Genomic DNA, 195,567 nt, shown 5'->3' with positions numbered 1-195,567 from the left:
GTCCCTGACCGGTCAGCCGGCCAGCCGCTGTCGGGCGGTCACCTCGTTGAGGCCCGCCACACCGACGCGCTTGGTGCGCGAGGTCGCCCCGGCCTCCAGCGTGACCGCTGGTCGGCGGAGGCCCAGTGCCTTCGCCAGGGATCGGCGTGCCGCCTCGGTGGCCCTGCCGTCCTCGGGTGCTGCACCCACCCGGATGCGGATGGTCCCGTCCTCGTAGCGGACGTCGTTCCTTCGGGCATTCGGAGTGACCCGAACCTCCAGCACGCATGACCTATCGCCCGAGTCAACGCCCGATGTTCCCATCACGCCGGCTTTCGGCCCGCCGAGGTCGTTGCCTCCATGCGGGGTCCCGGTCCGGCGTGCATGTCCGCCTTCAGACGGGGTCCCAGGTGACGGGCACCGCCGCCGGCTTCCGGAACACCAGCCCCCGGGCCGGTTCGAAGCCGTCATCCAGCCTGACGCCGGGCAGGAGGTCCAGGACGGCATCGACTGCGGCGATCGTCTGGAGCCTGGCCAGGTGCAGGCCCAGGCACACGTGCGGGCCCTTTACGAAGGCCAGCTGCAGGTGGAGGTTCGGGCGCCTCACGTCGAACCGGTCGGGATCATCGAACACGACCGGATCCCGGTTGGCGCCGGCCAGGGACACCGTCACCAGGTCACCGACACCGATCCGCGCTTCCAGCAGGTCGACTTCACGGGTGGCGTAGCGGTCCACCAGGGTGGCCGCCGGCTCCATCCGGAGCGACTCCTCCACGGCGTCGGGTACGAGGTTCCGGTCGTAGGCGACCGCGGCCAGCTGGGACGGATCGCCGATCAGGTGGGCGAGGGCGTTCGCCGTCATCCCCTCTGATGTCTCGATGGCCCCGAACATGAGCACGGCGGTGTTCGAGAAGACCTCGTCGGGGGTGAGCGAGCCCTCGTAGGCCACCTCGGCCAGCAGCGAGCCGGCCGATTCCCCAACCGTCCTGTCCACGGCCCTGCGAAGGTCGGCCACCGCCAGACGGGTGCCCCGGCCGACATCACGGCCGGCGTTCACACCCTCGACGCCGGCGACGATGGCCCTGTACCACGCCAGCACCCGAGCAGGGTCGGTCCCGACCAGTCCCAGGGCCCGGGTGATTACCGACACCGCCAGTGGTCCGGCCAGAACTGCTCGTAGGTCGGCTCGGCTGTCGTCGACCACCGTGGTGACGAGTCGTCGTGCCTCGCCGGCGGTCCAGGCCTTGAATCCGTCCCGGACCGCGGCCTGCCTGAAGGGAGGTGCGAACGGCATCCGGTGGCGCGCGTGCTCGTCGCCGTCGGTGGACAGCATGGAGGGCCCCACTACCCGGGCCGTGGAGAACCGTGGGTCGTCCACGGTGAAGGTGTCGGCGTCCCTGAGGACGGACAGGGCGGCGTCCCGCCCTGTCACCAACCAGCCGTCCAGGGATGGCAGCCACGACACGGGCTCGTTGGCCCGGAGCCGGGCCAGGTGGGGGTGGACGTAGCCCGTCAGGTCGTCGAGGGTCACCGAGGCTCCGACCGGGAATCCGGTGCTGCGGTCGACGACGTCCATGGGTCGAGCCTTGCAGACCCGCAGGCTGGACCGCTGCGTCGACCTGGGACGGTGTCGCCTGGTCAACCCAGGACGGTGCCGCTGGTGGCCACCCCGGTACGTAGGCGGGAGAACGCTCCGAGGTCCAGCGTCCGGCCAATGTGGTGGCAGTCGGTCGTCACGGGATCATCGTCGTGGTCGTGGCCGGCCTCGCAGGCGTCGACCAGGTCACGCATGGCCTGGCCGACCAGGGGCGCGTTCTTGAACTGGTTGCCCGATGTCCCGATGGCAACGTAGTAGCCCTCCAGCGAGGTCCGGTCGTAGATAGGCAGCCAGTCCGGCGTCACGTCGTAGGCCCCGGCCAGGCCGGTCGGCCTGTGGGGTACGGCCAGGCCGGGAAGGCGGCGGGCCAGCCGCCACACCTGCGCCTCGAAGCAGGCCACGGTGGGTGTGGGGGCCACGTCGTCCGGGTCGTCCACCCACTCGAGCGGATCGCAGTCCGGCTCGACGCCACCTACCAGCAGCGTGCCGCCCGGTTGGGGGCGGGCGTAGTAGCCGAGGTCCAGGTCGGCCACCATGACCCCGCCGTCGTCGAGGCCGAACCCGTCGGGGCCCCGGACCACGTGGACCTCCTGGCGCAGAGCGCGGGTGGATACCGCCATCTCGTCGGTGACGCCGGCCAGCCTGTTCACCTCCGAGCTCCATGGTCCGGCAGCGTTGACCACCACCGGGGCGCTGAGAATCGACCCGTCGGCCAGGCGCACGCCAGCCACGCGTCCGCCGGCCGTAGCCATCCCGACCACCCGGGTCCGGAGGCGGACCACGGCTCCGTGGTGTCGGGCTGCGTCCATCAGGTTTGTGGCTGCCAACTGGGGATCGTCCACGAAGCCCGAGTCGGTGGTGAGCACGCTGCTGAGGCGGTCGCCGGGTTCGTCGAAGAACCTCTCGTCGTCCGGTCGGCGTGGCGGGAAGAACGCCCGGGTATCGAGCCCCGGGAACCGTTCGGCCAGGGCCCCCGAATCGAGTACCTCGTGCCCGACGCCGACCTCGGCCAGGAGGCCGACCATCCGGTCCCTGTCGAACCCCGGTGGTTCGAGGAAGAGCATCGGGCAGCGGCGGAAGGCGGCCAGGGGACCGGTGTGGCCGGGCATGCCCAGGTGGTCGGCCCAGGCCCACCAGCGGTGTGCCGACTCCCAGGCTGCGGTCACCCCGGCGAGCGTGGAGAAGTTGTACCTGACAACGGCCGAACTGGAGCTCGTCGAGCCACCGCCCACCGCCGAGCCCTTGTCCACCACCACCGCGGTGCGGCCCGACCGCTGCATCTCCAGGGCTATCGATGCCCCCATGACCCCTGCTCCGACCACCACCACGTCCGGCACGGACCGCAGCCTAGGAGTGTCCCTACTGCACACGCCGGCTTGAGGCGGCGGGTGTGGGGCCGGATCGCGCTTTCACCCGGAGGGGCGTGACCACTACCGTGGCGGCACCTCGGTACCATGCCGGGAGAAGACGAACCGGCAGGTGGCCGGTTCCGGATGCCCAATCCTCCTCAGGGAGGGCAGGTACCCAGGGGAGAGCAGGTACCCAGGGGAGATAGGTACCCGGGCAGCGGTGCAGGAGCAGAGAGGACACGACAGGTGACCAGGACGGACGACTTAGCCGGACTCGTCTTCTCTTCGGATGACGTCTGTCGGGTGGTGGGCGAACGTGTCCGCGACGCACGACGGGCCCTGGGGTTGACCATGGCGCAGTTCGCCGAGGTCGCCGAGATCTCCCTCGGCATGGTGTCCAAGATCGAGCACGGCCAGACATCGCCAAGCCTGTCCACGCTGACCCGCCTGGCCCACGCCGCCAGGGTTCCAATCACGGCCTTCTTCCGTGGGCTGGACGAGGAGCACGACGTCGTGATCGTGAGGGCCGACGAACGCATGGAGATCCTCCACGAGGGCAGCCGCCCCGGTCACGTCTACGAGGACCTGGGCTCGCTACGGGGCAAGACCCGGATCATCGAGCCGATGATGGTCACCCTGGAATCCAGGGACGACGTCTTTCCGCTGTTCCAGCATGAGGGCGTGGAGTTCCTCCACCTCCTCGAGGGCGTCATGGAGTACGGCTACGGACCCAACAGCTACAGGCTGGAGCCCGGAGACACGATCCAGATCCACGGCGAGGTGGCCCACGGACCAGTCGAACTCGTCGACCTCCCGGTCAGGTTCATGTCGGTCAAGGTCTTCCCGGTGCCGGAATAGGTTGATGACGTGGGAATCCTCTGGCTCATGGGGGCCCATCAGAGCGGGGTGTTCTTCCTGCTGCTGCTTGCCGTGTTGGGCCTCACCTGGTGGGAGGCCCGGCAGCAGGACTTCGACCGTCGGCTCACCTTCTGGTGGATCTCGGTGGTGGGCATGACACATGTGCTGGGCTATCTGGCGTTGCGTGCCTGGGTCGCCTCAAGCGAACGGCGCGACCGGTGACCCCGATCCGACAGTGGTCGATGGCGGCCCGGGTGCTCGTGGTCCTGGCTGTGGTTCTGGTCGTCAGCTACCTCGGAGGGTGCCTGGGAGGGACCGGCATCGCAGGGGACGAGGCGGTCCGGATCGCCCGGGAGCAGATCGACTTCGTCCCGCAGCACACCAACGCCGAGTTTGGTCGTAAGGGCTTCCCGCCGACGGCGGTCTGGGCTGTCACCTTCTGGATCGAGGCCGAGGGCGAGGACGGCGGGTTCGAGCGCCGGAGCGCCGTCGAGATCCATGCCGACACCGGCGTGGTGCTCGCTGTCCACCACAAGCCCTGATCGACGTCCGACCTGGCCGGGTCGGAGGTTGCGATCGAGACCACCGGAGGGTGCCTTGGCCTGGCGGAGAGGGAGTCTTCGTCCTCCGGAGGGAGTTCTCACGCCTACCGGGGGGTTTCCTAGTGGGAGAAAGATTTCCTAGCGTGGGTGATCCGGTGCTGTTAATGTGACTTTCGTAACAATACCGATCGGGGTGTCCGGCGGTTCCAAGATGGGTATCCGGGACACAGACTCGATTTGTCCAGCCAAGGGGGAGACATCAGCATGCGTATGTCCGTTACGAGTCTCGGTGAGGAGGTGTTGGCACGATGATGGGCGATGACATTTTCATTGAGAATTACTACTTCGTCACCGTGGTCTTCATGTGGTTCCTCCATGTGGGCTTCATGTCCTACGAAGCCGGCGTCAGCCGCCGCAAGAACGTCATGTCGACGGCGATCAAGAACATTATGACCATCGCCGTGGTCACGCCGGCCTTCTACTACGCGGGTTGGTGGACGTACTTCTGCATGTCGGAGGGGTTCATCCCGACGATCGGCGACGCAATCCACGGCCCGGAGTGCACCTGGGGCAACCCATGGGGCGAGTTGATGGGTCCCAACATCGGCGACCACGTCATGGCCGTCTTCTGGGCAGCGTTCCTGCTGTTCTCATGGACTACCGGCTCGATCATGTCGGGTGCCATCATCGAGCGCGTCCGCGTCTCGGCGTACCTGGTACTCACCGTGTTCCTAGGTGCGTTCGTGTGGATCATCGCCGCCGCCTGGGGTTGGAGTTGGCACGGCTGGCTGGTCGTCCACTTCGGCTTCCACGACTTCGCCGCCTCCGGTGTGGTGCACGGCATCGCCGGGCTCTTCGCCCTAGGCGTGCTGTTCAACCTGGGTCCACGGGTCGGCAAGTACGACGACTCGGGAGGGGCACGGGCCTTCAAGCCCCACAACCTCCACATGACCCTCATGGGCCTCATGATCATCTTCACCGCCTTCTACGCCTTCTATGCGGCGTGCCTGGCGGTGTTGCCGGGTGAGGCTCCGGGCTGGAACACCATCTACTACAACCCGACCACGTTGGGTGCCATCACCTACACGATCACCATCGCCTTCGCGGCTGGCTTCATGAGCGGATACATCTGCTCCAAGGGCGATCCGTTCTGGACGCTGTCCGGAGGCCTCGCCGGCGTCATCGCCGTGTCGTCAGGTGCGGACGTCTACGCCCCGTCGCTGACCTATCTGCTGGCGTTCGCCGGCGCGGCGTTCGCCGTGTGGGTCGGCAACTGGCAGGACACGAAGATGCGGGTCGACGATGCGGTCGGTGCGGTCGCCGTCCACGGCTGGACCGGGATGCTGGGCGTGCTGTTCATGGGCATCTTTGCCAGCGGCTATCCCACCGGTGGGTTCTCGGGCAACGTCCGGGTCACCATCCTGGGACAGCTGGTCGGCATAGCCACCTTCATCGCGTTGGCCTTCCTCTCCGGCTACATCATCTCGTGGCTGCTGAAGAAGGCGAACCTCCTGCGGGTGCCGCTCGAGGTGGAGCTCGAGGGTCTCGACCTCGCCGAGTTCGGTACCGACTTCTACCCGGACTTCGCCGCCAACGACGAGGTCATCGTGGAAGCCGACGGCACAGAGGTGCCGGCAGCACCGGTACTCCGCCATGCCGCCAGCCAGGTCATCCGAGGCTGATCGATGCTGGAACTCATCGGGGCCATCGCGCTGATGTACGCCGTCGTTTTGGCAGCGGGCATCTGGGCGACGCGCAAGTCCAAGGCCCTGCGTGAGGCAGAAGTAAACGACATCGACAGTTCAGTTTGAAAAGGAGTGTGAAAAGACATGGATAGCTTTCCCTACGCCGACTGGGCGGAGGCGCTTGAAGCGAACAGTGCCATCTACACATTTGCCGACAACGAGAACATCATTTTCCTGCTCACGGGCCTGGGCATCGCGTTGTTCCTGTTGAGCATGGTCCACCTGGTCAGGAACGAGGACAAGAACCTCAACCACGCGGCCGCTCGTCTGGCCGCCCGGGATGCTGCACCGACTGCACCGATGGGAGGTGAGTGAGATGGCCGGCAAGCAGATCGAGTTTCAGGAGATCCACACCCATAAGAAGAGTTATGAGCGTGGGATGCTGATCGCGTCAGTCCTCTGCATCGTGTTCGTCATCATCGCGGTCAACGTCGTCGGTGGTGGCGGTACCTGCTGCTGATCCCCGTCGAGTAGTAGTCAGATGACGGCGGCGGTGCGCCTCCGAGTTTCGGAGGTCGCCGCCGCCGTCATCGTTTTCTCGTCGCTACTGCCCTGGACCGTCGACGACGGACGCACGCTGCGGGGAATCCAGGTGGGCGAGGGGCAGTTTGTCGTCCTCATGGCCGTGGTGACGATCGTGATGATCCGCTTCGGCAACCGCCTGGCGTGGTTCGCCGCCGGCTTCTCGGCCGCCGTACTGTGGCGGGAGTGGTTCGCCAGCGACGAGGTCATCTGGAGCCTCGGGCTCCTCACCGGCGCCCTGGCTGCGACCGTGGCCGTCGTCTTCCTCATCTGGAACATGTTCGCCGAGGTCAGGCCGCCCGGCGACGACTGATCGTCCTCATCTCCGGGCGTCACCGGTTTTCCGGCGACACCAGACGGGGCATCGCTACCTGATGGATAATCACCGGTATGACGTAGCCGTCGTAGGTGGCGGCATGCTCGGTAGTTCCACGGCCAGGCACCTGGCTGACGCGGGCTGCGACGTGGTCCTGATCGGCCAGCGCGAGCCGACGGACCATCGCACCCACACCGGCGTCTTCGCCAGCCACCACGACATCGCCCGGGTTAGCCGGACGATCGACCCCGACCCGGTCAGGGCCTGGCTGGCCCACCGGTCGGTGCCCCAGTTCGAAGCGCTGGCCGTCCGCACCGGCATCCGGTGCACCGTCGGGACGGGCCACCTGTGGGTCGAGGACGCTGCGGGCATCGACCTGCTGGTCGTCGCCGACGAGCGGTTCGACCTGGGGTGCCTCCGTCGGAGCGCGACCGACACCGTCGGGTCCATGCCCTACCTGTCCCTACCGGAAGGCCTCGACACCCTGTACGAGCCATCGCCCGCCGGCTACGTGGACCCACGGGCCCACGTCCGGGCCGAGGTGCTGGCCGCCGCCGACGCCGGGGCGACGGTGGTCGACGCCCTCGTCGGGTCCGTCGTCGGATCGGGCCACGCCGTCGAGGTCGGGACCGACCTGGGAACGGTGACCGCCGACCGGGTACTGCTGGCCACAGGTGCCTTCTCGGGCCACGGTGACACGCCGGTTGCCGGGTTGGACCTCGAGTACGCCCTCCACACCCAGCTGTACGTCGAGCTCCCCGATGACGAGGCAGACCGGCTGTCCGGGATGCCCAGCATCATCGCCAAGTTCCCGGATCCGCTCGACGACCTCTACCTGACACCGCCGGTGGTCGACCCGCAGGGCAGGACGGTGTTCAAGATCGGCACTCCGCAGGACAACCACGTACGGGTGGCGTCCGATCGGCTAACCGCGTGGTTCCGGACCGATGGTGATCCTGTAGTAGCCGACCGGCTGGAAGGGATCCTGGCGGGCCTGATACCCGACCTCGCCGACCTCGCCCGGTGGACGGGCTCGTGCGTCACCACCTACACGCCCAGCGGCCACCCGGCCATCGACTGGGTCGACGCCGGTGCCGGGCGGATCGCGTGTTGCATCGGGGGCAACGGCTACGCCGCCAAGTGCGCACCGGCCCTCGGCGAGTTGGCTGCAGGGATGCTGCTCGACCAACCGTGGCCAACAGAGGTCGACCGGGGCCTGTTCCGGGCGGCGTCTGCCCGTTGAGTCCCCTTGAGTCCCATGGGCCAGTCCTGTGGACTAGCTCTTCACCCGCTCCTTGTCCGGGTCGTAGTGCGGGAACCGCACCACGGTGGCCGGGAGGCGCTTCTGGTGGCCGTCCATCTTCCCGACCTCCACGTCGGTGCCGATCTCAGCGTGCTCCACGGCCATCCGGCACAGGGCGATGTTCTTGCCCAGGATCGGCGATCGGGATCCGCTGGTGATGGTGCCCACCTGCTGTCGACCCACCATGACCGGGTCACCTGTGCCGACGAGGTCGTCGCCGACGAGGTCCAGGCCGACCAGCATGCGCTGCGGGTGTTCCTTGCCCCGGACCAGGGCATCGCGACCGATGAAGTCGTCCTCCTTGGTCTTGAGCGGCACGGTGAAGCCGATGCCTGCCTCGAACGGGTTGGTCTGGTCGCAGAATTCGGCGCCGGAGTAGATGAGACCGGCTTCGACGCGCAGCATGTCCAGCGCCTCGAAGCCGAGCGGCAAGAGGCCCTTCGGCTCGCCGGCCTCCCAGATGGCGTCCCACACCTCGGGGGCCATCTTCGGGTGGCAGAACACCTCGAAACCCAGCTCACCGGTGTAGCCGGTGCGCGACAGGACGATCGGTATTCCGTCGGCGTGGCCGATCCGACCCACCGAGAACCGGAACCAGCCCAGCTCCTCGACGGTGGACTGGTCGGGTCGAGTCCAGACGACCTCGGAGAGGATCTCCCGGCTGAGAGGTCCCTGGACCTGCACGTTGTGGAGCTGGTCGGTGGAGTCCCGAACCCAGGCGTGGAGGCCGAGTTCCTTCGCCTGCTTGCGCAGCCACAGGCCGCTGGCGTCCGAGCCGCCGATCCACCGGAAGTTGTCGGGACCGAGGCGGAACACCGTCCCATCGTCGATCATGCCGCCGGTGTCGTAGCACATGGCCGTGTAGACGACCTGCCAGACGGCCAGCTTCCGGATGTTGCGCGTCACGCAGGTCTGGAGCAGCAGCTCGGCGTCCGGGCCGACGACCTCGAACTTGCGCAGTGGCGAGAGGTCGATGATCCCGGCCTTCTCCCGGGTGGCCCAGTACTCCTCTATCGGTCCGTGGTTGGTGTAGCTGTTGGCCAGCCAGTAGCCGTTGTACTCGGTGAAGTTCCGGGTCAGCGCGGAGGTCCGGGAGTGGAAGCCGGTCTCCTTGGTCAACTCGGGGTCGGCATCGGTAGACATACGAAAGGCCGTCGCTTTCTTGAAGGTGTTGGTCGCCGGGTAGACGCGGACATGGATGTCGGTGGGTTGCCAGCCGTTGGCGGCGTCGATGTCGCACGGGCAGGCCGACGATACGCAGACCAGGTCAGTCAGCGCCTCGAGTAGGACGTAGTCGCCGGGACGAGACCACGGCTCCTCGAAGAACAGCTGGTTCGCGTCGTCCAGGTTGGTGTTGTAGAAGAAGTTGATGGCTCCCCAACCGCGGCGGGGGGCGATGCTGTAGGGGGCCAGGACGGCATTGAAGTTGTCGCTGCAGTTGATGTGACCCGGGTAGCCCATGTCCTCGTAGTACTTGGCGTTGCAGGCCGTGTTGAAGGTGTCGTGGCGGCCCACGGTGTCGTGGATGATCTCCACCATCGGCTGGAAATCGTGCGTGAAGTACTTGGAATAGAGGCCGGGCATCGGGTAGCTGGCACCCATGAGGCTGCGGGTGATGGTTGCGTCCAGCGCCGCCTCCACGCCGCCATCCAGCCGGGCGGCGTCGAAGCACTGGAAGTCAGAGCATTCCCTGCCCTCCACGTCGATGACCTGGATGAACTCGCCGGCCTTCACCTCGTAGGCCCGTGCCGTGGCGGCCCGGATGCGGACGTCTTGGTTCTGGTCGGCCAGCGGGGTGGGGAGAATCTCGAGGCCGGGGGCCGGAGGCGCGGTCCGGTGGATGAAGGCGACGATGTCGGTGGGGGTGTTCTGGTCCTCGGGGGACATGTCGCCGCCGGTCACGCCGATGACGCAGACCACGTCGGCCGACGCGGTCAGCCATGCCGTTTCGTCGGCCGGCGAGTCAGGGGCGAACAGGTGGACGGCGGTCGCTGCGCCGAGGTCGATGCCCTTGTCTGCCAGGGCATCGGCGACCCGGCGTGCGTCGTGCTGGTCGGCTGCCAGGATCGCGGCGATGCCGGTGGCCGGGGCACCCGACGGTTCGCCCAGGAGCCCAGGGTCGGACCGGCCGTCGCGGTCGAAGGCCGCCACCTCGACCGGCTGGCAGCCCTCGGGGTCGATGACCTCGAGGCGGTCACCGGCTCCGAGGAGCACAGCGGTTACGGCCCCGCCGTTCACCCGGTACCGCTCCACGCCCGGCTGGAAGTTGGCCATGCCAGGCAGCAGCAGGCGGGGGCTTCCGGCTTCAGTGATCGTCATAGTCGTCCCCCTGTTGCCCGTAGTAGGGCCGGTCGGTTCCACAGCGCCTCAGGTAGCCGCGTCGGAGCAGATCGTTGACCAGAGTAACCGCGCACAATCACCCGTGTGTGTAGAGAGAGTTTCCTATGACGGAAGATTTCACTGGTAGTGCGTGTAGTTGATTGGTATGGTACGCGGGTCTGGGAAATAGTGACGCCGGACACCACAGTTACAAGCGCCGTCACGGGCAACGCGTCCAGTGGGCGTGAGGGGGAGAAGAAAATGACTGATGTCCAGGCCTTCATAGAGGCAGAGGGACGGGCCGAACAGGTCGCCGAGGTCCAGAAGCAGATCGAGGCCGAGGGAATCCAGTACCTCTACTGCCAGTTCGTGTCTGTCACCGGACGCATCATGGGCAAGGGAATCCCGGCAAAGCACTTCGGGACCATCGCCAACAAGGGCTTCCAGCTGGTCTACGGCTCCACGGCCAACCTGTTCGTCGACCGTCACGGCCACTACATCGGCTACGGCGCCGAGTCACGCGAGCTGGTCGGCGTGGCCGAGGTCGAGACCTTCTGCAAGCTTCCCTGGGACCCCAAGACCGCCCGCGTCTTCTGCACCCTGTTCCGGGGGCGTGAGGAGGAGGTCGACGGTGGCGCGTTCCTCACGTCGGACTGTCGCGGCAACCTGCAGCGCATCCACAAGGCCTTTGAGGAGAAGACCGGCCTCCACCTGCGTGCTGGCACCGAGCCCGAGATGATGTGGCTCAAGGCCGACGAGAACGGCAAGCCCACCGTGGAGGGCCTCACCAAGCCGAACTGCTACCACATCGACCAGTTCGCAGAGCTGCAGCCGCTCATCCACCGGGTGGTGGAGTACGGCGAGGCCATGGGCCTGGACATGATCCAGGGCGATCACGAGGACGCTCCGGGCCAACTCGAGCTGAACTTCAACTTCGACCGTGCCGAGCTGACGGCCGACAGGCTCACCACCTACCGCCAGATCTGCAAGCAGGTGGGCCGGGAGTTGGGCGCCTTCCCGTGCTTCATGCCCAAGCCGTTCATGGGCGTGTCGGCCAACGGCTGCCACCACAACATCTCCCTCTGGACCGGCGAGCCCGACGAGGGTGGCGAGAACAAGTTCATGCCCGAGGGCGACGACCCGCAGATCCCCGGCGCGATCGGCATGAAGGCCATCGGCGGGATCATGAAGCACCTGGATGCGTTGACCTGCCTGGGTTCACCGACCGTCAACTCCTACCGGCGCCTCTGGGACACCGGCTTCTGGGCTCCGGTGTTCGCCGACTGGGGCTTCCAGAACCGCACCACCGCCCTGCGCATCAGTGCGCCGGGGCGCTTCGAGTACCGCTCGGTGGACTCGGCGGTCAACCCGTACCTGACAATGGCCGCACTCATCAAGTCCATGGAGGACGGCCTGGACAACGACCTGGACCCGGGACCGCCCGAGGAGCGCAACATCTACGAGGCCATGGACCAGGGCAAGGACGTCAAGAAGATCCCGATGTCGCTCGGCGAGGCACTCATCGCCCTCGACAAGGACGAGGTCGTCAAGAGCGCCCTCCCCGGCGACATGTACAGGGTCTTCGAGCACTACAAGCGCGACGAGTGGGAGCGCTTCATGGCCACGGTTACCGACTGGGACGTCGAGGAGTACCTAGACATCCTCCCGTAGGGCGCGGTTCCCAGGGCCACGCCCCGGGGCCTGAAGGCCCGGTTGCCAACCTCCGGTGACGAACCTGGAGCCCCAGAGACCTGAAAGACGTAGAGACCAGGAGATACGACATGTGCGGCATTGCCGGCATCATCCATCGTGACGGGGCCGCCGACATCGGCGACGAGCTCACGGCGATGCTCAATTCCATGAAGCACCGTGGCCCGGACTCCACCGGCTACGCCATGTACGGACAACCGGACGACCTGGTCGTCGTGCGGTTCATGTTGGCCGAGCCCAACGAGTACGGCGGCTTCGGCATGGATGAGAGGCTGGAACGCAACCGGGCCGAGGTCGAGGCCCGCCTTGCCAAGGTGGGTGCCGACCTGGCGACCATTCACAACGAGACCGGATACGCATTCCGGGCCACCATCCGTTACGGCGGCGACCTCAAGCCTCTCGCCGACTACCTGGAGGACATCGACGGCTGCAAGGTGCTGTCGTTGGGCAACTCCCTCGAGATAGTCAAGGACCTGGGCGACGCCAACACGGTGCACGAGCAGTACGGGCTGGCGAACATGTCGGGTACGCACGGGATCGGGCACGTGCGCATGGCAACCGAGTCCGACGTGGACCTGGCCAGCGCCCACCCTTACTGGGCGTACCCGTTCGCCGACGTGGCGGTTGTGCATAACGGCCAGCTCACCAACTACCACCAATGGCGTCGCCGCCTCGAGCGGATGGGCCACCGGTTCCAGTCCGAGTGCGATTCGGAGATCATCGCCGTCTACCTGGCCCAGCAGCTCGAGGACGGCCTGCCGCTCGAGACGGCCATGAAGCACAGCCTCGACGATTTCGACGGCGTCTTCACCTACCTGGTTGCCACCGGCAGCGAGTTGGGCATCGCCAAGGACGAGATGGCGGCCAAGCCGCTGGTGCTCATGGAGTCCGACAACCTGGTGGCGATGGCCTCCGAGGAGATAGCCATCCGGGCACTCGTCGGAACCGAGGTGGAGACCAGGGATCCGTTCGAGCGGGAGGTGTTGACGTGGCAGGTCTGAGCACCAAGAGCGGCGTCGTCTACGACGCCCGGGGTCTCGTAGAACCAGATCCTGAACCGCCCATGACGGCGGAGATCGACGGTGACCGAGCGGTCATAGACGCCACCGACCTCACCACCCGCAAGATCAACCTGGAACTCAAGCGCATCGTCTACGACGAGGGCGTGAACGAGGTCACCATCGTCAACCCGGGGTCCAAGCACTCCCTGGGCGTTGGAATCCTGAAGCGCTGCAGGTTGACCTTCGAGGGCAGCCCAGGCTGGTACGCCTGTGGCCTGATCGACGGGCCGGAGGTCCAGATCAACGGCCGGGTCGGTTGGTCACTGGCGGAGAACATGATGTCCGGATCCATCGTGGTCGACGGTCCGGCGGGCTCGCTGACTGGTGCCGCCCTACGCGGTGGGGACCTGGTAATCAAGGGCAACGTGGGTGCTCGGACCGGCATCGACCAGAAGGGTGGCACGATCATCACCCTGGGTAGCGCCGGCATCAACACCGGCTTCATGATGCAGCGTGGCCGCCAGATCATCTGTGGTGACGCCAACGACGGCCTGGGCGACTCGATGTATGACGGCGCGATCTACGTCGGCGGAAAGATCGCCTCGCTCGGCGTGGACTGTGTGCCTGCCGAGATGACCGACGACGACCACGAGTTCATCAATCGTAAGTTCGATATCTACGACCTCGGCACCCCACCGGACGTGCAGAAGTTCGAGTGCGGCAAGGTGCTCCACAACTACGACGCGCTGGAGCCCTCTGAGCGCAAGCTCGTGCTTTAGGAGGAGTAGACGATGCCAGAAGCGAACGACATCAAGGGAGTGGACACCCCGAAGGTCGACACCAACGCCGCCACCGACGTACTCGGCAAGAGCAAGATCTTCACGCCGGAGGTCATCAACGACATCCACGTGAAGGCCGAGTTGGGCCGCTATCGGATGCGTGGGTTCTCCATCTTCAAGAAGATCCCGCACTGGGACGAGTTGGTGTTCCTGCCCGGAACGCTCACCCGGTTTGTGATCGAGGGCTATCGGGAGAAGTGCGAGACCAAGACCGTCCTCGGCGGTCGCTTCGCCAACAACCCCTTGGAGTTGGACATCCCCGTCTATATCACCGGCATGAGCTTCGGCGCCCTGTCGCTCGAGGCGAAGATGGCCCTGGCCAAGGGAGCCTCGATGGCCGGTACGGCGACCTGTTCCGGCGAGGGTGGCATGATTCCGCCCGAGCGGGACCTCTCGACCAAGTGGTTCTACCAGGTGATCCAGAGCCGTTACGGCTTCAATCCGCACCACCTCATGTTGGCCGACGCCGTTGAGTTCTTCATCGGACAGGGTTGCAAGGTCGGCCTGGGAGGGCACCTCATGGGCCAGAAGGTCACCGAGCAGGTGGCCGAGATGCGCTCGCTGCCCGCGGGGATCGACCAGAGGTCGCCTGCGCGTCACCCGGACTGGATCGGTCCAGACGACCTGTCGCTGAAGATCCAGGAGATACGGGAGGCCACCAGCTACCAGATCCCGATCCAGCTCAAGTTGGGTTCGGCCCGGGTGTACGACGACGTGCGTATGGCTGCCAAGTGTGGTCCGGACACCATCTACCTGGACGGGGCGGAGGGTGGCACCGGCGCCGGTCCGCACCTCGCCACCGAGGAGACCGGCATTCCGTTGATGGCCGCCATCCCTGAGGCCCGACGGGCCCTGGAGGACGTGGGCCTGGTCGACGAGGTCGACCTCGTGGTGGCCGGTGGCATCCGCAACGGTGGTGACGTGGCCAAGTGCCTGGCCCTGGGCGCCAAGGCAGTGGCTCTGGGCACCTCGGCGCTGATGGCGCTGAACTGCAACAAGCACATCGATGGTGTGACCGACTACGAGGGCACCATCGGCGTGCCGGCCGGCGAGTGCTACCACTGCCACACCGGTCGCTGCCCGGTGGGCATCGCCACACAGGACGTGGAACTGCGGGCGCGACTCGATGTCGACGAGGCGGCTCTGCGGGTCTACAACTTCCTCCACACATTGACCATGGAGGTCCAGTTGCTGGCCCGGGCCTGCGGAAAGACCAACATCCACAGCCTCGAGCCGGAGGACCTGGCTGCCCTCACCCACGAGGCATCCGCCATGGCCAAGGTGCCGCTGGCCGGCACCACCTACATCCCCGGTGTCAGCGAAGAGCGGGCGTTGCAGGAGATGAAGGACCTGATGGCCAAGCAGATCATCGGAAGTGGGGGCTGAGGACCATGGCTGTGAAGCACACCACCGCCATCGACGCAGAGACCCTCGCCGGTCGCCGGTTCGAGTACCAGGAGGACATCTCTTTGGTAGAGGACCTCGACCTGATGGAGTTGACGCCGGGCAGGGACCTCAACTGGCTGGAGGACATCCACCTGCTCGAGGAGGACGGCACGCCCGCCGTGTTCGACCGGTACTCCAACTCGTTCCTCAAGATCTACTTCGACATCCCGGAGGGTCGCGAGGACGAGCTGGCACGCAAGGTGCTGATGAAGCACCTCATCTCGGGCAACTCCTATGGCATCCAGCTGAAGGAGAAGCACTGTAAGTTCCATCAGGTAGAACTTGGCCCCTGGGTCGCCGACTCCAAGTCGGTGGGCGACAACTGGCGGCCGCCGACCCTTGAGGGCTGGGAGCCTCCCGCCCACTGAGCGACTTGCGCCACACCGACCCATCAATCTGTCCCGTCGGCCCACGCGGTTGGCGGGGTGTTCCCCACGAGGAGCCTCGTCAGTGAACGCATCGCAGGTACCCGAGTCCGTTCGGTACTGCATCATCGGCGCCGGAATCCACGGCTTGTCGACCGCGTGGCACCTGGCACGCGAACTCAAGGCCCGTGGCAGCGGTGACGGCAGCGACATCCTCGTCGTCGAGAAGTCCCACGCCGGTTCCGGGCCCTCCGGCATCGCCTGCGGCGTGGTCCGAAACAACTACTTCCAACCCGCCATGCGTGAACTCATGGCCCATTCGGTCCAGGTGTGGGAGTCAGATCCGGAGGCGTTCGAGTACCACCCGGTCGGCTACCTCCAGATCTCCTACGACGAGATGCGCGCCGATGTAGCGACGATCGCCGAGCAGCAGGCGGCCATCGGCTACGAGTCCGTATTTGTCGAAGGCGAACAGGAGACCTTCAACTACATGAAGGGCATCTTCGATGACTGGCGCTGCACCGGGGTGACCAGCGTCCTCCACGAGAAGAAGGGCGGCTACGCGCACAACATGGCGACCGTCAATGGCCTCCTGGCCAAAGCCCAGGCCGAGGGAGTCAACGTCGTCACCGACACCCTCGTGACCGAGTTGGCCCTTAACGGAGGAGCGGTCTCCCACGTCGTCACCAACAGGGGATTGATCCAGGTCGACCATGTCGTGGCGGCTGCGGGCCCCTGGGTGCCCAAGCTGTGGGAGATGCTGGACCTGCCGGAGACCACCAAGATTCTCTTGGAAGGCGAGATCTTCGAGGTCCCAACCTGGGAGTTTTGGGCCCTCCAGGAGGGCACCCTGGACGTCGATCCCGGCTACCTCATGAACAACGAGGGAAACATGCCACCAGTCGTTCACGTCGACGCCGATGTGCCGCTGTACGACGAGGACAACAACCTGCTCGTCGATGGCAAGTGGGGCGTTTACTACAAGCCCGACTTCAACTTTGGCGGCGTGCAGGGCGGCTACATGCCGTATCCGGTGAAGCGCCCCTGGCGTGACGTGGCGATCGACCCGTACGGTCCGGCCAGCCCCGACTTCGTGGTCGGCACGGACTTCCGCCAGGTGTGGGCGGCTGCGCTGTCTCACTGCCAGGAGCGTTTTGAGGGTAAGGCCAGCCTGATGAGCCACGCCCCATCGGGTGGCATCGGGGCCTTCACCCCCGACAACTTCCCAGTGTTCGACACCTTCCGCGAGAACGTCTACGTGGTCGCAGACTCGAACCACGGGTTCAAGATGATCGGCGTGGGTGCCCTGGTGGCAAAGGAACTAGTCGGCGAGACCCAGGCACTGCTAGAGCCGTTCCGCTATTCCCGCTACGCCGAGGGCCGGCTGCACCCGGTGAGCAACTCGCCGTACCCCTGGAGTTAGACCGCAGCGGCCCTACGGGGCCGATCGAACGTCGACCGGTGGTCGGGCCCGTGCCCGGCCACCGTCGCGTCCGGGTCCCGTCCGCTCAGCCGCCGCCCTCCGGCGCCTCATCGAGCAGGTAGGTCGCCATGGAGTCGTCCATCGCCTCCATCCACGGGGTGTGGTGGACGGGTGCCATCGTGCCGGTGAGCGTCGACTGGAAGCCCTTGTCGCGGTAGTTCATGATGTCGGCGTTCTTGTCGGCCTTCCACTGCTTGAACATCCGGTTGACCTCACCGATGTTGAAGTCGGGGTAGTCGGTGGCGTCAACCAGCTCCTGCGTGGAGTCGCCCTGGAAGTCGATCTCCTCGTAGGCGGTCTCCAGGGCCTCCTCGCGCTCGAGCCAGCCGGCGCTGTCGGCCGCCATCTCGGCAGCCGACGGCAACTCGATGCGTCCGAGCATCACATCGCGGGCCCACCAGGCCTGAGCGTCGAACATGTTGAACGTGTAGTACTGGTCCTGCATTCCCAAGTAGAAGAGCTTTGGGTTCCGCTCCCAGACCACTCCCTTGTAGAGCCCGGGCGCCCAGAGGCGGTTCTTCGTCTCAAGGCGCAACTCGTCGGGCAGGAACGGGAAGAAGTGCTGGTAGCCGGTGCACAGGATGATGGCGTGTACGTCCCGGGTCTGGCCGTCGGCGAAGTGGACGGTGTTGCCGTCCACGTGGGTCAGGATCGGAAGCTCTTCCCAGTTGTCCGGCCAGTCGTAGCCCATCGTGCCGGCACGCGATGTGCAGTAGATGCGTCCGGCGCCGTACTTGTGGCACTGGGAGCCGATGTCCTCGGCCGAGTAGCTAGCTCCCACAACGAGGATGTCCTTGCCGGAGAATTCCACGGCATCGCGGAAGTCGTGGGCGTGGAGGATGCGGCCCAGGAACCGCTCGAAGCCCGGGTAGTGCGGCACGTTCGGAACCGAGAAGTGGCCCGATGCCACTACCACGAAGTCGAACTCCTCGGACGAGGTGTGGCCGTTCACGAGGTCGTGGCTGGTGACGGTGAAGAGCTCGGTGGGTTCGTCGTAGGAGACCTCGCGGACCACGGTCCGGAACCTGATGTACTGCCTCACGTCGCTCTTCTCCACGCGACCCTTGATGTAGTCCCAGAGGACCTCGCGTGGGGGATAGGAGGCGATGGGCTTCCCGAAGTGCTCCTCGAAGCCGTAGTCGGCGAACTCCAGGCACTCCTTCGGACCGTTTGACCACAGGTACCTGTACATCGAGCCGTGGACGGACTCGCCGTACTCGTCGACCCCGGTGCGCCAGGTGTAGTTCCACAGGCCGCCCCAGTCCTCCTGCTTCTCGTAGCAGACGAGTTCGGGGACCTCGGTACCGTCGGTCGCCGCCGAGGCGAAGGCCCGCAACTGGGCCAGGCCGCTGGGTCCGGCTCCGATGATGGCGACGCGGGTCATTGTGGTGCTCCGGTTGGTCGGCTGGTCGGTCGGGGTTGGCTGGCGAAGCGGAGCGTGGCTGTCTAGGCCTCGATCAGGCCGAGTTGCTTCTTGCGCTTGTCGGACCACTCGGAGATGAGCAGGTCGATTGACATGCCGATGCAGGCCACGGCGATGCCGGCGACTATGGCCCGGCCGCTGTCGATGTTGGGCTGGGCCTCGATGAGCTCCCGGGCCAGTCCGGTGGTCTTGATGAGTCCGGCGATCATCACCATGAAGAGGCCGAACATGATCGTCTGGTTGATGCCGAGCATGATCTCCGGTACTGCCATGGGCAACTTCACCTTCCAGAGGGTCTGCCGCCGGGTGCAGCCAGCCATCGTGGACGCTTCGATCAGCGGCTTCGGCACGTTCTGGATGCCGAAGATCGTGTATCGGATGGCCGGCACGGATGCGGAGAGGACCACGGCGACGATGATCGCCGTTTCGGAGACGCCGAAGAACATGATGGCTGGGAACAGGTAGACGAACGACGGGAAGGTCTGGAAGAAGTCGAGGAGCACCTGCACCACCGCGTTGCGTCGCGCCGTGGTCGCTGCCCAGATCCCGAACGGAACACCGAAGATGATGGCCAGTAACACGGCGAAGGTCAGCTGGTAGAAGTTCCACATGGCCTGCCACCAGAACCCGGCGAGGGAGATGAAGGCGATCATGCCTGCGGCCAACAGGGCGGGTCGGCGACCGTTGATGAAGTATCCGACCACACCGAAGAGCAGGACGAGGCCCACCCATGGAATGGTGAGGTAGGCGTCGCGCATGGGCAGCAGGATCGCGGACTCGAGGGCGTCCCGGAAGGTGATGGTGTAGTCGCGGAGGTTGAATGTGAAGGACTCGTCGATGGTTCGGAGGGTCACCCAGCCGAGCGTCACGATCACCGTCATGGCCGCCGTCCAGGTGAAGCGCAGCGACTGTTGGGCTTGGGTGGCCGCCTCGCCGTGGGAGCCGACATCCCCGGAGGCCTGGGCCAGTAGCCGGGTTCGCACCGATGAGCCGTACGCCAAGGCGGCGACGCCGGCCGCCACGAAGACGTAGATCCACGGCTTGGTGGACAGGTGCAGGAAGTCGAACAGGTCGACGGACCATCCCGCCAAGGCCAGGGCGGCCGCGGTGATGAGCCAGCGGTAGCGCCGGGTGTCCCAGGCCCTCCATCCGGCGACTGCGATGGCGGCCAGGAAGAGCACTAGCCACCGACCACCGGACAGGTGCCACCACGCCACGTCGCTCTTGCCGTTGTCCACGAGGAATTCCCAGAAGCCCTCATGGCCCCGCATCCACGAGTTGGGTACGCGGAAGGCCGCATCCCAGGCCTGGGCCAGGAGGAGGCCGCCCACCATCACGGCTCCCGAGGCCAGGAGGTACGGGTGGCGTTTCCAGAAGGGCGCGCCCTCTGGGTAGTGGGTTGGCTGGAGCCGACCCAGCCCCTGGCTGAGGCGGTCCAGGGTGATGGCCATGACGACGATGGCGATCCCGATCTCAGTTCCGGCGCCGATGTGGAGTCCCGTGAGGCGGAACAGGAGGTCCTGTCCCAGGCCGGCGGTGCCGACGAACGAGGCGATGACCACCATGGCAAGGCATTCCATGACCACCTGGTTGATTCCGACCAGCAGGGACTGGCGGGCGGCGGGCAACTCCACCTTCCACAGCATCTGCCGGCGTGTGCAGCCGCCCATGATCCCCGCCTCGATGACCTCACTTGAGATCCCCTGGATGCCGAGGATCGTCACCCGGGCCATCGGTGGGATGGCATAGGCGATCGTGGCGATGACACCGGCCTTGTGCGAGAGGCCGATGAACACGCCGATCGGGATGAGGAAGGTGAAGTGCGGGAAGGCCTGTGTCAGGTTCATGATCGGGATCAGGAACTGTTCGACCCGACGTCGCTTGGCAGCCACCAGGCCGATGACGGCTCCGAGCAGGGCGGCGATCGGAACGGCCACCAGGACAGCGGACAGCGTGATCATCGTCTTGTCCCAGCGGGTCTCCGCTCCGGCCTGCTCCGCAGGTTCACCAACGAAGGAGGCGTAGAGGATGAACCCGACCGACAGGAGGGCGAGGCGCCAGCCACCCAGCTTCCAACCGACGACACCGAAGAGGCCGGCGATCACGATCCACGGCAGGGCGGGAATATGCCACGGCTCATAGAGGCTCACCACGGCCATCCAGCCCACGAACGCGGTCGCAATCGTCCACGCGGTGCTCCGGCGTTGCCAGGCCATCCAGCCCGCTCCACCGACGAGGAGGGCGAAGATGAACAGCCACGGCATGTCGGGAAGATGCCAGGGCCCGTAGCCGCTGATCAGGAGTCCCTCGGTGACGTCCAGGGGGAACTCCAGCCATCGTGCGACCTGACGGAAGAAGGCCTTGACGTTGAAGGATTCCTCGTTGGTCTGCAGGGTCACCCAACCGACGATGGCGATGGCCGTGGCGGCGGCCGTCCATTCGAACGTCCGATCCTGCACGGCTCGGGCTACAGAGGCGATGCCGACCACCACGAAGACGTAGACCCACGGCGTCGTGGGAACGTGCAGGAAGTCGAACAGGTCGACGGACCAGCCCATCCAGGCCACGGCCACGATGGCAGCCAGCCAGCGGTTGCTCCGAGTGCGCCAGGCCATCCAGCCAGTCGCCCCGAGGCAGGCCAGGAGAACCAACAGCCACGGTCCCTTGGAGAGGTGCCACGCCACGGTGAACTGGAAGAACTCCTCGTAGCGGAGGTGGTCGAACCAGATGTTCACCCACCCCGTGGCCTTGTAGCTGACGCTCGCGAAGCCGTCCCGGCCCGCAAAGTTGAACCAGTCGACGGTCCAGGTCCGCGGAACCCGGTACAGCCATTCAAGCGCAGCAGACTCCCCTTCGTACTTGCCGGTTCGGGAGATGGAGTGTGACCCGAGCCGCCACCAGGCGAACCACAGGATCAGGAATGGTCCTAAGGCGATCGTCGCCTTCTGGCGACCGGAGAGTTGTTTCGCTGGTCCATCTACCGACGCGGCGTCGGAGGTGTCGATGGGTTCGGACGTGGTCTGATCGGTCATGACCTGGTGATCACTCAGCCTCGAAGAGTGCCTCGGTCACCTGCGCCGCGGTGATCGAGCCGACAACCTCCCCATCTTCGACCACCCTCAGTGGGATCGCAGAACTGAGGATCTGACTGGCCACCGACGCCACGAACACGCGCCCGTCGACGTCGTCCTGGGCGTCATCCGATGGTGGACCCATCAGGGTGTGGACTCGAAGCAACTTGGCCCTGGAGACGTTCTTGGTGAACGCGGCGACGTAGTCGGAACCCGGGTTGGTGATCAACTCCTCGGCGGTGCCCATTTGGTCGATCACCCCGTCGCGCATGATCGCGATTCGGTCGGCGAGACGGATGGCCTCGTCGAAGTCGTGCGTGATGAAGATGATCGTCTTCTGCAAGGTGGACTGGAGTCGGAGGAATTCGTCCTGCATGTCGCGCCGAATGAGGGCGTCGAGGGCGGAGAACGGCTCGTCGAGGAACCAGACGTCGGGCTCCACGGCCAGGGAACGACCAATACCGACGCGCTGTTGCTGTCCGCCGGAGAGCTCCCTGGGGTAGTAGTTGCCACGTCCGTGCAGCCCTACGAGATCGATGATCTCGAGGGCCCGGGCGTTCCGGGTGGCAAGGTCGACACCCTGGACTTCGAGCGGGAAGGCCACGTTATCGAGCACCGTGCGATGCGGGAACAGGGCGAAGTGCTGGAACACCATGCCCATCTTGTGTCGGCGAAGCTCGACCAGCTCCCGCTCGGAGGCGGCACGCAGGTCCTCACCGTCGAATTCGATCTCGCCGGCTGTTGGTTCGATGAGGCGAGACATGCAGCGGACAAGGGTGGACTTGCCTGAGCCGCTCAGGCCCATCAGGACTACGAGCTCGCCCTCATAGACCTCCAGCGAGGCGTCCCGAACTGCGGGGATGTAGCCGCCCTCCTTGATGGTGTCCAGGTCGGGATCGCCATCGTGGGCGGCCAGAAACTTGTCAGGATCGGGCCCGTAGAGCTTCCAGACGTTCCGGCAGGCCATCTTGGGTTGGTTCATCGTGTTAGGCCTCGCTGGGGGAACTGGTGGCCCCGTGGTCGAAGCACCCTAGTGGCAAAACGGTAACGGGCCGGCTGCCGAGGGGGTGGGCCCCGGCAACCGGCCCGAGATTACGGCACCATCAGATGCCGTGTCCGTTTACGACTAGCCGACCCAGGCGTCCACCCGGTCGGCGTTGTCGGCCAGCCACTTCGCTGCCGCGTCCTCGGGCTCCATGCCGTCGATGTCGACGTACATGGCGAACTGGGCCACGTCCAGGTTGGTGAAGTTCATCCTCTGGACGACCTTGTACGCGTTCGGCCACTTGTCCGGGAAGCCGGACCACACACCGAGCTTGAGGTACCCGTCCTTCGGGTTGCCACAATCGTGCGTGGTCTCGGGGTTGAGGCCCCACGAAGCGTCGGTCCGACACTCGTCGGCGAACTCCGGGAACTCGATGAACTTGCCGTCGTACATGGCCTCGACGAAGTTCGGGGTCCAGTTGAAGATCACGACGGGTTCCTGGTTGGCAGAAGCTGCATCCAGCGCTGCCCACAGGGCACCGGCGGTGCCGGCGTTCTCGACAATGAAGTCCATCTCGAGACCCTCGACACGCTCCTGGTCACCCTTCAACCAGTCCACCGGGCCACCAAGGAAGCGGCCCTTGCCACCCGAATCGGGCGTGGCGAACATCGAAGCGCAGTCGTTGAGCGCCTCCCAGTCCGGCAGACCCGGGCAGACGTCCTCAACGTAGGACGGGTACCACCAGTCCTCACGGGTCTTGGCGTCATGCGTGGCCGCATCGATCACACAGCCAGCGTCGACCTGCTCCATGAAGGCAACGCCGAAGGCGCCTTCCCAGACCTCATGAACGAGGTCCATGTCGCCCTCACACATTGACGTGTAAACGAGCGTGGAGTCAGCCGAGATGTACTCGACCGAGTTGCCAGTGGCTTCCAGGATCGCACCAACGGCGTAAACGCCGGCGATCTGGGACGACCAGTTGTGGATCGGCAACTTGATCGCATCAGACGAATCCGCCGCCGCAGCGGGAGCCTCCGGGCAGACGCTGGCATCCGCGCTGGCCCATCCGGTCCAGCGGGCGCAGTTGTCGGCGAGCCACAAGGCTGCCGCATCCTCGGGCTCCATGCCGTCGATGTCGACGTACATGGCCAACTGGGCGATGTCCAGGTTCGTGAAGTTCATCTTCTGAACCGCGGCATACGCGTTCGGCCACTTGTCCGGGAATCCGGACCAGACGCCGAGCTTGAGGTAGCCGTCCTTCGGGTTGCCACAGTCGTGAGTCGTCTCCGGGTTGAGGCCCCATGAGGCATCGGTCCGGCACTCGTCAGCAAACGTCGGGAACTCGATGAACTTGCCGTCGTACATGGCCTCGATGAAGTTCGGGGTCCAGTTGAACAACACGATCGGCTCCTGGTTGGCAGAAGCTGCCTCCAGGGCTGCCCACAGGGCACCAGCCGTACCGGCGTTCTCGACAATGAAGTCCATCTCGAGACCCTCGACACGCTCCTGGTCACCCTTCAACCAGTCCACCGGACCACCAAGGAAGCGGCCCTTGCCACCCGAATCGGGCGTGGCGAACATCGAAGCGCAGCCGTTGAGCGCCTCCCAGTCCGGGAGACCCGGGCACACGTCCTCAACGTAGGACGGGTACCACCACTCTTCACGGGTCTTGGCGTCGTGCGTGGCCGCATCGATCACACAGCCAGCGTCGACCTGCTCCATGAAGGCAACGCCGAAGGCGCCCTCCCAGACCTCATGAACGAGGTCCATGTCGCCCTCACACATTGACGTGTAAACGAGCGTGGAGTCAGCCGAGATGTACTCGACCGAGTTGCCAGTGGCTTCCAGGATCGCACCAACGGCGTAAACGCCGGCGATCTGGGACGACCAGTTGTGGATCGGCAACTTGATCGGATCAGACGAATCCGCCGCAGCGGGAGCCTCGGTAGCAGCCGGTGCCGCCGTGGTAGCCGGAGCAGCCGTCGTAGCCGGAGCGGCCGTGGTAGCCGGAGCCGCGTCGTCAGCGTCGTCGCTGCCACACGCGGACACGACGAGCGCTAGCGCAGCCAGCACCGCAATGAACCTCATTCGTTTCCTGGTCACTTTCCTGTCTCCCTCCGACCGGATCGCCCTGCCGGCGCGCCCGATCACATTGTTGAACTCTTCGGACCCTAAGAGCCTGTGACGCAAGACACAAACTCGAGTACGCATGTCGACGGGTTAACCGCCGACCAGATGGCAGGCGACCCCGTGCCCCGGAGCGACCTCCCGCCACGCCGGCACCTCGCTGCGGCAGCGTTCCACGGCCTCCGGACAGCGGGTGCTGAACGGGCAGCCGGGTGGTGGGTGAGACGGGCTGGGAATGTCCCCCTCGAGGATGATCTTCACCCGGGTCGCCTCCACGACCGGATCCGGAACCGGAGCCGACGACTGCAGCGCCCGGGTATAGGGATGAAGCGGTTCGGCGTACAGGGAGTCGACGTCGGCGAGCTCCATGATCTTGCCGAGGTACATCACCGCCACCCGATCGGCTATGTGGCGGACCATGCCCAGGTCATGGGAGATGAACAGGTAGGTGAGGCCCAGCAGGTCCTGCAGCTCCTCCATGAGGTTGACGACCTGGGCCTGGATGGAGACGTCCAGGGCAGCGATCGGCTCGTCACAGACGATGAAGTCGGGGTTCAGCGCGATGGCCCTGGCGATGCCGATCCGCTGCCGCTGCCCGCCCGAGAACTCATGTGGGTAGCGGTTGGCGTGCGACGGGTCGAGGCCGACCAGACCCAGCAATTCCTCCACCCTCTCCTGGCGCTCCCTGGACGACGACGTTCTGTGCTCCAGGAGGGGCTCGCCGATGATCGAGCTGACGGTCATCCGGGGGTTCAGCGAGGCGTGCGGATCCTGGAACACCATCTGCATGCGGGGCCGTGTGCGGCGCAGCTCGCCTGCGGCCAGGCCGACCAACTCGACGCCGTCGAACACCACGCTGCCCTCGGTGGCCTTCTCGAGTTGGAGGATGGTGCGGCCGATGGTGGACTTGCCGGACCCGGACTCCCCGACCAGCGCGAGGGTCTCGCCACGACGGATGTCGAACGACACCCCGTCGACGGCCCGCACGGCTCCGACCTGGCGACGGAACATGCCCTTGGTGACCGGGAAGTGCTTCTTCAGGCCCCTGACGCTGACGAACACGTCGGATCCGGGCGCCTCCGCGGCGGTCGTGACGCCGTGCGAGCTAGCGGTGGACACGTGGACCGTCCTCGTCGATGTCCCACCAGCAGGCCAGCCGACGGGTCCCGGATATCGCCACCAGGGCCGGATCCTCCCGGTGGCACCGGTCATGGACGTGTGGACAACGGGGAGCGAACGAACAGCTGGTCGGACGGTTGCGCATGTCCGGTGGCTGGCCCTCGATGTTGACCAGCTTCTGCCCCCTCACCGCGGCGGACGGCAACGAGGCCAGGAGACCGCGCGAGTAGGGGTGCTGTGGCGATGCGTAGAACTCGTCCACCGGCGCGTCCTCGACGATCCGACCGGCGTACATGACCACCACCCGGTCCACGAGGCCGGCCACCACCCCGAGGTCGTGAGTGATCCAGATGACCGCCATCCCCAACTCCCGGCGGAGCCTCTTGACCAGTTCCAGGATCTGGGCCTGGATGGTCACGTCCAACGCCGTGGTCGGCTCGTCGGCCACGAGGATCCTCGGTCGACACGCCAGGGCGACGGCGATCATCACCCGCTGGCGCATGCCCCCCGAAAGCTCGTGCGGGAAGCTGCGAAGGCGCTCCTCGGGCGAAGGGATCCCGACCAGCTGCAGCAGTTCCAGGGCCTGTCGACCGAGTTCGGTCGACCGACCGGGCTGGTGGATCCGGAGGGACTCCATGATCTGGTAGCCGACGGTCAGGACGGGGTTCAGCGACGTCATCGGATCCTGGAATATGAACCCGACCTTCCCGCCCCGTACCAGCCGCAGTTCGTCGAGGTCCATGGCCAGTAGGTCCCGACCCTCGAAGATCGCCTCGCCCGCGACTATCTCCCCCGGCGGCATGGGTATGAGGCGGAGCAGCGACATCATCGTCACGCTCTTGCCCGAGCCGCTCTCGCCGACGACGCCGAGGACCTCGCCGTCGGCCAACTCGAACGACACGCCGTTCACGGCGTGCACCATCCCGTCCTGGGTGTCGAACTGGGTTGTCAGGTCGGTGACCCTGAGGACCGGCTGGGCATCCGTCACCTCGGTGACCCCGTGGGCCAGCTGGTTACTGGTCACCTACGCAGGGTTCATCCCCGGAGTCTGTCCCAGACATCCTGGTCGGCCATGTCGATGATGGTGTAGGCCATGGACAGGGCGCCGTCCCTGATGGCCTTCATGCCGTCGGCCGTGACGGTGTGGTCGGCGAACTCCACCTGGTGGTTGACGGCATCGCCTGACTCGATGCCCAGCATCGGGTGGATGGAGGGAACGACCTGGCTGACGTTGCCCATGTCGGACGAGCCACCGCTGAACCCGGTCTCCTCCTCGGTGGGCATCGGGCGGTCCATCGCCACCGAGTTCGCCCTGTAGAGGTCGGTGATGACCGGATGGTTGACCATGTTCTCGTAGGGATGGTCCTTGGCCTCCCAGCCGAGGCGGCAGCCGGTGGCCGTGGCCGCACCCTCGAAGCAGGCCCTCACCTTCGGGACCAGCTCCGCCAGGCGCTCGACGCTGGCCGAGCGGATCAGCCAGACCGACTTCGTGTAGGCCGGGATGATGTTCGCCGCGTCACCACCGTGGCTGATGATGCAGTGCACACGGTCACCGGAGAGCATGGCCTGACGAAGCGTGGCGACGTTCATGTATGCCTGCACGAACGCGTCCAGGGCGTTGATCCCCTCCTCCGGAGCGAACGCCGCGTGCGACTCCTTGCCGAAGAACTCAACGTCGTAGTGCTGACAGGCCTGGAACGAGGGGTCCAACTGGTCGAACGGACCCGGGTGCACCATCATCGACGCCACGGCGTCCTCGAAGGCGCCTGCGTTGATCAACTCGACCTTCCCCCCGCCGCCCTCCTCGGCCGGCGTACCGAGGACGGTCACCCGGATCCCCAGGTCCTCGGCCAGGCCAGCCATCGCCACCCCGGCCCCCGCCGCGGCGGTAGCGATGATGTTGTGCCCACAGGCATGTCCGATCCCGGGCAGGGCGTCGTACTCGCAGCAGATGACCACGCGGGGGCCGCTGGTTCCCACCGTTGCCTCGAAGGCAGTGTCCAGGCCATGGCTCGGATAGGTGACGTCGAAGCCCTGTCGGGACAGAAACGAACTGAGGCGCTCTGACGCCTCGAACTCCTCGAAGCCCAACTCGGGGTTCTCGTACATCCACTGGGAGAGCGAGCAGAGCTCGTCCTCCACCACCGTGAACGAACGTTCAGCCACCTGCTTCTGCGACACCGGTCCCTGCGACATCGGTCGAACGTACCATGGGCCTCGAACGCCGACCTTGGCGGACGGCCTCCCATCAGGAGCAACCTGAGGTTGCCACCGATTCAACGGCCCAGCGTCCAGAATGTCCAGCGTGGTGACAGCCGCCCCCTACCTGATCCTGGCCGCCGTGGGCGCTCCCGCCCTCTCCGGTCTGGCCACGATGCTCCTCGGTGGATCCCAGAGGCTTCCACGCCTGACGCTGGCGGCAGCCGGACCGGTCGCCAGCGTGGCCCTCCTGGCGATCCACCTGGGACGACACGGCGTGAGTCCCGCCGACACGCCGACCGGCACGATCCCGTGGGTCCCGAGCCTGCAGCTCGACATCAGCTTCCTCGTCGACGGCCTCGGTGCCTTCTTCGCCCTCCTCATCGCCGGCATGGGCGTGGTCGTGGTCCTCTACGCTCGTGCCTACTTCGGCCCCGACGACGCGTCGCTGGCCCGGTTCTTCCCCACCCTCGGGTTCTTCACCAGCGCCATGCTGGGGGTAGTCCTGGCAGACCACCTGTTGCTGACCGTCCTGTTCTGGGAACTGACCGCTATCAGCTCATTCCTCCTGATCGGATGGGACCGCGACGACGCCGACGCCGGGAAGCGGGCCATGCAGGCATTCTTCACCACGGGCCTGGGCGGCCTGGCCCTGCTCGGGGGGATCCTCCTCTTTGGAAGCCACACCGGCATCTGGCGCTGGAGCCGCCTGATCGCCGAGGCGACCACCATTAGCCACGACGGCACCGTGGTGGCGGCGTTCGTGCTGATGTTCGTCGGGGCGGCGACCAAGAGCGCCCAGTGGCCCCTCCACGACTGGCTGCCGGGCGCCATGAAGGCCCCGACGCCGGTATCGGCGTACCTGCACTCGGCGACCATGGTCAAGGCCGGTGTGTTCCTTCTCGGTCGCATGCTCCCGGCCTTCGGCGCCCTGGCCCTCTGGCTGCCCCTGCTGGTGTCGATAGGCGCGGTCACCATGCTGCTCGGGGCGGTGCTGGCCCTTGGCCAGAGCGACCTGAAGCGGATCTTCGCCTACACGACTGTGAGCCACCTGGGCCTGCTGGTCGCCATGTACGGCATGGGGGGAGCGTCCACGGCCGAAGGCCTCATGGCCATCGACTGGGACCTCACCCAGATCGCCAGCCACGCCCTCTACAAGGCGCCGCTGTTCCTCGTCGTCGGGGCGCTGGCACACCTGGTCGGGGCCAGGCGCCTACCCGAGCTGTTCGGCCTGTGGCACCGACCCGGCACCGATACCAAGGTGGTGGCCGTCGTCCTCCTGCTCAGCGGCTACGCGCTGGCCGGTGGACCGGGAACCGTCAGCTTCGTCGCCAAGGAGCTCTTCTTCGCCGCCACCACCCACGCCGCAGGCCTGCACCCGCTCCTGGCCGTCGTGGGTGTGATGGCGATGGCCGCGGCGGCGTGCAACGTCGCCATCTTCGTCAGGCTGGCCACGACCGTCCTCGGTAGCAGTGCCGGGGTACGCGACGGTTCCGCCGTCCCCGAGCCGGACGCCCACGGAGTGGACCGCTGGGCGTTCATGCTCTGGGCTCCGGCAGCCGCCCTGATCGCACTCCAGTACCTGGGCGGCCTGGTCCCGTCGCTCTGGAACCGGACCTTCCGCGGAATCGAGGTGAACGTCAACGACGGGGCGTTTGCCGACGGCCTGCCGTGGGCCTGGGAGCCGTTCCTCCACCCGGGGATGCCGCTGCTCATGTCGATGGTCGCGATCGGCGTCGGGGCGGTGCTCGGGTTCTCGGGCTGGATGCGACGGGACCTGGTCGACGTCCACACCCGGATCTGGCCAGCCTCCTACCGGGGCATCCTGCAGGGCGGCCACCGCCTCTTCCACTCGGTCCAGACGGGCCACGTCCGCCACTACCTGGCCGTCGTCTTCGGGGTCCTGACGTTGTGCATCGGCTGGGCCGCCTGGGCCGACCCGGCGATGCTGCGCCCGCCCGCGGGCATGGCCCCACTGGAGTACCCCGCCGGACTGCTGCTGGGCGCCGTCGTGTGCGCCACCGCCATCGCCCTCCCTATGGTCACAGAGCGCGTGGTGAGGGTGCTGGTGCTCGGGGCCAGCGGCTTCGCCGTGGTCGGCCTCTACCTCGTGTACCAGGCGCCCGACCTGGCCCTCACGCAGCTCATGTTCGAGATCATCTCGGTGATCCTGTTCCTGCTGGTGCTGCGCCTGCTGCCCCGGCCGGACCGTCGACCCCGGATCCGGGTGCTGCCGCGCCTGGCACTCGCCTCGGTGGTCGGCATCACGATCGGGTGGATGACCCTGATCGCCGGGCACGCAGCCGACAGCCGGGCCGACGACACCCCGACCCTCGGGGCGTTCTTCGAGGCACACAGCCTCCAGGGCTCCGAGTTGACCGATGGTCGGGGGGGCGAGGGACGCAACGTGGTCAACGTGATCCTCGTCGACTTCCGCGGATTCGACACCCTGGGGGAGATCACGGTCCTGGCCACCGCCGCGCTGGGCGTCTGGTCGATGCTCCCCGGTCGTCGCCGCCACCGCGAGGAGGAGGACGTCAGGGTCCCGACAGGCCAGGGGACACAGCGATGAGGATGTCGTCGGTGATCCTGCGGACCGCGGTCCGGTTCATCCTCCCCCTGACCTTCCTGTACGCCGCCTATGCGGCGCTGAAGGGGCACAACGGGCCCGGCGGGGGCTTCATCGCAGGGCTCATCGCCTCCGTGGGCCTGTGCACCTACCGGATGTCATACGGCGACCGGGCATTCCACCGGCTCCTGCCCATCCACCCCCGGTGGCTCGTGTTCGTCGGGCTGGGCCTGGCCGCGGGGGTCGCCGCCCTGCCGCTGCTGTTCGGCCAGCCACTCCTGCGCTCCGCTTCGACCACCCTGCACCTGGGTGGCGCCGACGTCCACCTGGTCTCGGCCACGGCGTTCGACCTGGGCGTCCTGCTGGTGGTCGTCGGGGTGGCCGTGGGGATGATCAGTCGCCTGGGCGAGGAGCTGGATCGGTGACCACCGTCCTGGCCATCTGCGTGGCGGTCCTCGTGACGGTCAGCGTCTACCTGATGCTCTCCCGCGAGCTGAAGTCGGTCGCCATGGGTGTGTTCGCCCTCGGCCACGGCGCCAACCTGTCCATAATCGCCATGAGCGGATCACCGGTCCTGGCGGACGGCGGGCTGCGGAACCCTCCGATCCTGGGCGCGGTCGGCCTCGTGGATCCCCTCCCCCAGGCGCTGATCCTGACGGCCATCGTCATCAACTTCGCCGTCATGGGCTTCCTCCTGACTCTCCTGATACTCACGGCGAAGCGCACCGGCACGCTCAACGTGGACGAGTTGGCGACCGAGGACCGCCCGACCCGTGGGCGGACGGGAGACGACCGGTGACCAACGACCTACTCGGCCTGTTCGTGGTGATCCCGCTGGTCACCAGCCTGGCGACGGTCGCCCTGGTCCGCCGACCGGTCCCCCAGCGGGTCCTGGGCCTGGCCAGCCTCTGCTCGATGCTGGTGCTGGCCCTGACGTGGCTGGTCCGGATCCGGCACGGCGAGGTGATGGTGTCGCAGATGGGTGCATGGCCGGCGCCGTTCGGGATCACGCTGGTCTTCGACAGCCTCTCCGGCCTGCTGCTGTGCGCCGGACTGCTGGTGGCCACCGCCTGCTACGTCCACGGCTTCTCGATGGTCGAGCCCCTCACCGAACGGCGCTACTTCCATCCGCTCATGCAGCTCCTGCTGGTGGGGGTGAACCAGAGCTTCCTGACCGGGGACCTCTTCAACCTCTTCGTGGCCTTCGAGATCATGCTGATGGCGTCCTACGGGCTGCTGGCCATCGGGCGTACCCGTCGGCAGATGACGCAGGCCTACAAGTACCTGCTGTTGAACCTGGTCGCCTCGACGGTGTTCGTGATCACCGCCGGCCTCGTCTACGGGATGACCGGCACGCTGAACATCGCCGACCTGGCCCGGTTCGTCGCCGACCGGTCCGCCGCGGGCGTGCCCCTCCCGACGGGGTTCACCGGCCTGTCGGTCATGCTGCTGGTGGTCTTCGGCCTGAAGGGGGCGTTCTTCCCGCTCTGGTTCTGGCTGCCGGACACGTACCACACGTGCCCGGTTTCGATCGCCGCGCTGTTCAGCGGGCTGCTGACCAAGGTCGGCGTGTACGCCGTCCTGCGTACGTTTCCGCTGGTCTTCGCCGCGGGAGAAGCCCGCGACGTCGTGCTGCCGATCATCGCCGTATCGGCGGGGGTGACCATGCTCCTCGGGGTGCTGGGTGCGGTATCGCAGCACGACGTCCGGCGGATCCTCGCCATACACGTGATCAGCCAGGTGGGCTACATGGTGTTCGGCATGTCGATGATGACCACGGTCGGCCTGGCCGGGGCGCTGTACTACATGATCCAGCACATGGTTGTGAAGAGCTCCCTGTTCCTGTGCTGCGGGGTGATGGAACGCCACGCCGGCTCGGACGACCTCGACGGGATGGGTGGGCTCCTGAAGCGCCACCGTTGGCTGGGGGTGGCCTTCTTCGTGGCGGCCATGAGCCTGGTCGGGCTGCCCCCGCTGAGCGGCTTCTTCGGCAAGCTGGTGATCATCCGGGAGGGCTGGACCATGCACTGGTGGCTCTCGGCCATCGGCCTGGCGACCGGTGCGCTGACCCTGCTGTCCATGCTGAAGATCTGGACCGAGGGATTCTGGTCACCGGAGTCGGGGCCGGCTCCGGCCCGGGGCGGCGCCACCACCGCCAGCCTCCGCCCAGCCCACGTCGGCATCGGGATCCTGGTGGTGGCAGCGGTGTCAATCGGCCTGGCCGCAGAGCCCATCTACGACATCGCCTTCCACGCCGGGGAGCAGCTCACGGATCCGTCCGCCTACATCCAGGCAGTGAGCCCGCTGGCTCCCGACTCCGTGGTGGCCGCGACCGGAGGTGGCGGATGATCCGCAGGGTGGGGTTCGACGCGGCGCTGGCGGGGCTCTACGTGCTCTGGTCTGGGAACCGGACCGGGTTCGGCCTGCTGGTCGGCCTCACCCTGGGCTTCGTCGTGGTCTCCGTCTACGACCTCGCCACGGCGCATCCGAACCACGGTCGTCGCGCTCTCCGGATGCTGCGGTTCGGGGCGTACTTCCTGGCCATCCTCGTCAGGGCCAACCTGCAGATCGCCCGCGAGATCATGACGCCCGGGTTCAGCCAGACACCGCGCATCCTCCGGTACCCGGTCGACGACCTGGACGACGTGCAGACGACCGTCCTGGCCAACTGCATAACCCTCACCCCCGGGACGCTGGTCGTGGACGTCTCCGACGACGACCGCTGGCTGTATGTGCACTGCATGTACGCCCGCGACCGCTCCGAGGCCATCGCCGGCCTCCGGAGGCTCGACGAACGACTCCGGCGGGAGGTCTTCTCGTGGTAGGCGTGGTCGTCGAGGCGGGCATCGTCGCCGTGGTCGTCGGGATCGGCCTGGCCATGTACCGCATGGTGAAGGGACCACACCTGGCCGACCGGGTGCTGGCCGGCGACGTGCTGTCGCTGCAGGTGGTAGCCCTGGTCGTCCTCCTGGCCGTCGACCAGCGGCGGGCCGTCTCGCTGGACGTGGCCCTGCTGGTGGCCATCGTCGGGTTCGCCTCCACGCTGGCCTTCGCCCAGTACATCGGAGCGGTCAGGACCGGCCCCCGACCGCCGGACGATGGAGAGGGGACGTAGGTGGACGGGCTACGCGACGTGGCGACGGTCGTCCTGCTGGTGTCCGGCCTCTCGTTCATGCTCATCGGCGCATGGGGCACCGTCCGCCTGCCCGACGCCTACCACCGGCTGCACGCGGCCTCCAAATGCTCGACGCTAGGGCTGCTCGGGCTGCTGCTCGGCGCCGTGGTGCACATCGGAACCGCCGCAGCCCTCTCCAAGGCGGTCCTGACGCTGGTGTTCACCTTCGTAGCCGCTCCGGTGGGCTCCCACATCCTGGCCAGGAGCGCGCACGCCGCCGGACTGGAGCAGTGGGAGCTGACGCTGTCCGACGAGTTGGCCGAGGATCAGGCGGCCGACCCGGACCGGTAGCACCGACATCGGTCGGCGCTGTCGTCAGGCGGACCCGACCGCCAGGCCTCTGGCCGACGAACCCGCCGGTCAGAGGCCGAGACGGTAGACGTTGGTGGCCCGCTGTTCGAAGCCGAGGCGCCGGTAGAGGCGGTTGGCGGCTTCCCGCGACGGCCTCGACGTCAGGTCGACGGTAGTGGCGCCGACTTCCCGGGCCCTGTCCATGGCAGCCCGGTTGAGGGCCTCGCCCACACCCCTACCCCTGGCCGACCCGTCGACGACCACGTCCTCGATCCAGGCCCGCAGGCCCGTCGGGATCCGGAAGATGGCCAGCGTCAGGCTCCCGAGGATGGCCGACTCGCCTTCGACGCCGGGATCCTCGGCCACCAGCAGGATCGACGCCTCGGATCCCACGATGGCCTCCAGGGCGTCGGCGTCGGGCGCGGGGCTGGAGTTGGACAACTGTGGAATCAGCCTGGCCATGGCCGCCACCATGACGTCGTCCACCTCGGTGACCTCACGAACGGTGAACGTCCCTTCCCGAGCCTCTCCAACCATGGTGGGTGAGCCTAGGACCCGACGGTGGCGCCTCCGGGCGCGCGTACGAACGCGTCTGGCTAGCCTCCGTCAGCAATGACCGCCGACCCCGCTCCGCACCTCATCTGGAACGTCGACGAGATGCCGACCGACCTGCGGTCGCCCATCCTCATAGCCGCCTTCGAGGGCTGGAACGACGCCGGCGAGGCCAGCTCCACGGCCGCCCGCTACGTACGCGACCACTTCGAAGCCGAGCATGTGGCCACGATCGACGCCGAGGACTTCTTCGACTTCACCGTGGCCAGACCCAACGTGTGCATCGACGACAACGACGCCCGCCAGATCGTGTGGCCGTCCACCGGCATCCACGTGGCCCGCATCCCGGGGAGTGCCCACGACCTGGTGTGCGCAATCGGCCACGAGCCCCAGCTGCGCTGGCGGACCTTCGTCGACCACCTGGCGATCACCGCCGAGGCCTTCGGCGCCACCATGGTCTGCACGCTTGGCGCCCTGCTCACCGACGTGCCCCACAGCCGGCCCACCCAGGTGTACGGCGGCACCGACGACGCTGCCCTGGCCCGGCGTCTGGACCTGTCGCCCTCGACCTACGAGGGTCCTACGGGCATCGTGGGCGTGCTGGCAGCAGGGCTACGGGACCGTGGGGTCAGCACGGCCTCGTTCTGGGCCAGCGTCCCCGCCTACGTGTCCAACGTACCGTCGCCCAAGGCGGCCCTCGCCCTGGTCGAACGCCTCTGCCAGGTCCTGGAGGTCGACGTACCGCGCACCGACCTCGAGATCGCGGCTGCGGCCTACGTGCGCCAGGTCACCGAGCTGGTCGCCGAGGACGACGGCACCATGGAGTACGTCGAGCAGTTGGAAGCCGACTTCGACGAGGAGACCGCCGACGACCCCGACAGCCTGGTCGCCGAGGTCGAGGACTTCTTACGTAACCAGCCAGGCACCTGATCGGTCAGGCCTCCCCGGCCAGCCAGGGGGGAACCCGGGGCCGGTCGAACCGCACATCGAGCTCTTCGCCCCGGATCGCGGCGAACGCCTCCGTGGCCCACTCTTCGGGAAGCGCCGAGCCCTCCGGCAACCCGCCCTCTTCGAAGAACCCGACGTCGGAGCACTCCAGCGGGTGGGCGGACAACTCGCCACCGGTCATCCGACAGTGGAACACCAGCGAGTAGAGGGGGATGCCGGTGATGCCGAGCCTCATCCCGTCCAGGATGGCGATGGGACGCACCACCTCGCACCGGATGCCCGTCTCCTCGAAGACCTCCTTGACCACGACCTCGGCGGCCGAGTAGCCGACGTCGGCCCAGCCGGTCGGATAGAGCCACACTCCGGAGTCGGCCCGCTGCACCAGCAGGAGCTCACCGGCGTCGTTGCCCACGACCGCCCCTATGGTCACCTTGGGCGTCACGTAGCCGGGTACGCCCCGCCCCACCGAGCCCAACCAGTCCCTGACCAGGGTGTCGACGTCGAACGGCCGACCGGACAGGGCGTCGGCCCGGGCCCGGATCTCCGCCGCCACGTGGAGAACCTCCTCGTAGCGTTCCCGCTCGTACAGCGACTCCGTGAACCCGAGGCCGGTACGGGCCGAGCCGGCCAACGCCTCGGCCCAGCGCAGGAGGTCCAGCTGCGACGGCGGGTCGACGCTGGGATCGGACATGGCTGAACCGTAGGCGCTCGGGTCCACCCATCCGCTCCGGCAGGTCAGAAGTCGACCGCCACCCACCGGAGGACCGAGAGCTCGATCTCGGCCAGATGGTCCTCGTCCAGGATCTTGGCGCCGGAGGCGTCCCGCACGTAGAAGGCGTCGACGATGTCCGAACCCAACGTCTGGACGTGCGCCCGCACTATGTCCAGGTCCAGCTCGGCGAACGCACGGGTGATCCGGTACAGCACGCCCACGCCGTCCGGGCAGGTCACCTCCAGAACCGTGGCCGTTGCCGAGGTCCGGTTGTCCACCGTCACCCGTGGCCGGGCGGGACGGGCGGCCAGTCGGATCGGCCGGTACGTCCGTGACCTGTCCCCCAGTCGGGCGGCCAGGGCCAGGCGACCGGCCAGCGCCTGCTCTATCTGGGCGGCGATCCGGACCCAGTCCGGGTCGCCGCCCAGCACCGAACCGACCCGGAACACCGAGAGCGCCCGACCGTTCTCCGAATGGGCCGAGGCACCCTGGACGTCGGCACCGTTCAGCGAGAGGACGCCGGCCACCTTTGAGAACGTGCCCGGGCGGTCGGCGGCGACCACGGTCAGGGTCCGACCCTCGCCGCGCGCCACGAACCCACCCTCGTCCAGGAGCGCCTGCTGTTCGGCATTCGGGAACAACCCGCCCACCACCTCGCCGACGTCGCCGCCGCCCAGCACGTGCGACACCCTGCTGACCAGCTCGCGCACCAGACCACCCTTCCAGTCGCTCCACGCCGAGGGCCCCGTGGCGATCGAGTCGGCCTCGGTGAGGGCACCCAGCAGGTGGAGCAGACGGCCGCTCTGCAGGGCGTCGGCCACCGAGGCGATGGTGCCGTCGTCGTCCAGGTCCCGGCGGGTGGCCACGTCGGGGAGCAGGAGGTGGTGCCGGACCATCGCCACCAGGATGTCGACGTCACCATCGTCGAACCCCATGCGGCTGGCGATGGTCCGCAACAGGTCGACCCCGACCTCGGTGTGGTCACCCGGGTAGCCCTTGCCGATGTCGTGGAACAGCGCGCCCACCAGCAGCAGGTCGGGCCGGTCCACCCTGTCGACGAGACGGGACGCCTCCGCGGCCGTCTCCATCAGGTGCCGGTCGACGGTGAAGCGGTGGTAGGCGTTGCGCTGGGGCCGGGATCGGCACGGCTCCCACTCAGGGACCATGAGCACGAACAACCCCACGTGATCGAGGTCCTCGATGACCGGGATGGCCGATGGTCCGGCTGCGAGCAGCGCCACGAACATCTCACGGGCCTCGTCAGGCCACGGCACGGGCAGCGGCAGGGCGTTGTCGGCCAGTCGCTCCAGGGACCCGCGCTGCAGGTAGGCATCGTGCTCGGCGGCCACCCTCGCGCACCTCAGCACGAGGAGCGGATCGCCCAGGTCGGCCTCGGCCGTGAGCTCCAGGCGCCCGTCGTCGAGCACCAGGCCGGGGGCCACCTCCCGACGGCGCAGGTTGCCGAGGGCCCTGAGCGGTCCGCGCCGACGGGCGGCCCGCCGGGTGCGGCGCGCCGCTCCCTCGCCGGTCCAGGCGATGGTGCGCGCCGCGGCGGCCACCTCAGCCATCAGGACGTCGGCATCGGCCAGGTCGAGTGCCGCCGCCACGTCATCCTGGAGTTCCAGCAGGAGGCGATCGGCCCGCTGTCCGGTGAGGCGGTGGAGCTCGACGCGGACGGCCAGCAGCGTCTCGGCCGCGGCGACCAGGCCCGCCGACTCGACCTCCCGGAGTATGGGCACGGTGGCCTGTTCCACCCAGAGCAGGTTGTGGACGTCGCGCAGGCCACCCCGGGACTCCTTGAGATCCGGTTCGAGCAGGAAGGCCACCTCCCCGTATCGGGCATGGCGCTCGGCGACCGAGGCCTGGAGGTCGTCGAGGTGGCGACGCGACCTGCCGGACCACTGTTCGAGTGCCTCGGCGGCCAGCCGTTCGGCCACCGCCGGATCGCCGGCCACCGGGCGGGCGGCCAGCAGGCTGGTGGCGGTGTCCAGGTGCTCGGATGCCACCTCGAGGAGCTGGGGCAGCGTGCCTACCTGGTGGCCGAGCTTCAGGCCCGCGTCCCACAGCGGGTACCAGACCCGCTCTGCGACGTCGGCGATGTCGACGCCCGGCGGATGCACCAGCACCACGTCCACGTCGCTGCCCGGACACTGCTCCCGACGGCCGTAGCCACCCACTGCCACCAGGGCGGTACCGGTCGGCGGGTCGGCCGCGGCGAATACCTCGGCCAGGAACCCGTCGATGCGTTCTGTCAGTGCCCGACAGAAATCCGGCCCCCGGAGCGTCCGGTCCTCCAGAAGGTCGGTCATCTCCAGCGGGTTCACCGGCCCGACGGTAGCGGGGACGCCTCAGCCCCCGGAATCCGGGAACCCCGGGTGGGCACCGTGCCTGCGGCGGTGGACGTGTGCCTTGGCCGCCCCCCACTCCAGGCCCGGACCGCGCAGGTCGGGGTGCAGCTCCGCGAACGACGCCGGCGAGAGGTCGTAGGCGTCGTCCGGAAACAGGCGAACCGCGTCGGCATCCCGCTCAACCGGCGCGACCCCGGCAGCGGACAGCACCGAGGCGGGGTAGGCGACCGCGTGGCGTACCAGCGCCAGCGGACCGGTGCGTTGCTCGTCGATGTCGGCCGCCAGCAGGCGCCGGACCCGAGGGCCCACGTCGGCGGCGGCACGTCGACCGGCAGCGGCCACCACCGCATCGTCGACCGTCACCCCGACCGACCTGGCCGCGATGCATCGGGCGACCCAGCCCGGCAGGGCTGCGACGATCCCATCCGCCAGCCCCTCTGCCAGCTCGGCCAGGCGGGCCTCGTCGTCGGTCCGCGTAGGGGTCGACTCATCCACCGACCCGTTTCCCACCCTCCAGGGTCCGGTTCAGGTTGCCCGACCTCAGACCCTCCAGGTCGAGCGTGACGTAGGCGTAGCCGGCAGCGGCCACGGCGGCCACCACCTCTGCACGCCGCTCCACGACCTCGGCCAACCGATCGGTCGGAACCTCGATCCGGGCGGTGTCGTCCAGGTGGCGGACCCGGAGGTCGTCGAAGCCCAGGCGTCGCAGGGCGCCCTCCGCCCGCTCCACGGCCGAGAGGACCGCAACGGTCACCTCGGTCCCGTAGGGAACCCTCGATGCCAGACAGGCTGCGGCGGGTTTGTCGGCGGTTCGGAGCCCCATGGCCCGGGAATGGTGGCGAACGTCGGCCTTGGTCAGGCCGGCCTCCACCAGCGGGAAGCGGGCACCCCGGTCGGCAGCCACGGTCTGGCCGGGCCTGTGGTCGGCGAGGTCGTCGATGTTGACACCGAGGACCACGGTGGCCAACTCATCGGCGGCGATCGGGTCCAGCACGTCCATGAGGGCCACCTTGCAGCGGCCACAGCGGTCGCCGTCGTTGACCCGGTAGGCGGCGTCGGCCATCTCGTGGGTCTCGACCGCCGACCACCGGAGCCCCCACTCGTCGGCGAGGGCAGCGGCGTCAGCCCGCTCGTCGCCTGCCAGCGAGGGCGAGACGGCGGTCACGACGTGGACCCGGTCGACACCGAGGGTGTCGTGGGCGACACGGGCCAGGAAGGCCGAGTCGGCACCCCCGGAGAACGCCACCACCACCCTCCCCAGGTCCTGCAACGCCCGGCGAAGGGCGTCGAGGCCCGGCCCGGTCACCTCGGTGGTGGCTGCCACGGTCAGCGCAGGCCCACCCGGGCCAGGACGGTGTCCAGGTCGTCGACCATGCCGAAATAGAACTCGCCGAACTCGCCGTATACGGCCGAGGCCCTGTCGTACCGCATGTTGTAGACGACGTCCTTGAGGTCGTCAGGACGCTGGCCGAACAGGGTGACCCCCCACTCGAAGTCGTCTACTCCAGTGGAGCCGGTGACCACCTGGAGGATCCGGCCGGCGAACTTCCGGCCCGAGGTGCCGTGCTCCATCATCAGCTCGTGCCGGTCGTCGTAGGGCAGGGTGAACCAGTTGGCGTCCACGTTGCGACGCTTGGACATCGGGTAGAAGCACCAGGCCGGCTTGTCCTCGGGAGGAAGCACCGGATGGAGCCGGGCCCGTCGCATCTCATCGGGCAGGCCCTGGGAGTACTCGGACAACTCGGTCATCGAGACATAGCTGTCGACCACGTCGAGGCCCGCGGCCACCAGGCTGGTCTGGACGTCCCGGAGGCGCCAGAGGTCCTCGCTCAGGACCATGAAGGCCAGGTCGGCCTTGTGGCCCAGGATGGCAACCGTGATCACCTGGTCACCGGCATCGGTCGCGGCCGTGACGGCGGCCCGGACCGCCCGGCGGTCGACCGGCCGGCCGAAGGCCGGGATCTTCCGGCGGAGCTTGCAGAAGAGGTGGAGGACGCCGAGGCCCTCGGCGGGGGTGACCGGTTCGCTCATCGGACGGATTCTACGGAACCGCCGGCACAGGGCACCCAGCGGCGCCCGCACCCACCGCGAACCGCCGGGGAATCACGGACGCTCAGTCGCCGGTATAGAGGTTGAGGCGATCGCCACGGGCGAACCCGGCCAGCTGCAGGTTGGCCACCCGGGCCGTCTCCACGGCAAGGGCCGACGGGCCGCTGACAGCCACCAGGCAGGCGAAGCCGGCGGCCCAGGCCTTCTGTGCCATCTCGAAGGACGCCCGACCGCTCACCCAGAGGCCGAGGTCGCCGGCCGGCAGGCGACCGTCCATCTGCAGGCGACCCACCACCTTGTCCACGGCATTGTGCCGGCCAATGTCCTCGCGTATCAGGAGGGGCTGGCCGGTCCGGTCAAAGGCCACCGCTGCGTGCACCGCTCCGGTGGTCGTAAAGAGGGCCTGGCCGTCGATCCGGTCGGCCATGCCGGCCAGTACCGCGACGTCGAACGGGGCCACGTCCAGCGGCCGGAGCCGATCCAGCAGCTCGCTGATCGCCACCGTGCCGCACACGCCACATGACGAAGAGGCCGGACCCAGCCTCGGGGTGGGCGCCGGGGCCAGCCCGCCGGTGTCGACCGTGACGTCGTTGTACTCGGACTCCGCGGCGGAACCCTGCCCGCAGTAGCGAACGGTCCGTACCGGTGCGTCGTGCAACACGCCCTCGGTGACGCAGAAGCCGACGGCCAACTCGAAGTCGTCCCCCGGGGTCCGCATGGTCGTGGCGACCAGCTCGCCGTCCAGGCGTATCGACATCGGCTCCTCGACGATCAGCTCGTCGGGCACCCGTCGGATGCCGTCGGCGTCGACGCGTCGGGTGAACACCCTCGCCGTCCGACCCCGGCTCACAGGTCCGTCTCCCCATTCGTTCGTACGTCCACGGACACCAGTGAACACCCGTACGCGGCCGGACCGGACGCCGGACGCGAAACGGGCGCCCCGAAGGGCGCCCGGACCGTCAGGGTCAGCTCAGATCCGTGGATCGGTCAGCTCTCGCGGCTCCTAGAAGTCCATGCCCGGCATACCGCCGTCGGCACCCTCGGCCGGGGCGTCGGCGATGACGACCTCGGTGGTGAGGAACAGGGCGGCGATCGATCCGGCGTTCTGCAGGGCCGACCTGGTGACCTTGGCGGCATCGATGATGCCAGCGGCGATCAGGTCCTCGTATTCCTCGGTTTCGGCGTTCAGGCCGTTCGGGCCGTCCAGGTTGCGTACCTTATCGACGATGACGCCACCCTCGAGGCCGGCGTTGACCGCGATCTGGTGGAGTGGGGCCTCCAGGGCCTTGGCCACGATGCGTGCACCGGTGGCCTCGTCGGGCGTGAGGTCGTCACCCGCCGCTCCGGCCGCCTCCTGGGCACGCAGCAGGGTCACGCCGCCGCCGGCGACGACACCCTCCTCGATGGCCGCCTTGGTGGTGCTTACAGCGTCCTCGATGCGGTGCTTCTTCTCCTTCAACTCCACCTCGGTGGCTGCTCCGACCTTCAGGACGGCGACGCCGCCGGACAGCTTGGCCAGGCGCTCCTGGAGCTTCTCCCGGTCGTAGTCCGAATCGGTGTTCTCGATCTCGCCCTTGATCTGGGAGATGCGGCCTGCGATGTCGGCTTCGTCGCCCGCCCCCTCGACGATGGTGGTCTCGTCCTTGCTGACCACGATCTTGCGAGCCTGGCCCAGCATGTCCAGCGTGACGGCGTCGACCTTGAGGCCGACCTCCTCGGAGATGACCTGACCACCGGTGAGGATGGCCATGTCCTGAAGCATCGCCTTGCGGCGATCACCGAAGCCGGGGGCCTTGATGGCCACCGAGGTGAACGTGCCACGGATCTTGTTGACCACGAGGGTGGCCAGGGCCTCGCCCTCGACGTCCTCAGAGATGATGACCAGAGGGCGGCTGGTCTGCATGACCTTCTCCAGGGCCGGCACCAGGTCGCGCACCGCGGTGACCTTGGAGCCGACGAACAGGACGTACGGGTCCTCCAGGACGGCCTCCATTCGGTCGGGGTCGGTCACGAAGTATGGGGAGATGTAGCCCTTGTCGAAGCGCATGCCCTCGACGAGGTCCATCTCCATGCCGAAGGTCTGACCCTCCTCGACGGTGATGACACCGTCCTTGCCCACCTTGTCGATGGCCTCGGAGATCACCTCGCCGATCTCGGCGTCGCCGGCCGAGATGGCGGCCACATTGGCGATCTGGGTCTTGTCGCTGGACACGTCCTGGGCCGAATCCCGGATCGAATCGACGGCGGCGGCCACTGCGGCCTCGATGCCCTTCTTGAGTGACATCGGGTTGGCCCCTGCGGCCACGTTGCGCAGGCCCTCGCGGACCATCGCCCAGGCCAGAACGGTTGCCGTGGTGGTGCCGTCACCGGCGACGTCGTCGGTCTTCTTGGCGACCTCCTTGACCAGCTCGGCGCCGATGCGCTCGTAGGGGTCCTCAAGGTCGATCTCCTTGGCGATGGACACGCCGTCGTTGGTGATGGTGGGGGCACCCCACTTCTTCTCCAGGACGACGTTCCTGCCCTTCGGTCCGAGCGTGACCCGCACGGCGTCTGCCAGCTGGTTCATGCCCCTCTCGAGCGACCGGCGGGCCGTCTCGTCGAACGTGATGATCTTCGCCATCGGCGGCAACCTCTCAGTGATCGGTAAACCAGCGGAGCGGGTACGCGGCCGCTGGCACTCTCTTCAAGCGAGTGCCAATCCAATCAGCGGATCGGCGGTTTTCCAACGTCCCGAGGCTCCATGGGTGGATCGGTGACGGGCGTTCAGCCCCCGGCGACGGCCGGCACGATGGCGACAGTGGCACCCTCGGGAACGGCGGTGTCCATGCCGTCCAGGAAGCGCACGTCGTCGTCGCTCACGAACACGTTCACGAAGCGGCGCAACGCGCCCGCCTCGTCGAGGAGCCGGTCGGTGAAGCCGGGATGTGCGGTGTCCAGCGCGTTGAGCGCCTCGCCGACCGTACCGGCCTCGACCTCGACCTCGGCCTGACCGGCGGTCAGCGGACGGAGCGTGGTGGGGATGCGGATGATGACGGCCATGGGCGGAAACCCTAGCCACGCGGTCGGGAATCACACACCCCTCGGCCGGGCTGGTTCAGAGCAGGGCGAGGCGCTCGGCTAGGGCCTCGGTGATGCACGCCGCCGTGTCGGCGAGGGCCCGGTCCGCGCCGAACCGGTCGACCAGCGAGATGACATCGGCCCGAGTCGCGGCCTCGTGCTCGGCGCCTCCGACCACCACGAGGAGCGGCACGCCGGCAGCCGCGGCATAGGCCGCCACCCCGCCGACGACCTTGCCCTGGAACGAGGTGGCATCCAGCCATCCCTCACCGGTCACCACCAGGTCGACCCCGGCCACGAGCTCGTCCAGGCGGAGTTCCTCGGCCACCAGATCGACCCCGTCGACCAGCTCGGCACCCATCGCCGCCAGGCCGCCCGCCAGGCCGCCGGCCGCCCCGGCCCGGTCGAGTTCCGAGACATCCGAACCAAAGCGCTCCCCGTACACCTGGACCAGGCGCTCGAGGCGACCGGTCAACAGCCGCACCTGGGCGTCGGTAGCGCCCTTCTGGGGCCCGAACACCTCGGCCGCCTCGGTGAATCGTGTCCGCACGTCACAGGCCACCAGCAGCTCGACCCCCCGATAGCGGGACGGCGAGCCCATGGCGTCGAGCGCCCCCAACCCACCATCGGTGGTCGCCGAACCCCCCATCCCGACGATGATCCGCCGCGCCCCCAGCTCGACGGCATGGCGGAGCAACTCCCCCACCCCTGTCGTGGTGGCATCAAGCGGTCGGTTCCCTTCGGCGCCGCCGGCCAGGGCCAGGCCCGAGGCCCGGGCCATCTCGACCACCGCCGTACCGCCCGAGAGCCGCCAGCCCGCCTTGATGGGAGAACCCAGGGGGCCGGTCACCTGGGTGGTTCGGTCCGGACCACCCAGGACCTCGAGCAGGCCCTCCCCACCGTCGGCCATCGGCACCTCGAGGGTGGTCCCCCCCGCCGAGGCCACGGCCCGGGCTATCGCAGATGCGGCCTCGGTCGCCGATACGGTGCCCCGGAACTTGTCCGGCGCGGCGACCACCCGCACCGGTCGACCTCAGTTGGACTGGATGCGCTGGTCCGAGCCCAGGACCACCACGATGTCGGCGTTCGCCACACGGTCCTCGGCCTTGGCCGGAACCGCCGGCCCACCCGTCGGCATCTTCTCTAGCAGGGAGGGGATCTCGCCGAAGTGGTCCACGATCTTCCTGGCATCGGCGAGGTAGGCGGTGCGGTAGTAGACCCGCGTGGTGCCGGTCTTGTCGGCGTTCGACGGCGACTCCATCGCCCAACCCAACGGGCTGAGCATGTCGGTGACCTTGCCGGCAGCGCCCGAGACCCCGGAACCGTTGGCCACCAGGACCTTCACCTCGTTGGGAGCGTGCGTCGGGGTCGGGAACAGGGCCTCGGTGGTCGTCGGGACCGTCGAGGTCGGCACCACGGCGTCAGGCAGCTCGGTCGGCGGTTCGGTCGTGATGGCAGAGCCCGTCGCTCCCGGCACCGGATCGGCAACCGGAACGTCATCGGTGAGGGCGGGAGTCTGCCTGTCGGCCGCCACCGGCGAGCTGTCCAGTCCCTTCCAGAGCATGAGCAGGCCGATCGCCACGGCCACGCCGACGATCAGGAGGGCACGAGGCGTAGCGGCGGCGTTGCTCGGTCCGAGCCCCCCGCTGCGGCGGCCGACGTTCATCGGCCGCCGTCGTCTTCGACCACCCGAGGTTCGAGGCGTGCCCTGCGGCGACGATCACGCTGACGCCGGAGGCGCCTCACGACCAGCGGGTCGTAGGCCATGGCCTCGCCGTCCTCCAGCAACTCACCCAACAACTGGTAGTAGCGGGTGGCCGAGAGCTCGAACCGTTCACGGATCTGGACGTCCTTCGGCGAGGTAGCCGTCCACCAGGAACGCTCGAAGTCCAGGATGTCGCGGTCTCGCCGGGTTAATGCCACATGGTGATGATCCTCCACCGCGGGGGGCCGTTCAAGTACCCCCGGCGCCGGAGCGCCCGATCCGGGAACACCTTGTCGCTGCGGGGAGCGCGCGCGAGCGCGGCGGGGTGTGGGATTTCGCCACCGGCGAGAAGGAAGTCCCCCTGTGAACCGTTTCCTCAATCGCTTCGGACCGTTGTCCGGTGCCGCGTCCATGATCCTCGGGTTCGTCGGCTGGATGGCGGTTGCCGGTATGCCGCCTGAGGTCGCGACGTCGTCGACCGCCGAGGTGGTGGACTTCTGGACCGACCTCGGTGACACGGGGCGCTGGGCCGGCTGGCTGGTGCTGCTGGGCGTCATCCTCATGGCCCTGTTCGGGGCATGGCTAGGTTCGGCGATGCGCGACCGGGGGGCCACCGTCCTGGCCACGACGGCCGAAATCGGCGCCTTCTTCATCGCGATCGGGAGCTCGATCGACGGCTCCATCACTCTCACCCTCGGGGACGCGGCGGCCAGCCTCCCCGCCGAATCGGTGGTCGCCATCAGCGCCATCACCGAATATCTGTTCATTCCCTACGTCGCTGGCCTGGTACTGCTCATGATCAGCCTGGGAGCCAGCGCCAAGCAGACCGGCCTCATCCCGTCGTGGCTGGCCGTGGCCGGCTACGTGCTGGCCGTCGTGGCGCTGATCCCGCACGAGGTCGCCCTCATCGGGGTCATGCTCTCCATGCTCTGGCTGCTGGTCACCAGCATCGTGCTTTTCCGGGGCGCCGGCTCGGAAGCCGCCCAGGCATGACGGCATAGGCGGGCCGGGCGACGTGCCCGGCCCGTCTCAGTAGCCTCAGGCGGGTACTGCGGCGCCACCAGCGCCATCCCGCCCGAGTAGCTCAGTTGGTCAGAGCAGGCGCCTTGTAAGCGTCAGGTCGTCGGTTCGAATCCGACCTCGGGCTCACCGGCGGTGCCGGGCCACCTCGAACAGGGCGATGGCGGCGGCGGCCGACACGTTGAGCGATCCGAGCACCCCACCGAGGGGAATGTGGGCGATGGTGTCGCAACGCTCCCGCACGAGGCGCGAGAGGCCCGAACCCTCGGCTCCCATCACGAGCGCCACCGGCTGGTCGGCGACCTTCAGTTCGTGGATAGCCGTCTCGCCGCCCGCATCCAGGCCGACCGACCACACCCCCGCATCCGCCATCCGGCCCATGGCCTTGGGCAGGCCGGCCACCCGGGTCATGCGGAGGTGCTCTATGGCCCCCGCCGCCGACTTGGTCACGGCGGCCGTCACCCCGGCGGCACGGTGGCGGGGCAGCACCACGCCGGTCACCCCGGCGCACTCGGCCGACCGCAGGATCGCCCCCAGGTTTCCCGGGTCGGTCACGCCGTCCAGGAGGAGCAGGAACGGATCCCTTCCCCGGGCGTCGGGACCGATGAGGTCCTCCAGGTCGTGTTCGTGCAGAGGCTGGGCCATGGCCAGCACGCCCTGTGGAGCTTCGGTACGTGCCACCGACTCGAACTTGGATCGGGAGACCTCGCGGATCGTGACCCTGGCCTCGTCGGCGAGGTCGATGATGTCGTCCAGGATCGGAGCCGGATCCAGGTCGCCGGCCAGCAGAACCTCCCGGGTCCGCCGGGTCCCTGCCAGCAGCAGTTCCCGCACGGCCTGGCGGCCCTCCACCTGATCGCCACCCAGGCCCTTCGGCGAGCCGTCGGACCGGTTGCCCATAGGAGTGCTCCCCCGCTGCCCGGGGCCCCTGGCCCCTGGACGACCTCCGCGTGGACCACCGGGCCGGCCTGCAGTGCTGCCACGCCGTCGTGGACCGGACCGTCCACCATCCGAACCCCGACCGGAGCGTCCGCCGCCCTTCGGGCCTGCCGACCCACTGCGCTTCGGACCCTTCGGGCCGCCGCGCTTCGGTCCACCCGAGCCACCCGACCCGCCGCGCCCACCTGCGTTCGGTCCACTCATGCCTGCCGACCATCCCGCTGCAGGAGGGCCACGGCGAAGCAGGCCACGCCCTCCCGACGGCCGAGGGCACCCAGGCCCTCGGCCCGCCGTCCCTTCACCGACACCTGCGCCCCGACCACCGCGGTGAGGGCGTCCTGCATCTCGTCGCGACGCGGCGCCAGGCGCGGCGCCTCGAGCACCACCGTGCAGTCCACGTTGGCCACCTCCCAACCCTCGGCCAGGACGGCGGCAACCGTGTCGGCCAGCATGGCCATGCTGTCGGCACCGGCATGCATCGGATCGGTGTCCGGATAGCGCTGCCCGATGTCGCCGAGGCCTGACGCACCCAGCAGGGCGTCGATGACGGCGTGGGCCACCGCGTCTGCATCGCTGTGCCCGACGAGGCCCGGGCCATCGAACGCGACCCCTCCCAGCACCAGGCGGCGGTGCGGGTCATCGCTGAACGGATGGATGTCGAACCCCTGGCCGACCCGGATCTCAGGCATGCGACGAGCCCCCCGTTGCCCGGTCCAACTCCAGCACGGCCAGCTCAAGGTCGATCGGGCGTGTGATCTTCAGGTTCGCCGGATCGCCCTCCACGACCACCACTGTGCCACCCGATGCCTCGACCAGGGTGGCGTCGTCGGAGGCCTCGTCGCCACCGGCATGGGCCGCCCGGAGGCATTCGGCACTGAAGCCCTGGGGGGTCTGGACGGCGATGACGCCATCGCGTCCCATGACGCGGCCGTCGGTCGTCCGCAGCGAATCGGCCACCGGCACCCCCGGGACCACGGCATCGGCACCAGCCAGCACCGCTTCCACGACCCGGCGGAACAGCTCGGGTGTGGCCAGGGGACGTGCCCCGTCGTGGACCAGCACCACCTTGGCAGCGGCGGGTACGACGGCCAGGCCGCACCGCACGGATGCCGATCGGGTGGCCCCACCGTCGACGATCGCCTCCACGCCATCGACCCCGGACACCAGGTCGGCGACCGCCTCCCGACGCTCGGCCGACACCACGACGACAACCCCATCGGAGACCGACGAAGCGGCGGCGACCGAACGGGCCACCACCGCCCGACCGGCCAGGTCGGCGGCCTGCTTGTCGCCACCGAAGCGCTCTCCTGCCCCGGCGGCGACCACCACAGTCCAGATGCTCACCGGCCGCTCCCGGGTCGGCGGTGACCGCAACCTGCGCCGGAGCGCGGTGGTGTCGATAACCCTGCGGGGTACCACATCTCACTAGCATGGCCATTCGACATGCCGGACACCACACTCTTGAGCGAGACCATCCTGTTCGCCGGGCTGGGTGACGACGCCCTGGCCAAGGTCGTCGAAGCCGGGCAGGACCTCGAATTGCGCCGTGGCGACGTGCTATTCAGGGAGGGCGAGGATCCCGACGAGCTGTTCGTGGTCGTGTCGGGCCGCATCGCCATCGCCAACAAGTCGATAGACGGCCGGGAGTCGATGGTGGCCCTCATGGAGGAGGGCGACCTGTTCGGGGAGATGGGCCTGTTCGACGGCCGGGGCCGATCGGCCGAGGCCAGGGCACTCGAGTCGTCGGTCGTCACAGCGGTGCCCTACGGCCCGGTACGCAGCCTGTACCAGGACGACCCCACCCTGCTCTGGCGTGTGGTGGCCATGCTGACCGGTCGCCTCCGCACCATGGACGCGGCCCTGGCCGACTCGGTGTTCCTGGACGTGACCGGCCGGACGGCCAAGCGGCTCCTGGACCTGGCCGGCGAGGAGGAGGAGTTCTCGCTGCCCATCACCCAGGAGGAGTTGGCGGGCATGGTCGGCGCCTCACGGGAGCGGGTCAACAAGGCGATCGCCTCGTTCATCCGCCTGGGCTGGATCGAACAGATCGACCGGACCTACCGCATCACAAACCGCGAACAGCTGACCATCCGGGCACGCTGAGCCGACCGGAGTCGGCGCTCCGCATCACAAACCGCGAACAGCTGACCATCCGGGCACGCTGAGGCGACCGGAGTCGGCGCTCCGGCTCAGGCCCCCAGCCAGTCGACCACCCGACGCCAGGCATCGGCCGCGTCATCGGCCCGGTGGGCCGGTCGGCTCGCATCGTGGACGAAGCCGTGGTCGGCGCCCACATACCGCAGCACCGTGGCGCCGGTAGCCTCCAGCTCCTCCACATGCTTGGGCGGAGTCCAGGCGTCATCCGTTCCGATGACGGCCAGCACCGAAGCCGCGTCACCGGCGGCCATGGCATCCAGGGGCTCGCCCTGGCCAGCGCCCCGCCACTGCTCGGGTACCCGGATCATCCCGTAGAAGGGGCAGTGGGAATCGAACCGGCCGGTTGCGACGGCCTTCAGGACGTACATGCCACCCATGCAGAAGCCCAGGACCCCGACCGTGTCCCCGCCGGTCAGGTCCGCGGCAGCCACAGCGTCACCCAGCACGCGGTCGTCCTGCAGAGAGGAGGCGGCGGCGAGGCGCTCGGCAACATCGAGGCCCTCCCGGCCGGGGTAGAGCTCGAAGGCGGCCACGGACCAGTTCTGCCCGGTGGCCAGGCGGGCCACCAGGTCGTCGAACAGCGGGCGCATTCCCATGACGTCGGGAATGACGACCAGCCCCATGGACGACGGGCCGGTCGGCGGATGGACCAGCTCGGCGGCGGTCCCGGAGGGAAGCTCGGTTCGCATGCTCCCTGCCTAGCGCACGGATCGCACGCGCGCTCAGACGCTCCAGCCGGAGCCCCGCGTGCCCTGTCAGGCAGCCGCAGACAACAGGCCGGCGGAGACCGCCGCCTCGACGACCGTGCCCACGCGGACGACCTCTAGACCGGGAGGCGGATCGGGGGCCGAGGCCGGGACGACGGCCCTCCGGAACCCCAGGCGGTGGGACTCCTGGAGGCGTCGCTCCATGCCGGCGACCTGGCGGACCTCCCCACCCAGGCCCACCTCACCGACGACGACGGTGTCGTCCCCCAGGCGCCGGCCGGTGGTGGCCGATACCACGGCGAGGGCCAGCGGAAGGTCGGCGGCAGGTTCGGTCACCTGCACACCCCCGACCACCGTGGCGTAGACGTCGATAGCGCTCAGGTCCACGTCGGCCCGACGCTCCAGAACTGCCAGCAGGAGGGCCAGGCGCCGGGCGTCCAGTCCCTGGGGTGATCGGCGGGGATGCTGCGTGGCGGCCCGTACAACCAGCGCCTGGATCTCGACCAGCAGGGGGCGGTGGCCCTCCATGGTCGGCAGCACGACCGAGCCGGCCACGCCGGTGGCCCTGTCGGCAAGGAACAACCGGCTGGGGTCCTCGACCGACCACAACCCATCGCAACGCATCTCGAACAGGCCGGTCTCGTCGCTGGGACCGAACCGGTGCTTGACCACCCGCAGCATGCGCAGCGCATGGTGCCGGTCGCCGGTCAGCTCGACCACCGTGTCCACCACGTGCTCCAGGAGCTTCGGCCCCGCGAGGGAACCATCCTTGGTGACGTGGCCGACCAGGAGCGTGGCCAGGCCGCGCGCCTTGGCCTCGGTCACCAGGCGCTGGGCGCATCCCCGGACCTGGCCCACCGACCCCGGAGCTCCCCCGTCGCTCGTCAGGTGCACCGTCTGGACGGAGTCCACGATGAGGAGGTCAGGCTGTAGGCGATCGACGTGGGCCACGATCGCCTCCACCGACGCGTCGCCGGCCAGCCAGAGCTCGTCCAGGACGGCACCCAGGCGCTCCGCCCGGAGCCGGACCTGGGAGGACGACTCCTCGGCACTGACCAGCAGTACCCGCCCGCCGGCACGGACCCGGGCGGCAGCCAGCAGCATCGTGAGCGTGGACTTGCCCACCCCGGGCTCACCGCCCAGGAGCGTCACAGAGCCCGGTACCAGGCCACCGCCCAGGCAGCGGTCGGCCTCTGCCATGCCGGTCGGCACGATGGCCTCCGAATCGGAGACCAGGGCCGACATGGGCTGCGCCTCGCCCGGCGGTGTTACACGGGCACCATGCGCACGGGCCTCGACCAGCGAGTTCCATGCCGAACAGGAGGTACAGCGCCCCACCCACTTCGAGTGGGGCACGGCACACGAACCGCAGGTGAACGGGTGGGAGCGAGCAGAAGTCGGCGTCGGCATGGGTCGGACGCTACGGACCGGGTGTGACAGGAGCCGATGGTCCCCGCCGGTCGACGGACGCTCAGGCCTCCCGGGTGCGGAACAGGTCGGCGAACCCGTCGATCACCGGGTGACCGAAGTCGGCCGGCACCAGGGCGGCGCCACGCAGCAGCACCGTCGACATCCCGAGGCCCCGGGCCGCCTCCAGCGTCGCGGGGTCGGAGTCGATCAGCAGCATGTCGCCGAACGCCACCCCGGACATGCGGCGCAACGCCTCGAACATGGCCTGGCTGGGCTTGCGGGCCCCGACCCCGCCGGATGCGACCCACGGCTCGATCCTCCCCTCCAGGCCGAATCGCCGTCGCAGCTGCTCCGACCAGGCCAGCACCGCGTTGGTCAGGCACGCCACGGGCATCGACCGCTGTTCCATCCGATCCAGGAACGGCAGCACGTCGGCCCGCATCCGGACCCTGGAGAGGTACCCGGCATCGAGGGCCTCCACGGAACCGGACACTCCGACCGATGCCCAGAAGTCCTCGCTGGACATCTGGCCCAGGCTGACCGCCCGGTAGCGGTCGGCCACCTCGCGGGGATCCACGACGCCGCCCTGCTCCCTCACGAACGGCACCAGGAGCCCCTCCGGATCGCCACCGGCATCCCAGACCACCCCGATCCCGCCGAGGACCACCAGCCGCAGCTCCCGCCGGGCCGCCCTGGTGAGATCCGACGGTTCCTCGAGGATCTCGGCCGGCGGCCGGGCCAGCGCCGGCCGGCGGTCGACGCCGGTCCGTGCACGTCGTCGGGCCCTGAGCAGGCGCAGCGCCTGGAAGACCACCACCAGCAGGAGGAGGCCAGCGGCGATCATCGAGATGGCCAGCCACGTCCTCGGTGCCCGGTCCTCGAGGACCCCGGTGGCGTGGAACAGGGTCGGCGTCCGGTCGCCCAGAGCCACGGTCCAGTTGTCGACCACCCCGGGGGCATCGGACCCGCCGTCGGCCTCCGTAGTCGGCATGGCCGCCACCAGCACCAGGTTGAAGGAGTCGGCCGCGGTGCAGGACGCCTCCACGCACCTGGCCAGAAGGGCCAGCTCGCCTTCCGTCCGGGCGAACGGCAGCCCGTCCAGGACCTCGGCCAGATCCGGGTCGGCCAGCAGGTCCAGGCCCTCGGAGAGGTCGACGATGCCGGTCAGGCGCCAGGTGGTCCGGGCGAACGAACGCTCACGCACCAGCGAGACGTCACGGAACGCCGTGGGTCCGGCCACCTCGGCGAGGACCCCGGCCAGGCGCTCGGGCGAGCCGAACGGCTTGACCGCCGAGATCCGACCCACACCGGCGCCGTCGGTGGTCGGTCCGGAGACCTCCCAGCCGGCGGACAGGAGGTCGTCGACGCGTACCCGATCGTCCAGGCCACCCAGAGCGTCGACGGCCGCAGCATCCAGCTCCAGGGCCACGGCCACGGTTCCCGTACCGTCCCCGGCCACCTCCAGGGTGACCGTGGCATCCACTCGGCAGGCAGCCGGCATGCCCACCAGGGCGGCCAGCAGGAGCAGTCGTCCGACCACACGACGGACAATCGGTTGCACGCGGGACTCCAGGACGGCCTTGGGGAACCCGGAGCAGGGCGGTCGGGCTACTCGGCGCCCTCGACCGCCAACTCGACGGTCGGCGGCTCGAAGCCGGCGATGGCCCGGAAGACGATGGACCTGCCGTCAGGAGCGTCCGGGTCGTCAGGGGTCTCCTCGACGTCGACGACCACGATCTCGCCGGCCGTGAACTCCTTGTGGAGCAGGCGCTCCGAGAGCGGGTCCTCGACGAGGCGCTGGATGGACCGGCGCAACGGACGTGCGCCCATCGTCGGGTCGTAGCCCTGACCGGCCAGATGGACCTTGGCGGCGTCCGTGATCTCGAGGCCCATGCCCTGACCGGCCAACTGACCGGCCAGCCTGGCGGTCATCAGGTCGACGATCCGGGTCACCTCGGGCATCGAGAGCTCGTGGAAGACGATGGTGTCATCGATGCGGTTCAGGAACTCGGGCCTGAAGTGGGCCTTGAGGGCATCCTGGACCTTGGCCTTCATGCGCTCGTAGCTGACGGCCTCGTCGGCCTTCGTGAAGCCGAGGTTGGCCTTGCGCAGGTCGGCCGTACCGAGGTTGGACGTCATGATCAGGACGGTGTTGCGGAAGTCCACGGTGCGACCCTGTGAATCGGTCAGGCGACCCTCCTCCAGGATCTGGAGCAGCGTGTTGAAGACGTCCGGATGGGCCTTCTCGACCTCGTCGAAGAGCACCACGGAGAACGGCCGACGGCGGACGGCCTCGGTGAGCTGGCCACCCTCCTCGTAGCCCACGTAGCCCGGAGGCGAGCCGACCAGGCGGCTGACCGTGTGCTTCTCCATGTACTCGGACATGTCCAGAGCGATGAGGGCCTTCTCGTCGCCGAAAAGGAACTCGGCCAGCGTCTTGGCCAACTCGGTCTTGCCCACGCCCGACGGACCCAGGAAGACGAACGACCCGGACGGGCGCTTAGGGTCCTTCAGGCCGGCCCTGGTGCGACGGATTGCCTGGCTGACGGCCTTGATGGCGTCCTCCTGGCCGATGACCCGCCTGTGGAGCTCCTCCTCCATCTTGAGGAGCTTCTGGGTCTCCTCCTCGGTCAGCTTGTAGACCGGGATGCCCGTCCAGACCGAGAGCACCTCGGCGATGGCCTCCTCGTCGACCTCGTCGAACAGGTCCACGCCAGCCGAGCGGATCTCGGACTCCTTGGACTCCTTGCGCGCCAGGAGCTCCTTCTCGGAGTCGCGCAGGCGGCCGGCCGCCTCGAAGTCCTGGGCCTCGACGGCGGCCTTCTTGCGCAGCACGACCTCGGACAGGTCGGTCTCGATCTCCCGCAGGTCCTCCGGCGTGTGCATCCGCTTGATGCGCAGGCGTGAGCCGGCCTCGTCGATGAGGTCGATCGCCTTGTCCGGCAGGTGGCGGTCGGAGATGTAGCGGTCGGCCAGGTTGGCGGCGGCGACCAGAGCCTGGTCGGTGATGGTCACCCGGTGATGGGTCTCGTAGCGCTCGCGCAGCCCCTTCAGGATCTCGATGGTGTGGGGCACCGTGGGCTCGTCGACCTTGATCGGCTGGAAGCGCCGTTCGAGGGCCGCGTCCTTCTCGAAGTGCTTCCGGTACTCGTCCAGCGTGGTCGCCCCGATGGTCTGCAGCTCGCCCCGGGCCAGCATCGGCTTGAGGATCGAAGCGGCGTCAATGGCACCCTCGGCGGCGCCCGCACCCACCAGGGTGTGGATCTCGTCGATGAACAGGATGATGTCGCCGCGGGTCTTGATCTCCTTGAGGACCTTCTTGAGGCGCTCCTCGAAGTCGCCCCGGTAGCGGCTACCGGCGACCAGGGCACCCAGGTCCAGCGTGTAGAGCTGCCTGTCCTTGATGGTCTCCGGAACGTCGTCGTTGGCGATCATCTGGGCCAGGCCCTCGACGATGGCCGTCTTGCCGACACCCGGCTCGCCGATGAGCACCGGGTTGTTCTTGGTGCGCCGGGACAGGACCTGCATGACCCGCTCGGTCTCCCGGTGCCGGCCGATGACCGGATCCAGCTTCTTGTCGCGGGCGTCCTGGGTGAGGTTGCGACCGAACTGGTCCAGGACCAGCGAGCCCGAGGCGGAATCGCCGCCGCTGCCTCCGCTGGTGGCACCGGCCTTCTCCTGGGATCCCGACGAACCCTGTCCGGGCCCAGAGTACCCGGAGAGCAGCTGGATGACCTGCTGGCGGACCCTGGACAGGTCGGCGCCCAACTTCACCAGCACCTGGGCGGCCACGCCCTCGCCCTCCCGGATGAGCCCCAGGAGGATGTGCTCGGTCCCGATGTAGTTGTGGCCCAACTGCAGGGCCTCCCGGAGCGAGAGCTCGAGGACCTTCTTGGCCCGCGGCGTGAACGGAATGTGGCCGCTGGGCGAGCTGGCGCCATGGCCGATGAGCTCCTCGACCTGGCTGCGCACGGCCTCCAGCGAGATGCCGAGGGATTCCAGGCCCTTGGCGGCTACACCCTCACCCTCGTGTATCAGCCCGAGCAGGATGTGCTCGGTACCGATGTAATTGTGGTTGAGCAGCCGCGCCTCTTCCTGGGCGAGTACCACGACCCTTCGGGCCCTGTCGGTAAACCGCTCGAACAACGGGTTGCCTCCTGCGTCATCGATGTCCCCCGTCACCATCGAGTGTACCCGTGGCCCGTGACGGGCCATCGGTGTCGACCGGCCGGCCCGAGGTGCCACCGGGTGGCTGTTTCGACCACCCGGTTCCTGGTCGTATCCTCGGCGGGTGGCGAACCCCACCCTCCACCTCGACCTTCCCGGCATGGCCGACGGCCTCGGCCGGACAGAGGCCGAGCTCCGCAGGGTCGTCGAATCCGACGATCCCTTCCTGACCCAGGTCGCGAGGCACCTCATCGACGCGGGTGGCAAGCGGGTCCGACCGGCGCTGGCCATAACCGCCTCTCTGGTCGTGGACCGGACCGCCGGGGTGGCCACCACCGACGTGATCCGGGGTGGGGTGGCCGTGGAGCTGGTCCACCAGGGCTCGCTCTACCACGACGACGTCATGGACGGTGCCGAGACCCGCCGGAAGGTCCAGAGCGTGAACGCCCGCTGGGGCAACCTCGAGGCCATCCTGGCCGGCGACTACCTGCTGGCCCGGGCCTCGGAGATCGCCGCCGACCTCGGCACCGAGGTGGCCGGGCTGCTGGCGTCAACCATCGCGGCCCTCTGCGAGGGCCAGATCCGCGAGCTGCGCCACGCCTTCGACGTGGACCGCTCCGAGGACGCCTACCTGGCCTCGATCGCCGGCAAGACGGCCTCGCTGCTGGCCACCGCGGCCCGAATCGGCGCCATCGTCGCCGACCACCCCCGCGACATCGTCGAGGCCGTCACCGACTTCGGCCACCGGTACGGCATGGCCTTCCAGGTGGTCGACGACCTCCTGGACGTGACGGCCACCGACGAGCAGCTGGGAAAGCCGGCTGGCAACGACCTCGTGGAGGGTACCTACACCCTGCCGGTCATCCGGGCCCTCTGCGGCCCGGCGGGTGCCGAACTGCGCGACCTGCTCGGCGGCCCGATCGACGCCGCCACCAGGGATCGGGCGCGGGTCCTGGTCCGGTCCGACGAGGCCATCGCCGCGACCCGGGAGACTGCCATCGGGTACCTGTCAGCCGCCCGTTCGGCGGTGGACGGGCTTCCGACCAACCCGGCGGTGGAGGCAATGCTGGCGACCTGCGGCCTGCTGCTGGGGCGCCTGGACCCGGTCGGCTGACCGGCCAGTCGCAGCCCCGGACAGGCCTACTGCTCGGGGCGGAGCGTCGGGAAGAGGATCACGTCCCTGATGGTCGTGGTGCCGGTCAGCAGCATCACCAGTCGGTCCATTCCTATCCCCAGACCACCGGTCGGCGGTAGGCCGTAGTCGAGGGCACGCAGGTAGTCCTCGTCGACGGCCATGGCCTCGGCGTCGCCGGCCGCCGTCGCCGCCTCCTGGGCCTCGAACCGGGCCCGCTGCTCGTCGGGGTCGACCAGTTCCGTGAAGGCGTTGCATATCTCGCGGCCTGCCACGATGCCCTCGAAGCGCTCCACCCAGCCCGGCTGGTCCCGGTGGTCCCGGGACAGTGGCGAGACCTCCTTCGGGTAGTCGGTCACGAACACCGGCCCCCAGAGCTCCGACTCCGCCACCTTCTCGTACAACTCAAGGATGAGCTTTCCCGGGCCGTAGTGGTCCTCCACGGGAATGTCCCGCTCCGCGCACAGTCCGACCAGCTCGTCCAGGTCGGTGTCAAGGTCGACGACGATGCCGCCGTGCTCCTCGAGCAGTTCCAGCATGGTGGCCCGTCGCCAGGGCACCGCCAGGTCCAGCTCCCGCCCGTCGTAGGCCAGGGTCGTGGTGCCGTGGAGGTCCATGGCCAGGTGGGCCACCAGCTCCTCCACGAGGACCATGATGTCGGTGTAGTCGGCGTAGGCCTGGTACAGCTCGAGCATCGTGAACTCGGGATTGTGGCGGGTCGACAGGCCCTCGTTGCGGAACACCCGTGCGATCTCGAACACCCGCTCGAAACCGCCCACGGTCAGGCGCTTGAGGTAAAGCTCGGGAGCGATCCTGAGGTAGAGGTCCAGGTCCAGGGCATTGTGGTGGGTGGTGAACGGCCGGGCCAGGGCACCACCAGGAATGGGGTGGAACACCGGCGTCTCGACCTCGAGAAAGCCGCGGTCCTCCAGCCAGCGACGGGTCGCCGAGAAGATCCGACTGCGGGCCACGAACGCCTCCCTGGCCCCGTCGGAGACCCACAGGTCGACGTAGCGCTGTCGGAACCGGATGTCCACGTCGGTGATGCCGTGCCACTTGTCGGGGAACGACCGTCGGGCCTCGGCGAGGCGCACCCAGGAGTCGACACGCACGCTCAACTCCCCCCGACGGGTCCGGATCACCTCGCCGGTCACGCCGATCCAGTCACCCAGGTGCAGCCCTGTGAACCCCTCGAAGTCGGTCGTCGACTTCTGCGTCGCGAACAACTGGATCCGCCCGGTGGAGTCCTGCAGGTCGCCGAATGCCAGCCTGCCCTGGTCCCGACGCAACATCAGGCGACCGGCCACGGTGACAACCACCCCGGTCTCCCCACCGTCGGCCAGGTCCGAATACCCCGCGGTGATGGCCGCCGCGGTGGTCGTCGGATCGAAGCGGTACGGCACGCCGGATCGCCCGCCGTCAGGCTCGGCCGCCGCCGGCTCGGTCACGTCGCTCACCGGTTTCGATCGTGTACGAGCCGTAGCCCGTGGAGGGTCAGGAAGGGCTCGACGTGCTCGATGGTGGACGTCACCGGGGCGATCACGTCGACCAGGCCGCCGGTGGCCACCACCGTGCACCCCCCCAACTCGGTCCGGAAGCGCTCAACCATCCCGTCGATCTGGGCGGCGAAGCCGTAGACGGCACCTGACTGCAGCGACTCCACCGTGCTCTTGCCAATGACGCAGCGCGGCTCGACCAACTCCACGGCCCGCAGCGCGGCCGCCCGGCCGAACAGTGCATCGAGGCTTATCTCAATGCCGGGGGCGATGGCACCGCCCAGGAACTCGCCGTTCTCGGAGATGACGTCGAAGTTGTTGCCGGTACCGAAGTCCACGACGACCGTGGGGCCGCCGTAGAGGTCATAGGCCCCGACGGCGTTGGCTATGCGGTCGGCGCCCACCTCCCGGGGGTTGTCGTAGAGGATCGGCATGCCGGTCTTCACCCCGGGCTCGATCACCACCGCGTCGAAGTCGGCGTAGCGACCGATCATCTGGCGGAGGCTGGCCAGGACCCGGGGCACGCCGGCGCAGATGGCCACCCCGGTGACCGTGCCCTCCAGGTCGTAGCCGGACTGGCGCAACAGGTTGCGGATCAGGACCGCGTGCTCGTCCGACGTGCGCTCGTGGTCGGTGCGGATCCTCCAGTTGTCGACAAGCCCGGCATCGGCCGAGGACATGGTCGCGCCGGACTCGTAGAGGCCCAGGACGGTCTGGGTGTTGCCCACGTCGATGGTCAGCAGCATGGTGAATCCAGCTCCCCGAGGTCGAGGCCCACGTCGAGGGCCGGGGCCGAGCCCGTGAGGGCACTGCTCGAGATGCAGTCGACGCCGGTCGCCGCGTAGTCGGCCACCACGGCCAGCGTGATGCCACCAGAGGCCTCGACCAGCGGCCTGACACCGTGTCGGGACGCGTGGTCCCGGACCTCGACGATGCACGCGGTGACCTGGGCAGGGGTCATGTTGTCGAGCAGTAGCGCATCGGCGCCCGCCTCCAGCGATTCACGGACCTGGTAGAGAGTCTCGCACTCGACGTGCACGGTACGCCCCGCCCAGCGTCTTCGGGAAGCCGCCACCGCTCCGGCGATGTCGGTGCCCGTGAGGTGGTTGTCCTTCAGCATCACCCAGTGGCTGAGGTTCAGCCGGTGGTTGGCTCCGCCACCGGCGCGCACCGCGGCCTTCTCCAGGACCCGGAGGCCCGGCGTGGTCTTGCGGGTGTCCCAGATACGTGCACCACCGTCGGCCGCCTCCACCCAGCGGGCCGTCTCGGTGGCTATTCCCGACAGGCGGCCGAGGAAGTTGAGGGCGGTGCGTTCGGCCGTGAGGACCGGTGCCAGGGGTCCGATGAGGTCGGCCAGCACCTCTCCGGCTACCAGCCGTCCACCGTCGGATCGCCGCCACGAGACCTCGATGGACGGATCCACCTGCCGGAAGGCCTCCGTAGCGCACGCCGAACCGGCCAGGACGCCCCCGGACCGGGCAACGATGGCGCCCACGGCCATCGCCCCGTCGGGCACCAGGGCCGCGCTGAGGTCGCCGTCCGAGTCGAGGTCCTCGTGGAGGGCCCGGCGCACGGCCTCGACCACCGCCGTTGCCGGCGGGGTGGCCACCCCGACCTGGCTCGCCAAGTAGGCGGCCATCACAGGGACCATGTCGGTGGGAATGGGAAGGTTCACGAGCCGGAAGCCTGCCCCGGCCGGGTGAGGATCCGTCGGCAGCGCCTGTCGTCGAGGTCTACGCCGGCTGCCGCCGCGGTCAGGGCGACGACCAGCGACCCGCCGGCCTGGCCCGGCCCCACGACCCTGAAGGACGGCACCCCTCAGCTCCCCCGGCTCCCGGTCGCCGGATCCAGCGAACCGACGGCGAGGATCGCACCCTGGCCGTCGGGGACCTCACCCACCAGGTCCGGGGCCACGTCGCGCAGCGGAACCAGCACGAAGGCGCGTTCGAACATCCGGGGGTGTGGCACCTCCAGGTCCGGTTCGTGGACCGTCTGCCCGTCGACCCAGAGCACGTCCACGTCCAGCGTGCGCGGACCCCAGCGGACGGCTCGGTGGCGTGCCGCTGCCTGTTCGCGTTCCCGAGCGGCCTCCAGGAGGGCCCTCGCATCCAGCTCGGTCTCCAAGCGGACCACGCAGTTCAGGTACGGCCCCTGGTCCGGTCCCCCGACCGGCGCCGTCTCGTACACCTCCGATACCGCCACCACGTCGGGGAGGCCGGCAACGGCATCGCACAGGTTCGCCCACCGGTCGCCAAGGTTCGAGCCCAGCGCCAGGAGGGCCCGGTGGCTCATGTCGTGCGGTGGATCCGCACCCCGCTGGTGGCGAGGTCCTCGGGCACCGGGGGACGCAGCTTGCGCACCGCCACCGTCACCGCGTCGACGCCGGGGACGGCCAGCACGGCTTCGGCCACCCGGCCGGCGAACCGCTCCAACAGGTTGAAGGCCTCGCCCTCGGCGATTCCGGCGACAAGGGCGCATAGGGCGCCGTAGTCAACCGTGTCGGCCAGGTCGTCGCTGAGCGATGGCGCTCCCAGGTCCACGTGCACGTCGAGGTCCACCTCGAACGGCTGCCGACGTGCCTTCTCCTCGGGCAGTACCCCGCAGGTCGCCGTGACCCGCAGTCCCCGCAACTCGATCCGGTCGCTCACTCGGGACCCTCGCCGTCCGGTGGGGCCACCAGCCCCACGATCTCCCTACCGGGGGACCCCAGAGGTCGACCGGTCAGCTGCTCGGCGATCGACATGGCCCGGGGGCCCGTAGGCGCCAGCCCGGACCTCAACAGGTATGCCCCCATGAGCCCGCAGACCACGTCGTTGAGTTCCTCGCGGTGCACCAGCACACGACGCCCGTCCGCCGTCAGCTCGTCGAGCCGGCGGAACACCTCCTCGAGGCGCCGCACGCCGTCGGTGGCACCGCCGAAGGGGAGGTGCGACCAAGCCATCCCGAGCTCGTCGTAGTTGTGCAGGTTGTGGTCGCTGGCCAGCAGCGAGAGCACGGAGTCGAAGCCGTTCTCCCGGATCCAGATGATCTCCTCCTGGCGCCGGACCCGTCGATGGCCGTCCCCACAGCCACCGGGGCGCTCGCTTACCGCGATGCGGTCCTTGATGATCCAGATGAACGACCGGGGCACGATCCCCCGGGCCCACTTGCCCCTCACCGGGCCACCGCCAGGTTCCCGCAGTGAGCTGGACCATCCATGGCGGGCATCGTGCCCGAGATCCGGCTCATACGACCACCCTTGCCGCCTGGAGCGTCGACTGCACGTCGTGGGCCCGGACCACCGCCACGCCCTGGTGGAATGCCCAGGTGGCCATGGCCACCGACGCCTCCCGACGGTCGTCCGGTGGTGTGAGACCCGGGGGGCCGGTCCCCCGCACGGCACGCAGGTCACTCCGGGCCGTCAGGTCTCCCAGGAACCGCTTGCGGCTGACCCCGAGGACCACTGGCCAGCCGGTGGCGACCAGCTCGTCGAGCCGAGCCAGGATGGCCAGGTTGTGGGCCGTGGTCTTGCCGAACCCGATGCCCGGGTCTATCCAAACCTCGCCGACTCCCAGGGCCGCGGCCCGCTCGGCCCGCAGGACCAGGAAGTCCCGCACCTCGCCCACCACGTCCTCGTAGGAGGGTTCATGCTGCATGGTCCGGGGGTCACCCCGCATGTGCATGGCCACCCAGCCGACCCCCAACTCGGCCGCCACGCCGTCCAGCGTAGAGCTGACGTCGTTGACGATGCTTGCGCCGGCGGCCACGGCGCCACGGGCCACCTCGGCGTGGCGGGTGTCGATCGAGATTCGGACCGATCCGGCGACCACGTCGTCGAGGTCCGCCAGGACCTCGACGACCGGCACCACCCGCGCCAGCTCCTCGTCCACCCCGACGGGCTCGGCACCCGGGCGCGTCGACTCGCCGCCGACGTCGAGGATCGCCGCCCCCTCGTCGAGCATGCGCCGACCGTGGGCGATCGCCGCATCCTGGTCGTCGAAGCGGCCGCCGTCGGAGAAGGAGTCCGGCGTGACGTTCAGGACGCCCATGACAAGGCCCGTGGGCCGTCCCCCAGCCGGGTCGACGGTCCCGGTGTCGACGGTCGGGACGGACATGGACCGACCCTAACGGCGACCGGAAACCAGCCCTCGAAGAACCGACGGCACCTCTGGATCAGTGTCGATGGCCTTCGATGAACCTCATTGCCTCGAGGCGTGTGGATACCTCGTCGCGGAACACCCCGTGGACGGCCGAGGTGACCGTGACCGCCCCTGGCTTTCTGACGCCCCGCATCGACATGCAGAGGTGCTCCGCCTCGATCACCACCAGGGTGCCCTGCGGGTCGAGGGTGCGCTGGATGGCACTGGCCACCTGCGAGGTCAGGCGCTCCTGGACCTGCAGGCGTCGGGAGTAGCCCTCGACGAGGCGGGTCAACTTGGAGAGGCCGGTGATCATGCCGCCCTTCTGCGGTATGTAGGCCACGTGGGCCACACCGAAGAACGGCAGGAGGTGGTGCTCGCAGAGCGAGTAGATGGGAACGTCGCGGACCATGACCATCTCGTCGTGGTCGACGTCGAACTTCTTGACGAGGTGGTCGGCCGGATCCTCGTGGAGGCCACTGCACACCTCGGAGTACATGCGGGCCACCCGGGTCGGTGTATCCCGCAGCCCGTCGCGGGTCGGGTCCTCGCCGATGGCCACGAGGATCTCGGACACCGCGGCCTCGATCCGGTCCAGGTCGACCGTGAAGTCCACGGCCTCGTCCGGTGGCGGCCCGCTCACGACGCCCCACCGTCGGCGTCGGCGTCGGGCGCGCTGGCCACCACCCGGATGTCGGGCAGGTTCCGGAACCGCTCGTTGACATCCAGCCCGTAACCGACCAGGAAGTCGGACGGGACCCTGAAGCCCTCGTAGCGGAGGATCGACCCGTCCATCCGATGGTTCTCGCGCACCAGCAGGGCGCAGACCTCGAGGCTGGCCGGGTTGCGGGCCAGCAGGTTGCGACGGAGGTAGTTCAGCGTCAGGCCGCTGTCGATGATGTCCTCAACGATGATGACATCGCGATCGGCAAGATCCAGATCCAGGTCCTTGACGATGCGGACCACCCCCGATGAACGGGTGGAGTGCCCGTAGGACGACACGGCCATGAAGTCGAACTCCACGGGGAGGTCGATGGCCCTCGCCAGGTCGCTCATGAACATGAACGCACCCTTGAGCACGCCGACGAGCAGCGGGGCCCGGCCGGCGTAGTCGGTGGTGATCTCCCGACCTAGGGCCCGGATCCGTGCCTGGAGGTCCTCCTCGGATATGAGGAGCCGGCCGGCCGCGTACCCGTCGGACGACAGGGACGCGCGTTGGTCGTTGGCCATGGCCGCGACCCTAGCGGTGCCCATGTGAGAGACGACCCGCCGAACGGGCCACCCGATGCCCGCCGACCACCTGGGTCGCCCGGATCCGGCCCCGCACCACGTCGAGCACCCTGTCGACCGACGCGGCGTCCGGCGGGCGACCACCGGCCTCGAGCGTCAGCCAGCCACGCAGGGCCAGGCGCACCAGGTCGTCGGGCAGGTCGGCAAGTGCCCGGACGTCGGTCGGATCGACGTCGGCAACCAGGCCGGCCAGCAGGTCGGTGGCCTCGGTGGCACGCATGGCATGACGTGCCAGCAACGGTACGGGGTCTCGTCCCGACACGTCGGCCAGCAGCGGCAGCACCTCGTGGCGGATGCGGTTGCGGACGAACCGGGGGTCGTCGTTCATGGGGTCCGAGAGGGGTTCGAGGCCGACGACCCGGCAGAGGGCCCGGGTCTCATGGCGCCGCAGCGCCAGCAGCGGCCGGCGATCCGGTGCACCGATTCCGGCGGCCCCGGGGACGCCGGCACCCCGGAGCAGGTTCACCAGCACCGTCTCGGCCTGGTCGTCGGCGGTGTGACCGGTCAGGACCCCGACGGGCAGGACGGCCCGCCGGGCATCACGGGCACGGGCCTCGAGGTTCGGGCCGTCGGCCACCGGTGCCTCCACGCACAGCGCCGTCGCTCCCAGGTCGTCCGCGATCCGGGCGACCAGCGCGCCCTCGGCCGACGACCCGGACCGCAGGCCGTGGTCCACATGCCAGGCGGTGACCACGAGCCCCGCCTCGACGGCCAGCACCAGCAGGGCCGTGGAGTCGGGTCCGCCGGAGACGGCACAGTCCACCTCCGTGCCGGGCGAGGGAAACGTGCACCGCTCCAGCAATTCGACGGGTAGGACACCGCCGACCGCAGAGGTCTGTTCCGACGCCACCACGACCGCCGTCAACCGGCCGCCGGCTCGGCTACCGGGCGCGGCGCCATCCGGCCGATCCACAGGCCGGGCTCACGGATCTCGGCCAGGTCCGGCAGGTGGCCCGGATCCTCCCAGACCCGGTCCAGGAGCCCAGTGCCACCATGGGCCTCCACGGCGGCGATGAACGCCTCGCCCTGTGCGTACTGGGCCAGCTTGGCCTCCAGGCCGACCAGGCGCTGGAACAACTTCGTGACCCCGGAGCCGGAACGCCTGCGGTCGGCCATCACCCGGGCGAACCGGTCGGCACCGGTGACTACGCCATCACCGGCCCTGCCCATGGTGACGTCGCCGTGGCCCTCCAGCAGGCTCATGAGTCCCGCGATGCGATCCATGGTGGCCTGCTGCTCGGGGGACGAGATGGCACCCAACACCCCACCGCCGGACTCCTGACCGTCCGACCGGCGCCTTGCGGCCATGGATCGCAGGGCGGCCACCAGGTCGAACGACTCCGACTCGGCGCCGTCCAGGAGCGAGCCCACCAGGCCCAGGTAGTGCTCCCGCATCCACGGCACGCCCATGAACTGGGCACGGTGGGTCACCTCGTGGAGGGCCAGCCATAGGTGGAAGTCGGGAGCGTGGAAGGCGTAGCGGCGTTCGAGGGCCACGAGGTTGGGACCGACGTAGTACACGATGTCCTGGTCCTCAGCGGCCTCGTCCTCCAGCACCAGCAGGTCGTACTGGCCCAGTACCCGGGTGGACATCCAGCCCAGCATGGCCCCCAGCTCGACGGCACCCACCCGGGCGGTGACCGACGACGGCCCCTCGTCGGGGTCCTCGGCCATCCTTGCGATGAGCGGGCGCAGCAGGCGCTGCAGGGAAGCCAGGTTGGCCCGGATCCAGTCGGTCCGCCCGACGACACGGGCCCGGGCATCACCGGTCAGCGCCCGGAGGCCCGTGGTGGCGGCGACCAGGTCCTCGGCGCGCGCCGTGTGGCCGTCGAACTCGGCGGTCAGACCGTCGAGGTGGTGGGCACCACCGAACGGAGCCCGGTCGGCTACCCGGATGGCGACCCTCTCGGCCAAATCCCAGTCGACGAACGATTCGTTCATCGTGTGCATCCGCGGCCGCCTGACGGCACCGGCGGAGGGCTCAGCGCTTCGGGTAGCGGGTGGACGAGACCTTCTGGAAGTAGCCGACCACGGTCGCCACGGTGAGGGCGACGCCGCCCACCGCCAGCGGTACGGCCATCCAGTAGTGCCAGATGACGCCTGCGAGCACGTTCATGCGGGGGATCCTAGGGGGTCGGTCATCCCACGTCGGCACGGAACCGTGTGGAACGGGTGGTCTCTGAGCGAGCCCGCGCGGGGAATCGAACCCCGGACCTATTCATTACGAGTGAATCGCTCTTCCGACTGAGCTACACGGGCCGGAACCGGCCCCACGGGGCCGGCCACCGGGGAAGCGTAACGGCCGCGACCGGCGCACCGGACCGCCCACCCGGGCCGAACAGGGGGCCGTTCAGGCACCTTCGGGTCGCTCCAGGGGAGCCCAGGCCAGCAGGAGCCGCTTCTCGCCCCTGCTGGCGAAGCGGACCACCGCCTCGGCCCGGTCACCATCGCCGGTCACCGACAGCACGACCCCGTCGCCCCATGCCCGGTGGACCACGTCATCGCCGGGTTCCAGGCCGAGTTCGTGGGCCATCGTCGACGACGGCCCCGGGGTCCGGGGCGAACCGCCGCCGAACACGACGCCCTCCGGCTCGGCCCCGGACCCCGAAGGCCCGTCGTGGCGCGGCGGAACCGGGTCGAACCAGTCGCCACGCGACGACGAACCACCCGGGGACCGACGACCGCCGCCACCCCAGGCGTCGGGTCTCCACCCGTCGCCCCGGCGACCGGCCTTCCGGCTGCCCTCGGCGTCGACCATGAGGTCCGACGGGATCTCGTCCAGGAACCGGCTGGGCGGGTTGTACTGGGTCTGGCCGTGCAACATCCGACTCCATGCGTGGCAGAGGAACAGGCTCTCGCGGGCCCGGGTGATCCCCACGTAGGCCAGCCGGCGCTCCTCTTCCAACTCTTCGGGGTCGCCGAGGGCACGGAGGTGGGGGAACACGCCGTCCTCCATGCCGACCACGAAGACCACCGGATACTCCAGGCCCTTGGCGGCGTGCATGGTCATGAGGACCACCTGTCCGGCGTCATCGGATTCGTCGGGCAATTCGTCGGTGTCGGCCACGAGGCCGACCCGCTCGAGGAAGTCGTCCACCGAGTCGAACTCGGAGGCTGCGCCTACCAGCTCCGCCAGGTTCTCCAACCGCCCCTCGGCCTCGATCGTGTGCTCGGCCCGCAGGTCGTCCAGGTAGCCGGAGCGGTCGAGGGCCGCCGCAAGCACGGTGGCCGGACCGTCGTCCACGATGGTTGCCAGGTGGTCCACGAGGTCCAGGAAGGACCGGATCCCGGCCGCGGCACGACCGGACACGCCGAACTCCTCGGCCTGTCGGAGGGCGTCCACGAAGCCGATACCCGCCGCCGCCGCCCGCTCGTCGACCCTCGTCACGGAGGTGTCGCCCACGCCGCGCTTCGGCACGTTCAGGATCCGCCTGGCCGCCACCTCGTCAGCCGGATTGGCGGCCAGCTTCAGGTAGGCCATGGCGTCACGGACCTCACGCCGGTCGTAGAAGCGGGTGCCGCCCACCACCCGGTACGGGACGCCGAGGCGCACCAACTGCTCCTCGATGGCCCGACTCTGTGCATTGGTCCGGTAGAAGACGGCCAGGTCGGACCACCTACGACCCTCGCCGTGCAGGGACCGGAGCCGTTCGACGACCCAGCGGGCCTCATCCACCTCGTCGTCGGCACGGAAGCGGACGATCCGGTCGCCCGGACCGGCATCGGTCCAGAGCTCCTTCGGCTGGCGGTCCGGGTTCTTCGTGATGACGGCGTTGGCCGCATCCAGGATGGTCTGGGTGGACCGGTAGTTCTGGTCCAGCACCACGACCGTGGCATCAGGGAACGTCCGCTCGAACTCAAGGATGTTGCGAATGTCGGCGCCCCGGAACCGGTAGATCGACTGGTCGCTGTCGCCGACCACGCACACGTTCCGGTGGGCTGCGCCCAACTGCATCACCAGGTCGTTCTGGACCCGGTTGGTGTCCTGGTACTCGTCGACCAGCACGTGCTGGAAGCGTCGGCGGTAGCCGTCCAGAACGTCGGGGTGCCTTCGGAACAGGAGTACGGCGTTGCCCAGCAGGTCGTCGAAGTCCATCGCCCCGGCCCCCAGCAGGCGGGCCTGGTACTCGGTGAAGACCTGGCCAATGCGCTCCCCGAAAGGCCCAGTGGCATGCTCGGCGTAGTCGGCGGCCGACCGCCCCTCGTTCTTGGCGGCGGATATCGAGGCGTGCACGGCCCTGGCCGGGAACCGCTTGGCGTCGAGGTCCAGGTCGCGGACGACGTAGCCGGTGAGGCGGACCGCATCGGCCTGATCGTAGATGCTGAACCGGGTCGGAAACCCCAGGAGCCCGGCATCGCGGCGCAAGATCCGGACGCACGCCGAATGGAAGGTGGACACCCACATGCGGTGTGCGACGGGGCCGACGAGCGCCGCCACCCGTTCCTTCATCTCGCCGGCTGCCTTGTTGGTGAAGGTGATGGCCAGGATGGCAAACGGCGAGACCCCCCGGTCGGCGATCAGGTGGGCGATCCGGCGGGTCAGGACCCGGGTCTTGCCCGACCCGGCACCGGCCACCACCAGGAGGGGGCCCGTGGGGTGGGTCACGGCGTCCACCTGAGCGGGGTTCAAGCCGTCCTCCAGGCCGTCGACCGGGCCGCTGAACACGTCGGTCTGCACGGGATCCGGGTCTGAGGGAGCCATCGGGCGCACCCTACCGGTGGCCGACGACGGGCCCCGGGGCAGCGTCGGACCGGTTCCCCGCCGTGGCGTATGGTGGCCGGTCATGGTTCGTTCCTTCCGGTTCAGCGTGCAGGCCTCGGCGCCGCGTCCGGCCGCCGAATGGCGCGAGATCGGCCGACGGGCCGAGGACCTCGGCTACTCCGCCCTCTCGGTCTCGGACCACCTGGATGCCGAGATGGCCCCGCTCATCGCCCTGGCCGTGACGGCCGAGGCCACCCGCGACCTGCGCCTCACCACCCTCGTCCTGGGCAACGACTTCCGGCACCCGCTCTTCCTTGCCAAGCAGGCCGCGACGCTGGACCTGCTGTCCGACGGCCGCCTGGAGTTGGGCCTGGGCGCCGGCTGGAAGACCACCGACTACGACCAGTCGGGCATAGGGTTGGACCGTCCGAGCGTGCGCATCGCCCGCCTGGCCGAGGCCGTAGAGGTCCTGAGGCGCTGCTTCGACGAGGGCCCGTTCGACTTCGACGGCGAGTACTACAGGGTGCGCGGCCACGACGGGCAGCCCACGTGCATCCAGTCTCCCCACCCACCGTTCCTGCTGGCCGGCGGGGGCCGCAAGATGCTCACGCTGGCTGCAAGCGTGGCCGACATCGTCGGCGTGAACGCCAACATGGCCGCCGGCGTGATCGACCAGCGAGCAGGTGCCTCGGCCACCGTCGAGGCCACCGACGAGAAGATGGGCTGGATCCACGACGCCGCCGGTGACCGGTTCGACGACATCGAGCTCCAGACTCGGGTCCACATGTCCCAGATCACCGACGACCCCGTGGGCCTGGCCGAACTCATGGCGCCGGCGCTGGGCCTGGACGCCGAGGCCGCCCTGGCCTCACCACACGTGCTGATCGGCTCGATCGGGCAGTGCGTGGAGACCCTGCTGGCCTGGCGGGAACGGTGGGGCCTGACCTACATCGGCCTCAACGAGGACTCCATGGTCGAGTTCGCACCCGTCGTCGACGCCCTGGCCGGCGTCTGATTCCCTGGCCTGCGTCCCATCCACCGTCCGGGCCCTGTTCCGGAGCCGTCGGACCTACCAGAGTTCGTCTGCGTAGCGGTCGGTGCCGACCACCGTGCGGAAGAACGGTGCGGCCGACGTGACCCGGCCGAGGCCCGACGCCTCCAGTCGGGCCGCGTAGTCCACGAACCGGTCCCAACAGGTCCGGGGATCCTCCTCCAGGAAGAACAGCTGCATGGTGGCGTCAGGCCCGATGGGCGGCGAGCCGAGGTCCATGGGGGCGTTCTTCGTCATCTCGTCGCGGGGCACGGCGGTCCACTGGGCGCACAAGGCCACCGGTCCGTCTGCGAACACTCCCGGCAGGCCCTCGGCATCCACCCAGGCAGCCAGGTCGTCAGCCGACGTGCCCTCGCCCGGCTCGACGACCACGGTGGCCAGCGCCGCGTAGTGGTGGTCGAGTGCCACGTCGGCCGGCACCGGATCGGCGTCCCGGTACCGGTTCGAGCGGTGCATGTACAACACCGTGTGGGCGTGGCGTCGCTCCTGGAAGCCCCGGCCGGCCCGGTAGAGCCTCACCACCTGGTCGGCCCCCCATGCGAAGTGGTCGTCGTGGTGGCCGTCCTCGACCCAGTAGACGGCCAGGTACGAGCCCCGGTCTACCGGGTCGTTGACCGAGTTGCCGACGGTGGGGAACCGCAGGTCCTTGAGCTCCCGGGTGGCCACCCACCGGCTGCCTGCGAAGCACCACGGGCCGGTCATGCAGCCGCCGTAGAAGTGGTCCCGCTCGTACCACCGGTTGTAGGCCACCTCGTGGCCCGGGTCCGGGTCCACGAGGGTGTACAGCATGCTGCCGACCCGTACGGTATGGGCAGGATTCGGATCGTCGGGTGGTGCCACCGGGGCCTCCTCGGCTGCGCGGTCCACCCCAGCGTGGAGCCGACCGACGACCTGGCGCAAACCGGCGGCTACCGGTCAGCGGGGTTCGATGAGGATGCTGGCCGTGGCCCGGCCGACCCGACCCCCCAGGTCGTAGAGCACGGCCTCAGAGAGCCCGATTCCGTCGCCGTGGTTCTTGTGGAGGCCCCGGATGCCGATCCAGTCGCCCAGCGGGTCCCGGAAGGCCGTGACGTTCAGGTCGGCGTTGATGGTCGTCCACTCCTCATGGTCGAGGTACTGGGCGGCCATCGACGCCATGTCGGCCAGGGTGGCCAGGCGGACGAAGGCGCTGGTCGGATGCCCGGCGACCATCGTGTTGTGCATACGCAGCCAGGCCAGCCCGGGTGCCCCGCTCCGGTACTCCTCCTCGCGGCGGAACTCGACCGCCCGGAGAAAGGCCGGAAGGCCGACGTCGGTCATGGAAAGGAGCATCGACGTGGCCGGCTTCGGGTGGGGCTCGTCCTCCGCGTGAGCGGTCCGGGCTGGATCCAGCGGGTTGGGGACCTCGGCCACCCGCATGCGCAGACTGGTCGACCGGGCCACCTCTACGGCGCCGTCGAACAGCGACGCCCGCACGACCTGGATGCGTCGTCCGGCCCGAAGGACCTCCACCTCCGGCCGTAGTGGAGCCAGCGGGGCACCCCGCATCAGGTCGACGGTGTGCCGACAGGTGCGCACGGGGGTCGGCCTCGGCACCAACTCCACCAGGTGGGCCAGGAGCCCGGAGACCGGGCCACCGTGCAGGAGCTCCGGGTTCCACGGGCCCCCGGCGACGGGCTGGGGCAGGAACAGGCCGTCCCGTTCGACGAAGAACGGACCGGTCTCGTAGGCCCCGATGCCGGCGGCGTCGGTCAAACCGTCCTGCCGAGCAGGGACAGGAGCCGGACGCCGGCCGACGCCCCCTCGGGAGGCATGACCGGCCCGCCGAAGTGGGCACCCATGCCCGCCGATCCGGCGAGCGGCAGCCAGAAGTCGAGGCAGCGTTCGGCCAGCACCTCGGGCAGGTCCACATCGGCTCCACAGGCACGGGCCAGGTCCCAGCCGTGGACCAAGTTGTCGGTGACCCGGAAGCCGACGATCACCCCTCCCGGCAGGTCGCCCACGGCGTGGGCGTGGATCGCGTCCAGCACGCCCTCGCCGGATGCGACCTCCAGGGCGGCCAGGGCGGTCCCACGCCAGACGGTCATCGGGTTGAGGCCCAGGACCGAGGGGTCCACCTCGGCGTCCCACGAACCACCACCGCTCAGCACCTGGGTGACGAGGGCTTCGCCGGTGGCCACGTGGGCCACCAGCGTGCGGACGTCCCAGCCGTCGCACGGGGTGGGCAGGTCCCAGTCCAGGTCGGTGACGTTCGACAGCCTCTCGCCGAAGAACGCGCAGGCCGAGGTGTAGGCGGCCAGGGTGTCGGTGCGGTCGCCCTCCGACATGGCGCCGGGGGTCACTCCCATTCGATTGTGCCGGGGGGCTTGGAGGTGATGTCGTAGGCGACCCGGTTCACGCCCTCGACCTCGTTGATGATGCGGCTGGACATCTTCTCCAGCAGGTCGTACGGGAGGCGGGCCCAGTCGGCCGTCATGGCGTCCTCACTCGTGACCGCCCGGATGATCACCGGCCGGGCGTAGGTGCGCTCGTCGCCCATCACGCCCACCGAGCGGATGTCGGGCAGCACGGCGAAGGCCTGCCAGATCTCGCGTTCCAGCCCGGCTGACCTGAGTTCCTCGCGGACGATCAGGTCGGCGGCCTGCAGGATCGACACAGTCTCCGGGGTGACCTCGCCGATGATCCGCACGCCCAGGCCCGGCCCCGGGAACGGCTGGCGCCAGACGATCTCGTCGGGCAGGCCCAGCTCGGAGCCGACGGCCCGCACCTCGTCCTTGAACAGGTTCCGGAGTGGCTCGACGAGGGCGAAGTCCATGTCGTCCGGCAGGCCGCCCACGTTGTGGTGGCTCTTGATCCTGGCCGCGTCCCTGGTGCCCGACTCGATGACGTCCGGGTACAGGGTGCCCTGCACCAGGAACCGGGCGTCGGTGACGCCCACCGCTGCGTCCTCAAAGATCCGGATGAACAGCTCGCCCATGGCCTTGCGCTTGTCCTCCGGGTCGGTGACCCCGGCCAGCTTCCCGAAGAAGCGCTCCGCGGCGCGCACGTGGATGAGCTCGATGCCCTGGGTCTTCTGGAAGGTCTCGACGACCTGCTCGCCCTCACCGGCGCGCATGAGGCCGGTGTCGACGAACACGCACGTCAGCTGGTGGCCGATGGCCCTGTGCACGAGCGCCGCTGCGACCGCCGAGTCGACGCCGCCGGAGAGGCCGCAGATGGCACGGCCGTCGCCCACCTGGGAGCGGATGGCGACCACCGAGGACTCGATGACCGAGGCCATGGTCCAGTCACCGGCACAGCCGCAGACGTCGTGTACGAACCGGCTGAGGAGGTCCTGGCCGCACGGCGTGTGGTGGACCTCCGGATGGAACTGCACGGCGAAGAGGCCGGCATCCGGGGCCTCGAAGGCGGCCACCGGGGCGTCTGGCGACGAGGCGGTGACAGTGGCCCCGGCCGGCGGCTCGGTGATGGCGTCGAAGTGGCTCATCCACACCGGATGGGTGCCGGTACCGGCGTCGACCAGCAGGGTGCCGGGATCGGCCACGGCGAGGTCGGTGCGGCCGTACTCGCCCCGTTCGTTGCGGCCCACGGTGCCGCCCCGCTGCTGGGCGATGAGCTGGGCGCCGTAGCAGATGCCCAGGATGGGCACGCCGAGGTCGTAGACGTCCGGGTCGATCCGGGGGGCGCCGTCGACGTGGACCGAGGCCGGACCACCGCTGAAGATGATCCCGGTGGGCCTGCGGGCCGCGTAGTCGGCGGCCGCCAGGTCGTGGGGGACGATCTCGCTGTAGACGTTCGCCTCACGCACCCGGCGGGCGATGAGCTGTGCGTACTGGGCCCCGAAGTCGACGACCAGGATGCGATCGGTTGCGCGGGCGGTGGCGCCCGGGGTGTCGGCCATCAGGAGGGTCGGTCGGCGGGGCTAGTGCCCCATCCCCACTCCCTGGGACTTCTGAAGCGACTTGCCCTCGGTCATCAGGGCTGGGGCGACCATGACCTCGGCCTTCTGGAACTCCTTCACGTCGACGTAGCCACAGGTGGCCATCGAGGTGCGGAGCCCGCCGAACAGGTTCAGCCTGCCGTCGTTCTCGTTGGCCGGGCCCAGGAGGACCTCCTCCAGCGTGCCCCGGGTGACCGTCTGCACCCGGGCCCCGCGGGGCAGCGTCGGGTGGAAGGTGGCCATACCCCAGTGGTACCCGCGGCCGGGAGCCTCCGAGGCGGCGGCCAGAGGTGAGCCGATCATCACCGCGTCAGCGCCGCAGACGATGGCCTTGGAGATGTCGCCGCCGGTCGCCATGCCGCCGTCGGCGATGACGTGGCAGTAGACGCCGGTCTCGTCCAGATGGCGCATCCGGGCCGCCCGCACGTCGGCGATGGCGGTCGCCTGTGGAACGCCCAGGCCGAGCACCCCCCGGGTGGTGCAGGCCTGGCCGGGGCCGACGCCGACCAGCACGCCGGCTGCGCCGGTGCGCATCAGGTGCAGTGCAGCCTTGTTGGTGGCACAACCGCCGACGATGACCGGTATGTCCAGGTGCCGGATGAAGGTCTTCAGGTTGAGGGGCTCGATGGTGGTCGACACGTGCTCGGCGGAGACCACGGTTCCCTGTATCACCAGCATGTCCAGCTCGCCGGCCAGGATGTGGTCCAGCAGGGCACTGGTGCGTTGCGGGGTGACCGAGGCGCACGACACCACACCGGCGGCGTTGATACCACGGATCCGCTCGGTTACCAGGCCGGGGATGATGGGCTGCTGGTATAGCTCCTGCATTCGCCTAGTCGCCTTCTCGACCGGCAGCTCGGCGATCTCGGCCAGGACCGAGTCGGCGTCCTCGTAGCGGGTCCAGAGGCCCTCCAGGTTCAGCACGCCCACGCCGCCCAGGCGACCGATCTCGATGGCGGTGGCCGGGCTGACCACGCCGTCCATGGCCGACGCCATGAGGGGCAACTCGAAGCGGTAGGCGTCGATCTGCCAGCTGATGTCCACGTCCTCGGGATCCCGGGTGCGTCGGCTGGGGACGATGGCGATGTCGTCGAATCCGTACGCCCGACGGCCGCTCTTGCCCAGCCCGATCTCGATCTCGGCCATGATGACTCCCTGCCGACCCTCATCGGCTCTGCCAGGTCGGGCCTAGGCGACGGCCCCCGGAGAGAAGGGTCGATTCTAGCCACGCGCGCCGAGCCGTGGCGGTGAGCCTGACCTGCGGTTTCGGCGGCGGTCGGGACCGCCGCCGACGACTGCCGGAGCGGCCTCAGGCCAGGTCGTCGAACAGGTCAGCCAGCCGGTCCACGTGGGCTGCCGTTGTCCACGTGCCACCCACGGCCACCCGCAGTACGAAGTGGTCGTCCAGCTTCGTGTGCGTCAGGAACGCCTCACCGGTGGCGTTGACGGCTGCCAGCAGTCGCTCAGAGGCCTCGTCGCCGTCCGCATGGCGGAGGCACACCAATCCCAGGGAGAGCGGCGCTGCCAGCTCCAGGCGGGGGTTGGACGCCACACGGTCGGCCAGGGTGGCTGCCGCCGCCACGTGGGCCCGGATGTGGGCCCGCAGGCCCTCGACGCCATAGGAGCGAAGCACGAACCAGAGCTTCAAGGACCGGAACCGACGCCCGAGGGGCACCTGCCAGTCCCGGTAGTCGATCACCTCACCGGCGTCACTGGCCGCGTTGCGCAGGTACTCGGGAACGATGGAGAGCGAGCTGACCAGCGGGGCCGAGTCGGCCACGTAGAACGCCGAGCAGTCGAAGTTGGTGAGCAGCCACTTGTGAGGGTTGAAGCAGTAGCTGTCGACCCGGTCCAGGCCGTCCAGCAGGTTGCGGTGCTCGGGGCACACGGTGGCCGCTCCGGCCCAGGCGGCGTCCACGTGCACCCAGGCCCCGACGGTGGCCGCCACGTCGCAAATGCGTGCCACCGGGTCGACGGCACCCGAGGACGTGGTGCCCACCGTGGCCACCACCAGGCACGGGACCAGGCCGTCGGCCCCGTCCGCGGCCACCATGCCGGCCAGGGCATCGGCGTCCATGGCGAAGTCGGCGTCGGTGGGCACGGCCCGAAGCTGCTCGCGGGCGAACCCGGCCACCAGGACGTCCTTCTCGATCGACGAGTGGGCCTGGGCCGACGTGTAGACCCGCATCCTGGACAGTTCGGCGGCGCCACCGGCCCGGTCCCGAGACGCCAGCACGGCACACAGCGATGCCGACGAGGCCGAGTCCTGGATGACGCCGCCACCCGGCCCGTCGGAGCGGAACCGGTCGGGCAGCCCACAGGCCTCGACCAGCCAGTCCATGACCAGCGTCTCCAGCTCGGTGCAGGCCGGGCTGGTCGACCACATCATCCCCTGGACGCCGAGACCGGCCGACACCAACTCGCCGAGGATGGACGGCGGGGACGAGTCGGCCGGGAAGAACCCGTAGAAGCCAGGGTGCTGCCACTGTGTGACCGCCGGGGCGATGAGCCGGTCGACGTCGTCCAGCAGGGCCTCGAACGCCTCGCCGACGTCGGGCGGCGAGGCCGGCAGCGACGCCCGGACGTCGCCGGGTGCCACGTCCGGCATGATCGGCCGCTCGGCCACCCCGGACAGGAAGTCGGCGATCCAGTCCACGGTCGCCCGGCCTGCCGCCCGGAACTCGTCCGGCGTCATGTGGTCGGGACCGCTGGCGTGGTCACCCATGGTCGCTCCGGTCACAGGTCGGCACGGTAGTTGCGGCGGTCGTCCACGCCCAACGAGAGCGCCAGGAGCTGGCGGAGCATGGCCGCCGTGGCCCCCCAGACGGTGTCGCCCACCAGCTCGAAGAAAGTGATGGTCCACGGCACATCGAATCGGGTCCACTCCTCCTCCCGGTACACCTCGTCGAGCAGCAGCTCGGCCAGAGGCACGTGCAGGACGGCCTCCACCTCGGCCGGGTTGGGGACCAGCTCCGGCGGTCCTGGCAGCGCCGCCACGAACGGGTGGATGAGGCTCCTGGAACCCACAGTCACCAACGGGTCCAGTCGTCCGACGAGGCGGGGCAGCCCCGGGTCCAGCCCGATCTCCTCGGTGGCCTCCCGCAGCGCCGTCTCCCACAGGTCGGGGTCACCCTCGTCGTGACGGCCACCCGGAAAGCTCACCTCGTGGGAGTGCGAGGCGAGCCGCGGCGAGCGTCGGGTCAGGACCACGTGCGGACCGCCACCCCCGGGATGGTCGTAGAGGGCCACGAGGACACCGGCGGTGCTCTCCCCGCCCGCGGGTCGTCCCCGGATGCCCGTCGGACGACGACCGTCCAGGGCACCGAGGATTCCGTCCAGGGTGAGGGTCCGGTCCTCCAGCCCGGACCACGGGGACGGCTCGCCGGGCAGCCAGGACTCGGGTCGGGGGATCTCCTGGGGTCCACCCCGCTCGGGGACCCCGACCGGCGTCACTCCCCTCCCGAGGCTTCAGCTCCGACGTCGGCCAGCAATTGCGGCAGGCCGCCGTCACGCAGGCCCTCGGCCACCTCGAGCGGCCCAGTAGCCCCCCGCTCCCATCCGTTCCACAACTCGACCAGCGGCACCGCCAGGCCACCGTCCGGCCCATCGGCGACCGCGGCCAGCACCTCGGGCATCCGGCCGGTCTTGAGGTTGGCCAGCATCCGGCCCACCAGCGTCTCGCCGCGGATCCACTCGTCGAACTGCCCGGCCAGCTTCGCCGGGTCCGGGCCCGGCCGATCCTCCATCATCAGGTCACCGTACCGGCCACCCGACGAGGGCCCCGCTCCGGGCACAACCCGGGAGTGGCCGAAAACGACGGGAGCCGGGCTCTCGCCCGGCTCCCGAGGACGATCCGTGGGAATCGCTACATCATGCCACCCATGCCACCCATCGGGTCCATGCCGCCGGCCGGCATGGCCGGCTCGGGCTCGGGCTTATCGGCCACGAGCACCTCGGTGGTCAGGAGCAGGGCCGCTATGGAGGCCGCGTTCTGCAACGCCGCACGGGTCACCTTGGCCGGATCGATCACGCCGGCTTCCACCAGGTCCACGAGCTCGCCGGTGAGGGCGTTGAGGCCGATCTGTCCGGTGGCCGCCTCGACCTCGCGGACCATGACGGCACCCTCGAAGCCGGCGTTGTCGGCGATGAGCCGGGTCGGGGCCTCCAGCGCCGCGTACACGATGCGGGCACCGGTCGCCTGGTCGCCGTCGAGGCCGTCGGCCACCTCGGACACCGCGGCACGCGCCCGCAGCAGGGCGGTGCCGCCGCCGGCGACCACACCCTCCTCGATGGCCGCCCGAGTCGCCGAGAGGGCGTCCTCGATGCGGTGCTTCTTCTCCTTGAGCTCCACCTCGGTGGCCGCACCGACCTGGACGACGGCGACGCCGCCGGCCAGCTTGGCGAGGCGCTCCTGGAGCTTCTCACGGTCCCAGTCGGAGTCGGTCTCGTCGATCTCACGCTTGATCTGCGAGATGCGACCCTCGACCTCGGAGGTCTCGCCCGCGCCCTCCACGATGGTGGTCTCGTCCTTGGTGACCACGACCTTGCGGGCCGAACCCATCATGTCGAGGCTCACGCCGTCCAGCTTAAGGCCGACCTCCTCGGCGATGACCTGGCCGCCGGTGAGGACCGCCATGTCCTGGAGCATCGCCTTGCGACGCTCGCCGAATCCCGGAGCCTTGACGGCGGCCGAGTTGAACGTGCCCCGGATCTTGTTCACGACAAGCGTGGCCAGGGCCTCGCCCTCGACGTCCTCGGAGATGATCAGCAGCGGTCGACCCGACTGCATGACCTTCTCCAGGACCGGGAGCATGTCCTGGACCGAGCTGATCTTGCCCTGGTTCAACAGGATGTACGGCTCGTCGAGGACCGCCTCCTGGCGCTCCGGGTCGGAGACGAAGTAGGGCGACAGGTAGCCCTTGTCGAACTGCATGCCCTCCACGAACTCGAGGTCCATGCCGAAGGTGTTGGACTCCTCCACGGTCACCACGCCGTCCTTGCCCACCTTCTCGATGGCGTCGGCTATGACCTGGCCGATCGTGGCGTCGGCGGCCGAGATGGCTGCAACGTTGGCGATCTGCTCCTTGGAGTCGTCGACCTGGACCGACTGGTCGGCGATGGAGTCGACGACGGCCGACACGGCGGCCTCGATGCCCCTCTTGAGGCCCATCGGGTTGGCGCCGGCTGCCACGTTGCGCAGGCCCTCGCGGACCAGTGCCTGGGCCAGTACGGTCGCGGTGGTGGTGCCGTCACCAGCGATGTCGTTGGTCTTGGTGGCCACCTCCTTGACGAGCTGGGCGCCCATGTTCTCGAAGCTGTCCTCCAGTTCGACCTCGCGGGCGATGGACACGCCGTCGTTTGTGATGGTGGGGGCGCCGAACTTCTTGTCCAGGACCACGTTGCGACCCTTCGGGCCGAGCGTGACCTTGACGGCGTCTGCCAGCTTGTTGACGCCGGCCTCGAGGCCCCGCCGGGCCTCCTCATCGAACTTCAGGATCTTCGTCATGGCGCGACTACTTGACGATCGCGAGGACGTCGCGGGCGTTGAGGATCAGGAGGTCCTCGCCCTCGACGGTGATCTCGGTGCCGCCGTACTTGGAATAGACGACGGTGTCGCCCTCGGCGACGTCCATCGGCACGAGGTCACCGGTCTGGTCCGAACGACGGCCCGGGCCGACGGCCAGGACGTCGCCCTGCTGGGGCTTCTCCTTGGCCGTGTCCGGGATGACCAGGCCGCTGGCCGTGGTCGACTCTAAGTCGCTGGGTCGGACCACGATGCGGTCCTCGAGGGGCTGAAGGTTCATCGAACGCTTCCCTTTCGACGATGGCAACGGGCCCGTCCGGCCCCGTTTGCCTGTTGGCAGTCTCATTGGACGAGTGCCAACGATAGGGGTGCCGTCCGCCGGGTCCAACGTGGAGACGCCCGGAATCCACCGCCGCGGCCGGCGGCGCTCCGACGCCAGGTCAGGGCAGGAGGGGCAGGCCCAGGTTCGGATCTGCTCCGGTATCCAGGGGGCTGGGTCCGTCGGAGGTCAGGCGCCACCATCCGGCTGCGGCCACCATGGCCGCGTTGTCGGTGCACATGGCCCGGGACGGGAGGAAGGCCCGCACGCCTGTCTCGGTGCACACGTCCAGGAACCGCTCCCGCAGGCGGGAGTTGGCCGCCACGCCACCACCCAGACAGGCTCCCCTCGCCCCGGTCGCCTCCACGGCCCAGCGGGCCTTGGTGACCAGCGCATCCACCACCGCCTCCTGGAACGAGGCTGCGACGTCGGCCGTGGCGGCCTCCGGATCGGAGCGGACGTGGTTCACGACGGCGGTCTTGAGGCCGCTGAACGAGAAGGCGTAGCGGCGGTCCTCCGGCAGGGTGTCCGGATTCTCCCGGACCATGGAGCGGGGATAGTCGAAAGCCGAGGCGTCCCCTTCGCCGGAAAGCGCGTCGATCGCCGGACCACCCGGATAGCCGAGGCCCAGGTAGCGGGCCACCTTGTCGAAGGCCTCGCCGGCCGCGTCGTCGAGCGTGGAGCCCAGCAGCCGGTAGCGGCCGTGGTCCTCCATCAGCACCAGCATCGTGTGGCCTCCTGAGACCAGCAGGACGACGAGCGGCAGGTCCAGGTCGGGCTCCTCCAGGAAAGAGGCGTAGAGGTGGGCCTCCAGGTGGTTGACCGCGACGAACGGGACATCCCACACGAGAGAGAGGGCCTTGGCGGCGCTCACCCCGACCAGCAGGGAACCCGCCAGGCCGGGACCTGTGGTGGCGGCGACGGCCTCGATGTCGCTCCCAGAAACCCCGGCCTCGGCCAGGGCATCGGCCAGCACCGGCACCAGCTCCCGGATGTGGGCCCGACCGGCGATCTCGGGAACCACGCCGCCGAAGGGCGCATGCAGCTCGACCTGGCTGGACACCACCGAGGACCGCACCACGGTGGCCCGCTCGACCACGGCCACCGCCGTCTCGTCGCACGAGGTCTCGATGCCGAGGATCAGGTCACCCATGGTTCGCTCCGCCCGTCGCTGCGTCGACCCGCGTCAGGAAGGCCGGTTCGTCGACGTCATGTGCCCACATGATCAGGGCGTCCTCCCCGTCGTCGGCGTAGTAGTCGGGACGGACGCCTGACGGCGCGAACCCGAACCGCCGGTACATGGCGATGGCCGCTGCATTGGACACCCTGACCTCCAGGGTCATTGCGACCAGGCCTCGTCCCACGGCGTCATGGCACAGCGCCGCCAGCAGGGTTCCGCCGATTCCCCGCCGCCGCCGATCAGGTTCCACGGCCAGCGACGTGACGTGGCCCTCGTCGGCCACCACCAGGAGGGCGGCGTGGCCGACCAGGACACCGTGGACCTCCGCCACCAGGTTCGTCCGCGACCCCGGAAGCCCCAACTGGGAGCGCATGAACTCGGGCGACCAGGGGGTCGGATGCACCCGGGCGTCGAGGGCCAGCACAGCGTCCACGTCATCGGAGACCATCGGCCGAAGCAGCACCGGCGACAGGGTGCCCGACATGGCGCTCACGCCCCGCCCTCACGGGTGGACCAGTTGATCTCGGCGTCCGGCTGGCGGAGGTAGACCGGCTCCAGCTCCCACGGCTGCACAAACTCCTCGCGCATGGCACGGGCGTGGGCCAGCTGCACCATGTAGCGGGCGCTGGGATAGGCCAGCCCCTGCTCGGCCATCTCGACTCCCTTCAGGTCGGCGAACGCGTCCGCGTGGCGCAGCGCACCGTCCCCCAGGAACAGGCTCGGCTCGTCGAGGGCATCGATCTCCGCCGACAGGTCCTGTGGCGTGCAAACGTCGGCGTCGCGGACCCGCTGGACGCCCCCGGGGACCTTGCGGAACAGGGCGGTGAAGAGCTCACCCCTACGGGCGTCCAGGGCGACCACGATCAGGCGGTTAGACCAGCGGGCTGGGAAGGCCATCAGGTCCAAGCTGGGTACCGGGATCATCGGTACGCCAAGCCCCTGGGCCATGGCCACGGCCGTCGCGATGCCGACCCGCAGGCCGGTGAAGAGGCCGGGGCCGATGTCCACGGCCACAGCCCCGATCTCCGAGAGCCGGATGCCGGCCTGACGTCGCACGAAGTCGATCTGTGGAGCCAGCGCCTCGGCATGGCGACGACCACGGCCCGCATGGGCCGAGGCCAGCACGCCCTCGTGGCCTCCCACGGCGCAGCCCACCTGGGCGCCGGCGCTCTCGATGCCCAGGATCAGCACCCGTCGCCTCCCGCGCCGAGCCTCAGCAGACCCTCCTCACGGTCGGCCCAGTCGGGGCCGATGATGCGGAACTCCAGCAGGCGGTCGTCGGGCCCGACCCCGAGGCTGAGGCGGACCTCAAGGTAGCCGCCGGGCAGCGCACCGACTATCGCGTCGCCCCACTCCACCAGCGTCACCGAGCGGCCGTCGATCAGCTCGTGGAGGCCCAAGTCCCGCACCTCGTCGATGTGGGACAGCCGGTACACGTCGAGGTGGTTGACGGTCAGGGCGTCGCCCTCGTAGCGGTTGGCCAGGGTGAACGTGGGTGAGGTAATCGGCGTCGTGACGCCCAGCGCACGACCGAAGCCCTGTGTGAAGGCGGTCTTGCCGGCCCCGAGGTCACCGCAGAGCACCAGCAGGTCGCCGGCCTGGACCAGCGCGGCCAACGACGCCGCCACCTCCTGGGTCTGAAGAGCTGACGTCGTGCCCATGGCGAGCAGGGGGGCGCCGATGGTCACCCGGCCTCCATCAGCATCTTGGCCCGCACCAGGTCGGCCCGCATCCGGGCCATCACCTCGCCACCGCCCCGCAACGCCGCGGCCGGGTGGAAGGTCGGAACCAGGTGGCGTTCGGGATCCCCGAACCGGTAGGCCTGCCCCCGCAACTTCGTTATTCCGACATCGGTCTCAAGGAGCAGCTTCGACGAGAAGTTGCCCAGCGTGACTACGACGGTCGGGTCGACGAGGGCCAACTGCCGTTCCAGGTAGGGGCGACAGGCCGCGATCTCATCGGGCCGTGGATCGCGGTTCTCTGGTGGACGACACTTGACCACGTTGGTGATGTAGCAGTCGGCCCGATCCATGCCAAGTTCCTCGGCCAGCAGGCGGTCCAGCAACTGTCCCGACCGGCCCACGAACGGGAGTCCCTGCTCGTCCTCCCGGGCACCGGGGCCCTCGCCCACGAACATCAGCTGCGCGCTGCGTGAACCGGAGCCGAAGACGACGGTCCTGCGCCCGCCGGACAACCGGCACCTGGTGCAGGTGGTGGCCTCGGCGGCCATGGCTTCCAGGACTGTCGACACCCCGGCAGGTTAGCGACGCCCTCCCACCCGGTTGGTGTGCCCGACGCCGTCGGAACCCTCCGGGCGGCCGGGTCAGCAGGCGCTGGTGACCGCCCGTTCCACGGCGGCCACCGCCATGGCCCGCAGGACGTCGACGTCGGAATCCGATGTGGGCAGGGTCCCGGTGGCGGCGGCGACCAAGGCGTCGCCGTCGGACCGGGTGTGGGGTGGGAAGACGGCCCGGGCCAGGCCGTCGTGGGCCGAACCAGCCAGGAGCATGCAGCACTCCCGGCCCAGCGTGGCGTTGGTGGCGACCATGCCGATCGTGGTGTTGCCCCGGGCGTCGAACTTCCCACTCTCGGGATCAGGCCAGTCGACGAAGAGGCCATCGGCGATCGCCGCAGAGGTGGCGGGGTCGCCGACGTCGCCGGCGGCGTTCACGGCCACCAGCGCCGCCACCACCAGGTCGTCCCTGCGGACCACGGCCATCCCGATGCCCCCCCTGCGGGCCCGGCTCCAACCCCGCCAGGTGCCCACCATGGCGCCGGTCCCCGCACCCACCGGACCGGTCGCCACCTCCCCGGAGGCCGCCTCGGCGGCGGCCCGGCCCTCCTCGGGCCCCGGTCGCATCGAACCGTCGCCCACCAGCAGGTCGAACAGGGAGAGGCCGACCACGATGGGGACCGGGCCGGCCCCGGTCGGATGGCCCACGCCGTGGCCCTCCAGGTGGGCCATCACGCCGTCGGCTGCGGCCAGACCGAACGCCGAACCACCCGAGAGCACCAGGGCGTCGAGGCGGTCGACGGTACGACCCGGGGCCAGGAGGTCGAACTCCCGGGTGGCCGGCGCCCCGCCCCGCACCTCACCGGAGGCCACCGTCCCTTCCGGGAACAGCACCACCGTGCAACCGGTCCGGGCTTCAACATCGGTCCAGTGGCCCACCCGCACGCCGTCGATCGGAAACCTCACGTCGGCAGACGCTAGTGCGCTCCCAAGGGCGGCCCGTCGGCCGCCAGCCGCTCCAGGCGGTCGTCGTAGTCGGAGACCACGGTCAGCCAGTCGAACCGGCGGATCGACGCGTCCAGGCCGACGGCCCGAGCCCTCCACGCCGGAAGGTCGACCAGCACGTCGCGGAGGCGGGTCGTGAGGCCGCCGTCCGGATAGAGCGCTACGTCGGCCCAGTCCCCCACCAGCCCCGGGTAGCTCTGGTGGGCCGGCAGCACCGGTAGGCAACCGGCGGCAATCGCCTCCACCACGGCGATGCCGAAGAACTCGTGGTGCGCTGCGCTGACCACCACGTCGGCCCGGCCTAGCAGATCCGCGTAGGCCGGTCGGTCCAGGTAGCCGAACTGTACCACCCGGTCGCCCAGGCGCTCCCGGGCAAGGGTGAACTCCCTGGGATCGACCCGCTCGTTCTCCCCGACGACGGCGACGGCGAACCCGATCCCCTCGTCGGCCAGCCGCCCGAGCGCGTTGAACACGGCTGTCGGGTTCTTGTCGTGGTCCCACCGCTGGTTCCAGAGAACAATCGGCACGTCCGGCGCCGGCGCATCCACGGAACGGACCGGCACGTCTGCCAGGTCCACCCCGACCGGAACCACGTGGCACCGGCCGGCCACGTCGGCCACGTACCCCGTGTGGGGCTGGTCCGGGGCCCTCTCCAGCAGCCCCGGCAGAGCGTCCAGCAGGCCGTGCAGCTGGAACGACGAGTTGCACCACACCTCGTCGGCGGCCGCCATCGACATCCAGTTGGCCAGCGGATGCTCGTCATCGGCCTTCTGGTTCGGGCTCAACGGATACATGAGCTGGTTCTCGTGCAGGTAGAGCACGATCGCCGGATCGCCCAGGAACCGTCGGGTGAGACCCAGCCACCTGGCCAAGTCGACCATGCCCGACACCAGCACCACGTCGGGCGGGCCGTGGGCGTCGACCGCCCCACGGGCCGCCTCGGCCAGTGTCAGGGCGGCCCCCCGCATCCGCCATCGCCAGAAGGCGCCGGGATGCGTCACGACCACGAGATCATGGCGGCTGTGGCGCAGGAGGCCGTCGGCCCAGGCGCCGTGGGACCCGCCGTGGAACGGCTCTACGAGGAGGATCCGAGCCATCTGGGACCCTAGGGATAGAGCCTGGGCGGGCGGCGGCCCAGGCGGCTGAGCACCTCCCAGGGGATCTGGCCGATGACCTCGGAGACCTCGGCCACCTCGATCATCTCGTCGCCCTGCGCGCCTAGCAGCACCACCTCGTCGCCGAGCGCCACGGCCTCGTCGACCTCTATGACAAGGGAGTCCATGGAGACCACGCCACGCAACGGTCTACGTCGCCCACCGACGAGCGCCGCGCCACCCATGCCCCACGCCCGGGCCAGGCCGTCGGCGTAGCCCACGGGTACGGTGGCCAACCGCGTCTCCCGTGCGCTCGTCCAGCGGTGCCCGTATCCGACCCCCTCGCCGGCGGCGATGTTCTGCAGGTGGACCACCCGGCTGTGGACCGTGATGGCCTGGCGCAGGCCGAGCTGCCGACACCGGTCGGCCAGCTCCGGGCCCGGGGAGACGCCATAGGCTCCGAGCCCGATCCTGACCATCGAGTGCCCGGCCTCGGGACGGGTCAGGGCGGTTGCCGTGTTGGCCAGGTGGACGATGGGTGGTTCGATCCCATGGGTGGCCAGGTCGGCCAGCACGGCCTCGAACCGCTCGACCTGGACGGTGGTCAACGGGTCCCCGGGCTCGTCGGCCACCGCGCAGTGGGAGAAGACCCCCTCCAGTTCGAGGCCCGAGTCCAGGATCCGTTCTGACACGGCCACCGCTTCGTCGGCACGGACCCCCACCCGGTGCATGCCCGTGTCGACCTTCAGGTGGACCGGTGAGCCGACGCCGGCCACCGACCCGTAGGCGTCCACGCCCGCCTGCGTGTAGAGGGTCGGGCGCACCCCGCCGAGGCCGGCCACGTCGGCCATCTCGGTGGGGCGCGGCTCTGAGAGCACGAGTATCGGGGCGGCCAGCCCGGAATCCCTCAACTCCGCCGCCTCCTCCACGAGGGCGACGGCCAGCCAGGTGGCACCGGCACCCAGGGCGGCCCTGGCCACGGCCGGGGCACCATGGCCGTAGCCATCTGCCTTGACCACCGTGCAGACCTCGGCCGGTGCCACGAGGTCACGGAAGGCCCGGACGTTGTGGGCCACCGCGTCGAGGTCCACCGAGAACCAGGTGGGACGCATCAGGCCAGCCCCCTGCCGTCGACGCCCAGGTCCACGAGCACCTCGACCAGCCCGGCCGACAGGTCCCTCGCCACCACCCCGGTGGGTGGAAGGAGGACGCCAAGCCGCCCGTGCACGTGGGCTGCGGCAGCCGCAGCGTCGAACGGATCGGCCCCGCGGGCCAGGAACGCCCCGAGGATGCCTGCCAGCACGTCGCCGGTACCCGCCGTGGCCAGGCGCCGGTCACCGGTCGTGGCCAGGCGGACCCGGCCGTCGGGCGACGCCACGACCGTGGTCGGCCCCTTGCAGAGGACCACCGCGCCGGTGCGTCCGGCAAAAGATCGAACCGAAGCGATACGGTCCAACCCGGGCCGCTCGCCGGCCAGCCGCTCGAACTCGCCGTCGTGGGGCGTGAGCACCGCCGGCACCGATCGACCCCGACAGATCCCGACCACGTCGCCTGCGGCCAGCGCCGTCAGGCCATCGCCGTCTACCACCAGCGGACGGTCGACCTCTGCCACCAGGCGACGAATGCCGACGGCTGTGCGATCGTCGCCACCCGCGCCCGGTCCGACGACCAACGCGGCAAAGCGACCTGCGTCGGAGGCGTCCAGCGACAGGTCGGGACCGACCGGCTCCTGGACGACCTCCACGGGAGTCGGGACGGGCGTTCCACCGGGAACCGACAGGCGCACGTAGCCGGCACCGGCCCGCAGGGCCGCCTCGGCGGCCAGCCCGGGCGCCCCCGGCATGCCCTCAGACCCTGCCAGCACCCAGCAGGCGCTCTGCCACTTGTGGGCGTCGTCAGGACGGGCTGGCACGAGGTCGACCACGTCGACGTCCTCGACCAGCTGCACGGATGCGTCGGACACGTCGAGGCCGATGTCGGCCACATCCATCCGACCGGCCAAAGCTGGTCCGTCGGCGAACAGAAGGCCAGGCTTGAGCGCCCCGAAGGTGACCGTGCGAACTGCTGCCGACGGGCTGCCACAGGCCACGCCCGTCAGGCCGTCCAGCCCGGAGGGGAGGTCCACGGCCAGCACCGGCACACCGGTGGTGGGCGCCACGTACGGGCGACCCAGGCCGGTGCCGTAGGCGGCGTCGACCACCAAGTCGATGGCAGGCATCCCGTCGGCCGGCAGAGAGGCTGGCGCATCGGTGGCCTCCAGCACCAGGGTCCGGACACCACGACGCCGAAGGCGTGCCGCCGCCACCCTCCCGTCGGCGCCGTTGGAACCCTTGCCGGCCACGACGACGACCCGCCGGCCGTAGGCCCCGCCCAGCACCTCGAGCACACCGCGCGCCACGGCGCTGCCGGCCCGTTGCACGAGTACCCCGACGGGCTCGGGGGCCGCCGCGTCGATGGAGGCCATCTCCTCCGGGGTTACGACCGGAATCATCGGCGTACGACCGGTCCCCGCCTCACAGGGCCACAACCGTCGCCTGGGCCAGGTGTCCGGTGTGGCTCATCGTCACCAGCCAACGTCGCACCCCGGCCTCCATCGCCACCTCGGCCGCCGCCCCGTGGAGCACCAGGGCTGGCGGGCCCAGGCCCTCGCGCACCACCTCGATGTCGAACATGGCCATGCCCCCGAGGCCCAACCCGAGTGCCTTGAGCGCTGCCTCCTTGACGGCGAAGCGCACCGCGTAGCGCCCGGCCGGATCCACGTGGGCGTCCGCGTAGGCGCGCTCGGCGGGGCGGAAGAGCCGGTCCCGCAACGACGGCGTCCGCTCCAACGACCGCCGGAAGCGGTCGATGTCGACCAGGTCGACGCCGATCCCGATCATCGACCAGGCACCACGGTCGGCCGATCAGTCCCGCAGCCGGTCTGCTACGACCAGCACCGGCTCGGTCAGCAGGTCCACCACGGGCAACTCGGCCAGAAGGTCGTCGCGCAGGTCGGGCTCGGTCTCGCACACGGCATCGCGCACAGCGCCGTAGCGGTTGTCGTACCCCTGGAGAACGCCGCGCAGGACGTCCGGCGCCAGGCGATCACGCAGCACCACGTGCAACAGGGTGAGGCCGACCGTCTCCCGGTCCTTCACCTCGGGGACCAGCACGATGGTCCGGTCGTCGCGGGCACCGCGAGTCACCAGCACGTCGCGCTCGACGGCAACGCGGTGCTTGGTGCCCCGCAGGGTGGGATCGCGGTCGGTGCGCGACGGGATCCCGATAGACACGCCACCTCGGTCCATGATCGCCACCGTGGGCACAGGTCCGTCCAGCCCGTCCACCCGGTAGCGGGTGAAGCCCACCACCTCGGCCACCGCCGGATCCAAGGCGACCAGCACACGCAGCGTCCGGTAGCTGAGGGAGTCCCGGGGGGTGCCGGCGTCCAAGACCACGCGGGCCAGGCGGGCCTCGAAGAGCGTCTCGTCGGTACGGGAGATACCCACGGTCACCGTCTTGGCCTGGTGCTTGATGGCATCGATGGGGCGGGTGAGCTCCTCGATGGCCACCGTCAGCGAGGCGGCCAGGTCGTCCAGGACCAGCGCCGGTGTCCCGACCCGTCCGAACTCCAGCTGGTACGACTCCAACGGCACGTCGCCCAGGGCGAACCGGAAGTGTGTCGAGAGGCGCACGGCGGTAGAAGCCTCCAGGTTGCCGTTCAGGCGTCCGCTGCGCAGTTCGTCGAAGAAGGCGGATGCCGCCACCCTGAGGTCCTCCAGCAGGGTGCCGTCGGCCGCTTCGCCGGGCTCGGCGGCCGTGGACTGGCGTCGCTGCGCCTCGTGCTCGATCGCCGCGTGCGCCTTCCGGAGGGGTCGTGCCTGGGCGTCGATGGCCCTGGCCGCCTCATACCCGAAAAGGTGGCCGACCATCGCCGACAGCAGGAAGGCCAGGCTGGGGTGGACCTGCGGTACTGCGATGACGTCCAGAGCCCCGGCGAACCGGGACGAGCCTGCGTCGGCGACGACCACCGGTGCGGCCCTGTGGGCCCGGTAGATGGCCACCTCCTTGGCCACGTCGTCGGCAGTCGAGCCCACCAGCCCCGTGGCGCACACCAGGATCATCGGCTCGGCCGACAGGTCGATGTGCTTCTTGTCCTCGGTGGCATCCGCGGCGATCGACTTGTAGCAGAGCTCCGAGAGCTTGATCCGGATCTCCCGAGCCGCTGTCAGGTTCGGACCACTGCCCACCACCGCCCAGTAGCGACGGGCCGGAGCGTGCCGTTCGGCGATCTCGGCAATCCGGTCCCGCATGGCCAGCACGTCGTCCATGGCATCGGGCAGGCCCTGGAGGCCCGCCAGCACCTCGGACCGCTCCGGTGATCCCGGCAGCCCGGCGGCGTCGGCCACCGCCACGGCCAGCAGCACGCCGGCCACCGCCTGGGCGTAGAAGGCCTTGGTGGAGGCCACGCTCATCTCGACGTCCCGGCCGTCCGACGTGTACAGCACGCCATCCGACCGGTCCACGAGGTCGCTGTTACGACGGTTCACGATGGCCACCACCCGGGCCCCGCGGGACCGCACCAGGTCGACTGTGCGGTTCGTGTCGGTGGTGGTGCCCGACTGGCTGATGGCCACGACCATGACGTCGGCCATGTCCGGCGAGAGCCCGAAGCCCGAGAGCTCGGTGGCCGGCAGGGCATCCACCTCGATGCCCGACCCGGCCAGCTCGTCGGCCAGCGACCTGGCCACAGCCATCGCGGCCACCGCGGCGGTCCCCTGGCCGATCACCAGCACCCGACGGATCGCCCCCGAAGCCAGGTCGGCGCGCAGGCCCTCGCCCAACGACGCCACCCCCAGGCGGACCTCGAACCCACCCGCGGCATCGCCCGCCAGACGGCCCCGGAGGGTGGACCGGACCGACGCCGGGGACTCGCCGATCTCCTTCAACAGGAAGTGTGGGTGGTCGCCCCGGTCAATGTCACGGGTGGTTATCTCCGCCCCGGTCAGGTCGTCGCCACCCACCGGCAGGTCCCGACCGTCGTAGGACCGGCGGCGGATCCCCTCGACCGTGCCGGCCAGGGCCGCCTCCAACTCCACGATCTGGCCCCTGCTGGCCGCCGGGTCAGCCGGGTCGGCTGGCGTCTCGCCCTCCATCCGCAGGTACCGGCCGGTCATCTCCACCACCCCGTAGGGCTCGCTGGCCACCACGAAGGCGTCCTCGGCCAGGCCGACATAGAGGCCCTGGCCACTTCCCCGCAGGGCCAGCAGGAGCCGGCCCGGAGCGTCCCCGACCACCGCGCCGATCGCCAGCGAACCCTCGATCACGCTCACGGTCCGCCGGAAGGCCTCGCGGTGGTCGTGGCCGGCAGCGAGGTGGGCGGCACACAGGGTGGGCACGATCTTGGCATCGGTGGTGATCTCGGGCGCCACGCTGAGGCCCTCCGCGACCACCAGGTCGACGTGGTTGTCCACGTCCCCGTTCTGGACCGCCGTGACCACGCCTGACGGCTCGCCGTCGGCCCGGGTGGAGTCCAGCGGGTGTGCGTTGGGTTCGGAGATGAGGCCCACGCTGGCCCAACGGGTGTGGCCCAGCAGCGATCCCTCGACGGCCGGTGCCGCCAGGGCCCGGGCCAGCAGCCCGTCGGCGGCCAGGGCGCCGCGTAGCGCCGCCGTGTTGTCACCCAGCTCACCGATCTCGGCAGCCACCTTCACCACGAAGGCCAGGCCGCCACCGTCCAGGACCCGCACGCTGCCCGTGCGGTGCAGGGGATCCGCCGTGCGGGCCACGACCGCCGGGTCGGCCGGATCGAGGCCGTGGTCCCAAAGGGTGAGTTGGAGACCGGCAGAATCCCGGCCGCGGACCTCCAGGCGGTCTATCGCCGACAGGGCCTGCTGGGTGGACAGCAACACTGCCAGGCCGGCGTCGCTGGGCGCGGGAGCCGCACTGCGCAGGGACGCCACACCCGCATGCGTTCCAAGGCGGTCCCGGGTGACGGACCACAGGGCGTCCCGCACCCGGACCAGGGCGGCGTTGGCCTCCTCCACGTCGGTCGACTCCCCGAGCACCTCTTCGAAGCCGACGAGTAGCCTTGGAGCCACGGCCAGGGTGGCCGTGACGCGCCCCACCAACGAGGGATCCCGATCCAGGGCCAGGAGTCCGGGAACCCCGCCCAACAGGCGGTCAGCCCCCTCGAGCAGATCGGCGGCGTCGGACAGCCGGGACGGATCCGCCGTGCCCAGGAGGTCCACGGCGGCGACGAGCGGTGCGAGGACGTCGTCGGAGCCGGGAACGGCTCGACCGGAGGGACGGCGGAGGACCGCGATGATGCCGCACATGTGTCCTGGTCTCTGCCCTTTCCGTCCCGCCGAACCGATTCGACGGCCAGCGCGACAACTCTAGGAATTCTACGGGCTCAGGTTCGGTCAGCCCGCTCGACAGCCTCAACGAGGCGCCCGGCCACCTCCGACGCAGTGCCCGCGTCGAATGCCTCGACCATCACCCTCACCACCGGTTCGGTGCCAGACGGACGCACCAGCAACCGTCCGGCATCACCCAGATCCGCGGCGGCCGCAGCGATCTCGCCCGCCAGCACCGCCACCAGGGCCGCTGCGTCGCCGACCACGGGGACGGCATGCAGCACCTGCGGGGCACGGACCACCAGGTCGGCCGCGCGACCACCCAGAGACCGGTCGGCCCGCCTGGCTGCGTCGAGGGCCTGGATCCCGGTGAGCAGGCCGTCGCCCGTCGTGGCCAGGTCCCGGAAGATCACGTGTCCCGACTGCTCGCCGCCCAGCGACCACCCGTTGGCCTCCAGGGCCTCCAGCACGTACCGGTCGCCAACCGCCGTCTCGTGGACGGCTATCCCGTGGTCGTCCAGAGCCCGTCGGAGCCCCAGGTTGGCCATGACGGTCACCACCACCGTGGAACCGGGCAGGGTTCCCCGCTCGTTGCGGTCCACCCCACAGACGGCCAGCAGGTCGTCGCCGTCCAGCAGCCTCCCGTCGTCGCCCACGGCCACCACCCGGTCGCCGTCGCCGTCAAGGGCCAGGCCGGCGTCGGCCCCGAGGGCCAGCACGGCGGCCTGCAGTCCACCGGGACGGGTCGACCCACAGCCCTCGTTGATGTTCCGCCCGTCGGGTTCGGAGTTGATCACCGTGACGTCGGCCCCCAGGCGGGCCAACGCGCCGCCAGCCAACGACGAGGTGGCACCGTTGGCGCAGTCCACGACGAGGCCCAGACCGGCCAGGGCTCCGGGTCGCACGGACGCCACCACGGCGTCCACCCAGTGGCGGGAGGCCTCGGTGGATGCTTCGTCCGACCATCCGTCGACCGGGACCGGGTCCTCGAGTCGGGGCGTCGTGTCCCAGGCGTCCTGCACGGCGGCCTGAACGGCATCGTCCAGCTTCAACCCTCCGGCCGAGAACAGCTTGACCCCGTTGTCCTGCCACGGGTTGTGCGACGCCGAGACCATGGCGGCAGCGGCGGCGCCGGCGGCGGCGGCATGGGCAACGGCCGGTGTCGGGACCACGCCCATCTGCACCACGTCCAGGCCACCGGCGGACAGCCCCTCCGCAAGTGCCCGGGACAGGCCCGGCCCGGACTCCCGCGTGTCACGGCCGACGAACACCCGGTCGGCCCCCAGAAACCCTGCGGCGGCCGCCCCGAGGGCGCGGACGACCGGTTCGTCGAGTCGCGTGCCAGCACGGGCGCGTACGCCATCGGTACCGAATCGGAGGCCCGCTGGAGGGACCCCTGCTCCTGCCATGCAGGGCAGCGTAGAAGCCGGACCGGACGTCGGGCCGCCGCTCAGCGCTTGGAGTACTGCGGCGCCTTGCGGGCCTTGTGGAGGCCGTACTTCTTGGACTCCTTCTTGCGGTCATCCCGCGTCAGGAGGCCCGCCTGCTTCAGGGCAGGACGGCGCTCGGGCTCAAGGGCCTCCAGCGCGCGGGAGATGCCGAGCCGCATGGCACCGGCCTGGCCACTCACACCACCACCGTGGAGCGTCACGTCGATGTCGTATGCGCCCTCGGTCGCCGTGACCCGGAGCGGCTCCATGAACACCAGGCGGTGGCTCTCCGACGGGAAGTAGTCCTCGGCCGTGCGGCCGTTCACCGTCACGTTGCCGGTACCGGGACGGAGCCGGACACGGGCGACCGACCGCTTGCGACGACCGGTGGACTGGATGAGGGGGCTGGACATCGGAGGCTCCTGGTTCAGGCCGTGCGGGCCCGGGCGTGGTCGAGGGCCAGCGGCTGCGGCTGCTGAGCCTCGTGCGGATGGTCGGCACCGCGGTAGACCTTCAACTTGGTGATCTGCTGGCGACCCAGGCGGTTCTTGGGGAGCATGCCCCGGATGGTCCGACGGACCGCCTCCTCCGGCTTCGACGCCAGGAACTCGCCGTAGGACCGGGTGCGGAGACCGCCCGGATACCCGGAGTGGTCGTAGACGTTCTTGTCGGTCGCCTTGGCGCCGGTCAGGACGACCTTGTCGGCGTTGATGATCACGACGTGGTCACCGGTGTCGATGTGGGGGGCGAAGGTCGGCTTGTGCTTGCCGCGGAGAATCGCCGCCACCCCAGACGCCATACGTCCGAGGATCAGACCATCGGCGTCGACGACGTGCCAGGCACGCTGGATCTCGCTGGCCTTGGGGGTGTACGTGGACACGGAAACCACCTGTTTCGTGGAGAGAACACTGGATGAGGACCACGGAGGCCGGTTCGACCACCGGGGATCAGCGCCGAAACCGGGCGCGATCGGACCGGGGACCAAGGCTAGGGCCGCCTCCCCCCACCGGCAACCCGCCGGGACCCGGTGAGACACGCGCCATAGCTGGGTTTCCGCCGGTCTCAACCGACCTCCGGAGCGCCGCCGGAGTAGGACGCGCCGCCCTCCTCCGGGTAGGCCACGGACCAGAAGGTCAGGCCACCGGGCGGCGCCGGTTCCCCGGCCGCCCGACGGTCACAGGCGGCCAGGATCCCGGGAATGGAGCCGGCAGCCAGGCGGCCCCGCCCCACTTCGACCAGGGTGCCGACCACCGACCTGACCATCTGGTGGCAGAAGGCCGACGCCGAGACCTCGAACTCCAGCAGTTCCACACCCGACAGGTCGTCGGCCAACCGCCGCCAGGACGCACCGGTGATCCGGCGCACCATGGTCGCAGCCGTGCCATCCGGTAGGGGTGGGCGCCGCCGGCAGAACGACGAGAAGTCGTGCTCGCCCACGAGGTGGGCCGTGGCGGCCTCCATGGCCTCCAGGTCGAGGGCATCGGAAACGTGCCAGACTCGTGACGTGGTGAACGGGTCGGCATCAGGACGGTTCAGGATCCGGTACCTGTAGGTCCGCCCGGTGGCGCTGAACCGGGCGTCGAAGTCGTCCGGAGCCCGCTGCAGCGTGGATACCACCACCGACGGGCCGCACTGCCGGTTCACCGACCGCCGCAGAAGATCCAGGTCGACGTCGTCGGGGGCATCGAAGCTGATGACCTGGCCGACGGCGTGGACCCCCCGGTCGGTACGGCCTGCGCAGGCGACGACCACCCGGGTCCGCAGCACGCGGGAGAGCGCCTCGTCCAGGAGGCCGGCGACTGTGGGAACGCCGGCGTTGGGGGCGAAACCGTGGAACGGGGCTCCGTCGTAGGCGACGCCTCCCCGGACCCGCATGACGGGCGGGCTCAGACCAGCTCAATGCGCGCCATCGGCGCGTTGTCGCCGTGGCGCGGGCCCACCTTCAGGATCCGGGTGTAGCCACCGGGCCGGTCGGTGTAGCGCGGTCCGATGTCGTCGAACAGCTTGGCCGCCATCTCCCGGTCACGAAGGAACGACACCACCTGGCGGTGGTTGTGCAGGCCGCCCTTCTTGGCCTTCGTGATCATCTTCTCCGCGATGGGGCGGAGAGCCTTGGCCTTCGCCTCGGTGGTCGTGATCGCCTCGGCGGCGATGAGCGAGGCGACCAGGTTGGCCATCATCGACTTCTGGTGTGCGGAACTGCCACCGAAGCGACGGCCCCTCCTGGGGGTGGCGGGCATGGGGTCAGTTCCTCACCCGGAGCGCCAGACCGCGCTCGTCCAGCTTCTCGATGACCTCGTCCAGCGACTTCTGGCCGAAGTTGGTGACTGCCAGGAGGTCGTCCTCGGTCTTGTCCAGCAACTGGCCGATGGTGTCGACCTGTGCCCGCTTGAGGCAGTTGCGGGGACGCTCGGAGAGGTCCAGGTCCTCGATGGGGAGGTCCAGGTCCGGTGAGCTTCCGCCCAACTCCTCCGTCTCGCCGAGCTCCAGGCCACGGGCCTCGTCGCTCATGTCCTCGACCAGCTGCACGAGGGTCCGCAGGGTGGCGCCGGCCGAGGCCAGGGCGTCGCGCGGGGTCAGCGAGCCGTCGGTGGTGATGTCCAGCACCAGCCGGTCCATGTCCTGAGCCTGACCGACGGAGACGGGCTCCACGTCGATCGACACCCGACGCACCGGTGAAAACAGGGCGTCCACGGGGATGACGCCGATGACGCCATCGCCGCTGGAACGATCCGACCCGAGGTAGCCACGGCCGACCTCGACGGTCAGCTCGAGGGCGAGGCGGCCCTTGGCCGTCACCGTGGCCAGGTGCAGGCCCGGGTTCAGGACCTCGACCTGCTCGTTGGTCTCGAGTGCCGAGGCGGTGACCTCGGCAGCGCCACGCACGTCGACGCGCAGCGTCACCGGCTCGTCGCTGTGGCAGCGCAGCTCTACGTCCTTCAGGTTCAGGACGATGTCGGTGACATCCTCCACGACCCCGTCGATGGTGCCGAACTCGTGCAGTGCGTCATCGAACTTGATCTGGGTGACCGCTGCGCCTGGAATGGACGACAGCAGGGTACGGCGGAGCGAGTTGCCCAGGGTGTGGCCGAATCCCGGCTCGAGCGGGCCGATCGAGAACTGCTGACGGTTGCCCTCGGCCTCGTCGACCGCTTCGACGGTCGGTCGCTGAATGACCAGCATGGAATGTCCTTCTTGCCTGTTGCGGGTATGGGTTTCGGCTCGTGGCGGGCCGGTTACTACTTCGAGTAGAGCTCGACGATGAGCTGCTCGCGGACCGGCACGTCGATCTGGTCGCGGACCGGCAGCTCGCGGACGGTGACCTCGTGGCCGTTGTCCCCCATCTCCAGCCAGGCCGGGGACTGGCGGTCCAGGACATCGATGTTCCACTGGACGACGATCATCTTGCGTGCCTTGGCGCGCAGGACGACGACGTCGCCCTTCTTGCAGCGGTAGCTGGGGATGTCCACCCGGCGACCGTTCACGTCGACGTGGCCGTGGTTGACGAGCTGGCGTGCCTGGGCGCGGGTGGCGGCCATGCCGGCCCGGTAGACCACGTTGTCCAGGCGCAGCTCCAGGAACCGGAGCATGTTCTCGCCGGTCACGCCCTGACGGCGGCTGGCCTCCTCGTAGACCCGGCGGAACTGCTTCTCGGTGAGGCCGTAGGAAAAGCGTGCCTTCTGCTTCTCCTGGAGCTGCAGCAGGTACTCGGACGGGTTGCCCCGACGCCGGGTACGGCCGTGCTCCCCGGGGGGGTACGGACGCTTGTCCAGCGCCACCACCTCACCCTTGGTGCCGAAGATGTTGGTGCCCAGGCGCCGGGAGACCCGGGCCTTGGGGCCTGTGTAGCGGGACATCCTCAGACCCTCCGTCGCTTGGGCGGCCTGCAGCCGTTGTGGGGAATCGGGGTGACGTCCTTGATGCCGGTCACCTCGATGCCCGTGTTCTGGATGGTGCGGATGGCGGTCTCCCGTCCGGAACCCGGACCGCGGACCACCACGTCGACCTTGCGAATGCCGTGCTCCATGGCGCTCCGGGCGCACTGCTCGGCGGCCATCTGGGCGGCGAAGGGCGTCGACTTGCGGGAGCCCTTGAAGCCGACGTTGCCGGCCGATGCCCACGCCAGGGTGTTCCCACCCTGGTCGGTGATGGTGATGATCGTGTTGTTGAAGGAACTCTTGATGTGCGCCACGCCGTGCGGGACGTTCTTCCGTTCCTTCTTGCGGGGGCGTCGACCCCCGGCGGACGGCTTAGCCATTACGTCGTGACCTGCTTCTTGTTGGCGACCGTCTTGCGCGGTCCCTTGCGGGTCCGGGCATTGGTGTGGGTGCGCTGACCGCGGACCGGCAGGCCGCGACGGTGGCGCAGGCCCTGGTAGCAGCCGATGTCCATCTTCCGCTTGATGTTCTGGGACACCTCACGGCGGAGGTCGCCCTCGACCTTCAGCTGCTGGTCGATGAACGCGCGGATCGCCGTGACCTCGTTGTCGCTGAGGTCACTCACCCGGGTAGTGGGATCGACGCCGGTGGCCTCGCAGACGTTCGCCGCGGAGGACCGGCCGATGCCGTGGATGTAGGTCAACGAGATCAGGACCCGCTTCTCGCGGGGGACGTCGACTCCGGAAATTCGTGCCATGCCTGAGTTCCTCTAGCCCTGACGCTGCTTGTGACGGGGGTTGGTGCAGATGACCTGGACGCGACCGTGACGCCGGATCACCCGGCACTTCTCACAGATTCGCTTGACGCTTGTTCGGACTTTCATGCTGTTCTCTCTCGTGTCCCGGCCAGCGGGCTACTTGTAGCGGTATGTGATCCGACCCCGCTGGAGGTCGTACGGGGTGAGCTCCACCTGGACGCGGTCGCCCGGAAGGATCCGGATGTAGTGCATCCGCATCTTCCCGGAGATGTGGGCCAGGACGTTGTGGCCGTTCTCCAGTTCGACCCGGAACATGGCGTTGGGCAGGGGTTCCAGAACCTTGCCCTCCAGCACGATCGCGTCTTCCTTGGGCTTCTGCAGTGTGGTGCTCCTGGTAGTCACGGACTAAACGGTGGAGTGGGGACTCCGAGGCTCGAGGTCCGCTCCCATGGGCGCAGACCCGGCACAAGCCAGTGGACAACGCTATCGCAGGGCCCCCGGTGGTCCAACCCGCTACGCCTGGTGTGACGGACAGAACCGCAGGTCACGACGCGTCTGCGACGCTCATGCGGCCGTCGATGACGTCGGCGAGGCGGCCGAAGACCACGTCGACGTCACCCAGGCCGTCGACCACGTCGAGCAGTCCCCGGTCGGCGAACCAGGCCAGCAGCGGGGCGGTCTCGGATTCGTACAGGGCTAGGCGCCGCCGGATGGCCTCCTCGGTGTCATCGGCCCTCCCCCGCGCCAGCATGCGGGCCGTGACCTCGTCGACCGGGACGTCCAGGTTCACCGCAGCATCCAGGGGCGTACCTGCCTCTACCAGGAACACCTCCATCGCGGCTGCCTGGTCGGGGGTGCGGGGATAGCCGTCGAGGAGGAAGCCGTTCTCGGCGACGTCGGGCTGGGCGAGGCGCTCGGACACGATCCCGTTGATCAGGTCGTCACCCACCAGGTCGCCGGCGTCCATCAGGGCCCTGGCCTGCAGGCCCAACTCGGTCCCGGCGGCCACCGCGGCGCGCAGCATGTCGCCGGTGGAGACGTGGATCGGGCGGTAGAGCTCGACGAGCCGGGCCGCCTGTGTGCCCTTTCCCGACCCCTGGCGGCCGAGGATGACGAGATGGACTGCGGTCATGACTACTTGAGGAAGCCCTCGTAGTTGCGCATCGTCAGCTGGGAATCGACCTGCTTCATCGTCTCCAGCGACACGCCGGCCGCGATCAGGATCGAGATGCCTATGAAGCCGAACCCGGCCGCACCGCCCGAGCCCACGCCGGCACTGGTGTCCAGGAAGACGTTGATGAGGATGGATGGGATCAGGGCCACGCCGGCGATGAACAGGGCACCTGGCAGGGTGATCCGGGACAGGATCCTGGCCAGGTACCGCTCGGTCTGGTAGCCGGGCCGGATACCGGGTACGAAGCCGCCCTGCTTGCGGATGGTGTCGGCCTGCTTCACGGGATCGAACGTGATCGCCGTGTAGAAGTACGCGAAGCCGACGATCAGGAGGCCGGTGATCGTGAAGTAGAAGACGTTGTCCGGCTGGGCCAGGTTGTCGTCGATCCAGCCGCGGAAGCCCTCCCACGGCAGGGCGGCGGCGATCAGCACCGGCAGGTAGAGGACCGACGAGGCGAAGATGATCGGGATCACACCCGACTGGTTCACCTTCAGCGGGATGTAGGTGTTCTGGCCGCCGTACATCCGACGCCCGACCACCCGCTTGGCAAACTGCACCGGGATACGGCGCTGGCCCTGCTCGATGAACACGATTGCCGCCACGAGGCTGACCAGCACGGCCAACACGATGGCCAGGGCCACCGAGCCGTTCTCGGCCTGGATCAGCGAACCCTGGGCGGGGAAGCCACTCACGATCGAGATCATGATCAGCAGCGACATGCCGTTGCCGATCCCCTTCTGGGTGATCAGCTCGCCCATCCACATGAGCAGCGCCGTACCGGCGGTCAGCGTCAGGACGACCACGCTCACCGTGCCGATGTGGAAGTTGGGCAGCAGGTTCGCACCCGACTGGCCGGAAATCGAGTTGCCCCTGTCGTTGAACAGGAAGGCGAAGCTCGTGGACTGGATGACGGCGATGACCACCGTCAGGTAGCGGGTCCACTGGGTGATCTTGCGCTGGCCGACCGCTCCCTGCTGCTGCCACTGCTCGATGCGAGGCACCACCACGCCGAGAACCTGCATGATGATCGACGCCGTGATGTACGGCATCACGCCCAGGGCAAACACGGCGAAGCTGGTCAGCGAGCCACCGGAGAAGAGCTGCATGAATGCCAGCACGCCGCCCTGGTCCGCACGGTCGCGCAACAGCTGCACCTGCTCGACGTCGATGCCCGGGGCCGGCATGAACGCACCGATCCGGTAGAGCAGGATCATGAGGAGGGTGAAGACGATCCGCTTGCGCAGATCGGCCACCCTGAACATGTTCAGCATGCTGGAGAGCACGTGGACTCCTGTCGATCGTCTGGGTATGTGGGACCGGTCGGCTTCGAGCCGGTCAGCGGTTCATCAGGGCGTTGCCGGAAGCAGGAGGCCGCACTGCGAACGGCAGCGGAAGCTTCTCGACACTGCCACCGGCGGCGGTGATGGCGGCCTCGGCGGACGACGAGAAGGCATGCACCCTCACGGTCACCGCCCGGGTGAGCTCACCGCGGCCCAGCACCTTGACCAGAGACTTCTTGCCGACCAGGCCCTTGGCGTGCAGGGTCTCGGGCGAGACCTCGTCCAGCCCGCAGGACTCGAGGGTGTCGAGGTTCACCGCCTGGTACTCCACGCGGAACGGGTTCTTGAAACCCTTGAGCTTCGGAATCCGCTGGTGGAACGGCATCTGTCCGCCCTCGAAGCCGACGCGCACGGTGTTGCGGGCCCGCTGGCCCTTCATGCCACGGCCGGCCGTCTTGGCGCCCTTGCCTCCGATGCCGCGGGCTACGCGCTTGGCGCGCTTCGTGGACCCGGGGGCCGGCTTCAGATCGTGGACCTTCATCTCAGTCGACCTCCTCGACCTCGACCAGGTGCGGGACCCGGGCGATCATGCCCCGGATCTCGCCACGGTCGGGCAGGGTGTTGCTGCGGCCGATGCGTCCCAGACCCAGGGCGCGCAGCGTTCCCCGTGCCTTGGGCTTGGCGCCGATACCACTCCGTACCTGGGTGACGATGAGCTGTGCCATGTCACTCACCGTCCGAACCGCTGGTGGCGCCGACACCGGCCTCGGTGCGGCGATAGGACTCGAGCAGGGCGCTCGGGACGAACTCCTCGGGATCCAGGCCCCGCAGGCGGGCGATCTCGTCGGGCCGGCGCAACGCCTTGAGTCCTGCGATGGTGGCCCTGGCCACGTTGATGTGGTTCGCCGAACCCTGTGACTTGCACAGGACGTCGTGGATACCGGCCTCCTCCAGGATGGCGCGGGCGGCTCCACCGGCTATCACCCCGGTACCGGGGGCGGCGGGCCGGAGCAGGACACGACCAGCACCCATGACCCCCAGGACGGGGTGGATGATGGTCGAGCCGGTCCGCGGCACGCTGAACAGGTTGCGCTTGGCCTCCTCGGTCCCCTTCTGGATTGCCAGCGGGACCTCCTTGGCCTTGCCGTAGCCCAGGCCGACCCGTCCGGCACCGTCGCCGATAACCACCAGGGCGGTGAAGGAGAACCGGCGACCGCCCTTGACGACCTTCGCCACGCGGTTGATGTGGATGACCCGAGACTCCCGGAGAGACGCCTCGTCGTTTGTGTGCTGTGCCACTTAGAACTCCAATCCGGCGTCGCGGGCGGCATCGGCGAGCGCCGCCACCCGGCCGTGGTACTTGTAGCCACCGCGGTCGAACACCACGGTGGCGATCCCGGCTTCCCGGGCCCGCTCGGCTACGAGGCGGCCGACCTCGGTCGCGGCGGCCACGCCCGTCACCCCGTCGGCCACGCCGGCCTGCTGGGTCGACACGGCTGCCACCGTCTGCCCGGTCTGGTCGTCGATGACCTGTGCCGTGATGTGACGCGACGAGCGGAACACCGCCAGACGGGGCCGCGCCGCGGTCCCCTGGACCGACTTGCGGATCCGGCGGTGACGGCGCTGGCGCGCCCTGTAACGATCGACGTTGCTCACTTCGCCGCCTTTCCAGCCTTGCGGGCCACGTGCTCACCGAGGTACCGCACGCCCTTGCCCTTGTAGGGCTCCGGCTTGCGGTACGAACGGATGTCGGCGGCCACCTGGCCGACGACCTGCTTGTCGGGGCCCGACACGATGATGCGGGTGGGCTCCGGGACGTCGAAGGAGATGCCGTCCGGCGCCCTGACCTCGATCGCGTGGCTGAAGCCGAGCTGCAGCTCGAGAACATCTGAGCCCTTGGCGATGCAGCGGTAGCCGATGCCGACGATCTGGAGCTCCTTGGCGAAGCCCTCGGACACGCCGACGACCATGTTGTTGACCAGCGAACGCGTCAGGCCGTGCAGGGCCCGGTTCTGCCGCTGGTCGTCCGGCCGTTCGACGACGATCTCCTCGCCGTCACGACGCACGGTGATGTCACCGGGCACCTCGAGGTCCAGGGCGCCCTTGGGGCCCTTGACTGCCACCTGACGGCCGTCGATTGAGACCTCGACGCCCGACGGCACGGTGATGGGAGCCTTTCCGATTCTGGACATGTCCTGCCTCCCCTACCAGACGTAGCAGAGGACCTCGCCGCCGATCCTCCGGCGGCGAGCCTCGCGGTCGCTCATCAGCCCGCGGCTGGTGGAGATCACGGCGACGCCGAGACCACCCAGTACCCGCGGGATCCTGTTGGAAGCGCTGTAGATGCGCAGGCCCGGCTTGGACACCCGCTTCACACCGCTGATGACGCGCTCCCTCTCGGAGGAGTACTTCATCTCGATGGTCAGCATCTTGCCGGGGCCGGTCGTCGAATCGGACACCGCGTAGTCGCGGATGTAGCCCTCGGTCTTGAGTATGTCGGCGAGCGCCACCTTCTGCTTGGACGACGGCATCTTCACGCCGTCGTGCATCGCCTGGTTGGCGTTGCGGATACGCGTCAGCATGTCGGCGACGGGATCGGTCATGGTCATGTCAGATCCTCCTCACCAACTCGACTTCGTAAGCCCGGGGATCTCTCCCGCATGGGCCATGTTCCGAAGGCAGATCCGACAGAGGTTGAAGGCCCGGTAGACCGAACGCGGCCGACCACAACGTCGGCAACGCGTGTAGGCCCGAACCTTGAACTTCGGGGTCTTCTGCTGCTTGTTGACCAGTGCTTTCTTGGCCACTACTGCCCTTCCTTTCGGAACGGGAACTTGAACGCCGTGAGCAGTGCCCGCCCACTGACGTCGTCGGACGCGGACGTCACGATCGTGATGTCCATTCCCCGGGTTCGATCGACCTTGTCGTAGTCGACCTCCGGGAAGATCAACTGTTCGGTCACGCCGAACGTGTAGTTCCCGTTGCCGTCGAACGACTGGGGGTTTAGGCCCCGGAAGTCGCGGATCCGGGGAATCGCCAACGTGATTAGGCGATCCAGGAACTCGTACATGCGGTCACCGCGGAGGGTCGCCTTGGCCCCGATGGCCTGGCCCTCGCGGAGCTTGAAGTTCGAGATCGACATCCGGGCCCGGGTGATGATCGGCTTCTGGCCGGTAATGGCCTCGAGGTCGCTCACCGCCCCGTCCAGGAGCTTGGCCTGCTGGGCGGCGTCGCCGACGCCCATGTTGACCACGATCTTCTCCAGCCGGGGAACCTGCATCACGTTCGTCAGGCCCAGCTCCTCCTTCAGCGAATCGCGGATCTCGGCCGAGTAGCGCTCACGCAGACGCACGCTCGCCGTCACGGTGTCAGCCATCGAGGTCCACCCCCGTCCGCCTGCAGATCCGGACCTTGTCGCCGGCGTCGTTGAACCTGTACCCGATGCGGGTCGGACGGCCGTCGGACGGGCTCAGCATGGCCACGTTGGAGGCGTCGACCGGCATGGCCTTGTCGATGATGCCGCCCTGCATGGTCACACTGGTCGACTTCTGGTGGCGTTTGGCGATGTTCACGCCCTCCACGATCACCTTGTTGTCGGCGGGGATGGCCCGGCTCACCTTGCCCTCCCTGCCCTTGTCCTTGCCCGCCATGACACGGACCCTGTCACCCTTCCTGATCTTCATCTCAGAGCACCTCCGGGGCGAGCGAGACGATCCGCATGAACTTGTGGTCCCGCAGCTCGCGGCCCACGGGTCCGAAGATGCGGGTGCCACGCGGCTGGTTCTGGTCGTTGATGAGCACGGCGGCGTTCTCGTCGAACCGGATGTAGGAGCCGTCGGGACGGCGGCACTCCTTCTTGGTGCGCACCACGACGCACTTGACGACCTCGCCCTTCTTGACGGCCGCACCCGGGTTGGCGTCCTTCACCGTGGCCACGAAGATGTCGCCGATCGAGGCGTAGCGCCGCTTGGAGCCACCGAGCACCTTGATGCACAGCACCTCACGGGCACCCGAGTTGTCGGCGACCCGAAGACGGGTTTCCTGCTGGATCATTACTTCGCCCTCTCGAGGATCTCGACCAGGCGCCAGCGCTTGAGCTTGGAGACGGGACGGGTCTCCTGGACACGCACGCGGTCGCCCACGTTCAGCTGGTTCTCCTCGTCATGGACGTGGAGGCGCTTGGTCCGCTGGACGGTCTTGGCGTAGCGCCGGTGACGGACCCGGTCGACCGTCTTGATGATCGCGGTCTTGTCCTGGACGTCGGACACCACAACGCCCTCACGCACCTTGCGGCGGTTGGGGCGCTCGGCCGTCGCTTCGTTCGTCTCGGCCATCAGTCGGCCACCTCCTCGCCTGCGGCCTCGAGGGCCTCGGCGGCGTCGATCTCACGGGCCCGCAGCTCGGTCAGCACACGGGCTACCTCCTTCTTGACCCGCCCGACCCGGGCGTGGTTCTCGAGCTGGCCGGTGACCAGCTGGAAGCGGAGGTTGAACAGTTCCTCCTTGGCATCGCCGAGCCGCTCCCGCAGGTCGGTATCGCCGAGGTCGGCAAGTGGCTTCTTCTTCGCCATGGCTAGAAGCCCTCCTCACGGACGATGAAGCGCGCCTTGATCGGCAGCTTCTGGATGGCACGGTCCAGGGCGGCCCGGGCGACCTCGGCGTCGTGGTAGGACAACTCGAACAGCACGCGACCCGGCTTCACCACGGCTACCCACTTCTCCGGGTTGCCCTTGCCCGAACCCATGCGGGTCTCGGCCGGCTTCTCGGTGACGGGCTTGTCGGGGAAGACGTTGATCCACACCTTGCCGCCACGCTTGATGTGGCGGGTCATGGCGATACGGGCTGCTTCGATCTGGCGGGCGGTGATCCAGCCCGGCTCGAGGGCCTGGATCCCGAACTCACCGAAGGTGATCTCGGTCTGGCCCTTGGAGGTGCCCCTAAGGCGCCCGCGGTGGTGCTTGCGGTGGCGGACCTTCTTCGGCATCAGCACGGTCAGTCACCGTCCCCGCCGCGGAAGTGCGGTGTCTCATGGGCCTCGCGGGTGGAGGCCTCGATGGCCTCCTCCTCGGCCAGGAGCTTCTCGAACTCGGCGTCGCCCTCCTTGACCAGCGGTGTCGGCTCAGCCTCGGCGATAGGTGCCTCGGCCTCGGCCTCGGCCTCGGCCTCGGTCGCCTGCGTGGCCTCGGCCGCATCGGTTCGACGGCGGGCGGCGGCCGACGAAACGACGGTGCGTGGCCTGGCCTGCCCTGACGTCTCCCCGACGGCCATGGCGGCCTCCTTCGTGACCTTGTCCTCGAGCAGGCTCTTGTAGGGCAGGATGTCGCCCCGGTAGATCCAGACCTTCACGCCGATGCGGCCGTAGGTGGTACGGGACTCACGGAATCCGTAGTCGATGTCGGCCCTCAGCGTTTGCAACGGCACCCGGCCCTCGCGGTACCACTCGGTCCTGGACATCTCGGCGCCACCCAGGCGGCCCGAGCACTGGACCCGGATCCCCAGGGCGCCGGCCTTCTGGGCGTTCTGGACGGCGCGCTTCATGGCCCGACGGAAGGCGACCCGGCCGGCCAACTGGTCGGCCACACCCTGGGCTATCAGGGCCGCGTCCAGCTCCGGTTCCTTGATCTCCTGGATGTTGAGCTGGACGCTGTTGTTCCCGGTGATCTCACCCAGACCGGCCCGCAGGCGGTCGGCCTCGGTGCCCTTTCGACCGATGACGATGCCCGGTCGTGCGGTGTGGACGTCGACGCGGACCCGGTCGCGGGTGCGCTCCACCTCGACCCGGCTGATGGCTGCGTGCGGCAGCTCTGTCATGAGGTAGTCGCGGACCTTCCAGTCCTGGATGAGGTTCTCGGCGTACTCCTGCCTACTGGCGAACCACCGCGACTTCCAGTCGGTGGTGATCCCCAGGCGGAAGCCGTACGGATTGACCTTCTGGCCCATCAGGTGGCCTCTTTCTCAGCGTCGTCGGCCGACTCGTCGGCGTCGTTCTCCACGGCGGCATCTTCGGCGGTCTCGGCGGCATCTTCGGCAGTCTCAGCGGCGTCTTCGGCCGCATCGGCGGACTCGGCTACCACCGGCGCCACGTCATCGTCCTCGTGGTCATGGTCGTGCGCTGCCTCCTCGGCGGCGGCACGGCTGCGCTGGACCCGCTGGCGGCGGGACTCCGCTGCATGGGCACTCGACCCGACCCGGCCACTGGAGGCCTCACGCTCGCGCAGGACCTCTAGGGTCGCCTCGTCGTACCGGCTCACGATGATCGTGATGTGGCAGGTCCGCTTGTTGATGCGGGTGGCCCGTCCCCGGGCACGGGGTCGCCAGCGCTTCAGCGTCGGACCCTCGTCGGCGTAGCAGGCCGACACATGGAGTTCCTCGGCCGGGATGCCGTCGTTGTTCTCGGCGTTGGCGACCGCCGAGTCGAGGCCCTTGGCGATGACCTCGGACACGGAACGCTCGGAGAACGCCAGGATCTCGGCTGCCCGGCCGTACGACTCGCCGCGGATGAGGTCGAGTACCTCGCGGGCCTTGGAGGCCGACACGCGGACGTACCGGACGACGGCCCGGGTTCCCGGACGCTCGTTGGTCTTGGCGGCGACCATCAGCGGTTGCCGCCCTTCTCCTGGCCGGCGTGGGAGCGGAAGGTCCGGGTCGGGGCGAACTCACCCAGCTTGTGCCCGACCATCGACTCGGTCACGTACACCGGGACGTGCTTGCGGCCGTCGTGGACACCGATCGTGTGACCGACCATTTCGGGCACGATGGTGGACCGGCGCGACCACGTCCTGATGACCCTCTTTTCTCCGGACGCGTTCAACACGTCCACCTTCTTGAGTAGGTGGTCGTCCACGAACGGACCCTTTTTGAGACTCCTCGGCATCGCCGATTACCTCCGCGACCCGCGCCGACGGCGGCGACGCACGATCATCTTGTCGGACTGCTTGCCCCGCTTGCGGGTACGGCCCTCGGGCTGGCCCCAGGGCGACACCGGATGCCGGCCACCGGAGGACTTGCCCTCGCCGCCGCCCAGTGGGTGGTCGACCGGGTTCATCGCGACACCGCGGGTCTGCGGGCGGACGCCCTTCCAGCGGTTGCGACCGGCCTTCCCGATCTTGGTCAACTCGTGTTCCTGGTTGCCAACCTCGCCGACCGTGGCACGGCAGTCGATGCGGACTCGCCGCATCTCCGTGCTGGGCAGGCGCAGGGTGGCGAAGTCGCCCTCCTTGGCGACCAGCTGGACGCTGGAACCGGCGCTACGGGCGATCTTGCCGCCCCCGCCGGGCTGCATCTCGACGTTGTGGACCACGGTGCCGACCGGGATGTAGCGCAGCGGCAGGGCGTTGCCCGACCTGATCTCGCTGCCATGGCCGGACTGCAACGTCTCTCCCACCTGCACGCCCTTCGGGGCGAGGATGTAGCGCTTCTCGCCGTCGTGGTAGTGGAGGAGCAGGATCCGGCAACTGCGGTTCGGGTCGTACTCGAGGGCAGCCACCTTGGCCGGCACGCCGTCCTTATTGCGCCGGAAGTCGATCACCCGGTACTGGCGCTTGTGGCCGCCACCGCGGTGGCGCGCCGTCTTGCGGCCGTAGTTGTTGCGACCACCGGTGCTGGTCTTCTTCTCGGTCAGGGACCGCTCCGGCGTGGTCTTCGTGATGTCCGAGAAGTCGGCGACGGTCTGGAACCGGCGGCCGGGACTGGTCGGCTTGCGCTTGCGCTGCGGCATGGGTCTAGACCTCGAACAACTCGATCGACTCACCCTCGACGAGGGTGACGTATGCCCGCTTGACGTCCGGGCGCTTGCCGTAGGTGGGGAGGCCTCGGTTCCGCTTGCGCTTGCCGTCTCGGTTGAGGGTGTTCACCTTGAGCACCTTGACCTCGAAGATCGATTCCACGGCCTCGCGGATCTCGGGCTTGGAAGCCGACCTCACGACCTCGAACGTGTAGACGTGGTCCTCCATCAGGGCGTAGGACTTCTCGGACACGACCGGCTTCACGATGACGTCACGGGCGTCCTTCACTCTTCTTCCTCCCCGCTGGGATCGGTGTCCGCCTCGAGCACCGGATCTGCCGATACCGGTGAAGAGAAGGCGGGCAGGGTGGCCCGGGTGAACACGACGTAGTCGCTCACCAGGACGTCGTAGGCGTTCAACTCGCCGGGCGAGAGCACGTGCACCTCGGCCAGGTTGGCGAAGCTCTTCCAGGTGATCTCGTCGCCGCGCTCGGCCACCACCAGGGCCCGACCCTGGACGCCGACGGCAGCCAGGGCGGCCACGGCGTCCTTCGTCTTCGGTACATCGAAGTTCCAGGCGTCGACCACGACGACCCTGCCCTCGGCAGCACGGTCGCTCAGCGCTGAACGCAGCGCCAGGCGGATCATCTTCCTGGGGGTCTTCTGTGCGTAGCTCCGGGGCTTCGGGCCTAGGGCCACGCCACCACCGCGCCACTGCGGCGAACGGATCGAACCGTGGCGGGCCCGACCGGTGCCCTTCTGGGCCCACGGTTTGGCACCACCACCACGGGACTCCGCCCGGGTCCGCGTGCTCTGGGTACCTGAACGGCGGGCGGCCAGCTGGGCGGTCACGACCTGGTGCATTACGGCGACGTTCGGCTGGATGCCGAACGTGTGGTCGTCGAGTTCCACGGAGCCGGCCGCTGCGCCCGTCAGGCTGAGGACGTCGACCTTCGCCATCACCGGCCTCCCTTCACCGCGTCGCGAATCAGGACCGTGGCGCCACGGGGACCGGGCACCGAACCGCGGACCAGGAGCAGCTCACGCTCGGCATCGGCCTGCACGATCTGGAGGTTCAGCGTGGTGGTCTTCTGGTTTCCCATCCGACCCGGCATGCGCTTGCCCTTGAACACCCTCGACGGGGTGGCGCACTGGCCGATGGCGCCGGGCTTGCGGTGGACCTTGTGGGCGCCGTGGGAGGCCCGCTGGCCCTTGAAGCCGTGGCGCTTCATGACGCCGGCGAAGCCCTTGCCCTTGCTGACCGCTGTCACGTCGACGTGGCCCAGGTCGGCCAGCGACTCCACCGTGATCTCCTGTCCAACCTCGTAGCCCTCGACGTCGTCGAGGCGTAGCTCGACGAGGCGGTCCCCGGCGTCCACGCCACCGGCGGCGAAGTGGCCGGCCTCCGGGCGGTTGAGCCTTCCGGCATCCCTGTTGCCGACGGTCACCTGCAGGGCCGTGTAGCCGTCCCGCTCGGTGGTCTTGATCTGGACGACACGGTTGGGGCTGACACGCAGCACGGTGACCGGAAGGACGCGGTTGTCGTCATCCCACACCTGTGTCATGCCGACCTTGATGCCGACGACTGCCTTGTTGGCCATGATGGCTCCTGCGACTGGCGCCGGTGGACTCCCAACGGCGGCTGGCCCGTTCGTGGGCCATTCACGCGAACACTCCGCACGGGCATGGCCCGGCGGAGCGGTGATTCGGTTGTGCCGTTCGGTTCGTCAGACCCTGGTGGGACCTGGCGCCTGATCGGACGTCGGTTGGCAGCACCGGACCCTCCGGAGCGCAGTAGACAACGATACGGCCGTTCCGATCGGGCCACAACCGACCCGGCGGATGAAGGTCGTGTGGCGCCCGCCACGCTGCATCCCCACCGCCCGAAAGGTTGACCGGTAGCGTCGATCTGATCGTGGAATCGCTTTCATTTCGCCGTTCTCACGGCAACCACCCATGACCGAGCCGGCTTCCGAGACGAGGACACTCCCGCCATGGGCAAGGCGGTCCATCCTCAGCCTGCTGGTCGGCATCGCCGCCCTCTGGTACCTCCGAGGCGTCGTATCGGCGCTCCGACCGCTGCTCCTGGTCCTGCTGGTGTCGTTCTTCGTGTCGTTCGCCCTCGAACCGGCCGTCAACCGGCTGGAACGAGCCGGCCTCCGTCGGGGTCCAGGCACCGCCCTGGTGATGTTGGCCATGGTGGCCGCCGTGGGGGGATTCGGCGTCCAGGTGGGCAGCCTCCTAGCCGAACAGGTCACCGACTTCAGCGAGAACGTGCCCACCTACCTCGAGGACATCGACGGCTGGCTGGAGGACAGCTTCGGCATCCAGAACGCCACGACCGACCTGCGGGCCGACTACGACACCGGCGCCCTCGCTAGGCGACTGGGTAACGTGGCCGACGACCTGGCCCGGTTCGGGACGACGGTGGTGAACGTGCTGTTCCAACTGTTCACCGTCGGTCTGTTCACCTTCTACCTGGTGGCCGAGGGGCCGAAGTTACGGCGAATCGTGTGCTCGTTCCTCGCCGAGCGCCACCAGCGCCACGTGCTGGAGGTCTGGGACCTGGCCATCGAGAAGACCGGCGGCTACATCCTCTCCCGAAGCATCCTGGCCCTCGCGTCGTCGCTGGTCCACTGGGCGGCCTTCGAGGTCATCGGGCTGCCGTCGTCGCTGGCCCTTGCCCTGTGGGTGGGCGTCATGTCCCAGTTCGTGCCCGTGGTCGGCACCTACATAGCGGGCGCCCTCCCACTCGTCATCGCACTGCTGGGCGACCCGGTGGACGGCCTCTGGGTCATGGCGGTGGTGGCCGCCTACCAGCAGGTGGAGAACTACTTGCTGGCCCCCAGGATCACCGCCCACACCATGAAGCTCCACGTGGCGGTGGCCTTTGGAGCGGTCATAGCCGGCTCGGCCGTCCTGGGCGTGGTCGGCGCGCTGCTGGCCCTTCCCGCAGCGGCGACCATCCAGGCGGTGATCGCCGCCGAGACTGAGCGCCACGAGGTGTCAGAGCACCTGATCGCCGAGAGCAGCCTTCGACGGGGCCACGGCGATCGACCGCGCCCGGACTGACACCCGGGGCCGGGGACCCAACCCCAGAACGGACGGGAGCGCCCCAAAGGGGCGCTCCGTAGGTCGGGTCGGCCAGCCGTCCGACAGGCTGGTATCAGACCTGCTGGATCTTGATCTCGATGTCCACCCCGGCCGGTAGGTCCAGGCGCTGGAGGGAATCGACCGTCTTGGGCGAAGGGTTCAGGATGTCGAGCAGGCGCTTGTGGATGCGCATCTCGAAGTGCTCCCTGGAGTCCTTGTCCTTGAAGGGGCCACGGATGACCGTGTAGCGGTGCTTCTCGGTCGGCAGCGGCACCGGACCCCTGAGATCGGCCTGGGTCCGTCGAACCGTCTCGACGATCTTCTTCGTCGACTGGTCGATGACCTGGTGGTCGTAGGCCTTCAGCCGGATCCGGATCCTCTGTCCTGCAGCCATGGTGGTCGGCTACTTGAGGATCTTGGTGACGGCGCCGGCACCCACGGTACGTCCACCCTCACGGATGGCGAAGCGCAGGCCCTCGTCCATGGCGATCGGAGCGATGAGCTCGACGGTCATGGTCGTGTTGTCGCCGGGCATGCACATCTCGGTGCCCTCGGGCAGCTCGATCATGCCGGTCACGTCGGTGGTCCGGAAGTAGAACTGCGGACGGTAGTTGGAGAAGAACGGCTTGTGCCGACCACCCTCGGCCTTGGTCAGCACGTAGACCTCGGACTCGAAGTTGGTGTGCGGGGTGATCGAGCCCGGCTTGGCCAGGACCTGGCCACGCTGGACCTCGTCCTTGTCGATGCCGCGCAGCAGGGCTCCGATGTTGTCGCCGGCCCGACCCTCGTCGAGGAGTTTGCGGAACATCTCGACGCCCGTACAGACCGTTTTCTGGGTGTCCTTGAGGCCGATGATCTCGATGTTGTCACCGGTGTTGACGATGCCCTGCTCGACACGACCGGTCACCACGGTGCCACGGCCGGTGATCGAGAACACGTCCTCGATCGGCATGAGGAAGGGCTTGTCGACGTCGCGCTCGGGTGTCGGGATGTACTCATCGACCTGGCTCATCAGGTCCACGATCTGCTCGGCGGACTCGGCGTCACCCTCCAGGGCGTTCAGCGCAGAGACCCTCACGATCGGGGTGTCGTCGCCCGGGAACTCGTACTGGTCCAGGAGTTCGCGGACCTCCAGCTCGACCAGCTCGAGGAGCTCCTCGTCGTCGACCATGTCGCACTTGTTGAGGGCAACGATGATCTTCGGTACGCCGACCTGGCGGGCCAGCAGGACGTGCTCACGGGTCTGGGGCATCGGGCCGTCGGCGGCCGACACCACCAGGATCGCACCGTCCACCTGGGCGGCGCCGGTGATCATGTTCTTGATGTAGTCGGCGTGACCCGGCATGTCGACGTGTGCGTAGTGCCGGTTCGGGGTCTCGTATTCGACGTGGCTCACGTTGATCGTGATGCCCCGCTCCCGCTCCTCGGGCGCCTTGTCGATGTCGTCGAACTCGGTGAACTGCGTGGCGTCGGGATCACGGTCGGAGAGAACCTTGGTGATCGCCGCGGTCAGGGTGGTCTTCCCGTGGTCGATGTGTCCCATCGTGCCCACGTTCACGTGGGGCTTGTTCCGCTCGAAGTGGGCCTTGGCCATTGCGTTACTTCCTTGGGTTATTTTCGGAGTTGCCCGGACGGGCCTGCGGAGGTCACTCGCCGTGGATACGACGGGTGATCTCCTCCTGCACCGACCCGGGGGTCTGCTGGTACGAGTCGAACTGCATGGTGTAGGTCGCACGACCCTGGGTGCGCGACCGAAGATCGGTAGCGTACCCGAACATCTCGGACAGCGGCACCTGAGCGCTGACGACCTGGTTGCCACTCCGGGCCTCCAGCTGGCCGACCCTGCCGCGACGGGCGTTGAGGTCGCCGACCACGTCGCCCATGTAGTTCTCCGGCGTGACGACCTCGACGGACATGACCGGCTCCAGGAGGACCGGCCTGGCCAGGCGCATCGCTTCGCGGAACCAGGCCTGGGCGGCGATCTTGAACGCCATCTCCGAGGAGTCCACGTCGTGCGACTTGCCGTCGTTCAGGCTGACCTTCAGGCCCAGGACCTGGAAGCCGGCCAGCGGGCCGTTGGTGGTCGCCAACTGCACGCCGGCGTCCACCGACGGTATGTACTCCTTGGGAATGCGACCCCCGCGGACGTTGTCCTCGAACAGGTAGGTCGACCCGTCCTCGGTGTAGGGCTCGAGGCTGGCCACGATCTCGGCGTACTGGCCCGAACCGCCGGTCTGCTTCTTGTGGGTGTAGCGGTGGTCTAGGACCGGCCTGGTGATGGTCTCGCGGTACGCCACCTGTGGACGGCCCACGTTGGCGTCGACCCGGAACTCCCTGAGCATCCGGTCGACCAGCACCTCTAGGTGGAGTTCGCCCATGCCGCCGATGATGGTCTGGCCCGTCTCCTCGTCGCTGCGGACGGTGAAGGTGGGATCCTCCTCGGCCAGTGCACCCAAGGCCTTGCCCATCCTGTCCTGGTCGGCCTTGGAGCGGGGCTCCACGGCCACGTGGATGACCGGCTCGGGGAACTCGAGCTGCTCGAGCACGATCGGGTGGTTCGGGTCACAGAGGGTGTCGCCGGTGCGGGTGTTCTTGAGACCGATGCCAGCCACGATGTCGCCGGTACGTACCTCGTCGCGGTCCTCGCGGTCGTTGGCGTGCATCTCGAGGATGCGGCCGAGGCGTTCCTTGTTGCCGGTGCGGGTGTTCAGCACCGCGGAGCCCTTGTCGAGCATGCCGCTGTAGGTCCGGAAGTAGACGAGCTTGCCGACGTGGGGGTCGGTCATGATCTTGAACGCCAGGGCGGCGAAGGGAGCCGAATCGTCGGCCTCGCGCTCCTCGACGTCACCAGTCCTGGGGTGCACGCCCTCGACGGGCGGGAGGTCGATGGGCGACGGCAGGTACTCCACCACCGCGTCCAGGAGCGTCTGCACTCCCTTGTTCTTGAATGCGGAGCCGGTGAGGATCGGCACGCAGTGGCCGGCCAGGGTGCCGGTCCGCACCGCCGAGCGCACGTCGGCGGCGGTGATGTCCTCGTCGCCGACGAACTTCTCGAGGATGTTCTCGTCGAACTCCGACAGCACGTCGATGAGGTAGGCCCGGTACTCGTCGGCCGTGTCCACGAGGTCCTCGGGGATGTCCACGACGTCCCAGGTGGCACCCAGGTCCTCGCCCTTCCAGACCAGGGCGTTCATCTCGACCAGGTCGATGACGCCGGCGAACCCCGACTCGGCACCGATGGGCAGCTGAACCACCGCCGTGTTGCAGCCCAGGCGCTCCCTGATGGTGCCCAGCACGAAGTAGAAGTCGGCGCCGGTGCGGTCCATCTTGTTGATGAAGCACATACGGGGAACCTTGTACTTGTCTGCCTGGCGCCAGACCGTCTCGGTCTGGGGCTCCACGCCGGCCACACCGTCGAACACGGCCACGGCACCGTCCAGCACGCGCAGGGAACGCTCCACCTCGACCGTGAAGTCCACGTGGCCCGGGGTGTCGATGATGTTGATGCGGTGGTCGTTCCAGAAGCAGCTTGTGGCGGCGGAGGTGATGGTGATACCCCGCTCCTGTTCCTGCTCCATCCAGTCCATGGTGGCTGCGCCGTCGTGGACCTCACCGATCTTGTAGTTGACGCCGGTGTAGTAGAGGATCCGCTCCGTCGTAGTGGTCTTGCCCGCGTCGATGTGGGCCATGATCCCGATGTTGCGGGTCTTCTGGAGTGGGTGTCGCTTCGCCATCTGCTCGCTCGTCGTTCGCTGTTCGTTCGAAAGTCGGTCTCGTGGGGCTACCCGGGCTCCAGGCGGCGTGGAGCCGCCGGGGCGGCACTGCGGCGGCCAGGTCGACGGGGTCGGCTACCGGGATCAGATGGAGGTGTGCCCGGAGGAGCGGCTCACCAGCGGTAGTGGGCGAACGCCTTGTTGGCATCGGCCATCTTGTGCAGGTCCTCCCGGCGCTTCACCGAGGAACCCAGACCGTTGGAGGCGTCCATGATCTCGTTGGCCAACCGCTCGGCCATCGTGCGCTCGCGACGGGCGCGGGAGTAGTTGACCAGCCAGCGCACGGCCAACGTGGTCGCCCGCCGGGGGCGCACCTCGACCGGTACCTGGTAGGTGGCGCCACCCACCCGGCGACTGCGCACCTCTAGCTGGGGGCGGACGTTGTCGATGGCCCGCTTCAGCGTGCCGACCGGCTCGCTCCCGGTCTTCTGCTCGACCGTGGAGAGAGCGGCGTAGACGATGCGCTCGGCGGTAGAGCGCTTGCCGCGCTGCAGCACCTTGTTGACGAGCTGGGTGACGGCGGCGGACCGGTAGATGGGGTCAGGGGTCAGCTCACGACGTACGGCAGGGCCCTTGCGTGGCACAGTCAGCCTTCCTTCTTCGCGCCGTAACGGCTGCGAGCCTGGCGCCGCTGGCTCACACCGGAGGTGTCCAGCGTTCCCCGGATCACCTTGTAGCGAACGCCGGGGAGGTCCTTCACACGACCGCCACGGACGAGCACGATCGAGTGCTCCTGCAGGTTGTGGCCCTCGCCCGGGATGTAGGCCGTCACCTCGACGCCACTGGTGAGGCGCACACGGGCCACCTTCCGGAGGGCGGAGTTCGGCTTCTTCGGGGTGGTGGTGTAGACCCGTGTGCAGACACCACGGCGCTGGGGCGCTCCCTTCAGGGCCGGCGTGGCTTCCTTGCGGCGCTTGGACTGGCGGCCCTTGCGGACCAACTGCTGGATGGTGGGCACTTACCTACCTCGTAGAGAGAAGAAACTGTGGCTTCGATGGGTTGACCGGGAAGCGGCACCGGCCAGCGGACGAGTCTATGGGCGGGCCTCCCCCACTCACAAACGTGTCCGTCCGGACGGACCGACGTCACACGGCCGGCTACACGACATCGGAGGCGTCGGCGCCGGGGGCGCCGACGGCGCCAGCCAGGTCGATCACGTCGGCCTCATAGGCGCCTTCGAAGGGGTCCTCGTCCGAACCGGCCTGCCCGGCCAGCCATTCGGCGAGGTCCTGCTCCTCGTCGGCCGAGGAGTAGAAGTCCATCGGCTTGTAGTCCGGTGCATGGGTTACCACCCGTCGGTACTCCTCCATGCCGGTCCCGGCGGGGACCAGCTTGCCGATGATGATGTTCTCCTTCAGCCCGATGAGCTTGTCGCTCCGGCACTCGATGGCCGCCTCGGTGAGCACCCGGGTGGTCTCCTGGAAGGAAGCCGCCGAGAGCCACGAGTCGGTCGCCAGCGACGCCTTGGTGATGCCCATGAGCTCGGGGCGCCCCTCGGCGGGACGCCGACTCTCGGCCACCAGCATTCGGTTCGTCTCGGCGAACAGCCGCTGGTCGACCTGCTCGCCGGGCAGGAAGTCCGACTCGCCGGGGTTGTTGATCTTCACCCGCCGGGTCATCTGCCGCACGATCAGCTCGATGTGCTTGTCGTGGATGGACACGCCCTGGTCCCGGTAGACCTTCTGGACCTCCTCCACGAGGTACTGCTGGGTCTCGCGGACGCCCTTGATCTCCAGGAGCTCCTTGGGGTCGCGGGGCCCTTCGACGATGGCGTCGCCGGCCCTGACCTCCTGACCGTCCGTGACCTCCAGGCGGGACACTCCGGGCACTGTGTAGACCTCCTCGGTGCCGTCGTCGGCAACCACGGTTATCTCACGACCGCGCCCCTCGTCCTCGCCGATCCGGACCACGCCGGAGATGCGTGCCAGGGTTGCCTTGCCCTTCGGTGTACGGGCCTCGAAGAGCTCCACGACCCGCGGGAGGCCGCCGGCGAGGTCCTTGCCGACCACGCCGCCGGTGTGGAAGGTACGCATGGTCAGCTGGGTGCCGGGCTCGCCGATCGACTGGGCTGCGATCACGCCCACCGCCTCGCCGATCTCGATGTCCTTGCCGGTGGCCAGCGACATGCCGTAGCTGGCGGCCGACACGCCGGTGGCCGAGTCGTCCGTCAGGGGCGACAGGACGCGGACCCGGTCCACGTCGGGGTCGTCGCGCATGAGCTCCATCTCGACCTCGCCGACGATGGTGCCGGCAACCAGGACCCGGCGACCGCCCTTCGCCGTGGAGTGGACGATGCCCTTCCCCTCGGGATCGGCGACCACGACCTCGTCGGCCAGGGTTCGGCTGAACAGGCGGGTCTCCAGGTAGAAGCGCTGGTTCTCCACGTCGGAGCGCACACCGTCGATCCAGATGCCACGGACCGCGCCCTCGGCCTCGAACGGATCGGTGTCGTTGATGATGAGCTCCTGGGAGACATCGACCAGGCGACGGGTCAGGTAGCCGGAGTCGGCGGTACGCAGGGCGGTGTCGACGAGGCCCTTACGGGCACCGGGCGTGGAGATGAAGTACTCCAGCATCGAAAGGCCCTCACGGAAGTTCGACTTGATCGGCCGAGGGATCATGTCGCCACGCGGGTTGGCCACCAGGCCGCGCATGCCGGCGATCTGGCGCACCTGCATCATGTTCCCACGGGCACCGGACTTGACCATCATGTCGATCGGGTTGGACTGGTCCGCCTCGAGAGCCTCGACCATCCGTGCGGTCACCTCCGAGGTGGCCGAGTTCCAGATCTCGACCTCCTTCTGGCGACGCTCACCGTCGGTGATGATGCCCCGTCGGAACTGGGCTTCGACCTTCTCGGCGTCCTTCTCGTGGCGTTCCAGGATCTCGACCTTGGCGGCCGGTGTCTTGACGTCGTCGATCGACACGGTGAGGCCGGACCGGCTGGCGTACTCGAAGCAGACGTCCTTGAGGGCGTCCAGGCAATCGGCCACCACCTTCTTGGGGTAGTGGCGGGCCAGGTTGTCGACTATGAGGCCCAGTTCCTTCTTGTCGACCTGTCGGTTGACGAAGGTGATCGGCTTGCCGGGAAGGCCGCCGACCCCGATCGGGGTGACGGCCTTGCGGGGCATGGCGTCGTTGAAGATGACCCGGCCGGGCGTCGTGGTGTGCCATGTGGCGGCCGCGCCGTTGGCCGGCGTGTCGATCAGTTCCGGGTACTCGTCGGACCTGTACTGGATGCGGGCGTGAAGGTGCACGACGCCGCTCTCCATGGCCCAGCGGAGGTCGTTCAGGTCACGGAAGACCTTGCCCTCGCCGGCCAGGCCCTCGACCTCGGTCGTCAGGTAGTAGGCACCGATGACCATGTCCTGGGTCGGGGTGACAAGGGGTCGACCGTGGGCTGGGCTGAGAACGTTGTTGGCCGACAGCATCAGGACCCGGGCCTCGGCCTGGGCCTCCGACGACAGTGGCAGGTGGACGGCCATCTGGTCACCGTCGAAGTCGGCGTTGAAGGCCGCGCAGACGAGCGGGTGGATGCGGATGGCCTTGCCCTCCACCAGCACCGGCTCGAAGGCCTGGATGCCCAGCCGGTGCAGGGTGGGAGCGCGGTTCAGCAGCACCGGGTGCTCGCTGATGACGTCCTCCAGGATGGTCCAGACCTGGGGCTTGCGCCGCTCGACCATGCGCTTGGCCGACTTGATGTTCTGGGCCAACTCATCGTCGACCAGCTTCTTCATGACGAACGGCTTGAACAGCTCGAGTGCCATGACCTTGGGCAGGCCGCACTGGTGGAACTTGAGCGACGGGCCGGCCACGATGACCGAACGGCCCGAGTAGTCGACGCGCTTTCCGAGCAGGTTCTGGCGGAACCTGCCCTGCTTGCCCTTCAGCATGTCGGACAGGGACTTGAGCGGACGGTTGCCCGGTCCGGTCACGGGACGACCCCGTCGACCGTTGTCGAACAGGGCGTCGACGGCCTCCTGGAGCATCCGCTTCTCGTTGTTCACGATGATGCCGGGAGCCCCCAGGTCGAGAAGGCGCTTCAGCCGGTTGTTCCGGTTGATGACCCGGCGGTACAGGTCGTTCAGGTCGGAGGTGGCGAAGCGGCCACCATCCAATTGGACCATCGGACGCAGCTCCGGCGGGATGACCGGGACGACGTTCAGGATCATTGCACTGGGCTCGTTCACCCGGCGACCGTGCTCGTCGCGGCGGTTGAATGCGGCCACGATCTTGAGGCGCTTGATGGCCTTCTGCTTGCGCTGGGCACTCAGCGGCTTCTGACCCTCCGGCGGATCGATCATCGACCGGAGCTTCACCTCTTCGTCGTCGAAGTCGATGCGATCGATCAACCGGGCCAGTGCAGCGGCGCCCATGCCACCCTCGAAGTACTCGCCCCAGCGATCCTCCAGCTCGCGCCAGAGCATGTCCTCTTCGATGATCTGGCGGGAAAACAGGCCGGTGAACTCGTCCCAGGCCCGGTTGAGCACGTCGAGCTCCTGCTCGTACTGCTCCCGGATGAACTGGAGGTCCTTGTCGGCGGCCTTGGCCCGGGCCTTGAGGTCGGCCTCCCTGGTGCCCTCCGCCTCCATCTCGGCCAATTCGGCCTCGAGGTCCTCCTGGCGACGGTTCAGCTCGCGGTCGCGCTCCTCCTCGATGGCGAGGCGCTCCTCGGCCAACTCGGACTCCAGTTCGGGAAGGTCCTCGTGGCGCTTGCCCTCGTCGACCCAGACGACAAGGTTGGCGGCGAAATAGATGACCTTCTCCAGCTGCTTGGCCTTGAGCTCCTCGCGCGGCTCGGTACCCATGAGCAGGTATGCGAGCCAGGACCGGGTTCCCCTGAGGTACCAGATGTGGACGGCCGGTGCGGCCAACTCGATGTGGCCCATGCGGTCCCGTCGGACCTTGGAGCGGGTGATCTCCACCCCACAGCGCTCACAGATGATCCCCTTGAAGCGGACCCTCTTGTACTTGCCGCAGTAGCACTCCCAGTCCTTGGTCGGGCCGAAGATCTTCTCGCAGAAGAGCCCGTCCTTCTCCGGCTTCAGGGTGCGGTAGTTGATGGTCTCCGGCTTCTTGACCTCGCCGTTGGACCACATGCGGATGCCGTCCGCGGTGGCCAGGCCGATGCGGATCTGATCGAATTCGTTGACGTCGAGCACTGTTTCTTCCTGCGTCTCGTTCTGGGTGTCGTGCGGGTCAGTGGGCGAGGCCGGCAGCGCGGCGCTCGTCATCCTCGTCGGAACCCCGCTCGGGGCGGGACAGGTCGATGCCGAGTTCCTCGGCAGTTCGGTAGACGTCCTCGTCGAAGTCGCGCATCTCGATCTCGCGACCATTCTCGGCGAGTACCTCCACGTTCAGGCAGAGCGACTGCATCTCCTTGATGAGCACCTTGAAGCTCTCCGGGATACCCGGCTGGGGGATGTTGTCGCCCTTGACGATGGCCTCGTAGACCTTCACCCGGCCGAGCACGTCGTCCGACTTGATGGTCAGGAGTTCCTGGAGGCAGTAGGCGGCGCCGTAGGCCTCCAGGGCCCAGACCTCCATCTCGCCGAACCGCTGCCCGCCGAACTGCGCCTTTCCGCCCAGCGGCTGCTGTGTGATCATCGAGTACGGGCCGGTGGAACGGGCGTGGATCTTGTCGTCCACCAGGTGGGCCAGCTTCAGGATGTAGACGAACCCGACCATGATCGGGCTGTCGTACACTTCGCCGGTCCGACCGTTGTAGAGGGTGGTCTTGCCGTCCAACTGGACCAGCCGTTCACCGTCGACCGACTCGGGCCGGAGGTTGCCGAGGATCTTCTGGATGGTCGGGTGGCCACCGGCACGATCCTCCTCGTCCCACTTGGCGCCGTCGAAGACGGGCGTCGCCACGTGGATCGAGGGTTGGGTGGACGGTCGGGTCTTCTTCTCGATGCCGCGGACGGGCTCCACGCCGACGGCCTCGCCGTCGATCTCCCAGCCCCAACGGGCGCAGTACCCGAGATGGGCCTCGAGCACCTGCCCGACGTTCATACGGGACGGGACGCCCAGCGGGTTCAGGATGATGTCGACCGGGGTGCCATCGGCCAGGTAGGGCATGTCCTCGATCGGGAGGATCTTTGAGATGACGCCCTTGTTGCCGTGGCGACCGGCCAACTTGTCGCCCACGCTGATCTTGCGCTTCTGGGCCACGTAGACCCGGACCAGCTGGTTGACGCCGGGGGGCAGCTCATCGCCGTCGTCGCGGTTGAACACCTTGACGTCGATGACCTTGCCGGTCTCGCCGTGCGGGACCTTCAGCGAGGTGTCGCGCACCTCACGGGCCTTCTCGCCGAAGATGGCGCGCAGGAGGCGTTCCTCCGGGGTCAGCTCGGTCTCGCCCTTGGGCGTGACCTTGCCGACCAGCACGTCGCCGGGCGATACCTCCGCGCCCACGCGCACGATGCCCAGATCGTCCAGGTCGGCCAGGATCTCGTCCGGGAGGTTCGGGATGTCCCGGGTGATCTCCTCGGGGCCGAGCTTCGTGTCGCGGGCGTCGATCTCGTGCTCGTGGATGTGGATCGACGTCAGCACGTCGTCCTTGACCAGGCGCTCTGAGATGATGATGGCGTCCTCGAAGTTGAAGCCCTCCCAGGACATGAAGGCCACGAGCAGGTTCTTACCGAGCGCCAACTCACCACCGTCGGTGGACGAGCTGTCGGCCAGCAGTTGGCCCTTCTTGATCTTCTGGCCCGGGACGACCCTGATCTTCTGGTTGATGCAGGTGTCCTGGTTGGATCGCACGTACTTGAGCAGCGGGTGCTCGACCGACCCGGTCTTCTTGTAGTCCAGCGTCACCGAGGTGCCGTCGATCGCCGTAACCGTGCCGTCCTCGAGTGCCAGCAGCATGTCGGCCGCGTCGTGGGCCGCGCTGGCCTCTATGCCCGTACCGATGTACGGGGCCTCAGCCTGGATCAGCGGAACGGCCTGGCGCTGCATGTTGGCGCCCATCAGGGCACGGTTGGCGTCATCGTGCTCGAGGAACGGGATCAGCGCCGTGGCGACCGAGACGATCTGCTTCGGCGAGACGTCCATGAGCTGGACCTCGTTGGGTGGCACGTACGAGATCTCGGTGGTGGCACCGAAGAACACGTCCCTCTCCAACTGGAGCCGGAGGTCCTGGAGCGAGGCTGCCTGCGGTGAGCGGCGCACCAGGACGCGGTCGTTGCGGAAGGTGGAGTCAGGGTTGAGGGGCGCGTTCGCCTGCGCGACCACGTACTCCTCCTCCTCGTCTGCGGCCAGGTAGACGATCTCGTCGGTGACCCTGCCATCTGTGACCACGCGATACGGCGACTCGATAAAGCCGAACGGGTTGACCCGTCCGTAGGTGGCCAGGCCACCGATGAGGCCGATGTTGGGACCCTCGGGGGTCTCGATCGGGCACATGCGGCCGTAGTGCGAGAAGTGGACGTCACGCACCTCGAAGCCGGCCCGCTCACGCGACAAGCCGCCGGGGCCGAGCGCCGAGAGGCGACGCCGGTGGGTGAGACCCGACAACGGGTTCACCTGGTCCATGAACTGCGACAACTGGCTGGTGCCGAAGAACTCCTTGATGGCTGCGACCACGGGTCGGATGTTGATGAGCGACATCGGCGTGATGGCCTCGACGTCCTGTGTGGTCATGCGCTCGCGCACCACCCGCTCCATGCGGGACAGCCCGATGCGGAGCTGGTTCTGGATCAACTCCCCTACCGAGCGGATGCGACGGTTGGCGAAGTGGTCCTGGTCGTCGAGGCGGTAACCGGGTTCGCCCTTGGCCAGGTGCAGTAGGTAGGTGCAGGTGGCAAGAACCTCGGACCGGGTGAGTACCTGGGAGTCGGGATCAGGGCGCTCCAACTCGATACCGAAAAGCTCCTCGATCTTCTCGATCTCCGGGCCCAACTTCCGGTTCAACTTGTAGCGACCGACCCGGGACAGGTCGTAGCGGCGCGACTCGAAGAAGGCGTTGCGCAGGTAGGCGCGGGCGGCCTCCACTGTGGCCGGCTCGCCGGGACGGACCCGCTTGTAGATCTCCAGGAGAGACTCCTCCTGGGTGGGGGCGATGTCCTTGTCCTTCTCCCACTGCCCCTCGAGGTAGTCGAAGTGGCGGACGAACCGGTCCAGGAAGCCGGGCTCGTTCTCCTCGTCGTAGCCCAGCGCCCTCAGGAGCGTGAACATCGACAGGCGGCGCTTGCGCGCCACCCGGGTGCCGGCGGTGACGTCCTTGCCCGGCTTCTGCTCGACGTCGAACTCGATCCACTCGCCGCGGTAGGGGTGGATGGTTCCCGTGACGAGCTGGTGCTTGGCCAGGTTACGGAGGCGGTACCGCTCACCGGGCTGGAAGATCACGCCCGGCGACCGGACGAGCTGGGAGACGACGACCCGCTCGGTGCCGTTGATCACGAAGGTGCCCTTCTCGGTCATCACCGGGAAGTCCCCCATGAAGACCGTCTGCTCCTTGATCTCACCGGTGTTGGCGTTCTTGAAGCAGGCACGGACGAAGATCGGGGAGGAGAAGGTCATGTCCTTCTCCTTGCACTCCTCCACCGAGAACTTGGGTGGCGGACAGAGGTCCTCGTCGTCGGGGTCGAACTCCAAGTCGAGCGTCAGGGTCTCGCTGAAGTCGGTGATCGGGCTGAGGTCCCGGTACGTGTCGGCGATGCCCTCATCGAGGAACCAGCGGAATGACTTCCGCTGGACGTCGATCAGGTGCGGCAGCGGGAGGACTTCCTCCAGGTTGCCGAACGAATAACGGTCCCGGACGATAGGGCGTGCAGACACCTAGAACTCCTGGCCAAGAGTCACGGACGAGGGCGAACCGGGGATGCGCCTGAGGGCATGGCGAAAACGACACGAACGACAGGCACAACCACGGCAACAAGGGATCTTAACGGACGCGCGCAAGATAGAGCAACCCCTACGGGCAGCGCGAACAGACCCCGAAGGGTCGGTACGGAAAGAACGGTAGGGGTGCAGGGCGTGGCGGTCAAGCGCTGTCACAGAACCGACATGGGCACCCTTGCCTCCACCACCTGGATCGTGTAATGGGCCACCGGTCGCCGGGCCAACCCGAAAACGACGGGATCCCCGGGGGCGCGCCCCGGGGATCCCGTGTGCTCGGCGGTCTGGCCGCCGAAGTGGCTACTTGAGCTCGACGCTGGCGCCGGCGGCCTCGAGGGACTCCTTGGCCTTGTCGGCGTCCTCCTTGGAGGCGCCCTCGAGCACCGTCTGCGGAGCGCCGTCGACCAGGTCCTTGGCGTCCTTCAGGCCGAGGTTGGTGAGCGCACGAACCTCCTTGATGACCTGGATCTTCTTGTCGCCTGCAGCGGTCAGGACGACGTCGAAGGAGGTCTGCTCCTCCTCCTCGCCACCTGCATCGTCAGCCGGGGCAACCGCCACGGCCACCGGAGCCGCTGCGGTCACGCCGAACTTCTCCTCGAAGTCCTTCAGGAGCTCACTCAGCTCGAGCACGCTCATCCCGGCAATCGAATCCAGGATCTCCTCTTTCGTCGCCATGATCACTCCTCTTCCTCGTTGTCAGTGTCGGTGGCTTCCTCGGCGGCGGACGCCTCGTCAGCGACCTCCGCATCGGCTTCATCGGCGGCGGACGCCTCGTCAGCGACCTCCGCATCGGCTTCATCGGCGGCGGACGCCTCTACGGATGCAGGAGCGCCGGGCGCTCCTCCCTCGTCGATGAGGGCCTTCAGCGCGTATGCCAGGTTCTGGGGCAGGGCGTTGAGCAGTGCGGCGAACTGCTGCATCGGGGCGGCCATCGCCCCGGCCAGCCGGGCCAGCAACTCCTCGCGGGGAGCAATCTCGGCCAGGACCAGGATCTCCTCGACGGTGAGACGCTGCTCGTCAAGCACGCCTCCCTTGATCACCAGCGACTCGTTGGCCTTGGCGAAGTCCTTGAGCGCCCTGGCCAGGGCCACCGGGTCCCCGGCGGAACCGTCGGGCTGCTCGCCGACGAACGCTATGGCCGTGGGGCCGGTAAGCAGGTCCTCCACCTCGAGGCCCAACTCGTCGACGGCGAAGCGGACCAGGGTGTTCTTGTACACCTTGTACTCGCCGCCTGCCTCGCGCAGCGCCTTCCGGAGTTCGGCCATGGCCGGAACGTCCAGACCTCGGTACTCGGTCAGGATCGCAGCGTCGCTGGCCGAGAACTTCTCTCGGACCTCCTCGACGACCGCTAGCTTCTCGGCTCGGGGTTCTCCCACGCTCACACCTCCTTCTTCGGTCGGGCGGTGGCTGCCGCCTCTGGTCTCTGTTGCTGCTACCGGCCGGAGCCGGCCACACGCACCGGAGACCAGGGCCGGGAGTACCCGGCTCCGATCAGGAGGACTCCCCTGCTCGGGCGGTACCGGCGCCGTGATCCGGGGATCGGACGGCGCCGTGACTCGTTCTGCGCACGGGGCGCAACCCGGAGGTCTTCGGTGAGCGTGTCGATTGTGGTGGTCAGGGTATCGGTGGCGCCCGGTGGCACAACCCGCGCCCCCGACCGGGGCACGTGGCTGGTTGCTACTCGCCGACCCGCTGGGGATCGATCCGGACGCCGGGACCCATGGTCGACGAGACCGACACCTTCTTGAGGTACCGGCCCTTGGCCGACGATGGCTTCAGGCGCTCGAGCTCCTCGACGGCTGCAGTGAGGTTGGCCGATAGGTCGGATACCTCGAAGCTGGCCCTTCCGATCGGCATGTGGACGTTGCCGTACCGGTCGGTGCGGAACTCCACCTTGCCGCCCTTGAACTCGCCGACGGCCTTGGCGACGTCGTCGGTCACCGTGCCGGACTTGGGGTTGGGCATGAGGCCCCGGGGACCCAGGGCCCGTCCGAGCTTGCCAACCGTCGGCATCATGTCCGGCGTGGCGATGGCCACGTCGAAGTCCATCATGCCGCCCTCCACCTCGGCGGCCAGTTCCTCGGCACCGACGTGGTCTGCGCCGGCCTCGCGGGCCGCCGCGGCGGCCTCGCCCTGGGCGAACACGGCCACCCGGACGTCCCGACCTGTACCGGCCGGAAGGGCGACCGTGCCCCTCACCATCTCGTCGGACTTGCGGGGGTCGACGCTCAACCGGATGACCAGGTCGATGCCCTCGTCGAACTTCGCACCGGCCAGGGACGCAGCCAATCCCAGCGCCTCGGAAGCCGAGTACATCTGGTCAGGTTGCACCTGGGCCGCCGCGTCGTCGTAGCGCTTTCCCGTCCTACCCATGTCGCCTTCTCCTGGCTCCCTCGGCTCGGTCGTGACCTCCGGCGGGGCGAGGTACTCCCCTGTCCCGGAACCACCTATCGGGCGGCGACCTTCTACTGGATCTTCGGTTGCGAGCCGATCGGCGGTCAGCCGACGGCTATGCCCATGCTCCGTGCGGTACCCGCCACCTGCATCTTGGCGCCCTCGAGGTCGATGGCGTTCAGGTCGGGCATCTTGGCCTCGGCGATCTCGACCACCTGGTCCCAGGTGATCGACCCCGCCTCTTCACGGCCAGGGTTCTGGGAGGCCTTGTCCAGGCCGGCGGCCTGGCGGATGAGGAACGAGGTGGGCGGCGTCCTGGTGATGAAGGTGAACGACCTGTCCTCGTATATGGAGATCTCGACCGGAACGATCTGCCCGCGCTTGGCCTCGGTCCTGGCGTTGTACTCCTTGCAGAAGTCCATGATCGCCACGCCGTGCGGGCCCAGGGCGGTGCCCACCGGCGGTGCCGGCGAGGCCTGGCCTGCAGGGATCTGGATCTTCACGACCGTGAGGATCTTCTTCTTTGCCATCGTTCTCTACTCGTGTCTCGTAGTTCGTGGTCTTCGACCCGGTACGTCGGTCCGGGGCATCGACCGCCGGGGATCGATTGGGGGAACGGCCAAGTCTGGTGCGGCACACCGCGATCGGCAACCCGCGCCACCCGTGCTGCCGGTCACCCCTACAACTGGGCCACCTGGGCGAACTCCAACTCGACCGGGGTCTCCCGACCGAAGATGTTCACCAGGACCTTCACCTTCAGCTGGTCCTCGTTTATCTCGACGATGGCACCGGAGAAGTCGGCAAACGGCCCATCCTTGACCCTGACGGTCTCGCCCACGCCGTAGCCGAATCGGGCCTTGGACCGTTTGGGCACCACGTCGTGCGACTCGTCGGCCACTGGGAGGAACGTCTCGACCTCCCTGCGACCCAGCCGGGACGGCTTGCCGCCTGCGCCGACGAAGTTGACGATGCCCGGCGTGTCGCGGATGGCGCCCCAGGCCTCGTCGTCGAGGTAGCAGCGCACCAGCAGGTAGCCGGGGAAGACCTTCTTAGAGATGGTGACCTTCTTGCCGTTACGGAACTCGTCGACGTCCTCCATCGGGATCTCGACCTCGAGGATCCGATCCTCCAGGTGCATCGACGCTGCCCTGGCCCGGAGGTTCTGGCGGACCTTCTTCTCATAGCCCGACTGGGTATGGACGACGTACCAGTTGCCCGGGCGGTCAAAGGCGCTCTCCCGCTCGACGGCCGGCTCAGCGTCCTCGTCGAAGAGGTCGTCCTCGTCGAGCACCTCGAGATCGGCGGAGGAGGACTCGGGCTCGGCGGGCGTCTCGTCTACCGCGGCATCGCCGGTCGGCAGCAGGTCGGCCGCCGCCTCGGTGGTCAGGCCGCCCTCGAGCAGTTCCTCGACGGGTTCGTCGGCGTGCACGACCTTGCCGGTGGGTAGGAGCTCGGAAGCAGCGTCCAGCACCTCGGTGGTGACTTCTGGTTCTTCGGTGGTGCTCATCAGACGTCAAACAACTCCAGGACGGATTCGGAGAAGATCCAGTCGAGACTGGCGACCACCAGCGTGATGGCGATGATGGTGATGATCACGACCGTGGTGTAGTTGCCGGTCTCGGAACGGGACGGCCAGGCCACCTTGCGGAGTTCGGCCCGGACCTCCCGGCCGAACTGGACTACCCCGGTCCGCTCCTCGGCAGGACGCTGCTGCTGCTGGCGACGCTGGCGGATCGGCTCGCCGTCGGCGTCGACCTCTCCCTGGCGCTGCAGCATGCGCTTCTGCTCGCGGTTCATGGACATTGTCAGGCCTCGGATCGCGTTCTCGGACGGTGGGTAAGGCTATTGGCGGCCAAGGTGACGCGCGCCCCGCGAAGGACACATGGCACCTGAACCGGTCGTGCAGGGCAGGAGGGACTCGAACCCCCAACCGCCGGTTTTGGAGACCGGTGCTCTACCAATTGAGCCACTGCCCTGGGTCCCGACCTCCGACCCGGAGTCGGAATCGGGGGGCGGTACGGCGGCAGGTTACCAGCGGCGCCGGGGCATCCCGTGGTGGCAGGAACCGGATGGGGACGCTCAGCGTGTCTCCTTGTGGTCGACGTGGCTCCTGCACCACCGGCAGTACTTCTTGAGCAGGATGCGCTCGCGGGTGTTCGCCTTGGACTTGGTTGTGATGTAGTTCCTGCGCTTGCACTCCTGGCACTCCAGGGTGACATGCACTCGCTTGTCGGATGCCATATCGGCCTCGCTCCTTAGACGGCCCGTCGAGGCGGGCCCTGTTCCTCATCGGTCGCCACCGACGTACCGATGCTTGTAGCGACGGACAGATTCGAACTGTCGACCTCTCGATTATGAGTCGAGCGCTCTCACCAGCTGAGCTACGTCGCCAGCGAGCTCCCTGACAGAATCGAACTGTCGACCTTCTCCTTACCATGGAGACGCTCTGCCGACTGAGCTAAGGGAGCCCGACCACCTTGCGATGACCGGGCACAAGGATGCCACGCGATCCGGGAATTCACACCGCCACGGCCCGTGCCACGAGCCCGGAACACGGTGGACCACCACGTCCCGGGACGGCGGCACGGTACCGTCGACCCATGCAGATCCGGCTCGCCGTGCCTGCCGACGCCGAGGCGATCCGGGCCATCTACAACCACGAGGTGATGTCCTCCGCAGCCACCTTCGACATCGTGGAGCGCAGCGAGGAGGACCAGGCCGCGTGGCTGGCCGAACGGTCCGGGGCGTTCAGCGTGCTGGTGGCCGAGGTGGACGGAGAGGTGGCCGGCTTCGCCTCGTTGTCGTCGTACAGGGAACGGGCCGCCTACCGCAGCACCGTCGAGAACTCGGTCTACGTGGGTGCCGGGCACAGGGGCCTCGGCATCGCCGACCGGCTCCTGGGCGCCCTGCTGGAGGTGGGTCGGACCAGCGGCTTCCACTCGGTCATCGCCAGGATCGGTGGTGGGAACGCGGCCAGCATGGCCCTACACGCCAAGCACGGATTCACCGAGGTGGGAGTCGAGCGCCAGGTCGGCCGTAAGTTCGGCCGCTGGCAGGATGTCACGGTCATGCAGGTCGTCTTCGACGACTGACCGGGCGCTGAGCCGCCTCGCCGTACCGGCGACCTGGACGTGAAGAGACCCCCGAACCTCGGGTTCGGGGGTCTCAACGACATCACAACGTGGGCCGGGGAGGATTTGAACCTCCGAAGGCGTTGCCGACGGGTTTACAGCCCGTTCCCTTTGGCCACTCGGGCACCGACCCGCGAATCCGGAGGATACCCACGCACCCGCTGCTCCCCCACCGGAGCAGCACGGCCCGCTACGACTGGTGGCTGGGTCGTGCAGCGCGGCGCCGGGTCGACAAGGGCCTCCGGGTCGACAAGGGCCTCCGGGTAGGGTGCGCGCATGCCGAGCTTCGACGTCGTTTCCAAGATCGACCTCCAGGAGGTCCGCAACGCCGTGGACCAGGCCTCCCGCGAGGTCCACACGCGCTTCGACTTCAAGGGCACCGAATCGATCGTCGAACTCCAGGACGGGGCCATCAAGTTGGAGTCCTCCACCGAGGACCGCCTTTCCGCCCTGGTACTGGTGCTGGAGGAGAAGCTGGTTCGCCGCAAGGTGTCGCTCAAGTCGCTGGACTGGGGGAAGGTGGAGGAGGCCAGCGGTGCCCGGTCGCGGCAGTTCGCCCGTCTTCAGGCGGGCATCGACTCCGAGAGGGCCAGGTCGGTCAACCGGACCATCAAGGACCTGGGTCTGAAGAGCGTCCAGTCCCAGACGCAGGGTGACCAGGTGCGGGTGACGGGCAAGAAGCGGGACGCCCTCCAGGAGGTCATCGCGGCGCTGAAGGCCGCCGACCTGGGAATCCCCCTGCAGTTCAACAACTTCCGGGACTGAACACCGCGGGAGCGCTGACCCCTCGATGGGTCAGGAGATAGGCCCGCCTCCTACCGTCCCCTGATTCCAAGAGCCGTCGCGCAACCGCTCCACTCGATCGGCGGTCGACGGATGAGTGGAGAACAGCCGGCTCCCACCCCGTCCTCGGGCTTCGGCCTTGAGCGGGTTGACGATGTAGGACGAGGCCTGGTTGGGGTTCACCCCGGAGGGAATACGTCCCGAGCCGACCTCGAGCTTCTCGAGGGCCCGGGCCAACGGCTCGCCGTCGCCCATGAGGCGGGCCGCCGAGGCGTCGGCATGGAACTCGCGGCGTTTACTGATGGCGGCCTGGATGAGCCCCGCCGCTAAGGGGGCCAGGATGAGCATGGCCAACCCACCTATCGGATTGCGGCCCCGGCCGCGACCACCGCCCCCAAAAATGGCGGCAAAGTAAGCCAAGTGGGCAACGACGGTGATGGCCATGCCGATGGCCGCGGCCACCGATCCGATGAGGATGTCCCGGTTGCGGATGTGGCTCAATTCGTGGGCCAGCACGCCGCGGATCTCGTACCAGTCCATGTGGTCGATCAGCCCCTGGGTGATGGCCACCGCGGCGTGGTCGGGGTTGCGGCCGGTGGCGAAGGCGTTGGGCTGCGGGTTGGGCGACACGTACAACTTGGGCATCGGTAGGCCCACCGCACTGGTCAGCTCGATCATCGTCCGGTGGTACTCGGGGTAATCGGCGGGCTCAGCGGGAACGGCTCGGGCCGAAGCGATGGCCAGACGGTCGCTGCCCCAGTAACCGGCACCCACCAAGACCAGCCCGACGACCAGCCCGATTACCAGGCCACCGGAGCCGAGGAGCGCCCCCCCGATAACGACGAACAGGCCTCCGAGGAGGGCCAGGAGAATAAAGGTCTTGGCTGTGTTCAACATGGGGAAGGGTGGGCTCCTCGTCCGATCGGAACCTCCAGCGTAGGGCCGGTCGAACCGGTCGTGGCATCGCCACCCGGGCGATCCGGGAGTCGGCTCAGAGGTCGTAGTAGCCGGAGTGCACGTAGACGGTCGGCACGCCGGCGAGCCGGTACATTTCGACGTTCCGGGGATCGTCGTCCACGGCCAGCTGGACGTCGTGCCCGTCCGTCCGCAGCCTGTCCAGCGCATCCAGCTTGACATCAGGGGAACTCCGCCGGTCGCCGTCGACCCGCATGACCAGCAGGTCCCAGGACACCCCGTGACGCCCCAGCCAGGCCACGGTGGTGTCGGCCAGACGGGCCGGCCGGGCCGTCAGGAGGATGATGGTGCGCTCGCCCACCAGCCCCGCCACGAGGCGGATGCCCTCGGGGATCGGCGGATCCTCGACCGACGCCTCGAAGAACTCCTCCCACGCCCTGGTCGGTCCGACCAGCAGGTGCTGTCGGCCGGAGGCGTCGGACAGCACCCCGTCGACGTCGACTACCACCGCCGGCCCCAGGACGACCGGTCGGGCACCCACGATGTGGACCGTGGACGTGGCTCAGTCCTCCTGTGGTGACTCGGCAGCCCTGGTCCGGATCTCGTCGACCACCCCGGAGTCGGCCAACGTCGTGGTGTCGCCCAGGTCGCGACCCTCGGCCACGTCTCTTAGCAGGCGACGCATGATCTTTCCACTGCGCGTCTTGGGCAGGTCGGGCACCAGCAAGACGACCTTCGGTCGGGCAATCGGGCCCAACTTGGTGGCGACGTGGCCCCGGATCTCCTCGCCCAACTCGGGTGACGCCTGGTGGGTACCGCGCAGAATCACGTAGCCCACGATGGCCTGGCCGGTGGTGTCGTCGGAGGCACCGACCACGGCCGCCTCGGCCACAGCCGGGTGATCTACAAGGGCCGACTCCACCTCTGCGGTCGAGATGCGGTGCCCCGACACGTTCATGACGTCGTCCACCCGACCCAGCAGCCACAGGTAGCCGTCCTCGTCCACCTTTGCCCCGTCGCCGGCGAAGTAGCGACCCTCGAAACGGGACCAGTAGGTGTCCATGTAGCGCTCCGGATCGCCCCAGATGCCGCGCAGCATCGCCGGCCACGGCCTGGTGATGGTGAGGTAACCGCCACCCCGGGCAACCGGTGCGCCGGCATCGTCGACCAGTTCGGCGAACACCCCGGGAATCGTCTGGCAGGCCGACCCCGGCTTGGTGGTTGTGACCCCGGGCAGCGGCGAGATCATGTGCCCTCCGGTCTCGGTCTGCCACCAGGTGTCCACTATCGGGCAGGACGACCCACCGATGTGGGTGTGGTACCACATCCACGCCTCGGGGTTGATCGGCTCGCCGACCGTGCCCAGCACCCGTAGCGACGACAGGTCGTGGGCCGCCGCGTCAACGGTCCCCCACTTCATGAACGTCCGGATGGCCGTGGGTGCGGTGTACAGCTGGGTCACCCCGTACCGCTCGATGATGTCCCACAGCCGGTCCCTGGGCCACGACGCCCTTTCACCGGTGCGGAACTCCGGCCGCGGCGTGTCCGGTGTGCCCTCGTACATCACCGAGGTGCACCCGTTGGCGAGCGGGCCATAAACGATGTAGCTGTGGCCAGTCACCCAGCCGATGTCGGCCGCGCACCAGTAGACGTCCTCGTCGGGCCGCAGGTCGAAGGTGTAGCGGTGGGTGTAGGCCACCTGCGTGAGGTAGCCGCCGGTCGTGTGCATGATGCCCTTGGGCTTGGCCGTGGTGCCCGAGGTGTAGAGCAGGTACAGCAGCTGCTCGGAGTCCATCGGCTCGGCCGGACAGTCGGGCAGGGCGTCGGCGACCAGGTCGTGCCACCAGAGGTCTCGGCCGCCCACCATGGTGACGTCGACGTCGCAGCGGTTAACGACCACCACGTGCTCCACCGATGCCGCCCCGATCTCCAGGGCGGCGTCCACGTTGACCTTCAGCGCCGAGGGCTCGCCCCGGCGGTAGCCGGCGTCGGCCGTGATGATCAGGCGCGCCTCGGCGTCCTCGCAGCGGTCCACGATGGAGTCGGGCGAGAAGCCGCCGAAGATGACGCTGTGGGCCACCCCGATCCGGGTGCAGGCCAGCATGGCCACCGGGAGTTCGGGGATCATCGGCATGTAGATGGCCACCCGGTCGCCCTTCTGCAGGCCCAGGCCCCGCAGCACGTTGGCGAAGCGGCAGACCTCGTCCAGGAGTTGAGCGTATGTGATCTCCCGGGTGTCGCCCGGCTCACCCTCCCAGAAGTAGGCGATGCGGTCGCCCAGGCCGGCTTCCACGTGCCGGTCCAGGCAGTTGGCCGACAGGTTCAGCTTCCCGCCCACGAACCACTCGGCGTACGGCAGGTCCCAGTCCAGCGTGGTGTGGAAGTCCTCGTCCCAGCTCAACAGCTCGCGGGCCTGCCGGGCCCAGAAGGCCTCGTAGTCGGCGGCGGCCTCCTCGTGGTGGGAGGCGTCGCCCAGCAGCGCGGCTGCCCTGAAGGTGGGCGAGGGCGGGAACGTACGGTCCTCGACGTAGTAGTCCTCGATGGTCGGTTCGTTCAACGGTCGCCCCCTGGCCGGATCTGGTCCGGGACCGGACCCTAGTCAGCCGACCTGTGCGTATCAGGAGCCGACGCACCACTCCAGGGCGATGAACCCGCCCAGGCCGCCCGCGTCCAGCAGGGCATCGGCCTCGGCGATCCTGCTTCTGGCCAGCAGTGCCCCGAGGTCGCCTAGGCCGGCCCGCTCCGCCCATAGGCGACGGCCGTCGGCCACGAGATCGTCGATGCCGTGGGCGCGCAGGAACGCGGCCTGGGTGGTGGCAGCCGCCCCCGGCGGCAGCTGGTCGACGGCCACCTCCACGGTCACGTCCTGGGTACCGGGGGCCTCGACCGCCGCCCCTCCCCGCTGGTGTCCCCGGAAGGTACGCAGCCAGTCTGTGGTCGGACGTGCCGCCAACTCCGGGGTGGTGGATGCGTAGTCCACGACCAGCACCGATCCCGCCGACAGCACCGAACGGGCATCGTCCACCCAGCGCGCGGCCTCAGCCTGCACCGGGATGCGGGCACCGTGCAGCGCCGGTACGTCGACCGGAGGGTCCACGGCGTCGCCGAGCACCTCGCAGAACGTCGGGCGATCCACCACGGCCCCTTCCACGTCCACCAGGACCTCGTGCCACGCTCCGTTCACGGCCTTGAGCAGGCCGAAGGCCAGGTTGTCGAGCAGTTCGTTGGCCATCACCACGCCGACCAGCCGGTGGTCGGCCTCGGCGCCCAGGCCCTCCAGGCCGGCCAGCGACGACAGCCCGGCACCGGTCGGCTGCCGCTGACGGAGGGCGGGGCTGCGCTCGACCATCACGTACCTTCCCGTCACCAGGCACGCCGGGCCTGCAGCCACGACGCTGCGGGCCAACGTGCCCGCCCCGGCGGCCGCTTCGACCACCGTGAACCCGTCCGGCCGGCCGAGGGCCTCCCATCGTGCGTCAAGCCAGCGCGCCATCACCGCCCCGAACAGAGGACCCACCTCGGGCGAGGTGAGGAAGTCACCCCGCCGACCGGCCGCTCCCCCGGATGCGTAGAAGCCCCCGAAGGGGTCGTACAGGCAGGCCTCCACCCAGGCGTCGAACGCCACGGGGCCCGAGGCACGGATCCGCTCCGCCAGGCGATCGGCCAGCGGGCGCTCGGCCGGCTGCCCGTAGGTGACGTCAGCCCCCGAGGGCCAGCAGGCTGACGTCGGTGAAGCGGGCCACGAGCTGTGGCGCCACGCCGAAGGCCAGGGTGACCACGCCGCAGAGCGTCAGCGCCGATACGAGCGAGGGGGTGACCGGGACCGGGCCCAGGTCGCCGTCGACCGGGTCGTCGGCCCACATGCGGCGGGCCAGGGAGGCGTAGTAGTAGAGGGCTATCACCGAGTTGACGGCACCGACGACGGCCAGCACGTAGCCCCAAGGCTCACCGGCCGTGGCCAGCACACGGAACACCTCGAACTTGGCGAACCATCCGCCCAGCGGCGGGATGCCGGCCAGCGAGAACAGGAAGATGGACATTGCGACGGTCAGGCCAGGAGCGAACTGGAAGGCCCCTGCGAACGAGGTGACGTCGGCCGAGCCAGTCCGCCGGGCCAGGGCGATTATCACGGTGAAGGCGCCCAGGTTCATGGCGGTGTAGATGACCAGGTAGGTGACGACGGCCGACAGGGCCTGGTCGCCGTTGGCCAGGCCGTGTCCGGCGACGGCCAGCGGGGCGATCATGAAGCCGGTCTGGGCGATGCCCGAGTAGGCCATCAACCTCACCACGTTGGTCTGGCGGAGGGCCACCAGGTTGCCGACGGTCATCGACAGGGCGGCCAGGATCCAAACCAGCGGCTCCCAGACCTCGCTGCGGGCGTAGAAGCCCACGAACACCAGCGCCAGCAGGGCAACGAAGCCGGCCGCCTTGGAGGCCACGGACAGGAACGCCGTCACCGGCGTGGGAGCACCCTCGTACACGTCGGGGGCCCAGGTGTGGAACGGCACGGCGGAGACCTTGAAGGCGAAGCCGGCCACCACGAAAACGATGCCCATCGTTACCACGGCGTTCGAGGTACCAGCGGCGGCGAGCGAGGAGCCGATGTCGGCCAGCAGGGTGGATCCGCCCACCCCGTAGAGCAGCGACATGCCGTAGAGCATCACCGCAGAGGCGAACACGCCCATCAGGTAGTACTTCAGGCCGGCTTCGGTGGAATGGAGGTCACGCTTGCGCCAGGCCACCAGAAGGTAGGCCGGGATGGACAGCAACTCGAGGGCCACGAAGATAGAGACGAGGTCGCGGGCCGAGGCCATCATGACCATGCCCATGAGCGAGGCCAGCAGCAGGCCGTAGTACTCGTTCTCCCAGTAGTCGCCCTCGGCCACGTAGTTGGTCGACAGCAGGACGACGACGTAGCCGGCCAGCAGGAACAGGGCCTTCATGACCAGCGAGAACTCGTCGACCACGTAGGCCCCGTCGAACATGACCCTGTCGGTGCCGTCCACGGCCAGCGTGAGCAGCGGCACCGCCGTAGCCAGCAAGCCGAGTCCGGCCAACGCCGCGGTGAACGGACGGGCCTTCTCCAGGAAGACGATGTCCACCAACGTGATGAGGCAGCCGACCGTGAGCAGCACGAGTTCGGGCGCGATGGCGTGCCAGTCGATCGCCGGTCGCACGAAGGCGAGGGTGAGGAGGTCGAGGCCCACGGGCTAGTTCCCGGCCGCGTGCTCGACGGGCGCGTCGGAGCCGCCACCACCGAGGTCGTAGACGTCACTGCAACCCAGCGCCTCGACCTCGTCGGCCGTCAGAACGCGCTCGTCCACCCTCAGGCACTCGTTCAGCGAGGCGTCGACCGCACCGTCGGTGAGGCGGAAGACCAGGTTCGGGTAGACGCCGATGGCCACGATGAGGGCCAGCAGCGGAGCCCAGGAGATCCACTCGTACCTCGTGGTGTCGGTGATGTGCGGGTCGTCGACGAACTCCTCCGGCGGGGTGCCGAACGCCACCCTCTGGAGCAGCCAGAGCAGGTAGCCAGCGGCAAGCACGGTACCCAGAGCTGCGACCACCATGAAGATCCTGAAGATCTCCACGGGCACGCCGTTGGCCGGCTGGTAGGCCGACAGGATCGCGGGGAACTCGCCCCAGAAGCCGGCCAGGCCGGGGAGGCCGAGCGAGGCCATGACGCAGAACCCGAAGATCCATCCCATGCGCGGCGCCTGTACCAGCAGGCCACCCAGGCGGCTGATCTCGAGCGTGTGGAACCGCTCCTTCACCGAGCCGGCGAGGAAGAAGAGCATCCCGGTTATGAGGCCGTGGGCGACCATGCCCATGATCGCCGCGTTGATGCCGAAGTCGGTCAGCGTGGCGATGCCCAGCATCACGAAGCCCATGTGGGCTACCGAGGAGAAGGCGATCAGGCGCTTCATGTCGGTCTGAGCCAGGCACCCGAGGGCTCCGTAGATGATGCCCACCACGGCCAGCAGACCGATCCAGGGCGCCCATGCCACGGCGGCATCAGGCAGGATCGGGATGGCGATGCGCACGAAGCCGTAGGTGCCGAGCTTCAGGAGCACGGCGGCCAGGATGACCGAGCCGACCGTCGGCGCCTGGGTGTGGGCGTCGGGCAGCCAGGTGTGGAACGGGAACATCGGCACCTTGATGGCGAAGCCCAGGAACATGCCACCGAAGATCCAGAGCTGGGCGGTGCCGGACACCCCACCGGCGGCCACCGCGTCGGCCAGGCCGGCGAAGGAGAACGTGTCGGCGCCGGTCAGGAAGAACAGGGCCAGGAAGCTGACCAGCATGAGAGCCGAACCGAAGAGGGTGTACAGGAAGAACTTCAGGGACGCGTAGCGGCGGTCCTCGCCACCCCATACGGCGATCATGAAGAACATCGGCAGGAGCACGACCTCGAAGAACACGAAGAAGAGCACCAGGTCCTGGGCCACGAAGGTGCCGATCATCCCAGTCTCAAGAATCAGGATCAGGATCAGGAAGGCCTTCGGGTTCACCGGGTCCGGGAAGTGGTTCCAGCTGTAGATGATGCACATCGGCACGATCAGCATGGTCAGCAGGATCAGCGGCAGGGACATGCCGTCAATGCCCACCAGGTACCTGCTGGAGATCACGTCTATCCACGGCTTGTCGACCACAAACTGCAGCTGGCCGGTGTGGCCCAGGTCGAACCAGATGAGCAGCAGCACGCCCACGAACGCCACCCACAACGAGGTGACCAGCGCGATCAGCCTGTGCCGGTCCTCGCGCTCCCTTGGAATCAGCATCATGACCGCCACACCGGCGAGCGGTGAGAAGGTGGCGAGCGTGATGCCCCAGCCGTCGAGCAGATTTTCCATGTCGGCGTCTCCTAGACGATGACGATCAGAAGGCCGGCCAGGACCGTCGCTGCCGCGAACAGGATTGCCGCGTAGCTCTGGACCTTGCCGGAGTTGACCTTTCGGAGTTCCTCACCCATCCCGGATGAGGCGAGGCCCGTGGCGTTGACCGCCCCGTCGACCACCAGCTGGTCGACCTTGTCGTAGACGACGGTGCCCGCCTTCACGGCGGTCTGGCCGACCACGTCGACCGTACGGTCGATCACCTGCTGGTCGATGCGATATGCCAGGCGGGCCACGGGCCCCTTGGTGCCGTCGGCCACCACCCCGTTGTAGAGGTGGTCGAGGTAGTACCTGTTGTCCAGCAGGGTGAGCCCCGCCCTGGCCAGCTGGTACCTCGTGGTGGGTCCGTCGGACAACTCTGTGAGGCTGATGCCGGCGGCCTCCGAGGCCGCCTCCACCTTCACGAAGTAGTAGTACCCGGCCGCCGCGATGCCGCCGACCACGACCAGCGTCGAGACGATGGCCAACGACCAGCTGGGCGTGGCGTGGGAGATGGCCGGGAAGTAGCCGGCCACCGGCTCCACGTAGTGGCCGAACCGTTCCTGCAGTGACCCGGGGGCCAGCTGGAAGCCCGTGGGCAGGTTCAGGAAGCCAGCGACGATGGCCAGGCCGGCCAGGATCCACAACGGCACGGTTATGAGCCGGCCGGACTCGTGGGGTTCGCCGTGGCCCCGGAACTCGCCGAAGAAGGTCAGGTACACGCAGCGGGTCATGTAGGCGGCGGTCAGCGCCGCCGTGAGCATGCCCATGCCCAGCATCAGGGTGTAGGCGCCGTTGCCGCCGGTCCCGCCCAGCAGGCCCCAGCCGCCGGTCCCGACCAGGATCTCGTCCTTGGACCAGAAGCCGGCCAGCGGCGGCAGGCCGGCCAGGGCGATGGTGCCGATCATGAAGGTCCGGTAGGTGTGCGGCATGCGCTTGCGGAGGCCACCCATGTCGGACTTCATGTCGAAGCCGTGCACGGCGTGGGCTACCGAGCCCGAGCCCAGGAACAGGCATGCCTTGAAGAAGGCGTGGGTGAACAGGTGGAACACGGCCGCCGTCCAGGCGCCCACGCCGAGGGCCATCACCATGTAGCCGAGCTGGGAGATCGTCGAGTAGGCAAGCACCTTCTTGATGTCGCGCTGCACGAATGCCAAGCAGGCGCCGACGATGGTGGTGAGGCCGCCGATGAAGGCCATCAGGTTGATCGAGCTGCCACCTATCTGGAAGCCCTCGAAGAACACGCCGTACATGCGGGCGATCATGAACACGCCGGCCACGACCATGGTGGCGGCGTGGATGAGCGCCGATACCGGCGTCGGGCCGGCCATGGCGTCGGGCAGCCAGGTGTGCAGGAAGAACTGGCCCGACTTCGACATGACTGCGGCCATCAGGCCACACGAGGCCACGAGCAGCGCCGTGTGCGACAGGGTGCCGCTGTTCGCCAGGGCGTTCGTCTCGGCGATGGAGAACGAGCCGAACCGGTCGGGTAGGGCCGAGCCGACGGCGAAGAACAGGACGCTCACTCCTACCAGCAGGCCCATGTCGCCCACCCGGTTGGTGAGGAAGGCCTTCAGCGCCGCATCGCTGTTGGGCTTCTCCTCCCACCAGTGCCCGATCAGGACGAACGAGCAGACGCCGACCAGCTCCCAGGCGCAGAGCAGCTGCAGGGTGTTCTCCGACACCACCAACAGGAGCATCGAGGCGCTGAACAGCGACAGGAAGGCGAAGAAGTGGGTGTACCGACGGTCGCCGCGCACATACTCGGTGGAGTACACGTGCACGAGCAGCGAAACGATGGTGACGACGAGGAGCATCATCACCGCCAGCCCGTCGACGAGGGTGCCGACCGTGAACGCCATGCCGCCAGCCTGGAACCAGGTGGCAGTGCGTTGCACTGCCAACGAGGGGTGGCCGCCGCCGTGGCCCTCGGCGGATTCGTCTGCGTGTCCGACGCCGTGGTCGTCCACGACGATGACCGCCACGTGGACCTCCTCGTCATGGGGGGAGTCGCGGTGGTCCACCCAGGCGACGCCGGTCAGCAGGGCCAGCACGAAGGCTATGCCCACCGCGGCGATGCCCAACTCGGAACCGCCCCGGGGCATGCGCTTTCCGAAGAAGAGGATGCCCAGGAACGAGAGGGTGGGCAGCAGCGGGATCAGCCACACGTTGCGGAGCAGCCAGCTACCGCCGAGTGTGATCCCGAGTGGGAGGCCGGCATCGGCAGACGTGGAAGCGAGGAGGAGGAGGTCGTTCATCGGCTCAGCCCCTCAACCGGTCTATACGGGTCAGGTCGATGCTCCGACTGCTGCGGTAGAGCAGCAGCACCATGGCCAACCCCACCCCGACCTCGGCGGCGGCCACGGCGATCACGAAGAGGGCGAAGACCTCGCCTCCCACGGTGGCCCGGAACGCCCCGAAGGCCACCAGGTTGATGTTGACCGCGTTCAGGATCAGCTCTATCGACATGAGCACCAGCACGCCGTTGCGACGGGCCAGCACGCCGTAGACACCGATCGCGAACAGGACGGCGGACAACAGCAGGAACTGGTTCAGTAGCACGTCAGTCCCTCCTTGCCACGACTATGGAGCCGATGAGGGCGGCCAGCAGGAGGACCGACACGGCCTCGAAGGGAACGATGTAGGCGCTGAAGATGCTGTCGGCGACCTCGGCCGTGGTTGACGGAGCGGCCCGGGAGAGCTCGGCGTCGGCGAACGAGTCGACCAGGGCGGCGGCCGTCACGGCGAACACAAGCAGCCCGACCAGGCCTGCCATGAGGCGCCCCTCGCCGGTCACGCCATCGTCGTCGCCGAAGGACCCCTTCGTGAGCATGATGCCGAACAGGAACAGCACGACGATGGCCCCGATGTAGACCAGCACCTGCGTCACGCCGACGAACTCGGCGCCCAGCAGGATGAACAGGCCCGCCACCCCTGCCAGCACCACCACCAGGTACAGGGCGGCGTGGACCACGTTGCGGGTTGTCACCATGCGAAGGGCACTGGCAACCATGGTGACGGCCATGATGGCAAAGGCCACGTTCTGGGCCACGAGGACCTCGCCGCCCGATAGGCGGTCCATTTCCCCCAGAGCGGCCAGGATGCTCAACGCGGCACCTTCGGCTTCTTGGCCTCGCTGCCAGACTCGTAGTCCTGGAAGTCCGGGACGGTCTCCATCCACTGGCTGAGCTTCGACTTGTCGTGGAGCAGGTCGGCGATCCTGGGCTCCGAGTACTCGAACTCAGGCGACCAGAAGAGGGCCTCGAACGGGCAGACCTCGACGCAGATGCCGCAGTACATGCACAGGGCGTAGTCGATGTCGAAGCGGTCCAGGGCGTTCTTGAGGCGCGGCTTGCCCCCCGGCCGGCGGGGTGGCGCCTTGTACTTGTGGCCCTCGATGTAGATGCACCAGTCCGGGCACTCACGGACGCACAGCATGCAGGACGTGCAGTTCTCCACGTGGAGGGTGATCACGCCGCGGGACCGTGGCGACGGCGCCTCCTTGACCCTCGGGTACTGGACGGTGTGCGACCCCTTGATGAGGGTGCGCAGCATCGTCTTGAGGGTGACGCCGAGGCCCTTGACCAGGCCGGGGATCTTCGGGGTCGTAGGCATCAGAAGACCACCTTCAGCACGCCGGTGACGACGATGTTGGCAAGCGACAGCGGGATGAGGACCTTCCAGGCCAGCTGCTGCAGCTGGTCCTCGCGGAACCGGGGGTAGGTGAACCGGAACCAGAAGATCAGGAAGGCCACAAGGATCACCTTGCCGAGCAGGATCGCCGGGCCGATGACGTTGAACAGGTTGCTGGTCGGATCGATCCCCGGCACGTACCAGCCGCCCAGGAACAGGGTGGCGGCCAGCGCCGCGAAGATGCCGGCCGTGGCGAACTCGCCGATGAAGAACAACAGGAACCGGAGGCCGGAGTACTCGGTCAGGTAGCCGGTGACTAGCTCCGACTCGGCCACCGGCATGTCGAACGGCGGCTGGGTGAGCTCGGCCTGGACGGCGACCAGGAAGATGGCGAAGCCGAGGAACTGGGTGAATATGAATGGGTTGCCGATGCCACCCCAGCCGAAGATCTCGCCGGTGGCCTGGGCCATGACGATGCCCTGGACGTTGAGCGTGCCGGCCTGGATGACCACGCCCATCACTGCCAGGACCAGGGGTAGCTCATACGCAACCAGCTGGCCGGCGGCCCGCAGGGCACCCATCAGCGAGTACTTGGACGACGACGCCCAACCGGCCATCAGGATCCCGATCACCGAGATCGAGGAGACGGCCAGCGCTAGGAAGATGCCCGTGTCCACGTTGATGAACCAGGCGTCCGGCCCGGCCGGGATGACGAGGACCAGCAGGAACGTGGAGATGAGCACCACGAAGGGCGCCGCCTTGAAGACGATGCGGTCGGCCTTGTCGGGGATGATGTCCTCCTTCTGGAGGAACTTGCCGACCTCGGCCAGCAGCTGCAGCGAACCGTACGGTCCGGCCTCCATGGGGCCCAGCCGGCTCTGCATGAAGCTCATCATCTTGAACAGGAAGAGGTAGACGAGCGTGCCGGCGGGCAGCAGCACCGCCACCAGGCCGACCACCGCACGGATGCCGGTCTGCTGCCACCAGGCCAGTTCGACCGCCAGCGTCAGGAAGTCGCTCACCGGTCGATGTCCCCGAGGATGAAGTAGAGGCTGGCCAGGATCGAGACGACGTCGGGGACGTAGGTGCCCTCCAGCAACCACGGCGTGATGGAGATGTTGTTGAACGACGCCGAGCGGATCTTGACCCGGTACGGGACCAGGTCTCCCTTGGAGACCACGTAGTAGCCCATGACGCCAAGGGGGTTCTCGGTCTCCACGTAGGCCTCGCCGGGCGGGACCTTGATGATGCGCGGCACCTTGGCCATGACCGGACCCGACGGGATGCCGTCCAGGAGCTGCTCGACCATATTGCACGCCTCGCGGACCTCCTGGAGGCGCACCCAGTAGCGGGCGAACGAGTCACCGTCCGGATGCGTCCAGACCTTCCAGTCCAGCTGGTCGTGGACGAGGCCGATGCCGCCGTCCCGACGCAGATCCCAGTCGACGCCGCTGGCCCGGATGTTGGCCCCCGACAGGCCGTACGACAGGCCCAGGTCGGCCGGGATGACGCCGATGCCACGGGTACGGGACTGGAAGATCTCGTTGCCGGTGACCAGGTCCTCCATCTCGTCGCAGAACGTGCGGATCCGGCCCAGCACCCCCCTGGTCTCTTCGGTCCAGCCCTTGGGGATGTCGTCCTTGAGGCCACCGATGCGGTCGAAGTTGGGATGGAACCGGCCGCCGGTGACCGCCTCTATCTGGTTGAGGACGAACTCGCGGTCGCGGAAGGCAAAGAACACAGGGGTGACGGCGCCCAGCTGCACGCCCATGTCGCCCAGGAACAGGACGACGTTGGCGATCCTGGAGAGCTCGAACAGGACGGTGCGGATCCACTGGGCACGCGGTGGCGCCTCGACGCCCATGATCTGCTCTGCGGCCAGGATGAACGGCACCTCGTTGGCGAAGCTGCCCAGCCAGTCGATGCGGTTGACCAGCGTCGTGACCTGCGGATACGTGCGGACCTCGGCCAGCTTCTCGTAGCCGCGGTGCATGTAGCCCATTACCGGCTCGGCCCGCATCACCCGCTCGCCGTCCAGCTTCACGACGATGCGCAGCGTGCCGTGGGTGGCCGGGTGCTGGGGGCCGATGTTGAGGGTCATGCCCTCGGTCTCGATCTCCAGGTTCACCCGAGCGTCGCTGGCCTGGCCTGCGATGTAGGCGAGTTGGCGGGGATCTCCCAGCGCGGTCACGACCCTGCCGCCTCGGCGTCGGCGTCGTCGTCCCCGCCGGGCATGAGCTCGACGTCAACGATGCCGGGCCAAGGCTTCACCCGACGGGCCAGCAGTGGGTAGTCCTTGCGCAGCGGGTTCCCCTCGAAGTGGGACGGAAGGTAGAGGTGGACCTGGTTGGGGTGGCCCCGGAACGAGATGCCGAACATCTCCCACGCCTCTCGCTCGTGCCAGTTGGCGCCGGGGTACACAGGAATCCAGGAATCGACCTCGGGACGGTCGCCGACCAGGTCCGCCTTGACGGTCACGCCTAGGTGGCCGACCGGGTCGTGGACCCGTGCCAGCAGCTGGAACCGGGTCTCGCCACCGGTCAGGCCCCAGCCCATCTCGGCCGGGGCGGCATCCACGGCCGGCTCCAGGTCGACCTGGGCGTCCATGTCCCGGCCGTACGGCGATGGCATCCAGTCGATGGCTGAGAGGAAGTTGAAGTACGACATGGCGCAGCGGTCGCGAAGGGCGTTGCCGGCGTCCACCCAGGCCTCGGCGGTGACGCGGACGCAGACGTCGATGCCGGGTACGACATGGGATTCGACGAAGCCGTCGCCCAGCGCGGCGTCCAGCGCGGCGACGAGCGCGTCGCGACGCTCGTCGACCGGCGGGGCCTCTGCCTCTGAGTCCACGGCGGCGCCGGCCTCAGGTGACGACAATGGGATCAACCGTCCAGCGTTCGGTCATGTCCTCGGTGGCGATGCGCTCCTGGAGCAGCACGATGCCCTCCAGCAGTGCCTCGGGGCGGGGCGGGCAACCGGGCACGTACACGTCGACCGGGATGATCTGGTCGACGCCCTTGGTCACCGAGTAGCTGTCCCAGTAGGGACCGCCGCAGTTCGCGCACGAGCCCATGGAGATCACGTACTTGGGCTCCGGCATCTGCTCGTAGAGGCGTCGCACGGCCGGAGCCATCTTGTCGGTCACCGTGCCGGAGATCACCACCAGGTCGGCCTGGCGCGGGCTGGCCGGGAACGGGATCACGCCGAGGCGCATGACGTCGTAGCGGGGCGAGGCGAACGCAGCGCCCATCTCGATGGCGCAGCACGCCAGACCCCACTGGTACACCCACAGCGAGTACTTGCGGCTGATGTTGAGCAGCTTGGTGAGCGGCTTCGGCAGTTTGCCGCTCTCGACCAGACCCATCTCCTACACCCCCCGCCCGCTCAGATCCACCGCAGCAGGCGCTTGCGCCAGGCGTAGAACAGCCCGAGGGCCAGGATGAAGATGAATATGGCCATCTCGACCAGGCCGAAGACGTCGTAGACCTCGAGGCGGGTGGCCCATGGGAAGATGAAGACGGCCTCCACGTCGAACAGCACGAACATCAGGGCGAACACGTAGTACCGGATGTTGGACTGGCTCCACATGTCGCCGTACGGGTCGACGCCTGACTCGTAGGTGATCCGCTTCTGTGGCGTCTCGCGCTCGGGGCGCAGCAGGCTCCCGAGGCCCAGGAAGGCCGAGACCAGCAGCACCGCGAGGCCGCCGAACACCACCACCACCAGCCAGCTGCGAAGGAAGTCGGACACGGGCGGAGAACCTAACGAGTCGAGCGAACCGGCGACGACTGACGGGTTGTCCGGCCGGGCGTCCCGGGCAGGCTATCGGACGGTCGGACGTTCACGAAGGCCGTACCGGTGCGTCCGTATGCGCTCCGCCAAACCACCCGTCAGCCACCCACCAGCACCGGAACGGCATCGGCGGCGATGTCCAGCAGGAGGCCCGGAGCGACCCCGACCACCAGCACGCCCAGGCAGGCGACCCCGACGACGACCCTGGCACCGGTGGGCACCTCGGAGCGGTCGATGGAGTCGGCTCCGGGGTCCTCGAGGTACATGGCGACGAGGATGCGCAGGTATACGAAGGCCGCCACCGCGGCTGCCGCCATCGCCACTATGGCCAACCAGTAGGTACGCCCCTCGACCGCTGCGGCCAGCACGCCCAGCTTGGCCACGAAGCCTCCGGTGAACGGCACCCCGGCCTGGCCCAGGAGTAGCAAGGTGAAGGCCCCGGCCAGCACCGGCTGGCGGCGGGCCAGGCCCCTGTAGGCGTCCAGGCCGTGGTCGGCGTCGCCCCGACCGCCCACCGTGGTGACCACTGCGAAGCTGCCCGTGGCCAGGAGGGTGTAGACGACGAGGTACACGTAGACCGCTGCGGTTCCCCGGTCGCTGGCCGCCTGCACCCCTAGCAGGATGAAGCCGGCGTGGGCGATCGAGGAGTAGGCCAGCATCCGCTTGACGTCGGTCTGCAGCACCGCCACCCAGGCACCGACGACCACGCTGGCTGCGGCCAGCGCCGCGACGGCCGGACGCCAGTCCGAGGCGTGCGTGCCCAGGGTGACGACCAGCACCCGCAGCATCGCGGCGAATGCGGCCGTCTTCACGCCGGCCGCCATCCAGGCGACCACGGGGCTGGGTGCCCCCTGGTAGACGTCGGGGGTCCAGGCGTGGAAGGGCACGGCGGCCACCTTGAAGGCCAGGCCCACCAGCAGCAGGGCGATGCCGGCCAGCAGCATCCCGTCCTCGACCAGGGTTGTCGACGCCAGGTGGACGCTGATGCGGGCCAGGCGCGTGGAGCCGGTGGCGCCGTAGACCAGGGCCACGCCGTACAGGAAGAACGCCGAGGCGAAGGCACCCAGCACGAAGTACTTCAGCGCCGCCTCCTGGGACTCGATGCGCCGCAGGTGCAGGGCAGCCAGCACGTATACGGCGATGGAGAGGATCTCCAGGCCGAGGAAGAGCACGATCAGGTCGTCGGCCGATGCCATGACCACGCCGCCGGCCGCCGACAGCAGCAGGAGCACGTAGAGCTCGACGCCGGGGAGGTCCTCGCGCCGTAGGTACGGGCGGGCCAGCAGGGCGGTGGCCACCACGGCCACAGCGAGGGTGGCGGTGACCAGCACCGTGGAACCATCGACGGCGACCATTCCCCCCAGGAACGAACGCGGACCGTCGGCCTGCACGCTCGCCCACATCGGAACGGTGGCAACCAGCACGGCCAGGCCTGTGACCACGGTCCAGGCCTGGGGCAGGGCCTCTGGAAGGCGACGGAACAGCGACGCCAGGGTGAGCAGCAGGAACCCGCCGACGGACAGGATCAGGAGGGGCAGGAGAGCCCACCAGAGGACCTCGGGGGTGGCCATGGCCGGCATCAGTGGTCGTCTCCGACGCCATCGGAATCGTGGCCAACTCCGGCATCGGCATCGTGGCCTTCACCGCTGTCCACCGCGATGTCGGCACCGAACCGGCTGGTCGACTCGTGGAACCCGTCGACATGGGCCTCGACGTGGGCGACGAGGGCATCGACCGCCGGTTCCATCCTCTCGATGACCGGCTTCGGGTAGATACCCATGGCCACGATCAGCGCCAGCAGCGGGGCCATCACAAGGCCTTCCCGGAGGTTGAGGTCCCGCATCTCGGCGTTACCGCCATCGGCAGGACCGTGGAACACCCGCTGGTAGGCCCAGAGCAGGTACAGGGCTGCCAGGATCACGCCACCCGTAGCCGCCACGGCCAACCAACGGTGGGCGTTGAAGGTGCCCACCAGCACCAGGAACTCCCCGACGAAGCCGTTCAGGCCGGGTAGGCCGATCGAGGACAGCATGACCACGGTGAACATCGCCGCCATGACCGGAGCCGCCTTCTGGAGGCCGCCCAGCTCGTCGATCCGGCGGGTGTGACGCCGCTCGTAGATCATCCCGACGAGCAGGAACAGGGCGGCGGTGGAGACGCCGTGGTTCACCATCTGGAGCAGGCCGCCCTCGATTCCCTCGGTGTTCAGGGCGAAGGTGCCCAGCACGATGAAGCCGAGGTGGGCCACCGACGAGTAGGCGACGAGGCGCTTCAGGTCGCGCTGCATCGTGGCCACCACCGCTCCGTAGATGATCCCCACCAGGCCGAGGGTCAGGAACACCGGAGCGAAGTGGTGCGAGGCCTCCGGGAAGAGATACAGCCCGAACCTCAGGAACCCGTAGGTGCCCAGCTTGAGGAGCACCCCGGCCAGGATCACCGAGCCGGCCGTAGAGGCCTCGGTGTGGGCGTCCGGGAGCCAGGTGTGCAGCGGGAAGATCGGCACCTTCACCGCGAACGCCAGGGCGAAGGACAGGAACACCCAACGGGCCGTCGCGGTGCCCAGGCTCTGGGCCTCGGCCAGCTCCACCAGGTCGAAGGTCAGCCCGCCGCCGGTGGCATCGGCGTGGAGGAACGCCAGGGCCAGGATGCCGACCAGCATCAGGGCCGAGCCGGCCATCGTGAAGAGGAAGAACTTGGTCGCCGCGTACGCCCGGTTGGCGTGGCCCCACCGTCCGATCAGGAAGTACATCGGTACGAGGACGACCTCGAAGCAGAGGAAGAAGAGCATCAGGTCCAGGGCGCAGAACACGCCCATGACACCGGCCTCCAACAGGAGCATCCATGCGAAGTAGGCCCGGTCGTCGTGCCCCGGATCGACGGCCAGCAGGGCAATCGGGAACAGCACGCCGGTCAGCGCCACCAGGAACAGGGAGATCCCGTCCACGGCCAGCAGCCACTGCACGCCCAGGTCGGCTATCCAGGTCTGGCGGAACACGAACTGCATGTCGGCCCCGCGGCCGACGTCGAAGGCGACCAGCAGCCAGGCCGACATGCCAGCCACCACCATCGAGGTGGCCACGGCCACCAACTTCAGCAGCTCGGGCCGCCTGCGGGGCAGGACTGCGACCAGCAGGGCGCCCACCGCCGGCACCAGGACAAGGGCCGGGAGGACGGCGAACGTGTCGCCGCCGGCAGAAGCGAGCACGGGCATCAGAAGGACGTCCTGGACAGGAACCAGACGACCAGGCCCACCGCTCCCACTCCGATGCCCGCTGCGTAGGTGCGGACCAGGCCGTTGTGGAACCGCCGCAGCAGGCCCGCCTCTGACCTCACCATCGTGGCCACGCCGTTCACGGCACCGTCGACCACAGATGAGTCGAAGTTGGCGGTGGCCTCGAAGCCGACCCGGCCGGGTCCACCCATGAAGTCCGCCACACGGCGGTCGAGGCGCCAGGCCTCGGCCAGGATGGGCCGCTCGAAGACCCTGTAGTCGACCCGGCGCTTCAGGTAGGCGAGGACGGCCACCAGGATGCCGACGGCGCCACCTGCGACCGCCACCACCGCCAGCACCCAGAGGGTGCCACCCTGCAGCGACAGGTGGACCTCGTTGCCGAACAGGGTGGGCTCCAGCCAGTGCTCCAGCCGCCTGGTGGAGGCAGCGAAGGGCAGTTGGACCAGGCCGCCCAGCACCGACAGGGCGGCCAGCACCACAAGTGGCAGGACCATGGTCCAGGGCGATTCGTGCGGGTGGTGGTCGGCCCGGCTGGAAACGGCCTCGGGCAACCCGTCGACCACCGGTCCGACGTCGGGTGCGCCTTCCAGGGCGATGGCCTCCACCTCGGGACGCGCCCCGGCGGCGGCCAGGATCCCGTCCCGCGCGGCGACGGCCTGCTCGTGGACGTCGCGTGCGGCAACCACTGCCTCGAGCGCCGTCAGGTCGTCCCCCCGCGCTTCGGCGTCCGCCGTGGCGGCATCGACGGCGGCGGACGCGGCGGCCACCGCTGCATCGGCGGCGGCCGTGGCAGAGGCCCATGCAGCCTCCACCTCGTCCGGTCGGGGGTCGGCGTACCGCCGTCGACCGAAGAAGGTGAGGATGACCAGCCGGGTCATGTAGAAGGCGGTCAGCACGGCGGTGACCAGGCCTACCAGCCAGAGCAGGGGGTTCTCATTCCAGGCGAAGGCCAGGATCTCGTCCTTGGACCAGAAGCCGGCGAACGGCGGTACGCCGGCGATGGCCAGCCAGCCGATCACGAACGTCCCGGCGGTGATCGGCATCAACCGGCGGAGGCCGCCGTAGTGGGCCATGTCCTGGTCCCCGTCCATCCCGTGGATAACCGAACCGGAGCCCAGGAACAGCAGGGCCTTGAAGAATGCGTGGGTGACCATGTGGAACACAGCCGCCACGTACGCACCGCAGCCGACGGCCAGGAACATGTACCCGAGTTGGCTGATCGTCGAGTAGGCCAGCACCTTCTTGATGTCCCGCTGGGCTACCGCGATGGTCGCCGCGAACAGGGCCGTGCCAGCACCCGTCCAGGCGATGAGCATCGGGACCCAGTGGGCGGCGTCCGCGATGATCGGGTTCACCCGGGTCAGCAGGTAGATCCCCGAGGTGACCATGGTGGCTGCGTGGATGAGGGCCGAGACCGGGGTCGGGCCAGCCATCGCATCGGGCAGCCATAGGTAGAGCGGGAACTGGGCCGACTTGCCGATCGCCCCGACGAACAGCATCACCGCAATGAACGTGGCCGTCGAGGTGGCCACCGTGCCGGTCGCGGTGGTGTCCAGGACATCCACGTAGGCGATCGACCCGAACGTGGAGAAGGTCATGAATATGGCGACCATGAAGCCCCAGTCGCCGATCCGGTTGGTTATGAAGGCCTTCTTGCCCGCCGAGGCGTTGGCCTCGTCTGTGAACCAGAACGAGATGAGCAGGTAGGAGCAGGCGCCCACGCCCTCCCAGCCCAGGAAGGTGATGAGCAGGTTGTCGCCCAACACCAGCATCAGCATGGCGAAGGCGAACAGGTTCAGGTAGGCGAAGAACCGCCGGAAGCCGCCGTCACCGTGCATGTAGCCGATCGAGTAGAGGTGGATCAGGGCTCCCACCCCGGTGATGAACAGGCACATGGTGAGCGACAACGGATCGGCCAGGAACCCGACGTCGACGGTGAGGTCACCGGCCGGCACCCACTCGAACAGGGTCGTGACAGACCGGCGGTCGTGGCCATCGCGACCGGACATCTCTAGGAACACGCCGACGGTCGCCAGGAACGATCCGGCCATGGCGCCGGTGGCCAGCCAGCCGGCTCCTGGCTCGCCGAGGCGACGACCACCGAACGTCAGGATCAGGAACCCGGCCAGCGGGAACGCCGGGATGAGCCACACGAGGTCGACCATCGCCCTAGCCCCGCAACACCGAGAGGTCGTCCGCCGTGGCTCCCTGGCGCCGGCGCATGATCGCGACGATCACGGCCAGGCCGACCACCACCTCGGAAGCAGCCACCACGAGCACGAAGAACACGGACAGCTGGCCGCCCAGGTCTCCGAGGTCGGAACCCAGGCTGACGAAGGTCAGGTTGACGGCGTTGAGCATCAACTCGACGCACATGATCATGATCAGCGGGTTGCGTCGGACAAGAAGACCCACGGCACCCATCGAGAAGAGGACCGCTGCCAGAGCCAGGTACCAGGAGGTGGTTACCACCATCAGGTGTCCGCTCCCCCGTCGGCCCCGTCGGGTACGCCATCAATGTCCCGGGGTCCGTCATCCGGGGGGTCGTCGTCCGGGGGTCCGTCGTCTGCGTGGTCGTCGACCACCGAGGCCACGACGACCACGGGCAGTGGCGCCAGCGGGCCGTGGACCCTACGCGCCAGCACCACGGCGCCGACCACGGCCACCGTCAGCAGGATGGCCGTCAACTCCACGGCGAAGACGTGGTCGGTGAACAGTGCCTCGCCAAGGCGACGGGTGTTGTCGCCGGCATCGCCCAGCGGGGCGTTGGCGCCCCGGGCACCGGTGGGTCCGTCGACGGAGACCAGCAGTGCAGTCAGGAGCAGCCCCAGGAGGGACGCCCCGACCACCGCGGCGACCGGCCGCTGCCCGACGATCGGCTCCACGCCGAGGTCCTCGGCCCGGTCCACGCCCAGCAGCATGATCACGAACAGGAAGAGGATGACCACGGCGCCGGCGTAGACGATGATCTGGACGGCAGCCAGGAAGGTGGCGTCCTGGAGCACGAAGAGCACGGCGACGCCGAACAGGGTCTGGACGAGAAACAGGGCTGCGTGGACCGGGTTGCGGGCCACCAGCACGCCACCGGCGCCGCACAGGACGATGGCGGCGCTGATCAGGAAGACGGCGGCGTCCATCAGGCGGACTCCCCATCGGTCGCGTCGCCGTCCCCGGACTGACCAACCTCGGGTGGCCGGACGCCGTAGCCCAGCTCGCCTGACCACGCCACCCGCCCCGAGTAGGTGGCGTCGCCACTGGACGAGGTTGCCCGCATCCAGGCCGACGTCATCTCGTCCTCACCGTCACGCCAGTCCTCCCACGGGAGACGCTGCGGGCGGCCGGTCTCGGCATCGACCAGCAACTCCGCCCTGGTGTAGATGGCGTCCGACCGGTTGGTGAAGGAGAACTCGAACAGCTTGGACTCGGTGATGGCCTCGGTCGGGCAGGCCTCCACGCACAGGTCGCAGTGGATGCAGCGCAGGTAGTTGATCTCGTAGACGAAGCCGTAGCGCTCGCCGGGTGAGACCGGTGCGTCGTCCGGGTTGTCGGCCCCCCGGACGTAGATGCAGCTGGCAGGGCACACGCCGGCGCACAACTCGCAGCCGATGCACTTCTCCATGCCGTCCTCGTACCGGTTCAGCACGTGGCGACCGTGGAGTCGGGCCGGCTTGGCCCGCTTCTGGCGCGGGTACGACGTGGTGACCCGCTTCTCGAACAGCTTGTGGAACGTCACGGCGAAGCCGCGGAAGTACCCCATCAGACCTCCGCCTCCTCGTCGGCGAACTCGGCCAGGCGGTCGGACCGGGCCTTCTCGATTGCGCCGGTCAACAGGGCCGCGGCACAGGCCAGCACCGCCACGCCGACCAGCACGACCGGAAGGACCGGCCAGCCCAGGTCGTCGGCCACGTTCATGGTGGCGATCAGCAGGAACCAGCCGAGGGCAACCGGGATGAGGACCTTCCAGCCCAGGTCCATGAGTTGGTCGTAGCGGAAGCGGGGCAGCGTGGCCCGTAGCCACACGAAGCAGAAGAGGAAGGCGAACACTTTCAGGCTGAACCAGAACACCGGCCACACCCAGCCCAGGGTGTCGGTCAGGACCGGGCCCGCCGGCCCGCCCAGGAAGAGGGTCACGGCTATTGCCGACATGGTGATCACGTTCATGAACTCGGCCAGGAAGAACAGGGAGAACCGCAGCGAGCTGTACTCGGTGTGGAAGCCACCGACCAGCTCCTGTTCGGCCTCGACCAGGTCGAACGGCGGACGGTTCAACTCCGCGGTCCCTGCTATCAGGAACACCAGGAAGGGCACCACCCCGGTTGCCAGCACGTTCCAACTGCCGGAGACCTGGCGGGCCACGATCTCGTGCGTGGACAGTGAACCCGAGGTCAGGAAGACCGTCGCGATGGCCAATCCGAGGGCCGCCTCGTAGCTGATCATCTGGGCCGAGGCCCGGACCGATCCCAGCAGCGGATACTTGGATCCGGAGGACCAGCCGGCCAGCATCACGCCGTAGACGGCGACGGACGACAGGGCGAGGAAGAACAGGACGCCGACAGGCGGATCGGCCACCTGGAGGTAGGTACGCTCGCCGAACCAGGTGACCGTGCCGTCGCCGGTGAAGTCGCCTCCGATGGGCACGATGGCGAACACCAGGAACGCCGGAACCAGCGACAGGTACGGCGCCAGCTTGAACACCACCCGGTCGGCCCTGTCAGGGACCAGGTCCTCCTTGAAGAATAGCTTGATGCCGTCGGCCAGCGTCTGGAGGATGCCGAACGGGCCGGCCACCGCCGGACCGATCCGGTTATGCATATCGGCCAACAGCTTGCGCTCGAACCAGACCATGAGCATCACCGATATGAGCAGCAGGGTGAAGGCCACCACCACCTTGACCAGCACGATGCAGACGATGCCGAACCCGATCGCGCCGTCCAGCAGGGGGTCGGCGGCCAGGACCAGCGGGACCGGGAGCGTCACGGGGTTCACCGCCCGACCACCCGCACGTCGGTGACCGGGGACCCGGCGTCGACCAGACCGGACACGTCGATTCCCGACTGGTTCACGAAGAGGTGCACCGCTCCGGGGGCAACGCCGGGATCGGCGACGACTGGAATCCGGAGAGTTCCCTTCGGGCCGACGATGTCGACCTCCTGGCCGTCGACGACGCCGCAGTGGGCCATGTCGGTGGGCCCCAGCGCGGCCCTGGTACCCGGGGCCAGGCCGGAGAGCGAAGGGCTGTGGGCGACCAGCACGCCGGTGTCGTACATCGCGCGGGTGGCAACCAGGCGCAGTGCAGAGGGCCCGCGGGTCGGAACGGCGGTGACCACCGGTCGGACCAGGTCAAGGCCACCGGTCACCAGGACGCCCTCGGTGGAGCCGGCTGCCAGGACCTCGGAGGAGATGTGGGCGTGGACGGCCGAAACGCCGGCCAACTCAGCCCACACGTCGTCGACCGACGTGATGCCGAGGTCCACACCGAGGCGGTCGGCCAGGTCCACGGCGATCATCCAGTCAGGGCGCGACGTCCCGGGCGAGGTGACCTTCCGGACCACCCGGCTCACACGACCCTCCAGGTTGGTGAATGTGCCATCGACCTCGGTGGGTCCGGCGGCCGGCAGCACCACGTCGGCCCGGGCCACGGTCGCCGTAGCGAAGAGGTCGACGGCCACCACCGTGCCGGCGCCGTCCAGCGCCCTGCGGGCCAGGTCGCTGTCCGGGACGTCGGCCAGCACGTCGGCGCCCAGTAGGACCAGCACGTCGACCTCGCCGTCGGCCGCGGCCTGCAGGGTCGCCAGGGTGTCGCGCCCCCGGTCGGCGGGAACGCCGGGCCAGGCATGCACGAACCGGTCAGCGGCAGCCAGCGTGGCCCGGCCCGGGAGCAGACCCGGGGCCAGGCCCATGTCCATGGCACCATGCACGTTGCCCCTCCGCAGCAGCGAGAGGAAGCGGGCGTCCGGCAGGTGGTCGTGGAGGGCCAGGGCGGCGTCGACCACCGGCCCCGCGGCCTCGGCCAGCGAAGGACGACCCAGCAGCACGGTCACAGGACCGGTCGCGGCTGTCAGCATCGCCCCGGCGGTGGCGAGCGCCTCGGCCGACTTGCCGCCCCGAGCGGACGGGGATCCCGTGCCGAACATGGCCGCCACGACGTCGGCGGCCCCGCCGGGTAGCACCCGCAGCGAGTGGGCGGCGTGGTCCGTCAGCCCGGTGCGGCGGGGGGTGAGCTCTATCAGAGTGGCGTCGTCGTGGACCACGGCGTGGCGCAGGCGCAGGTAGAGGGCGCCGAGCTCCTCTTTGGGATCCGGCCCGAGCAGGACGATGGTGCCACCGGGGGTGCAGGCTCGGTCGATGGTGGTGCGGGGCAGTCCGAGGATCACGTCGGCGGGCAGGCCATCGCCCAACTGGGCGTCCACGTGGTCGGTCCCCAGCACGCCCTTGGCCAGCTTGGCCCAGGCGTACTGGGACTCGTTCGTGAACCGGGCGCCACCCACCACGGCGATCCGGTCTGCAGGCGCAGCACCCAGGGCATCGGCGGCGAGGGTGAGGGCCTCGCTCCACGTTGCGGCCACCAGGTCCCTGCCGTCACGGCTCCGGTTGCCGAGGGCATCGCCCCGGAGCAGGGGCGTGGAGAGGCGGTCCTCGTGGTCGTAGGCCTCGAAGACGAACCGTTCCTTGTCGGACAGCCAGCCCCAGTTGACGGCATCGGCATCCACGCCCTGGAACCGCAGGACCCGGTCGCGCGACGACTGCACGGAGATCCGGCTGCCGACGCTGTCCAGGGTGCTGGTCGACTCCACCTCCTCGAGGTCCCACGGGCGGGCCTTGAACCGGTAGGGCACCGCCGTGAGGGCACCGACCGGACAGACCTGGACTGTGTTGCCACTGAAGTACGACGAGAAGGGCATCTCGGGGAACGTGTTGACCTGGGTCTGGCCCCCCCTGGACATGAAATGGATCAGCTGGTCGCCTGCCACCTCGTCGGCGAACCGTGTGCAACGGTCGCACAGGATGCACCGTTCCCTGTCCAGGTAGACGTTGTCGTTCACCCGAATGGGCTTCTCGAAGTGGCGCTTCTCCTCGACGAACCGGCTCTCGCCGGGACCGAACGCCATGGTCTGGTCCTGGAGTGGGCACTCGCCGCCCTTGTCGCAGACCGGGCAGTCCAACGGGTGGTTGATGAGCAGGAACTCCAGCACGCCGTCCTGGGCCTTGCGGGTCCGCTCCGATTCGGTGTCGACGACCATGCCGGGCGAGCACTCCAGCATGCACGACGCCTGGAGCGCTGGACCCCGGCCGGTGTCGACGTCGACCAGGCACATGCGGCACATACCCACGGGCCTCATCCGGGTGTGGTGACAGAAGCGCGGTATGTAGGTGCCGGCGCGCTCGCACGCGTCTATGAGAAGTTCCCCCGGGTGGGCGATGATCGTCTCGCCGTCGACCATGATCGACACCTGGTCCCCGTTCGACTGCGGGCTCACGCCTCCGCCCCCCCGCCGTTGGCCGGCGCGGCGGCAACAGGGATGCCGTCGCCCCTGGTGATCCTGGCCTCAAACTCGTGGCGGAACCTCCGGATCGTCGAGACGATCGGCGCCACCGACGAAGGGCCCAGCGGGCAGATGGTGGTCTGCTGGGGCGGGAACGGCACGGCCGCCAGGCCCTCGGCGTCGTACGCCGCCACCGGGTACGGCCCGGGGCTGATGTTGTCGCCCACGTCCAGCAGCAGGTCGATGTCCGACGGGCGGCCGTGGCCGTCCAGGATCCGCTGGAGGATCTTCTCCTCCCAGCCCGTGCCCTCGCGGCACGGCGAGCACTTGCCACAGGACTCCCTGGCGAAGAACCGGACGAGGCGGTGGCAAGCCTTCACGGCGTCGGTGCTGTCGTCCATGACGATGATGGCTCCCGAGCCCAGCATCGATCCGGCGGCACTGATCTCGGTCGCCTCCAGCGCCACGTCCAGGTGCTCCTGGAAGAACCACGGGGCGGAACCGCCACCGGGGATGAACATCTTGAGCTCGTGGCCCTCGCGGATGCCCTGGCAGTAGTCGTCGCCATAGAAGAGGTCGCGGAACGTGGTGACACCCTGTTCCACCTCGTAGACGCCCGGCCGATTCACGTGGCCCGACACGGCGAACATCCGGGTCCCCGGAGAGGTCTCGGACCCGTGCCGGCGATAGGCCGCGGCACCGTGCTCGAGGATCCACGGCAGGTTGGCCAGCGTCTCGACGTTGTTGACGATGGTCGGCATTCCGTACAGGCCGATCGCCGCCGGGAAGTAGGGCGGCTTCAGGCGGGGCATTCCCCGGTTGCCCTCGAGGCTCTCGATGAGGGCCGTCTCCTCGCCGACGATGTAGGCGCCTGCCCCCCAGTGCAGGACGATGTCCACCGAGAAGTCGGTTCCCAGGATGTCGCGGCCCACGTAGCCGGCGGCATAGGCGGCGTTCAGGGCGATGGCGATCCTCTCCTGTGCCAGGGCCATCTCGCCACGCACGTACAGGAAGCACTGCGACAGGCCGAGCGCGTAGCAGGCGATCAGGCAGCCCTCGATGAGCTGGTGGGGGTCGCGTTCCATGAGGAGCCGGTCCTTGTAGGTGCCGGGCTCGCTCTCGTCGCCGTTGACCACCAGGTACCGCGGCCAGACGCCCTCGGGACAGAACCCCCACTTGACGCCGGCCGGGAAGCCGGCGCCACCACGACCCAGCAGGGTGGCGTCGCGGACCTCGCCATGAACCTCTGGGGGTCGCATGTCCAGCGCGGCCCTCAGCCCGACGTAGCCGCCAGTGGCCTCGAAACGAGCGAGGGTGTGGGAGTCCTCGAAGCCGAAGCGCGAGGTGACCAGCTTCGGCCCGCCGTAGTCGACGTAGCCCGCGGCGTGGGTGACGTAGGAGGACCCCATCGTCACCCCTCCCCGGCCCGGTCGGCGGCCAACCATGCCGGGGGGCCGGTCACCTGCTCGGGAGGCGTCGTACCCGCCCGTCGGTCGTCCGGTATGTGCTGGCGGACCCGCCCGAGGATGCCGTGCTCCGGCAGTTCCCCGTCATCGCCGGCAGCACCCCGACCGATGGGGCTGCGGCCGGCCCTGATGTCGGCCACCACCTCGTCGAAGGTCTCGGTCGTGGCCCGGTGGAAATACCGGTAGTTCACGGTGAAGCACGGTGCCTCCGTGCAAGCAGCCACGCACTCCACGTCCTCCACGGTGAAGAGGCCGTCATCGCTGGTCCCACCGGCCCTCACGCCGAGGCTGGCCTCGGCGTGGTGGAGCAGCTCCTCGCCGCCCAGGAGCTGGCAGGACACGTTGGTGCAGACGTTGACGACGTACTTCCCCACCGCGTGGAACTTGAACATCTCGTAGAAGCTGGCCGTACCGAGCACCTCGGCAGGCGTGGTCCCGGTCAGCTCCGCTATCTGGACCATCGCCGCCGGGGTGACCCACCCCTCCTGCTCCTGGGCCAGGTGGAGCAGCGGAATGGCAGCCGACCGGGGACGCGGGTAGCGGGCGATGACCTCACGGGCCAGCCGCTCGTTGCCGGGGTCGAAGAACGTCACCGGTCGACCTCGCCCATGATTGGATCCACCGAGGAGATGACGGCCACGCCGTCGGCGATCAGGCCACCCTCCATCAGGTGGGGAAGGGTCTGGAGGTTCACGAAGCTGGGGCCGCGTATGTGCATGCGGTAGGGCTTGGGGCCACCGTCCGACACCAGGTAGCAGCCCAGCTCGCCCCGCGGCGACTCCACGGCGGCATACGTCTCGCCCTCGGGTACGTGGAAGCCCTCGGTGAAGATCTTGAAGTGGTGGATGAGGGCCTCCATCGACTCGTCGATGCGGGCCCGGGGCGGCGGGGTGACCTTCTTGTCCTGCACCCGGTAGTCCCCGGCGGGCATGAGGTCCAGAATCTGCTCGACGATCCGCAGCGATTCCCGGATCTCGTTGAGGCGGATGGCGTAGCGGTCGAAGGAGTCGCCGTGGGTCCCCACGATGACGTCGAAGTCGACCTCCTCGTAGGCCAGGTAGGGCTGGTCGCGTCGCAGGTCCCAGGCGTAGCCGGTGGACCGCAGGATGGGTCCGGTGGCCGACAGGGCCAGGGCCTCGGCCGGGGTCAGCACACCTACGCCCTGCAGGCGGCCCCGGAAGATGGGCTGGCCGGTCAGCAGCGTGTCGTACTCGTCGAGGCGGGGCGGGATCAGCTCCAGCAGGCGCTCCACGTCGGCCTGCCAACCGTCCGGGAGATCGGCGGCCACGCCACCCGGTCGGATGTAGTTGTGGTTCATCCGAAGGCCGGTCACGTTCTCGAAGAAGCGCAGCACCTCCTCGCGTTCCCGCCAGCCGTAGATCATCATGGACACGGCGCCCAGGTCCATGCCGTTGGTGGCCTGGAACAGCAGGTGGGAGGAGACACGGTTCAACTCGCACATGAGCATCCGGATCCAGGTGGCCCTGGGCGGCACCTCGAGGTCCAGGAGCTGTTCGACGGCCATGCAGAAGGCCAGCTCCGAGAAGAGCGGCGCCGCGTAGTCCATGCGGGTGACGTTGGTGGGTCCCTGGAGGTAGGTGAGGTCCTCGGCCGTCTTCTCCATGCCTGTGTGGAGGTAGCCGATGACCGGCTTGGACCGCAGGATCGTCTCGCCCTCCATCTCCAGCATGAGCCGGAGCACCCCGTGCGTGGACGGGTGAGCGGGACCCATGTTGAGGATCATCCGCTGGTCGGCGACGTCACCGGTCGGCGGATCGTCGGGATCGCCGACCAGCACGGCTGCCTCGGCCTCGCTCAGGCGGAGCACGGCGCTGCTGTCGTCGCGGCGGTGCACGCGCTCGGCCGAGCCGAGGTTCCCGCCCCCGTCATCCGCCGGTCCGTCGTCGACGGCGTCGGTCGCCTGCTTGGCCATGTCCCTCATCGTGCGGGCGGGGCTTCCCTGAACTGGACCGGGATCCGACCGATGGCCACGTCACGACGCAGGGGATGGCCCTCCCAGTCCTCTGGCATGAGGATCCTCGTGGGGTCGGGGTGGCCGCTGAAGGCCACGCCGACCAGGTCCCACGCCTCGCGTTCCATGGCCTCGGTCCCAGGGAACAGATCGAACAGCGAAGGCACGACGGGATCGGACTCTGGCACCTGGGTCCGCAGCCGTACCCGTTCTCCGGTGGCGTGCGAGATGAGCATGGCAACCACCTCGAACCGTTCGGGCTCCACGCTCTCGGGGAGGTCGGTACGGCCCGGGTGGGCCGAATAGTCCACGGCGGTCACGTCGATGGCCATGACGTAGCCGTCGTCGCGACAGGCGGCCACCGTCTCCAGCCAGCGGTCGACCGGCGGGTGCAGGACGGTCTGGCCGAATGCCTCGGTCACCGGAACCCCCCAGGCGGTCGGACCGACCGGTGTCACGGCGACGTCCTCCGTACCGACGGTGTCGGCCACGTCCGCTCCGGCCATGGTCGGGCCGCTCATCGGGCGTCCAGCTCCACCGGCTGGTCGGTCGGAGCGCCCTTTTCGCCCACCGCTATCGCCGCGCCCCCGTCAAAGGCCTGACGGCGGCGGGTCAGCTCACCGTTCTGGATGTTGTCGTGCAGGGTCAGGATCGCGTGCATCAACGTCTCCGGGCCGGGCGGACAGCCGGGCGCGTAGACGTCCACCGGCACTACCTGGTCGACACCCTGCACGATGGCGTAGTTGTTGAACATGCCGCCGGTGGATGCGCAGACGCCCATGGAGATGACCCACTTGGGCTCCATCATCTGGTCGTAGATCTGGCGCAGGATCGGAGCCATCTTCTGGGAGACCCGGCCAGCGACGATCATCAGGTCGGCCTGGCGGGGCGAGGCACGGAAGACCTCCATGCCGTAGCGGGCGAGGTCGTAGTGGGCCGCTCCGGTCGCCATCATCTCGAGGGCGCAGCAGGCCAGGCCGAACGTGGCCGGCCAGCAACTGCGGGCCCGCGACCACTTCACCAGGTCCTCGATCCGGGCCGTCACGAAGTTGTGCTCCAACCCTTCGAGGCCGTCGCTCATGACGTGTGAGACGTCACCGATCACCGGGACACGGACCATCAGGCTGCCTCTCCCCTGCTGCCGCCCACCCGACGACCCTCCAGGCCCACCTCACGTACGCCAACTCGACGGATCGTGCTGCTGGCGGTCCGGTTGGCCGACACGGCGTCGCCGGTGCGGAGCCGCCTCACCGGGCCCCATTCGAGCGCACCGTTGCCGATCAGGTACACGAATGACTCGAAGACCGCTGCCGAGAAGATCAGCACGGCGACCAGCCCGTAGAGGCCGATGCCCCGGTGGGCGATGGCCCACGGGTAGAAGAAGATGATCTCGATATCGAAGACGATGAAGATCATCGCGACGAGAAAGAAGCGCACGGGGAAGCGCTCGGGCGTCTCCCGGCCGGGAATGATCCCGCACTCGTAGGGGGCGGCCTTGCGGTCGTTGGGACTCCGTGGCGCCAGCAGGCGCGACACCACGAAGCTGACAGCAGCGAAGAGGACGGTGAGGAACAGCAGGAGGACGATGGGTAGGTACTGGCCGAGCACGTCAGGTACCCCGAACTTCGCAGGCAACCAGGGATTCAGTCACCGGATCAGGCCCTCGCGGTCTCGAACTCCTCACGCCGTGCCATCAACTCCTTGTCACGCACGTGGAGCCAGTAGCAGAGAGCGAGGAAGATCAGGAACGAGCCGATCGTCACCAGCGCCGGACGGAGCCGCACCCAGCCGAGGTCCCGGATCATGACCACCGACACCACCGGCTCGTCGGGGTCCACGACCGGGCGTGGGGGTGCCACGCCCGCCGCCACCTCCTGGTGGAGCACGGCCTGCAACTGCACGACCGTGTACCGCGTGGGATGGGTGATCCTGACCGAGCTGCTGATCCAGTGGGTGATCCGATCGAGGCGGTTCGGATCGTCCTTTAGGGCCGGCTTGCCACCCGTGGTGTAAGCGTCGAGCAACTTGTAATCGGCCGGACTGGCGAAGCCCAGGTCGGGATGGGCCAGCACGTCAGCCGACGCCTGGGCCTGGGCGTCTCCGGATTCGGTGGTCGCCAGCAGGCGCCACGGTCCGAGGGCCCGGAGACCCGCCGCGTCGGTCACGCCGCGGGCGACGGCGGCCAACTCGGACCGGGTGATGGTCTCGTTGCGAATCTGGCGATCAGCCCGTAGCTCGGCCAACGCGTCGGCGCCGAGGTCGGGGTTCTCGGCGGCGGTAGGCAACGTGTCGAAGTTGGCGACGGCCACCACGTCACCGGAGGACACCACCAGCTCATAGGCACTCGGCATCTCGTCGGGGTTTGGCAGCAGTCGGGCCAACTCGAGGCCGCTGGCCCCCAGGTCGCCGACGTTGATGTCCATCGTCTTCCAGGTGGGGTCATCGCCCTTCCAGCCCGAGCCGTACATCCACCAGGCGCTCCCCAGGATGGCCATCCAACCCATGAGGGCCGCCGCGGACATCAGCGTGGCCAGTCGGATCCCGGAGTTGGTGACGTTGACCAGCCAGACCGAGCCGAGGAGGACGGCGAAGCCGGTGGCCACGACCAGGATGCCCCGGATCTCGGGGTCCCAGGCCAACCCGGCCAGGGTGACCAGGGTGCCCATCAGAGGCTCCTCTCGTACGCCACGATGGCGACGATCTGTTCAGGGGTGAGGATCCGGCTCCATACCACGGTTCCGATCACGTCCAGCTCGTCGGTGCGCCCTCCGAAGCCCGGCATGCCTCCCGTGCCGGAGCGGGAGTTGCCAAAGCCGCTGCCGATCTCCGAACCACTCCCCACGAAGCCCTCGTGGCCTCTGGACGTCGGGAAGTGCGTCTCGATGCCCCGGAGGCTCGGGCCCACGTGGCCCGCTCCCGGCTGGTAGCCGGTGAGGACGCCGGCCTCGGCCAGACGGGGCCACTCGGCCATCAGCTCGGCCGTGGCCTCGTCGCCGGAGGCTCCGTACGAGAATCCCGGGGTGTGGCAGCGGGCGCAGGAGTTGGCGCCCTGCGCCGCCGGGTTGTTGAAGAGGAGTCCGCCGTAGGTCCGGTAGTCGGCGCTGGCGGGATCGGCGGCGCCGGCCAGCCAGGCATCGATCGCAGCGTCCACCTCGGCGCTGTCGGTCAGCCCGGGGTCGTTCGCCCTGACGATGCCCCTGGCACCGGCTCGCAGGCCGCTGAGCACCTCGTCCGCCACCTCGTCGGGGCTGAGCTGGATGGAGCGGAGGTACACGATGAGCTGGTGGATCTGCTGCTCCGTCAACGGTCCACCACCGGGCAGGCCCCATGCCGGCATCGGCGTACCGGGGCGGCCGTAGTCGAGGATTTTCCCCACCTCGGACTCGTCGAAGCGGCTCAGCACGGTGGTCAGAGCCGGCGCCTTCCACTCCACCTGGGCGACGAAGCCACCGTCGGCATCCGTGATCGTGTACGACGCCACGCCTCCCACGCCACCAGGGCCGTGGCAGCCGACGCAGGCCTCCTCGAAGTTCTTCGCCCCGCGCTTCTCGAAGCGCTTCACCCAGTCGTAGGCGGCGTTGTCCTGGCGGGCGGGCTCCATCAGCCAGTAGAGCGGAAGGATCAGCGAGACGATGGTCAGGGTCACCAGCGACCAGGCCAGGTTCCGGTCCAGGAAGCTGGTCTCCAACTCGTCGTCGTCGGCGTGGGCGATGCGATTGGGTGCCAGTTCAATCTCGGAACCCACCTCCCGCTTCCCGATGCGGAAGCTGAACAGGATGTAGGTACCCATGCCCACCAGGACTATGGACGCGATGACCCAGCCCACGGTCCGTTGGGTGCTTGCGAGGATGAGAGCGGTCATCGGGTTCTCGGGGTTCTCCTGGCCACGGGCCTGCTAGTGGTCGGCGGCCTGGCCGATGCAGTTCGGACCCTCGGCCTCCTGGCCGGTGGTGTTCGTACCGATCGGCGGACCCTGGATGATGGTCCCGGTGTCCACGGTCAGCACGCCGTCGGTGACCGACATGGCGAAGCGGTCCATCCCCCGGGGGGCCGGGCCACCACGCTTCTCGCCGACCTGGTTGTACTTCGAGCCGTGGCACGGGCATTCGAACCACTGCGAGGACACGCAGTTCGGAACCCGGCAGCCGAGGTGGGGACACTTCTGGTAGAGGGCGACGATGCCCGAGTCGAAGCCGCCCTCGACCCCCGCCGTCATGCCGGCCAGTTCGGGTGCTGAGTACATGGCCCGGGCCTTCTCAACCGACCCGTTCGGGTAGGCGGTGAGCCACATGCGGCCTTCGGGCTTGTAGAGGAAGCCGTTGTTCGACTCGATGTCGGCCAGCAACTCGACGAGGTTGCCGACCTTGAGCTTGGCGCCGAATCCGCTGACCCCCTGGGGCCAGAGGAAGGCGATGCTGGCCCCGCCGAAGCCCGAGAGGCCGAAGCCCATCATGCCGACGAGGCTGCGATTGAAGAACTGGCGGCGGCTGACGCCCACGGCCACCGGGTCGGGGGCGACGAACGGCTCCGGAGGTGCCGACGGTACGGGCACCACGGCGGTGCCGGCCCGGGCGGTCACCGCGGCCGCCTCGACCTCACGGCCGGTCTGGACCGTGGCGGCTCCGTCGGAGAGTGCCGGGTTGGCGGCGTCGCGTCGACGGGCCTCGCGCGACAGGCCGGCCGCGCTGCGATCACGCCGCTTCGAGGCGCCGACCAGCACGACCACGGAGAGGACGATCAGGAGGATGACCGCGATCACGATGCCCACGGGTCAGCTCCTGTGGTCCATCGGGAAGGCGCGTCGGGTACGGAGGTCCATGGCGATCACAGTTCGAAGAAGAGGCCGGCATTCCACGGGAAGACGAAGTTGAAGCCGGGACCCCGGAAGAAGGACCCGATCATGACCAGCACCGACCAGAACATGAGGTGGATGGTCATCAACGAGATGGCGAACTTGCGGTCCTCAGGACGCCTCGATGGGTTCTTGTCGATGTAGGGCGCCAGGATCAGCAGGAACAGCCCGATGCCGGGGATGGTCACCCCGGCCACCATCGGGTGGAACATGGTGAGCAGCTCCTGGAGGCCCAGGAAGTACCACGGCGCCTTGGAGGGGTTCGGCGTCTTGTTGAAGTCGGCCAGCTCCAGCAGCGGGGCGTTCACGAATATCGCGAACAGCAACGTGAACAGCGTGACGGCCAGAGCCGCAAGGAACTCGACCAGCAGGAGGTGGGGCCACACGTGGACCTTGTCGACCGGGGTGGCCCTGGTGTCCTGGATGGAGCCCGACTTGACCACGGTCAGCAGGCGCTGGTTGTGGCCGTCCGGGCCGCTGCTGCCGGCCGGGGCCGCCAGGCCGCCAGCCGCCGGTACCAGTGTGCCGGCCGTGGGCACCGGCTGGTCTGCGGCCGCGGTGCCGCGATCCAGGAGGTGGCTGGGGATCTTGTCGTCGCCCGACGGAACGGTGCCGGCCGGAGCGTCGGGCGCCGGTGAGTCGTCGTCCGGCGTAGTGCCGCCCGCGGCGGCCTGCGCCTTGGCCTTGGCGGCCTCGGCCCGCTTCCTGAGGTGTTCCGGAATCTCGGTCATGCGTCCGCCCTCGGCCTACAACGGCCCGGAGATGCCACCGTCCTTGCGGACCCGCCAGAAGTGGATAGCCAGGAAGATGACAAGCACGAATGGGAGCATCAGGACGTGGAGGGTGTACCAGCGGAGCAGGGTGTCGGTGCCGATCTCGACGCCTCCGAGCAGGACGAACCGGACCTGTTCACCAAACACCGGTGTGAAGCCCATCATGTTCGTTCCCACCGTCACCGCCCAGAGGGCCAGCTGGTCCCAGGGGAGGAGGTAGCCGGTGAACGACAACAGCAGGGTGAACTGCAGCAGCATCACGCCGATTACCCAGTTGAACTCACGGGGCGGCTTGTAGGCCCCGTGGTAGAAGACCCGTGCCATGTGCAGGAAGACGGACAGCACCATGAGGTGGGCCGCCCACCTGTGCATGTTCCTGACCAGCAGGCCGAATCCGACGGCGGTCTGCAGGGTCTGGATGTCATTCCAGGCCTGCGCGGCGGTCGGCCGGTAGAAGAACATCAGGAAGATGCCGGTGACCGTGAGGTGTATGAACAGGAAGAAGCTCAGACCACCCAGGCAGAGGGTGTAGCTGACCTTCACCGCGTGGCGCTTCACCTTCACCGGATGGAGGTGGTACAGCACGCTGTTCATGATCACGTACGACCGGTTCCGGGGGCTGTCGCTGTAGCCCTTCCTGAAGATCGAACCCGGCCGGAATATCGAGCTCCAGGCCTGGGAGGCCTGGACCTGTTCCGACATCTGGCTCAGACCACCCGACTTCTTGTCGTCAGCCACGGCGTTCGTTCTCCTGTGAGGCCATCGTTCCTGCGTTCATCGTCCCGCCTAGCCCAACCGCATCCCGTAGCCGTAGCCGTGGGTGTTGGTCCGCTGGTGTGCGTCGCCGTCAGCCGGCGGATCGCTGCACTTCCCGAGGATTATCACGCCCGTGGGACACCGGTCGACGCACAGGGCGCACCGGGTGCAGACGTCGTCGTCGATGGTGAAGATGACGTGGTCGCTGGGGTCGGTGCCGGGCTGCTCGGTACCGATCGACTCGGCCACGGCAGCCGGGGAGACCATGTGGATGCACTTCCACGGGCATATGTCGACGCAGCCCTCGCACATGATGCACTCGGCCTGGTCGATGTGGATGAACTGCTTGACCCGGTTGTTGGCCGCCATCCAGTCGGCGTCGACCTCGCGGAGCACGTAGTCGTCGACGAACGTCGGATGTTCCGGGTTGGCGTCGGTGATGCTCACGAGCCGACCCCTTCGGTGACCAGCGGACGCCCGTACTCCGACGTGGGCCTGGGAGCGTTCTGCTCCTGGCCGCGGTTCTGCCACTGCCGCCACATGACGACGTTGCCGCCCAGGACGACGCCGTAGATGCCGACGGCTACCAGGTCGCGGATGACCTGGTAGGTCATGGTGAACGGAAGGCCCCACTCGACGATGCCCCGGTCACCGGTCCAGGGGAGCTGCGGGCCCATCAGGAAGCGGTCGCGTCGCCAGTTCAGCTCGCTGTCCGCCCAGGTCAGCCACTGGTGGGGCACCACGCCGTAGCCCCACCAGAAGATGAAGAACACGTAGCCGGCGAAGAGCATCGCCTCGCCCCACGTGAACGCCTTGTCCACTGGGGTGCGCTTGCGGTACCAGTCGGCACCACCGACGAGGAGCACCATGACGAGGAGTGAGGTCACGAACGCAACCATCGATCCCTGCCCTCCTCGGTGGCTTCAGTGGACTTCGTGAAACGGTGCACAAAGTGTACGTGCACCATGCTAACGACTTGATCATCGTCATGCTGGCCCGATCTGGAGACCCGAATGGACGGTCCTGGTGGCGATCCCGGTGCAGGTGTCTACCAGGGCGCTGGCAGAACCAAACGCCTGCGTACGAGCCCGATCGCCCCCCTTGGGAACCGCTCCCGGGAAGGCGTTGTCACGGCTGGCCATCTGGTCCGACGGGCGCCCGCCGACCTTCAGTGCCCGCTAGCCTGCCGGTGTCCTAGACCGGACAGCCGTAGGTCCGAGGGTCCCGTCGCCACAGCCTACGGACCCGCCTGACTCCTCCGGAGCCCACGTTGACCGAGATCCCCGAACACCTCCTGAAGCGGGCCAAGGCTGCCAAGGCCAAGGCGGCCGGCGAAGCGGCGGACACCGGTACCGACGATACGACCGCCACCGCTCCGGCCACCCCGGCCATCCCGGAGGCGACCGTTCCCGCCAACCCGGCGCCGGTGGTCGAGGCGCCACCTACCCCCATCGCCGCCTACGTGGCAGCGGCGCAGTCCCGTGGGAAGATCCCGTGGTGGGCGGCCGGCACCCTCCTGCTGCTCCCGATCTGGGCCATCTCGTACGTGGGCACCCTCGAGCGGCCACCACAGGAGGCCACCGGTGTCCTCGCCGCTGGAAGCCACGCCTACGAGGTCCGTTGCGCCAGTTGCCACGGCACCACCGGTGGGGGCGGCAGTGGTTATGCCCTAGCCGACGGCGAGGTGCTGGCCACCTTCCCGACCGCGGCGGCCCACATCATGTGGGTGGCCACCGGATCCGACGGCGTCGGCCTCGGCAACTCCTACGGCGCTCCTGGCCGGGGCCGCATCGTCGAGGGCGGCATGCCTGCCTGGGGCGACGTCCTCACCGCCGAGGAGTTGATCGGCGTGGTCCTCCACGAGCGTGTCCGACTAAGTGGCTCGGCCGAGGACGCCGAGTTGGCCGAAGCCATCGACGACGCCGTCCACGGTGGCGAGCTCGACCTGCATGGCCACCTAGATCCGGCGACGGTCACCGTCGACGAGATCCAGGTCCTGCTGGACTCCGTCGCCACCGACGGCGGGCACTGATCCATCGGCCCCGGCGGGGCCGACCGGAACTCCCCTTCTCCCGGCCGTAACGATGACCGACACGTCCCCAGGAGAGAGGGTCCACGACCTCCTGGTCATCGGCGGAGGCCCGGCCGGGGCGGCCACCGCCTACTGGGCCGCCACCCACGGCCTCGACACCGTCGTCGTCGAACGCAAGACCTTCCCGCGCGACAAGACCTGTGGTGACGGCCTGCCGCCGCGGGCTGTCCACGAGCTGGAGGAGATGGGGCTCGGCCCCGCCCTGGAGGGGTACCACCGCTTCGAGGGGCTGCGGGCCATCGCCCACGGCCGCACCATGGAGATGGCCTGGCCCGACCACCCCGTCTATCCCTCGTACGGGTACGTGGTGCGGCGCTGCGACCTCGACGGCTTCGTGGCCGACCACGCCGTGGGCGCAGGCGCCACCCTGCTGCAGGGCACCGAGGCGGTCCGGCCTGTGGACCCCCCAGCTGGTTCGGCGGCCGGCGCCATCGGCGGGGCCGTCGTGCTCGACAAGGCCAGCGGGACCGAACACGACCTGCGGGCCCGCCACGTCGTGGTGGCCGACGGAGCCAACTCCCGCTTCGGTCGTGCGATGGGCACGGTGCGGGACCGCACCTACCCGATGGGCATGGCCATCCGCGGCTACTTCGAGAGCCCCCTCCACGACGACCCCTGGATCGAGTCGTCGCTGGACGTCCGCGACCGGAACGGCAACGCCATGCCCGGGTACGGCTGGATCTTCCCGGTCGGCAACGGGACCGTCAACGTGGGCATCGGGCTGCTTTCGACCTTTCGTGACTACAGGTCGGTCAACACCAGCCACCTATTCGAGGAGTTCGCCCACACGCTGCCCGAGCACTGGCAGATAGATCCGACCCGACCAACCGCCCCGCCGACCGGTGGCCGCCTGCCCATGGCAGGTTCCGTCGGGCCCAAGGCCGGACCCAACTGGCTGGTGGTGGGCGATGCCGCCGGCGCCGTGAACCCGTTCAACGGCGAGGGCATCGACTACGCCTACGAGACCGGTCGCCTGGCCGCCGGCCTCATCGCAGAGGCAGCCGCACGCTGCGACGACGCCGTGCTGGCCCGCTACCCCGACCTGCTGAACGAGGAGTACGGCCTCTACTTCAAGGTGGCCCGCCTGTTCGCGAAGGTGATCGGCAACCCGACCTTGATCCGGGAGTTGACCCGGGTCGGCATGCGGTCCCAACCCCTCATGGAGTGGGCGCTCCGGGTGATGGCCAACCTCATGAGGGACGAGGACCGGGGCGCCGCCGAGGCGGCCTACTCGGCGATCTCCGGCATGGTCCGCCTGGTCCCCGACCGCCTTGTCGCCTCCTGAGCCACTGCTCATCCGGGCCGGACGTCGGGTCGGATGACCCACGGACGGCGATCTACCGGGGGAGAATGGCCGACGTGACCGGCTCGACGACCGAAACCGCCGCCTGGGCGGCCCTGGCCAGCCACCGCGACGGTGGCATCCCGTCGCTCAGGAACCTGTTCGCCGACAATCCCGACCGGGCCACCCGGCTGGGAGTCGAGGTGGGAGACCTCTGGATCGACCCGTCCCGCCAGCAGGTGACCGACGAGACCCTCGCCCTGCTGGCGGCGCTGGCCGAGGACCGGTCGGTGGCCACCATGCTGGCGCGCATGCTGGACGGCCAACCGGTCAACGCAACCGAGGGGCTCCCGGCGCTCCACACCGCCTTGCGTGCACCCCGCCACGAGGTGATCCAGGTGGATGGCGTCGACGTGGTACCCGGGGTGCACGCCACCCTGGACCGGATGTCCGACCTGGCGACCTCGATCCGGGACGGCAGCATGCGGGGAGCCACGGGACACCCGATAACCGCGGTGGTCAGCCTGGGCATAGGTGGCAGCCACCTGGGACCGGCGCTGGCAGCCGACGCCCTGGCCCACCTGGTGCATCCCGACCTCACGGTGCGCTTCTCCTCGAACCTGGACGGTGCCGACCTGGCCGCCGCACTCGCCGGGTTGAAGCCGGCCCACACGCTGGTGGTGGTGTGCTCCAAGTCGTTCACCACGGTCGAGACCCTCACGGCGGCCGAGAGCGCCCGCGCCTGGCTGGCCGACGGGCTCGGCAACGACCTGGCGGCAGGCCACCTGGTGGCCGTCACCGCGTACCCGGCCCGGGCTGCGGCCCTCGGCGTGGCCGCGGAGATGACCTTCGCCCTGCCCGAGTGGGTGGGCGGCCGGTTCTCGCTTCCGTCGGCGGTCGGGCTGGCGGTCATGGTGGCCATCGGGTCGTCGGCGTTCGCCGAGCTCCTGGCAGGCATGCGGCTCGTCGACGAACACGTAGCCAACTCCAAGACGCTGAGGAACGGACCGGTGCTGCTCGGGCTCATCGACGTCTGGAACCGGTCGTTCCTGGGACGCACGTCGATGGCCGTGGTGCCCTACGCCCACCGGCTCCGACTGCTGCCCCCCTACCTGCAGCAGCTCTCGATGGAGAGCCTCGGCAAGAGGGTCACCGACGACGGCCACGCTCTGGACGCTCCCAGCGGACCGGTGGTCTGGGGGGCACCCGGCACCGACGGACAGCACGCCTTCTTCCAGTGGCTGCACCAGGGCACCGACGTGGTGCCGTGCGACCTGATCGGCGTGGCCCGACCCGTCGAGGACCCGCGTGGCGCCCACCAGGACCTGTTGCTGGCCAACCTGGCCGCCCAGGCCGAGGCCCTGGCATTCGGAAGGACGAGCCATGAGGCGGCGTCCGCCGGCGTTCCACCGGCCCTGGTCCCGCATCGCACCTTTCCCGGTGACCGGCCATCGACGACCATCCTGGTACCCGAGCTCACCCCGTCGGCGGTGGGCCAGTTGCTGGCCACCTACGAGCACCGGACGATCGCCGCGGGTGCCGTCTGGGGCATAGACCCGTTCGACCAGTGGGGGGTGGAGTTGGGCAAGGAACTGGCCGCCCGCATCGCCGGTGACCTGGCAGGTGACGGGGCCCATGACAGCTCGACGGCCGAACTGCTCCGTCGCTACCGCGCCCTACGCGGGTCCTGACCAGTCGGGCCTCAGGCCAGCTCGGCAGCCACCATGACGGCAGCCTCCGCAGCGATGGAAATCGTCTCGTCGATGACCGCTTCGGTGTGGGCGAGGCTCGGGAACAGGGCCTCGTAGGCGCCGGGGGCCAGCGCCACCCCCCGCTCCAGGAGGGCGTGGAAGACCTTCGGGTAGATGCCGTTGTCAGCCAGCGCCTTCGCCTCGTCGAAGTCGGTTGGAGCAACGTCGCCGAAGAAGCAGCCCAGCAGCGAACCCACCCGGGGCAGCACGGCGTCGAGGCCGGCTCCGCTGAAGGCGAACGCCAGCCCGTCGGCCAGGCGCGCCGACTTGGCGGTCAGCCGGTCGAAGGCACCGTCGTCGAGCAACTCGAGCGTGGCACGACCGGCGGCCATGGCCAGAGGGTTGCCCGACAGGGTGCCGCCCTGGTACACGCCGCCCAGCGGGGCCAGGCACTCCATGACGTCCCAGCGGCCGCCGAAGGCGCCGACCGGCAGGCCGCCGCCGATGACCTTGCCGAAGCACCACAGGTCGGGGGTCACCCCGAACCACCCTGTCGCCCCTCCGCGGGCAAGGCGGAACCCGGTGATGACCTCGTCGAAGACGAGCAGCGCCCCGGAGGCGTCGCAGGCCGCCCGGAGGCCCTCGAGGAAGCCGGACGCCGGCGCGACGAGGCCCATGTTTGCAGCCACCGGTTCCACGATCACAGCGGCGATGGTGTCGTCCAGTTCGGGTACCACGTTGTACGGGGCGACGATGGTGTCGGCGACGGCGCCGACTGTGACGCCGTCGCACCCGGTCAGGCCCTGGTTGGCCACCCCGCTGCCGCCCGCGGCCAGCAGAGCGTCGCCGTGCCCGTGGTAGCAGCCGGCGAACTTCACGATCCCCGGGCGACCGGTGGCGCCCCGCGCCAGGCGCACGGCCGACATGGTGGCCTCCGTACCCGACGACACGAACCGGACGGATTCGAGGCCGGCGACGCGGTCCACGACCATCTCGGCCATCACCACCTCGGCCTCGGTCGGGGCACCGTAGCTGGTGCCCCTGGAGGCGGCCACCGAGATGGCCTCCAGGACCGCCGGATGGGCGTGGCCGAGTATCCCGGGCCCGTAGGACTGCACGTAGTCGATGTAGCGGCGGCCGTCGGCGTCCCACACGTAGGGACCGTCCGACCGTGAGACGAAGTAGGGCGTGCCGCCCACCGACCCGAAGGCCCGGACCGGCGAGTTGACCCCGCCGGGGATGACCCGCTGCGCCCGTTCGAAAAGCGTCCGGTTGGCTTCGGTCACCGGAGGTTCAACCCTGCAGGAGCTCGGCGGCACGCCGGGCCAGGTAGGTGAGGATGAAGTCGGCACCGGCCCGTCGGATGGAGAGCAGGTGCTCCATTCCCACGGCGTCGCCGTCCAGCCAGCCGTTGGCCGCCGCCGCCTCGACCATCGCGTACTCGCCGCTCACGTGGTAGGCGGCGAGAGGTACGTCGACGGCCGCTCGGGCCTCGGCGATGACGTCCAGATAGGCCAACGCCGGCTTGACCATCACCATGTCGGCACCCTCGTCGAGGTCGGCCATGATCTCGACGATCGCCTCCCGGGCGTTGGGCGGATCCTGCTGGTAGCCCCTGCGATCGCCACCGCCCACGATCTGGACGTCCACCGCATCGCGGAACGGGCCGTAGAGGGCCGAGGCGTACTTGGCGGCGTACGCCAGGATCACCGTGTCGGGGTGTCCGGCATCGTCCAGGGCGGCCCGGATGGCGGCCACCTGGCCGTCCATCATCCCGGAGGGGGCTGTCACGTCGGCCCCGGCTGCAGCCTGGGCGACGGCGACCCTCCCGTAGAGCTCGAGGGTGGCGTCGTTGTCGACCGAACCGTGGCCGTCCAGCACGCCACAGTGGCCGTGGTCCGTGTACTCGTCGACACACAGGTCGGCCATGAGGACCACGTCGTCGCCCACCTCGTCGCGGAGGTCCCGCAGAGCCACCTGGACCACGCCGTCGGGGTTCCAGGCCTCGGAGCCGACGGCGTCCTTCTCCTCGGGGATACCGAAGAGGATCACGGCCGGGACGCCTAGGTCCCGCAGGGCGGACACCTCGGCACGCAGGCTGGACCGGGTGTGCTGCACGACGCCCGGAAGGGAGGCCACAGGCTGTGGCTCGTCAATGCCCTCCCGCACGAAGAGGGGCGCCACCAGGTCGTCGACCGAGAGGCGGGTCTCGGCCACCAGGCGGCGCAGGGCGGCGGTGCGGCGCAGGCGACGGGGTCGCGAGGCGGGAAAGCTCACCGCACGAGCCTACGGAGGTCAGGTCGTGGGCGGCGATGCCGCTGCCCAGGCGACCACGGCGTCCAGGAGGCCTGCGACCGAGTGGGGGGCGGCCTCCACGACGGCGAAGCCTAATTCCCGGGCCGCTGCAGCGCTGATCGGCCCTATGCAGGCGGCGGCCAGGGGCAGGTTGGCCCCGGCCAGCTCGTGGTAGCGCCTGACCGTCGATTCTGCGGTGAAGGTCACCAGGTGGGCGGACCGGGCCCGAACGAGCACGGCCGGGTCCACGACCGGCACCACGTTGCGGTAGGCCGCGACCACCTCGACCTCCCAACCGGCGGCCGAGAGGCCTTCGGGCAGCACGTCGCGGGCCACCTCTGCGCGGGCGAGCAGGACCCGGCCGCCGGATTCCGGGGGAGACGGGAACTCCTCGAGCAGGCCCTCGGCCACGGCACGGCCCGGCACCAGGTCCACCAGCCGGCCGGACGCGGCCAAGGGCGCTGCCGTCTTCGGTCCCACCGCGGCGAGGCGGGCTGTGGTGGGACCCGCCAGCAGGTCGACGACACGCCGGGAGCCGTTTGGCGAGGTGACGACGATCCAGTCGTACCGGTCGGCCGAGGCCAGGGCGCCGGCCAGAGCGGCGCCTCCATCGGACGGCTCGACGATTGCGATCACCGGGAGCTCGACCACCTCGGCTCCCAGCTCGGCCAGGGCACCGGCGAGGGTGCCGACCTGGTCAGTGGCCCGGGTGACGACCACCGTCCGACCGACCAGCGGACTCACGCCGACTCCAGGAGTGCCGACCCGCCACGCTCGTCGAGGAGGTGGCGGGCCAGCGCCCGGCCCAGGTCCGGCCCGTCGGCGGAGCGCTGCTCGCCGCGCAGGAGCACGGCGCCGTCGGGTGACGAGATGGCGCCGGCCAGGAGCACCTCGTCGCCGTCCAGCACCGCGTGGGCGGCGATCGGGAGGTCGCAGCCCGCCCCCAGCTCGGCGAGAAATGCCCGCTCGGCGTCGACGGTTCGACGGGCCGCAGCATCCTCGACGGCCGCCAACAGGTCACGGACCTCTTCGTCGTGGGTCCGGCACTCGACGGCAAGGGCGCCCTGGGCCACCTGGGGTAGCAGGATCGCCGGATCCAGGCGGTCCACGACGTCGGGTTCGATGCCCAGGCGGTCCAGGGCGGCGGCGGCCATGACGATGGCGTCGAACCCGGCTGCCTTCTCCAGACGGGTCCCTATGTTGCCCCGCAGCCCGCTGAACACGAGGTCCGGCCGAAGGTGTGCCAGGTGTGCCCTGCGCCGTATCGAACCGGTGGCGACAGTGGCCCCATTGGCCAGGTCGGCCCATCGACATCCCACCAGTGCGTCACGGGGATCGGCCCGCTCTGGTACCGCCGCCAGCACGAGGCCCTCCGGGGTGAGGGCCGGGAGGTCCTTGGCGGAGTGGACCGAGATGTCGGCACGTCCGTCGAGCACCGCGGCCTGGACCTCCTTCACGAAGACGCCCTGGCCGCCCATCTGCTCGAGCGGCGTGGTCCGGTCCAGGTCACCGGTGGTCTCGACCACCACCACCTCGACGGTCACGTCGGGGCGCACGGAGGCGAGGAGCCGGGCCAGGTGGTCGGTCTGCCAGCGGGCCAGGGCGCTTCCGCGGGTGGCGGCCCGGATCCGCACGGCCGTCGCCCGGGCCTAGAGGTCGAAGAGGTCGCGCAGGGCCTCAGCCAGGCGCTCGCCGCGAACGGTGCCGGCGGCGCCCTTCATGCGCACCGTCGGCTCGTGCAGGAGCTTGCCCACGATGCCTGCGGCGAGGGCCTCGACGGCCTCACGTTGGCGGTCGTCGAGGTCTCCGAGTCGGGCTGCGAGTCGCTCCAACTCGCCCGACCGGACGAAGTCGCCGCGTGAACGGAGGCTGGCCACCAGCGGAGCCACCGATCGGGCCGTGGACTCGTTGACGTAGCGATCCAGCTCGGCGTCCACGATGGCCTGGACCGCCGTCACCTCGCGCTGGCGCTCCCGGATGCCCACCTCGGCAAATTCCCGCAGATCGTCCATGTCGAGGAGGGTCACGCCCTCGATCTCACCGGCCGCCGGGTCGACGTCCCTGGGCACCGCTATGTCGACGACCAGCAGCTCACGGCCATGGCGCTCGCCGACCACGGAGGCCAGGTCGCCGTGCTCGAGGATCACTGCCGAGGCACCGGTGGAGGTGAGCAGCACGTCGACCTCCGCCAGGTGGTGGGGCAAGTCGTCCAGGCGCACCGGGACGCCGCCCAGGCGCTCTGCCACCTCAACGGCTCGGTCCCAGGTGCGGTTGGCCACCCGGATGCCCGCCACGCCGCCGCTGTGGAGGGCGCGGGCCAGGCCCTCGCCCATCTCACCGGCACCGACGACCAGGACCTGTCGACCCTCCAGGCCACCCAGGCGATCGGTGGCCATGGCCACGGCGGCCTGCGAGACCGAGGTGATGTTGCGGGAGATGGCCGTCTCGGTCCGGACCCGCTTGCCGACCTCGAGGGCGTGGCGGAACAGCGGGTTCAGGACGGGGCCGACCGCGCCCTCCGCGGACGACACCTCCCAGGCGGTTCGGACCTGGCCGAGGATCTCGTGCTCACCCAGTACGGCCGAGTCCAGGCCCGAGGCCACGGAGAAGAGGTGACGGGCCGCGTCGCCGTCGTAGAGGCTGGTCAGGTGGTCGGAGAACTCCTCGGGCGCCACATGGGACACCTCGGCGAAGAAGTTGCGGATGTCCTGATAGGCACCGTGGAACTTCTCGGCGAAGGCGTAGACCTCGATCCGGTTACAGGTCGACAGCACGACGGCCTCGGTGACGTGCTCGCGCGACGTGAGGTCAGCAAGCGCCTTGGGCAGGAGCGACGACGGCACCGTCATGCGCTCAAGCAGGTCGAGCGGCACGGTGCGATGGTTCAGGCCTACGACGACGACCGACAAAGGCCGACACTCCTTCTTCTCCGACTACCCGGCCCGGGGGCCGGACCGCCGTTTGTGGGGCGACTGGGCGGAGCGACAGTGCCCCGTTCCCGGGCTCCAGCATTCCCTATGCCGGGTGTCCTTTCCAACCCGTTGCGCCGACATGACAGGACCCGGCATTCCACGTCCGGCACCTAGCCCGTGGCCCTGTCGGAGCCGAGGCCGACCGTGGCCCGGTGGTGCTGGTGGTACCCGAGTATCTGGAGCTCGGTTGCCAGGTCCACCTGGCGGAGGTCGACCCGGTCGGGCACGGTCACCACCGTCGGGGCGAAGTTCAGGATCGAGCTGACTCCGGAGGCCACCAGTCGGTCGACGGCCCCCTGGGCGGCAGCCGCCGGGGTGGCCACTATGCCGATTGTGCACCCGGTCTCGTCCACCAGTCCGGCCAGTTCGTGGACGGACCGGACGACCTTGCCGGCGATCCGCCTACCCACGACCGTGGGGTCGGCGTCGACCAGGCCGGCCACGGGGAAGCCCCCGGCCACGAAGCCGTCATACCGGCTGAGGGCCCGCCCCAGGTTGCCGACGCCGACGATGACCACCGGGCTGGGGACGCCGCCGCCCAGCGCCACGCTGATCTCACCGATGAGGTGGTCGACGTCGTAGCCCACGCCCCGCGTGCCATGGGCGTGCAGGTAGGACATGTCCTTTCGTACGTTGGCGGCGTTCACGCCGGCCCGGGCGGCGAGGCCGACGGAAGACACGGTGGCCACGTCGTCGTCGGACAACTCGACCAGGCCCCGCAGGTAGACGGGGAGGCGTGCGACGGTGGCGTCCGGAATCGGCTCGTTCTGCCTCGACCCAGCGGCGTTCGTCACGCCCCCAAACTAGACGCTTGTGCACCGTTTCACATGCCAGGTTCCCGCGCCCGCAGGCGCGGGGCTGCAGTAGGGCCGACCCTCGGGCTGTCGATGGTCGCCGATAGGCCAATACCGTGCCTTCCGTGACGCACCAGATCGCCATGGCCGCGGCGGCCACCCTCGTGTCGGTGGCCTTCGCCGCCACGGTCTTCGAACGCTGGTTGGACCGGCGACGCCCCCAGGACCTTGCCTGGTCCGCATCGCTCGGACTCTTCGCCGCGGGTGCCGCCTCGCTCTGGTGGGGGGCGTCGGCCGGTTGGTCGGCGAGGCCATTCCGGTTCTTCTACGCCTTCGGGGCCGTACTGAACGTGCCGATCCTGGCGCTGGGAACCGTGTACCTGCTGGTCGCTCGACCCAGGGCGGACCGGATCGCCTGGGCCACCGTCGTGGTCGGCGCCTTCGCCGCCGGGGTGGTGGTGGCCTCACCGATCGAAGGCACGTTCGTCGCCGACGTCCTCCCCCGCGGCAGCGACGTCTTCGGCCCCGGCCCGCGGGTCGCCGCAGCGGTCGCCTCGTCGACCGGGGCGCTGGTCGTGATCATCGGATCGACCTGGTCGATGGTCCGCCTACTGCGGATCGGCACGGGAACGGCCCGACGGGGAGCATTAGGCAACGGCCTGATCGTGGCCGGCGCCCTCGTGCTGAGCTGGGGCGGGCTGCTCAACTCCGTCCTCGACGAGATGACCGGGTTCGCCGTCTCGCTGCTGGTCGGGATCTCGCTGATCTTCGCCGGGGCCATGGTGGCCACCGGCAGCCAGTCGACAGGTTGAGGCTGGCCTTAGCCGTTCAGTCGACGAGCAGGACGAACTGGACCACGGCGGCACCCAGGATGGCCGCCAGCAGGATCGCCGTGACGATGGTGGTGCCGAGGCGCATCAGGTTCCTTCCGGATCGTCCGAGGCAGATCGCCCACCCAGCGCGACCCTCGTGGTCACGCCGGGATCGTCGCCAGCCGGCCCGAGAACCACGGCACCGCCGGCACCGATCCCCAGGTCGGCGGCCGCGGACGCCCGTGCCACCACGAGGGAGACCATGCCCCAGGAGTCGACAAGCACGCCAAGGCCACCGGTGGGCACGTCGTCGTAGGCCGACACCCGCTGGGCAGGAAGAACCCGGTCGGCGACCCGTACCCTGTACCGGTCGCCGGCTTCCAGGGCGTCGAGTTCCCCGGGGTCCACGTTCAGCTGCAGGTTGCCGAAGCGGTCCACCCACAGCACCTCGGCGTGCAGGCCGTCGGACTCGACCGCGGCCACCGGCAGTACGCCGGGGAGCAGGCCCGCCGGCTGGATCGGATCGCCCATCTCGCCCAGGTCCACCCCGGTGGCCAGGTGGGCGGCGACCGGAGCGAAGACGTCGCGTCCGTCGAAGGTGGACCCCGGCGCTGGGAGGTGCCATGCCGGATCGGTCAACGACACCGCCCTGTCGGCCCCGCCCACCATGGCCACCGCCGGAGCCAGCAGGCCGTTGTCGGGCCCGACCAGGACCGACTCACCACCACCGACCTCCACGGCCACCGCCCGGCGGTCGGTACCGACGCCCGGGTCGACCACGGCCAGCACCACACCGGGGCACAGGTACTGGGCGCTGCGCGCCAGGGCCAGGCCACCCGCACGGACGTCGTGGGCACCGATCCCGTGGGTAATGTCGACCACGTGGACATGGGGAGCGATGCCCCGGACCACGGAGTGGACGACACCGACGAACTCGTCGTCGGCGCCGTAGTCCGACAGGAACGAAATCGTGTCGTAGCGCCGGCCCACGATCAGCCGGCGCCCAGCTGGCGTGAGCGTTCGGTTGCCGCGGCGACCACATCGCTCACCAGTTGGCGGAAGCCACCGGCCTCGAACACCGCCAGGCCGGCCGCCGTGGTACCGCCCGCCGACGTGACGTTCTCCCGCAGGGTCGCCGCCGGGTCGTCGGAACGACTCAGCAGGGTGGCCGCTCCCAGCAGGGTCTGTTCGGTGAGGGCAACCGCCACCTCCCTGGGCAGCCCCTCGGCCTCGCCGGCATCCATCAGGGCCTCGGCCAGGAGGAACACGTAGGCGGGGCCGGAACCCGAGAGCCCGGTGACCGCATCGAGGAGGGCTTCGGGGACCACGACCACCTCGCCGACCGCCGAGAGGATCCCGACAGCCCACTCGATGTCCTCGTCGCTGGCGGCCCGTCCGCCGGCCACGGCTGCGGCACCCTCCCCGACCAGTGACGGGGTGTTGGGCATGACCCGGACCACTGGGACGCCCTCGCCGATGACCGCCTCGATGGCACCAGTCCTGACGCCGGCGGCGATGGATACGACCCGGGGCACTCCGAGGACGGCCAGACCGGCGCACACGTCGGCGACCACGTGGGGCTTGACGGCGACGAGGGTGTCGACGCCGGCGAGGGCGGTGTCATCGCACGAGACACCGGGTAGAGACCCGGCCAGCACGCTGCGGCGGCCGGCGTCGGGTTCGACCACGTGGAGTTCACCGGCAGCCGCCCAACCGTCGGCCACCAGGCCGCTGAGCAGCGCCTCGCCCATCTTCCCGCCGCCGATCACCTGGAGTCTCGTGGCCACGGGCTGAACCTACAGGCTGGTGTCGGCCGACGGCCGGGCCTCCGGCAACACCCGTGAGGTGCCGACGGCCACTGCGACACCGGCCACCAGCACCCCTGCGCCGACCAGGACCGCCCCGGTGGACCAGAGGCCGATGGCCAACCCGACGGCCAGCGGGCCGGCGGTCTGGCCCATCCGGAGGGCGCTGACCCACAGCGCCAGGATGACCCCCCGGAGGTGCTCGGGCGCCCGTTCGGCGACAAGGTCCTGGAGGGTCGGGATGGTGATCCCCTCGGCCAACCCATAGACCGCCGCGGCGGCCACCAGGAGCCAGAGGGAGCCGATGCCCATGGCCACAAACGTGGCGCCGAACACGCCGAGGCCGACCGCCACCATGACCCCGGCGGACATCCGCACCCGGAACCAGGTGACCACCAGCGCGGTGGCCGTCGAGGTCACGGCTGGAACCGCGGCCACCAGCCCCCGCTGGGTCGGCCCGAGGCCGAAGACCTCGTGGAGGTGGATAGGGATGAGGGTGAGGAACACGCCGAACATGACGAAGAACGTCAGCGACCCGAGCCCGATGACCATTGCGTTGGCGGGAATCGAAACTTCTGCGAGGGCCTCGCGCAGACGGCGCATTACCGGATCCGGTCGGGCCTCCCACGGGTCGTGGAGGGACCGGGCCACCACGGCTCCCGCCACCACGGCCATCCCGTAGTAGGCGAAGTTCCAGCGCCATCCGAACAGGTCAGTGGTGGCGCCGCCCAGGAATGGGAAGACGGCCAGGAAGGCGGTGATGACGGCCGAGTTCTGACCCAGGAGGCGGGCCCGCTCCATACCGGACCAGTTGTCGGTGATCAGGACCACCACGAGGTTGATGAGGCCAGCCGACCCGAGCCCCTGGACCACCCGGATGGCGAGCAGCCACTCCAACGACGGGCTGAAGCCGCCGAGGGTGCCGACGGCCCCGAACACCAGCAGGCAGGGAACGAGGACGCGCTTGCGTCCGTACCGGTCGGCCAGGAACCCGATGGCCGGGGCCGCCACGATCCCGGTGACCGTGCCGGCGGCGATCAGCATCCCGGCACGTTCGACCGGTTCGCCGAACGACTCGAGGATCTCCGGCGTGGAGCTCATCAGAACCGAGTTGTTGAGCAGCGCCATCGCCGTGACGGAGAAGACCAGCAGCCGAGACGGCGGCCCAGTCCGGATGGGGGTCAACGGGGGGGCGGGACCGGACGCGACAGGTCCGGCGGCCATGTCGTCGGAGAAATCACTTCCCCGATCGAACCCCGACGATCCGGCCGCCGGACCCGCGGAGCACGATATAGCCAAAGGTAATGAAAGTCCACTAGGAACCCCCGTGGGCGCGGGGAAGGCCGCCAACCCTGCTGGCGAAGCCGATGCGGAGCGCCGACCGGAAGCACCGTTCGACGGCCGTCCACACGGTGCCCAGGAGCCGGTCCAGCTCGGCGGCGTCCACCGTGGAGGCCGGCACGGCCCCGACGAGCAGCACGGCGTCCTCCTCGCCGACGCAGAACGCCGCCCCGACCAGGCTCGAGTTGCGCTTCAGGAGGTGCTGGTGGAAGGCCCCGTGATTCTCCTCCGGGGAGGGCATGACATAGGTCTCGTGGTGGAGCATCCGCTGCCGGAGGGTGAACCGGATGGTGGAAGTGTCCTTCTCCTCGCCCACGACGCGGGCGAACCACCGTCGCTCCATCGGTCCGGCATCCGGATCCCGTTCGACCGCCTCCAGGATCGGATTCTCCTCCAACGTCCTGGCGAACCAGGCGTCGACGACCGCCCCGAGGGCATCCAGCTCGTCGGGGCCGAGCGGCGGTGGGTCGACGGACAACGTCAGGCGCAGTCCACGAGCACTCGGGATGAGAGGTCGTCGCAGATCCGTCGGAGCCGCGCCGCTGTGGCCGACCAGGTGTACGACCACGACCGTTCGGTGGCCGCCGTCGACATGTGCGAGGCGGCGATCGGGTCGTCCAGGATCTCGGCCACGTGGGCGGCGTATATCGACGGGTCGCGCCCGTCCACCAGGTAGCCGGTCCGCCCGTGCTCGACCAGCGTCCGGAGGCCACCCACTGCGGCCGCGACCACGGGGATTCCACACGCCGCCGCCTCCAGTGCCACCAGCCCGAACGACTCGGACCGGCTGGGCATGACCACCACGTCGGATGCCTGGTACCAGTAGGCGAGGCAGTGGTGGGGTTGCGGGGGGACGAACCGGACTCGGTCGGCCACGCCGTGGGACTCGGCGACCTCGCGGAGGCGCCGCTCCTCGGCATTGCCGTTGGACCCGCTGGCGCCACCGACCACCACGAGGCGAGCGTCGGATCGGCCCAGGTCGGCCAGCGTCCTGACGGCGACGTCGACCCCCTTGAGGGGCTGGATCCGACCTGCGAACAACAGGACCGGTCCATCGCCCAGCCCGGTGGCACGACGGGCGACGGCCTGAGAACCCGGGGTGAAGAAGGCGTGGTCGACCCCCGGTGGGACGACCTCGATCCGGGACGGTTCGGCGCCGTACAACTCGACGAGCTGCCGGACCTCCTCGGCGCTGTTGGCCAACATGACGTCGGAACAGCCCACCACCTCGGACTCGGCCCTTATCCGCCTAAGGGGCTCCGAATCGCCGGTCTCGGCCTTGACGCGGGCCAGGGTGTGGAAGGTCGTGGCGAGCGGAAGGCCCAGCTCGTGCTTCAGGCGGTGCCCCGCCACCCCGCTCAGCCAGTAGTTGGCGAGGATCCCGTCATGGCCGGGATGGGCGTCCAGGTAGGCGGCCACGCCGTCGGCGAAATCGTCCACAACGGCGGGCAGGTCCTCCTTGGAGAGGTCGTGGGCACCGGCATCGATGTGCACCACCCGGAAGCCGGGCTCCACGTCCACGACCGTCGCCGTGTCCGGGTCCACCCGGCGGGTGAAGACGGTGGACCGACCACCGGCCTGGGACAGGGCGGAGGCCAGCTCGCGGACGTACACGTTCATGCCGCCGCCGTCGCCGGAGCCGGGCTGGACCAGCGGGGAGGTGTGCAGGGAGAGGACCGCGAGGCGACGCACGGTTCAGCCCCCCGAGACCGGCGGCAACAGGGCCACCTCGTCGTCGTCGGTCACGGCATCGGTGGCCGAGGTGGACTCGCCGTTCAACCAGACCCGGCAGGTTGCGGCCACCGCGGCGAACCCGTCGCCGAACTTCTCATCGGCCGCCACGAGCACGTCGCCCACCGTCTCACCGGGCACGGTGACGCTTCCGGTTCCGGCGGCGACCCGGACCGAGGCGAACAGGCGCAGCAGGACCATCGGGTCAGTGTAGGTAGGAGGTCCGCCGAGTCCGAAGGTCGGGCGCCGGGTCGGGGAAGGGGTCGTCGGTCACGCCGCACCGCTACGGTCGGCGCCCATGACCCGCCTGCTCGTCGTCCGCCACGGCCAGTCGGAGTGGAACGCCACGGGTCGCTGGCAGGGCCGGGCCGATCCACCGCTTACCGACGAGGGCCGTCGCCAATCCACAGCGGCGACGGGCGCGCTCGGATCCTTCGACGCCGTGGTGGCCTCCCCACTGCTCCGAGCCGTCGAGACGGCGACCATCATCGCCGAGCGCCTGGGCATCGGACCCGTGCCCACCGATCCTGACCTCATGGAACGCGACGCAGGGGAATGGCAGGGGCTGACCCGCGTGCAGATCCAGGAGCAGTGGCCGGGCTACCTGGAGAACGGTCGCCGACCACCCGGCTACGAACCCGACGACGCCATGCTGGCCCGGGTCCGCTCGGGGCTGAACCGGATCGCCGGGCGGATGGGTGACGGTGATGTGCTCGTCATATCGCACGGCGGCGTGGTGTACGCGCTGGAGGACGCCTGCGGGGAGCCGTGGCGGCGTATCCCCAACCTCGGCGCCCGCTGGTTCGAGGTGTCCGGTCCCGACCTGATCGCCGGGCCCCGGGTGGACCTGGTGCCGGACGGGACCATCCCCGACCTGCTCTAGTCCGGCGCCTCGGACGATTCCTCGTCGAGCCTCGCGGCCACTGCCTCGTAGCCATCCAGGTCACCGCCGTCGACCCGCTCCATGGCCACCTCGATTGCCGCCAGGTCGGCCTCCAGTGCATCCAGTTCGGCGTCGTCGATGTCGGAGGCGTCCACCGGGGCCGATGGTGGCTCCTCGATGGTCGGATCGCTGTTCGGGTCCGTCACGGCGGTGAGGGTACCGTCGGCCGATGCCCACCCCGTTGATCCTCCTGCCTCCGTCGGAGGGCAAGGCCGACGGTGGTGACGGGCCCTGTTGGGCCGTTGCAGACCAGTCGTTCCCGGACCTGGCCGAGCAACGCCGGGTGGTGGTCCGGGCGCTGGTCGAAGCCATGGGGGCTCCATCCGAGGACCGTTCGAAACTGCTGGGGGTGGGGATGGCGAAGGCCGAGGAGGCGACGGCGACCAACCTGGTCGTCGACTCGGCTCCGACCCTTCCGGCCATCCAGCGCTACACCGGGGTGCTATACGACGCCCTCGACTACCCGTCGCTCCCGGCGAATGTGCGGCGTGGGGTGGACCGCCAGGTCGTCATCCTCTCCGGGCTGTGGGGTGCGGTGCGGCCCACCGATCCGATCCCCGACTACAAGCTCAAGATGGGGGCGGCGCTTCCGGGCCTCGGTAGGCCGGCCCGGTTCTGGAAGCCGGCTCTGACCGCAGCCCTGGCGGAGGCGGCGTCGGGCACCGTCTGGGACCTGCTCCCCAACGAGCACGCCGTGGCATGGGATCCGGCGATCGCCGGACGGCGCATCCGGGTGCGCTTCCTAGACGACGTGGTGAAGAACGGTGAGCGCACGCTCGTGACGGTGTCGCATTGGAACAAGTTGCTGAAGGGGGCACTGGTGCGCCACGTAGTGGAGCACGGCCTGGATGATCCCGAGGGCCTGGTCGGGTTCGACCACCCCGAGGGCTACGCCTACGACCCGTCGCTCACGGTGGTTGACGGATCGACCACCAACGTCGCCCTGGTCGCCAGGCGGTAGGGCTCAGGGGCCGATTACGCGGTCCAGGTAGTCGTTGGTGAAGAGGCGCCGGGGGTCCAGGCGCTCCCGGGCGACCTGGAAGCGGTCCCAGGCGGGATAGCGGCCGGCCAGGGTGCCGGCGGTCTGGAAGTGGAGTTTCCCCCAGTGGGGACGACCGTCGTAGTCGTCCATGACCGCCTCCACACCCCGGAAGTAGTCCTCGTACGGCGTCCCCCGGAACACGTGGACGGCGATGAAGCAGGAGTCGCGGCCCGACGCTGTGGACAGCGGTATGTCGTCGCCGCCCAGGACCCGGAACTCGATCGGGAAGCTGATCGGGCGGTCCAGGCTGTCGATCAACGCCTGCACCCGCCGGAACGCCTCCAGGCCGTGTCGGCGGGGCACGGCGTACTCCATCTCGTAGAAGCGGACCCGTCGGGGCGAGGCGAACACGTCGTACGACGTGGTCAGGTACTCGGCCCTACCCGCATCGGCCAGCACCTGGCCGTTCAGCCTCGGGATGAGCGACGGTCGGAGGCGGCCCAGGTGGTTGAGCGCCCCGAAGGCCACGTTCTCGAGCAGTTCCTTGTTCTTGAACCGCTTCCACCGGCGCCTCATGGCGTGGCGGGCGTTCCGGGCCGGAGGTGGTGCCTCGGTGGTCCGGGTGTTGCGCTTCACCTGGGCGTTGGCGGTGTGCGGCATCCAGAAGAACTCGGTGTGGTCGGTGGCTTCGGCCCAGCCGTCGAAGGACGCCAGCACGTCGCTGATGGGCAGGATCTCCTCGACGGCGTGGAGGTTGAAGGAAGGCACGCACCGCAGGGTCACCTCGGTCACCACGCCGAGCGCCCCCAGGCCGACTCGGGCCACGTCGCGCAGGTCGGGATCATGGTCGTCGTCCAGCACCGCCACCGCCCCGTCGCCCGTGACGAGCCGCAGGCCGACCACGTCGGCGGCGATCGACCGGAAGCCCAGTCCCGTGCCGTGGGTGGACGTCGAGATGGCGCCGGCCACCGACTGGTAGGCGATGTCGCCGAGGTTGGACATGGCCAGGCCGACCGCGTCGAGTTGCGGGTTCAGGTCGCAGAGTCGGGTTCCGGCCCGCACCCGGACCCGGCCGGTGGCGTCGTCGACGGCCACGATCCCGGTCATGTCGTCCAGCGTGACGAGCACGTCGTCGGTACGGGCTATGGCGGTGAACGAGTGGCCGGCACCCACCACCCGGACCCGTAGGCCATCGGTGGCCGCCTCCAGGACCAGGTCGACGACCTCGGACTCGGAGGTGGGGCGGGCGATCCGCACCGGTCGGCTGCGCTGGTTGCCGGCCCAGTTTCGCCAGGATCCGTCGCTGTGGATGCCGCTCACCGGGTCACCATCCCCGCAGGTCGACCGACCACGACCCCAACACCTCGGCGTCGCCACCGGCCGCGGCGTCGTCGACGAGGTGCATGACCTCGTGCTTGGCGATGGTCGGGTCGATGTGGGCGGGCCGGAGGCCCGCCCGGTCCCCCACCGTCCAGGAACCCCCGACCACAGTCGTGTGCTCGTCGGAGCAGAACTGCACGTCGCCACCGCCCACCAGTGCCGGGCCGCCGCTGTCCATGGCCAGGGCCTTTAGGCCCCCGTCCAGGACCGCGTGGCCCCGGGCGCTCACCGACACCACCGTGGTCAGCAGCACCAGGCCCTCCCGGAACGGCAGGTCCAGGCGGGCGTAGTCGCCGTCCATGAGCACGAACGATCCGGCCTGAAGTTCAGTAACCACGTGGTTGCAGTCCCACGAGCCCGTACCGCCGCCGGACACCACCTCGCCACCCACCTCGGCGTGGGCCCTCGCCAGGTCCTCCATGGCCCTGGCCACCCGACGCTCCCGGCGCTGGCGATCCACCTCGTGCTGGACGTGGCCCTCATAGCCCATGACGCCCCGTACCTGCAGGCCGGCGGCACGGGCCTCGTCGGCCAGGCGTCCGGCGTCGGCCGGATCGCAGCCGCACCGGGGCATGCCCACGTCCACGTCGACGAGGACCTCGCGCACGCCGCCGGCCACCGCGGCGGCGATGGTGGCCGGGGAGTCGACAGCCACGGTCACCCTGGCCGTGCCGGCCCGGACCAAGACCCCCAACCGACCGGCGTCCAGGACCTCGTTGGCCAGCAGCAGGTCGTCTCCCAGGCCCGCGGCGGCCATGCCCTCGACCTCCCGGATCGTGGCACAACAGAAGCCGGTGTGACCTGCCGCGACGAGGCGGGCGGCCAACGCGGTGGTCTTGAAGGCCTTCACATGGGGCCGCAGGGCAGGTCCCGGACGAGCTGCCGACATCGTGGCCAGGTTGCCTTCCAGGACGGCGACGTCGGCCAGCAGTGCCGGGGTGGTGAGGTCGCCCGCCTTCATCACCAGGTGCCTACACGCTCTGTGACGACCGGGCCTCGGACCACGACCGCCCCCGCTGGGCATCGGGCTCCCGCGGCAGGCCCAGCACCCGCTCGGCGATGATGTTGCGCTGCACGGCGAACGTGCCCCCGCCCAGGGTCAGGGCCGGTGAGAAGACGTAGCCGTAGTGCCACACCGACGAAACGTCCGGGAACTGCCCGGTGACCAGCCGGTTCTCCGTGGTCCCCTCCACCTTCGACGCGTCCAGGCGACCGGGTGGACCGGAGCCCACGAGCATCCCGGAGGACCCGACGAGGCCCTTGGCCAGCTCCATGACGTGCTGTCCGTGGTCGTCGGCCATGGCCTTCTGGATGTTCGCCTCCGACCCGGGCTCCCTCCCCGCAAGCTGGGAACTCAGCGTGCGCAGCCGGTTCAGGCGCAGCACCTCGGCCTCGCAGTGGAGCGTGGCGAGGCGCTGGCGCAGGACGGGGTCCGAGGTTCCGCCGGCCCTCCTGACCAGGTCCAGCAGGTCGTCGGCCGACGGCCCGGCACCCCACAGCGAACCGGCCGAGGACAACGAGACCCGCTCGTTGGCCAGCGTCACCCGGGCGAGACGCCAGCCGTCACCCTCGTCGCCGACCCGAAGGCGTGCCGGGATGCGGACGTCATCGAAGAACACCTGGTTGAACGAGTGGGCGCTGGTCATGTCCACGATCGGGGTCATCGATAGGCCCGGGAGGTCGGTCGGACAGATGAAGTAGGAGATGCCCTTGTGCTTGGCCACGTCGGGGTCGGTGCGGGCGATGAGGATCCCGAAGTCGGCCCTGTGGCCGCCACTGGTCCAGATCTTGGACCCGTTCACCACGTACTCGTCGCCGTCGCGGACCGCCCGGGTTCCCAGGTTTGCGAGGTCCGAGCCGGCGTCGGGCTCCGAGAACATCTGGCACCAGAACTCCTCGCCGGTGAAGATCGGGTCGAGGTAGCGGGCCTTCATCTCCTCTGTGCCGGCCATGGCGATGGTCGGTGCCGCCCAACCGATGCCGATCGGGTTGTTTGGCCGGCTCACGCTGGCCCGGCGCAGCTCGTCGTCGATGACCACCTGGTGCATCGGATCCGCGTCGATACCGTAGGGGGCCGGCCAGTGGGGTACCACGTAGCCGGCGTCGTGCAGCTGGCGACCGGTCGGATCGGGGTTGGCGGCCAGCCATGCCCTCACCTTCAGCCGCCGCGGATCGTCATCCGGCGGAAGGTCGAAGTCCATGGGGCCGAGTCTGGCGCTCCGGCCGGTCAGCCGACCATGCGGGCCACGACCCGGCGCTGCACCCCGAACGGCACGATGCCGCGGGCGGCCCAGCGCAGCCATGCGCCCCGCCCGACCGGCCGCCGGGTGAGAGGCCACCGCGCGTCGAAGGCCCGTGCCACCACCCTGGCCACCGCCACCGGATCACCACCAGATTCGGCGGCCCTCCGGTCGGCCGCCGCCATGGCCTCGACCATGGGGCCGTATGGGCCCTCGGGCGAACCGTGCCACGCCTCGTTTCGCCAGATTCCGGTCGGGAAGGCGCCCGGCTCCACCAGGGCCACGTCGATGCCGTGGGGGCCGACCTCGAAGGCCAGCGATTCTGCCCACCCCTCGACCCCCCACTTGGATGCGGCGTAGGCCGCCCAGGTGGGCAGCCCGCCAAGGCCACTGGAGCTGGTCACGCACACGATGCGACCACCGTGTCCACGCAGGCGGGGCAGCACCGCCCGGGTCACGGCGAGGGTGCCGTGGAGGTTGGTGTCCAGCATCCTGTCCACGGCCTCGGGAGGCGTCTCCTCGAACGGCCCGACGGCGAGCACGCCGGCGTTGTTTACCAGCCCGACCAGTCGGCCGACGTCGCCGGCCAGGCGGACCCACGAGTCGGCCGTCTCCATCGCCTCGTCGATGGACGCCTGGTCGGTCACGTCCAACCTCAGGACCTGGACCCGGTCGGCCACCCCAGCCTCGGCCAGCGCAGCGTCCAGCGAGCCACGGCGGGACAGGTCGCGCATCGTGGCGGCCACCCGCCGACCCCGTCGGGCCAACTCGACGGTGGTGTGCAGGCCGAAGCCAGAGGAGCAGCCGGTAACCATGATCACCCCGTCCGGATTCCGGGGAGACGGGACCGGCGGGTCCTGATGGGTCAGGCGGCGAATGATCCGTCGCTGCAGGCCGGCGGGGACCACCCCCCTGGCCACGAACCGGGCATGGGCGGTGAGGCCTACCGGGTGGCGGAGGCCCCGGCGACCCTCGACGATCGACACCATGGTGGCCGATACCCCGTGCGGATCCAGGGCCCTGGCCCAGGCTCGGGCGTCACCGTCCTCCAACGCCTGTATGACCGATGCGTACGGTCCGTCCGGATCGCCGTGGATCGTCCCGGCGTCCCACAGCCCCGTCTGGACCGACGCCGGTTCGACTACCGACACGCCCACGCCCTGGGGGACGAGCTCGTGGGCGAGGGACTCCGCCCATCCCTCCACCGCCCACTTGGATCCGCAGTATGCGGCCAGGCCAGGCAGGGCCGAGAGCCCGCCGACCGATGAAACGACGACGACCCGGGAATCGGGGGTGGCGCGCAGTGCCGGCAGGGCGGCCCGGGTGAGGTTCATTACGCCACCGAGGTTGACGTCGAAGAGACGCTTCAGGTCGACGGACGGCATCTCCTCGAAGGCGCCGGCCTCCCGGATCCCGGCGTTGGCAATCACCGCGTCGAGCGCTCCCCCGGTGGTCGCCAGCACCCGCGCCACCGCTACCTCCACGGCCATGCGGTCGGTGACGTCCACGACCATCGGCTCGACAGATCCGCCGAAGCCGGCCAGGTCCGACGAGGTCATGGGCGAGTCGCCCGCAGTCAGGTCGAAGCCGAAGACCCTCCAGCCCCATCGGGCCAGGTCCAGCGAGAGGGCCTCGCCTATCCCCCTCCACGAACCGCTGACTATGGCCGTGCGCATGGGCCGAGGCTACGAGGGCACCGGGGTCCGCACGTGGGCAACCCCAACGGCCCCGGTCACCTATCAGGCGGCGAGTCGCCCCACGGTCACCGGGTCGCCCCACGGCCACCGGGTCTCTCCACGGTCACAGGGTCGCCCCTGCGGATGGTTCCCTGCACCACCACCCGGGCACAGATCCCCCGGAGGTTCATGGCCTGGCCGACCTCGGTCTTGAGGAAGTGGAGTGCGTCCAGGCCGAACCGCCTCGTGAACTTGGCGCAGGCGGTGTGGGCCTGGTCGGTCACCTGGATAACCGCCCCACCGATTCGGATCCGCGACCAGGGCGGAAGGTCGTCGGACCCGAGGGAGAGGTCCACGGCCAACTGGTCCCCGGCCAGCGCCATGCGTTCGGGATCACCGGCAATGAGGGCGAGAAACCTGCTGTTGATGAGGTTGAGCTGCATGTTGGGGTGTGGTCCACCGTCTTCTGTCCGGTTGCTGGGCCGCTGGTTCCAGTTGTCGCCCACCAGACCGTCCTCGACGGTCAGCGTGGCGGTCTCCAGCACCTCGCGCTCCTCGGAGACGGGCCGACGGACGATCAGATCCAGGGTGCCCTCGCCGGTCGGCGACCGCCCCACCTCGGCCAGGCCGACCTCCAGTTGCGCGGTGGTCATGTGTTCCACCAACCCATCTTCCCAAATGGCGGCACCGCCTCAGCACCTGGATACGCCACACTCGGGACCGGGTGACCGGACCGGAAGCGGGTGGGGTCGGGTCGCCGGGCAAGACTGCACCGATGGCGGCGAGGCGGGAACGCACCGAGTGGGAGGTCGTCGCCTTCCTGGCGTTTATCGGCATGTCGGTGGCATTCGGAATCGACGCGACCCTGCCCGCCTTCGACGAGATGCGACCCGACCTGGGCCTCCCCCCGGGCTCCAACCGGATCACCCTGGCCGTCACCGTCTACTTCCTGGGCATGGCCGCCGGCCAGGTCGTCTACGGGCCGGTGTCCGACCGCTTCGGGCGGGCACCCACCCTGCGCCTCGGCATGGCCATCTATGCCCTCGGTGCCACGGGGTCGATGCTGGCCACAGACTTCGGATTCCTCCTGGCCAGCCGCCTTGTCTGGGGGCTGGGCGCCTCGGCAGCGTCGCTCATGAACCTGACCATCCTCCGGGACCTCTACACGGGAGACCGGATGGCCCGCGTGATGTCCACCATCACGGCCGTCTTCCTCGTCGGCCCGGTGGTAGTGCCGCTGGCCGCCGAGGGGATCCTGAGGGTCGCCTCCTGGCGGTGGGTGTACGCAGTCGGGATCGTCCTGGCCGCCGCCGTCACGGCCTGGGGAATCCGGTTCGGTGAGACGCTTGACCCAGCGAACCGGCGTCCCCTGCGGGTCCGACCGACCATCGACGCCTTCAGGCGCGTCGTCACCTGTCGCCGCACGGTCCTCTACGCCTCGGCGCTGCTGTTCGCCGATGGCGCCTTCCTGATCTTCCTTGGAAGCACCCAGCAGGTCTTCGACGTCATCTACGGACGGGCGGACCAGTTCGCCGTCCTGTTCGCGGCGTCGGCCATCGTCTTCGCGGCGGGCTTCCTAGCCATCAACCCGGCCATCGGCAGGTGGGGTGCCCACCCGGTCGGGGTTTTCGTCCTCGCCTCGGCCATGGCCCTCGCCGTCGTGCTGGTCGGCCTCACCCTGGCCACCGACGGGGTGCCGGAGTTCTGGACGTGGTTCTCCCTCATGGTCGTCGGCAACACCCTGCTCGCCCTCGTCACGCCAGTTGCCATTTCAATGGCCCTCGAACCGCTGGGCGACGTGGCCGGGACAGCCGCCGGGGTCATCGGCCTCGGGGCTCTCACGTCAGCCTCCCTGCTAGCCGCCTTCGTCGGCATGCGCATCGAATCCTCCACCACGCCATGGGCGGTCGGCTTCCTCGTCTACGGCCTGGTCGCCCTCGGGTTTCTCATCGCCGCCGGACGGACGCCGGATCCGGTGTCGGATGCCGCATAGGTTGCGAACCGTGGGCCTGCTCGACGTCGACGTGCCGACGGAGAACCTGTGGCGGGGCGCCGACCTCGGTGGCACCGGTCCGGTCGCCGTGGACCTGCCACCGGCCGACCTGGCCGACCTGGAGGTGGCGGCGGTCGACCTGGCTTCCCGCGGCGTCGATCCGGTCGAGACCTCCGCCGCCGACCTGCCGTTGGGCACCCTCGCCCCCCTGGTGGACGACCTGCGCCACGAGGTGCTGCATGGACGGGGCGTCGCCCTGTTGCGGGGCTTTCCCGTCGACCGGCGCAGCGTGGAGGAGGTCGCCCTCATGTTCTGGGGCATCGGCCTCCGGCTGGGACGGGCCGTCTCCCAGAGCGTGATGGGCGAGCGCCTCGGCCATGTGGTCGACGTGACCGACGTCGACCCCCACGCCCGGGCCTATCGGAACCGCTCGGAACTGGCCCCCCACAGCGACCCCGGCGACCTGGTGTCGTTCCTGTGCATCCGGGCGGCGGCGGAGGGCGGAGGCAGCCGCTTTGTGAGCTCCCTGACTGTGTTCGACGAAATACGCCGGTCCCGACCCGACCTCCTGGAGGTGCTGGCCCGGGGCTTCCACTACCACCGGTTCGGGGAGCACGGACCGGACGACGACCCGGTCACGCCCCACCGCATCCCCGTGTTTAGCGAGCGGGAGGGGCTGGTGAGCGGCCGGTACGTTCCCGAGTACGTCCAGATCGCTGCCGACGAGGATCCGTCGATCACTCTCACCGATGTCGAACGCGAGGCCATCGGCTACCTCGAGGCCACGGCCAACCGGCCCGACCTGGCCCTGGACTTCACGATGGGGGCCGGCGAGGCGGTGCTGGCCAACAACTTCACCGTATTCCACGCCCGTACGGCCTTCACAGACGACCCCGACCGTCGTCGCCATCTATTGCGTCTGTGGCTGGCGGCCGATCCACCACGGCCTGTGGTCCCTGAGACCATGCAGTACCCCGGCGAACCAGGCATCCCACCTCAGTGGGGACGAACACCGTCGTTTGCCAGCCGCTTCGACAGCCAATGACAAACCATTCCGTCACAGAGATCCCGTTACGGGTAAAAGCCCTCCTGGGTGTGAACTTTCTGACCCACTTCGCCGTGATGGGCCAGATCACGATCATCGGCAAGCAGGTGTACGACCTGACAGGCCGCCCACTGGACCTCGGCCTGCTCGGCGTTGCCGAGTTTCTCCCGGTGGCCGTGCTGGCGCCCTTAGCCGGACCCCTCGCCGACCGGCACGACCGACGCAAGATACTCGGAATGGCCCTAGTCGGAGAAGCAATAGCCTCACTGCTCCTATTCCTCTACGCCCGGTCAGACCCGACCTCAGTCACGCCAATCTTCGCCATTGTCCTGTTTTTCGGGGTGTGTCGGGCATTCGCCATGCCGGCCAGCCGGGCCCTACCCATAGACCTCAGTCCACCCGGTGTCGTCCCCCGGGTTGTGGCACTCAAGTCGGTCTGCTTCCAAGCCGGACATATCGCCGGACCCATAACATTTGGATTTGCCTTCGTAGTCGAAGGATCACTCCCCTACCTCCTGTCCGCCCTCGCGCTGGTAGCAGCCATCGCCATTATCGGGCTCATTCCGTCCTCTGGAGTTAAGCGCTTGGCGTCGACCGGAAGCCGGCAGGTGATACTCGAATCTCTCGAGGGCCTCCGATTCATCCGCCATCGACCAGTGATGCTCGGAGCTATGGGCCTCGATTTGTTCGCCGTCCTCTTCGGTGGCGCTCTTGCCCTACTACCTGCGATCGCGGAGGATCGCCTCGGGGTCGGTGCAATCGGTCTTGGCTGGCTGCGCGCCGGCGTAGGCATCGGTGCTGGTGCAACCGCTATCTGCATGTCGATCCGGCCAGTACAGCGCCATCTCGGACGAACCCTCTACGCAGTAGTCGCGATGTTCGGACTGGGAACCACCGCCCTTGGTCTGACCCGGAGTTTCGCTCTGGCCTTCACCATCATCGTCTTCGTGTCGGCCGCCGACGCCGTGTCTATGTTCATCCGCGCCACCCTGGTTCCCTTGGCCACACCCGAGGACATGCGTGGCCGGGTGCTAGCAGTCGAAAGCGTGTTCATCGGCGCATCCAACGAGTTGGGCGCCGCCGAGTCGGGCCTGACAGCCGCGTTTATGGGCCTGGTTGGGGCTGTAGTGTTCGGCGGCGTGGCCACCCTGGCCGTCGTCGCCCTGTGGTGGCGCTGGTTCCCAGAACTTCGCGACATGGACACGTTCGATGATGTGATGCCAGCCGCGCCCGACTGACCGGTCGGGGTGCGCCTGATCAGTCCGGGAGCCCTGCCAACCAGTCGCCGACGACCAGGTTGAACGCCTCGGGACGCTCCTGGTTGGGCAGGTGACCAGCGTCGGAGACCTCGACGTAGACGGCTTCCGGGATGCCGTCGGCCAGGATCCGCGAGTCGGACGGCGGGCAGACCCGGTCGTGCTGGCCGACCAGCACCAGCGTCGGCACGTCGATCCGACCCAGGTCGGGCGTGTGGTCGGTCTCGCCGAGTGAGGCCGCCGCGTAGCCGTAGCCCGGCATCCGACACGCCCTGTCCATGATGGAGGCAACCTCGGTGACGACCGAGGCCGGCGTCGTGTCCGCGACGAGTAGCGGCGTGCGATCGCGTACGAAGCCGACCGGGTCGGCGGCGTACTGGGCGGCCCGCTCGGCCATCATGGCGGCCCGTTCCGGGTCGAAGCCCGAGCCCCGACTGGTGTCGGCCAGCACGAGGGCGCGCAGCCGACCCGGGTGGCGCAGGGCGAACCGGGTGGCGATGACCCCTCCCCAGGACACCCCCAGCAGCACGGCCCGGTCGATCCCGGCGTCGTCCAGCAGGCGGGCCACCGCATCGGCGAACCCGTCGATGCCGGGCGCGGCCGGGGGGTCGTCGGACGCTCCGTAGCCGGGGGCGTCGGGCGCCAGCACGCGCCACCGCTCGGCGAAGGCAGGTGCCTGTGGCATGAAGGCATCGCCGGACGAACCAATGCCGTGGAGCAGCACCAGGGCGGGCGCGGCCGGGTCACCGGCCTCGACCACCGAGAGCGGGCCCCGTCGGGTCCTCGTGATCTCATCGGCCACTGCTTCGCCTCCCGGTTCCCATCTGCGCCATGATGCCTCGCATGACGCTCAAGGTGGGTTGCCAACTCCAGCCACAGGCCACGTCGGTGGCCGCACTCCGGGACGCCTGGCGCCGGGCTGACGCCATGGGCGCCGACTCCATTTGGATATGGGACCACTTCTTCCCGCTGTTCGGCGACATGGACGCCACACACTTCGAGGGTTGGACGCTGCTGTCCGCGATGGCTGCCGACACCCGGCACGCCATGCTCGGCACGATGGTGACCGGCAACTCGTACCGGAACCCGGAGCTGCTGGCCGACATGGCTCGCACGCTCGACCACCTCAGCGGAGGTCGGATGTACCTGGCGGTGGGTGCCGGCTGGTTCGAGAAGGACTATGAGGAGTACGGCTACGAGTTCGGGACCGTGGCAGGTCGGCTGCGCCGACTGGAGGCCGACCTGCCGAGGATGAAGAAGCGCCTGGCCGCCCTGAACCCACCACCGGTCGGACCGATGCCGCTGCTCATCGGTGGCTCGGGTCGCACGATCACGCTGAGGCTCGTTGCCGAACACGCCGACGCGTGGAACTGCTTCGGTCCGCCGGAGAACTTTGCCGAGTTGTCGGCGATCCTGGACGGCTGGTGCGCCAAGGTGGGTCGCGACCCGTCGGAGATCGAGCGCACGGTGTGCATCGCCCAGGATGACGTCGAAGATGTGGATCGATACGTGGACGTGGGCGTCGACCACCTGGTGGTGGGGACGGGTGATCCGTTCGACCTCGACCCGCTGCAGAGCCTCATAGCCCAGCGCGACGCCCTGGGCTGAGCCTCCATTCCCCTATCCGCGAAACCGACGAGTGGGAGTGAGCGATGACCGAGCAGAACTACGCCGGTGCGAAGGGTGGCAGCACCGAATGCGAGACCGGTGCGATCCGGACCACGGG

At 68.9% G+C, this 195,567-nt stretch carries 200 protein-coding genes, 6 tRNA genes and 4 pseudogenes; 40 read left to right on the top strand and 170 right to left on the bottom strand.

Annotation, left to right across the window (positions count from 1 at the left end; all coding sequences use genetic code 11):
- Positions 1-12: 12 nt before the first annotated feature.
- From MK177_01220 to MK177_01210, 3 genes are all read right to left on the bottom strand, one after another.
- Positions 13-264: a DUF167 domain-containing protein gene (locus tag MK177_01220; protein ID MCH2425934.1), complete on the bottom strand. Its 252-nt coding sequence runs from the start codon at positions 262-264 to the stop codon at positions 13-15.
- Between the two features lie 109 nt (positions 265-373).
- A complete protein-coding gene (locus MK177_01215; GenBank protein ID MCH2425933.1) occupies positions 374-1,555 on the bottom strand; it encodes a cytochrome P450 in 1,182 nt (393 codons plus the stop codon).
- Positions 1,556-1,617: 62 nt separating this feature from the next.
- Positions 1,618-2,913, bottom strand: coding sequence for an FAD-binding oxidoreductase (locus MK177_01210; protein ID MCH2425932.1), 1,296 nt, complete (start codon positions 2,911-2,913; stop codon positions 1,618-1,620).
- Between the two features lie 258 nt (positions 2,914-3,171).
- Here MK177_01210 and MK177_01205 point away from each other — a divergent pair, with 258 nt between their 5' ends.
- From MK177_01205 to MK177_01170, 8 genes are all read left to right on the top strand, one after another.
- Positions 3,172-3,783, top strand: a complete 612-nt coding sequence (locus MK177_01205) for an XRE family transcriptional regulator (protein MCH2425931.1) — start codon at positions 3,172-3,174, stop codon at positions 3,781-3,783.
- Between the two features lie 9 nt (positions 3,784-3,792).
- Complete coding sequence (locus MK177_01200; GenBank protein MCH2425930.1) at positions 3,793-4,005, top strand: hypothetical protein; 213 nt, start codon at positions 3,793-3,795, stop codon at positions 4,003-4,005.
- Entirely contained in the window at positions 4,002-4,325 is a 324-nt protein-coding gene (locus tag MK177_01195) for a hypothetical protein (protein ID MCH2425929.1), read from the top strand. Before MK177_01200 ends, MK177_01195 begins: the two co-directional genes overlap by 4 nt.
- A gap of 311 nt (positions 4,326-4,636) precedes the next feature.
- On the top strand, positions 4,637-6,007 hold the full coding sequence (locus tag MK177_01190) for a hypothetical protein (GenBank protein MCH2425928.1): 1,371 nt from the start codon (positions 4,637-4,639) through the stop codon (positions 6,005-6,007).
- A 147-nt stretch (positions 6,008-6,154) separates the two neighbouring features.
- Positions 6,155-6,385: a hypothetical protein gene (locus tag MK177_01185; GenBank protein ID MCH2425927.1), complete on the top strand. Its 231-nt coding sequence runs from the start codon at positions 6,155-6,157 to the stop codon at positions 6,383-6,385.
- 1 nt (position 6,386) lies between these two features.
- Complete coding sequence (locus tag MK177_01180) at positions 6,387-6,530, top strand: hypothetical protein (GenBank protein MCH2425926.1); 144 nt, start codon at positions 6,387-6,389, stop codon at positions 6,528-6,530.
- Positions 6,531-6,563: 33 nt separating this feature from the next.
- Complete coding sequence (locus MK177_01175) at positions 6,564-6,905, top strand: hypothetical protein (GenBank protein ID MCH2425925.1); 342 nt, start codon at positions 6,564-6,566, stop codon at positions 6,903-6,905.
- Between the two features lie 61 nt (positions 6,906-6,966).
- A complete protein-coding gene (locus tag MK177_01170; protein MCH2425924.1) occupies positions 6,967-8,151 on the top strand; it encodes an FAD-binding oxidoreductase in 1,185 nt (394 codons plus the stop codon).
- Positions 8,152-8,184: 33 nt separating this feature from the next.
- Here the strand turns inward: MK177_01170 and MK177_01165 are convergent, their stop codons facing one another.
- Positions 8,185-10,530, bottom strand: coding sequence for an aminomethyltransferase family protein (locus MK177_01165; GenBank protein MCH2425923.1), 2,346 nt, complete (start codon positions 10,528-10,530; stop codon positions 8,185-8,187).
- 261 nt (positions 10,531-10,791) lie between these two features.
- Between MK177_01165 and MK177_01160 the strand changes: the two genes are divergently transcribed.
- From MK177_01160 to MK177_01135, 6 genes are all read left to right on the top strand, one after another.
- A complete protein-coding gene (locus MK177_01160) occupies positions 10,792-12,201 on the top strand; it encodes a glutamine synthetase family protein (GenBank protein MCH2425922.1) in 1,410 nt (469 codons plus the stop codon).
- Positions 12,202-12,311: 110 nt separating this feature from the next.
- The gene (locus tag MK177_01155; GenBank protein ID MCH2425921.1) at positions 12,312-13,241 is read left to right on the top strand and encodes a class II glutamine amidotransferase; all 930 of its coding nucleotides are present in this window, start codon (positions 12,312-12,314) and stop codon (positions 13,239-13,241) included.
- Positions 13,242-13,303: 62 nt separating this feature from the next.
- Positions 13,304-14,020 (top strand): hypothetical protein, encoded by a 717-nt coding sequence (locus tag MK177_01150; protein MCH2425920.1) that lies wholly within the window; start codon positions 13,304-13,306, stop codon positions 14,018-14,020.
- Between the two features lie 12 nt (positions 14,021-14,032).
- Positions 14,033-15,466 (top strand): FMN-binding glutamate synthase family protein, encoded by a 1,434-nt coding sequence (locus tag MK177_01145; protein ID MCH2425919.1) that lies wholly within the window; start codon positions 14,033-14,035, stop codon positions 15,464-15,466.
- A gap of 11 nt (positions 15,467-15,477) precedes the next feature.
- Complete coding sequence (locus MK177_01140) at positions 15,478-15,894, top strand: hypothetical protein (protein ID MCH2425918.1); 417 nt, start codon at positions 15,478-15,480, stop codon at positions 15,892-15,894.
- An 82-nt stretch (positions 15,895-15,976) separates the two neighbouring features.
- Positions 15,977-17,314, top strand: coding sequence for an FAD-binding oxidoreductase (locus tag MK177_01135; protein ID MCH2425917.1), 1,338 nt, complete (start codon positions 15,977-15,979; stop codon positions 17,312-17,314).
- Positions 17,315-17,399: 85 nt separating this feature from the next.
- Here the strand turns inward: MK177_01135 and MK177_01130 are convergent, their stop codons facing one another.
- From MK177_01130 to MK177_01100, 7 genes are all read right to left on the bottom strand, one after another.
- Positions 17,400-18,758, bottom strand: a complete 1,359-nt coding sequence (locus MK177_01130) for an NAD(P)/FAD-dependent oxidoreductase (GenBank protein ID MCH2425916.1) — start codon at positions 18,756-18,758, stop codon at positions 17,400-17,402.
- A gap of 62 nt (positions 18,759-18,820) precedes the next feature.
- Positions 18,821-21,829, bottom strand: coding sequence for an ABC transporter permease subunit (locus MK177_01125; protein ID MCH2425915.1), 3,009 nt, complete (start codon positions 21,827-21,829; stop codon positions 18,821-18,823).
- 10 nt (positions 21,830-21,839) lie between these two features.
- The gene (locus MK177_01120; GenBank protein MCH2425914.1) at positions 21,840-22,850 is read right to left on the bottom strand and encodes a glycine betaine/L-proline ABC transporter ATP-binding protein; all 1,011 of its coding nucleotides are present in this window, start codon (positions 22,848-22,850) and stop codon (positions 21,840-21,842) included.
- 144 nt (positions 22,851-22,994) lie between these two features.
- Positions 22,995-24,941 (bottom strand): ABC transporter substrate-binding protein, encoded by a 1,947-nt coding sequence (locus MK177_01115; GenBank protein ID MCH2425913.1) that lies wholly within the window; start codon positions 24,939-24,941, stop codon positions 22,995-22,997.
- Positions 24,942-25,073: 132 nt separating this feature from the next.
- Entirely contained in the window at positions 25,074-25,991 is a 918-nt protein-coding gene (locus tag MK177_01110) for an ATP-binding cassette domain-containing protein (GenBank protein MCH2425912.1), read from the bottom strand.
- Positions 25,992-26,085: 94 nt separating this feature from the next.
- Positions 26,086-27,123 carry an ABC transporter ATP-binding protein gene (locus MK177_01105; GenBank protein MCH2425911.1) on the bottom strand — a complete coding sequence of 346 codons (1,038 nt, stop codon included), beginning with the start codon at positions 27,121-27,123 and terminating at the stop codon, positions 26,086-26,088.
- An 11-nt stretch (positions 27,124-27,134) separates the two neighbouring features.
- Entirely contained in the window at positions 27,135-28,295 is a 1,161-nt protein-coding gene (locus tag MK177_01100) for a M20 family metallopeptidase (GenBank protein ID MCH2425910.1), read from the bottom strand.
- A 109-nt stretch (positions 28,296-28,404) separates the two neighbouring features.
- On the opposite strand from MK177_01100, the gene MK177_01095 reads away from it, so the two are divergent.
- Genes MK177_01095 through mnhG form a run of 7 tightly spaced genes read left to right on the top strand, consistent with a single transcriptional unit; the run spans position 28,405 to position 34,333 of the window.
- Positions 28,405-30,870, top strand: a complete 2,466-nt coding sequence (locus tag MK177_01095) for a DUF4040 domain-containing protein (GenBank protein ID MCH2425909.1) — start codon at positions 28,405-28,407, stop codon at positions 30,868-30,870.
- Positions 30,871-30,881: 11 nt separating this feature from the next.
- Complete coding sequence (locus MK177_01090) at positions 30,882-31,292, top strand: MnhB domain-containing protein (protein ID MCH2425908.1); 411 nt, start codon at positions 30,882-30,884, stop codon at positions 31,290-31,292.
- Positions 31,289-31,666, top strand: coding sequence for an NADH-quinone oxidoreductase subunit K (locus tag MK177_01085; GenBank protein ID MCH2425907.1), 378 nt, complete (start codon positions 31,289-31,291; stop codon positions 31,664-31,666). The genes MK177_01090 and MK177_01085 overlap by 4 nt, the downstream gene beginning before the upstream one ends.
- Complete coding sequence (locus tag MK177_01080; GenBank protein ID MCH2425906.1) at positions 31,663-33,216, top strand: Na+/H+ antiporter subunit D; 1,554 nt, start codon at positions 31,663-31,665, stop codon at positions 33,214-33,216. The genes MK177_01085 and MK177_01080 overlap by 4 nt, the downstream gene beginning before the upstream one ends.
- Positions 33,213-33,692, top strand: coding sequence for a Na+/H+ antiporter subunit E (locus MK177_01075; protein ID MCH2425905.1), 480 nt, complete (start codon positions 33,213-33,215; stop codon positions 33,690-33,692). The genes MK177_01080 and MK177_01075 overlap by 4 nt, the downstream gene beginning before the upstream one ends.
- A 2-nt stretch (positions 33,693-33,694) precedes the next feature.
- Entirely contained in the window at positions 33,695-33,982 is a 288-nt protein-coding gene (locus tag MK177_01070; protein ID MCH2425904.1) for a monovalent cation/H+ antiporter complex subunit F, read from the top strand.
- Positions 33,983-34,333, top strand: coding sequence for a monovalent cation/H(+) antiporter subunit G (gene mnhG, locus MK177_01065; protein ID MCH2425903.1), 351 nt, complete (start codon positions 33,983-33,985; stop codon positions 34,331-34,333).
- Between the two features lie 69 nt (positions 34,334-34,402).
- On the opposite strand, the gene MK177_01060 is transcribed toward mnhG, so the two are convergent.
- Entirely contained in the window at positions 34,403-34,870 is a 468-nt protein-coding gene (locus MK177_01060) for a GNAT family N-acetyltransferase (protein ID MCH2425902.1), read from the bottom strand.
- Between the two features lie 75 nt (positions 34,871-34,945).
- Between MK177_01060 and MK177_01055 the strand changes: the two genes are divergently transcribed.
- A complete protein-coding gene (locus MK177_01055; protein ID MCH2425901.1) occupies positions 34,946-35,815 on the top strand; it encodes a PAC2 family protein in 870 nt (289 codons plus the stop codon).
- A gap of 4 nt (positions 35,816-35,819) precedes the next feature.
- On the opposite strand, the gene MK177_01050 is transcribed toward MK177_01055, so the two are convergent.
- The 11 genes from MK177_01050 to MK177_01000 form a co-directional block, all read right to left on the bottom strand.
- Positions 35,820-36,524, bottom strand: coding sequence for an NUDIX hydrolase N-terminal domain-containing protein (locus MK177_01050; GenBank protein MCH2425900.1), 705 nt, complete (start codon positions 36,522-36,524; stop codon positions 35,820-35,822).
- 44 nt (positions 36,525-36,568) lie between these two features.
- Positions 36,569-38,869, bottom strand: coding sequence for a [protein-PII] uridylyltransferase (locus MK177_01045; GenBank protein MCH2425899.1), 2,301 nt, complete (start codon positions 38,867-38,869; stop codon positions 36,569-36,571).
- A gap of 24 nt (positions 38,870-38,893) precedes the next feature.
- The gene (locus MK177_01040; GenBank protein ID MCH2425898.1) at positions 38,894-39,388 is read right to left on the bottom strand and encodes a hypothetical protein; all 495 of its coding nucleotides are present in this window, start codon (positions 39,386-39,388) and stop codon (positions 38,894-38,896) included.
- Entirely contained in the window at positions 39,381-40,217 is an 837-nt protein-coding gene (gene larE / locus MK177_01035) for an ATP-dependent sacrificial sulfur transferase LarE (protein MCH2425897.1), read from the bottom strand. Before larE ends, MK177_01040 begins: the two co-directional genes overlap by 8 nt.
- A 2-nt stretch (positions 40,218-40,219) precedes the next feature.
- Positions 40,220-40,924, bottom strand: a complete 705-nt coding sequence (locus tag MK177_01030; GenBank protein MCH2425896.1) for a chlorite dismutase family protein — start codon at positions 40,922-40,924, stop codon at positions 40,220-40,222.
- A gap of 82 nt (positions 40,925-41,006) precedes the next feature.
- Positions 41,007-41,768, bottom strand: coding sequence for a formate dehydrogenase accessory sulfurtransferase FdhD (locus MK177_01025; GenBank protein ID MCH2425895.1), 762 nt, complete (start codon positions 41,766-41,768; stop codon positions 41,007-41,009).
- 177 nt (positions 41,769-41,945) lie between these two features.
- Complete coding sequence (gene groL, locus MK177_01020; protein MCH2425894.1) at positions 41,946-43,562, bottom strand: chaperonin GroEL; 1,617 nt, start codon at positions 43,560-43,562, stop codon at positions 41,946-41,948.
- A gap of 143 nt (positions 43,563-43,705) precedes the next feature.
- Positions 43,706-43,981, bottom strand: coding sequence for a MoaD/ThiS family protein (locus tag MK177_01015; GenBank protein ID MCH2425893.1), 276 nt, complete (start codon positions 43,979-43,981; stop codon positions 43,706-43,708).
- A gap of 55 nt (positions 43,982-44,036) precedes the next feature.
- On the bottom strand, positions 44,037-45,023 hold the full coding sequence (locus MK177_01010; protein ID MCH2425892.1) for a glycerate kinase: 987 nt from the start codon (positions 45,021-45,023) through the stop codon (positions 44,037-44,039).
- 9 nt (positions 45,024-45,032) lie between these two features.
- Positions 45,033-45,665, bottom strand: coding sequence for a LytR C-terminal domain-containing protein (locus MK177_01005; protein MCH2425891.1), 633 nt, complete (start codon positions 45,663-45,665; stop codon positions 45,033-45,035).
- Positions 45,662-45,922, bottom strand: a complete 261-nt coding sequence (locus MK177_01000; protein ID MCH2425890.1) for a DUF3263 domain-containing protein — start codon at positions 45,920-45,922, stop codon at positions 45,662-45,664. The genes MK177_01005 and MK177_01000 overlap by 4 nt, the downstream gene beginning before the upstream one ends.
- A 145-nt stretch (positions 45,923-46,067) precedes the next feature.
- On the opposite strand from MK177_01000, the gene MK177_00995 reads away from it, so the two are divergent.
- Together MK177_00995 and MK177_00990 are read left to right on the top strand one after the other, a co-directional pair.
- Complete coding sequence (locus MK177_00995) at positions 46,068-46,697, top strand: hypothetical protein (protein ID MCH2425889.1); 630 nt, start codon at positions 46,068-46,070, stop codon at positions 46,695-46,697.
- An 80-nt stretch (positions 46,698-46,777) separates the two neighbouring features.
- Positions 46,778-46,851 (top strand) — tRNA-Thr (locus MK177_00990).
- On the opposite strand, the gene rlmB is transcribed toward MK177_00990, so the two are convergent.
- From rlmB to MK177_00975, 3 genes are all read right to left on the bottom strand, one after another.
- On the bottom strand, positions 46,851-47,624 hold the full coding sequence (rlmB, locus tag MK177_00985) for a 23S rRNA (guanosine(2251)-2'-O)-methyltransferase RlmB (protein MCH2425888.1): 774 nt from the start codon (positions 47,622-47,624) through the stop codon (positions 46,851-46,853). The two genes, MK177_00990 and rlmB, sit on opposite strands and share 1 nt — an antisense overlap.
- Positions 47,625-47,863: 239 nt before the next feature.
- Complete coding sequence (gene ispF / locus MK177_00980) at positions 47,864-48,352, bottom strand: 2-C-methyl-D-erythritol 2,4-cyclodiphosphate synthase (GenBank protein ID MCH2425887.1); 489 nt, start codon at positions 48,350-48,352, stop codon at positions 47,864-47,866.
- Positions 48,345-49,007, bottom strand: coding sequence for a 2-C-methyl-D-erythritol 4-phosphate cytidylyltransferase (locus tag MK177_00975; protein ID MCH2425886.1), 663 nt, complete (start codon positions 49,005-49,007; stop codon positions 48,345-48,347). The genes ispF and MK177_00975 overlap by 8 nt, the downstream gene beginning before the upstream one ends.
- Before the next feature lie 99 nt (positions 49,008-49,106).
- On the opposite strand from MK177_00975, the gene MK177_00970 reads away from it, so the two are divergent.
- Complete coding sequence (locus tag MK177_00970; GenBank protein ID MCH2425885.1) at positions 49,107-49,766, top strand: Crp/Fnr family transcriptional regulator; 660 nt, start codon at positions 49,107-49,109, stop codon at positions 49,764-49,766.
- A gap of 86 nt (positions 49,767-49,852) precedes the next feature.
- Here MK177_00970 and MK177_00965 read toward each other — a convergent pair whose 3' ends face one another.
- The 4 genes from MK177_00965 to MK177_00950 form a co-directional block, all read right to left on the bottom strand.
- Positions 49,853-50,509 (bottom strand): dienelactone hydrolase family protein, encoded by a 657-nt coding sequence (locus MK177_00965; GenBank protein MCH2425884.1) that lies wholly within the window; start codon positions 50,507-50,509, stop codon positions 49,853-49,855.
- Between the two features lie 66 nt (positions 50,510-50,575).
- A complete protein-coding gene (gene radA / locus MK177_00960; GenBank protein ID MCH2425883.1) occupies positions 50,576-51,937 on the bottom strand; it encodes a DNA repair protein RadA in 1,362 nt (453 codons plus the stop codon).
- Between the two features lie 61 nt (positions 51,938-51,998).
- A complete protein-coding gene (locus tag MK177_00955) occupies positions 51,999-53,477 on the bottom strand; it encodes a hypothetical protein (protein ID MCH2425882.1) in 1,479 nt (492 codons plus the stop codon).
- Positions 53,478-53,545: 68 nt separating this feature from the next.
- Positions 53,546-56,083 (bottom strand): ATP-dependent Clp protease ATP-binding subunit, encoded by a 2,538-nt coding sequence (locus tag MK177_00950; GenBank protein ID MCH2425881.1) that lies wholly within the window; start codon positions 56,081-56,083, stop codon positions 53,546-53,548.
- 145 nt (positions 56,084-56,228) lie between these two features.
- Here MK177_00950 and MK177_00945 point away from each other — a divergent pair, with 145 nt between their 5' ends.
- Positions 56,229-57,218, top strand: coding sequence for a polyprenyl synthetase family protein (locus MK177_00945; GenBank protein ID MCH2425880.1), 990 nt, complete (start codon positions 56,229-56,231; stop codon positions 57,216-57,218).
- A 26-nt stretch (positions 57,219-57,244) separates the two neighbouring features.
- Here the strand turns inward: MK177_00945 and lysS are convergent, their stop codons facing one another.
- From lysS to pcrA, 13 genes are all read right to left on the bottom strand, one after another.
- Positions 57,245-58,693 carry a lysine--tRNA ligase gene (gene lysS, locus MK177_00940; protein MCH2425879.1) on the bottom strand — a complete coding sequence of 483 codons (1,449 nt, stop codon included), beginning with the start codon at positions 58,691-58,693 and terminating at the stop codon, positions 57,245-57,247.
- On the bottom strand, positions 58,690-59,478 hold the full coding sequence (locus MK177_00935) for a type III pantothenate kinase (GenBank protein ID MCH2425878.1): 789 nt from the start codon (positions 59,476-59,478) through the stop codon (positions 58,690-58,692). Before MK177_00935 ends, lysS begins: the two co-directional genes overlap by 4 nt.
- A complete protein-coding gene (nadC, locus tag MK177_00930) occupies positions 59,469-60,407 on the bottom strand; it encodes a carboxylating nicotinate-nucleotide diphosphorylase (GenBank protein ID MCH2425877.1) in 939 nt (312 codons plus the stop codon). The genes MK177_00935 and nadC overlap by 10 nt, the downstream gene beginning before the upstream one ends.
- 143 nt (positions 60,408-60,550) lie before the next feature.
- A complete protein-coding gene (gene folK / locus MK177_00925) occupies positions 60,551-61,024 on the bottom strand; it encodes a 2-amino-4-hydroxy-6-hydroxymethyldihydropteridine diphosphokinase (GenBank protein MCH2425876.1) in 474 nt (157 codons plus the stop codon).
- Positions 61,021-61,380, bottom strand: coding sequence for a dihydroneopterin aldolase (gene folB, locus MK177_00920; protein MCH2425875.1), 360 nt, complete (start codon positions 61,378-61,380; stop codon positions 61,021-61,023). The genes folK and folB overlap by 4 nt, the downstream gene beginning before the upstream one ends.
- Positions 61,377-61,889, bottom strand: coding sequence for a hypothetical protein (locus MK177_00915; GenBank protein ID MCH2425874.1), 513 nt, complete (start codon positions 61,887-61,889; stop codon positions 61,377-61,379). Before MK177_00915 ends, folB begins: the two co-directional genes overlap by 4 nt.
- 67 nt (positions 61,890-61,956) lie before the next feature.
- Positions 61,957-62,826: a dihydropteroate synthase gene (folP, locus tag MK177_00910; GenBank protein ID MCH2425873.1), complete on the bottom strand. Its 870-nt coding sequence runs from the start codon at positions 62,824-62,826 to the stop codon at positions 61,957-61,959.
- Between the two features lie 58 nt (positions 62,827-62,884).
- Positions 62,885-63,493 carry a GTP cyclohydrolase I FolE gene (gene folE / locus MK177_00905; protein MCH2425872.1) on the bottom strand — a complete coding sequence of 203 codons (609 nt, stop codon included), beginning with the start codon at positions 63,491-63,493 and terminating at the stop codon, positions 62,885-62,887.
- Positions 63,490-64,080 carry a hypoxanthine phosphoribosyltransferase gene (gene hpt, locus MK177_00900; GenBank protein ID MCH2425871.1) on the bottom strand — a complete coding sequence of 197 codons (591 nt, stop codon included), beginning with the start codon at positions 64,078-64,080 and terminating at the stop codon, positions 63,490-63,492. The genes folE and hpt overlap by 4 nt, the downstream gene beginning before the upstream one ends.
- 10 nt (positions 64,081-64,090) lie before the next feature.
- Positions 64,091-65,005, bottom strand: coding sequence for a tRNA lysidine(34) synthetase TilS (gene tilS, locus MK177_00895; protein ID MCH2425870.1), 915 nt, complete (start codon positions 65,003-65,005; stop codon positions 64,091-64,093).
- Positions 65,002-66,081, bottom strand: coding sequence for a zinc-dependent metalloprotease (locus MK177_00890; GenBank protein MCH2425869.1), 1,080 nt, complete (start codon positions 66,079-66,081; stop codon positions 65,002-65,004). The genes tilS and MK177_00890 overlap by 4 nt, the downstream gene beginning before the upstream one ends.
- A 245-nt stretch (positions 66,082-66,326) precedes the next feature.
- Positions 66,327-66,399, bottom strand: a tRNA-Thr gene (locus tag MK177_00885).
- 91 nt (positions 66,400-66,490) lie between these two features.
- Complete coding sequence (pcrA, locus tag MK177_00880) at positions 66,491-68,842, bottom strand: DNA helicase PcrA (protein ID MCH2425868.1); 2,352 nt, start codon at positions 68,840-68,842, stop codon at positions 66,491-66,493.
- A gap of 82 nt (positions 68,843-68,924) precedes the next feature.
- Between pcrA and MK177_00875 the strand changes: the two genes are divergently transcribed.
- Positions 68,925-69,857 (top strand): TIGR03621 family F420-dependent LLM class oxidoreductase, encoded by a 933-nt coding sequence (locus tag MK177_00875; protein MCH2425867.1) that lies wholly within the window; start codon positions 68,925-68,927, stop codon positions 69,855-69,857.
- A 54-nt stretch (positions 69,858-69,911) separates the two neighbouring features.
- Here the strand turns inward: MK177_00875 and MK177_00870 are convergent, their stop codons facing one another.
- From MK177_00870 to rplC, 54 genes and pseudogenes are all read right to left on the bottom strand, one after another.
- Positions 69,912-70,682 (bottom strand): hypothetical protein, encoded by a 771-nt coding sequence (locus MK177_00870; protein MCH2425866.1) that lies wholly within the window; start codon positions 70,680-70,682, stop codon positions 69,912-69,914.
- Positions 70,683-70,808: 126 nt separating this feature from the next.
- Positions 70,809-71,627: a thioesterase family protein gene (locus MK177_00865; GenBank protein ID MCH2425865.1), complete on the bottom strand. Its 819-nt coding sequence runs from the start codon at positions 71,625-71,627 to the stop codon at positions 70,809-70,811.
- On the bottom strand, positions 71,624-72,220 hold the full coding sequence (locus MK177_00860; GenBank protein ID MCH2425864.1) for a TIGR03086 family metal-binding protein: 597 nt from the start codon (positions 72,218-72,220) through the stop codon (positions 71,624-71,626). Before MK177_00860 ends, MK177_00865 begins: the two co-directional genes overlap by 4 nt.
- Positions 72,211-73,773, bottom strand: a complete 1,563-nt coding sequence (gene guaA, locus MK177_00855; protein MCH2425863.1) for a glutamine-hydrolyzing GMP synthase — start codon at positions 73,771-73,773, stop codon at positions 72,211-72,213. Before guaA ends, MK177_00860 begins: the two co-directional genes overlap by 10 nt.
- 21 nt (positions 73,774-73,794) lie before the next feature.
- Positions 73,795-74,958 carry a GuaB3 family IMP dehydrogenase-related protein gene (locus MK177_00850; protein MCH2425862.1) on the bottom strand — a complete coding sequence of 388 codons (1,164 nt, stop codon included), beginning with the start codon at positions 74,956-74,958 and terminating at the stop codon, positions 73,795-73,797.
- Positions 74,959-75,121: 163 nt separating this feature from the next.
- The gene (locus tag MK177_00845; protein MCH2425861.1) at positions 75,122-76,552 is read right to left on the bottom strand and encodes a pyridoxal-dependent decarboxylase; all 1,431 of its coding nucleotides are present in this window, start codon (positions 76,550-76,552) and stop codon (positions 75,122-75,124) included.
- Entirely contained in the window at positions 76,549-77,265 is a 717-nt protein-coding gene (locus tag MK177_00840) for a CoA pyrophosphatase (protein ID MCH2425860.1), read from the bottom strand. Before MK177_00840 ends, MK177_00845 begins: the two co-directional genes overlap by 4 nt.
- Positions 77,262-77,561, bottom strand: coding sequence for a hypothetical protein (locus tag MK177_00835; protein MCH2425859.1), 300 nt, complete (start codon positions 77,559-77,561; stop codon positions 77,262-77,264). The genes MK177_00840 and MK177_00835 overlap by 4 nt, the downstream gene beginning before the upstream one ends.
- Before the next feature lie 116 nt (positions 77,562-77,677).
- Positions 77,678-79,318 (bottom strand): chaperonin GroEL, encoded by a 1,641-nt coding sequence (gene groL / locus MK177_00830; protein ID MCH2425858.1) that lies wholly within the window; start codon positions 79,316-79,318, stop codon positions 77,678-77,680.
- A gap of 7 nt (positions 79,319-79,325) precedes the next feature.
- The gene (gene groES, locus MK177_00825; protein MCH2425857.1) at positions 79,326-79,616 is read right to left on the bottom strand and encodes a co-chaperone GroES; all 291 of its coding nucleotides are present in this window, start codon (positions 79,614-79,616) and stop codon (positions 79,326-79,328) included.
- Between the two features lie 160 nt (positions 79,617-79,776).
- Positions 79,777-80,808, bottom strand: a complete 1,032-nt coding sequence (gene tsaD / locus MK177_00820) for a tRNA (adenosine(37)-N6)-threonylcarbamoyltransferase complex transferase subunit TsaD (GenBank protein MCH2425856.1) — start codon at positions 80,806-80,808, stop codon at positions 79,777-79,779.
- Positions 80,801-81,319 (bottom strand): ribosomal protein S18-alanine N-acetyltransferase, encoded by a 519-nt coding sequence (gene rimI / locus MK177_00815; GenBank protein ID MCH2425855.1) that lies wholly within the window; start codon positions 81,317-81,319, stop codon positions 80,801-80,803. The genes tsaD and rimI overlap by 8 nt, the downstream gene beginning before the upstream one ends.
- Positions 81,320-81,324: 5 nt before the next feature.
- A complete protein-coding gene (gene tsaB / locus MK177_00810) occupies positions 81,325-82,026 on the bottom strand; it encodes a tRNA (adenosine(37)-N6)-threonylcarbamoyltransferase complex dimerization subunit type 1 TsaB (protein MCH2425854.1) in 702 nt (233 codons plus the stop codon).
- Entirely contained in the window at positions 82,020-82,523 is a 504-nt protein-coding gene (gene tsaE / locus MK177_00805; GenBank protein ID MCH2425853.1) for a tRNA (adenosine(37)-N6)-threonylcarbamoyltransferase complex ATPase subunit type 1 TsaE, read from the bottom strand. Before tsaE ends, tsaB begins: the two co-directional genes overlap by 7 nt.
- The gene (locus MK177_00800) at positions 82,520-83,086 is read right to left on the bottom strand and encodes a uracil-DNA glycosylase (protein ID MCH2425852.1); all 567 of its coding nucleotides are present in this window, start codon (positions 83,084-83,086) and stop codon (positions 82,520-82,522) included. Before MK177_00800 ends, tsaE begins: the two co-directional genes overlap by 4 nt.
- Before the next feature lie 72 nt (positions 83,087-83,158).
- Positions 83,159-84,034: a P1 family peptidase gene (locus MK177_00795; protein ID MCH2425851.1), complete on the bottom strand. Its 876-nt coding sequence runs from the start codon at positions 84,032-84,034 to the stop codon at positions 83,159-83,161.
- 11 nt (positions 84,035-84,045) lie between these two features.
- Positions 84,046-85,170, bottom strand: a complete 1,125-nt coding sequence (locus tag MK177_00790) for a DUF3524 domain-containing protein (protein ID MCH2425850.1) — start codon at positions 85,168-85,170, stop codon at positions 84,046-84,048.
- A gap of 8 nt (positions 85,171-85,178) precedes the next feature.
- The gene (gene alr, locus MK177_00785; protein MCH2425849.1) at positions 85,179-86,279 is read right to left on the bottom strand and encodes an alanine racemase; all 1,101 of its coding nucleotides are present in this window, start codon (positions 86,277-86,279) and stop codon (positions 85,179-85,181) included.
- The gene (locus MK177_00780) at positions 86,279-87,658 is read right to left on the bottom strand and encodes an NAD(P)H-hydrate dehydratase (protein MCH2425848.1); all 1,380 of its coding nucleotides are present in this window, start codon (positions 87,656-87,658) and stop codon (positions 86,279-86,281) included. The genes alr and MK177_00780 overlap by 1 nt, the downstream gene beginning before the upstream one ends.
- Before the next feature lie 22 nt (positions 87,659-87,680).
- Complete coding sequence (locus MK177_00775) at positions 87,681-88,046, bottom strand: holo-ACP synthase (protein ID MCH2425847.1); 366 nt, start codon at positions 88,044-88,046, stop codon at positions 87,681-87,683.
- A 24-nt stretch (positions 88,047-88,070) separates the two neighbouring features.
- Positions 88,071-91,484 (bottom strand): SIS domain-containing protein, encoded by a 3,414-nt coding sequence (locus MK177_00770; GenBank protein MCH2425846.1) that lies wholly within the window; start codon positions 91,482-91,484, stop codon positions 88,071-88,073.
- 77 nt (positions 91,485-91,561) lie between these two features.
- Complete coding sequence (locus MK177_00765; GenBank protein ID MCH2425845.1) at positions 91,562-92,914, bottom strand: phosphoglucosamine mutase; 1,353 nt, start codon at positions 92,912-92,914, stop codon at positions 91,562-91,564.
- A gap of 41 nt (positions 92,915-92,955) precedes the next feature.
- Positions 92,956-93,348 (bottom strand): 30S ribosomal protein S9, encoded by a 393-nt coding sequence (rpsI, locus tag MK177_00760; protein ID MCH2425844.1) that lies wholly within the window; start codon positions 93,346-93,348, stop codon positions 92,956-92,958.
- A 14-nt stretch (positions 93,349-93,362) separates the two neighbouring features.
- A complete protein-coding gene (gene rplM / locus MK177_00755; GenBank protein MCH2425843.1) occupies positions 93,363-93,815 on the bottom strand; it encodes a 50S ribosomal protein L13 in 453 nt (150 codons plus the stop codon).
- A 182-nt stretch (positions 93,816-93,997) separates the two neighbouring features.
- Positions 93,998-94,810: a tRNA pseudouridine(38-40) synthase TruA gene (gene truA, locus MK177_00750; protein ID MCH2425842.1), complete on the bottom strand. Its 813-nt coding sequence runs from the start codon at positions 94,808-94,810 to the stop codon at positions 93,998-94,000.
- Positions 94,811-94,821: 11 nt separating this feature from the next.
- A complete protein-coding gene (gene rplQ / locus MK177_00745; GenBank protein MCH2425841.1) occupies positions 94,822-95,175 on the bottom strand; it encodes a 50S ribosomal protein L17 in 354 nt (117 codons plus the stop codon).
- Positions 95,176-95,179: 4 nt separating this feature from the next.
- Positions 95,180-96,118 carry a DNA-directed RNA polymerase subunit alpha gene (locus MK177_00740; GenBank protein ID MCH2425840.1) on the bottom strand — a complete coding sequence of 313 codons (939 nt, stop codon included), beginning with the start codon at positions 96,116-96,118 and terminating at the stop codon, positions 95,180-95,182.
- Between the two features lie 56 nt (positions 96,119-96,174).
- Complete coding sequence (rpsD, locus tag MK177_00735) at positions 96,175-96,792, bottom strand: 30S ribosomal protein S4 (protein ID MCH2425839.1); 618 nt, start codon at positions 96,790-96,792, stop codon at positions 96,175-96,177.
- Positions 96,793-96,794: 2 nt separating this feature from the next.
- Positions 96,795-97,193, bottom strand: a complete 399-nt coding sequence (rpsK, locus tag MK177_00730; GenBank protein ID MCH2425838.1) for a 30S ribosomal protein S11 — start codon at positions 97,191-97,193, stop codon at positions 96,795-96,797.
- The gene (gene rpsM, locus MK177_00725) at positions 97,193-97,570 is read right to left on the bottom strand and encodes a 30S ribosomal protein S13 (protein ID MCH2425837.1); all 378 of its coding nucleotides are present in this window, start codon (positions 97,568-97,570) and stop codon (positions 97,193-97,195) included. Before rpsM ends, rpsK begins: the two co-directional genes overlap by 1 nt.
- Before the next feature lie 12 nt (positions 97,571-97,582).
- Positions 97,583-97,696 carry a 50S ribosomal protein L36 gene (rpmJ, locus tag MK177_00720; GenBank protein MCH2425836.1) on the bottom strand — a complete coding sequence of 38 codons (114 nt, stop codon included), beginning with the start codon at positions 97,694-97,696 and terminating at the stop codon, positions 97,583-97,585.
- Positions 97,697-97,726: 30 nt separating this feature from the next.
- Complete coding sequence (gene infA / locus MK177_00715; protein MCH2425835.1) at positions 97,727-97,951, bottom strand: translation initiation factor IF-1; 225 nt, start codon at positions 97,949-97,951, stop codon at positions 97,727-97,729.
- 163 nt (positions 97,952-98,114) lie between these two features.
- The gene (locus tag MK177_00710; protein MCH2425834.1) at positions 98,115-98,702 is read right to left on the bottom strand and encodes an adenylate kinase; all 588 of its coding nucleotides are present in this window, start codon (positions 98,700-98,702) and stop codon (positions 98,115-98,117) included.
- Between the two features lie 2 nt (positions 98,703-98,704).
- Entirely contained in the window at positions 98,705-100,027 is a 1,323-nt protein-coding gene (gene secY, locus MK177_00705) for a preprotein translocase subunit SecY (GenBank protein MCH2425833.1), read from the bottom strand.
- Positions 100,028-100,079: 52 nt separating this feature from the next.
- Entirely contained in the window at positions 100,080-100,565 is a 486-nt protein-coding gene (gene rplO / locus MK177_00700) for a 50S ribosomal protein L15 (GenBank protein ID MCH2425832.1), read from the bottom strand.
- A 1-nt stretch (position 100,566) separates the two neighbouring features.
- Positions 100,567-100,749, bottom strand: a complete 183-nt coding sequence (gene rpmD / locus MK177_00695) for a 50S ribosomal protein L30 (protein MCH2425831.1) — start codon at positions 100,747-100,749, stop codon at positions 100,567-100,569.
- Between the two features lies 1 nt (position 100,750).
- Positions 100,751-101,323, bottom strand: a complete 573-nt coding sequence (gene rpsE / locus MK177_00690; GenBank protein ID MCH2425830.1) for a 30S ribosomal protein S5 — start codon at positions 101,321-101,323, stop codon at positions 100,751-100,753.
- A complete protein-coding gene (rplR, locus tag MK177_00685; protein MCH2425829.1) occupies positions 101,324-101,680 on the bottom strand; it encodes a 50S ribosomal protein L18 in 357 nt (118 codons plus the stop codon).
- Entirely contained in the window at positions 101,677-102,216 is a 540-nt protein-coding gene (gene rplF / locus MK177_00680; protein MCH2425828.1) for a 50S ribosomal protein L6, read from the bottom strand. Before rplF ends, rplR begins: the two co-directional genes overlap by 4 nt.
- A 12-nt stretch (positions 102,217-102,228) precedes the next feature.
- Positions 102,229-102,633 carry a 30S ribosomal protein S8 gene (gene rpsH, locus MK177_00675; protein MCH2425827.1) on the bottom strand — a complete coding sequence of 135 codons (405 nt, stop codon included), beginning with the start codon at positions 102,631-102,633 and terminating at the stop codon, positions 102,229-102,231.
- A 12-nt stretch (positions 102,634-102,645) separates the two neighbouring features.
- Positions 102,646-102,831 (bottom strand): type Z 30S ribosomal protein S14, encoded by a 186-nt coding sequence (locus MK177_00670; protein ID MCH2425826.1) that lies wholly within the window; start codon positions 102,829-102,831, stop codon positions 102,646-102,648.
- The gene (rplE, locus tag MK177_00665) at positions 102,831-103,400 is read right to left on the bottom strand and encodes a 50S ribosomal protein L5 (protein ID MCH2425825.1); all 570 of its coding nucleotides are present in this window, start codon (positions 103,398-103,400) and stop codon (positions 102,831-102,833) included. Before rplE ends, MK177_00670 begins: the two co-directional genes overlap by 1 nt.
- Complete coding sequence (gene rplX, locus MK177_00660) at positions 103,393-103,707, bottom strand: 50S ribosomal protein L24 (GenBank protein ID MCH2425824.1); 315 nt, start codon at positions 103,705-103,707, stop codon at positions 103,393-103,395. Before rplX ends, rplE begins: the two co-directional genes overlap by 8 nt.
- A gap of 1 nt (position 103,708) precedes the next feature.
- On the bottom strand, positions 103,709-104,077 hold the full coding sequence (rplN, locus tag MK177_00655; protein ID MCH2425823.1) for a 50S ribosomal protein L14: 369 nt from the start codon (positions 104,075-104,077) through the stop codon (positions 103,709-103,711).
- Positions 104,077-104,358: a 30S ribosomal protein S17 gene (gene rpsQ, locus MK177_00650; GenBank protein ID MCH2425822.1), complete on the bottom strand. Its 282-nt coding sequence runs from the start codon at positions 104,356-104,358 to the stop codon at positions 104,077-104,079. The genes rplN and rpsQ overlap by 1 nt, the downstream gene beginning before the upstream one ends.
- Positions 104,358-104,594 carry a 50S ribosomal protein L29 gene (gene rpmC, locus MK177_00645; GenBank protein MCH2425821.1) on the bottom strand — a complete coding sequence of 79 codons (237 nt, stop codon included), beginning with the start codon at positions 104,592-104,594 and terminating at the stop codon, positions 104,358-104,360. The genes rpsQ and rpmC overlap by 1 nt, the downstream gene beginning before the upstream one ends.
- A 2-nt stretch (positions 104,595-104,596) precedes the next feature.
- Positions 104,597-105,013, bottom strand: a complete 417-nt coding sequence (gene rplP, locus MK177_00640; GenBank protein ID MCH2425820.1) for a 50S ribosomal protein L16 — start codon at positions 105,011-105,013, stop codon at positions 104,597-104,599.
- A gap of 323 nt (positions 105,014-105,336) precedes the next feature.
- Positions 105,337-105,963 (bottom strand): annotated as a pseudogene (gene rpsC / locus MK177_00635) (30S ribosomal protein S3).
- A gap of 305 nt (positions 105,964-106,268) precedes the next feature.
- Positions 106,269-106,619, bottom strand: a pseudogene (gene rplV / locus MK177_00630) (50S ribosomal protein L22).
- Entirely contained in the window at positions 106,619-106,897 is a 279-nt protein-coding gene (gene rpsS, locus MK177_00625) for a 30S ribosomal protein S19 (protein MCH2425819.1), read from the bottom strand. Before rpsS ends, rplV begins: the two are co-directional and overlap by 1 nt.
- Before the next feature lie 6 nt (positions 106,898-106,903).
- Entirely contained in the window at positions 106,904-107,740 is an 837-nt protein-coding gene (gene rplB, locus MK177_00620; GenBank protein MCH2425818.1) for a 50S ribosomal protein L2, read from the bottom strand.
- Between the two features lie 4 nt (positions 107,741-107,744).
- A complete protein-coding gene (gene rplW / locus MK177_00615) occupies positions 107,745-108,035 on the bottom strand; it encodes a 50S ribosomal protein L23 (GenBank protein ID MCH2425817.1) in 291 nt (96 codons plus the stop codon).
- Positions 108,032-108,706 carry a 50S ribosomal protein L4 gene (rplD, locus tag MK177_00610; GenBank protein MCH2425816.1) on the bottom strand — a complete coding sequence of 225 codons (675 nt, stop codon included), beginning with the start codon at positions 108,704-108,706 and terminating at the stop codon, positions 108,032-108,034. Before rplD ends, rplW begins: the two co-directional genes overlap by 4 nt.
- On the bottom strand, positions 108,706-109,347 hold the full coding sequence (gene rplC, locus MK177_00605) for a 50S ribosomal protein L3 (protein ID MCH2425815.1): 642 nt from the start codon (positions 109,345-109,347) through the stop codon (positions 108,706-108,708). Before rplC ends, rplD begins: the two co-directional genes overlap by 1 nt.
- Positions 109,348-109,702: 355 nt before the next feature.
- On the opposite strand from rplC, the gene MK177_00600 reads away from it, so the two are divergent.
- The gene (locus tag MK177_00600; GenBank protein ID MCH2425814.1) at positions 109,703-110,818 is read left to right on the top strand and encodes an AI-2E family transporter; all 1,116 of its coding nucleotides are present in this window, start codon (positions 109,703-109,705) and stop codon (positions 110,816-110,818) included.
- A gap of 94 nt (positions 110,819-110,912) precedes the next feature.
- Here MK177_00600 and rpsJ read toward each other — a convergent pair whose 3' ends face one another.
- From rpsJ to MK177_00515, 17 genes and pseudogenes are all read right to left on the bottom strand, one after another.
- The gene (gene rpsJ, locus MK177_00595; protein ID MCH2425813.1) at positions 110,913-111,233 is read right to left on the bottom strand and encodes a 30S ribosomal protein S10; all 321 of its coding nucleotides are present in this window, start codon (positions 111,231-111,233) and stop codon (positions 110,913-110,915) included.
- A gap of 9 nt (positions 111,234-111,242) precedes the next feature.
- Complete coding sequence (gene tuf, locus MK177_00590) at positions 111,243-112,433, bottom strand: elongation factor Tu (GenBank protein MCH2425812.1); 1,191 nt, start codon at positions 112,431-112,433, stop codon at positions 111,243-111,245.
- A gap of 52 nt (positions 112,434-112,485) precedes the next feature.
- The gene (fusA, locus tag MK177_00585) at positions 112,486-114,573 is read right to left on the bottom strand and encodes an elongation factor G (protein ID MCH2425811.1); all 2,088 of its coding nucleotides are present in this window, start codon (positions 114,571-114,573) and stop codon (positions 112,486-112,488) included.
- A 152-nt stretch (positions 114,574-114,725) separates the two neighbouring features.
- On the bottom strand, positions 114,726-115,196 hold the full coding sequence (gene rpsG, locus MK177_00580) for a 30S ribosomal protein S7 (protein MCH2425810.1): 471 nt from the start codon (positions 115,194-115,196) through the stop codon (positions 114,726-114,728).
- Between the two features lie 2 nt (positions 115,197-115,198).
- Positions 115,199-115,570 (bottom strand): 30S ribosomal protein S12, encoded by a 372-nt coding sequence (gene rpsL / locus MK177_00575; GenBank protein ID MCH2425809.1) that lies wholly within the window; start codon positions 115,568-115,570, stop codon positions 115,199-115,201.
- Positions 115,571-115,709: 139 nt separating this feature from the next.
- Positions 115,710-119,774, bottom strand: coding sequence for a DNA-directed RNA polymerase subunit beta' (locus MK177_00570; protein MCH2425808.1), 4,065 nt, complete (start codon positions 119,772-119,774; stop codon positions 115,710-115,712).
- A gap of 37 nt (positions 119,775-119,811) precedes the next feature.
- A complete protein-coding gene (locus tag MK177_00565) occupies positions 119,812-123,393 on the bottom strand; it encodes a DNA-directed RNA polymerase subunit beta (GenBank protein MCH2425807.1) in 3,582 nt (1,193 codons plus the stop codon).
- A 360-nt stretch (positions 123,394-123,753) separates the two neighbouring features.
- A complete protein-coding gene (gene rplL / locus MK177_00560) occupies positions 123,754-124,134 on the bottom strand; it encodes a 50S ribosomal protein L7/L12 (GenBank protein MCH2425806.1) in 381 nt (126 codons plus the stop codon).
- Positions 124,135-124,337: 203 nt separating this feature from the next.
- Positions 124,338-124,829: pseudogene (gene rplJ / locus MK177_00555) on the bottom strand (50S ribosomal protein L10).
- 301 nt (positions 124,830-125,130) lie between these two features.
- Positions 125,131-125,826, bottom strand: a complete 696-nt coding sequence (gene rplA, locus MK177_00550; GenBank protein ID MCH2425805.1) for a 50S ribosomal protein L1 — start codon at positions 125,824-125,826, stop codon at positions 125,131-125,133.
- A gap of 125 nt (positions 125,827-125,951) precedes the next feature.
- On the bottom strand, positions 125,952-126,377 hold the full coding sequence (gene rplK, locus MK177_00545; GenBank protein MCH2425804.1) for a 50S ribosomal protein L11: 426 nt from the start codon (positions 126,375-126,377) through the stop codon (positions 125,952-125,954).
- Positions 126,378-126,526: 149 nt separating this feature from the next.
- The gene (gene nusG / locus MK177_00540; protein MCH2425803.1) at positions 126,527-127,354 is read right to left on the bottom strand and encodes a transcription termination/antitermination protein NusG; all 828 of its coding nucleotides are present in this window, start codon (positions 127,352-127,354) and stop codon (positions 126,527-126,529) included.
- Positions 127,354-127,644, bottom strand: a complete 291-nt coding sequence (secE, locus tag MK177_00535) for a preprotein translocase subunit SecE (protein ID MCH2425802.1) — start codon at positions 127,642-127,644, stop codon at positions 127,354-127,356. Before secE ends, nusG begins: the two co-directional genes overlap by 1 nt.
- 106 nt (positions 127,645-127,750) lie before the next feature.
- Positions 127,751-127,823: transfer RNA gene (locus tag MK177_00530), tRNA-Trp, on the bottom strand.
- Positions 127,824-127,926: 103 nt separating this feature from the next.
- On the bottom strand, positions 127,927-128,088 hold the full coding sequence (gene rpmG / locus MK177_00525; GenBank protein MCH2425801.1) for a 50S ribosomal protein L33: 162 nt from the start codon (positions 128,086-128,088) through the stop codon (positions 127,927-127,929).
- A gap of 76 nt (positions 128,089-128,164) precedes the next feature.
- Positions 128,165-128,238: transfer RNA gene (locus MK177_00520), tRNA-Met, on the bottom strand.
- A 4-nt stretch (positions 128,239-128,242) separates the two neighbouring features.
- Positions 128,243-128,315 (bottom strand) — tRNA-Thr (locus MK177_00515).
- A 132-nt stretch (positions 128,316-128,447) separates the two neighbouring features.
- Between MK177_00515 and MK177_00510 the strand changes: the two genes are divergently transcribed.
- Complete coding sequence (locus tag MK177_00510) at positions 128,448-128,939, top strand: GNAT family N-acetyltransferase (protein MCH2425800.1); 492 nt, start codon at positions 128,448-128,450, stop codon at positions 128,937-128,939.
- 90 nt (positions 128,940-129,029) lie between these two features.
- Here MK177_00510 and MK177_00505 read toward each other — a convergent pair.
- Positions 129,030-129,111, bottom strand: a tRNA-Tyr gene (locus MK177_00505).
- Between the two features lie 143 nt (positions 129,112-129,254).
- On the opposite strand from MK177_00505, the gene MK177_00500 reads away from it, so the two are divergent.
- Positions 129,255-129,743 (top strand): YajQ family cyclic di-GMP-binding protein, encoded by a 489-nt coding sequence (locus MK177_00500; protein MCH2425799.1) that lies wholly within the window; start codon positions 129,255-129,257, stop codon positions 129,741-129,743.
- A 30-nt stretch (positions 129,744-129,773) separates the two neighbouring features.
- Here the strand turns inward: MK177_00500 and MK177_00495 are convergent, their stop codons facing one another.
- The 36 genes and pseudogenes from MK177_00495 to MK177_00320 form a co-directional block, all read right to left on the bottom strand.
- Complete coding sequence (locus tag MK177_00495; protein MCH2425798.1) at positions 129,774-130,658, bottom strand: M48 family metalloprotease; 885 nt, start codon at positions 130,656-130,658, stop codon at positions 129,774-129,776.
- 94 nt (positions 130,659-130,752) lie between these two features.
- Entirely contained in the window at positions 130,753-131,217 is a 465-nt protein-coding gene (locus tag MK177_00490) for a hypothetical protein (GenBank protein ID MCH2425797.1), read from the bottom strand.
- Positions 131,218-131,238: 21 nt separating this feature from the next.
- On the bottom strand, positions 131,239-133,233 hold the full coding sequence (gene acs / locus MK177_00485) for an acetate--CoA ligase (protein ID MCH2425796.1): 1,995 nt from the start codon (positions 133,231-133,233) through the stop codon (positions 131,239-131,241).
- A gap of 60 nt (positions 133,234-133,293) precedes the next feature.
- Positions 133,294-134,301 (bottom strand): SAM-dependent methyltransferase, encoded by a 1,008-nt coding sequence (locus MK177_00480; GenBank protein ID MCH2425795.1) that lies wholly within the window; start codon positions 134,299-134,301, stop codon positions 133,294-133,296.
- Between the two features lie 73 nt (positions 134,302-134,374).
- The gene (locus MK177_00475) at positions 134,375-135,883 is read right to left on the bottom strand and encodes an NADH-quinone oxidoreductase subunit N (protein ID MCH2425794.1); all 1,509 of its coding nucleotides are present in this window, start codon (positions 135,881-135,883) and stop codon (positions 134,375-134,377) included.
- Between the two features lie 3 nt (positions 135,884-135,886).
- A complete protein-coding gene (locus MK177_00470) occupies positions 135,887-137,530 on the bottom strand; it encodes an NADH-quinone oxidoreductase subunit M (protein ID MCH2425793.1) in 1,644 nt (547 codons plus the stop codon).
- 11 nt (positions 137,531-137,541) lie between these two features.
- On the bottom strand, positions 137,542-139,809 hold the full coding sequence (locus tag MK177_00465; GenBank protein ID MCH2425792.1) for an NADH-quinone oxidoreductase subunit L: 2,268 nt from the start codon (positions 139,807-139,809) through the stop codon (positions 137,542-137,544).
- A 4-nt stretch (positions 139,810-139,813) separates the two neighbouring features.
- Complete coding sequence (gene nuoK, locus MK177_00460; GenBank protein ID MCH2425791.1) at positions 139,814-140,113, bottom strand: NADH-quinone oxidoreductase subunit NuoK; 300 nt, start codon at positions 140,111-140,113, stop codon at positions 139,814-139,816.
- Between the two features lies 1 nt (position 140,114).
- A complete protein-coding gene (locus MK177_00455; protein MCH2425790.1) occupies positions 140,115-140,660 on the bottom strand; it encodes an NADH-quinone oxidoreductase subunit J in 546 nt (181 codons plus the stop codon).
- Entirely contained in the window at positions 140,657-141,166 is a 510-nt protein-coding gene (locus MK177_00450; GenBank protein MCH2425789.1) for a 4Fe-4S dicluster domain-containing protein, read from the bottom strand. The genes MK177_00455 and MK177_00450 overlap by 4 nt, the downstream gene beginning before the upstream one ends.
- The gene (locus MK177_00445; protein MCH2425788.1) at positions 141,166-142,206 is read right to left on the bottom strand and encodes an NADH-quinone oxidoreductase subunit H; all 1,041 of its coding nucleotides are present in this window, start codon (positions 142,204-142,206) and stop codon (positions 141,166-141,168) included. Before MK177_00445 ends, MK177_00450 begins: the two co-directional genes overlap by 1 nt.
- Positions 142,203-143,375: an NADH-quinone oxidoreductase subunit D 1 gene (locus tag MK177_00440; GenBank protein ID MCH2425787.1), complete on the bottom strand. Its 1,173-nt coding sequence runs from the start codon at positions 143,373-143,375 to the stop codon at positions 142,203-142,205. The genes MK177_00445 and MK177_00440 overlap by 4 nt, the downstream gene beginning before the upstream one ends.
- Positions 143,372-144,034, bottom strand: a complete 663-nt coding sequence (locus tag MK177_00435) for an NADH-quinone oxidoreductase subunit C (protein ID MCH2425786.1) — start codon at positions 144,032-144,034, stop codon at positions 143,372-143,374. Before MK177_00435 ends, MK177_00440 begins: the two co-directional genes overlap by 4 nt.
- Positions 144,035-144,047: 13 nt before the next feature.
- Positions 144,048-144,491: pseudogene (locus tag MK177_00430) on the bottom strand (NADH-quinone oxidoreductase subunit B).
- A 77-nt stretch (positions 144,492-144,568) separates the two neighbouring features.
- Positions 144,569-144,934 (bottom strand): NADH-quinone oxidoreductase subunit A, encoded by a 366-nt coding sequence (ndhC, locus tag MK177_00425; GenBank protein MCH2425785.1) that lies wholly within the window; start codon positions 144,932-144,934, stop codon positions 144,569-144,571.
- 140 nt (positions 144,935-145,074) lie between these two features.
- Positions 145,075-146,547 carry an NADH-quinone oxidoreductase subunit N gene (locus MK177_00420; protein ID MCH2425784.1) on the bottom strand — a complete coding sequence of 491 codons (1,473 nt, stop codon included), beginning with the start codon at positions 146,545-146,547 and terminating at the stop codon, positions 145,075-145,077.
- A gap of 8 nt (positions 146,548-146,555) precedes the next feature.
- Positions 146,556-148,187, bottom strand: a complete 1,632-nt coding sequence (locus MK177_00415) for an NADH-quinone oxidoreductase subunit M (GenBank protein ID MCH2425783.1) — start codon at positions 148,185-148,187, stop codon at positions 146,556-146,558.
- On the bottom strand, positions 148,187-150,373 hold the full coding sequence (gene nuoL / locus MK177_00410) for an NADH-quinone oxidoreductase subunit L (protein MCH2425782.1): 2,187 nt from the start codon (positions 150,371-150,373) through the stop codon (positions 148,187-148,189). The genes MK177_00415 and nuoL overlap by 1 nt, the downstream gene beginning before the upstream one ends.
- Positions 150,374-150,377: 4 nt before the next feature.
- The gene (nuoK, locus tag MK177_00405; GenBank protein ID MCH2425781.1) at positions 150,378-150,683 is read right to left on the bottom strand and encodes an NADH-quinone oxidoreductase subunit NuoK; all 306 of its coding nucleotides are present in this window, start codon (positions 150,681-150,683) and stop codon (positions 150,378-150,380) included.
- On the bottom strand, positions 150,683-151,345 hold the full coding sequence (locus MK177_00400; protein MCH2425780.1) for an NADH-quinone oxidoreductase subunit J: 663 nt from the start codon (positions 151,343-151,345) through the stop codon (positions 150,683-150,685). The genes nuoK (MK177_00405) and MK177_00400 overlap by 1 nt, the downstream gene beginning before the upstream one ends.
- Positions 151,345-151,965: an NADH-quinone oxidoreductase subunit NuoI gene (nuoI, locus tag MK177_00395; protein MCH2425779.1), complete on the bottom strand. Its 621-nt coding sequence runs from the start codon at positions 151,963-151,965 to the stop codon at positions 151,345-151,347. Before nuoI ends, MK177_00400 begins: the two co-directional genes overlap by 1 nt.
- Entirely contained in the window at positions 151,965-153,185 is a 1,221-nt protein-coding gene (gene nuoH / locus MK177_00390) for an NADH-quinone oxidoreductase subunit NuoH (GenBank protein ID MCH2425778.1), read from the bottom strand. The genes nuoI and nuoH overlap by 1 nt, the downstream gene beginning before the upstream one ends.
- A gap of 5 nt (positions 153,186-153,190) precedes the next feature.
- On the bottom strand, positions 153,191-155,686 hold the full coding sequence (nuoG, locus tag MK177_00385) for an NADH-quinone oxidoreductase subunit NuoG (protein MCH2425777.1): 2,496 nt from the start codon (positions 155,684-155,686) through the stop codon (positions 153,191-153,193).
- On the bottom strand, positions 155,683-157,101 hold the full coding sequence (nuoF, locus tag MK177_00380; GenBank protein MCH2425776.1) for an NADH-quinone oxidoreductase subunit NuoF: 1,419 nt from the start codon (positions 157,099-157,101) through the stop codon (positions 155,683-155,685). Before nuoF ends, nuoG begins: the two co-directional genes overlap by 4 nt.
- Before the next feature lie 2 nt (positions 157,102-157,103).
- Positions 157,104-157,751: an NAD(P)H-dependent oxidoreductase subunit E gene (locus MK177_00375; protein ID MCH2425775.1), complete on the bottom strand. Its 648-nt coding sequence runs from the start codon at positions 157,749-157,751 to the stop codon at positions 157,104-157,106.
- Complete coding sequence (locus MK177_00370) at positions 157,748-159,091, bottom strand: NADH-quinone oxidoreductase subunit D (protein MCH2425774.1); 1,344 nt, start codon at positions 159,089-159,091, stop codon at positions 157,748-157,750. The genes MK177_00375 and MK177_00370 overlap by 4 nt, the downstream gene beginning before the upstream one ends.
- Before the next feature lie 5 nt (positions 159,092-159,096).
- Positions 159,097-159,651 (bottom strand): NADH-quinone oxidoreductase subunit C, encoded by a 555-nt coding sequence (locus MK177_00365; GenBank protein MCH2425773.1) that lies wholly within the window; start codon positions 159,649-159,651, stop codon positions 159,097-159,099.
- A complete protein-coding gene (locus MK177_00360) occupies positions 159,648-160,211 on the bottom strand; it encodes an NADH-quinone oxidoreductase subunit B (protein ID MCH2425772.1) in 564 nt (187 codons plus the stop codon). Before MK177_00360 ends, MK177_00365 begins: the two co-directional genes overlap by 4 nt.
- Before the next feature lie 38 nt (positions 160,212-160,249).
- Positions 160,250-160,765, bottom strand: a complete 516-nt coding sequence (locus MK177_00355) for an NADH-quinone oxidoreductase subunit A (GenBank protein ID MCH2425771.1) — start codon at positions 160,763-160,765, stop codon at positions 160,250-160,252.
- Between the two features lie 20 nt (positions 160,766-160,785).
- Positions 160,786-161,796 (bottom strand): hypothetical protein, encoded by a 1,011-nt coding sequence (locus tag MK177_00350; GenBank protein ID MCH2425770.1) that lies wholly within the window; start codon positions 161,794-161,796, stop codon positions 160,786-160,788.
- Positions 161,796-162,992: a c-type cytochrome gene (locus MK177_00345; protein ID MCH2425769.1), complete on the bottom strand. Its 1,197-nt coding sequence runs from the start codon at positions 162,990-162,992 to the stop codon at positions 161,796-161,798. The genes MK177_00350 and MK177_00345 overlap by 1 nt, the downstream gene beginning before the upstream one ends.
- Before the next feature lie 33 nt (positions 162,993-163,025).
- Positions 163,026-163,898, bottom strand: a complete 873-nt coding sequence (locus tag MK177_00340) for a Rieske 2Fe-2S domain-containing protein (protein MCH2425768.1) — start codon at positions 163,896-163,898, stop codon at positions 163,026-163,028.
- 56 nt (positions 163,899-163,954) lie between these two features.
- On the bottom strand, positions 163,955-164,713 hold the full coding sequence (locus tag MK177_00335; protein ID MCH2425767.1) for a menaquinol-cytochrome c reductase cytochrome b subunit: 759 nt from the start codon (positions 164,711-164,713) through the stop codon (positions 163,955-163,957).
- A 15-nt stretch (positions 164,714-164,728) separates the two neighbouring features.
- Positions 164,729-165,493, bottom strand: coding sequence for a cytochrome b N-terminal domain-containing protein (locus MK177_00330; protein ID MCH2425766.1), 765 nt, complete (start codon positions 165,491-165,493; stop codon positions 164,729-164,731).
- Between the two features lie 48 nt (positions 165,494-165,541).
- On the bottom strand, positions 165,542-165,958 hold the full coding sequence (locus MK177_00325; protein ID MCH2425765.1) for a 4Fe-4S binding protein: 417 nt from the start codon (positions 165,956-165,958) through the stop codon (positions 165,542-165,544).
- Positions 165,955-166,398: a hypothetical protein gene (locus MK177_00320; protein ID MCH2425764.1), complete on the bottom strand. Its 444-nt coding sequence runs from the start codon at positions 166,396-166,398 to the stop codon at positions 165,955-165,957. Before MK177_00320 ends, MK177_00325 begins: the two co-directional genes overlap by 4 nt.
- A gap of 383 nt (positions 166,399-166,781) precedes the next feature.
- Between MK177_00320 and MK177_00315 the strand changes: the two genes are divergently transcribed.
- The 3 genes from MK177_00315 (at position 166,782) to pgi (ending at position 170,576) form a co-directional block, all read left to right on the top strand.
- On the top strand, positions 166,782-167,543 hold the full coding sequence (locus MK177_00315) for a c-type cytochrome (protein ID MCH2425763.1): 762 nt from the start codon (positions 166,782-166,784) through the stop codon (positions 167,541-167,543).
- Between the two features lie 52 nt (positions 167,544-167,595).
- Positions 167,596-168,888 carry a geranylgeranyl reductase family protein gene (locus MK177_00310; GenBank protein ID MCH2425762.1) on the top strand — a complete coding sequence of 431 codons (1,293 nt, stop codon included), beginning with the start codon at positions 167,596-167,598 and terminating at the stop codon, positions 168,886-168,888.
- Between the two features lie 65 nt (positions 168,889-168,953).
- Positions 168,954-170,576, top strand: a complete 1,623-nt coding sequence (pgi, locus tag MK177_00305) for a glucose-6-phosphate isomerase (GenBank protein ID MCH2425761.1) — start codon at positions 168,954-168,956, stop codon at positions 170,574-170,576.
- Positions 170,577-170,587: 11 nt separating this feature from the next.
- Here pgi and hemL read toward each other — a convergent pair whose 3' ends face one another.
- The 6 genes from hemL to MK177_00275 form a co-directional block, all read right to left on the bottom strand.
- Positions 170,588-171,862, bottom strand: coding sequence for a glutamate-1-semialdehyde 2,1-aminomutase (gene hemL, locus MK177_00300; protein MCH2425760.1), 1,275 nt, complete (start codon positions 171,860-171,862; stop codon positions 170,588-170,590).
- A 7-nt stretch (positions 171,863-171,869) separates the two neighbouring features.
- Entirely contained in the window at positions 171,870-172,853 is a 984-nt protein-coding gene (gene hemB / locus MK177_00295) for a porphobilinogen synthase (protein ID MCH2425759.1), read from the bottom strand.
- Between the two features lie 18 nt (positions 172,854-172,871).
- A complete protein-coding gene (locus MK177_00290; protein MCH2425758.1) occupies positions 172,872-173,615 on the bottom strand; it encodes a uroporphyrinogen-III synthase in 744 nt (247 codons plus the stop codon).
- A complete protein-coding gene (gene hemC, locus MK177_00285; protein ID MCH2425757.1) occupies positions 173,612-174,505 on the bottom strand; it encodes a hydroxymethylbilane synthase in 894 nt (297 codons plus the stop codon). Before hemC ends, MK177_00290 begins: the two co-directional genes overlap by 4 nt.
- A 15-nt stretch (positions 174,506-174,520) precedes the next feature.
- Positions 174,521-175,744: a glutamyl-tRNA reductase gene (gene hemA / locus MK177_00280; GenBank protein ID MCH2425756.1), complete on the bottom strand. Its 1,224-nt coding sequence runs from the start codon at positions 175,742-175,744 to the stop codon at positions 174,521-174,523.
- A 209-nt stretch (positions 175,745-175,953) separates the two neighbouring features.
- Positions 175,954-176,637 carry a redox-sensing transcriptional repressor Rex gene (locus MK177_00275; protein ID MCH2425755.1) on the bottom strand — a complete coding sequence of 228 codons (684 nt, stop codon included), beginning with the start codon at positions 176,635-176,637 and terminating at the stop codon, positions 175,954-175,956.
- Positions 176,638-176,762: 125 nt separating this feature from the next.
- Here MK177_00275 and MK177_00270 point away from each other — a divergent pair, with 125 nt between their 5' ends.
- The gene (locus MK177_00270; protein MCH2425754.1) at positions 176,763-177,449 is read left to right on the top strand and encodes a hypothetical protein; all 687 of its coding nucleotides are present in this window, start codon (positions 176,763-176,765) and stop codon (positions 177,447-177,449) included.
- Positions 177,450-177,554: 105 nt separating this feature from the next.
- Here the strand turns inward: MK177_00270 and MK177_00265 are convergent, their stop codons facing one another.
- From MK177_00265 to MK177_00240, 6 genes are all read right to left on the bottom strand, one after another.
- Positions 177,555-178,439, bottom strand: coding sequence for an SAM-dependent chlorinase/fluorinase (locus MK177_00265; protein MCH2425753.1), 885 nt, complete (start codon positions 178,437-178,439; stop codon positions 177,555-177,557).
- Positions 178,440-178,441: 2 nt separating this feature from the next.
- Positions 178,442-179,236: a pyrroline-5-carboxylate reductase gene (proC, locus tag MK177_00260; GenBank protein ID MCH2425752.1), complete on the bottom strand. Its 795-nt coding sequence runs from the start codon at positions 179,234-179,236 to the stop codon at positions 178,442-178,444.
- Between the two features lie 9 nt (positions 179,237-179,245).
- Positions 179,246-180,382 carry an MFS transporter gene (locus MK177_00255; GenBank protein MCH2425751.1) on the bottom strand — a complete coding sequence of 379 codons (1,137 nt, stop codon included), beginning with the start codon at positions 180,380-180,382 and terminating at the stop codon, positions 179,246-179,248.
- Between the two features lie 187 nt (positions 180,383-180,569).
- Positions 180,570-181,073 carry a YbjN domain-containing protein gene (locus tag MK177_00250; protein MCH2425750.1) on the bottom strand — a complete coding sequence of 168 codons (504 nt, stop codon included), beginning with the start codon at positions 181,071-181,073 and terminating at the stop codon, positions 180,570-180,572.
- Positions 181,074-181,075: 2 nt separating this feature from the next.
- A complete protein-coding gene (locus tag MK177_00245) occupies positions 181,076-182,287 on the bottom strand; it encodes a glycosyltransferase (protein ID MCH2425749.1) in 1,212 nt (403 codons plus the stop codon).
- A gap of 3 nt (positions 182,288-182,290) precedes the next feature.
- Positions 182,291-182,527 carry a MoaD/ThiS family protein gene (locus tag MK177_00240; protein ID MCH2425748.1) on the bottom strand — a complete coding sequence of 79 codons (237 nt, stop codon included), beginning with the start codon at positions 182,525-182,527 and terminating at the stop codon, positions 182,291-182,293.
- 97 nt (positions 182,528-182,624) lie between these two features.
- Here MK177_00240 and MK177_00235 point away from each other — a divergent pair, with 97 nt between their 5' ends.
- The gene (locus tag MK177_00235; GenBank protein MCH2425747.1) at positions 182,625-183,209 is read left to right on the top strand and encodes a histidine phosphatase family protein; all 585 of its coding nucleotides are present in this window, start codon (positions 182,625-182,627) and stop codon (positions 183,207-183,209) included.
- On the opposite strand, the gene MK177_00230 is transcribed toward MK177_00235, so the two are convergent.
- Positions 183,206-183,415 (bottom strand): hypothetical protein, encoded by a 210-nt coding sequence (locus MK177_00230; GenBank protein ID MCH2425746.1) that lies wholly within the window; start codon positions 183,413-183,415, stop codon positions 183,206-183,208. The genes MK177_00235 and MK177_00230 overlap by 4 nt on opposite strands.
- A gap of 23 nt (positions 183,416-183,438) precedes the next feature.
- Between MK177_00230 and MK177_00225 the strand changes: the two genes are divergently transcribed.
- Complete coding sequence (locus tag MK177_00225) at positions 183,439-184,230, top strand: peroxide stress protein YaaA (GenBank protein ID MCH2425745.1); 792 nt, start codon at positions 183,439-183,441, stop codon at positions 184,228-184,230.
- 3 nt (positions 184,231-184,233) lie between these two features.
- Here the strand turns inward: MK177_00225 and MK177_00220 are convergent, their stop codons facing one another.
- The 5 genes from MK177_00220 to MK177_00200 all read right to left on the bottom strand — a co-directional run bounded on the left by MK177_00220 (position 184,234) and on the right by MK177_00200 (position 190,209).
- Complete coding sequence (locus MK177_00220; GenBank protein MCH2425744.1) at positions 184,234-185,571, bottom strand: FAD-binding protein; 1,338 nt, start codon at positions 185,569-185,571, stop codon at positions 184,234-184,236.
- A 4-nt stretch (positions 185,572-185,575) separates the two neighbouring features.
- Entirely contained in the window at positions 185,576-186,592 is a 1,017-nt protein-coding gene (locus MK177_00215) for an alanine racemase (GenBank protein MCH2425743.1), read from the bottom strand.
- 10 nt (positions 186,593-186,602) lie between these two features.
- On the bottom strand, positions 186,603-187,832 hold the full coding sequence (locus MK177_00210; protein ID MCH2425742.1) for an acyl-CoA dehydrogenase family protein: 1,230 nt from the start codon (positions 187,830-187,832) through the stop codon (positions 186,603-186,605).
- 26 nt (positions 187,833-187,858) lie between these two features.
- The gene (locus MK177_00205; protein MCH2425741.1) at positions 187,859-189,547 is read right to left on the bottom strand and encodes an SDR family NAD(P)-dependent oxidoreductase; all 1,689 of its coding nucleotides are present in this window, start codon (positions 189,545-189,547) and stop codon (positions 187,859-187,861) included.
- 86 nt (positions 189,548-189,633) lie between these two features.
- Positions 189,634-190,209, bottom strand: a complete 576-nt coding sequence (locus MK177_00200) for a hypothetical protein (protein ID MCH2425740.1) — start codon at positions 190,207-190,209, stop codon at positions 189,634-189,636.
- Between the two features lie 62 nt (positions 190,210-190,271).
- Between MK177_00200 and MK177_00195 the strand changes: the two genes are divergently transcribed.
- Genes MK177_00195 through MK177_00185 form a run of 3 tightly spaced genes read left to right on the top strand, consistent with a single transcriptional unit; the run spans position 190,272 to position 193,823 of the window.
- Positions 190,272-191,540: an MFS transporter gene (locus MK177_00195; protein ID MCH2425739.1), complete on the top strand. Its 1,269-nt coding sequence runs from the start codon at positions 190,272-190,274 to the stop codon at positions 191,538-191,540.
- A gap of 10 nt (positions 191,541-191,550) precedes the next feature.
- Positions 191,551-192,585 (top strand): TauD/TfdA family dioxygenase, encoded by a 1,035-nt coding sequence (locus tag MK177_00190; GenBank protein ID MCH2425738.1) that lies wholly within the window; start codon positions 191,551-191,553, stop codon positions 192,583-192,585.
- Positions 192,586-192,635: 50 nt separating this feature from the next.
- Positions 192,636-193,823: an MFS transporter gene (locus tag MK177_00185; protein MCH2425737.1), complete on the top strand. Its 1,188-nt coding sequence runs from the start codon at positions 192,636-192,638 to the stop codon at positions 193,821-193,823.
- A gap of 19 nt (positions 193,824-193,842) precedes the next feature.
- Here the strand turns inward: MK177_00185 and MK177_00180 are convergent, their stop codons facing one another.
- A complete protein-coding gene (locus tag MK177_00180) occupies positions 193,843-194,643 on the bottom strand; it encodes an alpha/beta fold hydrolase (protein ID MCH2425736.1) in 801 nt (266 codons plus the stop codon).
- A 41-nt stretch (positions 194,644-194,684) separates the two neighbouring features.
- Here MK177_00180 and MK177_00175 point away from each other — a divergent pair, with 41 nt between their 5' ends.
- On the top strand, positions 194,685-195,449 hold the full coding sequence (locus MK177_00175; protein MCH2425735.1) for an LLM class F420-dependent oxidoreductase: 765 nt from the start codon (positions 194,685-194,687) through the stop codon (positions 195,447-195,449).
- The last annotated feature ends 118 nt before the right edge of the window (positions 195,450-195,567 follow it).

It is taken from the genome of Acidimicrobiales bacterium, from assembly GCA_022452145.1.
In the GTDB taxonomy this organism is placed as follows: domain Bacteria; phylum Actinomycetota; class Acidimicrobiia; order Acidimicrobiales; family MedAcidi-G1; genus UBA9410.
Note: the sequence above shows the minus strand (reverse complement) of the source record. Positions and strands in the feature narration are given on the sequence as shown.

What these genes read in the sequence shown, in the direction of transcription:
- MK177_01215 (MCH2425933.1), bottom strand. Translation starts at nt 1,555, where the DNA reads ATGGACGTCGTCGACCGCAGCACCGGATTCCCGGTCGGAGCCTCGGTG.
- MK177_01190 (MCH2425928.1), top strand. Translation starts at nt 4,637, where the DNA reads ATGGGCGATGACATTTTCATTGAGAATTACTACTTCGTCACCGTGGTC.
- MK177_01185 (MCH2425927.1), top strand. Translation starts at nt 6,155, where the DNA reads ATGGATAGCTTTCCCTACGCCGACTGGGCGGAGGCGCTTGAAGCGAAC.
- MK177_01180 (MCH2425926.1), top strand. Translation starts at nt 6,387, where the DNA reads ATGGCCGGCAAGCAGATCGAGTTTCAGGAGATCCACACCCATAAGAAG.
- MK177_01170 (MCH2425924.1), top strand. Translation starts at nt 6,967, where the DNA reads ATGGATAATCACCGGTATGACGTAGCCGTCGTAGGTGGCGGCATGCTC.
- MK177_01165 (MCH2425923.1), bottom strand. Translation starts at nt 10,530, where the DNA reads ATGACGATCACTGAAGCCGGAAGCCCCCGCCTGCTGCTGCCTGGCATG.
- MK177_01160 (MCH2425922.1), top strand. Translation starts at nt 10,792, where the DNA reads ATGACTGATGTCCAGGCCTTCATAGAGGCAGAGGGACGGGCCGAACAG.
- MK177_01155 (MCH2425921.1), top strand. Translation starts at nt 12,312, where the DNA reads ATGTGCGGCATTGCCGGCATCATCCATCGTGACGGGGCCGCCGACATC.
- MK177_01150 (MCH2425920.1), top strand. Translation starts at nt 13,304, where the DNA reads ATGACGGCGGAGATCGACGGTGACCGAGCGGTCATAGACGCCACCGAC.
- MK177_01145 (MCH2425919.1), top strand. Translation starts at nt 14,033, where the DNA reads ATGCCAGAAGCGAACGACATCAAGGGAGTGGACACCCCGAAGGTCGAC.
- MK177_01130 (MCH2425916.1), bottom strand. Translation starts at nt 18,758, where the DNA reads ATGACCCGCGTCGCCATCATCGGAGCCGGACCCAGCGGCCTGGCCCAG.
- MK177_01125 (MCH2425915.1), bottom strand. Translation starts at nt 21,829, where the DNA reads ATGACCGATCAGACCACGTCCGAACCCATCGACACCTCCGACGCCGCG.
- MK177_01120 (MCH2425914.1), bottom strand. Translation starts at nt 22,850, where the DNA reads ATGAACCAACCCAAGATGGCCTGCCGGAACGTCTGGAAGCTCTACGGG.
- MK177_01115 (MCH2425913.1), bottom strand. Translation starts at nt 24,941, where the DNA reads ATGAGGTTCATTGCGGTGCTGGCTGCGCTAGCGCTCGTCGTGTCCGCG.
- MK177_01110 (MCH2425912.1), bottom strand. Translation starts at nt 25,991, where the DNA reads ATGTTCCGTCGCCAGGTCGGAGCCGTGCGGGCCGTCGACGGGGTGTCG.
- MK177_01100 (MCH2425910.1), bottom strand. Translation starts at nt 28,295, where the DNA reads ATGTCGCAGGGACCGGTGTCGCAGAAGCAGGTGGCTGAACGTTCGTTC.
- MK177_01075 (MCH2425905.1), top strand. Translation starts at nt 33,213, where the DNA reads ATGATCCGCAGGGTGGGGTTCGACGCGGCGCTGGCGGGGCTCTACGTG.
- MK177_01060 (MCH2425902.1), bottom strand. Translation starts at nt 34,870, where the DNA reads ATGGTTGGAGAGGCTCGGGAAGGGACGTTCACCGTTCGTGAGGTCACC.
- MK177_01055 (MCH2425901.1), top strand. Translation starts at nt 34,946, where the DNA reads ATGACCGCCGACCCCGCTCCGCACCTCATCTGGAACGTCGACGAGATG.
- MK177_01050 (MCH2425900.1), bottom strand. Translation starts at nt 36,524, where the DNA reads ATGTCCGATCCCAGCGTCGACCCGCCGTCGCAGCTGGACCTCCTGCGC.
- MK177_01030 (MCH2425896.1), bottom strand. Translation starts at nt 40,924, where the DNA reads ATGAGCGAACCGGTCACCCCCGCCGAGGGCCTCGGCGTCCTCCACCTC.
- groL (MCH2425894.1), bottom strand. Translation starts at nt 43,562, where the DNA reads ATGGCGAAGATCATCACGTTCGACGAGACGGCCCGCCGGTCGCTCGAG.
- MK177_01015 (MCH2425893.1), bottom strand. Translation starts at nt 43,981, where the DNA reads ATGGCCGTCATCATCCGCATCCCCACCACGCTCCGTCCGCTGACCGCC.
- MK177_01005 (MCH2425891.1), bottom strand. Translation starts at nt 45,665, where the DNA reads ATGAACGTCGGCCGCCGCAGCGGGGGGCTCGGACCGAGCAACGCCGCC.
- rlmB (MCH2425888.1), bottom strand. Translation starts at nt 47,624, where the DNA reads ATGGGCAACCGGTCCGACGGCTCGCCGAAGGGCCTGGGTGGCGATCAG.
- ispF (MCH2425887.1), bottom strand. Translation starts at nt 48,352, where the DNA reads ATGCCTGAGATCCGGGTCGGCCAGGGGTTCGACATCCATCCGTTCAGC.
- MK177_00970 (MCH2425885.1), top strand. Translation starts at nt 49,107, where the DNA reads ATGCCGGACACCACACTCTTGAGCGAGACCATCCTGTTCGCCGGGCTG.
- MK177_00965 (MCH2425884.1), bottom strand. Translation starts at nt 50,509, where the DNA reads ATGCGAACCGAGCTTCCCTCCGGGACCGCCGCCGAGCTGGTCCATCCG.
- radA (MCH2425883.1), bottom strand. Translation starts at nt 51,937, where the DNA reads ATGCCGACGCCGACTTCTGCTCGCTCCCACCCGTTCACCTGCGGTTCG.
- MK177_00935 (MCH2425878.1), bottom strand. Translation starts at nt 59,478, where the DNA reads ATGCTGCTGACCATCGACGTGGGCAACACCCAGACCGTCCTGGGCCTC.
- folK (MCH2425876.1), bottom strand. Translation starts at nt 61,024, where the DNA reads ATGAGCCACCGGGCCCTCCTGGCGCTGGGCTCGAACCTTGGCGACCGG.
- folP (MCH2425873.1), bottom strand. Translation starts at nt 62,826, where the DNA reads ATGTCCGTCCCGACCGTCGACACCGGGACCGTCGACCCGGCTGGGGGA.
- hpt (MCH2425871.1), bottom strand. Translation starts at nt 64,080, where the DNA reads ATGGCCAACGACCAACGCGCGTCCCTGTCGTCCGACGGGTACGCGGCC.
- MK177_00890 (MCH2425869.1), bottom strand. Translation starts at nt 66,081, where the DNA reads ATGAACGAATCGTTCGTCGACTGGGATTTGGCCGAGAGGGTCGCCATC.
- pcrA (MCH2425868.1), bottom strand. Translation starts at nt 68,842, where the DNA reads ATGGCTCCCTCAGACCCGGATCCCGTGCAGACCGACGTGTTCAGCGGC.
- MK177_00875 (MCH2425867.1), top strand. Translation starts at nt 68,925, where the DNA reads ATGGTTCGTTCCTTCCGGTTCAGCGTGCAGGCCTCGGCGCCGCGTCCG.
- MK177_00870 (MCH2425866.1), bottom strand. Translation starts at nt 70,682, where the DNA reads ATGCTGTACACCCTCGTGGACCCGGACCCGGGCCACGAGGTGGCCTAC.
- MK177_00860 (MCH2425864.1), bottom strand. Translation starts at nt 72,220, where the DNA reads ATGGGAGTGACCCCCGGCGCCATGTCGGAGGGCGACCGCACCGACACC.
- guaA (MCH2425863.1), bottom strand. Translation starts at nt 73,773, where the DNA reads ATGGCCGACACCCCGGGCGCCACCGCCCGCGCAACCGATCGCATCCTG.
- MK177_00850 (MCH2425862.1), bottom strand. Translation starts at nt 74,958, where the DNA reads ATGGCCGAGATCGAGATCGGGCTGGGCAAGAGCGGCCGTCGGGCGTAC.
- MK177_00835 (MCH2425859.1), bottom strand. Translation starts at nt 77,561, where the DNA reads ATGATGGAGGATCGGCCGGGCCCGGACCCGGCGAAGCTGGCCGGGCAG.
- groL (MCH2425858.1), bottom strand. Translation starts at nt 79,318, where the DNA reads ATGACGAAGATCCTGAAGTTCGATGAGGAGGCCCGGCGGGGCCTCGAG.
- groES (MCH2425857.1), bottom strand. Translation starts at nt 79,616, where the DNA reads ATGAACCTTCAGCCCCTCGAGGACCGCATCGTGGTCCGACCCAGCGAC.
- tsaD (MCH2425856.1), bottom strand. Translation starts at nt 80,808, where the DNA reads ATGGGTGACCTGATCCTCGGCATCGAGACCTCGTGCGACGAGACGGCG.
- rimI (MCH2425855.1), bottom strand. Translation starts at nt 81,319, where the DNA reads ATGTCGGGCACCCTGTCGCCGGTGCTGCTTCGGCCGATGGTCTCCGAT.
- MK177_00790 (MCH2425850.1), bottom strand. Translation starts at nt 85,170, where the DNA reads ATGGCTCGGATCCTCCTCGTAGAGCCGTTCCACGGCGGGTCCCACGGC.
- alr (MCH2425849.1), bottom strand. Translation starts at nt 86,279, where the DNA reads ATGCGTCCCACCTGGTTCTCGGTGGACCTCGACGCGGTGGCCCACAAC.
- MK177_00780 (MCH2425848.1), bottom strand. Translation starts at nt 87,658, where the DNA reads ATGATTCCGGTCGTAACCCCGGAGGAGATGGCCTCCATCGACGCGGCG.
- MK177_00775 (MCH2425847.1), bottom strand. Translation starts at nt 88,046, where the DNA reads ATGATCGGGATCGGCGTCGACCTGGTCGACATCGACCGCTTCCGGCGG.
- MK177_00770 (MCH2425846.1), bottom strand. Translation starts at nt 91,484, where the DNA reads ATGTGCGGCATCATCGCGGTCCTCCGCCGTCCCTCCGGTCGAGCCGTT.
- MK177_00765 (MCH2425845.1), bottom strand. Translation starts at nt 92,914, where the DNA reads ATGGCAGGAGCAGGGGTCCCTCCAGCGGGCCTCCGATTCGGTACCGAT.
- rpsI (MCH2425844.1), bottom strand. Translation starts at nt 93,348, where the DNA reads ATGTCCAGCCCCCTCATCCAGTCCACCGGTCGTCGCAAGCGGTCGGTC.
- truA (MCH2425842.1), bottom strand. Translation starts at nt 94,810, where the DNA reads ATGCGGGTCCGGGGAGGCGTCGCCTACGACGGAGCCCCGTTCCACGGT.
- rplQ (MCH2425841.1), bottom strand. Translation starts at nt 95,175, where the DNA reads ATGCCCGCCACCCCCAGGAGGGGCCGTCGCTTCGGTGGCAGTTCCGCA.
- MK177_00740 (MCH2425840.1), bottom strand. Translation starts at nt 96,118, where the DNA reads ATGCTGGTCATTCAGCGACCGACCGTCGAAGCGGTCGACGAGGCCGAG.
- rpsD (MCH2425839.1), bottom strand. Translation starts at nt 96,792, where the DNA reads ATGTCCCGCTACACAGGCCCCAAGGCCCGGGTCTCCCGGCGCCTGGGC.
- rpsK (MCH2425838.1), bottom strand. Translation starts at nt 97,193, where the DNA reads ATGGCTAAGCCGTCCGCCGGGGGTCGACGCCCCCGCAAGAAGGAACGG.
- rpsM (MCH2425837.1), bottom strand. Translation starts at nt 97,570, where the DNA reads ATGGCACGAATTTCCGGAGTCGACGTCCCCCGCGAGAAGCGGGTCCTG.
- rpmJ (MCH2425836.1), bottom strand. Translation starts at nt 97,696, where the DNA reads ATGAAAGTCCGAACAAGCGTCAAGCGAATCTGTGAGAAGTGCCGGGTG.
- MK177_00710 (MCH2425834.1), bottom strand. Translation starts at nt 98,702, where the DNA reads ATGACCGCAGTCCATCTCGTCATCCTCGGCCGCCAGGGGTCGGGAAAG.
- rplO (MCH2425832.1), bottom strand. Translation starts at nt 100,565, where the DNA reads ATGAAGGTCCACGATCTGAAGCCGGCCCCCGGGTCCACGAAGCGCGCC.
- rpmD (MCH2425831.1), bottom strand. Translation starts at nt 100,749, where the DNA reads ATGGCACAGCTCATCGTCACCCAGGTACGGAGTGGTATCGGCGCCAAG.
- rplF (MCH2425828.1), bottom strand. Translation starts at nt 102,216, where the DNA reads ATGTCCAGAATCGGAAAGGCTCCCATCACCGTGCCGTCGGGCGTCGAG.
- rpsH (MCH2425827.1), bottom strand. Translation starts at nt 102,633, where the DNA reads ATGACCATGACCGATCCCGTCGCCGACATGCTGACGCGTATCCGCAAC.
- rplE (MCH2425825.1), bottom strand. Translation starts at nt 103,400, where the DNA reads ATGGCTGACACCGTGACGGCGAGCGTGCGTCTGCGTGAGCGCTACTCG.
- rplX (MCH2425824.1), bottom strand. Translation starts at nt 103,707, where the DNA reads ATGAAGATCAGGAAGGGTGACAGGGTCCGTGTCATGGCGGGCAAGGAC.
- rplN (MCH2425823.1), bottom strand. Translation starts at nt 104,077, where the DNA reads ATGATCCAGCAGGAAACCCGTCTTCGGGTCGCCGACAACTCGGGTGCC.
- rpsQ (MCH2425822.1), bottom strand. Translation starts at nt 104,358, where the DNA reads ATGGCCGAGACGAACGAAGCGACGGCCGAGCGCCCCAACCGCCGCAAG.
- rpmC (MCH2425821.1), bottom strand. Translation starts at nt 104,594, where the DNA reads ATGGCGAAGAAGAAGCCACTTGCCGACCTCGGCGATACCGACCTGCGG.
- rpsS (MCH2425819.1), bottom strand. Translation starts at nt 106,897, where the DNA reads ATGCCGAGGAGTCTCAAAAAGGGTCCGTTCGTGGACGACCACCTACTC.
- rplB (MCH2425818.1), bottom strand. Translation starts at nt 107,740, where the DNA reads ATGCCGCAGCGCAAGCGCAAGCCGACCAGTCCCGGCCGCCGGTTCCAG.
- rplD (MCH2425816.1), bottom strand. Translation starts at nt 108,706, where the DNA reads ATGGCGAAGGTCGACGTCCTCAGCCTGACGGGCGCAGCGGCCGGCTCC.
- rplC (MCH2425815.1), bottom strand. Translation starts at nt 109,347, where the DNA reads ATGGCCAACAAGGCAGTCGTCGGCATCAAGGTCGGCATGACACAGGTG.
- MK177_00600 (MCH2425814.1), top strand. Translation starts at nt 109,703, where the DNA reads ATGACCGAGCCGGCTTCCGAGACGAGGACACTCCCGCCATGGGCAAGG.
- rpsJ (MCH2425813.1), bottom strand. Translation starts at nt 111,233, where the DNA reads ATGGCTGCAGGACAGAGGATCCGGATCCGGCTGAAGGCCTACGACCAC.
- tuf (MCH2425812.1), bottom strand. Translation starts at nt 112,433, where the DNA reads ATGGCCAAGGCCCACTTCGAGCGGAACAAGCCCCACGTGAACGTGGGC.
- fusA (MCH2425811.1), bottom strand. Translation starts at nt 114,573, where the DNA reads ATGGCGAAGCGACACCCACTCCAGAAGACCCGCAACATCGGGATCATG.
- rplA (MCH2425805.1), bottom strand. Translation starts at nt 125,826, where the DNA reads ATGGGTAGGACGGGAAAGCGCTACGACGACGCGGCGGCCCAGGTGCAA.
- rplK (MCH2425804.1), bottom strand. Translation starts at nt 126,377, where the DNA reads ATGGCAAAGAAGAAGATCCTCACGGTCGTGAAGATCCAGATCCCTGCA.
- nusG (MCH2425803.1), bottom strand. Translation starts at nt 127,354, where the DNA reads ATGAGCACCACCGAAGAACCAGAAGTCACCACCGAGGTGCTGGACGCT.
- secE (MCH2425802.1), bottom strand. Translation starts at nt 127,644, where the DNA reads ATGAACCGCGAGCAGAAGCGCATGCTGCAGCGCCAGGGAGAGGTCGAC.
- rpmG (MCH2425801.1), bottom strand. Translation starts at nt 128,088, where the DNA reads ATGGCATCCGACAAGCGAGTGCATGTCACCCTGGAGTGCCAGGAGTGC.
- MK177_00510 (MCH2425800.1), top strand. Translation starts at nt 128,448, where the DNA reads ATGCAGATCCGGCTCGCCGTGCCTGCCGACGCCGAGGCGATCCGGGCC.
- MK177_00500 (MCH2425799.1), top strand. Translation starts at nt 129,255, where the DNA reads ATGCCGAGCTTCGACGTCGTTTCCAAGATCGACCTCCAGGAGGTCCGC.
- MK177_00495 (MCH2425798.1), bottom strand. Translation starts at nt 130,658, where the DNA reads ATGTTGAACACAGCCAAGACCTTTATTCTCCTGGCCCTCCTCGGAGGC.
- MK177_00470 (MCH2425793.1), bottom strand. Translation starts at nt 137,530, where the DNA reads ATGGAAAATCTGCTCGACGGCTGGGGCATCACGCTCGCCACCTTCTCA.
- MK177_00465 (MCH2425792.1), bottom strand. Translation starts at nt 139,809, where the DNA reads ATGAACGACCTCCTCCTCCTCGCTTCCACGTCTGCCGATGCCGGCCTC.
- MK177_00450 (MCH2425789.1), bottom strand. Translation starts at nt 141,166, where the DNA reads ATGCCTACGACCCCGAAGATCCCCGGCCTGGTCAAGGGCCTCGGCGTC.
- MK177_00420 (MCH2425784.1), bottom strand. Translation starts at nt 146,547, where the DNA reads ATGGCCACCCCCGAGGTCCTCTGGTGGGCTCTCCTGCCCCTCCTGATC.
- MK177_00415 (MCH2425783.1), bottom strand. Translation starts at nt 148,187, where the DNA reads ATGCCCGTGCTCGCTTCTGCCGGCGGCGACACGTTCGCCGTCCTCCCG.
- nuoL (MCH2425782.1), bottom strand. Translation starts at nt 150,373, where the DNA reads ATGGTCGACCTCGTGTGGCTCATCCCGGCGTTCCCGCTGGCCGGGTTC.
- nuoK (MCH2425781.1), bottom strand. Translation starts at nt 150,683, where the DNA reads ATGGTGGTAACCACCTCCTGGTACCTGGCTCTGGCAGCGGTCCTCTTC.
- MK177_00400 (MCH2425780.1), bottom strand. Translation starts at nt 151,345, where the DNA reads ATGGACGCCGCCGTCTTCCTGATCAGCGCCGCCATCGTCCTGTGCGGC.
- nuoI (MCH2425779.1), bottom strand. Translation starts at nt 151,965, where the DNA reads ATGGGGTACTTCCGCGGCTTCGCCGTGACGTTCCACAAGCTGTTCGAG.
- nuoF (MCH2425776.1), bottom strand. Translation starts at nt 157,101, where the DNA reads ATGGGGTCCTCCTACGTCACCCACGCCGCGGGCTACGTCGACTACGGC.
- MK177_00370 (MCH2425774.1), bottom strand. Translation starts at nt 159,091, where the DNA reads ATGGCCAAGCAGGCGACCGACGCCGTCGACGACGGACCGGCGGATGAC.
- MK177_00365 (MCH2425773.1), bottom strand. Translation starts at nt 159,651, where the DNA reads ATGAGCGGCCCGACCATGGCCGGAGCGGACGTGGCCGACACCGTCGGT.
- MK177_00360 (MCH2425772.1), bottom strand. Translation starts at nt 160,211, where the DNA reads ATGAGCGACGGCCTCGAAGGGTTGGAGCACAACTTCGTGACGGCCCGG.
- MK177_00350 (MCH2425770.1), bottom strand. Translation starts at nt 161,796, where the DNA reads ATGGGCACCCTGGTCACCCTGGCCGGGTTGGCCTGGGACCCCGAGATC.
- MK177_00345 (MCH2425769.1), bottom strand. Translation starts at nt 162,992, where the DNA reads ATGACCGCTCTCATCCTCGCAAGCACCCAACGGACCGTGGGCTGGGTC.
- MK177_00335 (MCH2425767.1), bottom strand. Translation starts at nt 164,713, where the DNA reads ATGACCGAGATTCCGGAACACCTCAGGAAGCGGGCCGAGGCCGCCAAG.
- MK177_00310 (MCH2425762.1), top strand. Translation starts at nt 167,596, where the DNA reads ATGACCGACACGTCCCCAGGAGAGAGGGTCCACGACCTCCTGGTCATC.
- pgi (MCH2425761.1), top strand. Translation starts at nt 168,954, where the DNA reads ATGGCCGACGTGACCGGCTCGACGACCGAAACCGCCGCCTGGGCGGCC.
- MK177_00255 (MCH2425751.1), bottom strand. Translation starts at nt 180,382, where the DNA reads ATGGCGCTGCTCAACAACTCGGTTCTGATGAGCTCCACGCCGGAGATC.
- MK177_00240 (MCH2425748.1), bottom strand. Translation starts at nt 182,527, where the DNA reads ATGGTCCTGCTGCGCCTGTTCGCCTCGGTCCGGGTCGCCGCCGGAACC.
- MK177_00235 (MCH2425747.1), top strand. Translation starts at nt 182,625, where the DNA reads ATGACCCGCCTGCTCGTCGTCCGCCACGGCCAGTCGGAGTGGAACGCC.
- MK177_00225 (MCH2425745.1), top strand. Translation starts at nt 183,439, where the DNA reads ATGCCCACCCCGTTGATCCTCCTGCCTCCGTCGGAGGGCAAGGCCGAC.
- MK177_00215 (MCH2425743.1), bottom strand. Translation starts at nt 186,592, where the DNA reads ATGAAGGCGGGCGACCTCACCACCCCGGCACTGCTGGCCGACGTCGCC.
- MK177_00210 (MCH2425742.1), bottom strand. Translation starts at nt 187,832, where the DNA reads ATGGACTTCGACCTTCCGCCGGATGACGATCCGCGGCGGCTGAAGGTG.
- MK177_00205 (MCH2425741.1), bottom strand. Translation starts at nt 189,547, where the DNA reads ATGCGCACGGCCATAGTCAGCGGTTCGTGGAGGGGGATAGGCGAGGCC.
- MK177_00175 (MCH2425735.1), top strand. Translation starts at nt 194,685, where the DNA reads ATGACGCTCAAGGTGGGTTGCCAACTCCAGCCACAGGCCACGTCGGTG.